The organism is Paraburkholderia sp. SSBN10T (assembly GCF_056619545.1).
In genome coordinates this window covers 1-228,680 of the sequence record NZ_JBWQQI010000004.1, presented here as the reverse complement: position 1 = coordinate 228,680, position 228,680 = coordinate 1, and the positions used below count along the sequence as shown (strand labels likewise).

The 228,680-nt window shown below is 61.3% G+C and carries 210 protein-coding genes and 2 pseudogenes (1 of these 212 running past the window's edge); 92 read left to right on the top strand and 120 right to left on the bottom strand.

Going from position 1 to position 228,680, the window contains the following annotated elements; all coding sequences use genetic code 11:
• The 3 genes from AC1ECK_RS08150 to AC1ECK_RS08140 all read right to left on the bottom strand — a co-directional run.
• Nucleotides 1-391: the start of an undecaprenyl-phosphate glucose phosphotransferase gene (locus tag AC1ECK_RS08150; protein ID WP_480317762.1), read on the bottom strand. Its footprint begins 989 nt before the window's first position; only the first 391 of its 1,380 coding nucleotides appear in the window; the start codon lies at nt 389-391; the stop codon falls past the left edge of the window.
• Between the two features lie 48 nt (nt 392-439).
• Nucleotides 440-1,972 (bottom strand): mannose-1-phosphate guanylyltransferase/mannose-6-phosphate isomerase, encoded by a 1,533-nt coding sequence (locus AC1ECK_RS08145; protein WP_480317760.1) that lies wholly within the window; start codon nt 1,970-1,972, stop codon nt 440-442.
• Nucleotides 1,973-2,059: 87 nt separating this feature from the next.
• Nucleotides 2,060-3,073: a GlxA family transcriptional regulator gene (locus AC1ECK_RS08140; protein WP_480317758.1), complete on the bottom strand. Its 1,014-nt coding sequence runs from the start codon at nt 3,071-3,073 to the stop codon at nt 2,060-2,062.
• Nucleotides 3,074-4,034: 961 nt separating this feature from the next.
• On the opposite strand from AC1ECK_RS08140, the gene rfbC reads away from it, so the two are divergent.
• Both rfbC and AC1ECK_RS08130 read left to right on the top strand, forming a co-directional pair.
• Nucleotides 4,035-4,583 carry a dTDP-4-dehydrorhamnose 3,5-epimerase gene (gene rfbC, locus AC1ECK_RS08135; RefSeq protein ID WP_480317756.1) on the top strand — a complete coding sequence of 183 codons (549 nt, stop codon included), beginning with the start codon at nt 4,035-4,037 and terminating at the stop codon, nt 4,581-4,583.
• 252 nt (nt 4,584-4,835) lie between these two features.
• Nucleotides 4,836-5,840: a helix-turn-helix domain-containing protein gene (locus AC1ECK_RS08130; RefSeq protein WP_480317754.1), complete on the top strand. Its 1,005-nt coding sequence runs from the start codon at nt 4,836-4,838 to the stop codon at nt 5,838-5,840.
• A 40-nt stretch (nt 5,841-5,880) separates the two neighbouring features.
• Here AC1ECK_RS08130 and AC1ECK_RS08125 read toward each other — a convergent pair whose 3' ends face one another.
• The 3 genes from AC1ECK_RS08125 to AC1ECK_RS08115 form a co-directional block, all read right to left on the bottom strand.
• On the bottom strand, nt 5,881-6,183 hold the full coding sequence (locus AC1ECK_RS08125; protein WP_480317752.1) for a hypothetical protein: 303 nt from the start codon (nt 6,181-6,183) through the stop codon (nt 5,881-5,883).
• Between the two features lie 497 nt (nt 6,184-6,680).
• Nucleotides 6,681-7,070, bottom strand: coding sequence for a hypothetical protein (locus tag AC1ECK_RS08120; RefSeq protein ID WP_480317750.1), 390 nt, complete (start codon nt 7,068-7,070; stop codon nt 6,681-6,683).
• 309 nt (nt 7,071-7,379) lie between these two features.
• Entirely contained in the window at nt 7,380-7,637 is a 258-nt protein-coding gene (locus AC1ECK_RS08115) for a hypothetical protein (protein ID WP_480317748.1), read from the bottom strand.
• A gap of 758 nt (nt 7,638-8,395) precedes the next feature.
• Here AC1ECK_RS08115 and AC1ECK_RS08110 point away from each other — a divergent pair.
• The gene (locus AC1ECK_RS08110; protein WP_480317746.1) at nt 8,396-8,791 is read left to right on the top strand and encodes a DUF2844 domain-containing protein; all 396 of its coding nucleotides are present in this window, start codon (nt 8,396-8,398) and stop codon (nt 8,789-8,791) included.
• A gap of 10 nt (nt 8,792-8,801) precedes the next feature.
• Nucleotides 8,802-10,061 (top strand): DUF3443 domain-containing protein, encoded by a 1,260-nt coding sequence (locus AC1ECK_RS08105; RefSeq protein WP_480317744.1) that lies wholly within the window; start codon nt 8,802-8,804, stop codon nt 10,059-10,061.
• Nucleotides 10,062-10,124: 63 nt separating this feature from the next.
• Here the strand turns inward: AC1ECK_RS08105 and AC1ECK_RS08100 are convergent, their stop codons facing one another.
• Entirely contained in the window at nt 10,125-11,264 is a 1,140-nt protein-coding gene (locus tag AC1ECK_RS08100) for a branched-chain amino acid ABC transporter substrate-binding protein (RefSeq protein ID WP_480317742.1), read from the bottom strand.
• A 590-nt stretch (nt 11,265-11,854) separates the two neighbouring features.
• Between AC1ECK_RS08100 and AC1ECK_RS08095 the strand changes: the two genes are divergently transcribed.
• From AC1ECK_RS08095 to AC1ECK_RS08085, 3 genes are all read left to right on the top strand, one after another.
• Entirely contained in the window at nt 11,855-13,222 is a 1,368-nt protein-coding gene (locus tag AC1ECK_RS08095) for an MFS transporter (protein ID WP_480318125.1), read from the top strand.
• 222 nt (nt 13,223-13,444) lie between these two features.
• Nucleotides 13,445-14,119: a thioredoxin fold domain-containing protein gene (locus AC1ECK_RS08090; RefSeq protein WP_480317740.1), complete on the top strand. Its 675-nt coding sequence runs from the start codon at nt 13,445-13,447 to the stop codon at nt 14,117-14,119.
• 514 nt (nt 14,120-14,633) lie between these two features.
• Nucleotides 14,634-16,034 (top strand): TIGR00366 family protein, encoded by a 1,401-nt coding sequence (locus AC1ECK_RS08085; protein WP_480317738.1) that lies wholly within the window; start codon nt 14,634-14,636, stop codon nt 16,032-16,034.
• A gap of 105 nt (nt 16,035-16,139) precedes the next feature.
• On the opposite strand, the gene AC1ECK_RS08080 is transcribed toward AC1ECK_RS08085, so the two are convergent.
• Nucleotides 16,140-16,889 (bottom strand): DUF2968 domain-containing protein, encoded by a 750-nt coding sequence (locus tag AC1ECK_RS08080; RefSeq protein ID WP_480317736.1) that lies wholly within the window; start codon nt 16,887-16,889, stop codon nt 16,140-16,142.
• Nucleotides 16,890-17,071: 182 nt separating this feature from the next.
• Nucleotides 17,072-18,103 carry a hypothetical protein gene (locus tag AC1ECK_RS08075; RefSeq protein WP_480317734.1) on the bottom strand — a complete coding sequence of 344 codons (1,032 nt, stop codon included), beginning with the start codon at nt 18,101-18,103 and terminating at the stop codon, nt 17,072-17,074.
• Between the two features lie 968 nt (nt 18,104-19,071).
• Here AC1ECK_RS08075 and AC1ECK_RS08070 point away from each other — a divergent pair.
• Complete coding sequence (locus tag AC1ECK_RS08070; protein ID WP_480317732.1) at nt 19,072-19,506, top strand: transposase; 435 nt, start codon at nt 19,072-19,074, stop codon at nt 19,504-19,506.
• Between the two features lie 492 nt (nt 19,507-19,998).
• Here the strand turns inward: AC1ECK_RS08070 and AC1ECK_RS08065 are convergent, their stop codons facing one another.
• Complete coding sequence (locus tag AC1ECK_RS08065; RefSeq protein ID WP_480317730.1) at nt 19,999-20,829, bottom strand: EAL domain-containing protein; 831 nt, start codon at nt 20,827-20,829, stop codon at nt 19,999-20,001.
• A gap of 958 nt (nt 20,830-21,787) precedes the next feature.
• On the opposite strand from AC1ECK_RS08065, the gene AC1ECK_RS08060 reads away from it, so the two are divergent.
• Nucleotides 21,788-23,770, top strand: a complete 1,983-nt coding sequence (locus AC1ECK_RS08060) for an O-linked N-acetylglucosamine transferase, SPINDLY family protein (protein WP_480317728.1) — start codon at nt 21,788-21,790, stop codon at nt 23,768-23,770.
• 399 nt (nt 23,771-24,169) lie between these two features.
• Here AC1ECK_RS08060 and AC1ECK_RS08055 read toward each other — a convergent pair whose 3' ends face one another.
• The 10 genes and pseudogenes from AC1ECK_RS08055 to AC1ECK_RS08010 form a co-directional block, all read right to left on the bottom strand.
• Nucleotides 24,170-25,033, bottom strand: coding sequence for an EAL domain-containing protein (locus AC1ECK_RS08055; RefSeq protein WP_480317726.1), 864 nt, complete (start codon nt 25,031-25,033; stop codon nt 24,170-24,172).
• A 270-nt stretch (nt 25,034-25,303) separates the two neighbouring features.
• Nucleotides 25,304-28,549 carry an ATP-binding protein gene (locus AC1ECK_RS08050; protein ID WP_480317724.1) on the bottom strand — a complete coding sequence of 1,082 codons (3,246 nt, stop codon included), beginning with the start codon at nt 28,547-28,549 and terminating at the stop codon, nt 25,304-25,306.
• Nucleotides 28,549-29,211 carry a response regulator gene (locus AC1ECK_RS08045; RefSeq protein WP_480317722.1) on the bottom strand — a complete coding sequence of 221 codons (663 nt, stop codon included), beginning with the start codon at nt 29,209-29,211 and terminating at the stop codon, nt 28,549-28,551. The genes AC1ECK_RS08050 and AC1ECK_RS08045 overlap by 1 nt, the downstream gene beginning before the upstream one ends.
• 294 nt (nt 29,212-29,505) lie before the next feature.
• Entirely contained in the window at nt 29,506-30,075 is a 570-nt protein-coding gene (locus AC1ECK_RS08040; protein WP_480317720.1) for a hypothetical protein, read from the bottom strand.
• 161 nt (nt 30,076-30,236) lie between these two features.
• Nucleotides 30,237-30,421 (bottom strand): annotated as a pseudogene (locus AC1ECK_RS08035) (IS6 family transposase); the annotation flags it as partial.
• Nucleotides 30,422-30,482: 61 nt separating this feature from the next.
• Complete coding sequence (locus AC1ECK_RS08030; RefSeq protein WP_480317718.1) at nt 30,483-31,610, bottom strand: DUF2827 domain-containing protein; 1,128 nt, start codon at nt 31,608-31,610, stop codon at nt 30,483-30,485.
• A gap of 150 nt (nt 31,611-31,760) precedes the next feature.
• Nucleotides 31,761-32,915, bottom strand: a complete 1,155-nt coding sequence (locus tag AC1ECK_RS08025; protein WP_480317716.1) for a DUF2827 domain-containing protein — start codon at nt 32,913-32,915, stop codon at nt 31,761-31,763.
• Nucleotides 32,912-34,069 (bottom strand): DUF2827 family protein, encoded by a 1,158-nt coding sequence (locus AC1ECK_RS08020; RefSeq protein ID WP_480317714.1) that lies wholly within the window; start codon nt 34,067-34,069, stop codon nt 32,912-32,914. Before AC1ECK_RS08020 ends, AC1ECK_RS08025 begins: the two co-directional genes overlap by 4 nt.
• Before the next feature lie 285 nt (nt 34,070-34,354).
• Entirely contained in the window at nt 34,355-37,996 is a 3,642-nt protein-coding gene (locus AC1ECK_RS08015) for a YadA-like family protein (protein ID WP_480317712.1), read from the bottom strand.
• A gap of 812 nt (nt 37,997-38,808) precedes the next feature.
• Nucleotides 38,809-39,486: an OmpA family protein gene (locus AC1ECK_RS08010; RefSeq protein WP_480317710.1), complete on the bottom strand. Its 678-nt coding sequence runs from the start codon at nt 39,484-39,486 to the stop codon at nt 38,809-38,811.
• Between the two features lie 958 nt (nt 39,487-40,444).
• Between AC1ECK_RS08010 and AC1ECK_RS08005 the strand changes: the two are divergent.
• Nucleotides 40,445-40,809, top strand: a pseudogene (locus tag AC1ECK_RS08005) (hypothetical protein); the annotation flags it as partial.
• Between the two features lie 714 nt (nt 40,810-41,523).
• Here AC1ECK_RS08005 and AC1ECK_RS08000 read toward each other — a convergent pair.
• Nucleotides 41,524-43,425 carry a putative Ig domain-containing protein gene (locus tag AC1ECK_RS08000; protein WP_480317708.1) on the bottom strand — a complete coding sequence of 634 codons (1,902 nt, stop codon included), beginning with the start codon at nt 43,423-43,425 and terminating at the stop codon, nt 41,524-41,526.
• 546 nt (nt 43,426-43,971) lie between these two features.
• On the opposite strand from AC1ECK_RS08000, the gene AC1ECK_RS07995 reads away from it, so the two are divergent.
• Nucleotides 43,972-44,424 (top strand): hypothetical protein, encoded by a 453-nt coding sequence (locus AC1ECK_RS07995; RefSeq protein ID WP_480317706.1) that lies wholly within the window; start codon nt 43,972-43,974, stop codon nt 44,422-44,424.
• 71 nt (nt 44,425-44,495) lie between these two features.
• Here AC1ECK_RS07995 and AC1ECK_RS07990 read toward each other — a convergent pair whose 3' ends face one another.
• Nucleotides 44,496-44,723 carry a hypothetical protein gene (locus AC1ECK_RS07990; protein WP_480317704.1) on the bottom strand — a complete coding sequence of 76 codons (228 nt, stop codon included), beginning with the start codon at nt 44,721-44,723 and terminating at the stop codon, nt 44,496-44,498.
• Between the two features lie 785 nt (nt 44,724-45,508).
• Between AC1ECK_RS07990 and AC1ECK_RS07985 the strand changes: the two genes are divergently transcribed.
• The gene (locus AC1ECK_RS07985; RefSeq protein WP_480317702.1) at nt 45,509-45,739 is read left to right on the top strand and encodes a hypothetical protein; all 231 of its coding nucleotides are present in this window, start codon (nt 45,509-45,511) and stop codon (nt 45,737-45,739) included.
• 86 nt (nt 45,740-45,825) lie between these two features.
• On the opposite strand, the gene AC1ECK_RS07980 is transcribed toward AC1ECK_RS07985, so the two are convergent.
• The 12 genes from AC1ECK_RS07980 to AC1ECK_RS07925 all read right to left on the bottom strand — a co-directional run bounded on the left by AC1ECK_RS07980 (nt 45,826) and on the right by AC1ECK_RS07925 (nt 58,191).
• Nucleotides 45,826-46,608, bottom strand: a complete 783-nt coding sequence (locus AC1ECK_RS07980) for a nitroreductase family protein (RefSeq protein ID WP_480317700.1) — start codon at nt 46,606-46,608, stop codon at nt 45,826-45,828.
• Nucleotides 46,601-47,899, bottom strand: coding sequence for a 4-aminobutyrate--2-oxoglutarate transaminase (gabT, locus tag AC1ECK_RS07975; RefSeq protein ID WP_480317698.1), 1,299 nt, complete (start codon nt 47,897-47,899; stop codon nt 46,601-46,603). The genes AC1ECK_RS07980 and gabT overlap by 8 nt, the downstream gene beginning before the upstream one ends.
• Nucleotides 47,900-47,978: 79 nt before the next feature.
• Nucleotides 47,979-49,694 carry an NAD(P)/FAD-dependent oxidoreductase gene (locus AC1ECK_RS07970; protein ID WP_480317696.1) on the bottom strand — a complete coding sequence of 572 codons (1,716 nt, stop codon included), beginning with the start codon at nt 49,692-49,694 and terminating at the stop codon, nt 47,979-47,981.
• A 65-nt stretch (nt 49,695-49,759) separates the two neighbouring features.
• Nucleotides 49,760-50,293: a hypothetical protein gene (locus tag AC1ECK_RS07965; protein ID WP_480317694.1), complete on the bottom strand. Its 534-nt coding sequence runs from the start codon at nt 50,291-50,293 to the stop codon at nt 49,760-49,762.
• On the bottom strand, nt 50,293-51,405 hold the full coding sequence (locus tag AC1ECK_RS07960) for a beta-ketoacyl-[acyl-carrier-protein] synthase family protein (protein WP_480317692.1): 1,113 nt from the start codon (nt 51,403-51,405) through the stop codon (nt 50,293-50,295). Before AC1ECK_RS07960 ends, AC1ECK_RS07965 begins: the two co-directional genes overlap by 1 nt.
• Nucleotides 51,402-52,163: a hypothetical protein gene (locus AC1ECK_RS07955; protein WP_480317690.1), complete on the bottom strand. Its 762-nt coding sequence runs from the start codon at nt 52,161-52,163 to the stop codon at nt 51,402-51,404. The genes AC1ECK_RS07960 and AC1ECK_RS07955 overlap by 4 nt, the downstream gene beginning before the upstream one ends.
• An 11-nt stretch (nt 52,164-52,174) precedes the next feature.
• Entirely contained in the window at nt 52,175-53,581 is a 1,407-nt protein-coding gene (locus AC1ECK_RS07950) for a class I adenylate-forming enzyme family protein (protein ID WP_480317688.1), read from the bottom strand.
• Between the two features lie 38 nt (nt 53,582-53,619).
• Nucleotides 53,620-53,886 carry an acyl carrier protein gene (locus AC1ECK_RS07945; RefSeq protein ID WP_480317686.1) on the bottom strand — a complete coding sequence of 89 codons (267 nt, stop codon included), beginning with the start codon at nt 53,884-53,886 and terminating at the stop codon, nt 53,620-53,622.
• Nucleotides 53,887-53,926: 40 nt separating this feature from the next.
• Nucleotides 53,927-55,171: a cation:proton antiporter gene (locus AC1ECK_RS07940; protein WP_480317684.1), complete on the bottom strand. Its 1,245-nt coding sequence runs from the start codon at nt 55,169-55,171 to the stop codon at nt 53,927-53,929.
• Between the two features lie 205 nt (nt 55,172-55,376).
• Nucleotides 55,377-56,093, bottom strand: coding sequence for an autoinducer binding domain-containing protein (locus tag AC1ECK_RS07935; RefSeq protein ID WP_480317682.1), 717 nt, complete (start codon nt 56,091-56,093; stop codon nt 55,377-55,379).
• A gap of 433 nt (nt 56,094-56,526) precedes the next feature.
• A complete protein-coding gene (locus AC1ECK_RS07930) occupies nt 56,527-57,792 on the bottom strand; it encodes an MFS transporter (protein ID WP_480317680.1) in 1,266 nt (421 codons plus the stop codon).
• Between the two features lie 6 nt (nt 57,793-57,798).
• A complete protein-coding gene (locus AC1ECK_RS07925; protein ID WP_480317678.1) occupies nt 57,799-58,191 on the bottom strand; it encodes a RidA family protein in 393 nt (130 codons plus the stop codon).
• 128 nt (nt 58,192-58,319) lie between these two features.
• On the opposite strand from AC1ECK_RS07925, the gene AC1ECK_RS07920 reads away from it, so the two are divergent.
• Nucleotides 58,320-59,234 (top strand): TrmB family transcriptional regulator, encoded by a 915-nt coding sequence (locus AC1ECK_RS07920; protein WP_480317676.1) that lies wholly within the window; start codon nt 58,320-58,322, stop codon nt 59,232-59,234.
• A gap of 633 nt (nt 59,235-59,867) precedes the next feature.
• Here AC1ECK_RS07920 and AC1ECK_RS07915 read toward each other — a convergent pair.
• Nucleotides 59,868-60,842 (bottom strand): LysR family transcriptional regulator, encoded by a 975-nt coding sequence (locus AC1ECK_RS07915; protein ID WP_480317674.1) that lies wholly within the window; start codon nt 60,840-60,842, stop codon nt 59,868-59,870.
• 111 nt (nt 60,843-60,953) lie between these two features.
• On the opposite strand from AC1ECK_RS07915, the gene AC1ECK_RS07910 reads away from it, so the two are divergent.
• Entirely contained in the window at nt 60,954-62,144 is a 1,191-nt protein-coding gene (locus AC1ECK_RS07910; protein WP_480317672.1) for a M20 aminoacylase family protein, read from the top strand.
• Nucleotides 62,145-62,218: 74 nt separating this feature from the next.
• Nucleotides 62,219-63,511 (top strand): MFS transporter, encoded by a 1,293-nt coding sequence (locus AC1ECK_RS07905; protein ID WP_480317670.1) that lies wholly within the window; start codon nt 62,219-62,221, stop codon nt 63,509-63,511.
• Nucleotides 63,512-63,674: 163 nt separating this feature from the next.
• Here the strand turns inward: AC1ECK_RS07905 and AC1ECK_RS07900 are convergent, their stop codons facing one another.
• The 3 genes from AC1ECK_RS07900 to AC1ECK_RS07890 are packed head-to-tail and all read right to left on the bottom strand — an operon-like array spanning nt 63,675 to nt 67,404.
• Nucleotides 63,675-65,003 carry an MFS transporter gene (locus AC1ECK_RS07900; RefSeq protein ID WP_480317668.1) on the bottom strand — a complete coding sequence of 443 codons (1,329 nt, stop codon included), beginning with the start codon at nt 65,001-65,003 and terminating at the stop codon, nt 63,675-63,677.
• A gap of 59 nt (nt 65,004-65,062) precedes the next feature.
• Nucleotides 65,063-65,857, bottom strand: coding sequence for a citryl-CoA lyase (locus AC1ECK_RS07895; protein ID WP_480317666.1), 795 nt, complete (start codon nt 65,855-65,857; stop codon nt 65,063-65,065).
• Between the two features lie 8 nt (nt 65,858-65,865).
• Nucleotides 65,866-67,404, bottom strand: a complete 1,539-nt coding sequence (locus AC1ECK_RS07890; protein ID WP_480317664.1) for a class I adenylate-forming enzyme family protein — start codon at nt 67,402-67,404, stop codon at nt 65,866-65,868.
• A gap of 43 nt (nt 67,405-67,447) precedes the next feature.
• On the opposite strand from AC1ECK_RS07890, the gene AC1ECK_RS07885 reads away from it, so the two are divergent.
• From AC1ECK_RS07885 to map, 3 genes are all read left to right on the top strand, one after another.
• A complete protein-coding gene (locus tag AC1ECK_RS07885) occupies nt 67,448-68,539 on the top strand; it encodes an IclR family transcriptional regulator (protein WP_480317662.1) in 1,092 nt (363 codons plus the stop codon).
• 209 nt (nt 68,540-68,748) lie between these two features.
• On the top strand, nt 68,749-68,961 hold the full coding sequence (locus AC1ECK_RS07880) for a ParD-like family protein (protein WP_095423399.1): 213 nt from the start codon (nt 68,749-68,751) through the stop codon (nt 68,959-68,961).
• Nucleotides 68,958-69,725 carry a type I methionyl aminopeptidase gene (gene map, locus AC1ECK_RS07875; RefSeq protein WP_480317659.1) on the top strand — a complete coding sequence of 256 codons (768 nt, stop codon included), beginning with the start codon at nt 68,958-68,960 and terminating at the stop codon, nt 69,723-69,725. The genes AC1ECK_RS07880 and map overlap by 4 nt, the downstream gene beginning before the upstream one ends.
• 126 nt (nt 69,726-69,851) lie before the next feature.
• Here the strand turns inward: map and AC1ECK_RS07870 are convergent, their stop codons facing one another.
• The 7 genes from AC1ECK_RS07870 to AC1ECK_RS07840 all read right to left on the bottom strand — a co-directional run bounded on the left by AC1ECK_RS07870 (nt 69,852) and on the right by AC1ECK_RS07840 (nt 78,624).
• A complete protein-coding gene (locus AC1ECK_RS07870) occupies nt 69,852-71,324 on the bottom strand; it encodes an NAD-dependent succinate-semialdehyde dehydrogenase (RefSeq protein WP_480317657.1) in 1,473 nt (490 codons plus the stop codon).
• 14 nt (nt 71,325-71,338) lie between these two features.
• The gene (locus AC1ECK_RS07865; protein WP_480317655.1) at nt 71,339-72,421 is read right to left on the bottom strand and encodes a tartrate dehydrogenase; all 1,083 of its coding nucleotides are present in this window, start codon (nt 72,419-72,421) and stop codon (nt 71,339-71,341) included.
• A 39-nt stretch (nt 72,422-72,460) separates the two neighbouring features.
• Nucleotides 72,461-73,516, bottom strand: a complete 1,056-nt coding sequence (locus AC1ECK_RS07860; RefSeq protein WP_480317653.1) for a cyclase family protein — start codon at nt 73,514-73,516, stop codon at nt 72,461-72,463.
• Nucleotides 73,513-74,826, bottom strand: a complete 1,314-nt coding sequence (locus AC1ECK_RS07855) for an MFS transporter (RefSeq protein ID WP_480317652.1) — start codon at nt 74,824-74,826, stop codon at nt 73,513-73,515. The genes AC1ECK_RS07860 and AC1ECK_RS07855 overlap by 4 nt, the downstream gene beginning before the upstream one ends.
• A 113-nt stretch (nt 74,827-74,939) precedes the next feature.
• Nucleotides 74,940-75,722, bottom strand: coding sequence for a 4-hydroxy-2-oxoheptanedioate aldolase (gene hpaI / locus AC1ECK_RS07850; protein WP_480317650.1), 783 nt, complete (start codon nt 75,720-75,722; stop codon nt 74,940-74,942).
• The gene (locus tag AC1ECK_RS07845; protein ID WP_480318123.1) at nt 75,694-76,977 is read right to left on the bottom strand and encodes an MFS transporter; all 1,284 of its coding nucleotides are present in this window, start codon (nt 76,975-76,977) and stop codon (nt 75,694-75,696) included. The genes hpaI and AC1ECK_RS07845 overlap by 29 nt, the downstream gene beginning before the upstream one ends.
• Nucleotides 76,978-77,076: 99 nt before the next feature.
• The gene (locus AC1ECK_RS07840; RefSeq protein WP_480317648.1) at nt 77,077-78,624 is read right to left on the bottom strand and encodes a UxaA family hydrolase; all 1,548 of its coding nucleotides are present in this window, start codon (nt 78,622-78,624) and stop codon (nt 77,077-77,079) included.
• 254 nt (nt 78,625-78,878) lie between these two features.
• Between AC1ECK_RS07840 and AC1ECK_RS07835 the strand changes: the two genes are divergently transcribed.
• Nucleotides 78,879-79,856, top strand: a complete 978-nt coding sequence (locus tag AC1ECK_RS07835; protein ID WP_480318121.1) for a LacI family DNA-binding transcriptional regulator — start codon at nt 78,879-78,881, stop codon at nt 79,854-79,856.
• Nucleotides 79,857-79,920: 64 nt separating this feature from the next.
• On the opposite strand, the gene AC1ECK_RS07830 is transcribed toward AC1ECK_RS07835, so the two are convergent.
• From AC1ECK_RS07830 to AC1ECK_RS07815, 4 genes are all read right to left on the bottom strand, one after another.
• Nucleotides 79,921-81,468 carry a carbohydrate porin gene (locus AC1ECK_RS07830; protein ID WP_480317646.1) on the bottom strand — a complete coding sequence of 516 codons (1,548 nt, stop codon included), beginning with the start codon at nt 81,466-81,468 and terminating at the stop codon, nt 79,921-79,923.
• A gap of 93 nt (nt 81,469-81,561) precedes the next feature.
• The gene (locus AC1ECK_RS07825) at nt 81,562-82,368 is read right to left on the bottom strand and encodes an SDR family NAD(P)-dependent oxidoreductase (RefSeq protein WP_480317644.1); all 807 of its coding nucleotides are present in this window, start codon (nt 82,366-82,368) and stop codon (nt 81,562-81,564) included.
• 18 nt (nt 82,369-82,386) lie between these two features.
• Entirely contained in the window at nt 82,387-83,616 is a 1,230-nt protein-coding gene (locus tag AC1ECK_RS07820; protein WP_480317642.1) for an MFS transporter, read from the bottom strand.
• A gap of 183 nt (nt 83,617-83,799) precedes the next feature.
• Nucleotides 83,800-84,732, bottom strand: coding sequence for a LysR family transcriptional regulator (locus AC1ECK_RS07815; protein ID WP_480317640.1), 933 nt, complete (start codon nt 84,730-84,732; stop codon nt 83,800-83,802).
• Nucleotides 84,733-84,884: 152 nt separating this feature from the next.
• Here AC1ECK_RS07815 and AC1ECK_RS07810 point away from each other — a divergent pair, with 152 nt between their 5' ends.
• The 13 genes from AC1ECK_RS07810 to AC1ECK_RS07750 all read left to right on the top strand — a co-directional run bounded on the left by AC1ECK_RS07810 (nt 84,885) and on the right by AC1ECK_RS07750 (nt 97,403).
• Nucleotides 84,885-85,403, top strand: a complete 519-nt coding sequence (locus tag AC1ECK_RS07810; protein ID WP_480317638.1) for a VOC family protein — start codon at nt 84,885-84,887, stop codon at nt 85,401-85,403.
• 94 nt (nt 85,404-85,497) lie between these two features.
• Complete coding sequence (locus tag AC1ECK_RS07805; RefSeq protein WP_480317636.1) at nt 85,498-86,526, top strand: SMP-30/gluconolactonase/LRE family protein; 1,029 nt, start codon at nt 85,498-85,500, stop codon at nt 86,524-86,526.
• Complete coding sequence (locus AC1ECK_RS07800; RefSeq protein ID WP_480317634.1) at nt 86,523-86,831, top strand: antibiotic biosynthesis monooxygenase family protein; 309 nt, start codon at nt 86,523-86,525, stop codon at nt 86,829-86,831. Before AC1ECK_RS07805 ends, AC1ECK_RS07800 begins: the two co-directional genes overlap by 4 nt.
• A 53-nt stretch (nt 86,832-86,884) precedes the next feature.
• The gene (gene hisD / locus AC1ECK_RS07795) at nt 86,885-88,168 is read left to right on the top strand and encodes a histidinol dehydrogenase (RefSeq protein ID WP_480317632.1); all 1,284 of its coding nucleotides are present in this window, start codon (nt 86,885-86,887) and stop codon (nt 88,166-88,168) included.
• 2 nt (nt 88,169-88,170) lie between these two features.
• On the top strand, nt 88,171-88,941 hold the full coding sequence (locus tag AC1ECK_RS07790; RefSeq protein WP_480317628.1) for an SDR family NAD(P)-dependent oxidoreductase: 771 nt from the start codon (nt 88,171-88,173) through the stop codon (nt 88,939-88,941).
• Nucleotides 88,942-89,026: 85 nt separating this feature from the next.
• A complete protein-coding gene (locus tag AC1ECK_RS07785; protein ID WP_480317626.1) occupies nt 89,027-90,025 on the top strand; it encodes a fumarylacetoacetate hydrolase family protein in 999 nt (332 codons plus the stop codon).
• The gene (locus tag AC1ECK_RS07780; protein WP_480317624.1) at nt 90,022-91,881 is read left to right on the top strand and encodes a phytoene desaturase family protein; all 1,860 of its coding nucleotides are present in this window, start codon (nt 90,022-90,024) and stop codon (nt 91,879-91,881) included. The genes AC1ECK_RS07785 and AC1ECK_RS07780 overlap by 4 nt, the downstream gene beginning before the upstream one ends.
• Nucleotides 91,878-92,822 (top strand): NAD-dependent epimerase/dehydratase family protein, encoded by a 945-nt coding sequence (locus AC1ECK_RS07775; protein ID WP_480317622.1) that lies wholly within the window; start codon nt 91,878-91,880, stop codon nt 92,820-92,822. Before AC1ECK_RS07780 ends, AC1ECK_RS07775 begins: the two co-directional genes overlap by 4 nt.
• A gap of 123 nt (nt 92,823-92,945) precedes the next feature.
• Entirely contained in the window at nt 92,946-93,878 is a 933-nt protein-coding gene (locus AC1ECK_RS07770; protein ID WP_480317620.1) for a VOC family protein, read from the top strand.
• A gap of 12 nt (nt 93,879-93,890) precedes the next feature.
• Nucleotides 93,891-94,244, top strand: a complete 354-nt coding sequence (locus AC1ECK_RS07765) for a Rieske (2Fe-2S) protein (RefSeq protein WP_480317618.1) — start codon at nt 93,891-93,893, stop codon at nt 94,242-94,244.
• Nucleotides 94,245-94,270: 26 nt separating this feature from the next.
• Complete coding sequence (locus tag AC1ECK_RS07760; RefSeq protein ID WP_480317616.1) at nt 94,271-95,434, top strand: alpha/beta hydrolase family protein; 1,164 nt, start codon at nt 94,271-94,273, stop codon at nt 95,432-95,434.
• A gap of 33 nt (nt 95,435-95,467) precedes the next feature.
• Nucleotides 95,468-96,601, top strand: a complete 1,134-nt coding sequence (locus tag AC1ECK_RS07755) for an FAD-dependent oxidoreductase (protein ID WP_480317614.1) — start codon at nt 95,468-95,470, stop codon at nt 96,599-96,601.
• 49 nt (nt 96,602-96,650) lie between these two features.
• Nucleotides 96,651-97,403, top strand: a complete 753-nt coding sequence (locus AC1ECK_RS07750; RefSeq protein WP_480317612.1) for an SDR family NAD(P)-dependent oxidoreductase — start codon at nt 96,651-96,653, stop codon at nt 97,401-97,403.
• 40 nt (nt 97,404-97,443) lie between these two features.
• On the opposite strand, the gene AC1ECK_RS07745 is transcribed toward AC1ECK_RS07750, so the two are convergent.
• Nucleotides 97,444-98,364: a GntR family transcriptional regulator gene (locus tag AC1ECK_RS07745; protein ID WP_480317610.1), complete on the bottom strand. Its 921-nt coding sequence runs from the start codon at nt 98,362-98,364 to the stop codon at nt 97,444-97,446.
• Nucleotides 98,365-98,566: 202 nt separating this feature from the next.
• Between AC1ECK_RS07745 and AC1ECK_RS07740 the strand changes: the two genes are divergently transcribed.
• From AC1ECK_RS07740 to AC1ECK_RS07710, 7 genes are read left to right on the top strand one after another with little or no spacing between them, the layout of a single operon-like run.
• Nucleotides 98,567-99,289: an amino acid ABC transporter permease gene (locus AC1ECK_RS07740; protein WP_480317608.1), complete on the top strand. Its 723-nt coding sequence runs from the start codon at nt 98,567-98,569 to the stop codon at nt 99,287-99,289.
• 9 nt (nt 99,290-99,298) lie between these two features.
• Nucleotides 99,299-100,048 carry an amino acid ABC transporter ATP-binding protein gene (locus AC1ECK_RS07735; protein ID WP_480317606.1) on the top strand — a complete coding sequence of 250 codons (750 nt, stop codon included), beginning with the start codon at nt 99,299-99,301 and terminating at the stop codon, nt 100,046-100,048.
• Between the two features lie 17 nt (nt 100,049-100,065).
• A complete protein-coding gene (locus AC1ECK_RS07730; protein ID WP_480317604.1) occupies nt 100,066-101,229 on the top strand; it encodes a M20 family metallopeptidase in 1,164 nt (387 codons plus the stop codon).
• Between the two features lies 1 nt (nt 101,230).
• Nucleotides 101,231-102,319 carry a mandelate racemase/muconate lactonizing enzyme family protein gene (locus AC1ECK_RS07725; RefSeq protein WP_480317602.1) on the top strand — a complete coding sequence of 363 codons (1,089 nt, stop codon included), beginning with the start codon at nt 101,231-101,233 and terminating at the stop codon, nt 102,317-102,319.
• Between the two features lie 21 nt (nt 102,320-102,340).
• Nucleotides 102,341-103,516, top strand: coding sequence for a M24 family metallopeptidase (locus AC1ECK_RS07720; RefSeq protein WP_480317600.1), 1,176 nt, complete (start codon nt 102,341-102,343; stop codon nt 103,514-103,516).
• A 29-nt stretch (nt 103,517-103,545) separates the two neighbouring features.
• Nucleotides 103,546-104,784: a pyridoxal phosphate-dependent aminotransferase gene (locus AC1ECK_RS07715; RefSeq protein WP_480317598.1), complete on the top strand. Its 1,239-nt coding sequence runs from the start codon at nt 103,546-103,548 to the stop codon at nt 104,782-104,784.
• Between the two features lie 60 nt (nt 104,785-104,844).
• Nucleotides 104,845-106,119 carry a glutamine amidotransferase-related protein gene (locus tag AC1ECK_RS07710; protein WP_480317596.1) on the top strand — a complete coding sequence of 425 codons (1,275 nt, stop codon included), beginning with the start codon at nt 104,845-104,847 and terminating at the stop codon, nt 106,117-106,119.
• 95 nt (nt 106,120-106,214) lie between these two features.
• Here the strand turns inward: AC1ECK_RS07710 and AC1ECK_RS07705 are convergent, their stop codons facing one another.
• From AC1ECK_RS07705 to AC1ECK_RS07690, 4 genes are all read right to left on the bottom strand, one after another.
• Entirely contained in the window at nt 106,215-107,204 is a 990-nt protein-coding gene (locus AC1ECK_RS07705; RefSeq protein ID WP_480317594.1) for a threonine ammonia-lyase, read from the bottom strand.
• 63 nt (nt 107,205-107,267) lie between these two features.
• On the bottom strand, nt 107,268-108,425 hold the full coding sequence (locus AC1ECK_RS07700; RefSeq protein WP_480317592.1) for a porin: 1,158 nt from the start codon (nt 108,423-108,425) through the stop codon (nt 107,268-107,270).
• Nucleotides 108,426-108,666: 241 nt separating this feature from the next.
• Nucleotides 108,667-109,512, bottom strand: a complete 846-nt coding sequence (locus AC1ECK_RS07695) for an ABC transporter substrate-binding protein (protein WP_480317590.1) — start codon at nt 109,510-109,512, stop codon at nt 108,667-108,669.
• A 241-nt stretch (nt 109,513-109,753) separates the two neighbouring features.
• Nucleotides 109,754-110,620 (bottom strand): LysR substrate-binding domain-containing protein, encoded by an 867-nt coding sequence (locus tag AC1ECK_RS07690; protein ID WP_480317588.1) that lies wholly within the window; start codon nt 110,618-110,620, stop codon nt 109,754-109,756.
• 98 nt (nt 110,621-110,718) lie between these two features.
• Between AC1ECK_RS07690 and AC1ECK_RS07685 the strand changes: the two genes are divergently transcribed.
• On the top strand, nt 110,719-111,132 hold the full coding sequence (locus AC1ECK_RS07685; RefSeq protein WP_480317586.1) for a VOC family protein: 414 nt from the start codon (nt 110,719-110,721) through the stop codon (nt 111,130-111,132).
• Nucleotides 111,129-112,073 carry a 2-hydroxyacid dehydrogenase gene (locus AC1ECK_RS07680; RefSeq protein WP_480317584.1) on the top strand — a complete coding sequence of 315 codons (945 nt, stop codon included), beginning with the start codon at nt 111,129-111,131 and terminating at the stop codon, nt 112,071-112,073. The genes AC1ECK_RS07685 and AC1ECK_RS07680 overlap by 4 nt, the downstream gene beginning before the upstream one ends.
• Nucleotides 112,074-112,192: 119 nt before the next feature.
• Here AC1ECK_RS07680 and AC1ECK_RS07675 read toward each other — a convergent pair whose 3' ends face one another.
• The 7 genes from AC1ECK_RS07675 to AC1ECK_RS07645 form a co-directional block, all read right to left on the bottom strand.
• Nucleotides 112,193-113,131: an aldo/keto reductase gene (locus AC1ECK_RS07675; protein WP_480317582.1), complete on the bottom strand. Its 939-nt coding sequence runs from the start codon at nt 113,129-113,131 to the stop codon at nt 112,193-112,195.
• Nucleotides 113,132-113,357: 226 nt separating this feature from the next.
• Nucleotides 113,358-114,197, bottom strand: coding sequence for a CmcJ/NvfI family oxidoreductase (locus tag AC1ECK_RS07670; protein WP_480317580.1), 840 nt, complete (start codon nt 114,195-114,197; stop codon nt 113,358-113,360).
• 18 nt (nt 114,198-114,215) lie between these two features.
• A complete protein-coding gene (locus AC1ECK_RS07665) occupies nt 114,216-114,971 on the bottom strand; it encodes an SDR family NAD(P)-dependent oxidoreductase (RefSeq protein WP_480317578.1) in 756 nt (251 codons plus the stop codon).
• 46 nt (nt 114,972-115,017) lie between these two features.
• Nucleotides 115,018-115,266 carry a hypothetical protein gene (locus AC1ECK_RS07660; protein ID WP_480317576.1) on the bottom strand — a complete coding sequence of 83 codons (249 nt, stop codon included), beginning with the start codon at nt 115,264-115,266 and terminating at the stop codon, nt 115,018-115,020.
• A 142-nt stretch (nt 115,267-115,408) separates the two neighbouring features.
• Complete coding sequence (locus AC1ECK_RS07655) at nt 115,409-115,957, bottom strand: c-type cytochrome (RefSeq protein WP_480317574.1); 549 nt, start codon at nt 115,955-115,957, stop codon at nt 115,409-115,411.
• Complete coding sequence (gene soxC / locus AC1ECK_RS07650) at nt 115,950-117,227, bottom strand: sulfite dehydrogenase (protein ID WP_480317572.1); 1,278 nt, start codon at nt 117,225-117,227, stop codon at nt 115,950-115,952. Before soxC ends, AC1ECK_RS07655 begins: the two co-directional genes overlap by 8 nt.
• Nucleotides 117,227-117,415 (bottom strand): hypothetical protein, encoded by a 189-nt coding sequence (locus tag AC1ECK_RS07645; protein WP_480317570.1) that lies wholly within the window; start codon nt 117,413-117,415, stop codon nt 117,227-117,229. The genes soxC and AC1ECK_RS07645 overlap by 1 nt, the downstream gene beginning before the upstream one ends.
• Before the next feature lie 136 nt (nt 117,416-117,551).
• On the opposite strand from AC1ECK_RS07645, the gene AC1ECK_RS07640 reads away from it, so the two are divergent.
• The 4 genes from AC1ECK_RS07640 to AC1ECK_RS07625 are packed head-to-tail and all read left to right on the top strand — an operon-like array spanning nt 117,552 to nt 121,331.
• The gene (locus tag AC1ECK_RS07640) at nt 117,552-118,619 is read left to right on the top strand and encodes an ABC transporter substrate-binding protein (RefSeq protein ID WP_480317568.1); all 1,068 of its coding nucleotides are present in this window, start codon (nt 117,552-117,554) and stop codon (nt 118,617-118,619) included.
• Between the two features lie 12 nt (nt 118,620-118,631).
• Complete coding sequence (locus tag AC1ECK_RS07635; protein WP_480317566.1) at nt 118,632-119,483, top strand: ABC transporter permease; 852 nt, start codon at nt 118,632-118,634, stop codon at nt 119,481-119,483.
• Nucleotides 119,484-119,510: 27 nt separating this feature from the next.
• On the top strand, nt 119,511-120,419 hold the full coding sequence (locus AC1ECK_RS07630; RefSeq protein ID WP_480317564.1) for an ABC transporter permease: 909 nt from the start codon (nt 119,511-119,513) through the stop codon (nt 120,417-120,419).
• Nucleotides 120,420-120,467: 48 nt separating this feature from the next.
• Nucleotides 120,468-121,331: an ABC transporter ATP-binding protein gene (locus AC1ECK_RS07625; RefSeq protein ID WP_480317562.1), complete on the top strand. Its 864-nt coding sequence runs from the start codon at nt 120,468-120,470 to the stop codon at nt 121,329-121,331.
• 221 nt (nt 121,332-121,552) lie between these two features.
• Here the strand turns inward: AC1ECK_RS07625 and AC1ECK_RS07620 are convergent, their stop codons facing one another.
• The 12 genes from AC1ECK_RS07620 to AC1ECK_RS07565 all read right to left on the bottom strand — a co-directional run bounded on the left by AC1ECK_RS07620 (nt 121,553) and on the right by AC1ECK_RS07565 (nt 135,070).
• A complete protein-coding gene (locus AC1ECK_RS07620; RefSeq protein ID WP_480317560.1) occupies nt 121,553-122,920 on the bottom strand; it encodes an LLM class flavin-dependent oxidoreductase in 1,368 nt (455 codons plus the stop codon).
• The gene (locus AC1ECK_RS07615) at nt 122,917-124,293 is read right to left on the bottom strand and encodes an LLM class flavin-dependent oxidoreductase (RefSeq protein WP_480317558.1); all 1,377 of its coding nucleotides are present in this window, start codon (nt 124,291-124,293) and stop codon (nt 122,917-122,919) included. The genes AC1ECK_RS07620 and AC1ECK_RS07615 overlap by 4 nt, the downstream gene beginning before the upstream one ends.
• Nucleotides 124,294-124,410: 117 nt before the next feature.
• Complete coding sequence (locus tag AC1ECK_RS07610) at nt 124,411-124,755, bottom strand: DUF3088 domain-containing protein (RefSeq protein ID WP_480317556.1); 345 nt, start codon at nt 124,753-124,755, stop codon at nt 124,411-124,413.
• A 151-nt stretch (nt 124,756-124,906) separates the two neighbouring features.
• Nucleotides 124,907-126,124 carry an acyl-CoA dehydrogenase family protein gene (locus AC1ECK_RS07605; RefSeq protein ID WP_480317554.1) on the bottom strand — a complete coding sequence of 406 codons (1,218 nt, stop codon included), beginning with the start codon at nt 126,122-126,124 and terminating at the stop codon, nt 124,907-124,909.
• Between the two features lie 143 nt (nt 126,125-126,267).
• On the bottom strand, nt 126,268-127,215 hold the full coding sequence (locus AC1ECK_RS07600; RefSeq protein ID WP_480317552.1) for a TauD/TfdA dioxygenase family protein: 948 nt from the start codon (nt 127,213-127,215) through the stop codon (nt 126,268-126,270).
• Between the two features lie 326 nt (nt 127,216-127,541).
• The gene (locus AC1ECK_RS07595) at nt 127,542-128,972 is read right to left on the bottom strand and encodes a M81 family metallopeptidase (protein WP_480317550.1); all 1,431 of its coding nucleotides are present in this window, start codon (nt 128,970-128,972) and stop codon (nt 127,542-127,544) included.
• Between the two features lie 21 nt (nt 128,973-128,993).
• On the bottom strand, nt 128,994-130,133 hold the full coding sequence (locus AC1ECK_RS07590) for a M24 family metallopeptidase (RefSeq protein ID WP_480317548.1): 1,140 nt from the start codon (nt 130,131-130,133) through the stop codon (nt 128,994-128,996).
• A gap of 43 nt (nt 130,134-130,176) precedes the next feature.
• On the bottom strand, nt 130,177-130,956 hold the full coding sequence (locus AC1ECK_RS07585) for an ABC transporter permease (RefSeq protein ID WP_480317546.1): 780 nt from the start codon (nt 130,954-130,956) through the stop codon (nt 130,177-130,179).
• The gene (locus AC1ECK_RS07580) at nt 130,953-131,798 is read right to left on the bottom strand and encodes an ABC transporter permease (RefSeq protein ID WP_480317544.1); all 846 of its coding nucleotides are present in this window, start codon (nt 131,796-131,798) and stop codon (nt 130,953-130,955) included. The genes AC1ECK_RS07585 and AC1ECK_RS07580 overlap by 4 nt, the downstream gene beginning before the upstream one ends.
• On the bottom strand, nt 131,795-132,916 hold the full coding sequence (locus AC1ECK_RS07575) for an ABC transporter ATP-binding protein (protein WP_480317542.1): 1,122 nt from the start codon (nt 132,914-132,916) through the stop codon (nt 131,795-131,797). The genes AC1ECK_RS07580 and AC1ECK_RS07575 overlap by 4 nt, the downstream gene beginning before the upstream one ends.
• Nucleotides 132,917-132,918: 2 nt before the next feature.
• Entirely contained in the window at nt 132,919-134,058 is a 1,140-nt protein-coding gene (locus AC1ECK_RS07570) for an ABC transporter substrate-binding protein (RefSeq protein ID WP_480317540.1), read from the bottom strand.
• Entirely contained in the window at nt 134,009-135,070 is a 1,062-nt protein-coding gene (locus tag AC1ECK_RS07565; protein WP_480317538.1) for a MurR/RpiR family transcriptional regulator, read from the bottom strand. Before AC1ECK_RS07565 ends, AC1ECK_RS07570 begins: the two co-directional genes overlap by 50 nt.
• Before the next feature lie 316 nt (nt 135,071-135,386).
• Here AC1ECK_RS07565 and AC1ECK_RS07560 point away from each other — a divergent pair, with 316 nt between their 5' ends.
• From AC1ECK_RS07560 to AC1ECK_RS07545, 4 genes are all read left to right on the top strand, one after another.
• Nucleotides 135,387-135,701 (top strand): hypothetical protein, encoded by a 315-nt coding sequence (locus AC1ECK_RS07560; protein WP_480317536.1) that lies wholly within the window; start codon nt 135,387-135,389, stop codon nt 135,699-135,701.
• 24 nt (nt 135,702-135,725) lie between these two features.
• Nucleotides 135,726-135,977, top strand: a complete 252-nt coding sequence (locus AC1ECK_RS07555; protein ID WP_480317534.1) for an EF-hand domain-containing protein — start codon at nt 135,726-135,728, stop codon at nt 135,975-135,977.
• A 64-nt stretch (nt 135,978-136,041) separates the two neighbouring features.
• Nucleotides 136,042-136,785, top strand: a complete 744-nt coding sequence (locus tag AC1ECK_RS07550) for a response regulator (RefSeq protein ID WP_480317532.1) — start codon at nt 136,042-136,044, stop codon at nt 136,783-136,785.
• 105 nt (nt 136,786-136,890) lie between these two features.
• Nucleotides 136,891-138,141 carry an ATP-binding protein gene (locus AC1ECK_RS07545; protein WP_480317530.1) on the top strand — a complete coding sequence of 417 codons (1,251 nt, stop codon included), beginning with the start codon at nt 136,891-136,893 and terminating at the stop codon, nt 138,139-138,141.
• Between the two features lie 21 nt (nt 138,142-138,162).
• Here AC1ECK_RS07545 and AC1ECK_RS07540 read toward each other — a convergent pair whose 3' ends face one another.
• From AC1ECK_RS07540 to AC1ECK_RS07520, 5 genes are all read right to left on the bottom strand, one after another.
• A complete protein-coding gene (locus tag AC1ECK_RS07540; RefSeq protein ID WP_480317528.1) occupies nt 138,163-139,539 on the bottom strand; it encodes a 2-hydroxycarboxylate transporter family protein in 1,377 nt (458 codons plus the stop codon).
• 40 nt (nt 139,540-139,579) lie between these two features.
• The gene (locus AC1ECK_RS07535) at nt 139,580-140,944 is read right to left on the bottom strand and encodes a short-chain fatty acid transporter (protein WP_480317526.1); all 1,365 of its coding nucleotides are present in this window, start codon (nt 140,942-140,944) and stop codon (nt 139,580-139,582) included.
• Between the two features lie 134 nt (nt 140,945-141,078).
• Nucleotides 141,079-141,960 (bottom strand): amidohydrolase family protein, encoded by an 882-nt coding sequence (locus tag AC1ECK_RS07530; RefSeq protein WP_480317524.1) that lies wholly within the window; start codon nt 141,958-141,960, stop codon nt 141,079-141,081.
• A gap of 64 nt (nt 141,961-142,024) precedes the next feature.
• Complete coding sequence (locus AC1ECK_RS07525; protein WP_480317522.1) at nt 142,025-143,230, bottom strand: CaiB/BaiF CoA transferase family protein; 1,206 nt, start codon at nt 143,228-143,230, stop codon at nt 142,025-142,027.
• A 45-nt stretch (nt 143,231-143,275) separates the two neighbouring features.
• On the bottom strand, nt 143,276-144,205 hold the full coding sequence (locus tag AC1ECK_RS07520; protein WP_480317520.1) for an HpcH/HpaI aldolase/citrate lyase family protein: 930 nt from the start codon (nt 144,203-144,205) through the stop codon (nt 143,276-143,278).
• 103 nt (nt 144,206-144,308) lie between these two features.
• Here AC1ECK_RS07520 and AC1ECK_RS07515 point away from each other — a divergent pair, with 103 nt between their 5' ends.
• From AC1ECK_RS07515 to pqqE, 7 genes are all read left to right on the top strand, one after another.
• Entirely contained in the window at nt 144,309-145,214 is a 906-nt protein-coding gene (locus AC1ECK_RS07515) for a LysR family transcriptional regulator (protein ID WP_480317518.1), read from the top strand.
• Between the two features lie 316 nt (nt 145,215-145,530).
• On the top strand, nt 145,531-147,513 hold the full coding sequence (locus AC1ECK_RS07510; protein WP_480317516.1) for a sigma-54-dependent Fis family transcriptional regulator: 1,983 nt from the start codon (nt 145,531-145,533) through the stop codon (nt 147,511-147,513).
• Nucleotides 147,514-147,863: 350 nt separating this feature from the next.
• Nucleotides 147,864-147,938 carry a pyrroloquinoline quinone precursor peptide PqqA gene (pqqA, locus tag AC1ECK_RS07505; RefSeq protein ID WP_480318119.1) on the top strand — a complete coding sequence of 25 codons (75 nt, stop codon included), beginning with the start codon at nt 147,864-147,866 and terminating at the stop codon, nt 147,936-147,938.
• 69 nt (nt 147,939-148,007) lie between these two features.
• The gene (gene pqqB, locus AC1ECK_RS07500; protein ID WP_480317514.1) at nt 148,008-148,931 is read left to right on the top strand and encodes a pyrroloquinoline quinone biosynthesis protein PqqB; all 924 of its coding nucleotides are present in this window, start codon (nt 148,008-148,010) and stop codon (nt 148,929-148,931) included.
• 2 nt (nt 148,932-148,933) lie between these two features.
• Nucleotides 148,934-149,653, top strand: a complete 720-nt coding sequence (gene pqqC, locus AC1ECK_RS07495; RefSeq protein ID WP_480317512.1) for a pyrroloquinoline-quinone synthase PqqC — start codon at nt 148,934-148,936, stop codon at nt 149,651-149,653.
• Nucleotides 149,650-149,931 carry a pyrroloquinoline quinone biosynthesis peptide chaperone PqqD gene (pqqD, locus tag AC1ECK_RS07490; protein WP_480317510.1) on the top strand — a complete coding sequence of 94 codons (282 nt, stop codon included), beginning with the start codon at nt 149,650-149,652 and terminating at the stop codon, nt 149,929-149,931. The genes pqqC and pqqD overlap by 4 nt, the downstream gene beginning before the upstream one ends.
• Before the next feature lies 1 nt (nt 149,932).
• Nucleotides 149,933-151,057, top strand: coding sequence for a pyrroloquinoline quinone biosynthesis protein PqqE (gene pqqE / locus AC1ECK_RS07485; RefSeq protein ID WP_480317508.1), 1,125 nt, complete (start codon nt 149,933-149,935; stop codon nt 151,055-151,057).
• Between the two features lie 92 nt (nt 151,058-151,149).
• Here the strand turns inward: pqqE and AC1ECK_RS07480 are convergent, their stop codons facing one another.
• Both AC1ECK_RS07480 and AC1ECK_RS07475 read right to left on the bottom strand, forming a co-directional pair.
• Nucleotides 151,150-152,391: a c-type cytochrome gene (locus tag AC1ECK_RS07480; protein ID WP_480317506.1), complete on the bottom strand. Its 1,242-nt coding sequence runs from the start codon at nt 152,389-152,391 to the stop codon at nt 151,150-151,152.
• 90 nt (nt 152,392-152,481) lie between these two features.
• Nucleotides 152,482-154,209 carry a methanol/ethanol family PQQ-dependent dehydrogenase gene (locus AC1ECK_RS07475; protein ID WP_480317504.1) on the bottom strand — a complete coding sequence of 576 codons (1,728 nt, stop codon included), beginning with the start codon at nt 154,207-154,209 and terminating at the stop codon, nt 152,482-152,484.
• Nucleotides 154,210-154,659: 450 nt separating this feature from the next.
• On the opposite strand from AC1ECK_RS07475, the gene adh reads away from it, so the two are divergent.
• The 3 genes from adh to AC1ECK_RS07460 all read left to right on the top strand — a co-directional run bounded on the left by adh (nt 154,660) and on the right by AC1ECK_RS07460 (nt 158,997).
• Nucleotides 154,660-156,180, top strand: coding sequence for an aldehyde dehydrogenase (gene adh / locus AC1ECK_RS07470; protein ID WP_480317503.1), 1,521 nt, complete (start codon nt 154,660-154,662; stop codon nt 156,178-156,180).
• 93 nt (nt 156,181-156,273) lie between these two features.
• Nucleotides 156,274-156,480: a hypothetical protein gene (locus AC1ECK_RS07465; RefSeq protein ID WP_480317501.1), complete on the top strand. Its 207-nt coding sequence runs from the start codon at nt 156,274-156,276 to the stop codon at nt 156,478-156,480.
• A 174-nt stretch (nt 156,481-156,654) separates the two neighbouring features.
• Nucleotides 156,655-158,997, top strand: coding sequence for a TonB-dependent receptor (locus AC1ECK_RS07460; RefSeq protein WP_480317499.1), 2,343 nt, complete (start codon nt 156,655-156,657; stop codon nt 158,995-158,997).
• Between the two features lie 47 nt (nt 158,998-159,044).
• Here AC1ECK_RS07460 and AC1ECK_RS07455 read toward each other — a convergent pair whose 3' ends face one another.
• On the bottom strand, nt 159,045-159,791 hold the full coding sequence (locus tag AC1ECK_RS07455) for a beta-ketoacyl-ACP reductase (protein WP_480317497.1): 747 nt from the start codon (nt 159,789-159,791) through the stop codon (nt 159,045-159,047).
• Nucleotides 159,792-159,844: 53 nt separating this feature from the next.
• Nucleotides 159,845-160,534 carry a CBS domain-containing protein gene (locus AC1ECK_RS07450; RefSeq protein WP_480317495.1) on the bottom strand — a complete coding sequence of 230 codons (690 nt, stop codon included), beginning with the start codon at nt 160,532-160,534 and terminating at the stop codon, nt 159,845-159,847.
• Nucleotides 160,535-160,831: 297 nt separating this feature from the next.
• On the opposite strand from AC1ECK_RS07450, the gene adhP reads away from it, so the two are divergent.
• Nucleotides 160,832-161,857 (top strand): alcohol dehydrogenase AdhP, encoded by a 1,026-nt coding sequence (gene adhP, locus AC1ECK_RS07445; protein WP_480317493.1) that lies wholly within the window; start codon nt 160,832-160,834, stop codon nt 161,855-161,857.
• Between the two features lie 130 nt (nt 161,858-161,987).
• Here the strand turns inward: adhP and AC1ECK_RS07440 are convergent, their stop codons facing one another.
• Nucleotides 161,988-162,224 (bottom strand): UDP-glucose 4-epimerase, encoded by a 237-nt coding sequence (locus AC1ECK_RS07440; protein WP_480317491.1) that lies wholly within the window; start codon nt 162,222-162,224, stop codon nt 161,988-161,990.
• A gap of 113 nt (nt 162,225-162,337) precedes the next feature.
• Nucleotides 162,338-163,375, bottom strand: coding sequence for a zinc-dependent alcohol dehydrogenase family protein (locus AC1ECK_RS07435; RefSeq protein WP_480317490.1), 1,038 nt, complete (start codon nt 163,373-163,375; stop codon nt 162,338-162,340).
• A 417-nt stretch (nt 163,376-163,792) separates the two neighbouring features.
• Between AC1ECK_RS07435 and AC1ECK_RS07430 the strand changes: the two genes are divergently transcribed.
• The 3 genes from AC1ECK_RS07430 to AC1ECK_RS07420 all read left to right on the top strand — a co-directional run bounded on the left by AC1ECK_RS07430 (nt 163,793) and on the right by AC1ECK_RS07420 (nt 167,095).
• Nucleotides 163,793-164,812: a porin gene (locus tag AC1ECK_RS07430; protein WP_480317487.1), complete on the top strand. Its 1,020-nt coding sequence runs from the start codon at nt 163,793-163,795 to the stop codon at nt 164,810-164,812.
• Nucleotides 164,813-164,898: 86 nt separating this feature from the next.
• Complete coding sequence (locus AC1ECK_RS07425) at nt 164,899-166,167, top strand: MFS transporter (protein WP_480317485.1); 1,269 nt, start codon at nt 164,899-164,901, stop codon at nt 166,165-166,167.
• A gap of 61 nt (nt 166,168-166,228) precedes the next feature.
• Nucleotides 166,229-167,095 (top strand): amidohydrolase family protein, encoded by an 867-nt coding sequence (locus AC1ECK_RS07420; RefSeq protein WP_480317483.1) that lies wholly within the window; start codon nt 166,229-166,231, stop codon nt 167,093-167,095.
• Nucleotides 167,096-167,112: 17 nt separating this feature from the next.
• Here the strand turns inward: AC1ECK_RS07420 and AC1ECK_RS07415 are convergent, their stop codons facing one another.
• From AC1ECK_RS07415 to AC1ECK_RS07340, 16 genes are all read right to left on the bottom strand, one after another.
• Nucleotides 167,113-168,312: an MFS transporter gene (locus tag AC1ECK_RS07415; RefSeq protein WP_480317481.1), complete on the bottom strand. Its 1,200-nt coding sequence runs from the start codon at nt 168,310-168,312 to the stop codon at nt 167,113-167,115.
• Nucleotides 168,309-169,184, bottom strand: coding sequence for a fumarylacetoacetate hydrolase family protein (locus tag AC1ECK_RS07410; protein WP_480317479.1), 876 nt, complete (start codon nt 169,182-169,184; stop codon nt 168,309-168,311). The genes AC1ECK_RS07415 and AC1ECK_RS07410 overlap by 4 nt, the downstream gene beginning before the upstream one ends.
• 183 nt (nt 169,185-169,367) lie before the next feature.
• Nucleotides 169,368-170,411, bottom strand: coding sequence for a Bug family tripartite tricarboxylate transporter substrate binding protein (locus AC1ECK_RS07405; protein ID WP_480317477.1), 1,044 nt, complete (start codon nt 170,409-170,411; stop codon nt 169,368-169,370).
• A gap of 7 nt (nt 170,412-170,418) precedes the next feature.
• Nucleotides 170,419-171,312: a substrate-binding domain-containing protein gene (locus AC1ECK_RS07400; protein ID WP_480317475.1), complete on the bottom strand. Its 894-nt coding sequence runs from the start codon at nt 171,310-171,312 to the stop codon at nt 170,419-170,421.
• Between the two features lie 11 nt (nt 171,313-171,323).
• Nucleotides 171,324-172,175, bottom strand: coding sequence for an amidohydrolase family protein (locus AC1ECK_RS07395; RefSeq protein WP_480317473.1), 852 nt, complete (start codon nt 172,173-172,175; stop codon nt 171,324-171,326).
• A gap of 436 nt (nt 172,176-172,611) precedes the next feature.
• Entirely contained in the window at nt 172,612-173,586 is a 975-nt protein-coding gene (locus AC1ECK_RS07390) for a LysR substrate-binding domain-containing protein (RefSeq protein ID WP_480317471.1), read from the bottom strand.
• A 39-nt stretch (nt 173,587-173,625) separates the two neighbouring features.
• On the bottom strand, nt 173,626-175,239 hold the full coding sequence (locus AC1ECK_RS07385) for a tripartite tricarboxylate transporter permease (protein WP_480317469.1): 1,614 nt from the start codon (nt 175,237-175,239) through the stop codon (nt 173,626-173,628).
• 3 nt (nt 175,240-175,242) lie between these two features.
• Nucleotides 175,243-175,722, bottom strand: coding sequence for a tripartite tricarboxylate transporter TctB family protein (locus AC1ECK_RS07380; RefSeq protein ID WP_480317467.1), 480 nt, complete (start codon nt 175,720-175,722; stop codon nt 175,243-175,245).
• A 90-nt stretch (nt 175,723-175,812) separates the two neighbouring features.
• A complete protein-coding gene (locus AC1ECK_RS07375; protein ID WP_480317465.1) occupies nt 175,813-176,799 on the bottom strand; it encodes an aldo/keto reductase in 987 nt (328 codons plus the stop codon).
• Between the two features lie 35 nt (nt 176,800-176,834).
• Entirely contained in the window at nt 176,835-177,845 is a 1,011-nt protein-coding gene (locus AC1ECK_RS07370; RefSeq protein ID WP_480317463.1) for a porin, read from the bottom strand.
• A gap of 108 nt (nt 177,846-177,953) precedes the next feature.
• Nucleotides 177,954-178,961, bottom strand: coding sequence for an amidohydrolase family protein (locus AC1ECK_RS07365; protein ID WP_480317461.1), 1,008 nt, complete (start codon nt 178,959-178,961; stop codon nt 177,954-177,956).
• Between the two features lie 57 nt (nt 178,962-179,018).
• Nucleotides 179,019-180,005: an ABC transporter substrate-binding protein gene (locus tag AC1ECK_RS07360; RefSeq protein ID WP_480317459.1), complete on the bottom strand. Its 987-nt coding sequence runs from the start codon at nt 180,003-180,005 to the stop codon at nt 179,019-179,021.
• Nucleotides 180,006-180,075: 70 nt separating this feature from the next.
• Nucleotides 180,076-180,222: a hypothetical protein gene (locus tag AC1ECK_RS07355; protein WP_480317457.1), complete on the bottom strand. Its 147-nt coding sequence runs from the start codon at nt 180,220-180,222 to the stop codon at nt 180,076-180,078.
• A 37-nt stretch (nt 180,223-180,259) separates the two neighbouring features.
• Complete coding sequence (locus AC1ECK_RS07350) at nt 180,260-181,234, bottom strand: Bug family tripartite tricarboxylate transporter substrate binding protein (RefSeq protein WP_480317455.1); 975 nt, start codon at nt 181,232-181,234, stop codon at nt 180,260-180,262.
• A 380-nt stretch (nt 181,235-181,614) separates the two neighbouring features.
• On the bottom strand, nt 181,615-182,601 hold the full coding sequence (locus AC1ECK_RS07345; RefSeq protein ID WP_480317453.1) for a zinc-dependent alcohol dehydrogenase family protein: 987 nt from the start codon (nt 182,599-182,601) through the stop codon (nt 181,615-181,617).
• A 34-nt stretch (nt 182,602-182,635) separates the two neighbouring features.
• Nucleotides 182,636-182,911, bottom strand: coding sequence for a DUF1488 family protein (locus tag AC1ECK_RS07340; protein ID WP_480318118.1), 276 nt, complete (start codon nt 182,909-182,911; stop codon nt 182,636-182,638).
• Between the two features lie 329 nt (nt 182,912-183,240).
• Between AC1ECK_RS07340 and AC1ECK_RS07335 the strand changes: the two genes are divergently transcribed.
• Nucleotides 183,241-183,546, top strand: coding sequence for a c-type cytochrome (locus AC1ECK_RS07335; RefSeq protein WP_480318116.1), 306 nt, complete (start codon nt 183,241-183,243; stop codon nt 183,544-183,546).
• 49 nt (nt 183,547-183,595) lie between these two features.
• Nucleotides 183,596-183,970 carry a DUF3564 family protein gene (locus tag AC1ECK_RS07330; protein WP_480317452.1) on the top strand — a complete coding sequence of 125 codons (375 nt, stop codon included), beginning with the start codon at nt 183,596-183,598 and terminating at the stop codon, nt 183,968-183,970.
• A gap of 41 nt (nt 183,971-184,011) precedes the next feature.
• Here AC1ECK_RS07330 and AC1ECK_RS07325 read toward each other — a convergent pair whose 3' ends face one another.
• The gene (locus tag AC1ECK_RS07325; protein WP_480317450.1) at nt 184,012-184,482 is read right to left on the bottom strand and encodes a hypothetical protein; all 471 of its coding nucleotides are present in this window, start codon (nt 184,480-184,482) and stop codon (nt 184,012-184,014) included.
• A gap of 259 nt (nt 184,483-184,741) precedes the next feature.
• Between AC1ECK_RS07325 and AC1ECK_RS07320 the strand changes: the two genes are divergently transcribed.
• The 16 genes from AC1ECK_RS07320 (at nt 184,742) to AC1ECK_RS07245 (ending at nt 199,885) form a co-directional block, all read left to right on the top strand.
• Nucleotides 184,742-186,532 carry a PHA/PHB synthase family protein gene (locus AC1ECK_RS07320; protein WP_480317448.1) on the top strand — a complete coding sequence of 597 codons (1,791 nt, stop codon included), beginning with the start codon at nt 184,742-184,744 and terminating at the stop codon, nt 186,530-186,532.
• 9 nt (nt 186,533-186,541) lie between these two features.
• The gene (locus AC1ECK_RS07315; protein ID WP_480317446.1) at nt 186,542-187,945 is read left to right on the top strand and encodes a bifunctional enoyl-CoA hydratase/phosphate acetyltransferase; all 1,404 of its coding nucleotides are present in this window, start codon (nt 186,542-186,544) and stop codon (nt 187,943-187,945) included.
• Nucleotides 187,942-189,135 carry an acetate/propionate family kinase gene (locus AC1ECK_RS07310; protein ID WP_480317444.1) on the top strand — a complete coding sequence of 398 codons (1,194 nt, stop codon included), beginning with the start codon at nt 187,942-187,944 and terminating at the stop codon, nt 189,133-189,135. The genes AC1ECK_RS07315 and AC1ECK_RS07310 overlap by 4 nt, the downstream gene beginning before the upstream one ends.
• Nucleotides 189,136-189,143: 8 nt before the next feature.
• A complete protein-coding gene (fabI, locus tag AC1ECK_RS07305) occupies nt 189,144-189,905 on the top strand; it encodes an enoyl-ACP reductase FabI (RefSeq protein ID WP_480318114.1) in 762 nt (253 codons plus the stop codon).
• A 5-nt stretch (nt 189,906-189,910) separates the two neighbouring features.
• Nucleotides 189,911-191,428, top strand: coding sequence for a F0F1 ATP synthase subunit beta (gene atpD / locus AC1ECK_RS07300; protein ID WP_480318112.1), 1,518 nt, complete (start codon nt 189,911-189,913; stop codon nt 191,426-191,428).
• Nucleotides 191,425-191,886, top strand: coding sequence for a F0F1 ATP synthase subunit epsilon (locus tag AC1ECK_RS07295; RefSeq protein ID WP_480317442.1), 462 nt, complete (start codon nt 191,425-191,427; stop codon nt 191,884-191,886). The genes atpD and AC1ECK_RS07295 overlap by 4 nt, the downstream gene beginning before the upstream one ends.
• Entirely contained in the window at nt 191,883-192,257 is a 375-nt protein-coding gene (locus AC1ECK_RS07290; RefSeq protein ID WP_480317440.1) for an AtpZ/AtpI family protein, read from the top strand. The genes AC1ECK_RS07295 and AC1ECK_RS07290 overlap by 4 nt, the downstream gene beginning before the upstream one ends.
• 2 nt (nt 192,258-192,259) lie before the next feature.
• Nucleotides 192,260-192,547, top strand: coding sequence for an N-ATPase subunit AtpR (locus tag AC1ECK_RS07285; RefSeq protein ID WP_480317438.1), 288 nt, complete (start codon nt 192,260-192,262; stop codon nt 192,545-192,547).
• Complete coding sequence (locus tag AC1ECK_RS07280; RefSeq protein ID WP_480317436.1) at nt 192,544-193,245, top strand: F0F1 ATP synthase subunit A; 702 nt, start codon at nt 192,544-192,546, stop codon at nt 193,243-193,245. Before AC1ECK_RS07285 ends, AC1ECK_RS07280 begins: the two co-directional genes overlap by 4 nt.
• Nucleotides 193,242-193,490 carry a F0F1 ATP synthase subunit C gene (locus AC1ECK_RS07275; RefSeq protein WP_046564982.1) on the top strand — a complete coding sequence of 83 codons (249 nt, stop codon included), beginning with the start codon at nt 193,242-193,244 and terminating at the stop codon, nt 193,488-193,490. Before AC1ECK_RS07280 ends, AC1ECK_RS07275 begins: the two co-directional genes overlap by 4 nt.
• A 13-nt stretch (nt 193,491-193,503) precedes the next feature.
• Nucleotides 193,504-194,253 (top strand): F0F1 ATP synthase subunit B family protein, encoded by a 750-nt coding sequence (locus tag AC1ECK_RS07270; protein ID WP_480317434.1) that lies wholly within the window; start codon nt 193,504-193,506, stop codon nt 194,251-194,253.
• Nucleotides 194,234-195,799 carry a F0F1 ATP synthase subunit alpha gene (locus AC1ECK_RS07265; RefSeq protein WP_480317432.1) on the top strand — a complete coding sequence of 522 codons (1,566 nt, stop codon included), beginning with the start codon at nt 194,234-194,236 and terminating at the stop codon, nt 195,797-195,799. Before AC1ECK_RS07270 ends, AC1ECK_RS07265 begins: the two co-directional genes overlap by 20 nt.
• Complete coding sequence (locus tag AC1ECK_RS07260; protein ID WP_480317430.1) at nt 195,796-196,671, top strand: F0F1 ATP synthase subunit gamma; 876 nt, start codon at nt 195,796-195,798, stop codon at nt 196,669-196,671. The genes AC1ECK_RS07265 and AC1ECK_RS07260 overlap by 4 nt, the downstream gene beginning before the upstream one ends.
• Before the next feature lie 182 nt (nt 196,672-196,853).
• A complete protein-coding gene (locus tag AC1ECK_RS07255) occupies nt 196,854-197,693 on the top strand; it encodes a universal stress protein (RefSeq protein ID WP_480317428.1) in 840 nt (279 codons plus the stop codon).
• 213 nt (nt 197,694-197,906) lie between these two features.
• Entirely contained in the window at nt 197,907-199,241 is a 1,335-nt protein-coding gene (locus AC1ECK_RS07250; RefSeq protein WP_480317426.1) for a PAS domain-containing sensor histidine kinase, read from the top strand.
• Nucleotides 199,238-199,885 carry a response regulator gene (locus tag AC1ECK_RS07245; RefSeq protein WP_480317424.1) on the top strand — a complete coding sequence of 216 codons (648 nt, stop codon included), beginning with the start codon at nt 199,238-199,240 and terminating at the stop codon, nt 199,883-199,885. The genes AC1ECK_RS07250 and AC1ECK_RS07245 overlap by 4 nt, the downstream gene beginning before the upstream one ends.
• Before the next feature lie 87 nt (nt 199,886-199,972).
• Here AC1ECK_RS07245 and AC1ECK_RS07240 read toward each other — a convergent pair whose 3' ends face one another.
• Nucleotides 199,973-200,281 (bottom strand): hypothetical protein, encoded by a 309-nt coding sequence (locus AC1ECK_RS07240; protein ID WP_480317422.1) that lies wholly within the window; start codon nt 200,279-200,281, stop codon nt 199,973-199,975.
• A gap of 435 nt (nt 200,282-200,716) precedes the next feature.
• Between AC1ECK_RS07240 and AC1ECK_RS07235 the strand changes: the two genes are divergently transcribed.
• Nucleotides 200,717-202,057, top strand: coding sequence for a glucosaminidase domain-containing protein (locus AC1ECK_RS07235; RefSeq protein WP_480317420.1), 1,341 nt, complete (start codon nt 200,717-200,719; stop codon nt 202,055-202,057).
• Nucleotides 202,058-202,076: 19 nt separating this feature from the next.
• Here AC1ECK_RS07235 and hpnI read toward each other — a convergent pair whose 3' ends face one another.
• The 3 genes from hpnI to AC1ECK_RS07220 all read right to left on the bottom strand — a co-directional run bounded on the left by hpnI (nt 202,077) and on the right by AC1ECK_RS07220 (nt 204,940).
• Entirely contained in the window at nt 202,077-203,285 is a 1,209-nt protein-coding gene (hpnI, locus tag AC1ECK_RS07230; protein ID WP_480317418.1) for a bacteriohopanetetrol glucosamine biosynthesis glycosyltransferase HpnI, read from the bottom strand.
• 2 nt (nt 203,286-203,287) lie between these two features.
• Nucleotides 203,288-203,998: a COG4705 family protein gene (locus AC1ECK_RS07225; protein WP_480317416.1), complete on the bottom strand. Its 711-nt coding sequence runs from the start codon at nt 203,996-203,998 to the stop codon at nt 203,288-203,290.
• A gap of 123 nt (nt 203,999-204,121) precedes the next feature.
• A complete protein-coding gene (locus AC1ECK_RS07220; RefSeq protein ID WP_480317414.1) occupies nt 204,122-204,940 on the bottom strand; it encodes a MipA/OmpV family protein in 819 nt (272 codons plus the stop codon).
• A 272-nt stretch (nt 204,941-205,212) separates the two neighbouring features.
• On the opposite strand from AC1ECK_RS07220, the gene AC1ECK_RS07215 reads away from it, so the two are divergent.
• Nucleotides 205,213-205,554, top strand: a complete 342-nt coding sequence (locus AC1ECK_RS07215) for a hypothetical protein (RefSeq protein ID WP_480317412.1) — start codon at nt 205,213-205,215, stop codon at nt 205,552-205,554.
• A gap of 61 nt (nt 205,555-205,615) precedes the next feature.
• Here the strand turns inward: AC1ECK_RS07215 and AC1ECK_RS07210 are convergent, their stop codons facing one another.
• A complete protein-coding gene (locus AC1ECK_RS07210; RefSeq protein WP_480317408.1) occupies nt 205,616-206,377 on the bottom strand; it encodes an SDR family oxidoreductase in 762 nt (253 codons plus the stop codon).
• 150 nt (nt 206,378-206,527) lie between these two features.
• Between AC1ECK_RS07210 and AC1ECK_RS07205 the strand changes: the two genes are divergently transcribed.
• Nucleotides 206,528-207,040, top strand: coding sequence for a winged helix-turn-helix transcriptional regulator (locus AC1ECK_RS07205; protein ID WP_480317406.1), 513 nt, complete (start codon nt 206,528-206,530; stop codon nt 207,038-207,040).
• Nucleotides 207,041-207,152: 112 nt separating this feature from the next.
• Here AC1ECK_RS07205 and AC1ECK_RS07200 read toward each other — a convergent pair whose 3' ends face one another.
• The 5 genes from AC1ECK_RS07200 to AC1ECK_RS07180 all read right to left on the bottom strand — a co-directional run bounded on the left by AC1ECK_RS07200 (nt 207,153) and on the right by AC1ECK_RS07180 (nt 211,810).
• A complete protein-coding gene (locus AC1ECK_RS07200; protein WP_480317404.1) occupies nt 207,153-208,301 on the bottom strand; it encodes a glycosyltransferase family 9 protein in 1,149 nt (382 codons plus the stop codon).
• 127 nt (nt 208,302-208,428) lie between these two features.
• Nucleotides 208,429-209,784, bottom strand: a complete 1,356-nt coding sequence (locus AC1ECK_RS07195) for a sensor histidine kinase (RefSeq protein WP_480317402.1) — start codon at nt 209,782-209,784, stop codon at nt 208,429-208,431.
• Nucleotides 209,785-209,827: 43 nt separating this feature from the next.
• On the bottom strand, nt 209,828-210,613 hold the full coding sequence (locus AC1ECK_RS07190) for a response regulator transcription factor (protein ID WP_480317400.1): 786 nt from the start codon (nt 210,611-210,613) through the stop codon (nt 209,828-209,830).
• A gap of 31 nt (nt 210,614-210,644) precedes the next feature.
• Nucleotides 210,645-210,971 (bottom strand): winged helix-turn-helix domain-containing protein, encoded by a 327-nt coding sequence (locus AC1ECK_RS07185; RefSeq protein WP_480317398.1) that lies wholly within the window; start codon nt 210,969-210,971, stop codon nt 210,645-210,647.
• A 14-nt stretch (nt 210,972-210,985) separates the two neighbouring features.
• Nucleotides 210,986-211,810 carry a MipA/OmpV family protein gene (locus tag AC1ECK_RS07180; protein ID WP_480317396.1) on the bottom strand — a complete coding sequence of 275 codons (825 nt, stop codon included), beginning with the start codon at nt 211,808-211,810 and terminating at the stop codon, nt 210,986-210,988.
• Between the two features lie 307 nt (nt 211,811-212,117).
• On the opposite strand from AC1ECK_RS07180, the gene AC1ECK_RS07175 reads away from it, so the two are divergent.
• Together AC1ECK_RS07175 and AC1ECK_RS07170 are read left to right on the top strand one after the other, a co-directional pair.
• Nucleotides 212,118-212,840 carry an MlaA family lipoprotein gene (locus tag AC1ECK_RS07175; RefSeq protein ID WP_480317394.1) on the top strand — a complete coding sequence of 241 codons (723 nt, stop codon included), beginning with the start codon at nt 212,118-212,120 and terminating at the stop codon, nt 212,838-212,840.
• Nucleotides 212,841-212,926: 86 nt separating this feature from the next.
• The gene (locus tag AC1ECK_RS07170) at nt 212,927-213,229 is read left to right on the top strand and encodes a hypothetical protein (protein ID WP_480317392.1); all 303 of its coding nucleotides are present in this window, start codon (nt 212,927-212,929) and stop codon (nt 213,227-213,229) included.
• A 162-nt stretch (nt 213,230-213,391) separates the two neighbouring features.
• On the opposite strand, the gene AC1ECK_RS07165 is transcribed toward AC1ECK_RS07170, so the two are convergent.
• From AC1ECK_RS07165 to AC1ECK_RS07135, 7 genes are all read right to left on the bottom strand, one after another.
• On the bottom strand, nt 213,392-214,984 hold the full coding sequence (locus AC1ECK_RS07165) for a gamma-glutamyltransferase family protein (RefSeq protein ID WP_480317390.1): 1,593 nt from the start codon (nt 214,982-214,984) through the stop codon (nt 213,392-213,394).
• 17 nt (nt 214,985-215,001) lie between these two features.
• Nucleotides 215,002-216,372, bottom strand: a complete 1,371-nt coding sequence (locus tag AC1ECK_RS07160; RefSeq protein WP_480317388.1) for an aspartate aminotransferase family protein — start codon at nt 216,370-216,372, stop codon at nt 215,002-215,004.
• Nucleotides 216,373-216,430: 58 nt separating this feature from the next.
• On the bottom strand, nt 216,431-217,195 hold the full coding sequence (locus tag AC1ECK_RS07155; RefSeq protein ID WP_480317386.1) for an ABC transporter ATP-binding protein: 765 nt from the start codon (nt 217,193-217,195) through the stop codon (nt 216,431-216,433).
• Nucleotides 217,196-217,205: 10 nt separating this feature from the next.
• A complete protein-coding gene (locus tag AC1ECK_RS07150; protein ID WP_480317384.1) occupies nt 217,206-217,931 on the bottom strand; it encodes an ABC transporter permease in 726 nt (241 codons plus the stop codon).
• Nucleotides 217,928-218,626, bottom strand: coding sequence for an ABC transporter permease (locus AC1ECK_RS07145; RefSeq protein WP_480317382.1), 699 nt, complete (start codon nt 218,624-218,626; stop codon nt 217,928-217,930). Before AC1ECK_RS07145 ends, AC1ECK_RS07150 begins: the two co-directional genes overlap by 4 nt.
• Nucleotides 218,627-218,692: 66 nt before the next feature.
• Nucleotides 218,693-219,487, bottom strand: coding sequence for an ABC transporter substrate-binding protein (locus tag AC1ECK_RS07140; RefSeq protein WP_480317380.1), 795 nt, complete (start codon nt 219,485-219,487; stop codon nt 218,693-218,695).
• 117 nt (nt 219,488-219,604) lie between these two features.
• Entirely contained in the window at nt 219,605-220,276 is a 672-nt protein-coding gene (locus AC1ECK_RS07135) for a GntR family transcriptional regulator (RefSeq protein WP_480317378.1), read from the bottom strand.
• Nucleotides 220,277-220,551: 275 nt separating this feature from the next.
• Here AC1ECK_RS07135 and AC1ECK_RS07130 point away from each other — a divergent pair, with 275 nt between their 5' ends.
• Nucleotides 220,552-221,499, top strand: coding sequence for an alpha/beta fold hydrolase (locus tag AC1ECK_RS07130; RefSeq protein ID WP_480317376.1), 948 nt, complete (start codon nt 220,552-220,554; stop codon nt 221,497-221,499).
• Nucleotides 221,500-221,638: 139 nt separating this feature from the next.
• Here AC1ECK_RS07130 and AC1ECK_RS07125 read toward each other — a convergent pair whose 3' ends face one another.
• Nucleotides 221,639-222,484, bottom strand: a complete 846-nt coding sequence (locus tag AC1ECK_RS07125) for a shikimate dehydrogenase family protein (protein WP_480317374.1) — start codon at nt 222,482-222,484, stop codon at nt 221,639-221,641.
• Nucleotides 222,485-222,544: 60 nt separating this feature from the next.
• The gene (locus AC1ECK_RS07120) at nt 222,545-223,342 is read right to left on the bottom strand and encodes a carboxymuconolactone decarboxylase family protein (RefSeq protein ID WP_480317372.1); all 798 of its coding nucleotides are present in this window, start codon (nt 223,340-223,342) and stop codon (nt 222,545-222,547) included.
• 211 nt (nt 223,343-223,553) lie between these two features.
• Here AC1ECK_RS07120 and AC1ECK_RS07115 point away from each other — a divergent pair, with 211 nt between their 5' ends.
• The 5 genes from AC1ECK_RS07115 (at nt 223,554) to AC1ECK_RS07095 (ending at nt 228,323) form a co-directional block, all read left to right on the top strand.
• Nucleotides 223,554-224,462 carry a LysR family transcriptional regulator gene (locus AC1ECK_RS07115; protein WP_480317370.1) on the top strand — a complete coding sequence of 303 codons (909 nt, stop codon included), beginning with the start codon at nt 223,554-223,556 and terminating at the stop codon, nt 224,460-224,462.
• 174 nt (nt 224,463-224,636) lie between these two features.
• The gene (locus tag AC1ECK_RS07110) at nt 224,637-225,650 is read left to right on the top strand and encodes an aldo/keto reductase (RefSeq protein WP_480317368.1); all 1,014 of its coding nucleotides are present in this window, start codon (nt 224,637-224,639) and stop codon (nt 225,648-225,650) included.
• A 108-nt stretch (nt 225,651-225,758) separates the two neighbouring features.
• Nucleotides 225,759-226,523 (top strand): SDR family NAD(P)-dependent oxidoreductase, encoded by a 765-nt coding sequence (locus AC1ECK_RS07105; RefSeq protein ID WP_480317366.1) that lies wholly within the window; start codon nt 225,759-225,761, stop codon nt 226,521-226,523.
• A gap of 274 nt (nt 226,524-226,797) precedes the next feature.
• Nucleotides 226,798-227,112 carry a DUF4148 domain-containing protein gene (locus AC1ECK_RS07100; RefSeq protein ID WP_480317365.1) on the top strand — a complete coding sequence of 105 codons (315 nt, stop codon included), beginning with the start codon at nt 226,798-226,800 and terminating at the stop codon, nt 227,110-227,112.
• Nucleotides 227,113-227,894: 782 nt separating this feature from the next.
• On the top strand, nt 227,895-228,323 hold the full coding sequence (locus AC1ECK_RS07095; RefSeq protein ID WP_480317363.1) for a globin domain-containing protein: 429 nt from the start codon (nt 227,895-227,897) through the stop codon (nt 228,321-228,323).
• Nucleotides 228,324-228,680 lie beyond the last annotated feature (357 nt).

The following is a 228,680-nucleotide window of genomic DNA, read 5'->3' as shown; positions in this document are numbered from 1 at the left end:
CGCGGCGCACGCGACGCAGCACCCCATACGTCGACAACCGCGACACGACCAACGCCCCACCCGCAATCGCCGTCCAGTATGCAAACCACAAGCGCGAGATAAAATCAGTGCGATGCAGCGAAAACATCAGCATCAGACCGCAGGCTTGCACCACGATCCAGGCCAGTGATACCAGGCTTATGAGCCGCAGCATCGAACGCCCTCGCCACGACTCGTACAAACCGAATACAGGAAACGACACTAGCGCGAACGCCGCAGAAAACGTAATGAACGCACCGTCTAACCGACTTTGCGCCATCTCCTCAAAGCGAATGTGCGACGCCAACGCAGCGCCAGCGACTATGAGAAACACATCGACTAGTCGTGCCAGTAACCCCTGTATGCCAGGCATTTTGCAACTCCTCAGCCAAAAGGTTCGATTGCGTCACCTGTCGACGCTTCATGTACGACCGTAGTTGTCGTCAAAGCGCACGATGTCGTCTTCCCCGAGGTACGCCCCGGACTGCACTTCAATGAGCTCGAGCGGCAGCTTGCCCGGGTTCTCAAGACGATGCGTGACACCTAGCGGAATGAATGTGGACTGGTTTTCGCCAAGCATGAATTGCTCATCGCCACGCGTGACCAGCGCCGTGCCGCTAACCACAATCCAATGCTCCGCACGGTGGTGATGCAATTGCAGCGACAGGCGACCGCCCGGGTGAACGACGATCCGCTTGACCTGAAAGCGGTCTCCATGATCGATCGAGTCGTAGTAACCCCACGGACGCCGCACTTTTCTGTGCGCATTCGCCTCGGGTGCCTGCTGGGTCCTGATGCGGTTGACCAGACCCTTGACGTCCTGCACACGCGAGCGGTCCGCGACCAGCACCGCGTCATCGGTCTCGACGACCACTACGTTGGTGACGCCCACGCAAGCAACCAGCCGGCCCTCGGAATGCGCGAAACTCGAAGTCGCCCCCTCGAACACCACCCGGCCTTGCGCGACATTGCCGTCAGCATCCTTTTCCAGGGCATCCCACACTGCATCCCATGAGCCCAGATCGGACCAACCGGCCTCGAGCGGCACGACCACCCCCCTCGGCAGCTTCTCGTCTGAGCCAAGACGTTCCATGACCGCGTAATCGATCGAGTCGGACGGCGACTGCCCGAAGGCCTCGGCCTGCGGCCGGAAAAACGGTCCGTCAACCGCCCCCTGTGCGTGCGCCAATGCGCATGCATCATGGATCGCGGGTTGTAGCGCTCTGATAGTTGAAAGCCATACGCTGGCGCGCACGACAAATATCCCGCTGTTCCACCAGTACTGTTCGGAGGCGAGGTACTGAGCAGCAAGTTCAGCAGCGGGCTTTTCGACGAACCGCTCAATTCGATGAGCTCCAGCACCAATTGCCGATCCGAGCTTGATATAGCCAAATCCGGTATCGGGGCGCGTCGGCGGCACACCAAGCGTGACGATTGCACCGTCCTCTGCGTGCCCGACGGCGAGCGCGATCGCCCCTTGAAATGCGTTCACATCGGCAATCGAATGATCTGCGGGCATCGCGACAACGATCGCGTCCTCGCCGTCCTCGCACGCAACCCTGGCGGCGAGCGTGAGAGCAGGCGCCGTGTCACGCCGCATAGGCTCGACCACGATGCGCGCATCGATGCCACTAGCGCGCAGTTGCTCCGCGGTCACGAACCGGTGTTCGTCTCCGCATACGATAATCGGCGCACCAGCAAGGTCCGACTCGACAGGAAACCCCCTCATCCGCACAACAGTGTCCTGTAGCAGCGATTCGGGACCGAGTATCCCAATCAGTTGCTTGGGATATTGTTCGCGCGACATCGGCCATAACCGCGAACCTGAACCACCAGCCAAAACAACCGGCGCGAGGCGTACCGACACCCGAGACTCGCCGTCGCTGCTCTCTTCGCCAGGTCCGGCCTCATTGCCGCCGCTGATATGGTTCAATTCGTCTGTCAATGCTGGCATGATAAGCACTCCTACCATTAAGAATCGGCAACGCTATCGGATAACGCCGTAACTTCGTGGAATTCAGTGACTCAGGGTTCTCCTGGACTACGGTGGATTGTCAAACTCCGAACTGCGATTGCGCATGCGGTATTCCGAAGGCGTGAGACCCATCCGCTTACGGAAAATCTTCGCAAGGCGATCGCCATTGATCCAACCGCAGCGCTTCGCAATCTTGTCAATCGGAGAATCAGTCTCTGCGAGTAGCCGGGACGTCATCTCCAAACGCGTCCGTAGCAGGAACTCAGACGGTGTCACACCAATTTCCTGCTTGAAGCAACGCAAGAAATTCCGTTCGCTCATCGCGGCAACCCGTACTGCGTCACTCACGGAGATCTGCCGTCCACAATTCTCCTTTAGCCAGCGCGCCGACGCCCGCACCTTCTCGACCCGTGTTGCCGGGTTCGAATCCGACAAAAACGACGCAAGGATCGCCGAACCACTCAACGAGAGACGCCCGGCCGTCTCCCGCGCAACGTCGATACCAAGATCGCGCTTGACCATCGTGAGGGCCGTCCTGGCTGGCTCGTAGCGATCGGCGGCATCGCCCGTCCCGCCCCCCACAGTTCCCGCGAATTGCGGCGGTGAACCGTCCAGGCCGTAGGCCGCTCGCGACCGCTCGACACCCGCTGCGGCCAGCAGCATCCATCCTTCGCCTATCGGCTTCACCACCTCGCTAAGCGGCAGGACCTCGCGCAACCAACCGACTACGCGCTCATCGCGAGCCGCGTTCTGCGCGCCCTCTCCCCCCACAATGAACAACGCGTCAAAACCATTGGCGTTTCGCGCGTCGCAGGCATACGTCCAGACACTGATCGACGATGAACACGCCACACGCCCTCCTTCAGCCGAGTAAAAGCGAACGTCATAAAGCGCATCACCGCTCGATCGCGCAGCACATATCTCGTTGGCCACCTGGAATACCTCCGGAATCACTCCGGCTGTCAGCAGCGAGAATCCTTCGAAAAGAACAACGCCAACGTCTCGAACCGAGCGTCTTCGCTTTTTTCCTGTGGCGGACACCGCTCCGTTATCCGGATTGTCGAGACCTGCATACGCCATAAAGCTCCTCTCAGACGTTATTGGTTTGGCGGTGTCTCATTCGCAACGAGGATTCTTGCCAGTTGCAGTGCATCATACATAGCCCGCCAAATGGCGGAGCGTGACTGACGGAAACCGCCAACATGTTGGCGGATTAGCCTACAGCATCACACGTGACGGAACACGTCGCGTATTCTCGTACGGCGGAAAACATCGTTTACGCATAAACGCCGAAAACAGGATTTACAATTTTCCTGATCGAACAAAATTCATTTTTGAAAATTCACCAAAAATCCATTTGTTGATGCGCACCCCTCATCATTGCTACCTCTATTTCCGACTCGCGAAGCAATATAAGCACATTTGACGAGCCGGCAGAGTCGGGCGGGTTTTGGCATAGGTCGTTGGCAGACAGTCCCGCCCCTCCTGCAGCGGAGCTCCAGCTAGAGCCAGTGTGGCCATCGGGCTTAGCGGTGTAGTCCCTTCACGTTCGCTCGTACACCATGTAACTTTGTCTGGTTACGCGGCCAATGCACCGGCGCCACCTTGCGACTTTGACTAACGAAACGACCTCCAGGACGATTTCTCATCCTCGTTCCATATTTTTAGTTATCGCAAGAAAAGTGAAATAAAATTTGGGTAAGGATCGCTGTGGATATCCGTTCCGGAACATCTTATACGACATCATCCGTAAAAGATGACTGTGCATCGCTCGAGTGGCTATTATCGTATCGGCATACCCACCTTGCATCCGGAGCGTGCGACCGGTGAGAACGCGACTGCTAGCCCTGGTCCGCCAACGGCGTCACAAGATTTAGAAAAATTGCGGCAGTGCACGAAACCACTCGAATTAAGCGATAGAAGAAAGATGGCGTTCTACTCCACTGATTTGGCGGAATTGACGTGAACCCGACTTGTAGCATTGAAGCGGTGCGCTACAACTCATCACCCCACTTCTCAGCCTCCATCCCGATCGCCGTCCATGACCATCAAGGTTCATCACACACCAATTCGCGACGTCAAGCTGATCGAACCATACATCCACAGCGATGCGCGTGGCGCATTCTTCGATAGCTTCGACCAAAGCGAGTTCGACGAGAAGGTGGCTCGCAGCTACCTCTTCTGTCAGGAGTCCCACACTGTTTCGGCCCGCAACGTGCTTTTCGGCTTGCACTACCAGATCCAGCGTCCTCAGGGCAAACTGGTCCGGGTCGTATCGGGCGAGGTGCTCGACGTAGCCGTAGACCTGCGGCGTTGGTCACCTACCTTTGGCCGCTGGGTTAGTGTCCGGCTATCGGCGGCGAACTGTCACCAGTTGTGGATCCCGCCCGGCTTCGCGCATGGCTTCCTGGTGTTATCGGAAATCGCCGAGGTTTTGTGCAAGGCTACTGAGCAACGCATTCCCGAGCAGGAACGCACGTTGCGGTGGGACGACCCGGACGTCAACATCGCATGGAACCTCGATAGCCCGCCGATTCCCGCCACGGGGAATACGAGCGGCGTGCCTTTCAGTGTGGCCGAGGTCTACTGATATCGCTCGTAACGGGTGACTATCGCCGTATGGCGGGACCGCTAAGTGCTACGCACTATCTCGATCAAAGAAAGCATTCTTCATGCAGATGCACCATGCGAACGAGGCACTGCAAGATTCATCCGCGCCCGCCAACGTATTAGCCTAATCGGTCACATCTCCACGTTACTGGAGAGCCGTGTGTACGATGGCCTGCTAAATAGAGCCGGCGTTTAGGCCGGAGGAGACCACTTGTCTTCGGGGGATGCCTGGATGGCAGCTTTTCCGGATCGCTATTGCACGCCCGGTCTTCAATCTCAGGGCTTACCGACTGATCGTACGGTTAAATGCGTTGGTATTGTCCTGTTTAACGGTTTCGCCTTGCCCGAAGCGGCTGCTGTCGCGGAAATCTTCCATTCAGCAAACGCGCTTGGCGAGACCTCCGGGGGCGGCACCGTGCGGTACCACGTCTGCCTCATGTCAATCATCGGCGGCAGAATCTCAAGTTCCTCATCAGCCTTGGTCTGGACTGAGCGGATCGACGCGCGGTATGGCACGGACAACTTGCACGCGCTGTTCATTGCAGGCGGCACAGGTGCAAAGGCGGCGCTACGAGATGAAGCCTTGGTCAGTTGGCTGCGACGCACTTCCTCTTACACAGAACTGATATTTCCGATCGCCGAAGGGCGCCTGTTGTTCGATGCGGCCGGATTGGGGCCCATCACGGACGCGCCGCGTCGCGGCGAACCGGCCCCGCAGGTGTTGAGCAACGACTTCGGGACGGTGCAGTTTCCCGGCCATATCAATCCGCTACAGGCCGCGCTAAGAATAGTCGAGAGCGACCTTGGCGTCGCGATCGCTCACCATATCGCCAGCGGTATCGAACCTCCGTTGGAAACGCAGTTCACCGCAATCCTTCGCAAGAACGCGTCAGCGAACGTCAGCGAAAAGATCCAGGCTTCAGCGCGTTGGCTCGCGATGAACGGTAATCGCCCCATCACGATCGATGAAGCAGCGAAGGTTGCCGCAATGAGCTCACGCAACTTCTTGCGACGCTTCAAGGTAGAAATAGGCGTCACGCCTTCCGACTATCTCTTGTTCGTCCGGCTTGACATGTGCTGTCGCTTGCTCGCTGAAACTGCCCTGCCGGTAGACAAAGTGGCGCGACGATGCGGCATCGGCAGCGGCGGGCGACTTTCAAAAATTTTTCGCAGATATCTCGGGACGACTCCGACTGCCTATCGCGCAATCAAGCGCAGGTCGCCCGTGCCGGCATAGCGACCGGCTGGGCGCAACATCGCCATTCAAGGGGCGCCGGCTATTCGAAGCCGAGCCGATGACTAAGAATTGGCGCACAGAATAGTGCGATGGCGCATCCAACAGCCTTTCCCTCAAACTCCGCAACCGCAACACGGACTCGGTACGATTGCATTAGTAAATCGCACAGTTGCGGAAGACAGTACAACACCGCTACAGCAATGAAGCATTTCTCCACGGTCGCGATGCGCCAGCCCTTCGACAATGCTATAGCTGCGCCAATCACACGCAGTACTCCAAATATCACGAGCGCACCTACCGCTGACTGCTCACGAATCAGATATGTAGGAACAAATTCATCCATCTTTCTTCGCGTCCACTATGTTGACAGCAGAAAACGGAGTGGTCGCCCACGGCTACGCAGCCGAACGGCAAGTCGACACCATAGGTTTCGGAACGAGCCTCAAAGGATGAATCTCGATTCCGCTACCTCGTCAACCTCCAGATTCCGTATTTCCAACGCTGCCGTTGACATTGATCTGAATTTTTATTTCGATGACCAACGTTCGGCGATGAGCGCAAAGAGAAAGCTTTGATGGGCGCTGAACTGGGCAATCGACCGCTGCATACTACATAGCCGTTTGCCGGTCGAAGATTGAATGGCCGAATCCACCACCATGTTGGCGGATACAGCGAAGCCTTGGCGAAAGTACGCTGTCTCGAGCACATCCCATTCACCTTTTGTGGGATGTTGAGACTGAGCGCTTTGACAGGCACGACAACCGCGTTGATGCGCAACGAATCGTGGCGCCGTCCAAACGAGATCTACTGCAGCTTGCTCGCAGGAGCTTGCTGTGCAATTCAGTTTGCAACGGATGTGGCGTACGAACCGCTATAACTGCCCAGAGCATGAATATGCATAAGCGACTCACCGCAATTCAGTGGCTTCTCGATACAGATGTTTGCGCCGCCATTCAGCCCCGAGACGATGGCGTCATTCGAGGTACTCGACGTTATGCACAGGACGATTGGAGTAAAGGGGCTGTATTTCGCGAGGTAATGCAGGGTATCGTATCGGGCCGCATCCGGCGCCGACCAGTCAAGGACGATCAGGTCGAGGGACACCTGCTCGAGCACTTCCTGCAATGACTTGTCGGTTAGTGTTCCAAAGCAAAGGTGCCCAGCAGATGACAACATTTCTAATGCGCGATCAAGTACTCTGAGATCGGGTTCCAGTATTGCGATTTGCATGTGTTCAGGTGCGCATTCCGTGCACAGCGATGGGATAAGTTTGGACGTAAGCGCACCAACCTCCCTTGCCATGCCATGCAGAACGCACGGGTACGTTTTAACGCTCTGAGTCTACGCGAAAGCGCAGAAGGCAATTGTTAAATATTACCGCCCAAGCGGTTCCGCAGTCTGATTGATAAGTAAAATTGTCCGATTTCGCCTATCATCAAATCTTTCAATATGCTTTTTGAATTTTTTAGCCTCAATATTCATGGCGGTGCGGTGAAGCCACTTCGGCGGACCAGGTTACAGTTCCATTCCGCATCATCCTTACGATATAGCCAGACGCGTGATGCTTAACGCGATACCTAGAGGCAGTGCTAAAGCTGCCGAAACAGCCATCCGTTTCAGCAAACGTGCCCTCGCAACCTCTTTGCTACCGCGCGCACGGTGCGGCTGAAGCTCAAGAATGACAAATCCGCTGCTATGTCGTGTCCCCGCCCATACAGCAGATTGAAAACTGAAAGCCAGGTAGACAAGAACCCATACGAAGCAAAATTCTGAAAGAATCGAAAGAACGGTATCCATGTAGCCCCTCGTTGTGTGGTCCGCTCAAATAAGCGAGCGAGATTCAAGCAGATCGTGTACAGCGTATGCTGCGATGCCGCATATTGGGTAGGACAACGTGTGGGCCTTATCCGCCGGTATAATTTCGTCTCATTTCCTTAAAAGAGACCGTGCTTCCTGGTCTCGTCAGATCAAGCAACACGCCCCTTCCTTCGATCCGCGCCCGGCTTCCCGTCTCATGCATGCGACAGGTTGTACGGCGCTTCACTTCCTGTTGAATACAGCCTGAGTGCTCCGAAAAATGTGGCAGCCCGCCGCGCGAGCCTTATGCACTGGACGGGCCACGGAGATGCGCACTCGCCCACACCATCGCGCAATCATCGCCTTCAACTGAATCAGATCGCTACCGCGTAACGGGTTCGAAACATCGGTGACCGACCCGGCACTCATCGAGAGGCGTGGCGTAGGTAAGCCCTCCGCTCAGCAAGCGTTTGCGCTTGCCTGGCACAGCCGTTGCGATATGACCGTCAAGCGCAAATTCGCAGCGTCCGATCTGAAGGTCTGAGCACGCCGGGACAGCAGATCCGAGACGTCGCACGCGTGGCTGGGGAATCGTGCGTCTGCAAGGAAGTGTCGGGTTGCCATAAATAAACACTTCAAATCATCAAAAAAATAATTCGCAGTACATATTTAATAAGTTAAACCGGGGAAAGCTCTTGAAACCGATTCGTCATACCGGCATTGCTTGCACAATGTTTGTGGCGAGCTACGCGCTGTCAATGTCAGCGCAAGCCACATTGGGTCAGGACGTTGGCACCGTCGCCAGCGATTCGGCGTTCATGCATGGCATTACACATATCGTCGGCACGCGAATGGGGTACACCCTGCACGTGATCACGCTCCCGTCCGGCACGGTGGTGCGCGAGTACGCTGCGCCCGGCGGCACAGTGTTCGGCGTTGCGTGGGAAGGACCGACGCTGCCCGATCTGAGGACCATTCTCGGTACGGCCTTCGATCGATACGTATCCGCGAACGAGACGCGCCGTGCAACGCCGCTCGTGGTGTCAGGAAACGATCTGGTGATTTTATCGAGCGGCCATTTGCGCGCATTCGCTGGCCACGCTTATCTACCTCTGGCGGTGCCCGCCGGCGTCGATATCGGCGTTATCCAATAGCGGAGCAATCATGCGCTACGAGCGTTCGTTCATCTCGGTCCTGCTCGGAATCCTCGTTGCTCTGCTCGTGACCGCGTGTGGCGGCGGAGGGAATGGTGGAGGCGGTGGTTCGTCCAGCACATCGGCGCCTGCCGCGTCGGTCACCGAGACGCCCCCCACGTCCACAGTATTGGCATCTAACGCCGCAGCGGTTGCCGTCGATTTCGGCGTAATCGGCGTGCAAAACATGCCGTTCGTCAGCGTCACGGTCTGTGTACCAGGTACTGCTCAGTGCCAGACCATCGATCATGTGCTGGTCGATACCGGCTCCTGGGGGCTGCGTGTGTTTGCATCGCAACTGCCATCATCGCTGGCCTTACCGCAGGAAAAGGACGCATCGGGCAATCTGCTGGCTGAGTGCATGCAGTTCTTCGATGGTTATACGTGGGGCTCAGTGCGGCTTGCCGATGTGCAGATTGCCGGTGAAAAAGCGACGCAGTTGCCGATTCAGGTGATCGATCCGAGTTACGGCGTGACGCCGTCGAACTGCAGCAATGTTGGCGCAGCGCGTAACACCCCTGCTGCATTGGCGGCCAACGGCGTACTCGGAATTGGCGTGTTCAAGCACGACTGCGGCCCGAGCTGCGTGCAGCACGCGCTGCCGGCAACCTACTATGCCTGCGCCGGGACCGGTTGCACATCGATCGCGCTCGCCGAAGATCGGCAGGTTGCCAATCCGATCCCCTACTTCACGACCGACAACAATGGTTCGATCCTGATGTTGCCATCCGTCGCTTCGAGCGGCGCGGCTTCACTCAGCGGGCAACTGGTGTTCGGCATCGGCACGCAGGGCAACAATAGCCTGGGCAATGCGCAGGTGATCGGTGTAAGTCCGTCTAATGGCACGTTTACGACGGTACAAGATAGTGTGACCTACACGAGCAGCGTCATGGACAGCGGCTCGACTGGACTCTTCTTTCAAACCAGCGTCCTACCGACCTGCGCGAGCCCGAACAACGCATACTATTGCCCGAGTTCGACCGAACAGTTGAGCGCGGTAATCGAAGGTGTGAACGGAGTCACCAGCGCGGTATCGTTCGAGGTAGGCGACGCCACGATCCTCAAGCAGACCTATAGCGGCGATTCGGTGATGCCGCTGCTCGCTGGTCCCGCATACGTTGCATCAACAATCTTCGACTGGGGCTTGCCGTTCTTCTACGGCCGCAACGTCTACGTGGCCGTAGAAGAGCAGTCGACGCCTGGAGGGATGGGTCCGTATATCGCTTACTGACCTGATTGACCTCGGGCCCGGCATGCGCAGACGCGGCGTGCCCGGCCCGGTTGCTGCGACGAGTTACATCTTGACGACGTCGAGCAAGGTCTTCTTGCCACCCTGGTAGGTGTACAGCGTGATCACGCCGTGCTTCAGGTCACCCTTCGCGTCGAACGTCGTTTCACCAATCACGCCGTTGTAGTCGGTCGTCGGCATCGCTGCGACGATCTTCGCGGCATCGGTCGAGTTGGCGCGCTTCATCGCGTCGACGATGATGTACACCGAGTCGTACGTGAACGGCGCATACAACTGGATATGCTGGCCGAAGCGCTTCTCGTACTTCGCCTCGAACGCCGCGCCACTTGCCATCTTCTCGAGTGCCATGCCAGCCTCCGAGCACACGATGTTATCGGTGCCGGCGCCGCCAAGGTTAGCAAGACTGCTGGTGCACACGCCGTCGCCGGCCAGTATCTTCGCGCGCAGGCCAAGCTGCTTCGCCTGCTTCGCGAACGGGCCGCCGGTGGCGTCCATGCCGCCGTACATGATCGCGTCAGGATTCTCGCCCTTGATCTTGGTCAGAATCGCGCGGAAGTCGATCGCCTTGTCGTTCGTCGCATCATGCGACACCACGGTAAGACCCAGCGCCTTGGCGGTTTTCTCGAACTCGTTCGCGAGGCCCTGACCATAGGCTGTCGAGTCGTCGACAATCGCGACGCTCTTCACCTTCAGGGTCTGCGCTGCATAGTTCGCGAGCGCCGGGCCTTGCTGCGCGTCGGTCGCCACGACGCGGAAGGTCGTCTTGAAGCCTTGTTGCGTGTACACCGGATTGGTTGCCGAAGGCGAAATCTGCACGATGCCCGCGTCGCTATAGATCTTCGAGGCCGGAATCGAGGTGCCCGAAGTTTCGTGGCCCACCACCGCGACGACCTTGTCGTCGACCAGCTTCTGTGCGACCTGGGTGGCCGTACGCGGGTCGCCTGCGTCGTCCTGTGCGTCGAGTTGCAGCGTGACCTTCTGACCACCGATCGTCAGGCCCTTCGCATTGATTTCCTCGACTGCAAGCTGCGCGCCGTTCTCGTTGTCCTTGCCCTGTTGAGCGGAACCGCCGGTCAAGGGCGAAACATGACCGATCTTGACGACCGTGTCCGCAGACGCGACACCGCAAACAGCGAACATCGCCAATGCCGCGAGCGCGGACTTCTTTGTCATGCACACATTCATTACTGCTTCTCCTTGCTTGTTTAACGCTCTTTGAAAAAACCGCACGATTCACAGCACCTGTCATCTCCGTAGGCGCCGTGATCTGAAACTGAGTGTCGTCGTAGTTGATCTGCCGGCCCCCAGGTTTCCAGAATGCGGCAGCGATCGGTAAAGCCGCCGGCCCGCTCCTGTATAAATCGGACTTTTTGTACTTGTCGATCTGGAAACGCTCGAATTAGCCAATGTTCGAGAGCCGAGATAATCTTGGGAGCACGATCAAAACTCCAATGCAAAATGGGCATGAGCCATGCATTAATTGCATAATCGCGGTCAAGCCCGCGCCCAAAGGAGATCCGAGTCTGAACTAGCGTTTCCCCGACTAGCTACGCTATGAAATCCGTTAACCATTTGCACAAGACGTACGAGTAACACCAGGCCACGTATCGTCGGTCGGAATGATCCCTGCCTCCGCCACCATCAGGATCACCGTCTTCTCAGGCACGCGAATCATCGTCACGCCTTCCCGCCGGCCGTGCCTTGCCACCACCGGAACCTCTCATTGCACAAACGGTCTATATCAGGATATCGCCCTTATTTCTGGGGGATCTCAAATGGCTGCCACGCAATCGGGGGTGATGCCCCTCTCCGACCAGGACGCCCGGCGCCAGTTGCGCCGCGCCGTCATCGCCAGCACGATTGGTACCACGATCGAATGGTATGACTTCTTCCTCTACAGCATTGTCACCGGCCTGGTTTTCGCAAAACTGTATTTCCCGGGATCGGACCCACTCGTCGGTACACTCCAGGCTTTTCTGATCTACGCCGTCGGCTTCATAGCGAGGCCGGTTGGCGCGGCCATTTTCGGTCACTACGGAGATCGCATCGGACGCAAGGCCACGTTGATCGTGACGCTGTTGCTGATGGGACTCGCCACGTTTGCCGTGGCCTTTGTTCCTACCTATGCGGCGATCGGCATCTGGGGCGCCGTCGCGCTCACCGTGCTGCGCTTTATTCAGGGTGTGGGCGTCGGCGGTGAATGGGGAGGCTCGGTCCTGATGTCGATGGAATGGACGCGCACCAACGCCCATCGCGGTTTCGTCGCTTCCTGGCCGCAGTTCGGGGTACCGGCGGGATTGTTCCTGGCCAATCTGGCAGTGCTGGCCATGAGTCAGATCTCCGGCAGCAGTTTCCTCACGTGGGGCTGGCGAGTGCCTTTCGTCCTCAGTATCGTACTGGTCGCGATCGGCCTCTACATCCGCTTGAATATTCTCGAAACGCCGATCTTCGCGCGGCTGCTGGCTGAGCGCAAGATCGAGAAGACGCCGATGCTCGAGGTGCTGCGCCGTCAGCCGAAAGACATCCTTCTCTCGGCCTTTGCACGCATGGCCGAACAGGCACCTTTCTATATTTTCACGGCTTTCGTCTTCACCTATGGCGTCACGACACTGGGCGTGTCGCGCAACCTGCTGCTGACCGCGGTACTGGTGGCTTCAGTGCTGGAATTCTTCACCATCCCGATCTTTGGCCACGTGTCCGATCTGATTGGGCGGCGGCGGATGTATATGATCGGTGCGGCCGTCGTAGGCGCATTCGGCTTCCTCTACTTTGCAATGATCGACACAAAGGATCCGATATGGATCTTCGCGGCCATCGTGCTCTCGCTGGTACCGCATTCGATGTTGTATGGTCCCCAGGCCGCCCTGATCGCCGAGTCCTTCACGGGACGGCTGCGTTACAGCGGTGCGTCGATGGGCTACCAGTTGGCCTCGGTCATTGCCGGCGGCCCGGCGCCGCTGATTGCGACCGCGCTGTTCGCTTACTACCATTCGGGCTATGCAATCGCGGTCTATGTTCTGGCGTGTGCGGTGCTCAGCCTGATCGCCGCGTCGCGACTGGGTGACTACACGAACAAGGACATCTCGCGGGAATACGACGAGGCACAAGCGGTGCCGGATAGCGGACACGCCCCAGCCGCATGATCAATCATGCTTGCCGCGGCTTGCCTCAATACCGCGAGGTAAGTGGGTCAGGCCGTGGCAGGTTCATCACACCCATTCCTGGTATCTCAGGCCGGAACAAGGTCGCCGCTCCCGCGCCCTTATGGGCATACCGTGCTGGGACAAGCAACGCTTTGACACCTCCGCTTATCGGTCTAACCGTGGCCGGCGAGTTGAGGTGGTTCGACGTACACTCCGATATCGTTGAAAATCGACGAACATACGCAGTTGCATAGTTCGTCTTTTCTTGAATCGGAGCACTTCATGTTGAAACCTGTAAGACTTGTCATGGCTGCAACCACGGTTGTGTTGTCTGGTTTTGCTACGGCGGCGGAGCAGCCGGCGCCAACTTACTTGCCTGCGTCAGCCGCCGCGGCATTCGAAAACGCGCCGGCGATCGTCGAAGGTGCTTCAGGCAAAAATGTCAAATCGACGATCTACGTCTTTATGGATCCGAACTGCATCTTCTGTCATTACGCCTGGAAAGCGCTCCAACCGTACGAGGCTGCCGGGTTGCAGGTGCACTGGATCCCAATGGGCTTCCTGAAACCGGATTCGCCGGGCAAGGCCGCTGCCTTGCTCCAGTCACAGGATGGTCCGGCATTGATGCGTGAACTCGAGACGAAATTCTCGGAGAAGGATGAATCCGGCGGCATCGCACCGTTGGGAAAGGTGCCGTCCACGACACAAGCAAAGCTGAATGGCAATATAAAGACGTTTCAAAACCTCGGCTTCGATGGCACCCCGACGATCATTTATATGACGACCGGCGGCCGGTGGGCAGATGTCAGCGGCTTGCCGCATTTGAGCTCATTGCCGACGATGTTGAATCTGCCGGAGCAGCCGATTACCGATCCGTCCTTGCAACGGTTCCGCTAAATATCATCCGGAAGACGCTGCCCTGATCGTATGACAGGGCGGACTTCCTGATCTATTCCTCCCTGCGCAGCCTTCACGCCCGCAACGCGCCATTTCCTGCCCCTACCTCGGCTTTGCCAATTGGAACCCATCTGGCTGAGGGGTTCGACAAGCGTTTCGAACTTGATGCGCAACCACGGACGGTAAGCCCGTCGCAGGGCGACTCGTCCTCGCCACGCCAACAACACCATTAGTGTTGCCAGGTCGACCCGACGATTTGGCAACAATTGCATCTGCCTGCTCCGATCGTCCCCCAATGACGAGGTGCGATGTCGCCTTGACATCCAATACGAATAAAGCGAATAATCATCTGTTCGTTTATCGAAACGGAGTTCGCATTTCGAACATCAAACAGGACCCGCATTACCTCTACGCGTGGCGAGAGTGGCGCAATGCCCCATTGCATGAGCGTACAGCGTATCGATCCGGTTCGTACCGCCCGGCAAACGACCGGGCACCATATAGAGCAAGAAACATGAAGCGAGACACAAGCCCTACTATCGCCGGCCAGCCTGCCGCCCAACGCGGAATCGTGGCGGGCCTTGTTTACGTGTTCGAGCGGGTCATGCCGGATCCGTTTGTCCTATCCATTTTCCTTACGTTCCTGGTGGCTGTGCTGGCGCTCCTGATCGCGCCGCTCGGGAACGTGCCGACGCTGCTCGACGTCTGGTACACCGGCACATTCGGCATTCTCGGCTTCGCGCTGCAGATGATCCTGATCCTCGCGACCGGCTACGCAATCGCCGAAGCGCCTATTGTCCAGCGCGGACTGCGTGCGCTGGCGGCGAACGCACAAACACCGGCCCGCGCCGCGCTACTGGTGTTTCCAGTTGTCGCGATCGCAGCGTGGCTCAACTGGGGACTCGGCCTGATTGTGGGCGCGCTGCTATCGCGGGAAATCGCCCGCCGGGTGAATGTCGATTTCGCGTGGCTCGTGGCCGGCAGCTATTCGGCATGGTCTATCTGTAACAGCGGGCTTTCCAGTTCGATTGCGCTGTCACAGGCATCGCACGGCAATGCGCTCAATCTCGTCGAGAAGGCGACCGGTCAGGTCGTGCCGCTGAGCCAGACCATTTTCGCCCCCTTCGTTTTTATCCCGACAGTACTGGTGGTGGTCGTGATGACCGCAATCTTCATCAAGATGCATCCGAAGCCCCAGAACGTGGTTGCGTTCCGCGCGGCCGCTGACAACGCCGCTGATGCCGACGACGCGGCCAGCTCCGATCCGCACGCACGTAGCAATACTTCCGCATCGTTCGCGACCCGTCTTGAACAATCGATGCTCGGCACGCTGCTTCTGCTTGCGCTCGGCATTGGTTATCTCGCGATGACATGGCGCGCCAAAGGATTCGACCTGGACATCAACAACACGATCCTGATCTTCCTGCTTATCGGTCTGGCGCTGCAGCGCACGCCGATCGCCTATGCGGATGCGATCCGCCGTGCTGCGCGTCAAACCGGGTCGATGCTGCTGCAATATCCGGTCTATGGCGGCATCATGGGAATCATGAAAGGAACCGGATTGGCTTCGATGATCGCAAAAGCGTTCGTGACGATCGCAACGCCCGCCACGCTTCCGATCTGGAGCTATCTGAGCTCGCTGATCATCACACTGCTCGTGCCTAGCGCCGGCGGCCACTGGGCCGTGCAAGGGCCATTCGTGCTGCCTGCAGCGCTCAGCCTGCACGCATCGGTGCCACGTACCGCGATGGGTGTGGCCATGGCCGAAAACGTGTCGAATATGCTGCAGCCGTTCTGGGCGGTGCCTATTGTCGCAATTGCGGGAATCAGGATTCAGCGTGTGATGGGGTATACGGCGGTCACCTTCGCCGTGTCGCTTGTGATTTATGCGGTGGCATTGTGGCTCATCCCCTGATGAATCACAGCGCCGGCCATTGCGTTGGAAGAAGTCCGAGACGGATCCAATGAGCGGCGCTGACTTGAGCCCCTGAATCCAAATTAACCGGTAAGCGACAGTGAATTACTGGCTGGTGATTTCGATGCCGTTCTTCGATTGTGAGTAGGCAGGCGAGTCGTGCTCGGCCTGCATCTCAAGTGTTTGTACGGTTTGACGAAGGCCGTCGAGTCGCTCCTGACCTGAACTGACCTGTGCTGCCAGACGGCGGACCCGATCCAGCTCAGCGTTCTGGCGCGTCGAGACGATCGATTGTTGTGCTCGAGCGTTCGAGAGATCTGCCTGCAAACTCTGCATGCGTTGCCGAGATTGCTCAATCGCTGAAATAAGCAGCGCGTTCCGGGCAGCCAATTCCTCGGACGATATTTCGGCTTCCGATAAACGGACCGTCTCGCTAACAAAGCTCGCAAATTTCCGATCAGCTACTGCACGATCAGTGGTCTTCACTACTCTCCAGAAGTGCTTCTGCTGGAAAAGAGCCACGTAGTAAACGGCGTCCTCAGGAAGAAACAGGACGCTGGCGCCGTAGCTCCCGTTATAGGTCGTTCGAAGTTCTTTGAGTCTCGACTCGCGCAATAGCGAGGTCAGCTCACCAATGTTTCCGGAAACCTGCTGCGCGGGCCGCTGCAATTCGCCCCGTACGTTGATTGTGGCCTCGGTCGAACTAAGCGGCATCTCCCAGCTCAGACTACTCGGTATCTCATCGGAACGAGCTGCCAGGCCACTGTCCGCCCGAACGAGTTGCGGACTTGCCGACGCACAAACCAATGCGAACGGCACGAGAATTCGCATTCGCAAGGTCTTTGACGAAGCCATCTTTCCCTCTCCTGACTCTTCACCACACTTGATTGATGAAACAACCGAAAACCTATCACTGGTATTGCCCCAACGACGAGTGAGACCGTCTGTCCAAGCAAGGCAGAAACGAACAGCAATCATGCGAGCCGTTGACAAATAGCGTTGTAACTGCATTCGTTGATCCCCTCTCGCATCTGCCCTCACTTCAAAAATTCCTGCGGTGTTTCAGTCAGTCTGCGTTGATTGATATGTTCCATCCACCCCGTAGCCCCCGACTCCGCCCGAGGTGCGCTGGTTGCGCCGATAGGCATGGCCTGCAAGGCCGCGCTTGGGGCATCACCCGCTCGCTGGTTTTTCTTCCAGGCATCGCTGCGTGTGTCGAACCGCGGCGCCCGCCGCTCCTCAGCTCGCCCTGTCGTTGTTGACTGATGGTGCCCCTTACGATCCGAAGCAGATCGGCCCGTATGACGCGAGCTATCCAGACCACGCTGAGACACTAACGGACGCCGGCTCTTTTCCAGGCGGTACGACTCACGGGGCGGCTGAGCCGCCTGCAGTACCGGCTTCTTCGCCACGCGTACATTTGCGTCGGAACCATGCGGCTCATTTCCGCGATCGGCGACACGCTCCTGCGTGTCAGCAGTAATCGCGTGCGATGCAGAAGCGACGACCGGAGGGGTTGCGAACAACCCATGAGCGCCTTGCGGCGGGCTAGCCACCTCCCCGTCGTTTCGGCTTGGCACGTTGTCGGCAACATGATGCTGCATGGTCAAGCGGGGGGTCGCCTCTTCGTTGTGAAACCCATAGTGCGCCGTAGCCCATGCGAGCACCACCAACGAGCCAAGTCCAACGACACCGCCAAGTGCCTTGACACGGAATCGGTCCCGTGGCGGCCGTGACACTTCGTACGCACCTGGCCCGCTTCCTTCGAAAGCCACCACCACCTGATGCTTCAGCGAGACCAGTTCTGGGATCTTGGGAATGTATTTGGGTTGCCAATGGCTCATCCAAAACGGAACACGCACATGGCGCGCCATCGCTACAAAGTCATTCGGTCGACGCTCCCTGTGTGCAGTGCCACCCGCGTATCCATTCGGACGCAGCAACCAGCCACGATGGTTGAGGAAAGACAGCGCGGAAATAGCAGGCAGCCCCAAAGTCCCTTCTATCCCGACAAAACCTTCGGACATTCTCATTACCCTCCCGACATTCGTTAGTGGATAGATCGTCATGGCTCCATGACGGGACATAAATGGGCTGCATTAAATCTTTCGGCTAGCCAAGCGCACGGCACATGCCCCGGACGAGTGGATCGACGCTGTGAGGCAGCCCTCCTAAGGGCAAATTTATCGCGATATCAATCCCCAATTTCAAACCCAATCATACGGGGCACCACTGCGGGAGCCCATCTCAAAACTTAGATATTTCTGATGAGAAGGAAACCAAACCCGCAACTCAGACTGGTCGTTCTGACCGCCAGCGCAATATCCTGCACCTTGAGAACAAGTGCCGCATGTTAGAGAAGAGTGTCAGGCATCACACCTCTCCATGCGTGCGCGTCCACACAAGGCCCTCTTGGATCAGCGCTTTTCTAATTTTTTCTATTCCAACAACCATCGAAGGATACGAGTCTATTAGCACGTATCGACCATGAGGGCTACCTGCACCCTTGCACGAACGAGGAGATTAAAACTCTTTTTCTATGCAGCTTGCGGTTCAAGCAAGGTGACAAGGCGCAGTGCCAAACGGTTAGCGGCGTAGATCGCCCCAAACGTTTCATCGCGAGCAGCCACCTTCCACTGGCCGAGGTGACATAGACCATTTGTCCAGTTGGCATGACATTTTCGGTCTGCCCTCGCCGTCGTTAACACACCCCGGCATCGCGTGGTGCATCGGAAGAAGGACTCCTATGATTCATTATTACTTCGCATCACATATTTCCGATCCTGAGGCTCATTGACCAGTTTCTCTAGCGAATCGTTCCGTAGAAGCACTTGACAAGGCTCCAGGCAGGCACTGCCAACTTCGACATCGCAATCAACCCCGGGCATTCAAAACACTAGCCATCTCTTGGTATAGCTCATCGAAAGAAGAGCGCGGCGTGCACTCCAAGAATACAGAAATTCGGAATCTGCCGTATTTTTCGAAGAGTTTTTACTCCGATGTTGCGAGTGATTGTTTATTGTAAATATGAAAAATTATGGAAATTATCAAAATGGATATTGAACGTCCATCGGACCCGTCATATTGCATTGCGCCTGAGTGTCATGCGGGAGATCTAACAGATCGGCAATGGTCTCAGGTAACGGAACTGTTCTTAATTTTCAACGCTCGCGAGGAGCGACGCGGTCGACCGGCCTGCGATCCTCGAGCAGTCCTTAACGGAGTGTTGTGGAAAATCTCTCGCAACTGCCCCTGGCACCGGTTGCCTCAATGTTACCCGGTCTACCAGACCTGTCACCGGTCCTGGATGAAGTGGTATAAATCAGGGCTACTCCTTCAAGTGCTGCGTCGTCTCTATGGCTCTGACGGCGAGCGCCTCCATCGGCTCGCCGAGGCACAAATGCGCTCAACCTTTACCACCCCGCCGGATGTTTCAAGATCGAAACGACCTTTGAATGTCCCTCAAGACTAAAGACTGCAACTGCGCAATCGAATTACCGACAATGTTCGTCTCCGAGACGCAAATGAGGAGCATGGGAAATTCCGAGCGCGCCCCTACCAGGAGCATATGTCATGCGCTCCAACGTACTATCACCGCTCGCATTTTTGGGTTAGGGATGAGTTTGAAACGAAGCAGCAAACCATCGCGCAGAATACGCGACCCACGTCAGTCCCGTCAGGGTCATGTTCTCAGTCCGACGATGGTCACGAGCAGCTTGTCAGTCTGGAACGTTAGCCTGGTCATAACAGCCAGGATTGAATGGAAGGTTATGGCATGAAGTCGGAAGTGTCTCTCCGGTGTCGATGAACTGTCGAAGAGCAGATAGAGGGACTGGTCCGCTCAGAGGTCAAGCATCGACAATAGTGCGCGAGGCGCCAGAACGGACAAGGAGCGCACGATTAGCAAATACCATGCGCGTACGATACCCCTTCGGAGCGCAATCGTCACCGACTCATTGCAGCATCAGCATCTGTTTATCTCTGCAAGTGCTTCGCCTTCAAAGGCATCCAGCGGCATCGGAGCAGAAAATAGATCCCCTTGAGCGGAAACACCGGCAAATCGGCGCAGCCAGTCTACCTGCGCATCACGCTCTACACCCTCGACAGCAATAGACAACTCCAATTCCGCCGTCATTTCAATCAAATGCTGAACCAACGCCGCTGCCGACGCACTCCCTGGCAGTTCCCGGGTAATTTCTCGATCGATCTTGAGTCCTGTCACCGGAAAACGCACAAGGTGTGAAAGGGAAGAATAACCAGTGCCAAAGTCGTCAAGCACAACACGCAGGCCGTGAGCACGCAATTCTCCCAGTTGCATTGCGATCTCATCGATTTCGCATATAGGGAGAGTCTCGGTTATCTCCAGTGTAAGCAGGCCGGGATCGATCTTGTACATCTCAAGACACTTCGCCACCTTGTACGAAAAATCTCCAAAGATGAGCTGCGCGGCAGAGACATTAACGCTCAAAGGGAGCACCTGCCATCCTGCTTTCTGCCAGATGCCGAGTTGACGGCAGGCCTCCTCAATCACCAGGTCGCCAATCGGTCCCATGAGGTCATTGCGCTCTGCGAAAGGGATGAATTTGTCGGGCATTACAACCCCGTCTTCGGGATGTTGCCAGCGCACGAGCAGTTCTGCGCCGACGGCACTTCCACTGGAAAGAGAGACGATAGGCTGATAAAGAAGAAAGAGCTGCTGCCGGTCAATAGCACGCCGAAGCTCACTCTTTCTGCGGTTACGGGCCAGTACACCTTCACCCACCTGGCCGCGAGCACCCTGCCACACACCTAGCATTTTCTCTCCTTTCCCGAGACACCCTATCGCGGCAACGGCCCACGCCACCGCAATCTGTGAGTATGGGGGGAAGTCCGCCGTCAGAGTACCGATCCTGCACTGGTCGTGTCAGTTTATTTAAAGCTCGACCTCACCATTAAGGTTAGCGTGCCCATCATGTTAGGCGCTATCGAAAAAATTCGAGTTCCGGTCTTACCGTTGCAGACAAGCAGATACGCCTCGCGTCCTCCGGGCTCTCAGAGTAATTCCGTCGCTAGTGTCATACCGACGAACAGGCCATCGAACATGCCCACAGCACGCTCCGTGAGCTAGCTCACGAGCTGGGAATATGCCTTCTGGAGCGACTCGGCGCGCAACTGTTGCCGGACGGTATCCTTCTCGTCCTCGAAGAATACTGTCTTCGCTGGGCGCTTTTCGAACAGTCGACACCAGTCGTCGACGCAAACACAAGCAACTCTCCATTGCGATTATCAAGCGATTTTCTACGCCAGACTCCCTGATTATCTAAGTTATGAGATTCCCTCAATGCCGGACTCGAGCGAATCTGTTGGAGGTGCGATAACCCGCCAGGATGGCACACGAAGCCCTTTGAACTCATGGGCGGGAATCACGGAAACGGTAACCTGCTACGCAGTCGAAGGCGATCCAGTTGATCGGGCAGTGATATAGGAGTTAGAGAAGCGCTCAACGCCATCGTCGACAGCGACACACGACATCTGCATCACGCAGCATATCCAAGCATACGACCGTTACAGAAGGCACCAGAAACGCTAAAGTGAGCGGCCAGTTCAGTGCATACATTGACGAATTTTTTCAACGCTGACGGTCGAGCGTTCTCTTCGGCTATCTCGCCGATACTCGATCCGGTATCGAATTCCGGGTGGCGTGCCACCACCGCCGTCAAATCTCCGCCGCCAGGCGATCGACCTCGACGAAGCTATCTTGGAGCTATACACGCATGAACATAGACATTTGCAAGCAGTCGATGGTCGGACTGGTCAGAACCGCGCTAAACGCTGGCCTCTCTACTCAAATCGGAAAATTTCTCTCCGAAGACGTGCTCGATGCCTTCTCAGATGCTGATCTCTATTATCTAGCCGGCAACGTCCGACTCAGGGAGCAGGACTATAAGGGGGCCGTCACGCTCTTCCAGCGGGCGTCGGAGCTGGCTCCGCAATGGGCATCGCCCCTCAACAACGCCGGCATCTGCCACGAGCGCCAGGGTCGGCAGGAAGACGCCTACCGGTTCTATTCACAGGCAGCGGAACGCGCCCCAAGCGATCGGCTGATTGTGCGAAATGCAGCCTATGCGGCGTTCCATCACAATGACAAGCGCTTGCGCACGCGTGCGGCCGATTTTCTGACGAGACTGCTAGAGCACCATCCGGAAGACTCCGAACTTCATTCGAAACTTGGATATGTGTATTTCTATCTCGGCGAGCGCGATAAAGCACTTGCGTGCGCGCGGCGTGCAGTCGATCTAAACTCGCAGTGCGTGACAGGCATTGTGCAGAAAGTCGCATTCCACCTGCCCATCGTCTACACCTCAAACGACGAAATCGACATTGTCCGCCATATGGTTGATTGCGCGCTGAACGAGATGTCGCATGACGTGACCAAAGCGATCACAACATCTATGCCCTCAATCTCCGAATTGCGCGATGTTTGGTGCGATCCGCTCTTTTTCCTCACCTACAACGGGCGCACCAACACTGATCTTCTGAGCCGGTTTAACGATCAAGTTCGACGGCTCATGGAGGCGATGTTCGACGATGCGCAGACGCGTATCGTCGAAAACCGGCGTGCGCGCCTTAACGATTCCGCACATACCAAGATTCGAATCGGGTTCGTGTCTGCCTTTTTCAACGGACATTCCATCTGGAAGATTCCAACCGTTGGCTACTACGAGAACCTGGACCGTGACAGATTCGAGATCTATACGTATCACATGGGCTCGGCACATGATCGCTTCACAGATGACGCACGAAATCTGTCGGATGCATTTTTCGAAAGCACCTTCGTCGGCGATGTGATCGAACGCCTGGTCGCCGATGCACCGGATGTTATTGTGTACCCGGACGTCGGCATGAACTTCAGCTCGTATTGCTTGACGTCGCTAAGGCTCGCCCCCCTTCAGGTTCAAATGCTTGGGCACCCGGATACGTCTGGCTCCGCGAACATCGACTATGTCGTCTCTGCCGACATGATGGAATCTGCAAGCGCCGAACTGTATTACCGCGAGAAGATACTCCGGCTCCCCGGACTCGGTTGCACGTATTCATTCGGCTACCCGCAGCCGTCCAAGGTTAATCGTTCCTTCTTTGGTCTTGATGAGCATGACATAGTAATCGTGTCACCTCAGTCGACCTTCAAGTATGTGCCGGAGGACGACGATCTGTATCCGCAGATCGCCGCGCGCATTGGCGAACGGTGCAAGTTCGTTTTCTTCCCGCGGTCAGATGCGGCTACCACTCAGATCTTCGTCGATCGGATGCAGGAAGCCTTCCAGCGACACGGCTTGTCCTACGATCGGCATGTCAGGTGCCATCAAGGATCACTCAGTCAGCCGGAATTCATTGCACTATGTGCGGTAAGCGACGTATTTCTGGACAATCCGGCATGGTCCGGGCACAACACGACGCTGGACGCGCTGCATGGTGGCTCGCTCGTTCTCTGCATGGAAGGTTTGTTCATGCGGCAACGGCACACGGCAGCCTTGATGCAATACCTCGGGTTCGTCGAACTCGTTGCAAAGGACAAAGCCGGTCTCGTGGATCTGTGTGCTCGCCACGCATTCGACACCGAGTATCGGCAAGCATACAAGGTGCGACTGGCCGCGAAACTTCCTGCGTTGGCCAACAGGGAGAGCGTCCATTCATTCGGGGACTTTCTCATTAGGGAAAGCTCGACATTTACGCCGGTTGCCACGGAACAGGCATAGTCGCGTCGCTTCGTTCAACCCACGCGCACGGTACAGATATCGAATCGATAATATAAGAGTTGCGCTCCAAGGGTTTCTCGGTCTATGACGAAGATGTCACGCGGCTCGGCTCGCTCGAGTTCGAACACATCAGCACGCTCAGGTGATACTCGTTCGCCGTTCACAAGGCGCTAGCCCGTGATGAACTGAACTTGCTGCGCAGTCCTCGAGAAGAAATCGTCGATGCCGCTTAAGTACAGGTTTTGTTTCAATGATCCCCAAAGGTCGTTATGAGGTGCCTCCTGGAGGTCAGCATTTCAGGCGGCGATCGGTGAGGCGCCCGCCCCAGTTACTGTAGTGCGGATTGCAATATGGCTCGCCGGTATGATTCCACGGCAGGCCCGATCGACAGCAGTCATCCTACCCTCCACCGCCACGCGGTCTGTGGAGGCGATTCAGAATGAGGCGATTCACGGAAGCGGCCCACACCTCAGCGCGCAAGGGACCGCACAACAAAGCGCCCTGCCATTCGATGTGGCTATGTTCACGCAGCAGATCCAACTGGCTCTCGTTATCGACCCCGGGGACGGTCAGAGATAATCCAAGGTCTCGCGCCAGCCGCGAAACATTCGAGAGAATGGCCTGCGACGTCGAGGATTCGGGCAACGTTGCCGTGAACGGACAGCCGAATTTCACCCCAGTCAGCGGGAGATCCATCAACAGAGATATCGACGTGTGGCAAACGCCGAAGTCCCCCAGCACCACACGGTACCCCCTTTGCCGCAACGGTTTCAAGAGTTTGGAAAGGAGCGCGGCGTCAAGTGCCAAGACGCGCTCCGATATTTCGAGCGTCAATTGAGAAGTCGACAGTCGGTTCCGCGTCACTGCCTGCTCAAGTTGCTCCGCAATGTCCGCGCGACCAAGTTGTGCTACCGTCAAACCGATAGAGATAGATGGTGCACCGTCACCGTCCGCATTCCATCTTCCAAGTTGTCGGCATGCCTCATCGATTACAAAACCATGCAGCAGCGCTAAAGCGTCGATCCACTCGGCATCCGCATAAAACTCGTCTGGGGCAAGTATGCCGCGCCTCGGATGATTCCAGAACGGGATCGCCTCGGCGCCGCCAATCGTACCGTATCGCATCGAAGCGACGGGTTGGTACTCGACTACGAATTCGCCTTGTCCGACGGTCTGCTCTAGCTTTTTCTTGCATACCGCGAACGCCTCATCCTCGCCAAGATCAGTGGATAATTCTTGGCGAAACACACGGCCCGCACTCATTTTCCATCTCCTCGCTATGTTGGACGCCGATCCAGCTCCCGGCACAGCAGCTGCAACGAAATCGCCGCTTACCACCTATGGTGTTACCTGAATCCAGTCAGCAGGCGAACCCAAGATTTATAAAAAGTCAGTTAACGTTAAGCCGGGGGGACAGAGACAGATATCTGAAATCTTCGAATTGCTCGTGCACTGTACGCCCGCACAAGCACAAATCTGAGCGTAGCTTAGTGGAAACGTACAGGCGGAGCACAGAAGGTCCGCCGCGCACTGCTATTGCCGGAGTTGCGCGGCCATTCGGTCCAGTGCGTCCGCGATCGCGCGAGCCTGCTGCGAAATTTCCTCGTCCCATTCAGTGGACTCACGCACGTGCGTTCGCAACTCCTGGCACTGCTCATATAAGGCCGACTGACCGAGGACAGCAAGGCAGCCCGCGACCCCATGCAGCCATTGTCTGAGCCGGGCAAGCTCACGCGCACGCATCACCGCATCGAATTCCGTTGCGTCGCGCGTCACCTGCTCGAGAAACGCCTCCACGTATTTTGCCGGTACCACGGGCACGTCCGGAAGCTCATCGTCTTCCGGCTCGGTCGCTACGAAAGCGCGTCCAGCCTTCGTCAACTCGTCAACAACCTTTTCGAGAGTCTCGAGCGAAACGGGTTTGGTCAGATAATCGGTGAAACCCCGGGCCTGGCCTTCCGCGATGTCCTCGGGCCGCGCGCTCGCGCTCACCGCATAGACAGGCATCGTCATACCGAGCCTGCGTAATTCGCTCAGCAAGCGGAATCCATCCATGACAGGCATATCGATATCGGTCATGACGGCGTCCACGCACTCCTTTTCGAGCCTTGCCAGCGCCTCCTCACCATTTGTCGCCTCGACAACCCTAACGCCCAGCGTGGTCAACTGGTCCAGAAGCAAACTACGATTCAGGAGATTATCCTCGACGATCAAGATCGTAAGGGCGACTTGCGGAGCTATCGTCGACTTTTCGGACACCGATATTGTGCTGTGTGCGGTTCCCAACATCTGTACGACAGACCTCAACCCCGGCAGACTGTGTATCGACACCTCCACCCCACCTTCGTCGCGACGTGCAGGAACGATGGGGCCACCCTGCCCTACCCACAGAATCACATCTGCCCGGCTCCACCAGGCAAGCACTTCCCGCGGCGCAAACTCATCTGTCGCAATCAGGCAATCATGCGCACTCGCATCGATCGGCTCGACCGGATTCGACACAACCGTTATAACGGTCACGACCGGATCGAACAGGTTGCTCAACCATTCGCGATTCTCGGGCGCACGACAGAGAATTACCGGCCGATGGTATGGAAGCGTCCACTCCGATTCGCCCGAGTAAGCCTCCGACTCCCTGAGCGGCAGCGCAACAGTGATACGTGTGCCGACGCCGACTACGCTGTCCAGATCGATCCGTCCTTTCATCAATTCACACAGGCGCGCGCAAATAGACAACCCCAGCCCCGTCCCTCGGGCTTGGGTCAATCGGTTACTATCACCTTGAGTAAACGGCTGGAACAGACGATGCTTCAGTTCTTCCGGTATCCCAATACCAGAATCCGTCACACTGATCTCGAGATCACCATCGCGCCACGCCGCACGCAATACAACCTTGCCAGACTGCGTAAATTTCAGTGAATTGCTAAGAAGGTTATTGACGATCTGCGAAACCCGAATCGGATCGAAAAGTAATCGCGACGGAATGTTTCGATCCAGGACCATAAAAAACTTCAAGCCCTGCTGATTTGCCAGCGGTGCATGCGATAGCCCGAGCCTGCCAAGCAATTCGGGGATGCTCCTCCACTCCTCCATCAGGCTCAGTTCGCCAACATCGATCTTTGAAAAATCCAGCACGTCGTTCACGATCTGCAGCAAGCCACCCGCGGATGTCTGCATTGCCCGCACGCGCGCCTTCTGTTCGGGGGCGAGCGGGCCATGGGCTACCAGCTCGATATTGCCGACCAGCGAAGAGAGCGGTGTGCGTATCTCGTGGCTCATCGATGCAAAGAACGCGACCTTAGCCTTGGCCGCAGCATCGCTGGTCAGCTTCGCTTCCCGCAACAGGATTTCCGCCTGATGATGGGCGGTCATGTCGATAACGGCACAGAAAAATACGTCTTGCTGATTCAGCTTGGCTCGCACGTACGTGATTTCGAGGTGCACGGCCGGATGCTTCGGGCGCGACAACGTAAACGGAAACTGAAAAATCTGCGAACCACCCTCCTCCCCCTTCATGCCTTCGAGCGACTCATCGAAGGCGTCGCTGAGTTCCTGCGGCAGCCGCTTATCGGCGATGCGCAAACCCATTACGGACCGGGCGATAGGATTCGCGACGACGATCTCGAGATTCGATCGGCGCACAATACACAACCCTACCGGGGTCGCATGTACCAGTAGATGGTTGAGCATTTCGGTGTCGAGCGCTCTTGAAGCTTCGGAATAGACGCGCGTCAGGAACCGATAGTTCCAGTAGCGATAAGCCACGCACAGGAGCACGACCAGCACGATAGCCGCTCCGCAGATTAGCATTAGCTCGTAACGCAGCCCGCGAAGCAAAACCGAAAGAGGCAGCAGGTACACCATGTGGCCGAAACCGGCGGACAACGCGGGACGGCGCAAGGCCCATCCGAACCCCGAAATCCAATGATACAAGCCGTCCTGTCGCAGAACCAGCCTCTCGTCGACCTGGTGGACTAGACCGGCATCCGCGGTCTCGATGAGCGGCCGGCCATCGACGTCAATGATGACCGGCTCCGGAACTTGGCCGCTTCGCTCGAGTGGCGTGAGGAGATCGTGCACATCCATGCTGGACAGGACTACTGCGTAAAGCTGGTCATCCTTCAGGATCAGCGACGCGCCAATCATATGCGGTTCCGCTTGTTCGCCACCGTCCCCGTCGACAAACCAGATGATCTGTCTCTTGCGTGCCGCGTCGACAGGATCCATTCCGCGTTTGTGAAATCTATCGAGGATCGCCGCGACGGTGGCCAATGGCGAATCGAGGTGAAGTGACGAAAAAACGTCCGGCGAGAACAGATGCTCATATGCTGCCGTACCGTCGGCGAGGATCATCGCGACACTCGACGCCTGACTGGAACTGGTCAGGTTCTGAACCACAAAATCACAACTCTCACGCAGCACAAGGTTGTCTGTCACGCTGCCTCGCATCTGCGTGCACGCGCGCGGCGCCATCAGATCCGGCGGAATCGGTTCGCTATTCATGTGCAATTGCAGCACGAGACTCGCCGTGGTCAACACAACGCGCCGTTGCAGGAACGCGTCGACCATCTCTTTTTCGTGGATGCGTGCGGCCTGCTCTTCCTGGCGGAAAGACGTCTGAAACAATCCGGCCACAGTCATCGCCGTAACTATTACCGCGACACAGATCAGCAGAGCGATAACGATCGCAAAGACCCGACGCTCTCGCTTGAGATTGGATTCAAGCGAATAGAACTTCTTGAGCGGCGACTCGTCAAGTTCTTGCAGAAGTCGGTACATCAGACCAGTCCTTGCTCCCGGGCGCAGGCTACGAGGTCGACATTCGTCTCCACATGAAGTTTCCGCATCGCGGACCGCTTCTGAGTCGCGACTGTGCCCAGCGACCGGCTGAGCATGCGCGCGATCTCGGTCAGCGAGATACCCGTCGAAAACAGTCGCACCACCTCGAGTTCCTTCTGCGTCAACGCCTGGAAATCGGCCTTGCCCGGCCCCACGCTACCTACGGCCGCAAGCCGGCGCTCCATCCCCTTGGACAAGCACCGACTCGCACCGCGCATGACCCGGAGACACACCTGACCAAGCTCGACGATTTCCTCATCCTTGCCGACGAGGCCCGCCACACCCATACGGCAAAGCTGGCTTAGCACGCCGCTGTTGGTCAACATGGTGAATACGACAACTGGCGTACGTTCATGGAGGCGCAACAGATGGGAAATCAGTCGTAGTCCGTCCCTGTCTTCGTCGCCTTGCTGCATCGCATAGTCGGTCACAACCAGATCTGCCTCGTGAGTAGCCAGCTCGCTCAGCAGCCCGTCCCCCGAACTCGCGGTAGCGACCACCCGAAAACCGGGTAGCGAATTCATGCATTCTGATACGGAACACAGCACGATCGGATGATCATCCGCAATCACGACTCTCGTCTGACCGGGTACGTTCGACATGGCGCCCCCAAATGGCTGTAGTGTTCTAATTCCACTCATCGATCCTGCGTCCGATCATGGATGCTCGCCCGCCTGGCCAAGCTTCCCCCACAAGAACAAAATCGAATCGGGCAGGGACTTCTGCTCTCACCGCCGCCGACTGCTTCCACACATCCTGCTCCATCACGACGAAAGCCGATCGGACCAATCCAGCAGGTCGTGCGCCCCCCACAGCCCTATTAGTCGGTCCGACACTTACATTCTACGCTCCCATCCGACCAGGGCGTTTACCCTCAGGTGACGCGGGTACTTCGATCATGCAGACTCTTTCGAGAATCGGAACCACGGGCAGCTCGTCTTATCGCACCATTCGTGCAATCCTCCGGCCAGCCCGGACCTGAATTCACAATCGACTGTGCGCATGCTACCGAAATCGGCATGCAGCCTCGTGTCACCATCGCATGATGATTGCCCAATCAACGAACCGCTGCAATCATCAATGCCTTCAACGCATAGCGGAAGCCCATTCCAACTCGCCCCCACGTTCATCGAAAGTACGAGCAAAAAAATTACCGTTAACATCGCTCCAATCAGGAGCACGAATGACAGGATCAGCCAGCCACTCAAATTATTGACGTACCACACCAGAAATAGAAGAGCACAGAACATCACGAACAAACCAGGCACCAGAAAAAAGGCGAGTTTCGGCAACGATCCCACAGTGCCGGACCAACACCTGATTACCCAGCCGAACCTCAACGTCGACAATCCCTGATCACGCATCGTGCTTTCCATTGCATCCCCCTTTGTTTCGGCAGCCTCACCCACCACGCCGAGCCATATCCAATAGAAAAGCAATCTATAATGTTCAGCGTCGACGATCACTCAGGTGAAGAGCGGACTCAAGGCATGGCATATCCGCAACCTTGACATTAACGGGGAACATTAAAGACACGACTGCGCCACGCATATCGCAAAAATTAGATAAGTGTAAGCGGCATTGTCAAGTTACGGGGAGTGAGACGGTACGACGGCAGGTGTGACGACTATAAGAAAGCAGTCGACGGATTTTGGACGAGTTCGGCGAATTCGCACCATGCAGCGAACCGGGCTGCGAGTTGTTTGCGATAGAGTGAAGCGCGCAGTAGATGCCGCTTGAGCGCGACACGTGTTTTACGTTCGCATGTTCTGGGATCCCGGCTCTTGCCGCCGGATAGCTGCGCAAGCGATTTCGATTTCTTCATCGCATCATCATACGTGATCGACCCAACAACCTGACGATGACGCCTCGCTCAACAGATCGGTCGAGCCATGATTTCATCAAGCAAACCTGAATACGTTGAAACGACATCCGGATTATCAGGCAAATGGCGCGCAATAGCGTCGCGCTGCGCTTGCCTGTATTGAACCGCATCTGCGTCGTGAAACTGCAGTGCGCGGATCAACTCCTCTGCTCCGCCAGCTACGTCGTTGTCCTCGTAGTAGTAGCCCATGTCCCGGCACATTGATGCGTTATGGATCAACGGATAGCCCTGCCAGCAGACTTCCAGATAAAAATAGTTAAGCGGATTTCCCAGTTGATGCGATATAACGACATCCGTGTATTCGGCCAGGAAGGATGGGGTTTCATATCGCCCCACAAAGACGGCCTTTCCGTCACGGACGATGTCTAGCTGACTCATCAAAGATACAAATTCAGGGCTTTGCGTGGCCAACTGCTCCGCGTTGGTGACCTGAAGTCGCGCAATGTTTTCCGGACGTGCGCGATATGCCAGCTCTGCGATCAACGCTGGATACAGGCAGAACTTGACTACGTTGATATTCGGCTCCATCACGCTTAGCCGCCTCGGTCGCGATGAAGCCTGGTACACTCCGCCACCGGGCAACGCACTTACCTGTTCCTCCAGAAAAACCGGGCTCCATACAAATGGAATCACACGGGCTTTTTTCCGTCGGAGCACCTCGAAATAAGGTAGGTTCAGCCCAGCGACCTGAGGAACGGCCCAGATATCGTCATACCGCTGATTGACGAACAGGTGCGGTCCCCATAAGGACTTGCGGAACAGGACGGCCTCCATCGCAAGGACATACTCAGATCCGCAGCAATACGATATCAGACGCGCGCCTCTCGTCTTGAGGTAATCGGTCTGGTTACAGTCGATCTGGCCGCCGAGCTCAATCATGATATCAACAACATCTTTCGCCACATCGAAAGCGACAGTAGGAAATTGCCCGAGGTTCCACGGCAACGCATCGGTGATGGGCGTCGCCGTCGTATTGACGAGCGTGACGCTCTCAACGTTCAGGCAGTTGCACAACGCCAGGGCGAGAAATGCGGCGTTCTGCTTGATCCCGTTATTCCAGAGAGTTTCCGCCGGATGATGCAATCCGATCGTGATACCGATTTTCAGTTTCTTCATCTAGCAATCCATTCCCGCGCTGACGGCGCGGATACCAAATGCCAATAGTCCGCCGCGAACCGCCCTGCCTGCTCGTCGGCAGTCGCATCACACAAGGGGCTTGCGTCTACCATCCGTGCGTGAAGCTCACTCCACGATCCGAGGCGATCGTCAGGGCTCGTCGTAAAGCAAAGCGATCGCTTCGGTATAGGCTCGCACATTAGCCTCGTTTTCCGGCGCAAGTCCGCGCAGGAATTCACCTGCGGTTCGCCGGTAGTGATCGAGATTGGCATCATGTTCCATATATGCTCTCTGTAGTGCCAGCGCGCCTTCCTCGCAGTCGAAATCATGGTAGCGGTAACCACAATCGCCAATCAGATGAGAATTGTGAACCAGCGGATAGGCACCAAAAAGCGCTTCGTAATAGACGTAGTTCTGAGCGTTCTCCCACTGATGCGACACGATCGCGTCCACGTCTGACGCCACGATGCGGTACAGCGGGAAACGTCCCTCGAATGAGGCAAGGCCGTGCTTCACGATATCCAGGCTGCGGGCGAAGCTTCCGAAGGTCGCATTTTCCTTCATTGCAAGCGTGTTGTAGACCCTGACATATTCAAGAAAGTCAGGATTGGCTCGATGTGCGGCTTCGCAGCATAGCATCGGGATGAAACTCGTTTTGACCAGGCAGAGATTTGGCTCAAAGATGCCGACGCGCCAGCGACGACGCTCGGGCTGATAGCCAAACGACAAACCGGACGGGAGATTTGCGATCTCGCGTTGCAGGAAAACCGGGCTCCACAAGTGTCCGAGAATCCGCACAGGCGCGCGAAAGGCGATTCCGTAGTATGGCACCCCAATCTTTTCATATTGGGGCAGAGTCCAGATGGCATCATACGGTTCACCGGGAATGAGCATCCCGTTCGGCTTGCCGAAGGTCATGCGCTCAACATCAATCACATAATCATTTCCTACGCGCATGGACACGACCTTTCCCTTGTGCTCGCGAAACGAAATGATCCAGTCCTTTTTAAGCTGCGCGCTCATCTCGATCATGACGTCCAAGGTCGTCACTGCCTCGCTCATGCCGATAACCGGCACCGGTGACTCCCGTAGGAATTCCTTCGATTTCACTTCATTCCCGGTCGCCCCGTCGACTACCAGGTAGATCTCGCTGACGATCGGGGAACGCATGAGGAGCATCACCAGGAAAATACAATTCTGATAAATGCCGTTCTCCCAGAGCGACTGCTCCCCCGCGCGCACGTGCATCGAAACGCCAACACGCAGCTTTCGGCTATAAACTGAATTGACGGACACTGAAGTCATGCGATCTCTCCTTTCCTTTCACTGCGGCACAGGTGTCGAAGCCTTGCCGAATATGCAGCGAGGGTGCCCGGCTGGAAAGGGTCGACCTGCTCAAACACCTTCGTTGATCGGCTCCTGTAATCCGCCAAGGTTCTGAAGTGATCTTGGGCAAGTTGCCTCAACAGGCGCGCACCTTCGATGACGTCGAAATCTGGATAGTAGTAACCCGCCTCTTTCATCCATTCGGCGTTGTGGACCAGAGGATAATCTCCATACAACACGTCCAACGCGGTATAGGTCTGCGCGTTTTGCCACTGATGGGCGACGACAGCGTCTGCGAATTGCGGCATGAAACTCACAACATCGTGGAATCCATGGAACGTGGCCTTGTGCTCGCGTACGATATCCAGCGAGTTGGCAAGGTAAAGCATTGTCGGATGGTCCTTCATATGAAGGCTGTTCAGCACGTGCATGGCCTGCACTGATGTTCTATCGTGCCGATAGGCTTCGTCACAGATCAGCATCGGAATGCTGGCGTTCCGGACCACTGAAGCATTGGGCTCGAAAATGGCCACTCGAACGCTGTTGGCAGTACCTGCGACTTGCAACTGCCTACCATATCCAAACTCAAGTCCGTATGCCTGCAACTGTCTCGCTCGCTGCTGCACGAATTCCGGATGCCACATGAAAGGCACCTCGTGCACTTCGCACCGATGCACCGTCCGCATCATCGACTCGAACGGCCGGTCTTTTGTCATTGTCCAGATTTCGTCAAAACGGATTCCCCAGCGACCTGCAGCGTGGCACCCGAATAGTGCCGGCTCGGCAAGTTCGGTAAAAGAATGGCGCGCCTGATAGAGCACCAACTTTTTACCCCGCGCCCGCATCAGTTCCAGCCACTTCGGATCAAAGGCGCCTGCCAGCTCGATGAGGACGTCTACCGCGTCAGCGGCATGCTGCGGAGTTACAAGTGGAAGTGGCCCGGCGATATCCGTGTCTGGTGCAGCGGCTGCATTCCCGCACGCGACATCAATCAGTGTCACCGACCGCACGAAGGGCAACCGCTGAAACGCCGCGGCGAGAAAGATGGCATTCTGGTACGGACCGTTCTGCCAGATATGCTGCTGGCTTGTGTCTACGGAAATTCCAATGCGTAGGTACTTTTCGTCAATCATAGATTCGACCTCTCCCGGCGTGCGGATATTCCTATATCCACCTTAAATCCAGACCGCTGCGGTGAGTACTCGTTTCCCAGCGCGACAACCTGTCGCCACGGCAATCAGCCGCATTCATTCTATGAGCGTTTCTGAGCGTATGGAGACACGTTCCCGACAATTCCGCGCGGAACATCGATTCGCAAAAAAAATGCCGCCGCATACCGGGTATGCGGCGGCCCAAGCCGGAGGATCTGGCCGGAGAACGTCTTAGTCAACGGCCAGATCCGGTGGCAAGTAAAGCAATTACCACTGGTACGACATACCCGCGCCCCAAACGGTGCCGCCGCTGCTGTAGCTCACACCAGCCTTCACCTTCAGGTTCTGGGTGATGCGGGCCGTCCCACCGAGAGCAGTTGCCTGGTAGCCCTTGTAGTTACCAGTCCCCACCCCGATAGACAACGTCTTGCCCGGGTCGACGTCAGGAATCATCGTCAGTGCGGTAGCGGCGGCCACACCGGAATATGCATTACGGGCCATCGCGTTGATCTCGCCTTGCATACCCGAGATCGCGCCGTTGAGCTGGCTGACGTTGACGGCATCAGTCGCGTTGACACCAGGCGCGACATTCGTGATGCGTCGCTCGCTGCCCTGCGAGCCAACCGAAACCGTATCCGGCTCACTTGCAACTGAACCCGCGCCGAGCGCGACAGAGTTGGCGGCAGACGCCTTAGCCCCCTGGCCGATTGCCGTACTACCCGCACCCGTCGCGCTGGTGCCCTCACCGAACGCAGCACTGCCAGTTCCGGAAGCAACGGCATTGGCACCCGCGGCAATACTGTTGTTGCCGGCAGCAACAGCATTCGTACCTGTTGCGGTGCTGCTAGTGCCGGCGGCCACAGCGTTACTACCCATCGCAGTACCACCGTCGCCGGATGCCGCTGCGTTCGTGCCGTAAGCGGAACTCGTGTCGCCCGATGCAACCGAGTTGGCACCGTTGGCCGTGCTGTTCGTGCCCGAGGCGATAGCATTGTTACCCGATGCGGTGCTGTTGTCGCCGGATGCTGCTGCGTTTTCACCCGTCGCCGTGCTGCCTTCGCCCGTCGCGGCCGAGTTGGCGCCGGTCGCCGTGCTGCTGTTACCCGAAGCTGCCGAGTTGTTACCCGATGCAGTGCTGCTGTCGCCAGACGCTGTTGCGTTTTCGCCCGTCGCCGTGCTGCCTTCGCCCGTCGCGGTCGAGTTCGCACCGGTTGCCGTGCTGTTGTCGCCCGACGCCGTCGAGTTCGCACCGTTCGCTGAACTGCTGTTACCCGAGGCTGCCGAATTGCTACCTGATGCAGTGCTGTTGTCACCGGACGCCGCTGCGTTTTCGCCCGTCGCAGTGCTGCCTTCGCCCGTCGCGGTCGAGTTCGCACCGGTCGCCGTGCTATTGTCGCCCGACGCCGTCGAGTTCGCACCGTTCGCCGAACTGCTGTCGCCCGAGGCTGCCGAGTTGTTACCCGATGCAGTGCTGTTGTCGCCAGACGCTGCTGCGTTTTCACCCGTCGCCGTGCTGCCTTCGCCTGTCGCAGTCGAGTTGGCACCGGTCGCCGTGCTGTTGTCGCCCGACGCCGTCGAGTTCGCGCCGCTCGCCGAGCTGCTGTTACCCGTCGCAGCCGAGTTGTCGCCCGTTGCCGTGCTGTTATCACCCGACGCCGCCGAGTTCGAACCGGTCGCCGTACTGTTGTCGCCCGTCGCGGCCGAGTTGTCACCAGTCGCCGTGCTGTTGTCGCCCGATGCCGTCGAATTCGCACCGTTTGCCGTGCTGTTATCGCCCGACGCCGTCGAGTTCGAACCGGTCGCCGTGCTGCTGTCACCGGTCGCAGACGAGTTATCGCCGGCAGCCGTGCTGTTGTCGCCCGATGCTGTCGAGTTTGCACCGTTTGCTGTGCTGTTGTCACCCGACGCCGTCGAGTTCGAACCGTTCGCTGTGCTGCTGTCACCGGTCGCAGACGAGTTATCGCCAGTCGCCGTGCTGTTGTCACCGGTAGCGGCCGAGTTATCGCCGGTCGCCGTGCTGTTGTCGCCGGATGCAGTCGCATTGTCGCCGGTCGCGACGGAATTATTACCCGACGTAGCGCCATTGCTGGATGCAACACTGTCCTGCAGTGTCGACACAGACGTACTTAACGAAGCAACTTCCGAGGTCAGCAGGCCGAACTGTTCTGATGCCTGTTGTTGCAGGGCGTACAACTGAGAACCGTTGATCGCGTCCGTACTCTCTGCAGAAATGGAGCCGGCGGCAACATTCCTGAGCAGCACAGGGGTCGTCGCGCCGATACCGCCGAAGGTAACCTGTCCCTTGACCGAGTCATCATAAGCAACGGTATTTGCCATCGCCGTCTGCAGGTTCGTCACACTATTGCCGACGTCGCGCAGATTCGAGTTAATCGCGCCGAGGCTGGTCGACAGCGAGGCGACATCGTCGGCAGTGCTTGCAAGAGCGGTCGACAGCGACGCGTTGCTGGTTTCGGACGGCGGAGCGCCCGTCGACAACGAAGCAAGATCATCGTTGAATGTGCTGAGGGCGGTCGACAGGGAAGCGACATCGCCAGCGGTCGAAGCGAGACCAGCGGATGTAACGGTCGACAGGGACGTCAACTGCTTAACATTAACGGCGTCCGTTGCATTCACACCGTCAGCCACACCGGAGAGCGTGCGCGCTCCCTGGGTGCCGGCGATGTTCAGGCTGGTACCGACGATGTTTGCGCCCAGCGTGATATTGCCGGTGGAGGTGTCCTGCACCAGAATCCCAGGCCCCGTGTTCAGTGCGGTGGAAAGCGAGGTGAACTGACTTGCGTTCGACGTCGACAGCGAGGTGAGCTGGCTTAAGTTCACCGCATCGGTCGCATTGACACCAGCGGCCACACCCGAGAGCGTGCGTGTACCCTGAATGCCGGCAAAGTTCACGTTCGTGCCGCCGATGTTCGCGCCAACGGCAACGATGCCCGTGGTCTGATCCTGATTGACCAGACCAATGCCCGCGGCAATAACTGCAGTCGAAAGTGAAGCCACGCTTGACGTCGTCGACGTGGAGAGCGTCGTGAGCTGCGTCATGTTCACAGCGTCCAGAGCGTTCACGCCTGCGGCCACGTTGGTCAACGTGACAGGCGACACGCGATCCACTCCGCCCAACGTCACCTGGTTGTGAGAAGCACCGTCGTACACGATTGCGGTGGTCGACAACGCCGAAAACTGGCCCATGTTGACAGCGTCGGTTGGGTTCACGCCCGCCGCAATACCCGTCAACGTGCGATCGCCCTGCGTACCGGCGAAGTTGACCGTAGTACCTGCAGCGTCCCCGCCTACCGAGAGTGCACCTGTAGTCTGATTCCGCGACACCAGTCCGATCCCAGAATCGGCGACAGTGGTCGATAGCGAGGTGAACTGCGACATATTCACTGCATCAGTAGGATTGATGCCCGCAGCGAGGCCAGAGAGGGTTACACCATCCACGCCGTTCAACACGGAGAGAAGATTTCCGGTCTCGCCACCAGGGCGGAAATAGATTTCCCCTTTCGTACCGTTCACGACGATCTGAGTGTTATCCGCACTGAGCCCCACCCAATCCTGGGAGCCGGCCAACTGCATATCGCCCGCCCAAGGCCCCGCCTCCGCACATCTATCACCGAAGAGGTCCCAGCCTACACCCTGGGAGGTGTAATTAGAGCCGTAATTGAGACAAATCGTTGAGTTGTTGGCCGCCATTGCGCTCGACTGGAACGGCCCAACGAAGCCCATGGCGGACATCGATGCCACAGCGAACATCGACAGGCGAAGCAGCTTTTTCTGACTCCCACCCGACGCAACAGCGCTCGAAGTCGCACCTCGGTGCCCGGTCGCCTCTTCGGACACCGCGACCCAGGTACGCGTCTTTTCGCACCATACTGTTTTGAAGATCTTGTTCAAACCTCTACTCCTATACCGTTATTAAATTCGCACTACTACATGAATAAAAGGATCAGAAAACGCATACCTAAATCAGGGATACCGCCTTCAGATAATTAGAAGCCACCCAGTTGCGACCGGATACAAAGGCGTTACCACACACCACCAGGCCGCCGTCAACCCAACAGATTCACTTCAGCTATGAAAGATACCGAGAGACAACAGCGCCCGATATCGCATTTATTCGAAGTATCAGGTCGACTCCATCCGTTATCTCGGTGCGAGGGGACGAGTCGAAGACGGCCGAGTTAGAGAAACTCGCCACCGTCAGTCGCGCCTTACGCAACGTAGAAGGACATACCTTTCAGGTTGGAGCACCTGTTCAAGGGAATTGATCTGCACACCGCAGACCAACCTGAACAGCTACGCACGAGGTCAGTGGAAACCAGAAAATCAACTCGAGAATGAATGCCTCCTCGACATAGGAGGTGACCGCCATGAACAGGCGCTCGAAGCAAGTAAATGTGGCAAATGACCGCGGCGTAGTACGGCAAGCGGGAAGCAGTGACTTATGCAAAACAGAAGTCGTTCGAGCTATAGCCGTCTCTTTCGACTGGTAATCCAAACCAGATTTGATTCGCTGCGAAAACTACGAATCATGAGATCCGTTGGACGATCTCGCACCGTCCGGCTTCCGCGGCGAGAGCCCGCACGCCGAAATCGCGGGCGATTTGCGGACACCCCCCGCAAATCGCCAATCCCTTCACCTACGCTCCTAGAACCACGTTCAGCATCTAGCGGACGATTAAAACCAGCCGATTGCCGACATCCCCTTACTTCTGTTCGAGAACAAGCTCGACACGTCGGTTTTGTGCACGTCCGTCATCCGTCGCATTCGACGCCACGGGATTGGACTTACCGAGGCCATTTACAACGAAGCGATCCGCCTGCAATCCATGCTCCCGCAGATAAGTTGCAACGGTGCGTGCCCGACGCACCGACAGTGCATTGTTGTAGCTCTCAGAGCCGATAGAGTCTGTATAGCCCAAGACCTGAACCACGCGGAACCGCCGTCCACCCGCATCAGCGATGAGCTTGTCCAGCGCTTGCCGACCAGCAGGCTTGAGCGTGGACTTGTCAAAATCGAACAGCGCGTCGCCATGTAGCAACACCTTCTCCGGCGACTGAACAGGGGCCGGCACGGGAGCGGGCACAGCAGCCGGGACAGACATTCGGGGAACCTCACACCGGAACAGAAGCCGATCCGGCGTGCGACCGCGTGGTGCAATCTGCTCAATAACGTGAAGCGCCGGCGAGCCGGGCTGGATCGCGCATATCTCCTGCGCCTTACTCAGGCAGGAACCGGTTTCCTCAAAGAGCCCCGTACATTCGACCCGATACACCTGTTCGTCACCATGCCCATTGCCCACCGGGTACATGTTTGCGGTAGGCCCCGAGTAGACGGTACACCCGGCGAGAAACAACAGGACAACAAAAGCGATATTTTTCATTTTCGAAAATTTCCATTTCTCATCAAGCCGACAGGCTTACGGCCTCTTCAGGCGAACAACCGCCAGATCACTTCCGCACGGGAGACTGACGCGCTGCGCATTGGAATATCATTGCGTCACGCTCCGGAGTACCCACCGAACTGACACTCTGTTCGCCGCAAATGGCCTGCGCCCTGCGCAGGCAGACGTCCTTCCCACCCAACAGCCCCGAACAGGCTACGCGGAAGCGCTGCACACCACTGTCTGTCTTTATCGAATAATCGTTAGTTAGCGGCGTGGAAGACGACGAACACCCCACAAGGGCTGCTACAAGCAACAGCGCAAGATATTTCATAACCCTTATCAATCTCCATTCAATCAGCAACTCGATTCGATCTCCTGTGACACGAGTGATCGACCGGACGCCTCAAAAACCAGCGTAAATTAGTGATAGCAAGTCGCGTGGAACACCTTCCCCCCGCTTCCCAACCCGAGAGATTAGTGATGGACCGCTCGCCCCGATATCGCAGTTCTTCGATATTTCGTTGGTTTATCCACGGGGGCGGAACTTGTCGGTCGTACGGGTTTGCAGATTTCAGCTCTGGTTTTTGCGCACGCCAATCCGTCTCGATTCTGTTTTTCTTGCTGGTGGAGGATGACATTCCACGCGGGTGTCTGAGCGCGTATTACCCGGAGACGAATCCGCTGGTGTCACTGTCGTCCTTCTGCTGTGGAGGCTGCGGCAACTTGATGGCCTAGATCTGGCTTTTTGTCAGATCGCGATGCGTCAGGTAGCAGTGAACTCGCAGCCACCGCGGTTACGGCTGTTACCAAACTCATGCGAACACGACGTAGTGCACGGGGCATCTTGGGCACGACTTCATTTCGAAACGAACGGGTAAACCAAATCACTGACAACAGTGCGATCTGAAGAAGATCGGCCCGCGTTACGCGAGCTAGCCAGACCACGCTGAGGCACCAGATGGCGCTCGTTGATCTCGGGTTTCACGGCGTCGATGCTGAGGTCGCGCCGGTACAGGTCGTGTGTCGTGGCAAGCGCAAAACGTTAACGGGCGCACAGCGGCGCTGGCTCAAACGGCGACAGGCGATCGAGCCGATCATCGGACACGTGAAGCAGGACTACGGCATGCGGTGCCGTTGGCTCAAAGGGCAAACCGACGATGCGCTGCGGGCTACAACCTGCGCTGGCTACTACGCACGATCGTCCGGATGGGCATCAAGTTCGTGTCTTTTGCGCTTGCGCTCTTGCGTCTGCTCTCCAGCTTCGCACGGGCAAGGCTGCCTTCCCATCCCTCGCTACGCTCGCTTCAATTCGCAAATTGAATTTTTCAGGGGCGACTACTCCGCGTGGAAGGAATCAGAAATAGCAGTTCTTCGAATTTTGTCGATGACGATCGCTTGATGGAATCCGGCAGGAACAATGGAGGTTGGAATGTGGCGGTACATTGATTGTGCATCACGAGCACAGGCCAAGGAGCTATTGCAAGTCCGCCCTGAGCAGAGCTGGCACGCCGGTCTCGGCGCCGGTGCTATCCGGAACCTCGCAAAGCTGCTGATAAGCAGCCACCCGGAACACAATGTGGTGCTGGTGGCGCATGTACAGCCACGCCTGTTGGCGCGGGGGTCCAGGTTCAGACGCGGCCTTGTCGGGTGTCGATATGGCGATATGGGACATCAAGGGAGCGCTCGCTAGAGCGAAGCGTCTGCAAGCTACTCGGAGAACCCGTACGCGATCGCGTGAAGGCTTATGCGAACCCGGGTCTGCTCCCGACGGCAGCAATTCTGCCGTCGGGCGAGACAAGCCATGGGAATGAGCCTTCGAAGCATCAGTATCTGTCCCCGGACAGACCTAGCACGGATCGAAGCGTCATCAATGGACTGGTCGCGCTCGCCCAGACTTTCACCTTACTCGAAACCAGGCATACGAACCTCAAATGGCCCGTGAGGCGATGCCCTGAAGGTCGCTGATAATCATCTCTTCGATCATTCTACGTACATCGAAGCACCAACCTGGCATGAGTAACCGGCCGGCCGTCGTTAATTGCCGGTAATAGAAAATAGCTCTACAGAGTTTAACGCAGGTGCACCACCGGCAACGAATACCCGGCCATCAGTCAGCAGAGTCGCAGTGTGCAGATAGCGTGCCGTTCCCATCGAACTCGCTGGCAGCCATCCGGCGCTGGCAGGATCATAGAGTTCTGTAGTTGACGCATCCGAGCCAAGGCCTCCGGTCACCAAGACCTCGCCGTTCCGAAGAAGTGTCGCCTGGTGATTTGCACGGGCTTGAGACATGGAAGGCAGACTCGCCCATGTGTCACTAGCTGGATTGTATTGTTCCGCTGTCGCTCCGCCACCCACCCCGCCTGTGACAAGTACCGAGTTGTCGTTGAGTAGGGTGGCTGTGTGATATTCCCTCGAAATGTTCATGTTTGCAGAGGGCGACCACGTTCCGCTAACTGAGTCGTAAAGCTCTGAGGACGCGAGTAGGCCGGCAGCGTTTTCTCCTCCAGCCACAAGGACTTTTCCACTGTTGAGAAGTGTTGCTGTCGGTGCGAAACGGGTTGTCAGCATGCTTCCTGTCACCGTCCATGTGCCGGTGGTGGGGTTGTATATCTCCGTGGTGGCGGATCGTCTACCGGTGCCCGCATCCCCTACTACCAGCACAGTACCATCAGGCATTCTGACGGCACTATGGCTGTATCGCTGGATAGACATGCTGCCTGACGCGCTCCACATACCGGTGGCAGGATCGTACACTTCTGAAGTATTGACAGGGCCAAATCTGTCGGCCCCGCCGGCGACCAGAACTGTACCATTCGTCAGCAGGGTTGCGGAGTGTAAGCCACGCGCATCAGTCATATCGCCTGTTACCGACCAGGTGCCCGTCCTCGGGTCATACAGTTCGGCCGTTGCTACCGGAACGTTGTTCGATCCAACGCCCCCTGCGACCAGCACTCGCCCATCCAGCAGGAGCGTAGCCGTGTGGTAGGCGCGACCGATCGACAGCGAGTCTGCAGGTGCCCAGGCACCCGCTGGCACAATCGTAATGAGTACACTCGCCTCGGTTGAGCCTGCGCTATTTTTTGCGGTGACGGTGTAGGCTGCCTGATCCTGCACGGTCGTCGGAGTACCGCTAATCACACCTGTAATCGCATTCAGGCTCAAGCCCATTGGCAAGGCCGGGGAGACGCTGAAGCTGGTTGCAGGGCCGCCGGAACTTTGCGGTAGATTCGGCACAATCGGCTGTCCGACTGGATAGACAGGCGTGGGGTTCGTATATTGCAGATTTGATGGGCTTACCTGTTGGTCGAGCACCTCAATACTGATTTGCGTCTGGGTACTTCCCGCACCGTTGCTCCCTGTCACGGTGTAGGAAGCTTGTGAGGCAACCTGAACCGGCGTCCCGCTGATGACGCCGGTCTGGCGATCCAGCGTAAGTCCGGCCGGCAGTGCGGGGGCGACGGCATACAGAGCGATCGCGCCGCCTTGAGTCGCCGGATAGTTTGGAGTTATTGGCTGATTAACCGTATAGATGACGGGATTATCGGAATATTCGAGCAGGTCGGGAGCGACTTCTGCGGCGCGGACTTCTATCTGTAGCCTCGTCGTCGCGCTACCCGCGGAATTCGAGCCGGTGACTGTGTATAGTGCTGCGAGAGTGACTTCGGCTGGCGTACCGCTAATCACGCCGGTTTGCGGATCCATGACGATGCCCGTGGGCAGGGGCGGAGCCACACCGTAATGAGTAATTTTATCGCCGCTGCTAGCCGGCATGTTCGGTGTAATCGTTACTCCCTGCGCATAAACCACAGAGGACTCGCTATATTGCAGTCCTGCAGGGGCGACGACCAAAGGTTGTACGCCCGATCCGCACCCTGCCCAAAGCAGAGCGAAAGCGATAAAGATAAGTATATTTGCCGAGGAAGTCTTGATTCGCATACCTTTATATAAGCGTTGGGGTAAGATCTGAGGGAGATTACTTTTTGTCAGTTAGGAATGCCGTAAGTTCCGTATTCAGTAACAGGCCGATCAAATCGTGTCGATTCGCTAACAGGAATGACTGGATTTCAAGGGGCATCAGGGCCGCGGGGCGACGAGCCAGAACGATCGGTGGAAGTCTCGGGGATGCACCGTTTCGGTGGTGTCCATAAGCGCACTCCACGGTTCATGGACGAACTCATTAAAACCACAATACGCACGCTTCGCCGTATTGAATGACTTCCCGACACCTTTTATCTGCAGAACGAATCGCGTGCCACTTAAAATATGTAGCCTTCCCAAGACGAGTTGTCGGTCAATTGAGTTTGTACGACGGTGTCCCGAGTTGCAAGGTACACACGTTCATGGTTTACGCCGAGATTGAAGCTGACCGATGCACTGCGTCAAAGAAATTATCACGGACTGGCGTCGTCAGAACGCCTCGCCGTCCGACCGCATTGTCATAAGTCAAGTTAGTCTGTAAAAATGCGGCACATTTGCCGATTCATGAACTCGTCGACGCTGCAACTTGAACCGCCAGTATCGCGTGCGGATGTGCGGGCCGGTGATACTGAATGCGACGTCGGTCAAATTCCCGCAGACATACGCACCGATTTTTCGGATGGAAGCCATCTTATTGAAGGTGCATCCAGCGATGATGTATCTGGTTTCCAAGGAAGACGCCACTATCGGCACCGTTTCCGTAACAGACGTCTCCGGATGGGCGATCTGTCGCAGGTATTGCGACATGAAATTGTGCAGCTTTTCGGCACAACATCCGATACGCTGCAAACAAATGCATCGCCAGATGTGTGGCATCCACGCTCATGGCCGTACGTCGCAATGGATCTCGATGCGATGTCTTGTCGAAGGTTCGGAGATTTGGGGATGCGGTTGTTTCGAATTAATCAGATACTCGGCAGGGACCGTCAGGCTTATCCTCTCGTCGAACATTTTTGAGATTCGCACGGAGATTTCCATGAGCCACTTCTTCCTGATTGATGTATCGCGTCTGTACAGCGACGTAGGCATTACGCGCCACAGCCGACTCTGCCTGAACCCATTTCGCCTTTTTTCAGGATTGCGAAATCTGTTCCGATGACCTTATCGGTCCACTCCTGTGCAGCGCTGCATGCGTCGTACGCGACATCGAAAAAAACGACGTCTCGGTCGGCACGCATGAGGCGCGCGAGGTCGAAGCGGCCGACAAGCGCCGCCATGACAATTTCGAGTTTACCAGGCGTAATGTCAAACATCACGTCAAAGAGCTCCACTCCAAGGTGCAGACAGTCTGGTTTCGTATTGAATCGACGTTAACTATGGTTGACTTTCAGGTGTACCAATCGCTGCTAGCATGACGTCGCGGTGTCCGGGTTCTCCTCATACCCTGGGAATTGGCCAGGATGCCGCGGACCATGTTGCACTCCGCTTACGCGCCGGTTCGCTGGCGCGTTTTTTTTCATTTCGTACAAACACCGATCGAGGAATGTTCGAAGATATTCGATTGCCGTATGCGACTGCCGAGTGCAATCTAGGCACGCGCACGGTCACCCTCCTCTCGACGTGTGTGCGACTATATACGTCAGGCTTAGCGCGTCCAGCGGACGCGCTTTTTTTTGAATGCTCACACGTAAGATTTCTGAAGATGCTCGGTTACGTAGTTGCCGCAGCGCTTCACCGCAAGCCCGGCCCGTTGCTCCGCTACCTGCCCGCAAACGCTCCTTTGCATATCCCTTTGCAGTCTGGCGCGCCAGCGTCTTCCGACCAACACCGCGTCCATCCGGCCATCGGGACACTTCTCCAGCCAGCGCTGCAAGAGCGCGAAATGCATCTGCGTGTCTCAGACGTACTCACTTCGCACGAATTTCCCGATCAAGGCGGCATCATCCGTGATGCAACGGCCCAGGGAATCCCAAAGGAAAGGGCAGCCCCAATGGTCTCCCTGTTAACATGCGGCAGCCCGTCGCATTCAGTGTCGAATTTGTTTGATTTCGTGGCCTTCGCAGGTTGCCTATCCTGATGAAATATTCTTAGGGAGAATCCCATGCTGCCGCTAACACCAACCGACCTGCTGCGCCTGCGTAATCGCAAGCGCCTACTGGTCGACCCTGACAGTCTGTTCGCTAACAAGCCGTTTCCACCTGAATCCCGCACGATACCGCCCGAACAGATCGAACAACGACGTGCTGTGACCGCATTGACCGTCGCATCTGCGCTAGCGATTGTGGTGTCATTTGGCGCATTGATCGCTGTAGAGGTCTTTATTCCCGTCTAGCATCCAATCGCTGCGCAGCGTCGTGAAGGTCCCAACCTGCGCGAAAAACCCGTGAAATCGCTACGGCGGCCCTGACACGTCCTGAGTCAGGAAAGGAAATTCTTCAGTTCCAGAAGAGCTCGTAACCGCTGCGAATCCACCCGGAAGACCTCAGGGTCGTATTTCAGTGGACTCGAATACAACTGCGCCATTGACTTGATCCCATGCTGCTGAAGTCTTGAGCGCTCAGCCGGGCTGGATGTATGCCGCAACCACCCGCGCTGCTCGCGCTGCGCGTAGCTGGCGTCGATCTCCTCGTCGCTGGGGTCGCGGTAATACTCATCGTGAACCACCGCACACAATGGCAACCGATCGCGTTTGTCTGGATTTTCGTCCGGATACCCAACGACAATCGTCGCGACGGGCACGCAGGTATCCGGAAGATTCAGGGCCGCCGCAATGTCACCCATCGCGGATAACGTCGACCCCATGTAACAGACGCCCAGACCCCGGGCCTCGAACCCCAAACAAACATTCTGGGCCACGATCATCGCGTCGCATAACGCAATGTGATAGCCCATCAGGTTGTTGAAATTGTCGCGTGCCGCCCCGCGCGCGAGCCAGCGCCGCGTCCGGTAGCAGTCGGCGACAAACGTCACCAGCAAGGGTGCCTGCAGAATCATCTGCTGTCGTGCATGCAGTTCGTAAAGCTGCCGCTTGCGTTGTACGTCCTGTGTCAGGACCAGCGAGACGCTGTTCAGATTGCCCGAGGATGATGCCCCGGCAAGTGCGTCGGCACATACCTCGTCGATTAGTTGGCGCGCGATAGCGTCTGGCCTGTATCGCCGGATCGAACGATGCCGGTTAAGCAGTCTGGAAATTTCAGTCATTGAATCCATACTCCGCGCAGCACAGCATCGAAAAGCACCTATCGAGGATGTCTAGTCCCGCTTCCAGCGTCGCCAGTTCAACCGTGAGCGGCGCCAGCATACGCAGAACGTTGCCGTGCATGCCCCCGGCGAGCAAAAGCAGACCCTGCTCGCGCGCCGAGGCCACGAGCTTCCTTGTCAAGTCCGCCGCCGGTTGCCCATCGGCCGTGCGCAACTCGACGCCGATCAGTGCCCCCAGCCCCCGCACGTCCGCAATCAATGAATAGCGTCGTTGCATGGCCAGCAACGCCGCGCGCGTGATCTCGCCAACCTGGCGGGCTCGAACCAGAACCTGTTCCCGCTCCATGATGTCGAGTACGGCGAGCGCAGCGGTACAGGCCAGCGGGTTCCCAGCGTAGGTACCGCCTAGACCGCCGGGCCCCACAGCGTCCATCAGACCGGCATGCCCGGTGACGCCCGCAAGCGGCAATCCGCCGGCGACCGACTTGCCGAACACCACCAGGTCCGGCGTCGCTCCCATCTGCTCGACGGCGAAGAAAGTCCCCGTGCGGCCGGCGCCGCTCTGCACCTCGTCGGCAATCAGTACGATCCCGTGACGGTCGCATAGCGCACGCAGTTGCGAAACGAACCCGGGTGGGGCGACCTGTATTCCACCCTCGCCCTGTACCGGCTCGAAGATGATCGCGGCAATATCCTCGGGAGCGGCGTCGCTTCTGAAAATCCGTTCGATACTGCCAAGCGCCGCGTCGACGTCCACGTTGTTCAGTGCATCGGGGTACAGCGCGCGGTAGACATGGCCCGGCATCAAGCCCATCCCGGACGCATAGGGCGCCACCTTGCCCGTCAGCGCAAGAGCCATCAGCGTGCGGCCATGATAGGCACCGGTAAAAGCGATCACACCGCTGCGCTTCGTGTGCGCGCGGGCGATCTTGATTGCACTTTCCACGGCCTCGGAGCCGGTGCTGAACAGCGCGGTCTTCTTGATGCCATCGCCTGGTGCCAGTGCGTTGATCCTCTCGCATACCGCAACATAGGATTCGTACGGCAGCACCGCGAAACAGGTATGAATGAAATGGCGCAATTGGCGCTGGAGCGCCTCGACGACGTCCGGGTGAAGGTGTCCCGTATTGAGAACGGCAATGCCGCTCGTAAAATCGATGTACTCCTTACCGTCGACATCCCAGATGCGATCGTTCAGCGCCCGCGCCGCAAAAATCGGGTGTGCCTGGTTGACGCCGCGGGCCACCGCGGCCAGCCTGCGCTCCACCAGCGCTTCGTTGGTGACATTCATGAGGATAAGAATCCTTTATAAGCAGCATGACTCTGACTGAAACCAGTTGACGCCGGGTCACGGCGTCAACTAACGCACATCAACTCACCGGCAGTTGCCCCGATCTGATTGCGGCGAGCCTCTCGTCGGCGCGTGCGGCAAGGGCCAGCCGGTCACCATAGCGATAGCGGTCGAGGAATTTGAACGGTCGCGCGTTCGGGCCCCGCGCGAGCTTCGCCGCGAGACCGTCGGGCGCGTGGTTGGCCCAGTCCAGCAGCGATTTCGCGAACTCGACCGTCGGCCGCGAAACATAGCGGTTGGCAAAGTCCGAGAAATCGAGCGGCAGGTGCTCGCGATTCTCCTGATACAGATGGTGCAAGATGTCGATCGCCTCCGGCTCGGCGATCTCGCCGGCCTTGAAGCGTTCCATCGTCAAGCACGCGGCCTCGAACATCCGTTCGTAACGGTGGCTTTCAATCGACAGGTGGCCGGGGTAAGTCGCGTTCTCGAACGCCGCCCTCAACGCGTCGTCGTCCCGATCGGCCAGATAATCCGCAAGAATCCGCCGCAGGCGCAACACGCCGATATAGCTGCCACTCAACCAGATGCGGAACCACGCGTTCCACAGAGGAAAAGTCTTGAACGCGGTGTACGAGTTGGCAACGAGGCGGTCGTTGATCCGTACTACCTCGAGGCTGTAGCGCTCGAGCGACAACAGGTTGTCCCGCTTCCACGTGTCGGTTTTCACCGACTCCAGCAAGGTCGGCGCCAGTCTTGCGATCGATTCGAACGTATTGACCAGGCCTCGCGAGAACAGCGGATCGACAAATCCGACGGCGTGTCCCAAGAGGCAATACCGGTCACCCACCGTCTCGCGGCTGGTGTAGTTCAGACGCGGCGCAACGGTCCACTCGCGCACCCGCGCAGCGTTTCTGAAGTGCCTGGCCGCCGACGGATGATCGGCCAGAAACTGCTGGAACTCGCGCTCCGGATCGCGGCTGGCCGGACCATGCTTGTCGATGTCGAACTGCAACCCGACGCTGCACAGCGGATTGGTGCTGAACGGCTGATTGTTGAACGGGATAATCCAGAGCCAGCCGCAATCGAACAGGTGATGCAGTGTGGTCTGCGACAACGCGGTCGGCGAACCGTGCGTCTCGACCGGTGCGATCACATCCTCATAAAGATCGACGTTGACCATATGCGTGAACAGCGAGCGCGTGTTGGCCTGCATCGGCCTAGCCCCTTCGCGCAACTTCAACGCATCGGCGAGTGGCGCACGGTAGCCTGCGGCGTCCACCACAAAGCGCGTGCGCAGTTGCTGTGCGTCGGCAAGCGTCAGCGTGACGCCCTCCGGCGCGACCTCGATGGCCTGGATACGCGCCTGCTGTTTGATGACCGCGCCGAGCCGGGCCGCCAACGCGACATAGTACGCATCGACATCCTGGCGAAACAGGTGCGCCTCCGGTGCGAGCACAGGGGTCGACACCACATCGGCGATATCGTGCTCCTTGCGAAAACCGTTCCAGGCAAAACTGAAGGCCAGCTTGATGCCGGCCGCCGACGAACCGATATGGCGGTTGATCTCGGCAATGTTGCCCGGATAAGCCAGCTCGGGGATGTTATAGCGCGCGGCCATCAGTTCGAGCAGCACGGCACTTTCCGGCACCATCGACTCGCCGACCGCGAAGCGCGGGTGCGTCCCTGCGTCCAGCACGATGACCTTCACGCCGTTCCTGGCGAGGATGGCTGCAAGCATCGCGCCCGATATGCCCGAACCTATAATGGCGACGTCGTAGTCATATTCATGATTCATATTTCGCACTCCGATATGTATTGTATATAAGTTAAAACTGGAACCACCTTTCGACATGCTCGGTTTCAGTCGGAATCAGGCTTTTCGATCAGCATGCCCGTCACCCGGACCTGCTCCTCCGGGTCGAAATCCGCCGCGATGAGGATCAGATAGCGCGCGTTGTCCTGTTTCAGCCATTGGGTAGCGAGCACGCCGACCAACGTCCTGGCATCCGTGGCCGGCATGGTCAGGTTCATCGACGGCCCACGAAAACCAAAACGTGTACAGCAGATCGCCAGCGCCGCACCGGCATTGGCATTGATGAATGCTGCAGGCGAGATGCGGCCGCTGCGCTCAAGGTCGTCTATCACGCGCTGCGCCGTGGCTCTCGGATAGGCGCTGCCTGAATGGATCATACCGACGTGATCCCGATGCGGCTCCAGCCGGGCGTGGTGCGCGCGATAGATTCGTCCGACACATTCGAGCACGGTCCATACCGTCGGATCCGCGTTTCTGACGCCGCCGCGCACCTCGAGATCCAGTTGCTCGTATGCAATGCCGTGGACTTCGCAAGTGTCGACGATGTCGTAGCCACGCTCCTGCAGAAAGGTCTCGTTCATCACACGCCGACTCCTTCAAAAACCAGACTGGTGTTGAAGCCGCCAAAGCCGATTGTGAGACTCAGTCCATAGACCGCGTCGATCGGCTTGGGGCACCCCACTGGCATCGGCAGGGTAAAACCCGCGATCGGCTCTTCGAGCCCATGTATGGGCGGCGTCACCTGCTGCTGCAGCGCGAGAATCAGCGCAATCGCCTCGAGTGCCCCGGTCGCGCCAAGCGAATGACCGAACGCACCCTTGGTCGCAAAGATCGTCGGCTGGGACGCACCGAACAACGTGAGATACGCGGTGCTCTCGATCCGGTCGTTAGTCAGGGTTCCCGAACCGTGCGCGTTGATCACGCCGATGTCTTCGTGCCGCAGTTCCGCATTTTTCAGCGACCGCTCGACGGCAAGCCGGATGCCGTTGCCCTCCTTGTCGGGTGCGGTCAAACCGGCTGCATCGTTGGACGAACCTGCCCCGCGCAGGATCGCGAGCGGCCGGACCGGACGGTCACCGCCGCGTTCGAGTACCAGAAAGCCAACGCCTTCGCCGAGGATCGTGCCGTCGTGACGGCGATCGAAGCTGCGCAGCGTGGTCGACGACATGGTGCCAAGGGCGGTATGCGCGAGGCGCTTGGAGTCGGCCAGCACGTCGGCCCCGCCGCAAATGCAGCGGTCGACAACGCCGGCCCGAATCAGCTCGGCACCCAGCAGAATGGCGTCCGATCCCGACGAGCAGGCAGTCGACAGCGCGACCGACACGAGTCCGAATCCGTCGGCGATATCCTGCACCCAGCGCTCGAGCGGTTCCGCAGCCGACTGCGCATCGTCAAGCCGCGCACCGAAGCTCGTCCCCACAACCAGCAAGGTGCGCGCCGCCTGACGAGACAAGTCCAGTTGTGCATGTTCGACGGCCGCGGCAACGGTTTGCCGGGTCAGTCGCTCGAGGGTATGGCGCGTGCTGCCGCGCTCCGCCAGTTCGATCGCTGCCACCCGGTCATTTTTCAGCGCATGCCGCGAGGCGAGCGTGGCAATGCCGGTCTCGCCGTCGAGCAACCGCTGCCATACGCCGGATAACGTGTGGCCCAACGCGCTGTGCCAGGCCATGCCCGTGATCGCGATGTCCATCATGGTGCGTCTTCTTGCGCCGGCGCGCAGGCAAGGCTCCAGTCATTACCCGGCGCGAGTCCGGCGTATTCGGTTTGCCCGTAGACGCGCAGATAGTCGTCAGGCTTATTGTCGTCGAGCGGATTCGGATAGAAGCTGTCACGTATTGCGCCGCCCTCCAGCGAAATCGTTCGCGTGAACGGTTCGCGTTGCAGCCAGTTGTCGCTCACCAGAAAGCGCGCTTCCACGTCCGCTTTGTCGAAGCCGGGGAGTTCGTCCGGCTGTACGAATTTGCGGCGAGACTTGTCGAACACCTGCCGGTACGCAGACGAGTCGAAGTAGCGAATCCGCCCATCGCTCACGAGCGCGTTCAGGGAGTGCCAAGGCTGTGGCAGATACAGGTAATTGACGTAAATCTTCCGAATCGCATAGACAGGTTGCCCGAGCAACGCGCTAACGAGCGTGCCCGCCACATCGCTCATTTCCGTGCAAAAACACGGCAGGCGGGGCCCGTCCGGCTCGATGAACGCCCGCAGATAGTCGCCGAGAGACAGCGAGGGAATCACCTCGTCGCGGTAGCGGGCGTAGACAGCCTCATGCTCCGCCCATTCTTCGCGAGGATGGCTCAGGCGTATCAGATTCGCCGGCCAGGTCCGGAAAACCTCCGGCTCCTGAGTGATATGGCACATATGCAAGGGAATGACCCGCAGCACGTCCTCAATGGTCTTCAGACCATACCTCGTGATGATTGCGCCGGTCAGCTCGCCAATCTCTTTGTTCACGGTGTGCATCCTCATTTGTAGAATTCGTACTGCTGCCTGTTCACGGGCGTAAGCGTCAAGGTGCTCGGGCGTTCGATGTGCTTCAATCCTTTCATGATCTCTGCCTTCATCGCATCGGCCTCAGCCGGTCCGACCAGCAGATCATCCACCGTGACCTCAAGAAAATATCCGTTGACGGTATTGGCGTGGCGGATCGATCGGGTCCTGCAGCTCAGTACGCCAGGTAGTGCGCGACAGAATTGCTTGATCGCGGCCAGATTGACCTTCTCGTCGTTCAGCACAATGAAGTCGGATCTCCGATGTTTGAAGAAGAGATAACCCTCCTCGTCGATTTCGAAGATGTCTCCGGTTTTCAGCCACGTCTGTCCGTCTATTTCGACCAGCGGGCTCTGGGCATTGCGGCCAATCTTGCGCCTGAGCAGCGTGTCCGAATGAACCAGAAGTTCGCCTTCCCGCCCGGGGCCCTCTGCGTCGAGCAGGTGCACCATGGTCCCAGACATTGGACGGCCGACGGATGCAAGCCGCTTCGCGTTCGACTCATGGGCCCGCCCCGTCGAGACACGTGGCCCAGCTTCGGTGACGCCGTAGGTCAGGTACAGTTCCTTGCCGGGGTACCGCTCGACGAAAGCCGCGGCCTGCTCGGGTGCGAGAAAGTCGCCGCCCACGGTAAGCGCACGCACGGTCGCCGGAAGTGCGGCGCCGGGATGCGCAAGCAGCGTCCGCATCAGGACCGGTGTCACGGAGCTGACCGTCACCCGATAACGCGCGAGATCCGCGACATACCGGGAACCAATGAACGGCGGGCCGCTGATGACGAGCCTCGCGCCGCACTCGATACTGGCGATCGCCTGGGCGACAAGCGCGAACGAATAGTAGAGCGGCAGATTGACCAGAACCGTGTCCGCCGCACACAGTCCGATGTCAGCCGCGTGCTTGCGCGCATTCGCCCTGAGCGAATCGATCGAGTGCACACAGCCGCTGCTGAAGTCCGACGAGGTGCCCGAGGTAGTCAGGATGACTTCGCCTGCCTCAGTGATCGGTTTCGCCCCCGCACGGAAAAACCCGACCTCGCAACCGGCGTGCCGGTTGACCGCTTCGATGCACAGTTCCTTGCGCAATTCCTCACCAAGGCGTGGCTTGACGACGGCCACGGCGTGAAAGTCTTCCGCCATCTGACCGAGGCGAAGTACGGGCGTGGTCGGTGACAGCATCGCGGGTACATAGCCTGCGTTCACAAGTGCGAAGAAAAGCCGCAGCAGGCTCCTGCCGTTAGGCATGCATACCAGTACCACGGCGCCCTGCGGCAGCGCGTGTGCACGTAATCCGGCAAGCAACGGATCGAGTGCGACCACCTCGCCCTCCGGCAAGGCAACACTGGATGTTTCGGTAATCAGGTGATCAAAGTCCGCAATAGACATAGGGATCTCTCTTGTTTAGCAACGTGCCCACGTTGGGACTAGCGCGCGTTCAGCTTCGTCAGGAGAAATCCGGACAGCACGTCACAATTCAGAAAGTTGTCGGGCACAAAATCGTTCTCGTCGATCTTGATTCCGAATTCCTCTTCGCACTGGTAGCGAAGTTCGATGAAGCCAATCGAGTCGATCCCGACCACGGACAGGAACCCATCGGTGAGGCCGATCCGATCCGGAGAAATATCCACGTCAAGCCGTGTTGCAACGATATTGCGGAGACGCTCGACGATCTCCTGCCTGCTTTCGTTCATGATTACCTTCTGATTGTGAAAAAGAAGACTCGATTAAAGATCACGCAACCGGCTTGCGTTGCGGATCAGCCAACGGTTGATGTCCCGCGCGCATCTGATAGCGCACGAGGGGTGTCGTCATCGCGGTAGTGACGAGCGCAAACAGGACGAGCATCGTGTAGACCTTGACCGGAAGAATGCCCAATTGCAGCCCAATCGAGAGCACGATGAGTTCCATGAGACCTCTCGCGTTCATGAGCGAACCGAGGAATGCGGCCTCGCCGGGGCCTAGTGCGCAAATCCGCGCAGCGAGATACGAGCCGCCGAACTTGCCGACGAAACCCGCACCCAGGAAGACACAGAACCACAGCCAGGCGCTGGCTCCGTCTATCGACGAAATGGATGTGTGCAGACCCGCGTAGGAGAAAAAGACGGGCATCAGGACGGTGCGGATAAAGCCCCCAAACCATCTGTCCCATTGTTCCCGCACAGCCGGGATGTCGCGCAGGAGCATCCCCGGAAGCAGCGCGCCGAAGGCACTGTGAAAACCCAGGCTGGCAGTGATGCCGGCCGAGACAAGTACATGACACGTGACGACTGTGAACACGGCTCGCATATCGTTGCGCTGTGCCGCCCGTATCAGCATGGGCTGAATCACATAACGCGTGACGACCACGCATCCGACCGAATACAGTCCAATCCCACCGAGGGCTATGGCCAGCTCGCCCGCGCCGGTGCGCACGTGCGCAATCGAGGCGACCACGGCCAGCAGCACCCAGCCCGCGACATCGGTCAGCATGGCAGCCGAGAGCGCGGTCTTCGCCAGTGGATGCTTGTCGAGGCCGAGATCGATCACGATCCGCGCCATGACCGGGACCGCGGAAACCCCCAGGGCAACGCCGCAAAAGAGCACATAAGGAACGCCCGGAAAACCTGGCGCCAGCGCTTCCTTCGACCAGAGCGCCACGACCACGCCGAGAACAAACGGCACCACGAGTCCAAGCGCCGCGATCAGTCCGGGCAAGCGCAATCCCGCATTACCGCGCCTGTCCGAAGGCTGAATGTGCATGCCAATCTCGAACATGAGCAGGACAATGCCCACTTCGCCAAGCTGGGACATGCTGGACGCCGAACTCGCCGGGAAGATCACGTCATGGATACCGGGCGTGAGCACCCCGAGGACAGAAGGGCCCAGCAGGATGCCCGCTGTGATTTCGCCGACCACGCGGCATTGACCGACGCGCTCAGCGACGTACCCGCACGCATGACACGCCAGAATGACAATTGCTAACTGGAGAAGGAACATTGGAATTTCAGGTCGAAGAAGAGTGATCGGAAAGGCTCTTCAGCTTTTTATCGGCACCCGGTCATGCGTTAGTGCGCTCGGACTGCCCGGGCAATGTCCACCGCAAACCGCAAGGCAGAAATTAGCGCGAGCGCGCCGGGCCCGACAGCTCCAGGAAATGAGAGGGGTGCAGTCCAATGCCCTGCGCGCTCCAGTGCCTCAGCGCTTATCCGATGAGGCCGAGAACAGCCGCCCTCGTTGCCGCGTGTGTCTTGTTGACGGCACCGAGCTTGCGTGTGGCGTTGGTAAGGTGAAAGATGCAGGTCGATTCGGCGATCCCCAGAATCACGCCGATTTCCGAAGCGGTTTTTCCTTCCGCAGTCCAGCCCATGACTTCGCGCTCGCGCGGCGAAAGGTGCGGCATACGGCCCTCGAACATGGCCGGCAACAGCCTGGCGCTCAGGCTCGCATGAGCGAAGTGGGCGAGCCAGATCATCGGATACTCGGCGACAGCCAGTTCATCCGGATAGATGGGGGAGGAATTGCGGGCCAGCGTGAACCAGGTGACGGCACCGAACCGGTCGCGCAGCGACATCGACCATCCATACCGGATGCCGTGCGCCTTCGCGTCGTCCCAGTACTGCCGCTCGGATGAGGGAGCTTCAGCCGTCCATATCAGCGGAACCGATGACACCCGGCAATGGCGCAGGATCGGATCTATCTCGACATAGCCTGGCGTCCGGTAGCGGGATTGCCATGACTGGGGATAGTTACCGCGAACCTCGGTAGCCGGGCGCGACACTGGAATCGGCAGGCGAATCCCGAACATCCAGAAGTCGAAACTCAGTGCCTTGGCGCTGCTGGTGATCTCTCCGTGCAGTTCTTCGTCGGAACTGTGGTGGTCGGCGACTTTTTGTAGCTGTTCCTGGTACCACTTACGCATGTGAATCCTCTCCGAAAACAAGAAACTCGGAGAGAGCGCGGCACGCGGTAGATCGGATGAATGGAAGGAGGAGGCTCGGTGAGACGATAAAAATGGTTTGCGCAAGAGATGCCTGCACAGCATCGCCTGTACAACATCAATAGCTGGACCGGATTCAATCCCTGAAATTGGGGGTGAACAGGCTTGTGCAGATCAGGAGAATGCCGACTTCAGCCATGGAGATTCCCTTGCCTTACGTACGTAAGGCTTGAAATCCCGCATCGCTTCGCCCGGTTACTACGCCTCCGCACAAACACAAACCCGGTGACCGGAGCAACGCAAGTCGTGACACACCCTTCCCCGTACTTGGCCTGGCTTATCCGCTTATAAAGTCGCTTATGAAAGCGCTGGTGCGGTATGGGTGCCTGGCGCGCCGGAGCATAGCCTGCCTGCGCTAATTGCGCTTTGAACCTGCCCCTGCCACACCGGCGGCGCGCGGTTCGGGCACTGAGTCGCCGCTTCGCTGCGCCGCCAGGTGCTGGACGAGCGTGATCGCGAGACCGAACGCTGCCATTGCGACGCTCACCATGCACACCAGGTCCCATCCGTAACTCATGAAGACCAGCGGCCCGAGGACCGAGCCAAGGGCTCCGGCTGCGTAATAGAAAAACATGTAAACGCTATATATGCGACTGCGCGCGTTGGCGTCAATCGCCAGCAACCGGGTCTGGTTAGCCACCTGCGCCGAAAAGCAGCCGACGTCGAACAACACCAGCCCAATGGCCGTCCCCGCTATCGATGCGCGAGCGACGAACAATATGGCCAAGCCCGCGAGCAGCAGCGCGAAACCGCATGCAATGACCGGCCGGGATCCAAACCGGTCAGCCGCGCGCCCCGCCGCACGCGTGGCAAACAGGCCCAGCGCGCCGGCAAAACTGAACATCCCCGCCTGGGCCGCATTCAGATTGAGCGGCGCTCTCGCGACCGCCAACACGAGCGTGACCCAAACCATGCTGAACACGAAGAACCAGCAAGCCCCGACGAGCACGCCTTCCTGCAACCGGCGATACCGGAACAGCACCGAAGGCAGTGATCTGAGCAAGCCGAAGTAACTCTGCTCGACGTGCGGTGCGTCCCTGGGCAGCAGGCGGCGCGTCAGACAGGCGAGGAGAAAGGCAGCGACGCCGAACAACATCAGCATCGTCCGCCAACTCATCTCCTGAGATATCAGTCCACCAACGAAGCGGCTCAACAGGATGCCCGCCGACACGCCCGTTCCAACCGTACCGACCGCACGGCCACGCGACTGCGGCGCTGAGGTGCGAAACGCGACTGCCGCGAGGTGAACTGCGTTGGTTGCCGTCGCACCGATCACACAACCCGCGACGGCCAACGCAGGCAATGTCGGTGCGTAGCCCGCCGCCATCAGCGCGATCGCCAGCACCGCAAATTGCCATGAAACAATTCGCGCCGGAGAAATCTTGTCGCCAAACGGAACCAGCAAGACGATGCCTGCCATGTAACCCACCTGCATGCTGCCGGCCACAAGGCCGAGCGCCGTCAGCGGGACATGGAAGGTCTGTGCGACGGCGGGAAGTGCCGGCAGGAGCGCGTAATTGTTCGAGATCGCCACGCCTGCAGCCAACGCGATGAACGCGGTCAGCCACCGATGCGGCGTATCTCGCCCATCCCCACCGCTCCCGTGCGGGCCGCGACTCATGGCCGCTTACGCAGCAGCATCGCTTTTGACAGCGGTGATTTCAATCTCGATGAGGATCTTCGGGTCAACGAACGGCAGGACGTGCAGCAGCGTCAGCGCCGGGCGAACATCGCCGAACACCTCGCCGTGAGCGCGCCCCGCTTCCTTCCATTGACTGACATCCGTCACGTACAGACGGCTTTGCACGACGTCCTGGTAGCCGAATCCGGCATCGGCCAGCACGGCGCCGAGCTTCTGGAGGATGGCTTTGGTCTGCGTGTACAGGTCGTCGCCGACGATCGAGCCATCCGCTCCACTCGACGCCGTGGCCGACACGTAGAGCGTGTTTCCCGACTGGACGGCACGCGAGTACCCGACAGTCATTTCCCAGCTCGAGCCCGAAGAATATCGCTTGTTCACGCTGCTCTCCTTGTGTTGCATACCGAATAAGTGACTACACTGGAATGGCTACACTACTGCAGTAGTTCATATTTACACTACGACGGTAGTGTACTAGGCCAGATTGACATGTGCTAGTCTCGCGCGCTATGACGACACAAATTCCTGCCGACCTGATATCTGCGCTGATCCGCCTCGGCTTTTCACAATACGAAGCGCAGGCCTACTGCGCGCTGCTGCAACGCTCACCGATGAATGGTCACGAGGTGGGCAAGCTCTCCAGCGTGCCGCCGTCGAAGATCTATGAGACCCTGCAACGCCTCGACGCCAAGGGTGCGGTTCTCATGCATCGGTCGGAACCGGTCCGATATGCGGCGGTTCCTTATGCAGAAGTGCTGGCCCGGCTGCGCGAGCGCTTCGAGGGCGACCTCGCGCTGGTCGACAAGGGACTGTCGACGCTCCCGGCGACGCGCGAACCAGGTCTCGTGTGGTCGCTGCGCGACCGAAGCGCGATCGTCACCGCGTTCCTGACCACGATAGATAGCGCCCAGCAAACGCTGTTCGCGGCAATCTGGGACGAGGAAATGGAAGCGCTAGGCGACGCGATCGAGGCGGCCTCCGCGCGCGGCGTCGATGTCCACGTGGCGATCTATGGCACGGCGAGCCTCAACGGTCCCCGCTGTTACGACCTGCGCGAATGCGGTGAAAGCGCCCGCAACCGGCTCGAAGGCCGTCGCCTGTCCGTCGCCGTTGCGGACGAGCAGGACGCGATCACCGCGGAATTCGGGCCGTCCGCCAATGAGGAAGCCGTACTCACCAACAATCTGGTGATCAGCCTGCTCGCCATCGAGTACGTCAAGGCTGACGTCATGGGCAGAATCCTGATCAACTCGATGGGACAGCGCGCTTATGAGAAAGCGCTCAACAGCGACGTGATGCAGGCGCTCCTTGCGGCCAAAACCGTCCAGCTACCCAAGCAGACAAGCAAAACCACCGCAGCCGCAACCAGAGGCAAGCGAAAAAGCCGGGCAGTCATATCGGAAAGCGCGACGGACGAGGGATAGGCGTTCTGAAGGTGGTGTGACGGCATCCCGGTTAAGTCATCCCGCTGCCTCATCCCGCACGAGTTCCGATCCGGGTCTCTGAAAAACAGGATATCCAGCTAGCAAAAGGCAACGGATAGCTCTACACTACCGCGGTAGAGTGCACGCACCCTACTTCGGTAGTAAAGTCGTTCAAGATGGCCACAAAAAAAACCGACCCAAAAAGGGTCGGTGAAAAGATCCTGGCCTATTCCGAGGGCCGGGCCAGAATCTGAGAGCTGATTAGTAATTATCGCACTATAAGATGTCATGTGTGGGCAAATTGCTCGCACGCGTAGACTTACGCGCCGCGAAGCGGCTGGTGTGCTGGGACGCAATTTCTGCTCTCTCAGCGCTGCCAGCCGCTTCGCGGTTTGCGTTTATATCAAGCCCCGAGAAAATCACCGCATCAAACCTCCATACTCGGGTTCCCTCCACCTCGAGCCAGGACTTTCAAATAGCGCGCAAGCAGCGTGATCGCCTACCCATATTCGTGTAAATAACACGACACCGAAAGACCTCGAACATTCCCCACCGGCTTCCCGTTAAATCATCTGAAGTGCGTATAACGAGGCGGTTTAAACCTCGCCAAACTCCAGACAAAACAAATAGCTTTCAAATTGGCGCTTCAAGCGAACGCCTACGGCTCTCCATTGCCGTCCCGTGCCTTTGCATTGCCTTGATGAGTTGCGTCCAAAGGAATTCGGCGGCGGGCGACAGGCGCCTCCCGACCCGGCGTATCACCTGGCTGCTGAATTCGCGGGCGATCGGGTGGTCGATTTCGAGCGGAACCAGCTTTCCGGCATCCAGATACTGGCGCGCGGCATCGGTAGACATGAACGCGACGCCCAGACCCGCGGCGGCGATCGCCTGCGCCGCCGAAAACAGGTCGCAGCGATAGGCCGGCGTCAGATTCAGCCGTTCCGCGCGGATCAGCGAGTCGAGATACTGTTGAACGCCAAAGCGCGCCGGCATGAAGATCAGCCGGTGGTGCGCCAGTTGTTCGACGCGGATGCGCCGTTCGCCCGCCAGCGCATGCTGCGGACTGACGAGCGCGCAGAGCGGCGCGGCGCGAAAGGTTCGTACGCGAATGGCCGGGTCGCTGCTGCCGCCGGCACACAGGCCGAGATCGACCTCGTCGTTGCGGACCATGGCAATGATTTCGGAGGTCGCCGCGCCGCGCAGTTCCACCACGATGTCCGGGAATTGCAGGCTAAAGGCCTCGAGCACCGTAGCGAGCAGCTTCTCGACGAAACCCTCGCCCGTACCGATCACGAGCCGCCCGCGGCGCAAACCGCGATAGTCCTCCAGTTGCGCCAGCATCTCGGCGTCGCGCCGTGCGCTTTCGCGGAAATGCTCGACGAGGCTCATGCCGATTTCCGTGAGCGTCACGCGCCGGCCGCGCCGTTCGAGCAGAGCGACTCCGTGCAGGCGTTCGAGTTGCGCCACCTGACGGCTGATGACCGAAGCGTTGATCGACAACGCGTCCGCCGCCGCCCGCACGCCGCCCTGCACCTCGACTTCATGCAGATAACGCAGGCTGCGGGTGCTGAGCACGGTATCGCGCAGGCTTTCAGCGTCGCTCGACATGGTTTCATCCGTTGACATATGAGTCAACATTATTGCCCGAGAAACGTCATTGATCGGCCTTTTTTGCGGCGAAATACTGGCCTCTTTCCTTACTTCCCAGCAAGCTAAAACATGTCAGGCACTCAGGACTTCTGTTCCCTCGACGACACCCAGGACCTGCGCGACGAGTTGAGCGGCATTCGCCATCATCTGCATCGCCATCCCGAACTGGCCTATCAGGAGTTCAAGACCTCCGATTTCGTTGCCCAGAACCTGGAAAGCTGGGGCTATGCCGTGACGCGCGGGCTGGGCGGCACCGGCATGGTGGCCACGCTCAAGGCGGGAACGGGCCCACGAGCGGTGGCGGTACGCGCCGACATGGACGCCTTGCCGATCAACGAGGAGACCGGCCTGCCCTACGCGAGCTGCGAGCCGGGCCGGATGCACGCCTGCGGCCACGACGGCCACACGACCATGGTGCTCGGCGCGGCTCGCCATCTGGCCCGCACGCGCCGCTTCGACGGCACGGTGCACCTGGTGTTTCAACCCGCCGAGGAAATCGGTGCGGACAGCGGCGCCAAACGCATGATCGAAGACGGCCTGTTCGAGCGCTTTCCGTGCGAGGCGATCTTCGGACTGCACAACCATCCCGGCTACCCGAGCGGCACGTTCATGTTCCGCAGCGGGCCGTTCATGGCGGCCTGCGATACGGTCGAGCTGGTGATTCACGGTCGCGGCGGCCATGCGGCGCGGCCCCATCTGGCCGTCGACCCCGTCGTGATCGGCGCCGCCCTGGTGACCGCGCTGCAGACCGTCGTATCACGCAGCGTCGATCCGATGCAGACCGCCGTCGTGACGGTCGGCGCCTTCAACGCCGGGCACGTGGCAAACGTGATCCCCGAAAAAGCGCGCCTGCAGATCAGCGTGCGCTCGTTCGACGCCGAGGTTCGCAAGCTGCTCGAGACGCGCATCCGCGCCCTTGCACACGCGCATGCGGATGCTTACGGCGCCCGCATCGAAGTCGACTATGTGCCGGGCTACCCGGTCGTGGTCAACAGCGCGCCGGAGACCGAACTGGCGTTGCAGGTAGCGCGCGAACTGGTGGGTGAGGCACGGGTGATCGACGGCTTTGGCCCGATTGCGGGCAGCGAGGATTTCGCCTATTACCTACAGGAAAAGCCGGGCTGCTTCCTGCGCCTCGGCAACGGCGAAGGCGCGCCGATGCTGCACAACGCGTCGTACGACTTCAACGACGACAACCTCACGGTAGGCGCGGCTTACTGGACGCGTCTCGTCGAGCGCTTTCTCGCTGCAAAACCCTAGACATCACCAACGATCAAGCACGAGCCCCGCGTGACCCAGACCGTCACGCGAAACCTGAGCCCAAGGGAACCCCCATGTCAGCCGAGCCCATTGCGCAATCCGCCGTATCGCCCGTTTCCACGCCGTCGTCCCAAACCCGGATCGTCGTGGCCGCCGTCTTCGGCAATCTGCTCGAGTTCTTCGACTTCACCGTCTACAGCTTCTTTGCCCTGACGATCGCCAAGCTGTTCTTCCCCGCGCACGATCCGGTGGTCTCCACCCTGCTCGCGCTGTCCGCCTTCGCCATCGGCTTCGTCGCGCGCCCCGTGGGCGGCTTCGTGCTCGGACACTACGCGGACAGGCACGGCCGCCGCGCGGCGCTCACGCTGACGATCTTTCTGACGGCAATCGGCTCCGCGATGATCGGCCTGGCGCCCGGCTACGCGACCATCGGCCTCGCCGCCCCCGCGCTGATCGTATTCGCCCGCCTGCTGCAAGGTTTCGCGCAAGGCGGCGAGTTTGGCGCCGCGACTGCGACGTTGCTGGAGACGGGTTCGGCCAAGGGCCGCGGCTTTCGGGCGAGCTGGCAACTGGCAAGCCAGGGTGCCGCCGCGCTGCTCGGGTCCGGCCTGGCCGCGCTGCTCAACTTCCAGCTCACCGAAACGCAGCTCCTCGACTGGGGATGGCGCGTGCCGTTTCTGGCAGGGGTCCTGATCATGCCGGTCGGTGTGTATCTGCGCCGGCATATCGTCGAAGAGCCGCCGGCAGCCAGCAAGACGAAAGCTTCGAGCCTTGAGCCGGCCCTCGTACGCAAGTGGTTTCTGACCGTGTTCGCGATCATGGGCATGACGGTCGCCACTTACGTGCTGATGTACTACATCCCGACCTACTCGATCCAGTATCTGAAGCTGCCGGCGAAGCTTTCCATGCTGGTGTCGATCGGTGCGGCCTGCTCCTCGCTGGTCTTGTGTCCGATATGGGGGGCCCTCTCGGACAGGATGCAGCGCCGCAAGCCGCTCATCCTGATTGGCCGCGTCGCGTTGATCGCTTTGCTGTATCCGGCCTTCTGGCTGATGAACCATTTTCCGGCGCTGCCGGTTGTGTTCGGCCTGATCGTGCTGCTGATGATTTTCTACACGATGGGATCGGCGCCGGCGTATTCATTGATGCCCGAGAATTTCCCGAAACATGTACGCGCCGGTTATCTGGCGAGCGCTTATGCCGTCGCGGTGTCGGTGTTCGGCGGGACGGCGCAACTGGTCGTCGCGTGGCTCATCAAGGCGACCGGCAATACGATGGCCCCGGCCTGGTACATGATCGGCAGCGTGATCATTTCGCTAATCGCCGTATCGATGTTCGAGGAAACCGGCGGCCGCGAGTTGAAGTAACGGTGACGCGGCGTCTTGAATGCATCAAGGCAAGGTTACGCCGATCACTCACACTCATATACTCACTTCGCTCGCGCACAAAAGCAAAATGCAAACACATTTCAGAAAATGTAAGTAGACCATAGTAAGTCATCAATATTAAAATGATCAGGTTAGCTACGCCCTATGATCGCACCGGAACCGCTACAAGCGAAGTGCGCACGCTAGCTGCGAAGACCAGCGTGAGAATCGCGCTGAGGAGCAGGAATGCGGACAACCAGAGGAGAGAGCCGCTATAGCCTTGCGTCGTCTGCTTGAGCCAACCGACGAGGTAAGGGCCGAAGAAGCCTGATGAATTGCCAACCGACAGAATCAGACCAAAACCACCGGCGGCCGCGCGGCCTGTGAGAAAGGTTTGCGGGAGCGCCCAGAACGTCGCAAGAAAGCCGAATGCGCCGATCAGTGCAACGCTGAGGCCGAGCATGACCAGAATGCCGTCATGAGCCAGACTGCTGAGGGCCATCGCGATAGCGCCGACCAGGCAAGTTGTAATGACGTGCCAGGCACGTTTGCCGGTGCGATCGGAGTTGCGCGCCCATAGCACCATGGCTACGGCGCCGAGAAGATTGGGCACAGCGCAGACGAGACCCACCGTGACGTTGTCGACACCCAGCGACTTCACAATCTGGGGCATCCAGTAATACACGCCATTCAACCCGATCAATCCTGTCAGATAGGTTAGCGAGAGCACCAGCACGCGTGCATCGGTGAGCGACTGCCGCAGTGTCATGTGACCGGCTGCTTCTATGCTCGCGCGCTCGCGCTGCAACTCCGACTCAATCCATGCTTTCTCGTCCTCGCTGAGCCAGTCCGCTTTTGCCGGCGAGTCCAGCAACGTGAAGAGGCAAAGCACGCCGAGGATGACTGCGGGGATGCCCTCCAGCAGAAAGAGCCACTGCCACTGCTTTATGCCGCCGATCCCGTTCAGCGAAAGAATCGCACTCGACAAAGGACCACCGATCACCGCGGCCAAAGGCACCCCAAGCAGGAAGGTGGCGATCGCCTTGGCGCGCCAACGCGCGGGGAACCAGTAGCCGAGGTAGATAAAGATGCCGGGTGCGAATCCACCTTCGGCAACACCGAGCAGGAAACGCGCAACCATGAGTTGCGTCGGCGTGTGCGCGAGGGAGCACAGCAGCGTCATGAGGCCCCACGTAATCATGATGCGCGCGATCCAGATGCGCGGGCCGAACTTCTGTAGCGCCAGATTGCTGGGAATCTCAGAGAGGCAATAGCCGATAAAGAAGGCGCCGACAACCCAACCGAACGCCGTCGGGGAAATGCCCAGATCCCGGTTCATCGTGAGCGCGGCGAAGCTCACGTTTGTCCGGTCGATGTAGCTCACCAGAAAGCACATACAGACGAACGGCAGGATGCGCAAAGAGACCTCCGCCATCGTTCGTTCGTGACTGACCCCGTCTTCGCCAACCTCTACCACTGCTGCTGAACTCATCGTGTGTCTCCCCACTCTCGGGTTTATCTTTTATTGCATTATCGGTTGCACCAGCGTGTTCAGGTCCGCTCACTTCCCCACGAGACGGTTGGAATGGCCTCCTCGACCGTCTCCCAGATGAAGCGGCCCGAGGGCGACTCCTGCTCTTCGGCAATGTGCGCTACCAGGCCGGCGGCGCGAGAAACAACGGCGAAACCCCGCATGACTTCGGTGCGCACCCCCACCTCCCCCAGCAACGCGGCCACGGCGCCGGTCGCATTGATGGTGATGGGACGCCCGAAGACTTCGTCGACCGCGGCGGAAAACTGCTCGAGTACCGCTATTTTCTTGCCGGAAAGTTCAGGCTCGGCCTTCGCCAGCTCCAGCAGTCTATAAGCGCGCGGATCGACTGGCTTGTGCAGATGATGACCAAAGCCGGGGATGGCTTTGCGCGTTTCCTTATGCTCACGTGCAATCGCCAGTGCTTCCTCATAAGGGGCCTGCGCGGACAGCAGGTGGTCGAGCAAGCGCGAGCAATTCTCCATGGTGCCGACGAACTGGCTGCCGACCGCCAGTAACCCGGAGGCAACCGCTCCTTGCAGGTTCTCGGGTGCACTCATATAGACGAGTCGCGTCGCGATCGAACTCGGGGTGAGGCCGTGTTCCATCAACACAATCAACACGGCGTCGACGATTCTGACGTCGACCGCCCGCGCGGGACGCCCGAGAATCTGCATCAATAGCACTTCGGTGAAGGTTTTCTTGCCGAGCAGGTCGTCGACCAGATTGGCGTCGCCGTAGTGAAGTGTGGTTAGTGTGTGAGCGCAAAGCTTTGTAACTGGCGGCTTGCGATCGGAGTGCTTCGCGGATGTCATGGTGTTCCTCAGGCAACAGTGTGCGCCGGTCGGTAAGACAAGAGATGGTCGCGGACAGCGGTTTTCAACACCTTGCCGATCGCCGAGCGTGGCAGATCTTCGTAGAAGTGAATCTGTTTTGGCGTATGCACTGGACCCAGTTTTTCCCGCACGAAGGCAGTCAGTTCGGCTTCGGTAACCGACATGCCGGCGCGCAACTGAACCGCCGCCTGCACGGCCTCGCCCCACTTTTCATCTGGAATGCCAAATACTGCACACTCATGCACCGCCGGATGTCGACCTAACGCGTTTTCAACGTCTATCGGATACACATTGAAGCCGCCGGTGATAACGAGTTCGCGGATCCGATCCTTCAGATAGAGGAACCCGGCTTCGTCGATATAACCCCGATCGCCGGTATGCAGCCAGCCGTCGACCAGCGTTTCAGCAGTTTTCTCCGGCAGCTTCCAGTATCCCGTCATCAGCAGATCGCCGCGGGCCACGACCTCGCCGATTTCGCCGGCAGGCAACAGCCGGCCTTCGGGCGACATGATCGCCACGTCACTGAAACACGTAGTAGTACCCACTGACGACCAATGCGTTGAGTCGGCAAAATCTTCGGGGCGCATTACGGTGAGGATCTGGGGCGCTTCGGTCTGGCCATACGTCGTGCCTAATACCGGTCCGAAGAACGCCTGCGCCTCGCGAATCTTTTCATAAGGCATGGGCGCGCCGCCGTAAATCAGGCGCCGAAGTTCGGGGAAGTCGTCGCGCGAGACGCCCGGTAACGCCATAATCATGTAGATCAAGGTTGGCGGCATGAAGCAGACGGTTCCTGCGCGATCCCTAAAGGCCGTGCGAACAGCCTCCGCCCCGGCGTCGCGGAGGATGACATGACAACCTCCCTGGGCAAGTACCGGCAGGATATAGGTGGATGTGCCGTGAGTAATCGGCGCACCGACAATATAGCGATCGTGTTCGGTAAACTGCCATGCCTGAATCTGGTTCGCCACGTTCGCCATCCAGGCGCGATACGGCTGCATGACCCCCTTCGGAATACCCGTGGTACCGCCAGTGAATTTGATGGCTTGCGTCGCGGTGTCGGGCAGATCGAACGCTGCTGGGCGCTGGCCGGCGTAGGCGTCGACGAGATCGCGCAAGCCTGGCTGCAGGGTGTCGCGAGCTGGGCGGCGTTGTCCGTGGCAGTAAATCCGTTGTGCTGTCGCGCCGGCCAGCAGGTCGGCGTATTTTGCATCGACGATGAGGATTGTCGGCTGCGTGGTGTCGACAATCCGCAGAATCTCCGGTTGGGTGCTGCGTGGATTCAGTGGTACCCAGACTTTGCCGCTGGCGAGTACCGCCAGTAGTGCAAGCAGGTGTTCGGCACTGTTTCCCGCGCAGATACCGACCCGGCTCTGCGGCTCAGGGTCGATAGTTTGGAGGGCGGCAGCCAACGCTGCAACCTGTTCGCCGAGCTCGTCGTAACGCACCGGCCCTTCCGGAGCGTCGATTGCGATGCGGGTGGGCCAGCGCCGCGCGGCGCGCCAGAAAAAATCGATCGGATACATGATGTAGAGAATCCTTTGAGACTCCGTGTGACGGACTGCGGCGTTGCGCACTGGATTTTGGACCGACCGGCCGCAGGTCTTTCCGCGCCGCTGGTGTTCCGCTTTATTGGGTTCAATTGTGTCTATCCGCCGGGCAATGGGAAAATTGAATCGTTCGTCTGGCGGACGTTTTCCCGTGGAGAACCCACCGCTGGTCATCGGTGTTTTCCCTGCATGCGAACCAGTCCGAAGACGCCTGCTGCTGCGCGTACCTCGCAAATTCAGGGGTGAAAGGCGATATGGTCTGGCATACTTTCCTTCCTGTTCAACCGCCCTTCCATTCATGCCAGCGCACGCCACCCAATTTTTCGTCCGTTCATCGGACGATTTGAAAGAGCCGGAAAGCGCTGGTTCGCGGACCTTGCGACGTGGTCTGAACGTGCTGGAAGTGGTGATGGGTGCCGGCAGCGAAGGAGTGCGGGTCATCGATCTATGCCGGCGCTGCGAGCTGGAGCGGGCAACCGTGTATCGCATATTGGAGACGCTCATCAACGAGGCTTACGTCGAGCAGAGCGGCCGCTACCGATACGTCCCGGGGAAAAAGGTGGACCGATGGCGAGACGAACGCATGCTGACCCAGTCGGGTATCGCCGCCCGGCTCGAACCCGTGCTGCAACGGGTCAGCGCAGCGAGTGGGGACGCCGCTTTCGCCGTGGTCAGAGAAGGTGGTATGTCTTCCTGTATCGCTCGCCAGGTGGGAACCTATCCGGTGCAGATACTCGCGGTGCAGGTTGGCACACGGCAGCCGCTTGGCGTCGGCGCCGGTGGCCTGGCGCTATTGGCTGCATTGTCCGACGGGGAAGCCGAGGCGGTCATCTCGCAACACAGCAGTACGCTGTCCAGCTATGGCGGCATGACCGCAGAACGGCTGTGGCTTCTGATCAGCGCCACCCGGGAGCGAGGCTGGTCGGTGATCGGCAATCACGCTGCCAAAGGGGCACTGGCCGTGGGCGTGGCCGTGCGTGACCATCGGGGGCGTCCCGTGGCCGCAGTTAGCGTCGCGGCGCCGATTGATCGGATGCCTCGCCAAAGGCAGGCGTTCATCGCGAGTGAAATAAAAACCGCACTCGCCACGTTTCTTGAGGAAAGGCTTTGAGGGTTGCCGCAATGCGGCCAGGCTGGATATCCAGATTCCGCTCAGGGTGACCGTCAACGGCGGCGAACCTCGAGAAAATGTCTATCTACGCGCCAACTCACCTTTTGTAGCTGATATCCGCAAACTGGCGTATCTAATGTCGTAAAGCGCTTGTCCTGTCAGATGGTTTGAATATATGATCCATATATGCTTCATATATGGAGAGTGACGTGGGCATTGTGAATATTGACGACGACTTGCACGATCAGATACGTAAGGCAAGCGCAGTGTCATGCCGGTCGATCAACGCGCAAGCGGCCTTCTGGATCAAGGTCGGCATGTTGTGCGAAATGAATCCGACGCTGAGTTTCAATGAGATAGCTACCCGTGAACTGAGAGCCGCAGGCGTCGTGGCGCAAGCCGTCAAGGTGGCTTTGACATGACCAAGCGACCCGAAGAAATCGCATTGATGGCGGAGTCGGGCCAGTTGCTGGCGGATGTATTTGGCTATCTGGATCAAATGAGCTTGATCGGCATGTCTACCATGCAGGTCAACGATCTGATCGATAACCTCATCGTCAACGAACTCAAGGCACGCCCGGCAAGCAAAGGGCAGTACGGCTACGCGTACGCGCTTAACTCTTCACGCAACAATGTTGTTTGTCACGGTGTTCCGTCCACGACAGACATCCTGCAAAGCGGGGACATCGTTAATTTCGACATTACGCTAGAGAAGAATGGCTACATCGCTGATTCCAGCAAGACCTATCTTGTGGGGGAGGTGTCTCCACTGGCTAAACGGCTCGTGCAAGTGACCTACGAAGCGATGTGGAAAGGGATCAAGGCCGTTCGGCCCGGCGCCAGACTTGGCGATGTAGGTCATGCCATTGAGCGGCACGCGCGCAGAAATGGCTATTCGGTCGTAAGGGAATATTGCGGGCATGGCATCGGGCGTGAAATGCACGAGGAGCCGCAAGTGCTGCATTGGGGAAAGCCGCAGACGGGTTTGTTGTTGCGGGAAGGCATGGTGTTCACCATCGAACCCATGATCAACCAAGGGCGACATTCTGTTCGAACCGAAGAAGACGGCTGGACGGTGGTCACGCGCGATGGTCAACTGTCGGCGCAGTTTGAACACACCGTGGCCGTGACCCAAAACGGCGTACAGGTCTTAACGCTACGATCCGGGGAAAAGGCGCCCAACTGATAGCTTGAGTCTGCCGCAGGAGCTTCTGCGGCGGACTTGACAGCTTTATTTCGTGTCCGCCAAAGCCCCGGTCAGCAAGCCCAACGCGCAATTGAAGCGCCGGCGCTTGCGACCAGACACGTCCGCTTACTCAAGCCCTCCCTGGCAGAGGTACTTGATCGAAAGATAATCATCGAGACCGTACTTCGACCCTTCGCGGCCGTAGCCCGACTCCTTCACGCCGCCAAAAGGCGCCGCCTCGCTCGCCAGCGCACCTTCGTTGATGCCGACAATCCCCGCCTCCAGTTGCCGGGCGACGCGGTCGATGCGGCGCACGTCCTGACTGTAGAAGTACGATGCGAGGCCAAACGGCGTGTCGTTCGCGGCCTCGATTGCCTGCGCTTCATCGTCGAAGCGGAACAGCGGCACGACCGGACCGAACGTTTCCTCACAGCTCAGTTGCATCGCGCTGGTGGCGTCGGCGAGCACCGTCGGCGCGTAGTAGTTGGGACCGAGCGCCGTGAGTCGCTTGCCGCCCGTCAACACGCGCGCGCCTTGCGCAACGGCATCGTCGACGTGACGCGCGATCTTGTCGATGGCGCGCGCGTTGATCATCGGACCGATCTGGGCCGCGGGATCGCTGGCAGGCGCAACCTTCAGCGCCGCGACCCGTTTGGCGAGCATGTCGCCGAATTTCTCGTACACCGACGACTGCACGTACACGCGATTCGGGCACACGCAGGTCTGCCCGCCGTTGCGGAATTTCGACACCAGCAGACCACTGACCGCGGCGTCGAGATCCGCATCGTCGAACACGATGAAAGGTGCATTGCCGCCCAATTCGAGCGAGAGCTTCTTGAGCGTATCGGCCGACTCGCGCGCCAGATATTTGCCGACCGGCGTCGAGCCGGTGAACGTAATCTTGCGCACGCGGCTGTCGTGCAGCCACGCGGCCACGGCCGGCACCGCATTCTCGCGCGACGCAGCGATCAGGTTGAGCACGCCGGGCGGCACGCCCGCTTCGTGTGCGAGCATCACGAGCGCAAGCGCGGTAAGCGGCGTGTCCTCGGCCGGCTTGCCGACCACCGTACACCCTGCGGCGAGCGCCGGCGCGATCTTGCGCGCAATCATCGCAAGCGGGAAATTCCACGGCGTGATGGCCGCGACGATTCCCACCGGCTCCTTCACCGCGCTCATACGCTTGCCGCGCTGCTGCTGCGGAATCAGGTCGCCATAGATACGCGTCGCTTCATCCGCGAACCACGCGACGTACGATGCGCCATACAGCACTTCGCCGCGCCCTTCCGCGAAAGGCTTGCCCTGTTCGAGCGAGATCAGGCGCCCGAGCGCGTCGGCGTTTTCGAGCATCAGCGCGTGCCAGCGGCGCAGCACAGCCGCACGCTCCTGCGGCAGCGCGTTACGCCAGGCGGGGAAAGCGCGTGCAGCGGCGTCGGTCGCGGCGCGGGCATCGGCCTCGCCGCCGTCCGCGACTTCGGTGATCGTCTCGCCCGTCGCTGGGTTCGTCACGCCGAAGCGCTTGCCGTCTGCGGAAGCCACCCACTTACCGTCGATAAAGTGCTCGGTTCGGATCAGGTCGCTCAGTTCGAATTTCGTTGCCATTGAAAGCTCCTTGTTCAGGCAAGACGCTCGGCGATCGCCTTGCCGACTTCCGTGGTGTTCGCCCGGCCGCCGAGATCGCCGGTGTGCGGACCTTCCTTCAGCACCGCTTCGATCGCGGCCAGCATGGCATTGTGCGCCTCGCGCTCGACACCCTGGCCGCCGCCGAGGAAATCGAGCATCATCGCGGCCGACCAGACCATCGCGATCGGATTAGCGATGTTCTTGCCGAAGATATCGGGCGCCGAACCGTGCACCGGTTCGAACAACGAAGGAAACTTGCGCTCGGGATTCAGATTGGCCGAAGGCGCGAGGCCGATCGTGCCGGTGCAGGCCGGGCCGAGATCGGACAGGATGTCGCCGAACAGATTGGTGGCCACGACCACGTCGAAGCGGTCCGGATTCAGCACGAAGCGCGCGCAAAGAATGTCGATGTGCTGCTTGTCCCACGTCACATCCGGATACTGCGCCGCGATCCCGGCCGCGCATTTGTCCCACCACGGCATGCTGATGGCGATGCCGTTGCTCTTCGTCGCAACCGTGATCTTCTTGCGCTCGCGCCGCTGCGCGAGGTCGAATGCGAACTTCAGAACGCGCTCGCTGCCGTGCCGCGTGAACACGGATTCCTGCAAGACGAATTCACGGTCCGTGCCTTCGAACATCACGCCGCCCACCGACGAATACTCGCCTTCGGTGTTTTCACGCACGATCCAGAAATCGATCTCGCCCGCCTTGCGCCCTGCGAGCGGTGACGGCACACCGGCGAACAGACGCGCCGGGCGCAAGTTGATGTACTGATCGAATTCGCGCCGGAACTTCAGCAGCGAACCCCACAGCGAAATATGGTCCGGCACCGTGTCCGGCCAGCCGACCGCGCCGAACAGGATCGCGTCCATCGGTTGCAACTGCGCCTTCCAGTCGTCCGGCATCATCTGGCCGTGCTTGGCGTAGTAGTCGCAGCTTGCCCACTCGATGTGCCGGAATTCCAGCGCGATGCCGAATCGCTTGCTGACGGCTTCGAGCGCACGCAGCCCCTCGGGCATCACTTCCTTGCCTATGCCATCTCCAGGGATGACGGCGATGCGGTACGGCTTGTTCATGTGATTCTCCTCTACAGATAGCCAATATTTCAGCGGGTCCTATACGGTCGCCACCGGGGTCACCGGTGAACCCACCGCGCCCGGCAAGCGCAACGGCGGCGCAGTCAGCAAAAACCGGTTACGGCCGTTCGCCTGCAGCCAGTCGGCCAGTTCACTCAGATGCCAGAGTTCGCCAAGATACACGCCCAGCCGGAACAGACACAGATCATGCAGCGGATGGGAAGCGTAACGCTCGCTTACGACCGGTCGTGCCGGCAGCATCTCGACGGCGGCGTTGTCCGCGATCAACGCCGTCACTCCGGATTCGACAATCCACTCGCGCAATTTCTCATCGCGCCCGTCGAGCGCGGCGAAGCTGCCAGCAAGGCGAGCCATGTCGGGCGCACCCGCCATTTCGATCAGCGCCTCGTCCGTGCCGGTGCGCAGACAAACCATGTCGCCGGGTTCGACGTCCACGCCCTGTGCGTCCATCGCCTCGCCTAACTCGGCGTAGCCAATCGCGATTTTGCGCGTGCCGTAATGGCGCTTCAGATCGATCATGACTCCGCGTCCTTGCACGCCCGTCGCGGCCATGTTTTCGATCCCTAAACGGTAAGCGCCCGAAGGACGCTCCATCGCCCGCTCAGCGCCGCCCCGATAATCGATCGGCCCGACAATCTCCTCTCCTGCCCGAAAGCCGTTGTAGAAAGCCATCTCCGGCACGCCGTCGCCCATCAGATCGAACCACTGCCCCATGTGGGCAAGACTGTCCCACTGTGTCGAGTACTGGAGCGCAAGATGCACTGTATCGTCGCAAATCACGTCCAGCAACTCGGGGCAATCGCGCGACAGCGGATAGGTCATGTTCGGACGGTCGCCACGCCGCGTCGGCTCGATGCGCGGCGGCTGGCGACGCGGATTCATTGCCGTCCCGCCCGGGCAGTCGAGCGGCAGGCTCAGACAGAACACGCGGCCCTCACGTACTTCCCGTACGCCCTGAAGGACCTTTTCCGGCGTCAGCAGATTGAGCCGTCCAAGTTGATCGTCGGGGCCGAAGTCGCCCCAGTTCGAATCCTCCGGCCGTCGATTCCAGCGGCGGCTGCCTGGTCGCGTCATTGCGTAGCGTCTCCAATAGCAAAACTGGCGTCTGCGCTCGTATCGCCGCAATCCGGGCGGGCCTCCGGGCTCGCTACCTCGTCAGGAATCCAGCGCGAGGTATTGAACACGCTAATGGCAATCAGCAACATCGCACCTCCCGCGATGAACGACGCCATGGCAAATCTCAGTCCGAGCGACGGCGTCACGAGCGCAATCACGTAAGGGGCGACCACACTCACCGAGGTCATCGCATAGCTGATCCCAATGCCGGTGGCCCGGGATTCGAGCGGGAAACGCCGCGCCTGGTAAAGAGGCAAGATGCCGAATAACCCGTTGGCAAACATGCCCATCAGGAACGCGCCCATGCCAAGCTGAACGTGATTGGAAACCAGCGTGTAAAGGACCGTCGATGGAATCACGATCAACATGAAAACCGTGATGGACAAACGCTCGCCGAAGCGGCTCGCGGCGTAGCCTGCGAGCGGCTTGCCGATCACCGAGCCGACTGAATAAGCCACGACAAACGGGAAGATCGAGCCCGAATCAAGATGCTGGATCGTGAGCAGGAACGTGGGATACAGCACCTGGACGGCCCACAGCATGAAGTTGATGCCGGCCGAAAACGCCCAGGCCTGCGCAACGGCAGGATTGAACACGAACGGCTTGAATCTGCGGCCGTCCTTCTGGTGCTGCCGCTGACGCACCCAGTCATCCGATTCCTTGACGTTGCGACGCAGGAACAGGGTAAGGAGCGCCGGCGCCACCCCGAGGAAGAACATCCAGCGCCAGCCGAGAACCGGAAACAGGAAATGAAACGCCAGCGCCGCCAGCATGTAGCCGAACTCATAGCCTGCAACCATGATGCCCGAGGCAAGCGGGCGGATTTTCTCCGGCACGGTCTCCATCAGCAACGAGACGGAGGCCGTCCATTCGCCACCGAAGCCCAAGCCGAACAGGATGCGCAACGCCATGAAGGACGCATAGCTCCACGCGAGTCCGCTCAAACCCGACGCACACGAAAACCACAGCACGGCTGCCATAAAAGCAAGCTTGCGTCCAAAGCGATCGGCAGCGAGCCCCCAGCCGATCGTGCCCGCGACCTTGGCAAAACCCGTGGCGGTGACGATGAACGCCATCGCAGGCAGACCCACGTCGAATACCTTGCCCAGATGCGGAATCAGGAACAGGACGATGGTGAAGTCGAAAGCGTCGAGCGCCCAGCCCGCCGTTGCGGCGAAGATGATTTGCCAGTGCTTCCTGAGCAAGGCCGCGCTTGAGTGCATCTCCCCTCCCGCGCGGGTCGCGGGCTCCATTGCGTTGTACGGCATGGATCGTCTCCTGAGGTGTCGATATCAGGCTCGATACAGGGCTTGCGCCCCCGAGCCGGTCAATCTGCTTCACGTGGCCCGTGCTTGTGCCTGCCGGGTCCGCGCGCCATGTTTCACTGCTCGATGAACTCGCGGGCAAGCTTGCGCGCCGCGTTCGCGAACATGAGAATGTCCACGCCGGTCGCGACGAATGTGCAGCCAAGCTCGAGATAGCGGCGTGCGAGAACCGGGTCCGAGGTCAATGTGCCCGCCGCCTTGCCGGAAGCAATGATGGTGCGCATCGCCGTCTCGATCGCGTTCTGTACCTCCGGATGGCCCGGCTTGCCGCGATGCCCCATCGAGGCAGCCAGATCCGCCGGCCCGATGAAGACGCCATCGATCCCGTCGACCGCGCAGATCTGCTCAAGATTCTCGAGCGCTGTGACGGTCTCCGCCTGCACGAGCAGGCAGATTTCACTATCCGCGATATCCAGATAGTCGGCACGCAAGCTCCAGCGCGACGCACGTCCCACAGCACTGCCGACACCACGCATGCCGTGCGGCGGATAACGCACGGCGGCCACGCTGGCGCGTGCCTGATCCGCGGTATCGATCATCGGAATCAGCAGATTACGTGCGCCGATATCGAGCAGGCGCTTGAGCAGCGCCGGATCGGCGTTCACGGGTCGCACCACGGCTTCGGCGCGATAAGGCGCAACCGCCTGCAACTGCGCAAGAATGCTGCGCACGTCGTTCGGGGCGTGCTCCGCATCGATCAACAGCCATTCGAAACCGGCAGTCGCGCTGACTTCGGCCAGGTAGGCATCGGCCATCGAAAGCCAGAAGCCGATCTGTTTCCGACCGTTTGCGAGCGACGCCTTGAAAGGATTAAGCACGGACGTCGACGTTGCGTTCATCACGATTTCTAGCCTCCATGGGGACTGGATTGAACTGGATGGGTTCCACCCTGCCGAGCAGGAACAGATAATTGAGCATCGCAATCACGATCAGCGCCGACGAAAACAGCAGCGCGGGCACGAACGAACCGGTCGAGCCCACGATCGCACCCGTGACGACTGGACCGACCACGCCGCCCATGTTGGAGACGGTGTTCTGAATGCCCGCCACCCGCGACACCATGTTCCGTGGCGCGACATCGCCCGGTAGCGCCCAGACCTGCGATGCGGCGACGGTCGTGCCCGACTTCGCCACGCAGAGCAATACGACGGCCATCAAAGGAGACGCGGCGAACGCCGCGAAACCGATGCTTGACGCCATCAACAGGCCGATGATGAGAAACAGCTTGCGGGTCGCGGTGAGCGACAGCCGTCCGGAGGCGTACACACGATCGGAGGCTAAGCCCGCAAGCACCTCGACGATCATCGAAATAACGAGCGGCAACGAAGCCATGAAACCCATTTCCATCATGCTCATGCCGCGCGCCTTGACGAGATAGGTCGGCAGCCACGTGATGAAGAAGTACGAGTTGTAGTTGATCATGAAGAAGCCGATGCACATGGCCCAGATGTTCCGGTGCGCGAAGAGCCTGTACCAGGGTACATCGGCGGACATGGCGGCCTGGCGCGGCAACGCTTCGCCGTCGCGGATATAGGCAAGCTCGGACGCGTTCACACGCCGATGATCGGCCGGCGAATCCCGAAACACGAGCACCCAGACGACGCACCAGATGAGACCGAGCGCACCGGTGATCGCAAAGGTGACCTTCCAGTCGAAGGTGGCCAGCAGCCAGGCGATCAGCGGGAGCGCCACGGCGCCTCCAAGCTTCGAGCCGCTATCGAAGATGCCCGCCACGGTGGCGCGTTCCTTGCGCGGAAACCATCGCGTCGCGATGCCCGCGTTACTCGGATAGGACCCCGCTTCGCCGATGCCCAGCATGACCCGCAGCAACACGAGGGACTTGAAGCCGCTGGCGAGTCCCGTCACGGCCGTCGCGAGCGACCACCAGCATACGGCGACGCCCAGAACGATTTTCTGTCCGAAGCGATCGGCCAGCATGCCGGCGGGCAGTTGCAGCAGCGCGTACGACCAGAAGAACGCCGACATCACGATACCCATCTCCAGCGCGCCGAGATGGAACTCGGACTGCAGATGAGGCGCCGCGGCGGACAGCACGGTTCGATCGATGTAGTTGATGGCAATGGCCGACCACATCAGGCCGGCCACCAGCCAGCGCACTTTGCTGCGCGGCTCCTGCTGCAAGGCTTGCTCCAATCTCTGTCTCCGGTTTTTTTGTGGGTACAAGGTGGCGTTTCAGCTCACGATGCCCATATGCCAGGGCACGAACTCATGATCGCCCAGCCCGAGCAGTTCGCTGCGGGTGCGCTCGCCCGACGCGGCCCGCAGGATATATTCGAAGATATCCTGGCCCATCTCCTCGACCGAGCGCTCGCCATCGAGGATCAGTCCGCAATTAATGTCCATATCGTCGCGCAGCCGCTCGAACATCGGCGTGTTGCTCGCAAGCTTGAGGGTGGGTGCGGGCTTCGAGCCGAACATGGAACCGCGGCCGGTCGTAAAGCAGATCAGGTTCGCGCCGCTGGCGATCTGCCCGGTCACCGCAACGGGATCGTAGCCGGGCGAATCCATGAAGACGAAGCCGGCGCGGTCGATTGGTTCGGCATACTCATAGACTGCCTGCAGCGGCGTGGTGCCGCCTTTCATCGCCGAGCCGAGCGACTTTTCGAAGATGTTCGCAAGCCCGCCCTGCTGATTGCCCGGTCCGACCACACCGTTGAACTGACCGTTGTGTCCGCGCGTGTAGCGCTCCCACCACACCAGCCGGTCGAGCAGTTTCTGGCCGACTTCCGGCGTCACTGCGCGGCGCGTCAGCATGTATTCAACGCCATGAATTTCCGGGGTCTCGGACAGAATCGCCGTGCCGCCATGGCGCACCAGAATATCCATGGCCGCGCCAAGCGCGGGATTCGCCGTGATGCCCGAAAAGCCGTCGGAGCCGCCGCATTCCAGCCCGATCTTCAGATGGCTTGCGGGCACCGGGCGGCGCTCGATGTCATTGGCCGCCGGCAGCATCTGCTGGATTGCGGCGATCCCCGCCTCGATCGTCGCACGTGTGCCGCCTTCGTCCTGCATCACCAGCACGCGGACCGAAGTGCCGGTGTGGAGACCCTGCGAATCGAGCAGCGCGCCGACCTGATTGCGCTCGCAGCCGAGCCCGACGATCAGCACCCCGGCGAGGTTCGGATGACGCGCATAGCCGGCGAGCGTCCGGCGCAGCACGTCGAAGTGCTCGCTGGGCGAGGACATCCCGCAGCCGCTTGTCTGCGCAAACGCGACCACGCCGTCGACATTGGGATAAGACGCCAGCCGCTCTGGCGTAAACCACGCGGCGATATTCTTGATGACGGTCGAAGAGCAGTTGACCGATGCCAGAATCCCGATGAAGTTGCGCGTCGCGACGCGCCCATCGGGCCGAACGATGCCGTTGAAGGTAGCGCGCTCGGCTTGCGCAACATACTCGACCGGACGCACATCGAGACAGAAGCCCGGATCGCGTTCGAAGTCGATCAGTTCGACGTTATGCGTGTGAACGTGATCGCCGGCCTCGATATCGCGGGCCGCCCGGCCAATGATGGTGTCGTATTTGCGGATCGACTCGCCACGCGCGATAGGTTGCGCCGCCACCTTGTGGCCGGCCGCAACCTGGGCGCGCATGCGGATCGTCGCCTCTCCAAGGCGCAGTTGCTGCCCGATGGCGAGCAACTCGCGCGCGATCAATACGTTATCTGCGGCGTTAAGCCGGATTAGCGGTTCGTTCATCACCGCACTAGCCCGCAGCATACTCGTCTCCTGTGTCGATCAGAGTTAGCGCTTTAGCGCTTACCCGGGTCCCATGCAAAGCTTTCGGCTTATTTATGTTACCGGTTTATGTAACCGGTAACATTGAGCGCATGGTAGACTGTTTTTGCGATAATTGCAGCAACTTTTTTTGGGCTTGAATAGTCAACGCCGTGAGCAAACCGCCTCCTTCCCTGCTTGCCCCTGCCGAACGAAACGCCCCCCGGCGCGCCCGCAAGAACTCCGGCCGCGTCACGCTGAGCGATCTCGCTGCGCTCGTCGGCGTGACGAAAGTGACCGTCTCACGCGCACTGAATACGCCGGAACTGGTTTCTGTCGATACCCTGGAGCGCGTCCAGCAGGCGGTCCGGCAAACCGGGTATACCCCTGACCTCATCGCAGGATCGCTGGCATCCACGCGCAGCGACCTCATCGTCGCCTTGATCCCCGCGATGGCCGGCAGTGTGTTTCAGGAAACCGTCGAGGCCCTGACGACCCAGCTTGCCGCGTCGGGCTACCAGTTGCTGATTGGGCAAAGCGGATACGACGAATCGCGCGAAGACGCCCTGCTGGACGCGGTGATCGGCCGCCGGCCCGCCGGCATCGTGCTGACGGGCGTCGTGCACTCCGAAAGCGCGCGGCAAAAGCTGCACGCAAGCGGCATTCCGGTCGTCGAGACCTGGGACCTGACCAACGAACCGATCGACATGCTGGTCGGCTTCTCGCATGAACAGGTCGGCAAAGCCGCTGCGAAATTCCTGAAGAAGCGCGGCGTGCGACGCCCTGCGGTCGTCACGCCGAGCGACCGGCGTGCGCAGGCCCGTACCAAAGCGTTCCTCGAAGCATTCGGCAACGCGAAAACCAGCGCCGCCATCCCGCTCGTGACGGTTGAATCACCTGCGAATCTGGGCGACGGACGGCGCGCGCTGAAGGACCTGCTTGCTGCGAATGCCGATATCGACGCCGTGTTTTGCGGCGCGGACAATCTTGCGCTGGGCGTGTTGATCGAAGCCGATTGCCAGGGCATCGCGGTGCCTGGGCAGTTGCGTGTGATTGGCTATGGCGATCTGAATTTTGCCAAGGACACCATACCGCCGTTGTCCACCATGAGAGTCGATGGCACGAGGATAGGCTCGCTGGCGGCGACCATGCTCGTCGACCGGATCGAAAACGGTACGGGCGGCGAGCAGATGGTCGACGTCGGCTTCAGTCTGATTGAGCGGGGAAGCACCTGAGGCTACCTGGGGACAATGAATCGACGCTGTCCGCAGCGACCCGCACTGCGGGTCGCGTGAATGGTCAATGGTCGGTCAGGCCCAGCATCTTGTCGAAGAAGATGCTGGCGAGGATCCCAGCGGCGTAGCCATTCTTCGGCGTGCCCGAATACGTCGGGTTGCCCCATGTATTCGTATGCCACGTCCGCATCACATAAGGACTCAAAATGATGCTGCGCGTGACGGCGATATTCGCATCGAGCTTCAGCGCGAGTTGGGTGCGTCCGACCTTATAACCGGTTCCTCCGGCCGCCAGGTTCTGCTGTTGCAGGTACTGCTGTTCGCTCGAGGTGAGGGTCGCCCAGTTGAAGCTTATCGAGTAGCTGTCGTGCGGACGACTGCGAAACGGCGCCTCGAGAATCAACCCGGTAATGCCGGTCATCGCAAGCCCCGTGCTGGCGTGCGAATCGAAGCTCGTCGTCAGGCTGCCGAACACCGACAATGCGGTCGGATCGCTCACACTACTCCGGCCACCGTCCGGCCGGTACACGACCTGTCTACCGCCCAGATACATCCCGGATGTGCCGTTGTGCGTGGCCGAAGTAAATGGATCGGTTTGCGTCGCTGTGTTGTGATAGAACAAGAGCTCATAGCTCTTCGGATACGGATCGCTCTGGTAAGTCGTCCGGTACACGACGTTCGCCAGCCAAGTGTTGCTGTCCGGCACACTGTTGGTCCATTCCCAGCCGTTGGTGAACGGAAAGGCCGGATTCGAGCGCCATACGCCCGCCTGCACGGACAACGCGGGCGTCAGGTTGTAGCGCACACGTCCACCCCAGTTCACGTAGATGGGCGGATTCATTCTCGCGTTGTCCTGCAGGATCGCGCTCTGGCAGCCGAACCCCTGATTGCAGACCGGCGCCGCGAAGTAGAGGTCCGGATTGCTTCTGCCAACTTCTACGTCGAGCTTGTCGTTGAACGCCTTCTGCTCCCAGGTGAAGAGCGCGAGATGCGACACTTTCGGCACGTACGGTCCAGGCTGTCCGACCAGCACGTCACCCGCCTGCGTGCCCCAGCCGAGGTTGGTCGTGAACGGCACGAACAGTTGCTGGAAGTGGATCGTGGCGCCGCCGAAGCCCGCGATCTTCTGCAAGTCGAAGTCCCCGCCGACGGAAACGAAGGTCAACGCTTCATGATTGCCGGTCTGCTGGCCGACACTCGGATTGGCCAGGTACATCTGCACGAGATTGAATACCGGCGTGAAGCCCCAGTTGTTCAGGGTCGTTCCGAGGCCGGAGAGGATCCCTTGCCGCGGACTTTCGGCGGGCTCCGGCGCCACGTTGCCGATGTGCGACACGCCGAGCTGGTCGGTCGACGGGATGCCCTGCTGTACGGTCGGGCGATCGGTGGAGGCCTGCTTGGTCGTCGCGCCGTTCTGCGCGAGCGAAACCGGCGCCGGTTTCTTTTTCGTGGCGGAGTCCCCCGGCTGCGTTGCTGCGGTCGCTGCCGACGCGTCCGCTTCTGCCTGCGCAGCGGCTGTGCCGCTCACCAGCATCGCGGCAAGCGCGATTGCCGACAAGCGCAGCACAACGGGCTTGTGACAATGGAAGATACCAAACCTGTTCGATGTCATTTTAGTCTCCTAAGTATTTTCAAAGGCAATACGACGCCAGCCGCGCCTTCGTGAGGCACGGTCGCATGTAACGGAAAGTGAGAAGTGGCGGCGCTACCAGGCCGTCGCGCCGCCGTCTACCGGGAAGTCGGCGGCGGTGATCCAGCTCGCCTCATCGGAGGCGAGAAAGAGCGCACACCAGGCAACGTCTTCAGGCTGGCCAACCCGCCGGATCATCATCTTGCCGAGCGCCCGTTCGAGAAACTCAGGCTGTGCCTGCATATGCGCGCGGGTGGCCGCCGTTTCGACGAGCGCGGGTGAAATGCTGTTCACGCGGATACCGTGCGGAGCGCCTTCCATCGCGAGCTGACGCGTCATGGCGAGCACCCCGCCCTTGCCGGCGCAATGCGCAAGCGCGGGCGATCCTTCGAGCGCAACCGCGGCATTGGCCGAAGCGAAGTTGATCACCGAACCGCCGCCACGCGCGATCAACACCGGCCACGCGGCCTGGCACAACAGGAAGACGAGATCGAGCTCACCTGTCAGCGTGCGGCGCCATTGCGTTTCGTAGTCCATCTCCTGCAACCATGCGAAGGCGCCGTATGCTGCCGCGTTGACCAGCACGTCGAATCCGCCGTGCGTCTCCCGTGCGAATTCGACGACGCGCGCTGCGCTCCGAGGATCGGTCAGGTCGCAAGGATGAAGGCTATCCAGCGCGAAGCCACGCGAGCGAGCGGCTTCAAGCGTCTGGCCGGCGGCTGCGGCGTCAATATCGCAGCCGACCACCCGTGCACCCTGGGCCGCGAACAGCAGCGCGCACGCGCGACCTATTCCGCTCCCGATGCCGGTGACCACCGCAACCTTGTTGCGCAGACGCTCGCCTTCCTGCACCGGGAGTGCATGTTTGAAAACAGGCTTCATGAAGGGCCTCGCGACGAATCAGCTGAGCTTCAGGCGGCGTGAGCGGAGCGAGCCGGCAAACGCGAGCATGGCGATGATAAGGAGTCCGATACCCCAACCTTCGATGACCGCGAAGCGCGAGCCCCAGACACCGACTAGCGGCATCACGAGCAGCGGACTGCAGAAGTAACCGATGAACTGGGTCGCGGTGAACGCTCCGGTGCCGAATCCGCGGCGCGCAAAGGGCAGCGAACGCAACCCCCAGCTAACCAGGGCGGGCAGCACGATGCCGCAGCCCACACCGTTGATCGCGGCGCCGAGCGTGAGCAAGGTGAAGTCGTGCGCCGTGCCCATGATCAGGAAGCCGAGGCCGCAGACCAGCGTGCCGATCGCGAATTGCTGCACCACCGCGAGCCGGCTGGCGAGAAACCATCCGAACGCCAGCGTACCGGCGATGATGCCGACGCTGTTCAATGCGTAGGCAAGACCGATCTCACCGGTCGAATGCGTGCCGAGGTCGACCAGCATGAACGACAGATGAACCGGCACCACCATGAACACCAGGCCGACGGCGAATGCGACTGCGCAGATCAGCGTGAGCAGCATTGGGCTGAATACCGGTTCGCCGGCGGCAGCGTGACTGCCCGCTGCCGGCGTACCGGACGCGCTGCGGGCATCCCAGATGAAGATCTGCACGAGCGGTGCGAGCAGCAACGGCAATGCGTAGGCCATGAACGGCACGCGCCAGCCGTACGCGCCAAGCGCGCCCCCCATCAGGTTGAAGATAAACGCCGAGGTCGACGCCACCGTGATCTGCAACGACGCATAGCGGTCGCGCTGCTTGCCGCTGAAATAGTCGCCGATGAACGAGGTGCTGACGGTCATCACCGCCGCTTCGGCAAGTCCGACGAGCGCGCGGCTGGCGAGAATCGCATAGATCGAATCGAGGTAAAGCGGCGCAGTACCCGCTACCGCGTACAGAATGAGCGCGCTGACCAGCACGCGCTTGCGGCCCACCCGGTCGCTGACGGCGCCGATCGCCATCGCCAGCGCGCCGAGTATCAGCATCGGCATCGTCACGACAACCGGCACCAGCGTTTCGATGCCCGGTACGCTCGCGAAATGCCGCTGCATCGCGGGAAGCACCGGCCCGATCACGGTCGGCGCGAGCGTGCCGCAGATCACCGTGCTGAGCAGGATCAACGCCTGAAAGAAGTTTGCTTCGCGGGGGGCCGGCGCGTCATGGCGCCGGTTGTTCTGCACATGCATGGGGTCGTCTCCGTTTATGAAAGGGTATTCCCCGACTGTTCAACCTGCGGCTTGCTGCGCCGCCCGAACAACGAGGTTCCCGTTTGTGTGAGACGAATGATTCCGGCAGACAACGTACGACACAATCAGATTGCGTTGATGCGACCATTTGACTGTGTCAAACGAACGCAGCACGAGTTGGCATCACGCGAGGCTGACTGCGGGCACGCCCGAGCGTAGCTGCGCCTGCTCCAGCAGCACGCGGCGCATCCAGACATGGGCGGGATCGCTGTTGTTGATCGCATGCCACTGCATCACCTCGACCAGCGGCGGAAAATCCATCGGCAGCGGCACGAGGCGTAAGGGAAGGTAATGCGCGTAGATCTGCGCGAGCCGCGTGTGAACCGTCGCGATACGCGTCGTGCCGATGACGAGCTGCGGCAAGGTATTGAAATTGGTGGTGGTCACCTCGATCGAGCGCGCCACACCGAGATTGGCCATCACTAGACTTTCGAAGCTTACGCTGCGGCTGTCGCCGAAGGTCGCCGCGACATGGCCCATCTGCCGGTACTGCTCGAGGCTCAGGGTTTCGCCGACGAGCGTGTTGCCGGACCAGACGACACAACTGTAGGTCTCTTCGAACAGCGTCTGCGATGGGTGTACCGGATTGACCGATACGCTCGGATAAATCACGAAGTCGACTTCGCCGCGATCGAGCCGGTCCGGCACATCGTCGGCCATGTTGGCGATGTGCAGCGTAATGCCGGGCGCCTCACGCTGCAGCCGCTGCACCACGTCGATCAGCAGCACCGTGGTCAGATAGTCGGACGCGCGGATCACGAAGTTGCGGCGTGCCTGCGCGGGATCGAATTCGAGCCGCGCCACCACCGTGGATTGCACGGTAAGCAGGATCTCCCGCACCGGTTGCGCGAGGCTGCGCCCAAGCGGCGTCAATTCCATGCGCCGCCCCACCTGCATCAGCAGTTCATCGCCGAAATATTCGCGCAGCCGCCCCAGCGCGCTGCTGGTTGCCGACGCACCGATATGCAGGCGCTCGCTCGCACGCGTCACGCTGCGCGTGTCGAGCAGCGCATCGAGCGCGACCAGCAGATTCATGTCGAAGTGACCCAGTCTCATGGCAGCACTATTCAACAATCATACGATGCGATCAATGCGTGTTTCCACTAGGAATTGATGGTCTCGATAGATGAAGCGCTCTACAGTACGACCATATGAAGAGATTGCGCCCGGCGCCGAGCCGCACGCGAGCAACAGCTAGGAGACACACCATGACGACAGCGCCCTTGACGCTGCCTGAACACACGCCGGCCGATCGCGCCGGATGCACCAGCGGATCGGATGCAACACGAGCTGGTGCGCCGCTTTTGCCCGTCCTTCGTCCTCATCATTTCGGCATCAGCGTGCCCGACCTCGACGCCGCCATCGACTGGTACGGGCGCATGCTCGGCTTCTCACTCGAATCGCGCATGACGATCGACAAGATCCCGGCCCGGATCGCGTTCGTGCGCCGCGACGGTTATCGGATCGAGATCTTCGAGGTGCCCGGCGCGGCCCCGCTGCCTGAAACACGCCGGGTGCCGAATCTCGACCTGCGCACGCACGGCAACAAGCACATGTGCTTCGAGGTGCCGGATGTGCCGCAAGCGGTCGCCGCGTTGCGCGCACAGGGAGCCGATATCGCATTCGAACTGGTGGTAGACGGCAACCCGACCGCGTTCATTCGCGACGTCTGCGGCAACCTGATCGAGCTGCTGGAACCCTTTGCCGCTGACCGGAACGCTGCGTGACAGGCCCGGCCCGTACGACACCACACCACACCACAGCGAGCACAAGACACAGCGCTGCGCCGCAACCGGATCAACCCACTACGCGCCATCCTTCATGACTTCATCTCTCAACCCCTTGCACGGCTGGCAGGTAAGCCGCGACGCAATCCGCATGGTCGGCCACGATCTGCTGCGCCCGGAATGCATCCTCGCCGAGCCCGACGGCACGCTCTGGACCGCCGATGCCCGCGGGGGCGTCATGCGCATCGATGCCGACGGCACGCAAACGCTGATCGCGCAGCAGACCGCTTCCGCCAGCGCGCCTGCCGCGAACGACGCCGAACAACTCGTACTCGGCAAAACACTGCCCAACGGCCTGGCGTTCGATCGTGAAGGCAACATCGTGATCGCCAACTTCGGCACCGACGCCATCGAGCTGATGATGCGCGACGGCTCGTCACGCACGCTGTATGAGCGCATCGACGGCGCGCCGCTCGGCAAGACCAACTTCGTATTGACCGACTCCAAGGGCCGCATCTGGTTCACGGTCACGACCCGCCAGGTGCCGTGGACCCACTCGATCAACGAAAAAACCGCTGACGGCTACGTCGGCCTGATCGACGCCAACGGTATTCGCATCGTCGCGGATGGCTTTGTCGGCACGAACGAAATCCGGCTCGACGCAAACGAGGAGTGGCTGTATGTGGTCGAAACGAACGCACGCCGCATCTCGCGGCTGCGCGTCGCCGCAGACGGTTCGCTCAGCGGCCGCGAAATCTATGGTCCGCACGATCTGGGTGGATTTCCCGACGGCTTCGCTTTCGATGCGTACGGCAATCTCTGGATTACGTTAATCCTCAACGAGAAGCTGATCGCCCTCACACCGGAAGGCGAAGTGCTGACGCTGCTCGACGACGGCAACCCCGAAGCATTCGCCCGTTACGAAGTGCACTACGCGCAGGGCACGACGACCCCCGAACTGATGGGCGCCTGCCGCGGCACGCTCGCGCCGATGATGGCCAGCATCACGTTCGGCGGCCGCGATCTGCGCACGGTCTACCTGGGCAGCCTCGCCGGCACGACGCTCGCCAGTTTCCGCTCGCCGGTCGCCGGTCTGCCGCTCGCGCACTGGAGAGCAGCATGATTCTCGAACTCGCCCATTTCCGTATCCTGCCCGGCAGCAACACCGGCTTCGAAACCGCGTTCGCGACGGCGCAAACCATTCTCGCCGGCATGCACGGCTACCTCGATCATCAGTTGCACCGCTGCATCGAGGATGACTGCGAATACCGGCTGCTGGTCCACTGGAACACGGTTGAAGATCATATGCAGGGCTTTCGCGAGTCGCCTCGCTTCGGCGAATGGCGCGCGCTGCTGCAACCTTTTTTTGCCGCCCCGCCCAGCGCCACGCACTACGAGCTCGTGTTCGCGAACCGCGCAGCAAGCTAAAACTCGCGGCCGACGCCGCTCCCTTCTACCTCCTAACCGATTGGGAAACCGACATGATCGATTACATCAAGGCCGGCCAGAGCGCCCAGGTAAAAGCAGACAACCAGGCGCAAGTGCGCGCGACGGTCGAAAAGATCATCGCTGACATCGAACAGCGCGGCGAAGCGGCCGTACGCGAATACTCGGAACGCTTCGACAAATGGAATCCGCCGTCGCTGCGCCTGAGCGACGCGGAAATTCAGGCCTGCATCGATTCGCTCAGCCCCCAGGCGATCGAAGACATCAAGTTCGCCCAGGCGCAGATCCGCCGCTTCGCGCAGATCCAGTTGCTGTCGCTGCGCGACGTAGAAGTGGAAACGCTGCCGGGCGTCGTGCTGGGTCATAAGAACATCCCGGTCAATTCGGTCGGCTGCTACATTCCCGGCGGCAAGTACCCGCTGCTTGCATCGGCGCACATGAGCGTGCTGACCGCGAAAGTCGCGGGCGTAAAACGCGTGATTGCCTGCGCGCCGCCGTTCGACGGCAAACCTTCGCCGGAAATCATCGCCGCCATGGCGCTCGCGGGCGCCGACGAAATCTACGTGATGGGCGGCGTGCAGGGTGTCGCCGCGATGGCCATCGGTACGGAGCACATCGCACCGGTCGACATGATCGTCGGCCCGGGCAACGCGTTTGTCGCGGAAGCCAAGCGCCAGTTGTACGGCCGCGTCGGCATCGATCTGTTCGCCGGCCCGACTGAAACACTCGTGATCTGCGACGATTCGGTCGATGCGGAACTGGTCGCCGTCGATCTGCTCGGCCAGGCCGAACACGGCCCGACCTCGCCGGCCTATTGCATCACCACCAGCAAAAAGATCGCCGCGGAACTGCCGGCCGCGATCGAGACCGTGCTCGCCCGCCTCGACACGGCGCCGGTCGCCAGCGTCGCATGGCGCGACTATGGTGAAATCATTCTGTGCGAGACCGACGAAGAAATGCTGCAGGAAGCCGAACGCCTGTGCTCCGAGCACGTGCAGGTGATGACGCGCGACCCCGACTGGTTCCTGCAGCGCATGACCAACTATGGCGCGCTGTTCCTCGGCCACCGCACCAACGTCTCGTACGGCGACAAGGTGATCGGCACCAACCATACGCTGCCGACGATGGGCGCGGGCCGCTACACGGGCGGCCTGTGGGTCGGCAAATTCATCAAGACGCACAGCTACCAGCGCATCCTGACCGACGCAGCGTCGGTGCAGATCGGCGAAGTCTGCTCGCGGCTCTGCGCGCTCGAGCACTTCTCCGGCCACAAGGAGCAAGCCGACATCCGCGTGCGGCGCCTCGGCAAGCAGGGCTAAACATGACGTCGATCATCGCGGCTCCTGATCAACGCCCGGTCGCCGTCGTCACCGGCGCGACCGGTGGCCTTGGCGCGCAGATCTGCCACACCCTGGCGCAGGCGGGCTTTCGCGTCGCAGCCGGCTATCGCAGTTCGGCCGGCATGGCAAACGGACTGGTCGAGCAACTGACCGGAACCGGACACTGTGCGCTGGCGGCGCCCGTCACCGACAGTGCAGCCCTCGCCCGCCTCGCTGATGAAATCGAATCGCGCTACGGACGTTGCGACGTGTTGGTGAACTGCGCGGGCACCACTCGCTTTGTCGCGCACGACGACCTCGACGGCCTCGATGACGCACTGATCGACGACGTGCTCGCCACCAACGTGCGCGGCCCCTTCGCGATGGTCCGCGCGCTGCAGCGCCTGCTCAAACGCAGCGACCTGCCGGGCGGCGGCGTGGTGGTCAACATCTCATCGATCGCCGCGCAGACCGCGATGGGCAGCAATGTGATCTATTGCGCGTCGAAAGCCGCGCTCGATAACCTGACGAAATCACTCGCGCGTGCGCTGTCGCCGACGATTCGCGTGGTGTCCGTTGCGCCGGGTCTCGTCGATACCGAATTCGTCAAATCAATGGACCCAGCCTGGCGCGACGAGCAGGCGAGCCGCACGCCACTCGGCCGCCTCGCACAGCCAGAAGAGATCGCGCTCGCCGTGCTTGCCGCGGTACGCGACCTGCGCTTTACCACCGGATGCGTGTTGCCTGTCGACGGCGGCCGTCCGCTCAGATAAAACATGGGACTGGAATAAGTGCTTTGCATGGGACCGGAGTAGCGCGCTAAAGCGCTAACTCCGGTCCACAAAGGAGACAAACACAATGAAACTCGCATCACTGAGAAGCCCCCATCCTGACGGAGCGCTGATCGTCGTGTCACGCGATCTGCGTCACGCGGTCAGCGCTAACGCCATCGCCCCGAATCTGCGTGCAGCGCTGGACGACTGGGAGCGCACCCAGCCTGCATTGGCGGCGCTGTACGACGCGTTGAACCAAGGGCGCGCACCTGAAGCGTTCAGCTTCGACCCGCACGCGTGCACCGCCCCGCTGCCCCGCACCCATCAGTTCATCGACGCATCGGCCTTCCTGAACCACGGCCGCATCATGACGCAGGCCTACCATCCCGAGAAGAAGTCGGACGCTTCGATCCCCATCCTGATCCAGCGTCAGGGCGACGATTTCGCCGGCCCGCACGACGATTACCTGTTCCCCAGCGAAGCGGATAACTGCGACTTCGAAGGGGAAGTCGGCGTTGTGCTCGGCGACACGCCAATCGGCACGCGAGCAAGCGACGCGCTTGCGCACGTGCGGCTGCTCGTGCTTTTCAACGACGTCAGCATGCGCAAGCACCTGTTCCGCGAACTCGGGATGGGCTTCGGCTTCATTCTCGCGAAGCCGGCCACAGCCTTTGCTCCCGTTGCGCTCACGCCGGACGAACTCGGCGATGCATGGCAGGACGGACGCGTGCATCTCGACATGAACGTCTATCGCAACGACGAACCCTTCGGTCACCCAAACGGCCGCGAAATGAGTTTCGGCTTTCACGAACTGATCGAATACATCACTTACAACCGCAACCTGCGCGCCGGCACGATTATCGGCTCAGGGACTTTTTCAAACCTCGACTATCGCAGCACCGGCTCCGCGTGCCTTGCCGAACAACGCGCGATCGAAGCAATCGAAACCGGTGAGTCGTCCACACCGTGGCTGCGTTTCGGCGAGCGTCTGCGCTTCGAGATGCTCGACCGCGACGGTCAGTCGGCGTTCGGTGCGATCGAGCATCGCTTCGTGCAGGCAGTGCAGGCAGGAGTGCGCACATGAGCCAGACTTATGACATCGTCGCGATGGGCGCGGGCCACAACGGTCTTGTCGCCGCGGCCTATCTCGCGAAAGCAGGCAAGAAAGTACTCGTACTCGAACGCAAGGCATGGCCAGGCGGCGGCGTCAGCACGCGCGAGCTGAACACACCGGGCTACTGGCATGACGAGCACTCGAGCGTGCACATCATGATCCAGGGCAACCCGATGCTGCGCCAGGACGAACTGGGGTTGCTCTCGAAACACGGCCTGAACTACCACTACTCGCCCGTGCCTCACGCGACGATCTTCCCGGACCAGTCGGCGCTGTTCACTTACAAGGACATCGACAAGACCTGCGAATGCTTCGCCAAAGTCTCGCCGAAAGACGCGGAAACCTATCGCAACTTCGTCAAGATGAGCCAGCAGATCCTGCAGGTCTTCATGCCGGGGCTGTACGCTCCCCCGCCGCCGCTCGGCGAACTCGTCGCAATGCTCGACCGCAGCGACGAAGGGCGGCTGATGCTGGATTACATGAACCGGGACTGCCTCGATCTCGTGAACCAGCTCTATGAAAGCGACAAGATCAAGATTCACCTGCTGCGGCTCGTCAGCGAGAACCTGCAGGCGCCCAACGAGCTGGGCACCGGCATGGGCGTGCTGCTGATGCCCGGCATCATCCACACCTATGGCGTCTCGCAGCCCGTCGGCGGCAGCGGCAAGCTGACCGAATCACTGGTGCGCTGTATCGAATCGTACGGTGGCGAAGTGCGCTGCAACGCCGAAGTCGCACAGATCCTCACGAGCGCGGGCCGCGCCACCGGCGTGCGGCTAGCCAGCGGCGAACAGATCGTCGCGAGAGACGCCGTGATCGGCGCCATCCATCCGCATGTGATCCGCAAGTTTGTCGAAGGCGTGCCGGAGCCGGTCTTGCAGCGCGCCGAGCGCGCGACGCTCGCGCCTTTCTCGATCATGGTCAGCCATTACGACCTGAAGGAGAACGCGCGCTACTACGCGGGCGACGAGGTGGGCTACGCGACGATGCTGGAGTTCATGGCCACCGACAGTCTCGACGAGATGCTGGCCGACTTCGACGACCTGAAACGCGGCCTGATCACCGAGCGGCGCCTGTGCGCGGGCGGCGACGAAAGCATCGGCGACAAGACCCGCGTACCAGCCGGCGCCGGCATGTTCCATGGCATCACGTTTGCGCCGTACAACGTGAAGGACAAGCGCTGGGCAGGCCGCCATTGGGACGAATTCAAGGAGGAAATCGGCGATCTGTCGCTCGCTCACTACCGCAAGTTCGTGTCGAACCTGACCAGCGAGAACATCGTCGCCCGTAGCATCGTCAGCCCGGTGGACCTCGAACGTTCCAGCCCGAACAGCATGATGCGCGGCGATCTGCATGGCGTCGCGCCATATTTTTACCAGAGCGCCGGTCACCGCCCGACGCCGGACCTGGGCCAGTTCACCGTGCCTGGCGTGGAGCGCCTATACCTCGCAGGTCCGTTCCAGCATCCCGGCGGCGGGGTCTATGGTGCAGGCCGGGCCACGGCGATCAGGATGTTCGAACAGCTCGGCATGGACTTCAGCAGTGTCGCGGCAGGCGCGCGGCAGGACACGGGCGTGCCCGCTACGGCAGCCGCTGCGAAGAAGGCCGGCATGGTGCTGCGCGGCCCCGCCGATGAAGAGCTGATGCACGTCGAATCGCTCGAACGGGTCGGCGACGAACTCGTCATCAAGGGCAAGAGCTTCGGCACGATGCCGATGGAAGCCCGCCTCGACGCCTCATCGGCGCGGGCGGGTCTGAAGATGCTCGGGGCGTCGCGGCTCGCGTTCCTCGCCTCGCTGCCGTTCCGCAAGGGAGGTGTCAAATGACCCATGTTGTCGTGACGGGAGCGCAAGGCTTCGTCGGACGGGTGCTGGTAAAACGCCTGCTGTCCGAGGGCCTCGGCGGCAAGCCGGTCTCGAGGCTGACGTTGCTGGACGTCGGCTTCGATGCGCCGCACGCCGATTCACGCGTGGTGCAACTGGCGGGCAGTATCGCCGACGCCGCGCTTCGCGCGAGCGCTTACGCGTCGCCCGTCGATGCGGTGTTCCACCTTGCGAGCATCCCCGGTGGCGCTGCCGAGAAAAACTACGCGCTCGGCCGCTCGATCAACCTCGATGCGACGCTCGGGTTGCTGGAAGATCTGCGCGGCCAGGCACACGCGCCACGTTTTGTGTTCGCCAGCACGGTAGCGGTCTATGGCGAGCGCTTGCCCGCCACCGTCGACGAACAGACCGTGCCTGCTCCCGCCTTGAGCTACGGCGCGCACAAGCTGATGGGCGAAGCGCTCGTCGCCGACGCATCGCGCCTCGGCTGGGTGCAAGGCTGTTCACTGCGTCTGCCCGGAGTCGTCGCGCGGCCGGGCGACGGCACCGGCCTGATGTCGGCGTTCATGAGCCTGTTGTTCTGGAAACTTGCCGCGGGTGTTCCCCTCACCGTGCCGGTTTCGGCCGAAGGCGTGGCCTGGTGGGTTTCCGTGAACACCTGCGTCGACAACCTCCTGCACGCAGCGACGGTCGACCCTGAGCGCTTCAACGCGCGCCGCAGCTATCAGATGCCGGTGCTGCGCCTGACCGTGGGCGAGGTCGTCGAGGCGCTCGCCGCGCGCTTCGGCGCCGAGCGCAAGACGCTCGTGACCTATGCACCCGATCCCTTCATCGAGCGGCTCTTCGCGAGCTATCCGCCGCTCTTGACGCCCGAAGCAGAGCGCCTCGGACTGCGCCACGACGGCAGCGTCGATCAACTCATTACGCGAGCGATGGCGGACTGACCGGTTCGCCTCACGCTGGCACATCAAAAGGACTCCACTCATGAACTACCCCCACGCTCACTATCGTTCGCTGCCCCCCGAGGGGGCGGATGCCTCCCTCGGGGCGGCCCAGCGGGAGGCATCATGAAAATTGTCGGACTCGAATTCCTCGTCTTCGGCATCGACGACATGGCCGGCGCGCGCCAGTACCTGCTCGACTACGGCCTCGACGAAGTCAAATACGATCCGGTGCGAGGCGGCATCTTCACTGCGCTCGACGGCACCGGCCTCATCATGCGCGCAGCCGATGACCCGAGCCTGCCACCGCTGCCACCGAAGGCCGCCACCCCGAGCCTGCGCGAAACCGTCTACGGTGTGGACAACGCCGACACGCTCGCGTCGATCAAGGCCAACCTCGAAGGCGACCGCGCAGTAAGCGTCGATGCCGACGGCACGCTGCACTGTATCGACGACGCCGGCTTCGGCATCGCATTCATGGTCACGCGCCGCCGCCAGTACGAGGCGCGCTACCTCGGCTTCAACGTGCCAGGGCAGCCGCCCGGCCGCGCACCCAACGACTGCGCCGCCAGCCCCGATGCAACGATCAAGCCGCGCACGCTCTCGCACGTGGTCTATTTCGTCGAAGATGCGCAAAAGGCCGAAGCCTTCTACGCCCGCCTCGGCTTTGTCGTCACCGACCGCTTCAACCATCTGGGCCCATTCATGCGCCCGGCCGGCACGCAGGATCACCACACGCTGTTCATGATCGAGAGCCAGAACGATCACATGATCGGCTGCAACCACTTCACGTTCCACCTCGGCTCAGCAAACGAAGTGCTGCAGCACGGCTGGAACTTCGTCAAAAAGGGCTACAAGAGTTTCTGGGGGCCGGGCCGCCACATTCTCGGCAGCAACTACTTCTGGTACTTCAACAGCCCGTTCGGCGCGGCCATCGAGTTCGATGCCGACATGGACCTGCACGACGACCACTGGACGCCGCGCGCTTGCGATCCCGGCTCGGACAATTCGCAGATTTTCCTGTTCGACGCCCGCGGCAAATGGGCGCCGGGCGAGTAAGGCGAGCTGACGATGTCCGCTGAACGCGTGCTCTGCGCGCTGGACGACCTGCCGGACGGCGGCTCGCGCGGCCTGTTGCGGCAAGGCCTCGACGACCGGCTCTGCGTCGTGCGGCAAGGCGGCGAGGTGTTCGTCTGGCTCAACGACTGTCCGCACGAGCATCGCCCGATGGAGTACCGGCAGGACCGGTTCCTCTCCGGCGACGGAAGCCACATCGTCTGTTACGCGCACTCGGCCCATTTCGACATCCGCACGGGCCACTGTTTCGCCGGCCCCTGCACCGGCCGGCACCTGACGAAGGTGCCGGCACGCATAGAGAACGGCAAGGTCTGGATTCCCGCCGAGCTGCCATCGATCTTCGACTGACGACTGATATCTGATACGACGACACCATGTTCCAGTACTTCCCTACCAACTACGTCTGGAGCCTCTCGACGATGATCGCCCTCACGCACGGCGGCAACATCGGAGAGGTGGATGCGATGTGCGCGCCCCTTCTGGAGGCGGCCCGCGCCGGCGACGACCCCGGCACCCTGGCCTTCTACGAAGCGTGGAAAGGCGGCGCGGACAAGCTGATCGCGCTGGCCGACGACGATCTGGCGCGCGGCCACACCCTGTCCGCCGGCGAGAAGCTTGGCCGCGCCGGCCTCTATTACGGCATCGCCGAGCGCATGCAGGCGCACGGTTTCGAAGCCCGCCTCGCGATCTACCGGCGCTCGCTGGCGCTGTTCGAACAGGGCCGCAAGCTGAGCCGCGAAAACTGTGTGCGCGTGGAGATTCCCTACGGCGATACGCATCTGTCTGCGCTGTATGTGCGTGCCGAAGGCCTCGCCCCCGAGCAACGCGCGCCGCTCGTCGTCGTGATGAACGGCCTCGACTCGACCAAGGAGATGCTGCAAAAAAGCGTGATGGGTACGATGTTCGCGCGACGCGGGCTGTCCGCGCTGTTCGTCGACCAGCCCGGCACCGGCGAGGCATTGCGCCTCAACGGCCTGCCTGCCGTGCACAACACCGAAGTGTGGGCCGCGCCGATCGTCGACTGGCTGCAGCAGCATCGCGAAGTCGACCCGCAGCGCATCGGCGCACTGGGCGTCTCGCTGGGCGGCTATTACTGCCCTCGTGCGGTGGCGTTCGAGCCACGCTTCGCGTGCGGCGCGGTCTGGGGCGCGAACCACGACTGGCGCGAAGTGCAGCAGGCACGCCTCAAGCGTGAAGGCGAAAATCCGGTGCCCCACTACTGGAAACACGTGCAGTGGGTATTCGGCGCGAAGGACATGGACGACTTCTTCGCCAAGGCCGCGCACATGCACCTGAACGGCGTGCTGGAGCGCATTCGCGTGCCCTTTCTCGTCACGCACGGCGAGAACGACCGTCAGATCCCGTTGAAGTACGCGCATCAGACCTTCGAGCAGCTCGTCAACAGCCCGAAGAAGGACCTGTTCATTTTCACGGCCCGCGAAGGCGGCGTCGAACATAGCTCGCTGGACAATCCATTGAACGCCGGCAACCAGATTGCCGACTGGCTGGCCGAACAGCTCGGCGGTTCGGTCTCCTGACCGACGATTCCACCTCGCATACAGAGACAAACTATGGCACTGGTCAAGAAAGTCCTGATCGTTGGCGGCGGCATCGGCGGCATGTGTGCCGCGATCATGCTGCGCAGGCAGGGCATCGCCGTCGATCTCGTCGAAGTCAATCCGCAATGGGCGCCGGACGGTGCCGGCATCACGATCAGCGGCCCCACGCTGCGCAGCCTGCGCGAGGTCGGTGTGGTCGACGAAGTGTTGCGCCGCGGCGGCTCCTGGCGCGCTGTCGATATCTGCGATGCGAACGGCAACGTCAACGTCAGCGTGCCGATTGCGCCCGCAGTGGATGCAGACGATCTGCCGGGCGGCGCAGGCATCATGCGCACGGTGCTCGCAGATATCCTCGGCAGCGCCACCCAGGATGCGGGCGCGACCGTCCGGCTCGGCTTGAGCTTCGAGAACATCGAGCAGGATGAAGACGGCGTCGACGTGCTCTTCACCGACGGCAGTCGCGGCCGCTACGATCTGTTGATCGGCGCGGACGGCGTCAACTCGGCCGTACGCAAGCTCGTGATGCCGGCGTTTGCCGGTCCGACGTTCACCGGTCAGGGATCGTGGCGCGCGGTGGTGCCGCGCCTGCGGGAGAACTCGACGATCTACATGGGCAAGACCACCAAGGCGGGCATGAACCCGATCAGCGCGACCGAATGCTATCTGTTCGTGCTCGACAAGCGCGACGGAACGGACTTCATCGCGCCGGACCGATGGCCGTCGATGCTCGCCGGCTTGCTGGAGGAGTTCGGCGGCGCGATCGGCGAATTCCGCGCCGGGTTACTGGACGGTTCGCTCAGGAATCACGGGGTGCTGTACCGGCCGCTCGCCGGCCACATGATCTCGGCGCCGTGGCACAAAGGGCGTATCGTGCTGCTCGGCGACGCGGTGCACGCAACCACGCCCCATCTGGCGTCGGGCGCCGGGATCGCCGTTGAGGGCGCCATCGTGCTGGCTGAGGAACTGCAGCGCCGCCATTCCCTGGAAGGCGCGTTGATCGCTTACGCCGGCCGCCACTACGACCGCGCGCGGCTGGTGGTCACGGCCTCGGGCCGCATGGGGCAGATCGAGCAGGACGGCGGTTCGCGGGAAGAACACACGCGCGTGATGGTCGAGGCTCAGCAAGCTTTGCGCGCCCCGCTTTGATCATCCACGCTTTTCAATACGTACACCTTTGCATGGGAGACACGCAAACGTGAGCACTTCCAATCACTCCAACGGCCGCGTGGCCGTGGTTACCGGCGCAGCCGGCGGACTGGGCGAGGCGTTCGCGCTGCGCCTCGCGGCAAGCGGCCATGAACTGGTCCTGACCGACCGTGAACCGTGCGACGCACTGGCCTCGCAGATCAACGCGGCAGGCGGCCGCGCGACGACGTCCGCCTGCGATCTCGCCGATCCCGCCCATGTCGAGCGCTTCGCGGCGCAAGTGCTCGAACAGGTCGGCAAGGTCGATGTGCTGGTCAATAACGCTGCCTTCATGCCGATGGCGCCGCTCGCGTCGATTACGGCTGCGCTCTGGCGGCAGATCATGTGCGTCAACGTCGACGCGCCGTTCCTGCTCGCCCAGGCGTTCTCGTCCGGCATGGCCGAGCGGCGCTGGGGACGCATCGTCAATCTGGCGTCCAGCACTGTCTGGGGGCCGCCGCCGGGCATGTCCGCCTACGCGAGCAGCAAGATGGCCGTGATCGGACTGACGCGTGCGCTCGCCGCGGAACTCGGTGACCGTGGCATCACCGTCAATGCGATTTCCCCGGGGCTGACCCGTCACGCGGGCAGTGCAGCGAACCTGCCGGCCGCAGCCTTCGAGGCCGCGCGCGCCCGCCAGTTTATTCCGCGCACCGAGCTTCCAGACGACCTGACCGGCGCACTGGCGTTCCTCGTCTCGGACGATGCGCGGTTTATCACCGGACAGGTGCTGAACGTCGACGGCGGCGGCTTCGGCTTCTGACGCTCGTGCTCCGGGACAACATACCCGACGGCATCCATCGTCAAGCGTTAACCGCCTTACGCGCCTTCACCGGCGCATCCGCCGCCCCCGTCGTGTGATACGCATGATTCAGATGCTTGCGCATGCGCTCGGCGGCAGCGGCCATGTCGTCGGCCAGAATCGCATCGATGATCTCGAGATGCTCGTTGCACCATTCGCGGATGCGCTTGCGGTTCACATACCCCTGAAACTCCAGCAGACGGCGCAAACGGTTCTGCTGCTGCATCGACTGATGCATGAACACGTTACCGCTGTACTCCGCCAGCATCTCGTGGAAATTCGCGTCCGTCTCGAACACCTGCTTCGGCGTCACGCTGTCGAGTCCGAGCTGCGAAACGAGAAAGATGTGCTCGCGCCGGCACCGCTCCAGCGCCGAGCGGTCGGCCGAAAACGTGGGCAGCAGCAGGCCGGCGGGTTCGAGCGTCAGCCGGAAGTCGTAGCTGCTCTTGAGCGTCGTCGCCGAATCCAGCGACGGTTGAAAGCTCCAGCCATGACCTTTGTTACGCACGATCAGGCCGTCTTCGGAAAGACGTGACAGCGCGCGCGTCATCGTGACGCGATCGACGCCATAACGCTGCCCGATGTCCGTCTGCGTCAGCGACACGGGCAAGGTGCCCGCCAGCCGGTCCGTCACCAGACGGTTATAGAGGTCTTCGTCGGCGGAGGTCGGCGGTTCGAGTTCGATCCGATGCAGGCCTTCCGCGGGCTGCGCAAGAAAGAAGCCCTGGTTCTTGCGCGACTCGATCACGCCCAACGATTCCAGCAATACCATCGCCGCACGCACCGGCGTGCGCGACACGCCGAGCAGATCCGCGAGCTGCTGCTCGCGCAGATGATGCCCGGCCTCGAAGCGTGCTTCCTGGATCAGATCGACGATCTGTCTTGCCAGCAGTTGCGCCGACTTGCCCGCCCGCCTTGTCATCTCACGGTTCCTCCAATCGATGGCGGAAGAATAACAAAAAATACAAATTGATTGTATAGCGGACACGCATACCACATCCCGCCCCATCGCGCGCCCTCTGTGCTAGCCAATTGATGAAAGGTTTTTGTTCGCTTGACCTGGGTTTTTTTAGTTTGTATAAATTGCAACAACTTAGACAAACAATGCTTCGCAGGAGCTGCGCATGTCACTATCTCTACTGCTCGAGTACCTGACCTCGGTCGACTTCATCCACGGCGCGGCCATGACGCTCGCGATCACCGTCGTCTCCCTGCTGTGCGGCATGCTGATCGGCATTGCGCTGGCGCTGCTGCAAGGCACGCGCAGCACCCTCGCGAAGGGCGTCACGTTTCTCTACCTGTGGCTCTTTCGCGGCACGCCCGTGCTGTTCCAGATCATCTTCATCTTCAACGTGCTGCCGTCGTTCGGCATCCGTTTCAGCGCATTCGTGTGTGCGGTGCTCGCGCTGTCGCTCAACGAAGGCGCGTTCATGTCGGAAATCTTTCGCTCGGGCCTGCATGCCGTCAAAGAGGGCCAACGCACCGCCGGCTTTGCGCTCGGCATGACGGGCGCCAAGGTGTTCCGCCACATCGTGCTGCCGCAGGCGTTGCGCGTCGTGCTGCCGCCCATCGGCAACCAGATGATCGGCATGCTCAAGCTGAGCGCGCTGGTCTCGGTGATCGCCGTCCAGGAACTGCTGCTCGTCGCCAATCAGGCGGCCAGCGCCAACTTCCGCTATCTCGAAGCGCTGACGGCAGCGGGCATCTACTACCTCGCGTTCACCACGCTGTTCATGATGTTGCAGGGCTGGATGGAGCGCGCGCTCGATCGCAAGCGCAAGACCACCACGCGCAGGATGTCGTTCACCGAACGGCTGCTCGGCACCTCGCAACCCGTCGTCCGTTAAAGGTTTGCCATGTCCACCCCCAACACGCCGCCGCTGCTGAAGATTCATCGCATCGACAAGAGTTACGGCACCACGAAAGTGCTGAAAAGCTGTTCGCTCGAGGTTGCGCCGAAAGAAACCATCGTGATCGTCGGGCCGTCGGGCTCGGGCAAATCGACGCTGCTGCGCTGCGTGAACCTGCTCGAAGTCGTCGACGCCGGCAACATCCTGTTCGAGGGCCGCGACCTCACGCGCGAACTGAAGCAGGTGCATCGCGTGCGTCAGCAGATCGGCATGGTGTTCCAGAACTTCGAGCTGTTCTCGCATCTGAGCGCCGTCGAAAACATCATGCTCGCGCCGATGACCGTGGCGGGCATGTCGCGTCACGACGCCCATGACATCGCGCTCGCCTTGCTCAACAAGGTGCGGCTGCGCGAACGCGCCGACGCGTTCCCCGACCAGCTTTCAGGCGGCCAGCAGCAACGCGTCGCGATTGCGCGCGCGCTCGCGATGAAGCCGAAGGTCATGCTGTATGACGAACCGACCTCGGCGCTCGACCCCGAAATGGTCAACGAAGTCACGGAAGTGATGGCCGAACTCAGCGCCGAAGGCATGACCAGTCTCGTCGTCACGCACGAAATGGGTTTTGCGCGCCGTGCCGCCGATCGCATCGTTTTCATGGAGGCGGGCGAAGTGATTCTCACCGAAAGCAAAGAGCAGTTTTTCAGCGGCGCCACGCACGAGCGCGCCCGCCGTTTCCTCGATCAGATCCTGCATTGATTCCCGGAGTCTCCCGCATGTCCATTCAGCCCGATCTCGCCCGCATGAAGCGGGACCTGACCGCCCTCGTCGGCATCAATACGGAAAACCCGCCGGGCCGCGAACTCGAAGCGGCGCAACTCGTTCATCAACTGCTCGAAAGCGCGGGCTTCGACCTATCGCTGTCCGAATACAAGCCCGGCCGGGCGAACGTGATGGCGCGGCTCGAGAACGGCCCCGGCCCGACCTTCGCGTTCAACACGCACCTCGATGTGGTGCCCGCAGGCGATGGTTGGCAATCCGATCCGTTCGTTTTGCGCGAAGCCGACAACCGTCTGTACGGACGCGGCTCATGCGACGCGAAAGGCCCGCTCGCCGCGATGCTCGAAGCGATGCGCATGCTCGCCGCGGACCGCTCGCGCTGGTCGGGCACGTTGCTCGGCGTGTTCACCGCCGACGAGGAAATCGCCAGCGAAGGCGCGAAATTCTATGCCGCGAGCCGTCCGAAAGTGGACTACGTGGTGGTCGGCGAGCCGACTTCGAATGCGACCTTCTCGGCCCACAAGGGCAGCCTGCGGCCGCTCGTGCGCGTGCACGGCGTCACCGCGCACTCGGGCACGCCGCATCTGGGCGACAACGCGATCTATCGCGCCGCGCAACTGCTCAAGCTGATCGAGGGGCATCACGAGAACGAAGTGCGCTGCCGCTGCCATCCGCTCGTCGGCGCGGCGAGCCTGACCGTGACGCGCGCGCTCGGCGGCCACGCCGACAACGTGGTGCCGGGCGCGTGCGACCTGCTGCTCGACCGGCGCATGGTGCCGGGCGAACTCGAAGCGGACGTCAAGGGCGAGATCGAACGTCTGCTGCAGGTCGCGCACGAGCAGTTCGGCGTGCGCGCCGAAGTGCTCGAATACCGTCCGACCACGGGCGGCGCCACCGAAACGGCCGCCGATTCGAAGATCGTGCAGGCCAGTCTCGCCGCTTGCCGCACGCACGGCACGGCCAACCCCGGCCCCTTCGGCTTTCAGGGCGGCTGCGATCTCGTGCATTTCCGCAGCGTCGGCGCCTCGGGCGTCGTGATCGGGCCGGGCACGCTGGAAGTCGCGCACAAGCCCGATGAGTTCGTGCCGATCGACGAGTTTCTCGCTGCGAGCCTCATCTATCGCGACGTCGCGCTAGAGATGATGAAAGCGGGCGCCTGACGTGCAAGCCACTCTCCATCGCGCCGCGTTGCACTACGGCGGCGGCCTCGTTCTGCACACCGCGTCGTCGGGCAGCGTCGGCGAACTCGACGCGCTGTATCTGCGCCTCGTCGACGCCGGCGTGAGCGCGGTCGGCGAAGTACGCATCAACATCGCCTACCTCAACGGCTACGCGGCACAGGACCTGATCGATGAAGCGCGCGCGGCGCTCGGGAAGATCGACTGGTCGCGCGGCGCGCGCGCCCTGCTCGACACCGCGCCCACGTGGCTCGCGCCGTACAGCGCCCCCGTTCGCACGCTGCTCGACAGTGCGCTGCACGACCTGCTCGGCAAGCAGACGGGCGCGAGCGTCGCTGCGCTGCATGGCGGCACGTTGCAGGGCAAGCCCGCATGGCGGTCGAACCAGACCCTCTTCTGGTCCGACGACGAGCCAATGCTCACACGCGCAGCCCAGTATCTCGAACGCGGCTTCAACGAACTGAAGCTGCGCGTGGGCATCGGCAGTTTCGACGACGACCTGCGCCGCATCGATCTGCTGCGCTCGCGCTTCGGTTCGCGCATCACGCTGTCGGTGGATGCTAACGGGCAGTGGCAACCCGCCGATTGCGCAACGCGGCTCGCAGCGCTGGCGATGCGCGGCGTCGAGTACGTCGAGCAGCCCATCGCCGCCGGCGACTGGGACGGTCTGCGGCACATCGCCCGCACGAGCCCGCTCACGCTGATGCTCGACGAGAGCCTGCAATCCGCCGCCGACATCGACATGCTGTGCGATTTCGCCGGTCTGCCCGTCGCCGCACATCTGAAGCTCGTCAAGCTGGGCGGCATCGCCACCACAGTGGCAGCGGCGCGCAAGCTGAAAGCGGCCGGCATCCCGCTGATGATCGGCCAGATGAACGAAGGCGCGGCGGCCACGGCGGCGGCGTTGCAAGTGTGCTGCGCCACTGCGCCGCGCTGGGCCGAACTGTACGGCGCGGACGGACTGATCGACGATCCCGCGAGCGGCATCGCTTATCGCAACGGCACCGTCAGCGTCGCGCAGGCGAGCGGACTCGGCATCGACTTCGACGCACTTTCGACACAACTTGTTTAACCCATTCTCAGGACTACCGACATGCAGGCAAACAACGGACCCGCTCAAGGCTGCGAATCGGCCTTCCCGGCCGCAGAATACGCAGCGCGCGTCGCGCGCACGCGTGAGGCGCTCGCTCGCGCCAACATCGACGCGATGGTGGTCACCGGCCCGGAAAACATCTTCTATCTGACCGGCCAGCAGACGCCCGGCTACTACACGTTCCAGGCGCTGGTGCTGCCCGTCGAGGGCGAGCCCGTTTTTGTGATCCGCCAGCTCGAATACTTCAACTTCATCGCCAACACTTTCATTGCCGACGCGCAGGTCTACGGCGACGGCGACAATCCAGTCGACGTGCTGGTGAACGTCATCCAGCAGAAAGGTCTTGCAGGCAAGCGCGTCGCCATCGACAAGCGCGGCTGGTTCCTGCCCATTTCCGTCTATGAGGCGCTGTGCGGCAAGCTCGGCACGCTTGCCGACGCTGCAGGCGTGATCGAGCAGTTGCGCGCGGTGAAGTCCGCGGCGGAGATCGACAAGATCGCCACGGCGGCGCGCTATGTCGATGCGGGGATGCGCGCGGGACTCGCCGCCGTCAAGCCGGGCGCGACGGAAAACACGCTGGTCGCCGCCATGATGGCGGCCGCGATCGACGCCGGTTCCGAGTACGTCGGGATGGAGCCGCTGGTGTCGGCCGGGCCGCGCACGGGCGTGCCGCACGGCACGTGGCGCCGCCGCGCCCTGGAACAGGATGCGCCCGCGTTCCTCGAAATGGCTGCGTGTCACGACCGCTATCACGCGGCGCTGATGCGTTCGGCCTGGATCGGCGCAGTGCGGCCGGAAGCGCTGGAGATGGAAAAGGTCTGCCAGGAAGCGTTGCAGGCCGCACTCGAGGCGATTCGTCCCGGCGCGCCTTGCGAAGCGCCGCACCTCGCCTGCCAGCGCGTGATCGATCGCGCGGGCTACACCGACAACTTCAAGAAGCGCACCGGCTACTCGATCGGCATTTCGTTCGCGCCGGACTGGGGTGAAGGTTCGATCCTGAGCATGTACACCGGCGTCATGACACCGCTGCAACCGGGCATGACGTTCCATATTCCGCCTGCGCTGCGCATCTACGGCGAATTCACGGTCGGCGTCAGCGAAACGGTGGTCGTAACCGAGACGGGCTACCGCGTGCTCGGCTCCATCGAACGTCCGTTGCTGCGCGTGGCCGCCTGAGCGCTCGTCATCCGAATCCAGAGGTCTACATGTCCTTTTCACAACTGGCGCCGCGCATGAGCCGCGTGCGCCCCTCGCCCACCGCGGCCATTTCCGACAAGGTGCGCGCGTTGCTGGCCGAGGGCAAGCCCGTCATCAATCTCGGTGAAGGCGAACTGCACTTCGACACGCCCGCGCACATCAAGCGCGCTGGCATCGCGGCAATCGAACGCGGCGACACCAAATACACAGCGGTAGCGGGCACGGCCGAACTGCTCGCAGCCATCGTCGACAAGTTCGCCCGTGAGAACGGCGTGCGCTACTCGAGCGATGAAGTGATCGCCGGAACGGGCGCGAAGCAACTGATCTTCAATGCGCTGCTCGCGACGATTGCGCCCGGCGACGAAGTGCTGATCTGCGCCCCGTACTGGGTGTCTTATCCCGACATGGTCGCGCTCGCGGACGGCAGCACGCGCGTGCTGCAAGGCTGCGCCGAACATGGCTGGAAATTGCAGCCCGAGGTGCTGCGCGAAGCGATCGGGCCGCGCACGCGCTGGGTCATTCTCAACTCGCCGAACAATCCGACCGGTGCCGTCTACACGCGCGACGAACTGCGTGCGCTCGCCGACGTGTTGCTCGAACACGAGCACGTGTTGCTGATGGCCGACGACATCTACGAGCATGTGCGCTACGGCGGGCCGTTTCATACGCCGGTACAGGTCGAGCCGCGTTTGCACGAACGCACGCTGACGGTCAACGGCGTGTCGAAGGTGTATTCGATGACGGGCTGGCGCATCGGCTATGCAGGCGGCCCCGACTGGCTGATCCGCGCGATGCAGACGCTGCAATCGCAAAGCACCTCGAATCCGAGCACGATTTCGCAGGCCGCGGCGCTTGCGGCGCTGGACGGCGGCACGGACTTCCTCGTCGAGTGGCTCGCCGAACTGCGCGTGTGCCGCGACCTCGTGGTCGAAACCGTCGCACGTTGTCCTGGCCTGCGCTGCGAAGCGGCTGACGGCGCGTTCTATGCGTTCGTCGATTGCTCGGGGGCGATCGGTGCGACCACGCCGCGCGGCGACACGATCGCCACCGACCTGGACTTTGCCAACTACCTGCTCGAAGTCGCGCACGTGGGCGTCGTGCACGGCAGCGCGTTCGGCCTCGGCAACCACGTTCGCATCGCCTACGCCGTGCCGCTGCCGACATTGCAGGACGCGTGCCGCCGCATCGCGGCCGCGTGCGCAGCGTTGACGCTCGCGTCCGTGCCGGCGGAAGTCGGCGAAGATTGACGCCTCGGTGCGGCGACGCGCTCCTGCAGCGCGCCGGCCGCGTCACAGCATGTTGACGACATGGGAGTGCCCCCGGTGCTATACCTCGTTGAAGACTCGGCGCACCTGCCGGCACAATACGGCGCACTCGCGGCTCTGCTGGCCGACTCGCTCGACTCCGTCCTGATGCATCCCGCCACGCGGTTCGACGAGCAGCGTTATCCCGACGCCGTGCAGCATGTGACGGCGGACGGAAGGCTCGTCGTCAGTGGTCTGGTGTGGCGGCAGCGCACGGGACGACCCGACGCCGCCGGTTTCTCCCATGCTGCGGAGCTCGTTGCCGCCGCGCAGACGCGCGACGTCGTGGTGCCCGTTCATCCGTGCCATGCTGACGGCGACGCGTTTTCCGCCGCGGCGCTGCGCGAATTTGCTGGGCATCAGGGTGTCGCTGTGCGCGTACTGCAAGTGGTTCGTGAAGCCGGCAGCGCCAGCATCGTCGAAAGCGATGGCGCCGCGCGACGCATCGTGCTCGACACCGTTCAGGACCGCTATGGGCGATTGGAATGTACTCACGCTCACACTCACGCACGGCACGAAAGACCACAGATCACGCGTGACCTCACGCGCCTGAAAATCGCGCTGGTCGGACGCGAATGCGAGCAGCGCGAACAGTATCCGGCGACACTCGCCGCTCTGGGCGATACCGCCGATGCACTCCAGTTCGATCTCGACGTGCATTTCATCGCGGCGCAAGACATCGACGATGCCCGCGCCGCCGAACTGCTCGATAGCGCGGACGGTATCGTGCTGCCCGGCGGCAGCGACATGTCGCGCGTCGCCGGCCAGGTCGCCACTGCGCGATTCGGCTGGCTTGCAGCGCGTCCTCTGGTCGGGTTATGTCTCGGCATGCAGTCGATGGCGACGGCCATCGCGAGACTCGCGCTCGGCACGAACGAGATCGGCATGATGGAAGCACAACCGGACGCGCGGATCGCGAGCTTCGTGCCCGTCGGCGTGAACGACGATGGAAGCCTCGCGCATCGGCTCGGCTCGCAGCCTGTCGTGACCGCTCGCGATTCGCGCATCGCGAGCCTGCTCGGTGCGCACGCGAGCGTCCGTTGCAATCATCGTTACCGGTTGAATCCGGAACTCGAAGAGCCGCTCGCCATGATGGGCGTGACGGTCAGCGCGCGCGATGAAAGCGGGCTGATCGCGGATGCGATCGAAAGCCGCACACATCCGTTTTTCGTCGGCATGCAAGGGCATCCGGAACTGTCGTCGCGGCGCGACAACCCGCATCCGCTGCTCGTTGCCTTTCTCGAAGCAACGGCGCAGGCTCGGCGCATCGCAAGTTAGGTGTGCGTCGGCAACGCTAATACCCGCACTTCGCCTGGCTGCCCGGCGCAGACTCATCTCCGCGCCGGGCAACAAGTGCGCGCATCAAATCAACTTCATCGTGCAGCGCTAATCGCCGACGCAAACAGCGCCGCATCGACGTTGCCGCCCGAGGCGACGATCAGCACACGTTTGCCGCGCAGCGCCGACGCCTTCGGGTCGGCCATCATGCCCGCCAGCGCGACCGCCCCGCCCGGTTCGACCACGACACGAAACGTCTCGAAGCAGAACGCCATCGCCCGTCGTACCGCGTCGTCGTCGGCGGCCAGCACGCCGGCGAGGCGCTCGCCGTTGATCGAGAACGGCAATTCAGCCGGCACGGGCGCGAGCAGCGCATCGCAGATCGACGCGCGACCCGCCGGATTGGTCTCGCGCTGCCCCGACGCCAGCGAACGGCGCGTATCGTCGAAGTCGGCGGGTTCGGCGGCCCACACTTCGGCGCGCGACTGCGCCGCCTCGACGGCAAGACAGGTTCCGGCCGCGAGGCCACCGCCGCCGCACGGCACGACGATCGCGTCCAGCGCGTCAGCACCGAAGCGCTCGAGCGCCTCGAGCGCCACCGTGCCCTGCCCGGCGATCACGTGATGATGATCGCCCGGCGGTACGACCGCGAAGCGCCCTTGACGCGACAGTTCAGCCGCCACTTCCTCGCGGCTTTGACGCTCGCGGTCGTAGCGCACGATGCGCGCACCCGCCTTGCGTGCCTTTTCGACCTTGTTTTCAGGCGCATTCGACGGCATCACCACCGTGGTCGGAATGCCGAGCATGCGTCCGACGGTCGCGATGGCCTGCCCATGATTGCCCGTCGAGTACGCGACGACGCCATCGGGACAGGTGCTGCGATCGAGCCGCGACAGGCAGTTGTAGGCGCCGCGAAACTTGAACGCGCCGGTATGTTGCAGCGATTCGAGCTTGACGAACACTTGCGCGCCCGTCATCTCGTCGAGCAGATCGGAACGCACGATGGGCGTATCGACGGCCACCTTATGCAAGCGCACCGCCGCGTCCGATACGTCTTTGGCAACGGGCGTTTGAAATGACAACATGTTGGAGTCCTTGAAGTTCAGCCGGCCAGCCGGTCACGGTCCGGCCGTATTGCAGATCCGCGATCAGAACCGGTGGCGCAAGCCGACGGTCACGATGGTCTGCGTACTGGTGCCGTCCACGCCGTAAGACGAAATCGTCGCGCGCGCTTCCTGCAGGCCGCCCGACGTGGTGCGCTGTGCGCCGCTCGCGCGCTGGAATGCGGCGGTTGCATACACGTCAGTCAGCTTCGACAGGTTGTAGAACGTGCCCGCGCTCACCTGGTTGTAGTGTGCGGACGCATCGCCGCTCGCCGACGTGTACACGTAACCGACGCCAAAACGCAGTGCCGGACTGACGCGATAGAAGCCATACACGCGCCCCGTGTTGAAGCGCTCCGTATTCTTGAAAGTCGATTCGCCGTCGGCGGTGTAACGCGCGTTGCTGTAGCCCGTGCCGAGCGTGAACGCACCAAGCTGATACTGCGCCGCGAGTTGTGCGATGCCGAGCACGTGCGCGCTCTGATACGCGGCATTGATCGAACCGCCTTCGAATAGCGCGTCGGTGGTCGCGCTGGTCCAGCTTGCGCGCTTGCCCGTCGTGCTGTTTGCGTTGGCGGCCTGGAAATAGCCCGCGCCGAGCTTCAGCGGACCGTTCCCGTACGACGCGGCCGTGCTGAACGTATAGCCCTGCCCGATCGACCCCGCGACGCCGCCGGGCGCAACAAGCGCTTCGAACTGCAGGCCAGACACACTCGGCGACGTGTACTTCACGGCGTTCGACACGCGCGCGCTGAAGTCGTTGTTGTCGACGTCGCCCGGCGTCGCGAACGGCACGCTGCCGCCCGTGCCGTCCGCCGTCAGCGGCTGCACCAGATCGACGATCGGGTCGTACATGCGGCCCGCGACCACGGTGCCCCAGCGCTCGCTCGACAAGCCGACGAACGATTGCCGGCCGAATTCGCGGCTGCTTTGCAGCATCTTGCCCGTGCCGATCGCGAAACCCGATTCGAGCTGGAAGATCGCCTTCAAACCGTCGCCGATATCTTCCGCGCCCCTGAGGCCCCACCGGTTGCCGGACAGACCGCCGCTCAGCAGACTGTAGCGGTCGCCGCTCGCGGTTTTGAGGTAGCTGATCCCCGCGTCGACGATACCGTAAAGCGTGACGCTGCTCTGTGCGTGTGCGGTGGTTACGCCGGCCAGTCCAAAGGCGACGCCAGCGATGGCAAGTTTCGTTGTTTTCATTTGTTCTACTGAAGAGTCTATAAAAAATATTGTGCGTAAAAACCGACTGAACGTATCACTCCGTGCTTGCCCGCTTTTCCCGATCCAGCGCGAACCGCACGATGCGAAAAGGCGAACACGCCCCTTCGAGACGGCGTTGCCGCCCCGAATGTCCGTCAGCCAATGGAATGTGTGCCGCCGCGAGATTGCGCCGTGCGCCGCAATCTCGCGGCGCCGGCGCAAACGGCAGCGATGCGGCCTGTCAGTTCGCCTTCGCCGTCGATGCGAGTGCATCGAAGATCGACACGGATGCCGGCAGCTTCCACTTGTCGATCAACTGGCCATAGGTGCCTTGCGCAACCACTTTCGCCAGCGCATCCTTCAGCGCGGCCGCCATGGCCGTGTCGCCCTTCGGCACGGCAAAGCCGATGCTGGTGGTCTGCTCGAACTCGGGACCGACCGCCTGATACGTGTTGGGCACTTCCGTGAGCAACTGCACGGTGCCGGGCGTCGAGTTGTAGATAGCGTCCGCGCGGCCCTGGCGCAAACTCAGCGCGGCGTCCTGCGCGGTCGGCAACGTCATGATGTTCGGGCTCGGCTTGCCCGACGATATGCAGCGCTTCGCATCGGCGCGCGCGTAGGTCTCCTCGATGCCGCCGAGCGTCACCGCAACGCTCTTGCCGCAGAGCGTATCGTCGCGTCCCGTGATCTTCGCCGGATTCGACGCCTGCACGATGATGCGGTCGCCGATCCGCAGATACGGCACGAAGTCGACCTGCGCGCTACGCGCCGGCGTGATGTACATCGCCGAATTGATCATGTCCAGACGGCCGCCTTGCAGCGCCGGAATCAACCCGCTGAACTGCATGTTCTGCGCGTCGGGCGCGAGGTTCATCTGCTTGGCGACGGCGTTGATCAGGTCGATGTCGAAACCGGTCAAGGCGCCGTTGCGCGTGAATTCGAACGGCGCGAAGGTCGCCGCGACGCCGTAAGTCAGCTTGCCGGCGTCGACGGTTTTCAGCGGTTCGGCTGCCTGCGTGGGGATCGTGGAGATGAAGGAAAGCGCTGCCGAAGCGGCGAGCGCGCGCAATGCAAAGCGAAGGTCCATGGTGATTCCTGCGGAAGTGAACGAGTGTTTTGCTTGAGTTGTACAAATTTATACAAATTCGAAAATTACGCGTCAAGCAGGAATTAAACAAATTCGCAGGATTTCTCGATGATGCTCGCCGTTACATGCCGCGCTTGCCTCACACGTTTTGTATTTTTTAACGCATGTTGTACATGCGATGCACAGATCGCCGAACAATCCGCTGATCGGCTGCCGCGCTAACGCACGTCGATTACGCACGTCAATTGCGCGGACGGGCAAGCGCCTCCACCAGAACGCGGATCATGCTCGGCCGGTCCGCATCCGCAGGTGCGACCAGCACGATCTCACGTTGCCAGGCCGCGCCCGGCAGCGGCGTCATCCGGCAATCGGCCGAGAAGCGCTCGATGCCCGACCATTTCGGCACCAGACCCACGCCCATACCGTCCGCGACCAGCATCACGATCGCTTCCAGCGCGTCGAGATCGCACAGCACCGTCGGCTCGATGCCGTGCTCGGCGAGCCAGCCGGCCGCGTGCCGGCCGCCCCACGAGTTCGGGTCGTAGCGGATATAGGGTTGCGTGCCGAGCAGCTTCGTCGCGCTGCCGCGCACGTTTTTCGCGGCCAGCAACACCAGCGGTTCGATGCGCAACGACACCGCGCGCATCGTTTTCGGCAACGCGAACGGCGGCGCGACGACGATCGCCGCGTCGAGTTCGCCCGCTTGCAGCGCCTGATAGAGGCTCTTCGAAGTACCCGGCACAATCACAGGCCGGCCATTCGGCGCCTGGCGCGTGAACTCGCGCAACGCAGCGGGCAGCATGCCTGTCAGCGCCGTCGAAATCGCACCGACCTTGAGCGTGCCGCTCAGGCCGTCGCGATCCGCATCGCCGCGCAACAGCGACGCCTCGCGCACCAGCCGCCGCGCCCGCGGTAGCAGCGCGAGACAGGCCTCGGTCGGCTGCGCCTTATAGCCGTTGCGCGACAACAGGGCAAAACCCAATTCGCGCTCGAGCACCTGCAGGCGCTGGCCGATGGCGGCGGCCGTCAGATGCTCGAGGCGCGCGGCATCGGCGATCGAACCGCTGTCGATCACGGCGATCAGGCTTTTCAGGAAGCGCGTATCCAAAAGAAAACCTTTTGTTCTAAAAATAAATCCATGCTATCTCTTTTGATTAGCCGCTGCTAGGCTGACGTTCATCTAACCCTTGCGGCACAGGAGTCAGCATGCACACCGCCTTCCATCTCGCGTACCACGTGCGCGATCTCGACGAATCGCGCGCGTTCTACGGCGGCGTTCTCGGTTGCAGCGAAGGCCGCAGCACCGATACGTGGGTCGACTTCGATTTCTTCGGCCATCAGATCTCGCTGCATCTGGGCGAACCGTTTCCGGTGACCAACACGGGCCGCGTCGGCGATCAAATGGTCCCGATGCCGCATCTCGGCCTCGTGATGGAGATGGCCGACTGGCGCGCACTCGCCGAGCGGATGCGCGCTCACGGCATCGAATTCGTGATTCCGCCGAGCCTGCGTTTCGAGGGCCAGCCCGGCGAACAGGCCACGATGTTCTTCCTCGACCCGAGCGGCAACCCGATCGAAATCAAGGGTTTCGCCAACCTCGGCAAGGTGTACGCGAAGTGAAACCCGCACTGCCTTTCATCGCCAATCCCGACTATCCGTTCGCTTCACAATGGATCGACGCGCTGCAACGCGCGATGCCCGACGAGCAGATCGTGCCGCTCGACGCGCTGGATGCGCAGGCGCGCGCGGCGTGCAAGGTCGCCATCGTCGCGAATCCGCGTCCGGAAGATCTGCGCACGCTGCCCGCGTTGACGTGGGTGCATAGCGTGTGGGCGGGCGTCGAGCGGCTGGTGGGCGATCTCGCGGATACCAACCTGAAAATCGTCCGGCTGGTCGATCCGCAACTCGCCGATACGATGGCGGAGGCCGTGCTGGCCTGGACGCTCTACCTGCATCGCGACATGCCGCGCTATGCCGCGCAGCAGACGCAGCGCCGCTGGCAGGCGCACGACTATGTGCGCCCGCAACAGAAAACAGTGGGGCTGCTGGGACTCGGCGCGCTAGGCGAAGCGGCCGCGCGCCGCCTGCTGGATGCCGGTTTCAGCGTATGCGGATGGAGCCGGTCGCCCAAGGCGATCGAAGGCGTCGATTGTCATGCGGGCGATGCGGAACTGCCCGCCATGCTGGGCAAATGCCATATCCTCGTGTGCCTGCTGCCGCTCACGCCGCAGACAACAGGACTGCTGAACGGGAAGACACTGGCCTTTCTGCGCGACGGCGCATCGCTGATCAATTTCGCACGCGGGCCGATCGTGGACGACGCAGCGCTCAGGAATGCGCTGGATCGCGCGGCGCTCGGGCACGCGGTGCTCGACGTCTTCGCCACCGAACCGTTGCCCGACGATAGCTGGCACTGGGCGCATCCGCGCGTGACGGTCCTGCCGCACATCTCCGCACCGACCGACCGCGCCACGGCTTCGTCGATCGTCGCGGACAATATCCGCCGTTATCGCGAGAGCGGCGCGATTCCGCCTTGTGTCGCTCTCGCACGCGGATACTGATTGGGTTGCACTGAAATCGAAGGCGCTGATGGCGTGGACGCAAGGTGCGTCACGATCTTGTCTCACGCCAACCGCTGGACATCAGCGCCTCGCGGCCATGCAGCCTTCGACGGTTGGCGCTATTCTCTTCGCGGAATAAAACCGGGACTCCCCGTCTTCACGACTTCGTTGAACCTCTGCCTGATCTGAATCCGGTTGATCTCGTCGAACGCGTCTGCAGGGAGTGCCGAGAGGTTGAAATTCTCACGCGCACGGGCCAGCGTCTTGGGCGTCGTGAGCAAAGCCGTGCCACGCTGCACCGCCCAGGCGAGCAGCACTTGCGCCGGCGTCTTGCCGACCCGCGCGGCAATCTGCGAAATGACTGGGTCTTCGAGCGGCCCGGGTCTTATTCCGTGACCCAGTGGCGCAAAAGCCAAAAACACAATCCCTTTCTCGTTGCAGAATTCCAGAAGCTCTGTTTCGGGAAGATAGGGATGCGCCTCGACCTGGACGACGGCCGGCTTGATTCTCGCTGATTCATAGAGAGGCTGGAGTTCGTTCAGGCCGATGTCGGACAGTCCGATGGCGCGGCACCGCCTATCGTCGACGAGGCCTTCCATTGCCCGCCACGTGTCGAGCAACGTCACGCCCTGGTCGTAGAGGACATTGCCTTCTGCGTCGCGCGGATCCTGTTCATCTCCCGCTTGAAATGCGAACGGCGTATGAATCAGATAAAGATCCAGGTAGTCGAGCCTCAGCCTTTCACGACTTGCGTCGCAAGCCGGGCCGACTCGCTCGGGCCGATGATTCGAGTTCCATAGCTTGGTGGTCACAAAAATTTCTTCGCGCGCGATGCCTCCGGTCGCAAGTCCCTCGTGCAGGGCTTCGCCCACCTCACGTTCGTTTCGATAGCGCTCGGCACAATCGAAGTGCCGATAGCCGGCTTCCAGGGCACCCCTGGTGGCGCTCAAAGTCGTGGCCGCATCTGGAATCAGCGTGCCAAATCCGATCGCGGGCATCGCTCCGCCACCGTGATTTAGCCGCATTTTCCGCAACCGAAAATCCGCAAGCTCATTCATGACGACATCTCCGCACCATGTCGTGCCGCGATAGCTCAGTCACTGAACACGCAGGCTCAGGCTGGGACTTTCAGCATAGGATAATTTTCGGGGAGGGCTGGGCATTTCGCGCTGGCACTCTTCTTTCCTGCGGCGGTGGCAGACGTAGGCTGATGCCCAGCAACGGTGCGTATCACCGGTTCGTTGCGACTCCGCGGACGACGTGAAGAAAGCTCGCGGCGGTTCATCAAAAGAACAGCAGCGCACGCAGTTCAATACTGCGGCGCGGCGGCGCATCGGCCGGCGAGGTGGGATCGTCGAATGCGGTGTGCGCGCTTAGACGCGCCACGCCGTCACCGGCCGAATCGTAAATCTTCAGCAGCAGGAATTCATCCGGCGTCATGTTGGGAAAGTAATACCAACGGTGCCGCGGATTGAAAACCAGCGCATACGTCTCGCCTACCTTGTCGGGATAGACGAGGTCCGACGCCACCAGATCGTTGAGCGCAATACTGCGCGAATCGCACAGTGCGAGCGGCGACGCTTGTACCGCTGCGCCGATCGGACGCCACAGGTTGACGATCGCGACGCGCCCCTGCAGCAGTTGCTCGGCTTCGTCTCGCGGTAAATGGTCACGCACCCGGCGTGGCCCCGATACGAACGTCTGATCGTTATGGATGTACTTGACGGGCTCCCTGACACCGTCAGCTCGAACCGGTCTGCCGTCGCGCAACGTATGATCGAACACCACCACCCGCCTCGCTCCAGTGGCCTCTCTGAGCAGCGCATCGGCTTCGGGATAGTAGACGGATTCGATCTTCGCCGGATCGGAGAAATCGGTCAGCGTGCTCGCCCGGCGATGCAGTTCGAAACCGTTCCTGTCGAGTGACAATGCGCCCGGCGGCGGGACAACGCGCGCATTTGAAATCGTCACCCGGTGCGGCCTGTACATGCCGCTGCGCTTCGGCACGCCGGGTGGCGGCTCGTACTGATACGACACCGGTTTCTCGCCGGTGAACTCGAGGTAGTTCAGCTCGGCCTCGATCGTCCTGACCGACACTGGCCTGTCGATGACAATATCGCTCATGTCGCGGTCCTCTTCGCTTCAAAACGTTTCGCTGAACGGCCGCAGATCGATTTCCTGCGACCACGCGCTGCGCCCCTGCTGATGGAGATGCCAATAGGCATCGGCGATCTCAGCCGGCTGGAGCAAACCATCCGCTCCGCGCTCGGCAACGCGCTGCGGAGCGGAGGTACGCAGGCGCTCGCCGTCGATGCCGCCATCGATCACCACATGCGCAACATGAATGTTGCGCGGCCCGAACTCGCGCGCGAGGCTCTGCGCGAGCGAGCGCAAACCCGCTTTGGCAGAAGCGAACGCCGCAAATGGCGGACGGCCGCGCAGCGACGCTGTCGCGCCCGTGAACAACAACGAACCGCTGCCTGCGGCCAGCAGGGGCGGCAGCGCCGCCTGCGCAAACAGGAAGCCGCCGAGGGTCGACACGCGCCACGCGGCTTCGAACTGCTCGGCGCTCAGTTCGAGCGTGGGCGCGCGCGTCGCGTTGCCGGCGTTGAAAATCGCCGCTTCGAGCGTGCCGGACTCAGTGAGTTGCCGCGCGATTGCAGCCAGATCGCGCTCGCTGGTGACGTCTCCCGGTAAGGCGAGTGCATGACCGCCCGCCGCGCGAATTTCATCGGCGATTGCCTCCAGCCGCTCGCGCGAGCGGCCGGTCACGGCGACACGCAAGCCCTCATGAGCAAAACGGCGCGCGAGCGCCGCCCCCAGTCCAGCGCTCGCGCCTACACCGGCAATCCACGCGAGGCGCGTGGGCTGCTGGGGTTTCAGGGTCACCTCGGTCATTGCGTTCTCCTTTGCATCGTCGCGGCTCGTGAGCCGAAAACGAGTGTCATTCTGGTGGAATATCGAGCGGTACGACAAACATGCCAGCGGTGTATTCCATGTGGAAATAGCCGCAACGCGCGTAAGCGGCAATCCGTTCGTGCCGCTCGGGCGATTGGGAACCGTGGGCCGCTGCCGAGGACTCCTCTGAGGATCGATCCCGCGTGACAGGCGTGTGTTTCGACAATTGCTTCTGCAGGCTTCGCACGGGATGCCGAAGTCCGCCCCAGATATGCGTCGCTGAAAGTGTGGCCATACGACCTCCGTCGATTCATCCCTATACCTATGAATCTAGTGAGCCGGATAGCCAAGTGCAAAGAAGTATTTGTGGATTGGTTTTCGGAAAGCGGATCAATTCCTGCATTGGCAATGCGGACAATCTCCTGGTTCGCCGCCGCTTAGAGCCGCCCGGGCCGGGGATCCGGCACGAATCCGTCGCGGTTAGGCATTTTCACCGCCGGCAAAGAGCGTGCGTCCAGCCGGGTATCCGCGGGCACGACACCGTTCTGATTGAGCAGGAACGCGCAAACGGCGTATACGTCGGCGGCGGAAAGCGACTCCGGCGCGTTGTATGGCATGGCCCGGCGGATGTAGTCGAACAGTGTGGTGGCGTAGGGCCAGTAGCTGCCGACCGTGCGCTTCGGTTTCGCGCTCGCGAGCGTGCCCTGTCCACCGATCAGCGCGTCGCCGATCAGACCCTGCCCCTGCGCACCGTGGCATGCGGCGCACTGGCCCGCAAAGATGCGCGCACCCGTGGCGACGTCACCACTGCCCGCGGGCAAGCCACGGCCATCGGGCGCAACGTCGATGTTCCACGCCGCAACGTCTTGCTCCGGCACGGGGGTGCCGATGCCGTAAGCCGCGTATGCGCTCGGCACCAGCGAACTCGCGACGATCGCCACGACAGCGATGCCGGCCGCCACCCTATGTCTGAAGAAACTAGGCATTGCGCACCTCGCCCGTCGCGTCGATACGCCATTGCTGGATCGCGTTGTAATGGTATTGCGAATTCAGGCCGCGCGCGGCGACCAGCGCCTCGCGGGTGGGCTGCATATAACCGGTCGAATCTGTGGCGCGCGACAGGATCGCCGCAGGCCCGCCTTGCCAGAACCAGTCCGCCTGAAAGCGCGTCAACGCGCGATCGCGCGGTGTCCCGTCGAGGCGTGCAGCTTGCCATGTTGCGCCCGCATCCGTCGATACCTCGACCTTGCGAATCGCGCCGCGGCCCGACCAGGCAAGACCGGTAATCGGGTAATAGCCTTGCGTGCTCAGACGGTGCCCAGGCGAAGGCCTCGTGATCACCGACTTCGCATCCATTTCGAAGGCAAACTGCCTGGCGGTGCCGTTCGCCATCAGGCTCGTGTATCTGGAGGTTTCCTCGCGCGTTTGCAAAGGCGCATCGACGAACTTCAGGCGGCGCAGCCATTTGACATTGGTGTTGCCTTCGAAGCCCGGCACAATCAGACGCAACGGATAGCCGTTCTCCGGACGCAGTCGCTCGCCGTTCTGGGCATAGACGACCAGCGCGCGCTCGAGAATACGCTCGAGCGGCAGACTGCGCGTCATCGCGGCGGCATCCGCGCCTTCCGCGAGCACCCAGCCGCCGCCTGGCGTCGACATCGAGAGGCCGCCGACCTCCTCCAGCAAGGTCGAAAGCCGCACTCCCGTCCATTCGCAACATGAGAGCAAACCGTGCGTCAGTTGCACCGGCTGGCCGCTCGGTCCATTCCATTCGCTGCCGGTATTGCCGGAGCATTCGATGAAATGAATCCGCGATTCAGCCGGGAGCCGCACCAGATCATTCATCGTGAACCGTTTCGGCTCGCGCACCAGGCCGTGCAGCACGAGACTGTGCCGGTCGGGATCGATATCCGGCACGCCGTTGTGATGCCGCTCGTAGACGAGCCCATTCGGCGTGATCGTGCCGTACAGGTCCGCTAGTGGCGTCATCGACGAAGCGCTCCCGGGCAGTGGCCAAGCTCGTGCGCTGCGCCGCACGACGTCGGCCTCGTGCGGCGAGGGCACGCCGTAAGGATGCGCGAGTATCGGTGCGCCGGGCGTGCGGCTCCACGGCGCGACGTCGAGCGGCTCCAGCACCGGGTTGGCAGCGCCGGCACGGCGCGTGGCCATCAGAGCGCCTGCCGCGAGCCCGCCCAGCATGCGTCGGCGGCTGCGCGAAGTGGGGCTGTCGGGTGAATTGTCACGAGTGTCTGTCATCAGCAGCATGCCGTCATGGACCAACTGATCATCCTAGCAACGGATGCGACAGCGGCAAAACGACCAATCGTGATATCGATCGCAGCCAATCTGTTGAGCGTATCCCGACGAATCCCTTTCGAGCCTTGCCCATCACCTGGCGCGAAGACGGCAACGCCGCCACCAAAAACACCAGCGGCAATATACATAGCTCAAATCCTTTCTTGTCCTGACTAGTTTCGTCGACAAGAATGTCTGTTCCCGAGCCTGGCGACGTCCCTCCAAAATCGCCGGCGCAACGAATGACGCCCCGGCGCGCCCTTCCCTTTGGTCCCACCCGAATCGATGCGATATCTTCGTTTGCTCAAGTCAGTCCTCGCGGCCACCGTGCTTTCGCTGGCGGCCATGCACGCTTACGCCGACAAACCCTCCGTGATCCGGATTGGCGTGGCGCAACAAGGCGCCGGCGACCCGCCGACCTTTGGCGGCTCGCCGGCGGCCACAGTGCAATTGCAGCAGTTGCTGGAAAAGGAGTTCGCTCCCGACGGCATCAAGATCGAATGGCTGTTTTTCAAGGGCGCGGGGCCGGCCGTCAATGAGGCCATTGCCGACAAGTCGCTCGACTTCGCGTTCCAAGGCGATTTGCCGGCGGTATTGGCGCGCGCCAATGGTTTGAAGACGCGCATCGTACTCGAATCGGGCGTACGGGTTGGCGTGAAGGTTGCGGTGCCGCCGGACTCCGACATCCGCTCGATCAAGGACCTGACCGGCCACCGCGTGTCGATCTTTCGCGGCACCAACCTGCAGCTCGTCGCCGACAACGCGCTCGCGGCCAACCACCTCGACGAGCGTGACCTTCATGTGATCAATCTCGATACCAGCAGCGCGCTGGCGGCCCTCGCCTCCAAAGGCATCGACGCAGCGGTCAACGACTATCACCTGTACAAGCTGCGCGATCAGGGTCTCGCGAAAATCATCTACGAATCGCAAAACGACGGACCTCAATTCACCCGGCAGTCGCATCTGCTGGTGCTCGACGATTTCGACCGCGCGCATCCGGACATCGTGCAGCGCGTCGTGACCAGCTTCGTCAAAGGCGCGCAATGGTCGTCCGATGAAGCGAACCGCGACGCCCTGTTCAAGCTGTGGGCAAAAAGCGGCGTCCCGTTCGCGTCCTGGCAAGCCGAGTTTGCCAACCAGACCTTGAAGGAGCGCAACTCGCCGCTGATCGATCCGTTCATCGTCGCGCGCTACAAGACGGTCGCACAGGATGCGCTCAAGCTCAAACTGATCCGCCAGCCCATCGACGTCGATAGCTGGTTCGAGCCCGGCTATCTCGACAACGCGCTGCGCACGCTCAATCTCGAACACTACTGGACGCGCTACGACCCGGCAGGCAAACCCATCGGCTAACGGAGCGCCACGATGAGCGAAACCGCGATCACTCTCACGGCGGAAGCCGGCGCTCAGACCAGTGCTGCTCAAGCCGGGCCGCACCGGCGGGAGCGTTTGCGTGCGGTGGCGTGGCATCTCGCACCTTGGCTGGTGCCGGCGCTGTTGTTCGGGTTATGGACGGCCGGTTGCGAGCGCGGCTGGATTCCTCCGCAGATTCTGCCGCCGCCCCAGCGCGTGTATGAGACCTTCATCGAGCTGGCGAGAAGCGGCGATCTTGCGTCCAATACGCTGATCAGCCTGCAGCGCGTGCTGATCGGCTTCGGCGTGGGAACCGTGCTCGGTTTTCTGATCGGCGCCGCGCTTGGCCTCTCGCGCACCCTGGAGGCCTACGTGCTGCCGAGTTTCAACGCGATCGTGCAGATTCCCGTGCTGGGCTGGCTGCCCTTCCTGCTCTTGCTGGTCGGCGTCGGCGAGCCGCTCAAGTACATCCTGATTGCGCACGCGGCGCTGGTCCCCGTCACGCTCAGTACCTTGCAAGGCTTCCGGCAAACGCCGGCCACGCTGGAAGAAGTGGTGTGCGTGTTCGCCTACAACCGCTGGCAACGGATTGCCTATGTGGTGCTGCCCGCCGCGGTGCCGACACTCGCCACCGGCGTGCGGCTCGCGTTCACCAAGGCATGGCTGGCGCTCGTGGTGGTGGAACTGGTCGCATCGTCGGAAGGGCTCGGCTATCTGATCGTGTACGGACGCCAGCTTTTCCAGCTCGATCTGGTGATGGCGTCGGTGGTCGTGGTCGGCGCCATCGGCCTCGCGATAAACAAGCTGCTCGATGCGCTCGAAGCGCGCTTACGGCGCGGCCAACCGTCCGCCTTTCGCGAGTGAGCCGCCTCGATCCCACTGGAGTCTGTCATGAGCCGAATCATCCGATCACTGTTGCTGCGGGCTGCGAGCACCAAACGGCAGGGGCCGCCGCCTTGCGATTGCGAATTGCCGGCGAGGTCGACAAGGGCGGCGAAACGTAAAGCCACGCCCAGCGAGCAGCCATCCAGTCCACAGCGGCGCCGCTTCGATCCGCGCGGCGCGCTGCTGCCGGTCATCGCTATCGCGCTGTGGTGGGCTATTTCAGAGGCTCATCTGGTCAAGAGCGGCTTGCTGGTCAGCCCCGGCCAGGTGCTCGAGACCGCCTGGCAGCAGATCGTCAGCGGGGCGCTGACGCGCGCGCTGTCCGCTTCGCTCGCACGTGAAGCGAGTGGTTTCGTCATCGGCACGGTGGGCGGACTGCTGCTGGGCAGCGTGCTCGGTCTCTCGCGTATTGCGGCCCGGCTGATTGGACCGAGTTTCGACACCTTCAAGCAGATCTCGCTGTTCGCATGGATTCCGCTGATCTCCGTGTGGTTCGGACTGGGCGACGCCGCGAAAATCGTCTTTCTGTCGCTTGCCGCCCTGCTGCCCGTCACCGCGCACACCTGCGACGGGATTCATGCGGTGCCGCGCGCCTACATCGAAGTCGCGCGCGCCTTCCGTTATACCAGGCTGCAAATGATCGGCTACGTGATTCTGCCGGCCGCGCTGCCGTCGATTTTCACCGGCATCTATCTCGCGTTGATCTATTCGTGGCTCGCCACGCTCGGCGCCGAGTATCTGCTGGTTGCGGGCAGCGGTATCGGCAACACGCTGGTCGACGGCAGCGAGCAGTTCCGCATGGATCTGGTGCTGTTCGGGATCATCGTCGTCGGCATCGCCGGCTGGGCGCTCAACGCAGCGGCACGCGCGGTAGAACGCGCCGTGCTGGCGCGGCGCCTCGCGGCTTCGAGCTAGGCCAGGCGCGAAGACAGCGCCACCATGTCACACAAAGGATCATCGTTCATGAGCACCACGCTTTCCGAGTCACTCGACATTCTTCACGTCAGCAAGCACTACGCGCAGCGTGGCGAGGCGCTCGCGGTACTCGACGACATCACGTTGCTGGTGCGGCCCGGCGAATTCGTCAGCGTGCTCGGCGCGAGCGGCTGCGGCAAGTCGACGTTGCTGCGGCTGATCGCCGGACTCGACAGCGATTACAGCGGCGAGATCCGGGTAGCCGGCGAGCGAGTGAGCAATACGTCGCTGGAACGCGGCATCGTCTTCCAGGACCATCGGTTGTTTCCGTGGCTAACCGCCTCGCAAAACATTCTCGCCGCGTTGCGCAATGCGCCGCTGTCAGCTAAAGAAAAACGTGAAGCGGTTGCCGAGCACATCGCACTGGTAGGACTGAACGGCTTCGAGAACGCCTATCCGCATCAACTCTCGGGCGGGATGGCGCAACGCGTGGCGATTGCGCGTGGCCTCGTCAACCGGCCTCGCGTGCTGCTGCTCGACGAGCCGTTCGGAGCGCTCGACGCCCTCACCCGCGCGCGCCTGCAGAACGAACTGCAACGGATCTGGGAACGCGAGCGCATCACCATGATCCTCGTGACGCACGACGTCGACGAGGCCATCTATCTGGGCGATCGTGTCGTCACGATGGCGCCGCGCCCTGGACGCATCAAGCGGATCGTCGAAGTCGCGCTGCCACGGCCACGCCAGCGCAGCGATGCGCGCTTCATCCGTTTGCGCGACGAGGTGCTCGCCGATTTTGCCGAGAACGGCGCCACCCTTCACGACGAAGCAGATGATGTGCCGCCCGGCGGCCAGCAGATTCCTGCGCCCTCGGCTACCCCGCCGATCACGCAATGGCGGCTCGCGTGGTGAACCTGCCTGCACCAAACGTTCACGCCTCAATCCCACCGAGCAAATTCAGAACCGAGTACGAAGGGCGCACGCTGCGCGACAACCCGGGCTTGCCGCGGCCGCAGAACCGTTACGCGCTGACAGCGGCGCCGGCGCGAGCCGCGTTTAGCTAAGAGAACGCGGCGGGGTCCTGCCGGATTTCCGGCAACCCGCCCCCGCCGCCTCACCGCCGCTAGGCAGACTCACGCAACGGCGTGCTGGAAACCGGCTTGCCCAACATGCCGGTTGACGGGGCGCCGCAGTCCCAGGTTCTCACGCAAGGTGCGGCCCTCGTATGCGCTGCGGAAGAGCCCACGTCGCCTGAGCTCGGGGATTACCAGTTCGACGAAATCGTCAAGCCCGGCCGGCAGCACCGGCGGCATGACGTTGAAGCCGTCAGCGCCACCTTTGACGAAACGTTCCTCCAGTTGATCGACGATCTGAGCTGGTGTGCCGACGAGTTGCCAATGCCCGCGGGCGCCCGCGACCCGCAGATAGAGTTGCCGGATCGTCAGGTTCTCGCGCCGGGCCAACTCCAGCGTCAACAACTGGCGGCTCTTGCTCGCGTTCGTCTCGGGCAATTCAGGGATCGGGCCATCCAATGGATAGCCGGACAGGTCGAAGCCTCCCGTAAGCCCGGACACTAGAGCGAGACCCACCTTCGGGTCGACGAGCGACTGCAACTGCTCGAACTTCTCGCGTGCCTCGCGCTCGCTACGGCCCACGATCGGAAATACTCCGGGCATGATTTTCAGGTCGTCGGGATGACGGCCATACTGAGCGAGGCGCCCCTTGACGTCCGTATAGAAATCGACGGCATCCTCGAGCGTCTGCTGCGCCGTAAAGATGACCTCGGCCGTGCGGGCCGCAAGGTCCCGGCCCGCCTCGGACGATCCGGCCTGCACCACAACCGGATGGCCTTGCGGCGAGCGTGCCACATTCAGCGGCCCCCTTACCTGGAAAAAACGCCCCTTATGATCGAGGACGTGACGCCGCGCCGGATCGAAGAAGCGCCCTTGCTCCTTGTCGCGCAGGAAAGCATCGTCCTCCCAACTATCCCACAAGCCGCTCACGACCTCCGCGAACTCGACCGCTCGTTCGTAGCGCTCCGCGTGCTCGAAGTGTTTATCGCGGTTGAAGTTTCTCGCCTCATGCTCGTTCGAAGACGTCACCAGGTTCCATCCGGCCCGCCCGCCGCTGATGTGGTCGAGCGACGCGAACTTCCGGGCGATGTGGTACGGCTCGTTGAAGCTGGTCGAGGCCGTGGCAACGAGCCCCACGTGCTCGGTGACCGCCGCCAGCGCCGACAGCAGGGTAATCGGTTCGAACTGCGCGACGTAACTATGCGCCGTGCGGCTGAGGAACTCCACGTTATCGCCGCGCGTGCCGGCCCCGTCGGCGAGAAACACCAGATCGAACTTCGCGGCTTCCGCAGTCTGGGCCAGTTGCACGTAGTGTCTGAAATTGACGCCGGCGTCGGCCTGCGCCTCGGGATGACGCCATGCTGCGATATGGTGCCCGGCAGGGTAGAGAAAGGCGCCGAGACGCAAATGGCCAGTGCGTTTGGTCATGGTAATGGACGAAGAAATTGAGGATTCGAGACGATGGTCCAGGCGCTCTTCTGCCACAGACGGCCGTTGTCGGGCCGCGCCAGACCGAAGTGTTCGCGCAGTGTGCGGCCTTCGTATTCGCTGCGAAAGATGCCGCGCTGCTGCAGGATCGGCACTACGCCATCCGCGAAGTCTTGCAAGCCGCCCGGCAGAACGTCGGGCATCAGGTTGAAGCCATCTGCCGCGCCGGCCTTGAACCAATGTTCGATGTCGTCCGCAATCTGCTCAGGTGTCCCGACGAGCACGCGATGTCCGCCCCCACCTGCCAGTGAACGGATCAACTCGCGCACCGTATAACCGTGCCGCCGCGCCTGGGCGATAGTCGCGTGAAAGAAAGTATGGTTGCCATTGCCGCCACCCGGCAGGGCAAGATTGTCAGGCAGCCGCTCGTCGAGTTTGAGCCTGTCAGCGGGAATACCAAGGGTACCGGCGAGACGCGTCAGGCTGTAGCTCCAGGGAATCAGATCGACCAGTTCGTCGCGCCGGCGCAAGGCTTCGCTTTCCGTGGCGCCGATAATCGTCGTCAAGCCGGCGAGGACTTTCACTGCGCTGCGCCCGTAGGCGGCTGCACGAGCCTTCAGTTCGCGCCCATACGCAAGCGATTCTTCGAACGACTGCGAGGCGGAAAACACCGCCTCGGCATGGCGTGCCGCGAGGTCGCGGCCATCCGCGGACGCCCCAGCCTGCACCAGCACCGGATGCCCCTGTGGCGAGCGCGGCAGATTCAGCGGCCCCTGAACGTCGAAATATTTGCCGTGGTGTGCGATGGGATGAATCTTGCCGGTGTCGACGAAATGCCCGTTGGCCTTGTCGCCAAGGAACGCGTCGTCTTCCCAGCTATCCCACAAGGCCTTGACCACCTCGGTGAACTCGGCCGCGCGGGCATAGCGCTCGGCGTGATCGGGCACCGCCTCGCGGCCGAAATTGCGCGCCGAACCCAGATCGGCGGTGGTGACAACGTTCCAGCCAGCGCGTCCTACGCTTACGTGGTCGAGCGTCGCGAAGCGGCGTGCGATGTTGTACGGCTCGTTGTAGCTGGTCGATGCAGTCCCGATCACGCCTATGCGCGAGGTGGCCGCTGCAATACTTGCCAGCAGCACTGTCGGCTCGAGCGCGGTAATCGGCCGAAAGCCGATCTGGTCGGCAATCGACGCGTTGTCGGCGAGGAACACCGCATCGAACCTGGCCGCCTCGGCAATCTGTGCGATGCGCACGTAATGAGCGACGTCGATGAACGCGTGCGGATCGGCCTGCCCGACTCGCCACGCCGACGGAACGAAGCCGGAATGCAGGATGTTGATGTTCAGATGCAACTGGCGTGGTGCGTAGCTCATGGGAAAGTCTCCGTGACGCGGTCATTCCTGCTCGCTTCGCGGAAGCGAAGCGAGCGCAGCATGGCGTGGCTTCACCACCGGCCGGTTCGATTCGGACCGGTGGATCATCCGGCAACGTCAGTGGATCTTTGGAAACCCGTGGCGTTCGGCGAGCAACGCCAGGATGCGTTTCGTGTCCGTGACGAAACGCTTTTCGCCTAGCGTCTGCGCATCGGCGGGAGCGGAATGCTCGTCGCCGAGGATTAGCACGGGCAGGCTCTGATGATCGGCGTCGAGCGCCTGGATCGCCACCTCGCGCGGGCGCGCAAACGGCAAACGCTGAATGTCGAGGCTGGCGGTCTTCGCGGGATCGCTGGCAAGCAACCCTTCAATGGGTGCGCCATCGGGGCAAATGAAGCGTTCGCCTGGGTATTTCGGATCCGTAAAGCCCGGTTCCAGCAGCAAGAGAAGATCTCGGCTCATGATGTGCGGCAATCCAGAGGGTGATGAGTCAGACGATTCTCATCCCTCGCTTGAGATCGCGCCACGAAGAAATCAGCAGAACGATATGCAGCCAGCAACTTAGCGCGAACACCGCCGGGATTCAGGCGGCATCACAGCGACCAGTCGCAGATCAGAACACCCGCCCTTCCGTCAAATGCGTGGTCACGCCGTTCAACTCGTAATCGCCGATCACCCGCGCCTTGTGCAACAGCGGGTTGTGGCTGAAGATCGTGCGCAGATTGCGCCAGTGGCGGTCGAAGTTATGCGTGCGTGCCGTGGCCGACGCACCGCCTACTTCGAACAGGCGTTCGCCCGCGTACAGCGCCAGCTTGCTGACGACCAGTTGCGTTTTGGCGGTCGCCAGCGCGCCTTCCAGCACCAGCGCTTCGGCGTTGCCGGCGCCCTTGCGGATCGCATTCGCCGAGCGCTCCAGAGTCCGCGCATTTTGCTGCACCAACGCATCGATCGACAGGCTATGCGCCGCGAGGTCACCGACGACCTGTTGCACGAATCCATCCTCGCGCGCGGACGGTGCTGGACTATGCAGCACAGGCCGGCCGAACTCCGTGACATAGCGGCGCGCATCCGCAACGATGTTGCCCACGATCCCGGCTGCGACGGCCACCAGATGCAACTGCCGCAGCGCGCCGCCATGCCGTCCTGCGAGCGTCGTATTGCCGCGCGCCGCGATTTCATGCGCATAGACCCGCACATTGTCGAGCACGAGACTGCCGCTTGCCGTCATGCGCTGACCCATGCCGTCCCAATCGTCGAGCACCTGCAGGCCTTCGCGCGCCACCGGGATCACGATCGACACGTTCTGGTCGTTTTCATCCTGGACGTTGATCCGTGCATAGTCGGAAAATGCGGTCCCGGTCGAATAGAATTTTCGGCCCGTCACGCGATAGTGTCCGCCGTCGCGTACCAGCTTCGTGGTGATCTCGCCGGGACGCGAGGTTCCAAGTTCAGTGGATGCCCCGCCGAAGATCGCGCCCTTTTGCAAGCGCTCGATCTGTATGTCATTGAATGTAGAGCGCGGCGACAGCAACAGCGATTCGGTCAAGTCGAAATGGATTCGCAGCGCGTGCGCGACATTGGACTCGTGCGCGGCCAGGGTGGTAATCACATGAAACAGATCCTCCAACGTGCCACCGAGACCGCCCCACTCCACCGGAAGACGCAACACACTTAACCCCGACTCCCGAAACAGGGCAAACGCGTCAAACGGCAATTCGCGCCTGGCTTCCCGCTGCGCGGCGTCCGCGCCGATCGCTTCGGCCAGGCTCGGCAACGCGGACAACGCCGCCTGGAGCCGCGACTGCACGGTGGTTTCGTTAAAGGCCTGCATACCTTCTTTCCTTGTATAAACGCACGGACCTGGCAAGTCCGACGGCAAAGCATGGATCTAAAAACCAAGCATTCCTATCCAAGCAATAGCAGCGAGCGCGACCCGGACGGTTCGCGCTCGCGTACATACCAACACCGCCGCAGTCAATTCAACGCCGTGGCTGCCGCGGCACCGACCGGCGACCCTTCCAGGGCGACCGACGCTCTGCCGTCGGGTCCGACCGGAACATCGCCAACCAGTGTGGTCCGATACAACTGGCGGTCAAAGTCGAGATCGTAGATGTCGGTGGGCGCCAGATGCGCGGTGGCGCGATTGTCCCAAAACGCAATGCTGCCCGCCTCCCACTTGAAACGCACGGTAAATTCCGGGCGCGTCACATGCTCCCAGAGCAGCTCCAGCAGCGCCTGGCTCTCTCGCGGCGTGACGCCGACAATATATTTCAGGAAACTCGGACTCACATACAGGGCACGCTCGCCGGTTTCCGGATGCACGCGCACAAGCGGATGCTCCGTCACAAGGGTGCGCTGCGACACCGCCTGCACAAACGCATCCGTGCCTTTCGCGCCGGCCGGCGGCGCAAACCGGTGCACGCCGCGCAGTCCATCGACGAATGCGCGCAGCGGTTCCGACAGTTTTTCGTAAGCCGCGACGAGATTGGTCCATTGCGTATCGCCCCCGAACGGCGGGATCGTGACGCCACGCAGAATCGACGCGTACGGCGGATTGACCGCGGCGGTCACGTCGGTATGCCAGCCCGTCCACGGTCTTAGCAGCGCGGCGCCCTCGAACCGTGTGGCCTTGCGGAACTTGGAGATGGAGTAAATCTGCGGATGACCGTCCACGTGCCCGAAAACGGGATGTCCGACTGTCAGCTCGCCGAACTGCGCGGAAAACGCGACATGTTGCTCGTGCGTGAGAAACTGCTCCCGGAAGAACACCACGCGCCACTTCAGCAAGGCAGCGCGTATCTCGGCGACATGCTGGGCCGATAGCTTCTGCGTGAGATCGACGCCGTGAATTTCCGCACCGATATGCGCCGAGAGGGGCGCAACCTGAAGCGAGGTCGCTTCGGCCGAGACGGCTGCACTCATGGAATACTCCTGATAGATGGATTGCCTGAGCGGCAAGACATCAACAGTAAGATCGTCCCGATGCCAGCTCAACCAATCTTTGCGCATATGCAAAACATCTGCAGTGCGAACGGGCCGGAACGGCGCGCGCCTCAATGCGCCCGAATCAGAAGTTCGAAGGTCGCATCCACGACGGCTCATGAGCGCCTCCCGTCTTGATGGACCGATCTGGAAAATTATCCTCTCCGCCTGCGTCGGCAAACCAAGAATTGCAGCTATTCATATGGGCAGGCCGCATATCCCGCCCCGATCCGGGACGCAACCGCCTTGTTTCTTTTGAGCGCAGCCTACGCAGCGCGCACAATGATCACCGACGATGTTATCTGGTTGAAATCCGCCCGAAAGTGCACCGAACTCTTCAATGCAAGGATGCACATCGTCTTCGGCTCGATGCCGACGTGACGAAAGATGGACTGATCGGCGGCCTGCATCGTGCGAGACGAAACGATCACGCACACATCCGTGTGCTCGACTCGCAGCAGCGCCATGGGGCCGAGATCGATCGGCGAGCCGCGCCACATCGGGCCGGTTCCGGTGAAGCGTCCGTCGGTCGTGCGCTCGACGATGAAGGCCGCTTCGAACGGCACGCTGCCCTGCACCGGCGCGCGTCCGCCGAGCGCCAGCGTGATGCGTGAATCCTCACCTGCAGCATGCGCCGCCTGTGCGGCCTGCGCGTCACAAACGACGGCGACCACTGCACGATAGGCCTTGCGCGCGACGAGCGCGCGAAGAATCGCGGTGTTGTCGGACGCCGCGCCCGAGCCGGGGTTGTCGTCGGTGTCGCACAGGATGACCGGCATGCCGGGCTGCGCGGCCCAACGATGGAATGCTTCGCTCACTGCCGCGTCGGGCGTCAGCGGCGCTTCGGTGAAGCGTTCGCGCTGCGCTTCGACCGCTTGCGCGAACAGCGCCGCCACGCGGTGCGCGGTCAATATCTTATCGCCGTAGACGAGCACGGTCTGCTGCCGGCACGCGACGTCGGCCAACGGAAAGCCGCTCGCCCACGACATCGACGCCAACCGTTCTTCGTCTTCGGTGCGCTCGAGTAGCGCCATCAGCGATTGCGCGGGTTCGGCGAGCGTGCATTGCGCGGTCAACGGCGCGACGAATGCGACCTCCGCCATCGCCTTCGCCCACGGACGCCCGCGCGCGATGCGCTCGATCAACAGACGCGCCGCGCGCGCCCCGCTCTCGTCCATGTCGACATGCGGATAGCTGCGATAGACGACCATCGCGTCGCACAGTTCGAACGAACGGCGGCTCACGTTCGCATGTAGATCGAGACTCACGACGATCGGCAGCGCAGCGCCCACGCGGGCGCGGATGCGCGCGAGCAGTTCGCCCTCGGCGTCATCGTGCGAGACGGTCGCCATGGCGCCGTGCAGATCGAGATAGAGGCCATCGAGCGGACCGGCTGCCAGGATACGCTCGATGAGTTCGCCGGCGAGCGCATCGAATGCAGCGTCCTCGACGCGGCCCGACGGCGTCGCCGCCGCCCACATGAGCGGCACCACGTTCGCCGCACCGACGCGCGCATCGGCCGCGAGCGCGGCGATCGCCCCGCTCACCGGCAGATTCATCGCGTCGAGCGTCGCCATGATCTGCGCGCCCTTCTGCCATCCCGGCCAGCCGCCACCCTGGACAAATGCATCGAGCGGCGTGCTTGCGGCAACGTGCGTATTGGTCTCGTGCTGAATGCCACCGACGGCGATTCTCATCGACGTACTCTCCGCAAAGGCTCAGACCACTGCGAGACGGCGTGGGCTGCGCGTCAGCAGTTCGATGCCGTGATCCGTGATGAGCACGGTCTCGCTGAACGCGATGCCGTTCGCGGACACGTACATGTGGAAGATCATGCCCGACTCCAGCAGCCAGTCGGAATTGGTGAGGAACACGCGCGTGAAGTCGCTCGTGTGCGGCGTCGATTGCGGGTAATAGCCGAGCGTGTAGCCCGTGATGTTCGGAAAGGTGCTGCGCAGCCCGGCGGCGAGAATCGCCTCGCGCGCAATCGCATCGACGTCCTTCGCCACCGCGCCGGGACGCATCGCCGCGAACTGGCGATCCTGAATCTCCAGCAGTTGCGAGGCGATCCGTTGCTGTGCGCCGCTCGCTTCGCCCATCACCGCCGGGCGCATGATGCGCGCGCTGTAGCCGTTCACGAACGGCAGCAATTCCATATGCAGGATCTCACCGCGCTCGAGCGGCCGACTGTGCAGATTGCCGTGCAGGAACGCATCGCCGACGCCGTTCGTGATCGGGCCCGCGCGACCCGAATCGGCGCCGTGGCGCATGAACGCGTAGCTCACGGCAGCCGCCGCATCGCGCTCCGACTTGCCGACGCCTGCCACCGCAAGCGCCTCGCTGATGGCGATATCGCCGATGGCCGCGGCGCGCCGCACATAGTCGATTTCCGCACGCGACTTGCGCATGCGCAGCACTTCGAGCACACCGGAGAAGTCGTCGAACTGCGCTTGCGGCAACGCGGCCTTCAGGCGGTTGAAGCGGTTGATCGTCATGCAGTACGAATCGCCGTCGAGACCGATGCTTCCTGCGTCCCAGCCGCGTTCGCGCAGCAACTGCGCGAGCACCTCGATAGGGTCCTGCCAGTCGGAGAAGCCGACGTGCTGCGAGAGCCACGTCGTCTCCAGATACGGCAGTTCGTCCATTGCGCGCAACATGAAGACCGGCTCGCCTTCGAGCGGCACGACGCAGGCGCGATACATGTTCTCCGAGATGCCGAAGCCGCTGATGTAGAACAGAAAGTCGGTCTGATCGACGATCAGTGTGTCGAGCCGGCGCGCGCGCATCGCGGCGCGCACCTTCTCCAGGCGGTCGCGGTATTCGTCGAGGGAAAACAGCAGGTTCTTATCGATAGTCATGGAAATGGCGCATGGCGCGCGAAATGAGCTTAAGCAAAGGAAATCAGCCGCGGCGGCCCGCCAGCGCGCTCAGGCCGAGCGTGACTGCCGACACGACAACGAGCAGCGCGCTGACCGCGGCAATCTTCGGGTCGAGCTGGAACAGCACGGCGTTCCAGATGCGGACCGGCAAGGTCTGCGACGACGTGCCCGCCATAAACAGCGCGATCAGCAGTTCGTCGAAGGAAGTCAGGAAGGCGAAGATCGCAGCGGACATCACGCCGGGCGCGATCATCGGCAGCGTGATGCGGCGGAACGCGGTGATGCGGCTCGCGCCGAGACTATGCGCGGCGTCTTCGAGACGGCCGTCGAAAGCCTGCAGCGTCGACGACAGGATGATCACAGCGATCGGCGACGACACGACCGCATGGCCGATCACGATGGCGCCAATGTTGCCGAACACCGTGACATCCGAGAAAAAGAAGAACATCGCGATGGCCGCGATGATGTTCGGCACGATCATCGGCAGCAGGATCAGCGCATAGACCGCGCGCTTGAGCGCGAAGCGATGCCGCACGAGCGCAAGCGATGCGAGCAACGACAGGACCAGCGTCAGCAGCGTCGAGACGAACGCGATGCGCACGCTCAGCCAGATCGAAGCGAGCCAGTCCGGGTCCGTCAGCACCGACACGAACCAGCGCAGCGACAGCGCCTTGGGCGGAAACGACAGATAGCCGGCATCGTTCAGTGCGAGCGGAAAGACGAGCACGATCGGCGCGGCCATGAAGATGAGCACGGCGAGCGCGACGATCGCGAGCGGCAAGCTGGTTCCACGCGGTTTCACAGTTTCGCCTCGAAAAGCCGGTTCAGTCCGATCAGACGTTCATACAGCGCGAACAGCACCAGCGTGCTCGCGAGCAACACGGCGGCGAGCGCCGAGGCAAAGTTCCAGTCGAAGTAAGTTTCGATCTGCGCTTCGACCACCATTGAAATCAGGCTGTCTTGCTGGCTGCCCATCAACGCCGGCGTAATGAAGTAGCCGAGCGAGAGGATAAAGACGAGCAGTCCGCCCGATGCGACGCCCGGCATCGCCAGCGGGAAGAAGATGCGCCAGAACGCACGCGTGCGGCCTGCGCCGAGGCTTTCGGCGGCGAGCAGCAGACGCGCATCGATCGAACGCATCACGCTGTAGAGCGCGAGCACCATGTACGGCAGCAGCATGTACGTCATGCCGATCAGCACGCCGGTGCGGTTGTAGAGCAGCTTCAGCGGCGCATCGATCAGATGCAGATGCATCAGCAGATCGTTGACGATGCCGTGGCTGCCGAGCAGCACCATCCACGCATAGGTGCGGACCAGCACGCTCGTGAAATACGGAATGACGACGAGGATCATCAAAAGCGTCGCCGTGCGAGGCTTGCGTTGCGACAGAAAATAGGCGAGCGGATAGCCGGTCAGGAGCGTGAGAAGGGTGACGAGCGCGGCGATCTCGAAGGTCGTTCGCAGTACGATCAGATACGCTGGCTCGTGCAGGATGCGCAGCATATAGACGGGCGTGAAGCCGGTCTTGTCGTGCACCGCGCGCCCCAGCATCGCGCCGAGCGGATAGATGAAGAACACTGCGACGAACGCGAGCAGCGGGAGCAGCAGCCAGAAGGCGGGGGCGCGCCGGCGCGCGGCGCTCATGCTACGCGCTCCCCGGCCGTGGGCATCAGCCATGCGCTCTGTGCATTGGTGCGTAGCGTGACCGCGTCGCCGGCGGCGGGCATCGTCGATGCGCCGGTGTTCGACAATTGCACCGCGAGACGCTGGCCGTCCGCGAGCGCGATGGTGTACTTCACGGTGTGGCCGAGATAGAGCGAATCGACGACCACGGCGTCGAGCGTGGCGCCTTCGCCCTCGAAATATCCGCCACGCTTCGACAGCGCGATGCGTTCAGGCCGCAGCAGCGCGCTCGCGCGTTCGCCCTTGCGCAGCGACGGCGCGCACGCGCCATCGAGCGCCGCGCCATTGGCGAGCCGCAGCACCGCGCGGCCCGCCTCCACCGATTCCACGACGCCATCGAGCAGATTCGATTGCCCGACGAACTCCGCGACCCAACGCGTGAGCGGCCGCTCGTACAGATCGGCGGGCGAGCCGATCTGCGCAATCGCGCCGTCGTGCATCACGGCGATGCGGTCCGACAGCGTGAGCGCTTCTTCCTGGTCGTGCGTGACCAGCACCATCGTCGTGCCGAGCGAGGTATGCAGCGCCTTGATTTCATGCTGCATGCGCTCGCGCAGATTCCTGTCCAGCGCGCCGAGCGGTTCGTCGAGCAGCAGCGCGCGCGGATCGAAGATCAGCGCGCGCGCCAGTGCGACGCGTTGCTGCTGACCGCCGGAGAGTTCGCGCGGATAGCGCTGGCCCTTGTCCGCGAGCTGCACGGTTTCGAGCAGTTGCGCGACCTTCGCCGCGATCTGTTGCTTGCCGAGCTTACGCATTTGCAGCGGAAACGCGAGATTCTGCGCGACCGTCAGATGAGGAAACAGCATGTAGCTCTGGAACACCACGCCGAGATTGCGCTGCGCGGGCGCGAGTCCGATGACGCTCTCGCCGCCGATCAGCACCTGCCCCGAGGTCGGTTCGACGAAACCCGCCAGCATCATCAGCGAGGTCGTCTTGCCCGAGCCGCTCGCGCCGAGCAGCGTGACGAACTCGCCGGCCTCGATCTTCAGGTCCAGATTGCGCACAGCCGCCGCACGGCCGTAGGTTTTGGTAATGCCGCGCAGTTCGAGACTCGCGCCGGCGCCCGTCGAGATGCTCATGCTCACCCCTGCAGCACCCACGACTGCCACTGCTGACCCACCGCGGCCAGATTGTCCGACCACCACTGCGGGTCCTGCTGAAACGACTGCGCAAAATGCTCCTTCGAGCTCGGCAGACGCGACAGCTCTTCGGGCTTCAGCATCGCGAGCGCCGCACGGTTGGTCGGGCCGTACGCGAGATGGCGCGCGATTTCCGCCTGCACCGACGGCTGCAACGCGAAGTCGACGAACTTCTGCGCGTTCGCGGCGTTCGGCGCCTGCTTGATGATGCTCAGGCACTGCGTCTGGCGCTTGGCCTCGTTCCATTCGATCGCGAGCGGCGCGCCCTTGTCGATCAGGTCCTGCGCGCGGCCGTTCCACAGTCCGCCGAGCACGGCGTCCTTGCGCTCCAACAACTGCGCGGACGCGGCGCCGGTCGTCCACCACGTCGCGATCTGCGGCTTGATGCGCGCAAGCGACCTGAGCGCGCGCGGCACGTCGAGCGGATAGAGCTTGTCCATCGGCACGCCGTCGGCGAGCAGGGCGAACTCCAGTTCGGCCGAGCCGGACTGCTGGTCAGCGAGCGTGCGCGCGCCGGGGAATTTCTTCACGTCCCAGAACTCAGCCCACGACTTCGGATGCGAGCCGCTCTTGAAGACCTCGGTGTTGTAGACCATCACCGTCGAGAAGAACAGGCTGCCCGCGTAGTTCGGCTTGCGCACGACCGGTTGAATATCGTCCGGGTGCGTGAACTTCATCTTCGCGTAGTCGATCGGCGCGAGCGCGCCGATCTTGTCGAGCGCCACCTGCGCGATATCGGTGAGATCGACCACGTCGATCGACACGCGGCCCGCCTGCACCATCGCGCGGATCTGCGCGGCGGTCGCGGGCTGCACGACCACTTCGATGCCTGTCGCGGCGGTGAACGGCTTGTGGACCGCGGCCGCCATCACATCCTGGTACGCGCCACCGAGCCCGCGCACGACGACCTTGCCGGCGTCGTCCGCTGCGCGCGCCGGCGACGGCGCGGCGAACTGCAATGCGCTCGCGGCGGCGAGACCCGCGCTCGTCGCGAGGAAGCGGCGGCGGCCAGCGTCGGCCGGTCGTGCAGCGTCAAGCGGCTCGGCGCCGTGTGCGTCGTTTCGAAACTTTCTCTGTTGCATGGGTCGGTCTCTCTTTCGCGGTTTGTCGGTCGGGCTTTACGGATTCGTTCGAGGTGGCGGTGCGTTTGGCGGACTCGTGCGTCTGGCGCAGGCGTTCGTCGAGTTGCGCGGCGAGCGACGGCGTGTCGCCGGTATCGTCGTTGGCGTTCCAGTGCGAGAGCAGGCGCCACGCATCATCCGAGCGTTGCAGGAGCGCGGTCGCTTTCTCGCCGTTGCGCGTCATCGCGAGCGCGACGAGCCAGTTGATCAGGCTCATCGTGCCGGCCTGCGACCACCAACTGAACGCCGTGCCCTCGCGGCCCACCACGAAGGTGTCCGCGGCAATCTGCGCGAGCGGTGAGGACGGCTTGTCGGTAATCGCGACAACGTGCGCGCCGTAATGGCGAGCGAGCTTCATCAGCTCGATCGTGTACGGCAGATAGCGCGCGTAACCGATGCCGATCAGCACGTCGTCCGGGCCGACCTGGCGGATGCGGTCGGCGATGTCGCCATGGCCGACGGTCAGCGTCTCGCAGGTGCCGAGAATCTGGTTCAGGTGCATCGACAGCAGTAGCGCAAGCGGATACGTGGTGCCGTGGCCGCTCACCCAGATGCGCCGCGCGGCGATCAGGCGGTCGGCGACGCGCTCGCCGAGCGCCACCGGATTCAGCCGCGCCGTGGCGTCGAGCAACGCGGCGTCCGACGAAAACACCTCGTTTTTCACGTCCTCGCCGACCGCGGGGCCTTCGGCCGCGGCGCGCATGCCGCCCGCGCCGACGCGCTCGAGCAGGCCTTCGCGCAATGCGCTGCGCATCTGCGGAAAGCCCGGATAGCCGATCGCGCGCGCGAAGCGTACGACCGCCGCGTCGCTCTGCCCGGTCGCATCGCCGAGCTGGCGCGCGGTCATGAACGCCGCCCGTTCGGTGTGGTCGGCGATATGGCGCGCCAGCGCCTGCTGGGCGCGGGTCAGCGAATCGAAGTGCAGGCGCAGCGCGTCGGAAAACGACGTCGGGACGATGGGTTCGAGTGGCATTGTCGTGTTTGCTACAATTTTAAAATTAAATGTAGTTGTTGCGACATTCGGTGTCAAGCGGTCAAAAAACGGCGCGCGCAGAGGGCGGCGCTCATAGGGCCGGACGGCGGACTGGAAGAGGATTGACCCCGGAGCCGTCGTGATGTGCGAACCGTTGAGCTGGAGGCAACGAGCGCCACGTACGTCCGCGAGATCCGGGCGCGCTGACATACATTGACATATCTTTTGAACAGCTTGAAATCTCTGGTGACTCTAGAGTGACGATCGCTGTCGCGTTTGACCATTGCGACATTCGTCAATCTGCTCTGGAGATGCCATGAAAGTTCGCTTTCCCGTCACACTGGTGGTTTGCCTCGTCGGCACCTGTATCGCTCCCTGCGCCATGGCCGGCAGTGTTGTCGTGGGCATTGGCGTGCCGGTGGTGGCCGCGCCTGTCGTCGCTGTTCCGGCGCCTCCTTACGTGATCACTCCTGCTCCGGTTGTTATGGCGCCGCCCGTCGTTGCGACCGCGCCCGCCGTAGTCGTCGGACCCGCGGTCGTGGCCGCACCTGTATATGTCGCGCGTCCAACAACGGTCGTGGTCCGCGGTGGATATGGCTATTGGGGACGAGGAGTCGTGGTCGTCCGTTAAGCTTGTCCAACCAGGAGGAATTAAATGAAGCGTATGTGCGTTGTCTTGCTCGGCATCCTTGTAGCTGCACCTGCCTTTGCGCAAAGCGCGATGCAGCAGAAACTCGAGGCCCGCTTTGCCGCAGCCGACGTGAACCACGACGGCAAGCTGACGAGAGAGGAAGCGCAGGCCGGCATGCCGCGCGTGGCTGCGCACTTCGACGAGATCGACAGCACGCATCAGGGCTATATCACCTTGCCGCAGATCGAGCAGTACATCGAGAAGAACCAGCAGTAAATAAATGCACCCAGCGTTTCGAGCAACCATGCAGTCACATCTTCTGCTGGGAGACGAACAGTCGATGAATCAGACTTTGCCGGGCCGCATCCTCGTACTGGATGATGACCTCGAGATCCGCAACATGCTGCAACGCTTTCTGACGGCACAGGGTTTCGAGGTGAGAACCGTCAGGGATAGCGTCCATCTCGACGTGTTCCTTGAGCGGCATCCCTACGACCTGCTGATTCTCGACATCATGATGCCAGGAGAAAACGGGCTGTCCGTATACCGACGTCTGCGCACCCAAGGCCAGACGATCCCCATTCTGATGTTGACGGCCCGAGGCGATCTGATCGACGGGATCGCCGGTCTCGAGATGGGGCCCGACGACTATCTAGGCAAGCCATTCCTGCCGCATGAACTGGTTGCCCGTGTGCGTGCGATGCTCCGTCGCCAGCAGGTCCCGGCGCAGCAGCAAAGCGCGCGTAGCGGCGCAGTCAGCGAACGTGAAACCTTCACACTGCGCTTCGGGGCCCACCTGTTCAAACCTCATCTTCAGGAACTGACGGTGGCAGATAGACCCGTTGATATCGGCTCGGCGGAGATGCACTTGCTGTGCGCATTGGCGCAGACGCCAAACCGCCCGGTCAGCCGGGAGAATCTGATCGAGCGTGCACGGGGGCGTCGTTATGAGGTGAATACGCGCAGCGTCGACGTACAGATGCTCCGCTTGCGCCAGATCATCGAGGCGGATGCCGCGTCGCCCCGCCACGTCCGTACCGTGTGGGGCACCGGGTACATGCTCGTCGCAGGGCTCGACGGGTGATCGCCGGACTGCGAACCGGACAGGACCGGGTATCACCCAACCACGTCGTCATCATCAGGGAGCCTCATGTCAGGCTGGTTTCGCTCTATATTCGCAAGGAACGCGTTGGCGCTGATCCTGCTTGTGCTCTTCAGCCAGTCGTTTGCGTTCGGCATTTATATATTTTTCATCCAGAGGCCACGAATCGACGATGCGGCAGCGCTGACGGCCACACAGATCCGCACGCTGACAAGGCTGCTATCCGCGTTGCCGAAGGATGCCAGAGAGGAGCAGCTCCTCGCCATCAACGGCGTCTCGCAAAGCGATGTTCCTCCTGCAGATGTCGAATCACAGCTACCCGTGAATCTGATCGCACGTCATTTCGTTTCTCGCCTGTCTGCCGAGTTGGGGCGCGATGAGCAGATTCGCTGGGAACGTGACGGCAAACATCGCGTCTGGGTTCGTCTGCGTGTGCAGCAGGAGTATTACTGGATGCTGCTTTCCGGCGCACCCAACGCAAATCACGGTCTCCCGTGGACGCTGATCTGTCTGTTGTTGAGTATTGCGACGTTCCCGGCGCTGGTCGCTTTCCTGATTCATCGGCCCGTTGAACGTCTGCTTCGCCGGCTCGCGCGCGCGGCCGATACGATCGAGCATGGCGGCTGGCCTGAGGCCGTGCCCGTCGAACGACCTCGCGAACTGGAAGTGGTCGCGGACGCGTTCAACAGGATGGTGGCGACACTTCAGGAACTGGAGGCGACCCGGGCAGAAATGCTGGCGGGTATCTCACACGACATTCGCACTCCCCTTACCAAGCTGCGTATGGTGCATTCTGCGCCGGAATCAGTCGAGGCGCCGGCGGCCAGTGCGGAACGCTTCGTGGATGAGATTGACGCGATCGTGCAGCAGTTCATCGATTTCGCACGAGGCTGGGGCAGTGAGCCCGCTAAACCTGGCGATCTGAACGCATTGATCGAACGTCTGGTGGCGGACTACGCGGGGCTCGGACAAACGTTCGCCCTGTCACTGGGTTCGCTGCCCGCTATTTCTTTTCGGCCGACCGGAATGCAGCGACTGCTGATGAACCTCATGCAGAACGCGGTCGTGCACGGACAGTTCAGCCTGTCTATCGTTACCCGCATGACGGATGGTTTCGTGACGATCGATGTCAGGGACCATGGGCCTGGTGTGCCCGATGCCTTGTTGCCGATGATGAAACAACCGTTTCGTCGCGGTGCGCAAAGCGAGCAGCGCGGCGGCACTGGCCTTGGTCTCGCCATCGCGGAGCGCATCGCGAAGCAACACGGCGGCGCGCTCGATCTCTTGCGCAATACCCCGAACGGTCTGATTGCCAGGGTGCGCCTGCCTGCTGGGTAAGCGCATGAAAATCCTCAGCGCTCAGCGCAGCAACGCGAAGACAGCGAGCGCCGTCATCACCGTTATGGCGCCCCCAATGCGGGTCGCGATCTGTGCAAACGGCATCAATTCCATCCGGTTGGCCGCGGTGAGAATCGCCACGTCGCCTGTCCCGCCGAGCCCGCTATGCGTGGCGTTGACGATCGCCGCTTCAACCGGATACATGCCCACCAGCCTGCCGACGAAGAAACCGGTCACGACCAGTGCCAGCACAGTCGAAACCGCGGTGACAATGTTCACCCAGTGAAAGGCGGCCACGATTTCGCCCCATGGCGTCATCGCGACGCTGATGGCGAACATCAGCGGATACGTGACAGCGCTCGAAAAGAATCCGTACATGAAACGCGCGCCGGCTCGAACCCGCGGCGACACCACCTGGAACAATTGCGCGGCGACGACCAGCACGAGCATGACAACCGGCGCGGGCCAGCCGAACCATTGGTGACCCAGCACGCCGAGCAGATAGAACGCAATCGCCGTCGCACCCGCCGCGGCGACCGCGCTGACGTCGAACTCGAACGACAGCGGTGCCGGGTTCACGGCCTCATCGTCAGCTTGCGCCACGGTCAGCCGTCCGCGGCCAGTCCACGTGGGCCGGCGGGTGCCGAGATAGCTCAGCAGACCCGCGCAGCAGATTGCAACGATGTTGCCGAGCATCACCGCCGAAAGGACCTGAGCGAACAACGGGCCCTGCTCCACACCCATGATCTGCGCATAGCCCGCCGATAGTGGCAGCGCGCCCTCGCCCACGCCACCCGCCATGATCGGCACCACGACGAAAAAGAGCGCGTGCCGGAAGCCGAGCCCAAGCGCGCCGCCCACACCCGCGCCGACCAGTGCCGCCACCACCGATCCGCTCGCCACCGGAATGAAGATGCGCACGAAACCCTTGATCAGCGTCTGCCGATCCATGCTGAGCACGCTGCCGACGATGATCGCCGCGATGAACAGGTACAGGAAATTAGAACTGTTGGTAAAGTCCGTCACCGCCTTCACGATTGGATGCGGCATCAACTTGTAGTACACCAGCATCGACGGAATGAACGCCGCGAAGATCGACGTGGCGCCGATGTGGCGGATCCACGGAATACGCTTCGCCAGTTCCGCGCAGGTAAAGCCGCCGACCGCGACGAGCGCGATGCCGGTCGGCAGGTCCGAGGCAAGTTTGCCCTTGAGCGTCATCGCGCCCAGCACGGCGATCAGCAGCAGATACACAGGCACAGGCAAGGCGCCGATGCGGCTGTCGAAGACCGCCCACCAGCGGTCCCTGAAGCTGCGTTCAGGCAACGGCGCCGCATTGCTGCCGCTCGTGCCGCTCGCCGGGGCGGATACGGTGCCGTGATTCGTGGCTGATTCCATCTACCTGTCTCCCCTCATTCCTATCCGGATCGTCTCGGGCTCAGACCAGCAGCAGCAATGCGGCGCCGTACACGAGTGCGCCGACCGCGAACGTGATCACCGTGAACCCGAGTACGCGCTGCACGCCGATCCCGGCCATCGCCACCACCGGCGCCGCCCAGAACGGCTGCATCATGTTCGACACCTGCTCTCCCATCGCGACGGCCATCGTCGTCGCCGGCACCGACGCGTGCAACGACAACGCGGCCGGTACGACGAACGGACCCTGCACGGCCCAGTGGCCACCGCCACTCGGGATAAAGAACGTGACGATCAGCGAGCACACATAGCTCCAGAACGGCAACGTGTGGACATTCGAAATCGCGATGAAGAAGTGGGAGATCACGTCAGGCAAGCCGGTCGCGTCCATCATGCCCATGATGCCGCCGTACAACGGGTACTGCAGCATCATCGAACCCGTCTGTTTCGCGGCGTTTTTGATCGCATCCGCATAGGCGAGCGGATAGCCGTGCAGTATCACGCCCGCAATGAACATGACGAAAATCACCGCGTTGACACCGGAGAATGCGAGGTGCTGCGTATAAGCCAGGACGAAAAACGCCACGCCCGCCACGCCGATAAACGCACTGCCCAACCACGAATACTCGATCCAGCGCGCAAAGCTCAACTTGCCCTGCGGCTTCTCGCGTAGGGGCGCATCGGGGTGCTTTTCCGTATCCAGGACCACCGCGTCCGCATCGTTCGGCTTGAGCAGCATGAACACGAATGGCATCACGAACAGCATGACAAGGGTCGGCACCAGATTGAAACGGGTGAAGACCGTCGCGCTGAACGGCAGCACCTCGCCGGTCAGCTTCTGCACGACGTTCATCGAACTGCCGGGCGTCGATTGCGCGAGTGCAATCGAGCTCGAAATGCCGCTCGCCCATACCACCCATCCCGAGAAACCGGCTGCGACGATCCAGGCGAAATCGACCCGCATGCGCTTGGCCACTTCGCGCGCGAGCAAGGCGCTCACCACGAGGCCGAGTCCCCAGTTGCAAAACGACGCGACGGCGACCAGCACGAATGTCAGCGTGGCGGCCTGCGCCGGCGTGCGCGCGAGCGCCACCAGCGCCTTGAACGCACGCTGCACCGGTGGCGCATGAGCGAACGCATGTCCCGTGACGAGCACCAGCGTAATCTGAAACGCAAACGTGAGGATGTCGAAGAATCCTTTGTACCAGCCACCTACCAGCCGCCCCACAGAAGCGTGCGGCGCGAACAGCGCCGAGAGCACGGCCACCACGACCGTGATAAGAATCGCGAGAACGAACGGATCGGGAATGGTCCGTTCGAAGAGGCCAATCGTCGCTTCGGTGAAGCTCGTTCTGCGCACGGGCGTGGCAGCGGTGGTCGGTTTCATGTAATCGTGTCTCCTGAGATTCGGTTTGACCCACGCGTTCGCTGCGCGTGTGGGTTGCAGTATGGTTTCGTGCGGCCGCGTTCGTCGCTCGTTGTTCGTTGCCCATTGTTCGTGCCGGCGTGACAGCCGGTCACTCAGTCTGTGAAGCCGTACAGTTTCGCCGCGTTGTCGACAAGAATCCGGCATCGCATGGCGTCGTCATCGGTCCAGTCCGCCAGCAGATCGAACAGGTCGGCGTCGTCGGGCTTGTGCGATTCCGTGGTGTGCGGCCAGTCGCTGCCCCACACGACCCGCTCCGGCAATGTGGCGATCCACGCGCGGGCGGTCGCTGTCACATCCGCATAGCCGCCTTCGAGACCGACGGCCGAGTCGAGATACGGGCCCGACAGCTTGACCCACACACGGCCATTTTCGGCTAGCTCGCGTACCACCTTGAACGCCGGATCGGACTTGCCGGCGGGTAGCGGCAACCGCGCCAGATGATCGAATACGATCGGCGACGGCAGGCGCGACAACATCGCCCGATGCTCGACGATCTGCGCGGCCGTCCAGTGCAATTGAACATGCCAGCCCAGTTCGGCGACGCGGCGTGCGAGCGGCTCGACCATCTCGAAGCCGACCACGGCGTTCGCTGGGGTATACAACGTGAAGCGAATGCCGCGGATGCCGCCTTCGTGCAGCGCGGCGAGTTCGGTATCGGTGACGTCGGGCCGCAGTACGGCGATGCCGCGCGCGTGGTCGGCGCCGAGTTGCCGGATCGCATCGAGCGTCACGCGATTGTCGGTGCCGTAGGGGCGCGGCGTGACAACCACCGTGCGCTGCGTGCCGATGCGCGCCTGCACCGCGCGGTAGTCGGCGACCGTGGCGCCTTCGACGAAGCCCGCGCCACCACGTCCTGCGAGAAAGCGCCGGTCGTAGATATGCATGTGCGCGTTGCACGCACCCGCCGGCGCCGCGATGCGTGGGCGCCGGCCGTCAGCAGCGTTCGCGCTGTCGGCGTCGTCTCGAGTGTCCATCGATCGTCTCCGTTATTTTCTATGCCGGCTTCCTGTGCCGGGTCATGGCGTCAGGAAGCCACCTTCACAGCACGGCGCGCTGCGCGCGCAACGCTTCGATCTGCGCGTCGGCCAGGCCCGCGTCCTTCAGCACCTCATCGGAATGCTGGCCGAAGGCCGGTGCGGCTGCCGGCACGGGCGCGGACGCCGCGCCGAAGCGGATCGGCTCCCTGAAGCCGCGATAGCGGCCCACACCCGGATACTCGAAAGTACTCACCATGTCCTCGGCGAGCACCTGCGGATCGTCGAACATATCCTCGACGCTGCGAGCAGCCGCGCACGGCACCGCGTCGCCGAAATGCGCCTCCCATTCGAGCGCAGTGCGCGCCTCGAGCGCCGCGTGCAGTTGCGGAATGATTTCCTCGCAATGCAGCGCGCGCTTGCGCACCGTGTCATAACGCTCGTTGCGCCCAAGCGAATCGAGGCCGGTCTTTTCGCACAGCGCCTGCCAGAAATGCGGCGTATTGGCTGAAATGTACAGATAGCCTGCGCGCGTCGGATGAATGCCGGTGATGCCGCCCGAACGCATGTCGCGGCCGATCTCTTTCGGCTCGCCGTCGGCCCAGATCATCCGTGCGGACTGCATCGTCAGTGCGCTGCGCAGCAGCGACACGCCGACATACTGGCCGGCCCCGCTACGCTCGCGCTCGAACAGCGCCGACGACACCCCCGCCGCCACCAACGCTGCCGCGTAATAGTCGACCACGGAGCCGTAGAGTATCTCCGGCGGGCCGCCGTGCTTGCCTTGCATCGCGCACATGCCGGTCATGGTTTGCAGCACCTGGTCGTAGCCCGCCTTGTCCTTGTTGGGCCCCGTGTCGCCGTAGCCCGTCACCGCACAATAAATCAGGCGTGGATTGACTTCGCGCAGTTGCTCATACGCGATGCCGAGCCGGGCCGGCACGCTCGGACGGAAATTGTGCACCAGCACGTCGGCCTGTTCGACGAGACGCAGCAGCACGGCGAGCGCCTCAGGTTGCTTCAGGTCGAGCGCGAGCCCGCGCTTGCCGCGGTTGATGCCGAGAAACGCACGGCTTTCGGCTTCGAGCGTCGACGGATATTTGCGCAGGTTGTCGCCCGACGGCGGCTCGATCTTGATGACGTCGGCGCCCTGGTCACCGAGCAGCGTGCACCCATAGGGTCCGGCGATGTACGCGCTCAGATCGAGCACCCGTACGCCTGCGAGCGGCCCCGTCGTGCCGGAGCGCGCTAATTGCGGTGAGCGTTCCATGAGAGGTCTCCGTATTGATCCAGTGAGTATCGAATGAGATGCGGTTCAGCGTTCGACGTCGTGCGTTGGACGGCTCTGCGCTGCGCCGTCGAGCGCGGCATGCTGGTCACCCGTAAGGAGTCTCATTTGTTGCGCCTGACTGACGAGCACCCGGGCGCGCTCGACAAACGGCGGGTCGATCATCTTGCCGTCGACCACATAGGCGCCCACACCCTTTTCGCCGGCGTCATACGCTGCTGCGACGACGCGCACCGCGTGCGCGATCTCGTCGTCCGACGGACGAAACACCTCGTTGGCAAGCGCGACCTGGCTCGGATGGATGCAACTCTTGCCGAGAAAACCCATAGCGCGAGCCATCTCGGCTTCTGCGCGGAAGCCGGCCTCGTCCTTGATGTCGGCGAACGCGGAGTCGTAAGCGAACACGCCTGCTTCCCCCGCCGCGATACGCAGCCCGAACATCGCCTGGCGGATCGCCGAGGCATCGCGGCGCGCCATGCCGAGCGGTTCGAACAGATCGCCGAGGCCGAGTTGCAGACCGGCCACACGCGGATGCGCGCCAGCCAGTTCGGCGGCATGGCGGAATGCTTTAGGCGATTCGATATTGAGCAGCAGCCTGATCGGCGTGGTCACGCCGTTGGCCTGCTCAGCGCGCTCGAGGGCGACGACGGCGCTGCGCACATCGTCCACGCTAGCGGGTTTCGGCAGATTGATGAAGTCGAGACCGGGTAGCGCAACCGCACTGAGATCGGCATCGAAATACGCGCTATCGAGCGCGTTGATGCGCACGATCAGCACCTTGGTGGAATCGGCCACGGCGTCGGAAAGCAGGAGCTCACGCAATGCGAGCCGCGCCTGCGGCTTGCGTTCGGCGGCGACCGCATCTTCGAGATCGAACGACAACGCGTCGGCCGCGCTAACGAGCGCCTTGGCGAACAGTTCCGGCCGCGACGCCGGTACAAACAGCTTGCTTCTCATGTCTCCCGATCCAGGTTCTGATTGCCTGAAACCAGTCTACGCACGAGCAAGATTTAGATAAACTATCTACACCTATCTTCAAAACATAGCCAATCTATCTTTTATGGACATCGAATTTCTTGCCAATCTGATGCTGGTGGTCGACAGCGGTTCGATGGCCGAAGCGGCCCGCCGCGTCGGCGTGACGCCCGCGGCCGTCGCACAGCAGGTCCAGGCGCTCGAACGGGAATTGGGCGTGCCGCTACTGGTTCGCGCCGGGCGCACGGTCATTCCGACCGAAGCGGGGCATCGCGTGATCGAGCGGGCGCGCGGTCTGGTTCGCGAGTTTGCCGACCTGAAGGCGTTTGCGCTCAAGGGCGAAGCGGCCGGCGAATTGCGCATCGGCACGATCACCACCGCTTTGCTGAGCCTGATGCCGGATGTGCTCGCGAACTTTGCCTCGGTGTTTTCACAGGTCAAGGTCCTGATTCGCGCCGGCACGTCGATGGAGCTCTACGAAACGCTGCTGCGCGGCGAACTCGACGTGGCGGTCTGCCTGCACCCGGCGTTCGCTTTGCCCAAGGCCTATGACTGGCATCTGCTGCGCGAGGAGCCGCTTGTCGTACTGGCGCCCGCGCGCCTCGCCGCAGACGATCCGCACGAACTGCTGCGTAGCCAGCCCTTCATCCGCTACGACCGCTCGCTCGGCGGCGGCAAACAGGCGGACGCTTACCTGCGCGCAGCCAGAATTGCGCCGCGCGAATTGTTCGAGCTGAATTCGCTGATGGCGATAGCGATGATGGTCGATCGTGGCCTCGGTGTATCTCTGGTCCCCGACATCGTCTCTCCGCTGACCGCGGGGCTCGACGTCGCGAAGCTGGCGCTGCCCGTCAAAACGGAGCCGCGCCGCTTCGGCGTGGTGTGGCACAGGGGCTCGCCGCGCGGCCATCTGATCAAGGGATTTCTTCAATGCGCCGACGATGCGCTGCGTCATGAAGGGCGCAAAACTACGGGGAACAGACGAAAGTAGGCGTATGCCACGTTTGCGGCTCAGCGCGAGCGCTGACGTGACCAGGCCTTCGATCAGGACGATCACGGATAGGCAGCACCGCGTCGCCAGGCACAAAATAGCTGTCCGAATCAGGATGGCGCCTAGGGCGCCGTTATGCTGGTTCCGATATCGCCCACCGGCAGGGTGCCTAAGCGCGCAGCCAGTGCAGTCATCAACGGCTTCCCCATGCATCGTCAGGTTTTTGAAAGCATGAACATCCATGCCTGGCGCAAAGTTTGCGTGCGGTATGAGGGAGATTTCGGCAATACGACCGGAATTCAAACAGGAGGAGACAATGCGCGATGACGTTCATCACGCGGCTTGCCCGTTGACAGCCCCGCAACCCGGCTGGCATACGCCGTCTATCCAGAAAGCACACGAGCGCTCCGCAACCTTCGGACTCAGTGCGTCGATGCGGCCGGATTACGACGTGCTCCCCGCCACCGAACTGGCGCTCAGGCTGGAACAGAGCCGGGTGCTGTACGCGCATGCCACACCGGTGATGGAAACCCTGCGCGAGCAGATCGCCAACACGCAAAGCATGATCGTGCTGACCGATGCCGACGGCTTGATTCTTCATTCGATTGGCGACGACGACTTTCTCCAGCGTGCCGAAAAGGTCGCGCTACGCCCCGGCGCGAACTGGGCAGAAGCACGGCAAGGCACCAATGCGATCGGCACCGCACTGGCCGAACGGTGCCCTACCGTCGTCCGTGGCGACCAGCATTATCTGGCGGCGAACCGCTTCCTGACCTGTTCGAGTGTGCCGATCCTCGATCCGTACGGCGACCTGATCGGCGTGCTCGATGTCACGGGCGACCATCGCAGCTACCATCAGCACACGATGGCGCTGGCGAAAATGTCGGTGCAGATGATCGAGAATCATCTGTTTAGCAGTACGTTTCGCGAAACCCTGCAAATCGCCTTTCACGGCCGCCCCGAATTTCTCAATACCTTGATGGAAGGGATCGTCGCGTTTACGTGCGACGGCCGCTTCCTCTCGGCCAATCGCAGCGCGCAATTCCAGTTGGGCCTGCCGCTCGCCGCCTTGCGTGCTCACACGTTGTCGTCTCTGTTCGGCGTCACCACGTCGCAGTTGATCGACCAGTTGCGCACGAGCCGGAATACCCACCTGTCGCTGAACCTGAACACCGGCGTGGTGGTTTGCGCGACCGTCGAATTCCGGCGCGCCACGCTCGCCGACGGCGCCTGGCCGCCCGAGGTTCGGACCGACGCCAGGCCCGCCCCCCGGGCCGACGCGCCGCGACCGGCGGCGCTCGCGGGCACGCTGTCGAAGCTCAACTATCTGGACACCGGCGATCCGCAGGTCGGCGCGGTCATCGCCAAGGTCCGCAAGGTGATCGGCAAGGACATTCCGGTCCTGATCACCGGCGAGACGGGCACCGGCAAAGAATTGCTCGCCCAGGCGATCCACAACGATTCGCCGCGGCGCACGGCTGCGTTCGTCGCGCTCAACTGCGCGTCGATTCCCGAAACGCTGATCGAATCCGAGCTGTTCGGCTACGAAGAAGGCGCCTTCACCGGCGCGCGGCGCAAAGGCGCGGCGGGCAAGCTCCTGCAGGCCAACGGCGGCACGCTGTTTCTCGACGAGATCGGCGACATGCCTTATCCGCTGCAGGTGAGGCTGCTGCGCGTGCTGCAAGAGCGCGTCGTCAATCCACTCGGTTCGACCCGCTCGATTCCGGTGGATATCGCGATCATCTGCGCGACCCATCGCGATCTGCGCGAGATGATCGCGCAAAATCGCTTCCGCGAGGATCTGTACTATCGCTTGAACGGTCTGGTGGTGAAACTGCCGCCGCTGCGCGAGCGCACGGATCTCGCCTCGGTGATCAACAAGATGCTGCAGGACAAGTCGCTTCACGGCACCGACGGCCCGCACCTGAGCATCGCGGACGACGTCATGGCGCTGTTCGAGCGATGCACGTGGCCCGGCAATTTCCGCCAGCTCGGCAATCTTCTGCGCACCGCCGCGGCAATGGTCGACGCGGACGGCCAGATACGGCGCGAGCATTTGCCGGACGATTTCTTCGAGGATCTGCGCAGCACGGCAGCCTGCCCTCCGGCCAGCGCCGAACCGCTGCTGCCGCAAGGCACGCGGCTCGAGGACGTCGCCGCTTCGGCGATTGCGAACGCGCTCGCCCAGAACGGCGGCAACGTATCGGCCGCCGCGCGTGCGCTCGGCATCTCGCGCAACACGATCTACCGGAAGATGCCGGCAACGGTCGGCCCGGACGAAGCGAAGGACGACCTCTAGCCGCCTTCGCAAAGCGACTGCCGCGACACGCGGCAGCGCCTCACTGACTCGCCGCCCGACACCTGTTGCCTGCCGCTTCGTACTGTTGCGCATGTGTGGCATTTTGCAACACCAGTGTCCTCGATTTGAACAGTCCTCAGCTTGCCGCTGCGCCAGCCGGTATTCAATCTCCTCCCGTCCCACCGTTCGAGCACGGACCTCCGCATTTGCCGCCGCGAACCCGCACTCATCGCCTTGCGTCAACCTCGCCGGCGCCGCTTCGCCGCCTCCGGCACAGACCTTGCGTTAAACGATCCGACCGCTCGTTGAGCGCGGTTTTCAACCTAATCATCCTCATCAAGGAGACAACCATGCAGTGGACCACCCCCGCCTACAACGATCTGCGTCTCGGCTACGAAATCACGATGTATATCGCCAACCGCTGAAGCCACTACGCAGCTTCGCCCGCGCGCCGTCAGTTGCAACGGCGCGCGGGCGGCTCCGGAGCACCGCTCATGAAGATCAAGATTCTCGGTTCGGGCGCGGGCGGTGGCTTGCCGCAATGGAACTGCAACTGCATGAACTGCCGGCGGGCGCGCAATCGGACGGGAGATGTGATCCCACGTACGCAATCGTCGATAGCGGTCAGCGACGATGGCGTCGACTGGGTACTTGTCAACGCTTCGCCCGACCTACTCGCGCAATTGCGCGCCCATCCGGAGCTGCAGCCGGCCCGCTCGATTCGCGATAGCGGTATCGCCGCCGTGCTGCTGATCGATGCGCAAATCGACCATGTCGCCGGCTTGCTGATGCTGCGCGAACGCTCGTCGCCGCTGCCGCTCTATGCATGCGCACCGGTCTTCGACGATCTCTCCAGCGGACTGCCTTTGGTGCCCCTGCTCGGGCATTACTGCGGCGTCGAGCGTCACGAGATCGCGCTGCACACCCCGTTTACGATCCCGCCCGTCGAAGGCGTGCGTTTCACGGCCATTCCGATCGACAGCAAGGCACCGCCCTACTCGCCACGCCGCGCCGCCGCGATACCCGGCGACAACATCGCCCTGCTGATCGAAAACGTCGCGACCGGCGCGCGGGCATTCTACGCACCCGGCCTGGAGACGGCATCGGCGCCGGTGCGCGAGGCGATGCGCAGCGCGGACCTGGTGCTGGTCGACGGCACGTTCTGGATGGCTAACGAAATGATCGACCTCGGCCTATCGACCCGGCCCGCCGCGGACATGGGCCATCTCGCCCAATGCGGCCATCGCGGACAGCCTGGCATGCTCGATCTGCTCGACGCGTTGCCGGACACGACGCGCAAAGTGCTGACTCACATCAACAACACCAATCCGATTCTCGACCCGCATTCCGCCGAATATGCGTTGCTGAGCGCACGCGGCATCGATGTCGCGCGGGACGGAATGCAATTTCAGGTATAGCCATGAACGCGCCTTATCTTCCCGCCACGCTGCACGCGACGCCCTGGTCGACCGACGAATTCGAGGTGCGCCTGCGCGGACTCGGATCGCGCTACCACATCCACCATCCGTTCAACGTCCGCTTGAACAGCGGCCGATGTTCACCGGAACAGGTGCGCGGCTGGGTGGCGAACCGCTTTTATTATCAGATCAACATCCCGCTGAAAGACGCGGCGATCCTGTCGAATTGCCCGGACCGGGACACCCGCAGGCTCTGGACCCAGCGCCTGCTCGACCACGACGGCTACGGCGACGATGCCGGCGGCATCGAAGCATGGGCGCGTCTCGCCGATGCGGTCGGGCTCGAGCGCACGGCCTTGTGGTCGCTCGACCACGTGGCGCCGGGCGTACGCTTCGCGGTCGACGCCTATGTCAACTTTGCGCGGCGCGCACCGTGGCAGGAAGCGGTGTGCTCGTCGCTCACGGAAATGTTTGCGCCGCAAATCCATCGCGACCGGCTGGCCGGCTGGCCGTCGCTCTACCCGTGGATCGACGCGGACGGGTTGCAATACTTTCGCAGCCGGATCCCGCTCGCGCAGCGCGACGTCGAACATGGGCTCGCAGTGACGCTCGGCTACTTCCGCACGCCGCAGGCGCAATCGCGTGCGCTCGACATCCTGCAATTCAAGCTCGACATTCTCTGGTCGATGCTCGATGCGATCGAAAAGGCGTACCCGGTATGAACACACTGAACACCGCTTGCGGCGCCCGCGTTTTTCCACGCCTGAGGAAAATGTTCCGGTTGCAATGGGAGGACGTCCAGAACGCGTACGTGCTGCTGTATCCGGAGGGCATGGTGATCCTCAATCCGAGTGCGGGCGAGATTCTCGTACGTTGTGACGGAAGCCGCCACCTGGACGAGATCATCGGCGAACTCGAAGGTCTGTTCCATGCATCGGATCTTGCCGCCGACGTGTACCGCTTCATCGATCATGCGCGGCAGCGCGGCTGGCTCGACTGACATGCCTACCGATAACGTCCGCCCGTCTCCGCCGCTGTGGCTGCTGGCCGAACTCACCTACCGTTGCCCGCTGCACTGCGCGTTCTGCTCTAACCCGGTCGATTTCGCCGCGCACGACACCGAACTCGATACCGATGCCTGGTGCGACGTGATCGCTCAGGCGCGCAAGCTCGGCGCCGCGCAAATCGGCTTCTCCGGCGGCGAACCGCTGCTGCGCGACGACCTCGAAATCCTCGTCGCCCATGCGCGCGGCCTGGGCTTCTATACGAACCTGATCACGTCGGGCATCGGCCTGACCGAGACGCGCATCGCACAACTAAAGAATGCTGGCCTCGACCATATCCAGCTATCGTTTCAGGATTCGACCCGTGAACTCAACGATTTCCTGTCGAACACGCGGACATTCGACCTGAAGCGCCGGATCGCGCGCCTCATCAAGGCGCACGACTACCCGATGGTGCTCAACTGCGTGCTGCATCGCTACAACCTGCCGCACGTCGACAAAATCATCGACATGGCGCTCGAGATGGGTGCCGATTATCTGGAACTCGCCAACACCCAGTATTACGGCTGGGCGATGCTCAATCGTGCGCAGTTGATGCCGACCCGCGAGCAACTGCGCGAGGCGGAGGAAACCGTCAACCGGTACCGTGCGCAACTGGGCGAGCGCTGCCGCATTCTGTTCGTGGTGCCCGATTACTTCGAGACTCGCCCCAAACCCTGCATGAATGGCTGGGGATCGGTGTTTCTCGGCATCGCGCCGGACGGCACCGCGCTGCCGTGTCACGCGGCGGGTTCGCTGCCGGGGCTCGATCTGCCGCACGTGCGCGACGCATCGCTCGCGCAGATCTGGTACGAGAGTCCGGCGTTCAACGCATTCCGCGGCGACGGCTGGATGCGCGAGCCCTGCCGGAGCTGCGACGAGCGCAATGTCGACCACGGCGGCTGCCGCTGCCAGGCCTATCTGCTCACGGGCGATGCGGCCGCCGCCGATCCCGTATGCGCGAAATCCGCGCATCACGACAAGGTCGAGCATGTGGTGGCGCTCGCGCGCCGTCCAGTGCGGCCTGTCGACGAGCAACCGCTGATTTTCCGCAGCAGGGACAATTCGTTGCGCCACGGATGATTGCGTTGCGCGCGCGGGGCGGCCCGGCTCACAGCCGGGCCGGTATTGCGCACGCCGCGCGTGGTCTGCCCGACCACGCCGCGGCTGCGCGTTCATCGTTGCGGACCCGCGTTAAGCGGCGTGGCTGACGCCCGCGCGGTGTCGGCGGTCAGCTTGGCGGTACTGGGGCGATATCCATTCGAATACAGCAGGAACGCCATCAGGTCGGCGTAATCCTGATCTTTCAGCTTGCCGGGACGATCCGCCGGCATGTTGGTCGCCATGTAGCCAAACACACCGCCGATCGTCAGATGCGAATTCGCCACCGGCGCAAATGCCGGCCCACTGAGCGTGGGGGCGGAGATCCCCTGCAGCTTCGCGCCATGGCACTTGGCGCAGGAAGCCGCATACAGGCTCTTGCCATGCTCGACCTGCGCGTGGTCGAACGACGGCGCGTCGCCTGCCGCAGCGTCCGACACCCGGATGAAGCGGCCGGCCGCGGACTGCGTCGCGCCGGCAAGACGGGCGAGATGAGCGAGCTGCGCATGGCCGCCGGCCGGTGCCGGCCCGTCGCGATAGGCGAGCGACGGCTCCGCAGTCTGCGCGTGCTGCGCGGCCTCGGGCAAGGTCCAATTCCGGGTCAGCGCGACAAGCCGGCCATCGACCGTCATCTTCGCAAGCGCGGAATCGATCCGCGCCTGCAACGCCGCGCCTTTCGATCCGAACGCGAACACCAGATGCCAGTCCGCGTACGGTGAAGCCGCGTTCGCCACGTCGAACTGCTGCTGCGGATGCGTCTGCCCATATGCGACGACGGCCGGATACCAGACGATCGCCCGTTGTGCATGGCCCTTCGCCACCGCATCGACCGTCTGCTCGGGCGTATTTTCCAGATCCAGCTTGACGCTGCTCTGCTGCACCGCGATCAGTTGCGCCGGGCTCGCATAGGTCGCCGCCACGACGCCTTCGGCGGCGTCCCCGGTTTTCGCGCCGTGCACCTCGACGCTCACGTATCCGGTGCGCAAATAGCCGTTCGAAAACCGGAGCCGGCTGCCGGATCCATCGGCAACCGTTGAGCGCGGAAAGCCTGCGATCACATCGCAACCTCGTCCGAGCGCGCTATCGAGTTCCTTGAGCGAAACGCCGTCGTCATCGCCATCGCCGATGACGTGCGACGCGAACGACGCGGCAATGCCGGCCGTCTTGAAGGCTTCCTTGGCGACGGCCCGGTCCAGCGCCGTCGACGGGCTGCCCGGGAAGGTACAAATGCGTACCTCGGCTATCGCGTACGCCGGCATGAGCGCGCCGGCCATGAGCAGACCAGCCGCACTGAAACGATTGAGTTGAATCTTCATAATGATGAATCCGGTAAATGCTGGGCGTTCGCAATCTCATCGCGAGCGATGAAGTTGCGAACGCGGTCAGGTTGAGCGATGGTTGAGCGATCAGACGTGATTGAGCGCGAACACATACAGGGTGCCGCCGCGCGGCACCTTCTGCGCGGCCTTCGCCATTGGGCCGCCCCAGATCGGGTTCGCACCGCCGTAACCGGCCAGTACGGCAACGTATTCCTTGCCGTCGATTTCAAATACCGAAGGCTGCGCGACAATGCCGCTCGCCAGTTTCGGGCTTTGCCACAGCACCTTGCCGGTGGCTTCGTCGAATGCGTACAGGTGTCCGTCGAGCGAGCCGCTGAAGGCGAGACCACCCGCCGTGGTGGCCACACCGCCGTTCCACGGCAGCTTGCTCCAGTGGCTCCAGACCTTCTTGCCGGTATCGACGTCGATCGCCTGCAGCTCGCCATAGCCCTGGCTACCCGGCTCCGCTTCGATCTCGAATCCCTCGCCCAGGTACGGCAGCCCCTCCATGTAGCTGACCGACTTGCCGGACAGGCTCATGCACGCATGCAGTGTCGGGACGACCGCGAGATGCGTGTCCGGGTCGTACGAGACCGACCACCAGTTCTTCCCGCCGAGGAAGCTCGGGCAAGTGTCGATGGTCGTGCCGGCTTTCGGATACTTCGTGCCGTCTTCGACCGGCACGCCCTCTCCGGTGTAGCCCGTGACGGAAGTCGCCTTCACGAACGGTTTCGCATAGATCAGCTTGCCGGTCGTCCGGTCGATCGCATGGAAATAGCCGTTGCGGTCCGCGTGAATGATCGCGTCGTAGTCCTTTCCTTCATACTTGATGTTGGCGAGAACCGGTGTATTGACGCCGTCGTAATCCCAGGTGTCGTGACGGGTGTACTGATAGTGCCACTTGAGATCGCCCGTTTTAGGATCGAGCGCGAGCAGCGAATCGGAATAGAGGTTATCGCCCGGGCGCAGGTCCGCAAGCCACGGGCCCGGATTGCCGACGCCCCAGTAAAGGGTTTTCGTCGCTGCATCGTAGGTTCCCGTCAGCCAGGCCGGCGCACCGCCATGTTCCTGCATGCCGTTGGGCCAGGTATTGCCATCCTTTTCCGTGGCGCCGGGTATCGTGAAGCGCTTCCAGAGCACGGTCCCGTCTTCCGGTTTGAGCGCGGCGATGAAGCCGCGCGCACCGTACTCGCCACCCGAGCTGCCGACCACGATCGCACCATCCAGCGCGAGCGGAGCGAGTGAGAACGCGTAGCCGATACCCGGTTCGAACATCTGCTTCTTCCAGACCACGGCGCCGGTTTTCGCATCGAGCGCAACGACTTCTCCGCTTAGCATTGCCACGTAAACATTGTTACCGTAGAGCGCAACTCCGCGATTCACCACGTCGCAGCACGCGGTCTTGAACGACTCGGGACCGAGGTTCGGTTCGTATTTCCAGAGCGGCTTGCCCGTCGTCGCATCGAACGCGTAGACGTTGTCTTTCGGCGTCGTCACGAACATGAACGATCCGTTGACGATCGGCGTCGCTTCGAAGCCTTGCTGAAGGTCAGCGGGGAATTTGTAGCTCCAGACCTGCTTGAGGCCCTTCACGTTGGCGCTGTCGATCTGCTTGAGCGGCGAATGCGACTGGCCGTTGTAGCTGCGGTAATAAGTGAGCCAGCCCGGATCCGTTTGTGCATTCGTCAGCCGGTCATAAGTGACGGCCGGATAGTCGGAAGCAGCGGCCACCACTCCGGATTCCAGACCGAGAACCGATACGACGCCGATCGCAAGCATCGCCAATCGCATGGCCGAAGCCGAACGTCTCTTCATGTTTGTCTCCTGTTGATTTGTCGGCGCTGTGCCGTGCTCTCGGCGCCTTTGCCGGTTGTCGCAGAATGGCTGCGGAATCAACATCGCAAATCGTGTGCCATCGGATCGAGCGGCGCGCTCGCGCATGCGGCAGCGAACCGACGCACGGCTTCATGCGTTGTTCCTGGTACTCGGGCGCTGACCGAGGGTGTTGCATCCTGGTACAGCGAACATCCGGTATGTGTCTAAACATGACAGGTGGGTACGCATGCCGCTGCCCGCCGGCGCACATCGGCAGGAGGTTGGCGCATCGGTGTTCCGATCCTGCTGCGCGGCGTTTTCGCGTTGCGTCGATGGCACGGTTCTCGCTGTTCCGCTCACCGAGACAGCAAGCGCCGCCGCGACGGCAGGTATCGCCGCCCAGCGCAACGCGCCGTCCGTTCAATCAGACCGATTCTGGAGAAGACACGAATGAGCCACGCCGAAATACAGTATCTGTCCACCGAGTTTCCGTACAAGAAGACGTATGCGAACTTCATCGGTGGCGAATGGGTCGCGCCGCTCGGCGGCGAATACTTCGACAACATCTCGCCCATCACGGGTGAACCGTTCACGTCGATCCCGCGTTCACGCGAGGCCGATATCGAACTCGCGCTCGACGCCGCGCATCGCGCCAAGGCCGCATGGGGCAAGACCTCCACGACCGATCGCGCCAACATCCTCAACCGCATCGCCGATCGCATGGAGGCGAACCTGCAGCGGCTTGCTATCGCTGAAACGATCGACAACGGCAAGCCGTTGCGCGAAACGATGGCGGCGGACATCCCGCTTGCGATCGACCACTTTCGCTACTTTGCTGGTTGCCTGCGCGCGCAGGAAGGTTCGATTTCGGAAATCGACGGCGACACCGTTGCCTATCATTTCCACGAACCGCTTGGCGTCGTCGGCCAAATCATTCCGTGGAACTTCCCGATCCTGATGGCCGTCTGGAAGCTCGCGCCCGCGTTGGCCGCCGGTAATTGCGTGGTACTCAAACCGGCCGAGCAAACGCCCGCCTCGATCCTCGTCTTGCTCGAACTGATCCAGGATCTGCTGCCGCCCGGCGCGGTCAACGTCGTGAACGGTTTCGGTCTTGAAGCAGGCAAGCCACTCGCGTCGAACAAGCGCATCGCGAAGATTGCCTTTACCGGTGAAACGACGACCGGCCGCCTGATCATGCAGTACGCGAGCCAGAATCTGATTCCCGTCACGCTGGAACTCGGCGGCAAGAGCCCAAACATCTTCTTCGCCGACGTGATGGACCGCGACGACAGCTACTTCGACAAGACGCTCGAAGGCTTCGCGATGTTCGCGCTAAACCAGGGCGAAGTGTGCACGTGCCCGTCGCGCGTGCTGGTCGAGGAGAAAATCTACGACCGCTTTATCGAGCGTGCGCTCACGCGTGTCGAGGCGATCAAACAGGGACATCCACTCGACCCGACCACGATGATCGGTGCGCAAGCCTCGCAGGAACAGCTCGAAAAGATCCTCTCGTATATCGATCTCGGCAAGCAGGAAGGCGCGCAATGCCTGACAGGCGGCGCGCGCAACACGCTCGAAGGTGAGCTGAGCAAGGGCTATTACGTTAAGCCCACCGTGTTCCGTGGCCATAACAAGATGCGCATTTTCCAGGAAGAAATCTTCGGACCGGTGGTGTCGGTGACGACCTTCAAGAACGAAGATGAGGCGCTCGAGATCGCGAACGACACGCTGTACGGTCTCGGCGCCGGCGTGTGGACCCGCGACGGTGCACGTGCTTACCGTATGGGACGCGGCATCCAGGCGGGTCGCGTATGGACCAATTGCTATCACGCATATCCGGCGCACGCGGCATTTGGCGGCTACAAGCAATCGGGCATTGGCCGCGAGAATCACAAGATGATGCTCGACCACTACCAGCAAACCAAGAACCTGCTCGTCAGCTACAGCCAGAAGCCCCTCGGTTTCTTCTGAAACAGGCACGTGTTGTCGAGGAGGCCATGCGTAGCAACTGGCGGCCTCGACACAACGCCCCACGAGGCCGCCAGCGGAGCGGAGGACAAACCAATGAACACCTTGCGTCTTCTCGTCGAGAAATGGATGCCGTCGACGCCGGTGTCATCGGTTCGGATCTCGCGTTACCGCTATGCCGGCGCCGGCAAGCGGCGTCAGGTTCGAGTCGAGGTATCGCGTCCGCAAGGCAGCGTAGCGATTCTCTTCTTCCGGCACGACGACGGAACATGGCATGTGTTTCCCCCGAACCGATACGTCTAGCGATGGGCGCTTATGAAACCGCGCCTTGACCGACCGCCTTCTACATTGGACGTGCATTACAAATGCGCATGCCGTCCATTCGACGAATCCCGCTTCGTGATTCCGCATTATTGATCCAGAAAAAGCGTCGAGCATCGAAGAATGCCGATCTTAGAACCAGCAGGAGACAACCCAATGAGCGCACCGTATGGAGGACGGCGCGGCCGCCCGTTCTTTCCACGACGCGCCGGCCTGACGCTGTGTTTCGGCAGCGCGCTTGCGAGCGTGTCCGCCGTCGCCTGGGCGCAGACAGAACCGGCCGGAACAACGCCGCCCGCGGCATTCACGAGCCTGAACGCTAACAGTTCCAGCGCGGTAACGGTGCTCGCACCGATCATCGTGGTAGGCACCACGCCGCTACTCGGCGTCGGCACGCCGCTGTCGCAGGTTCCCGCCAACGTGCAGACGATCCGCGCGGCGGACCTCAATCGGCAACATCGCAGCACGCTGATCGACTATTTCGCCGAGAACCTCCCGGGCGTCGATCTTTCCGATGCGCAAGGCAATCCTTATCAGATCAACATCAATTATCGCGGCTTCACCGCTTCTCCGTTGCTCGGCACGCCACAAGGCCTGTCTGTCTTCGTCGACGGCGTACGCGTGAACGAGCCGTTCGGCAATGTCGTCAACTGGGACCTCATTCCCCAGCAAGCGATCGAGACGATCCAGTTGATTCCCGGCTCGAATCCGACCTATGGCCTCAATACGCTTGGCGGCGCCATCGCGATCACGACGAAGAACGGCAAAACCAGCCCCGGCGGCGAGGCCGAGCTGACAGCGGGATCGTGGGGACGCAAGACTGCGCAGATCGAACAGGGAGGCACCATCGGCGAGAATCTCGACTACTACTTCACCGGCAACGCATCGAACGATAACGGCTGGGCCCAGCAGAACTCGAGCCGCGTGCGGCAAGCGTTCGGCAAGCTGCGCTATACCGATACGGATACGACGCTGTCGTTCGCGGCAGGCGGTGCGGACAACGATCTGCACGGAATGCAGACGATTCCACGCTCGTTCCTCGGCAACCCGACACAACTGTATACGTATCCGGATCAGAATCTGAACAGCGCCGGTTACGTCACCCTGTCCGGCGATCACTACTTCAACGACCACGTCGAACTGAGCGGCAACCTCTATTACCGGCATTACCGCAACAACAACATCAGCAGCAACAACAATACAGGCTACGGGTCAGTCGACGCCAATGGCAATATCGACACGCTGCAGGGAACCAACGAGAATTCCGTCGTTGTGACCGACAGTTATGGCGCGAGCCTCCAGATGACCCTGCTTGGCAAGCTCGGTGGGATGGACAACCAGTTCGTTGCGGGCATAGCCGCCGATTTCGCGAATTCCCACTATACGGCGTCCTCGCAGGAGGCCTACTTTACCGCCTCGCGCGCAGCGATCGGTATAGGCGGCTACCAACAGCAGACCGACGCCAAAACGCGCGACGCGGACCTCAGTCTCTACTTCAGCGACACGCTGTCGCTGACCCAGCAGATATCGTTGACGCTGGCAGGCCGCTACAACCGGTCAAACGCACAGATCGGCGACGAAAGCGGCACGCAGCCGCTGCTAGACGGCAATCACACGTTCTCGCGCTTTAATCCTGCCGTCGGGCTCAACTGGAACCCGCTCCCCAACTTCACCGCTTACGCCACCTACAACGAGGGCATGCGTTCCCCCACGGCGATCGAACTGACCTGCGCGGACCCAGCCGCGCCGTGCTCGCTGCCGAACGACTTCGTGGCCGACCCGGCACTGAAGCCGGTGATCTCGAAGACGTTCGAGATCGGAGCGCGCGGCCGCATCGGCAAGACGACGACCTGGAGCGCCGCAGCCTACGGCACGACGCTCGAGAACGACATCGAGTTCATCAGCAGCGCGGCGAGCACACAAGGTTATTTCCAGAATGTCGACAATACCCGTCGGCAAGGTTTCGAACTCGCCGGGCACACCCGATTCGGGCCGCTGGGCCTAGACCTGAGCTACAGCTATATCGACGCGACCTATCGCTCGACGTGGGCGGAAAGCAGCGCCAGCAATTCAAGCGCCGACGCCAACGGCAACATCACCGTAAAGCCCGGCGATCACCTTCCCGGCATCCCGTCGAACACCGTCAAGCTGCGGCTCGATTACGCTGTCACGCCGAAGTGGAAAATCGGCACCAATCTGACATGGCGCAGCGGCATCTATGCACAGGGCGACGAGAATAACGAGGACGTGAACGGCAAGATTGCCGGCTACTTGCTGGTGGATCTGGATACGACGTACCAGGTGACGAAGCAATTGCAGATCTTCGCCACCGTGACGAATCTGCTAAACAAGCAATATGCGAGTTTCGGCGTGCTCGGCGAGAATTTTTTCAACGGACCCAACCACACGTTCGACGGCGCAAATCCGGTCAACGAGCAATTCGTCGGCCCGGGTGCGCCGCGCGGCATGTGGGTCGGCCTGCGGTATGCGTGGCGCTAATGATGACGCGTAGCGGGTCAGCAATATCCTCGTCGGTCCGCTGCTTGTTATCGCATATGCATGCCGCCGTTGATCGCGAGATCCGACCCGGTGATAAAACCTGCATCGTCGGAACACAGGAATCCTACCAACGCTGCGATTTCGTCGGGCTGACCGAACCGGCCGACAGGAATCTGCGGCAAGATGCGCGTCTCCATGATCTCTTTCGACACGGCGGCGGTCATCGCGGTTGCCAGATAGCCCGGCGAAACCGTATTGACCGTCACGCCATGTTTCGCCACTTCGAGCGCCAGCGCCTTCGTAAAACCATGAATGCCGGACTTGGCTGCCGAGTAGTTGGTCTGCCCGAAAGAACCGCGCGAGCCGTTCACCGAGCCGATGTTGACGACCCGCCCGAAACCCTGACCGACCATGCCGCCAATAAACGGCTTAGTCATATTGAAGAGCGCATCGAGATCGGTGCGCAGCACCGTATCCCAATCGCTTTTGGTCATCTTCGCAAAGGTCGAATCACGCGTGATACCCGCGTTGTTAATGAGCACGTCGACCGCGCCGAACTCGTCCAGCACACGATGTGCGCAGCGCTCGCACGAGTCGAAATCGGCGATATCGGCCTCGAACGCCTGAAAGCGGCGCCCCGCGTCGCGCTCGTGCATGAGCCACGTGGCCACGTGGTCATTACGGGGCGAATGCGAAACGGCAACGATCATGCCGGCATCGTGCAGCCGGCGGCTGATGGCGGTACCCAGCCCACCCATGCCGCCCGTCACAAAGGCAACGCGTTTTTGGGTCATGTCACTCTCCTCGTACGAGACGTGTGAAATGTGAAGATGCCACCCGCGATCGTCTATATACCGGGCATCATCGGATAGGGTTCGGTATGGTCTTCCACCCGTTTGACGCCCGGAATTCCCTCCGCCGCCACGCGAACGGCCTGCACCGCCTCTATCGAGTGAAACGTGCCCCATAGATGAACCACGCCATCCGTGACGACCAGGTTGCGCCCGGCGAACGCCCAATTCCGGCCGGCCAGTTCACCCATCAGCGTGGCGCGAATATCGCTGTCGGAGAGTGCAACATCCGGCACCGGCTCGACGGCGATGCTGGCCAATGCCTGAACGAGATTGGATCGGCTGACGATCCCGACGACCCGTCCCGCTTCCGTCACCGGCACACGCTTGATACGCCGGGTCTCCAGAATGCCGGCCACTTCGCTGAGCGGCGTGGCTGCGCTCACGGTAATGACATTGGCCGTCATCACGTCCCCCACTTTGAGCCCATGAGTCTTGATGTAGTCGATGGCGTCGTGGCTGGCCGAGAATAGATCGAACCATGACGATCGCTTGCGCGTATCGGTTCCGATCTCCACCCGGCGAAGCAGATCGCCTTCGCTGATCACACCGGCGAGACGGCCTTCGCCATCCAGAACAGGTGCGCCGCTTATATGGTTGTCCGTAAAGATTTTGGCCGCGTCGCGCACGGTCATATCGGGAGTGACGGATATAACGTTGCAGGTCATGACATCAGATGCGCGCATGGAGAGTCTCCCAAACAGTTTCGGTTACCGAATTGTGCGGCTGCTGATAACTACGCCCGGTTATGAGCATGTCTTCAACTGATTTGAGATTAGGCCTCGAATGCGCGCAGCGGATTGACCTGGATCAACCGGTGACCGGGGCAACCGAGGCGAGGCAAGCAGGATGATCCGGTGCGGTTGTGCGTGCGAGACCCTGAGTCCGTCGTCAAGCCACCCGGTGGATTACTGATCCACGTCAATTTGCCCGTTGCCTCCGCGCCGATACTGAGGGCACCTCACCCTCTATCGGAGAATCCTATGGCTCAGTCGATGAAAGCCGCTGTCGTCCACGCGTTTGGCGAACCCCTTCGGATCGAGGAAGTGCCCGTGCCCACCCCGGGCCCTGGACAGATCCTCGTCAATATCAAGGCATCGGGCGTCTGCCACACTGATCTTCATGCGGCCGACGGCGACTGGCCCGTGCGTCCCTCCCTACCCTTCATTCCCGGTCACGAGGGGGTCGGTTTCGTCACGGCAGTCGGCACGGGTGTCAAGGCCGTCAAGGAGGGCGACCGGGTTGGCGTGCCGTGGCTCTACACCGCTTGCGGCCACTGCGAGCACTGCCTGAGCGGCTGGGAAACCCTCTGCCATGAGCAGCAGAACACCGGTTATTCGGTCAACGGCAGCTACGCGGAATATGTACTTGCCGATCCGAACTACGTCGGACACTTGCCTGCACAAATAGGCTTCGAAGAAATCGCTCCGATTCTGTGTGCCGGCGTCACCGTCTACAAAGGCATTCGTATGACCGACACGCGCCCCGGCCAGTGGATCGCGATCTCGGGGATAGGCGGCCTCGGCCATGTGGCGGTTCAATATGCGATTGCAATGGGACTGCACGTTGTCGCCGTGGATATCGCCGATGACAAGCTCGCCCTTGCGCGCGAACTCGGCGCGACACTCACCATCAACGCCGCGACGGCGGATCCCGCTGCCGTGATTCAAAAGGAGATCGGCGGCGCCCACGGCGTGCTGGTCACGGCGGTCTCGCGCAGCGCCTTTGCTCAAGCGCTCGGCATGGTCCGGCGCGGCGGCACCGTCTCGCTCAACGGCTTGCCGCCAGGCGATTTTCCGTTGCCGATTTTTTCGACCGTGCTCAACGGCATCACGGTGCGCGGCTCGATTGTCGGGACCCGCCGGGATTTGCAGGAGTCGCTCGAATTCGCAGCCGAAGGACAGGTCCGGGCGCGTATTCACACCGATCGTCTGGAGAACATCAACACGGTGTTTGCGGATCTCAAGGGCGGCAAGGTCGACGGCCGCGTGGTGCTGACACTCGATTGACCTTCGGCTCGTTGGGCGATAGAGAAGGCGTGAGCGCAGAATCTCCGTGCGGTCACGCTTCGATCAGGTTGCCTCGCCTACTTCTTGAAGAATCTCGCCGATCACGTGACGGATGCATCGAAGCAAAACGCTACACGTTGAAGGTCTTTGCCCGCTTCAGCTCGATCCACACCATCCCTTCCCGCAATCCTTCGAGTATCGCTTCACGTTCCGTCGCAAACGTCCCGCCGTGCCTGAACACATGTGTAAAGACGCCTTCCGGCTTGCGATGGCTGACCTGAATCCGGCAGTCGTAGCCAGTGGCGGTCTGATTGGCCTCGGCGGAAACGGACCAGTCGGCCTCGCTAACGTTACCTGAGATTGTCATGAAGAATATCTCGACATGCGGTGAATGTCACACTGCATCAAACGGTCCCGCGCCTCGCTCGACACACGCGACCGCAGTTCCTTCGTCAGTAACTAAAATCTGCGCCGCGCACGTTACATTTCAATGATCACTTTCAGCGCGTGTGTATCCGCCGCCCGGCCAAACGTATCGTAGGCATTGGCGACGTCATCGAGGCGAAAGCGGTGCGTGATCAGTTTCGCCGGATCGATCCGGCCTGCACGAACGGTTTTCAACAGCATCGGCGTGCTGACGGTATCGACAAGACGGGTCGTGATCGCGATGTTGCGATCCCACAGCTTTTCCAGATGCAGATCGGCCTTCACGCCATGCACGCCGACATTGGCGATCGTGCCGCCGGGCGCCACGATCGCTTCGCAGAGTTCGAAGGTCGCCGGCACACCGACGGCCTCGATCGCACAGTCGACGCCGGTCTGATCGGTCAGTTTCATGATTTCGGCAACAGGATCGGCGTGCCCGATGTCGATACAGGAGGTCGCACCAAAACGCCGCGCCACCTCGAGACGGTTCGCGTCACGGTCGATCATCACGATCTGCGCCGGCGAATAGAACTGCGCGGTCAACAGCGCCGCCAGCCCGATGGGCCCGGACCCGACGATCGCCACCGTGCTTCCCGGTTGCACTTTGCCGTTCAGCACGCCGCATTCGAAACCGGTAGGCAGAATGTCCGACAGCATCACAAGCGCTTCCTCGTCTGCGCCCGCCGGAATCGGATACAGGCTCGTTTCCGCGTGCGGGATGCGCACAAATTCGGCCTGTGTGCCGTCGATACGGTTGCCGAGAATCCAGCCACCCGTTCTGCAATGCGAATACATGCCGCGGCGGCAATAGTCGCATTTTCCGCACGACGTAATGCACGAAATCAGCACATGGTCGCCCGGCTTGAACGACGAGACCGCAGCGCCGGCCTGCTCGACGATGCCGACGCCTTCGTGTCCCAGAATGCGCCCCGGCTCGCAAGTCGGCACGTCACCTTTCAGAATGTGCAGATCGGTCCCGCAGATCGTCGTGCGGGTCATCCTGATCACCGCATCGGTTGGCGCGGTCAGCTTCGGGACAGGACGTTCCTCGAGCGATTTCTTTCCTGGGCCGTGATACACGAGCGCTTTCATCGTAGTGCCTCCGTTGATGGAATCGATGTTCCTTTACCACCCAACTTTAGGCCGATACGTAGAACGTCCGTTGACATGCATCAATCCAGTCAAACGGCAGACACCATCGGTATCAACCCGAGGTCTTTACAGATCGGTTAACTCATCCGCGCGGTTATTCAATAGACGGCAGCCGTGGATAAATCCATGATTCTCGCTAATCTGGATCGTCATACGTCGGGAGGACGCGGTGGATATCCGCCAACACGATACAGAGACCGCGCGCGGCGGCCAGTCTTTTCGAACCGAAGCTTTGCCATGTCAGGTCGCTTGTCGCGGCGCTGCTGCCTATGCAGCATCTGGCTCGCCCCGCCGCATAAAAGGAGACAACTCTCTTGCCGTTTGAGCACAGAGAGACAACATAAGCGAATCAACCAGATGAAAACAAATCGTTGGCGCCCTTGCGCGCTGGCAATCGGAGCGATCGCGTGCGCCGCCCATGCACAATCGTCGGTCACGCTGGCAGGTAACGTCGATGGAGGCGTGCGATACACCAGCAACGGCAAGGGCAGCGTGACGACCATGAGTTCGAACGGACTGTATACCGCGAACCGACTGGACTTCCTCGGTCAGGAAGATCTCGGCGGCAACTGGAATGCGCATTTCCAGCTTGAAACCGGCTTCAATACAGGCACCGGCGCACTGGACAACACGACGGGCATCCTCTTCAACCGGATGTCGTTCGTGGGTATTGGCAGTCCGTATGGCTCGCTGGACCTGGGGCGTCAATATACGCTCGGTCACGACGTGCTGCACGATTTCGACCCGTTCTATTTCGGCTATCCCTCGATCATCCCGCTGACACCGGCGGTCGATGGAACCCACTTTAACAACGACATCAAATACTCAGGCGTGTGGGGGCCATTTCACGTCGGCGCGGAGGAGGCCCTGGGCGGCGTAGCAGGCGATTTCAACGCAGGCACCGCGCATGGCGTCGGACTGCAATACAAGGTCGGCTTCTTCAATGTCGGCGGAACCTATATTCATCGTACCGTGCTGGTCGGCACCGCGTATCAGCCGGATGACTATGCCGCGCTCGGCTCCGAGCTGAAGTTCGGCACGCTTCGTTTTGCAGGCGGCTACATGAGCGAAACCACGGACAACGTCGCGCCCGCGACCGCCGCGCGCACGGAAAACTACTGGGGCGGAGTAACCTACAACCTCAGCTATGACGTCAATCTCGGTGCGGGCTACTACGTGACGAATCTTCCAACCAGTAAGGGACGGAAGAACCTGGCCATCTTCAGCGCGGCCTACCTGTTGTCGAAACGTACACGCCTGTATGCCGAGAGTGACTACACGACCTATCACGGTAGCTACATCAGCAATGCGACGCTGAATGCGGCTCACGCGTCGCATCAACTGGGAATCTCGGTCGGCATCAACTATCTTTTCTAACACTGCCAGTAGTGCGATGCGTTGTTACGTCCAGCCGATTTGCGGAGAAATATAGCGTGGAAGATTTACAGCATGACGCAGGAAATGTGAGCACAGACCGAACCCGTTCCGGACAATGGCGGTTGTTGCAATCGCACTGGCAGATCATTGCGGCGGCAACCGCCGGCTGGATGCTCGACTCGTTCGATTTTGCCATGCTGCTGTTTCTGCTGCCGCATCTGGGCAAGGTGTTCGACGTCGGCTTGCCGGCCATGACGTTGATCGTGACTGCGACAGGACTGGCGAAAATCGTCGGCACGATAGGCTGGGGTTTCGCAGCCGATCGCTTCGGCCGTAAGCTCGTATTCATGGCGGCGGTGTTGTGGTTCTCGTGCGCTGCGGGGCTCAGCGGTTTGGCATGGAGTTATGCCTCTTTCATGGTGTTGCGGGTTCTGTTCGGTATCGGCTTCGGCGGCGAATGGACGGTGTCGGTTTCGTTGCTGATGGAAACCGTACCCGAGTCCATCCGGCCGTACGCGTCCGGCATCATGGTCTCCGGCTATGAGATCGGTTACATGCTCGCGGCGGCGACGTTCCATCTGCTGTTCCCTGTGCTCGGGTGGCGCTGGATGTTCATGATCGGCGTGCTGCCCGCCTTGCTGACGATCTTCATACGCAAGAACATCGCCGAATCGCCCGACTGGATCCGCGATCAGCGACGCAACCCGCGGCGCGGCGCGTTCGAGGCGTTCGAGTTCAATCCTGCCGCGCTTCAGGCCTGGCTCTTTTCGGGCGCGCTCAATTTCATGCTGTGGTCGGTGCAGGTGCTGTATCCGACCTTTCTGATCTCCGTGCAGCACCTCGACGCAAGCCATATCTATCCGTTCCTGGTGGCCTATTCGGTTGGATCGTTGACCGGTAAGCCGTTATGCGGTTACGTCGCTGCCCGGCTCGGCGAACGCCGCACGATCGTCCTGTTTCTCTCCATGGTGATTCCGCTGACGGTCCTTTATACGCTCGTGTCGACCCTATGGCTTCTCGCCGTGGGTGCGTGCCTGATGGGTCTTTTCGCCAGCGGACTGTTCGGCATTCTGCCGCTCTACCAGTCGCTACGCTTTTCGGTCAAAGGCCGCGCGACCGGCATCGGTATCAGCTACGCGATGACTGCGGCCAGCTCGATCGCGCCGTACGCGATCGCACGCCTCTCGCCGTCGATGGGCTTGCGATCGGCCATCGCACTGTTCGTCGCCGGCAGCGCGCTACTGCTGATGACGATCGCAGCATGGAATACCAGCCGCTGGATGCCCGGTGGTCCGCGTTCGTCCGTAGACGCGCAAGGCCGCGAGCGGAGCCCTGGCACGCATGCGCGAACCTGATCGACCCAGGCGCGGACAGGCTCGACCGATGCCTGCCTCGCATATTCAAGGAGTGTGACTGTTGCCTCAACCTGCCACGCCGTCACCGGCACTTCGTCAGCCCGATTTCACGCTGCCGCGCGGCGCGTGCGATACGCACTGCCATATCCTCGGTCCCGTGAGCCGTTTCCCCTATGCGGATTCGCGGCCCTACACCCCGGCTGAATCCGACAAGACCGTATTGAGCGCGTTGCACGAGCGGCTTGGCGTCGATCGAACGGTCATCGTCCAGGCGACCGTGCACGGCACGGACAACCGCGTCGTGCTCGACGCCATCGCCGATCGGCCGCACGCGCGGCGCGGCGTCGCGCTTATCGACGCGGGCCTGTCCGATGCCGGTCTGCAGGCGCTGCACGACGGCGGCATCCGCGCCGTGCGCTTCGGCTTCATCCGGCATCTGTGGACGCCACCCGAGCCGGCGACATTTCGCAGGCTCATGGAGCGAATTGCGCTATTTGGCTGGCATGTATTGCTGCACGTCGACGCAACCGGGCTCGACGAATTGCAGCCGATGCTCGACGCCCTGCCCATTCCGTTCGTGGTCGATCACATGGGACGCATCGATGCAGCCGGTGGACCCGAACAACCGGGATTTGCGCGGCTGCTCGAATGGGCGAGGCGCGATCACTGCTGGATCAAGGTGTCAGCAATCGATCGGCTCTCCGCAACAGGCACGCCGTTCGCCGATGTGGCGCCGTTCGTGCGCGCGTTGATCGACGCGTCACCCGATCGTCTGCTGTGGGGAACCGATTTTCCGCACCCCAACCCGCGCCATCCGGTCGCCGACGATGTGGACCTGGTCGACGTCCTGCCGCTGTGCGGCGACGCCGACGCCATGCAGAAGCTGCTGGTCGACAATCCAGCGCGTTTGTACGGCTTCATCGACTGACACCGACCGCGCCACGCTCAGTGCAAGGTTTCACGTCTGGCGAGCGGCTTGAACAGGCGGCTCCATGCGACGCTGACGAGGATCGTCGCGCATCCGCCGAATACCACCGAGCCGATGACGCCGAATGCCGCGGCGGTCGCCCCGGATTCGAATTCGCCGAGCTGATTGCTCGCTCCGACGAAAAGGGTGTTCACGGCAGCGACTCGGCCGCGCATGCGATCGGGCGTTTCCAGTTGGACCAGCGTCTGCCGCACGACCACGCTGATCGTGTCGGCCCCGCCCGCGACCGCCAGCAAAGCCACCGATACCGGAAACGAGCGTGAGAGCCCGAAGGCGACTATGCAGGCACCGTAAACGCCGACGGCGATCAGCAGCTTCTTGCCGACGCCGCTGCCGATGGCACTCCGGGACAGCACGAGGCCGACGCAAAGCGCGCCCACCGCCGGCGCGGAGCGCAGCAAGCCCAAGCCCTGCGGACCGACATGCAGAATCTCTTTTGCGTAGACGGGTAACAGCGCCGTGGCGCCGCCGAACAGGACGGCGAACAGGTCGAGCGAAACGCCGCCGAGCAGCAGCGGGTTGCCCCAGACGAAGCTCAAACCGGCGAGAATCGTCTCGGCCGTGACCGGCTCGCGCGGCGGCGGGACGTACTCGTAGCGGATGAACATGCACATCACGGAGCTCACGCAGAAGAGCGCGGCACAGGTCGCATAGACGGCGTTGACACCGATCGCGAAGAGCAAACCTCCCAAGGCGGAGCCAGCGATCACGGACACCTGCTGACCAACGGTGCTGAGCGCCGTCGCCTGCGCCAGCAACGCCGGCGGAACGAGCATCGGCAGCAGCGCCTGCTGCCCCGACATCTGGAATGGCCGGATCGCGCCGAGTATCAGCGAGAGCCCGAGCAGCACATCGCGTGTCACGATGTGCGTGACAGTCGAAACGCTCAGGAACACGGCCACGGCGGCTTGAGCCGCGAGACAGAACGCGACGAGCCGGCCGCGATGCATGCGATCGGCGCAATGGCCGGCGACGAAGGTCGTGGCGAGCGCGGGAACGAACTGGAACAGCCCGACAAGGCCGAGATCCCACACGCTGGACGTCAGGTCGTACATATGCCAGCTAATCGCGAGCATCAGCATCTGCTGGGCGGCGATGGAGCCGATCCGAGCCGACCAGAAACGCGTGAACGACGCGTGGCGCAGCAGCGCTCTCATGCCGCCCGCACGTGACCGGACACCACCTCATCGACGACGACATTACGCAGCGTTCCGACGCGCGAAATCTCGATCTCGACGACATCGCCGGCTTTCATCCATAGAGGCGGATTGCGGAACGCGCCAACCCCGCCCGTCGTTCCGGTGATGATCACGTCGCCCGGCGAAAGTGTGCAGAAAGTCGAGCAGTATTCGATCAACTGCGGCACCGGGAAAATCAGATCATCGGTGGTGGCCTGCTGCATGATCTCGCCATTCAGGCGTGTGGTGAGCGACAGTTGCGACGGATCCCCTACTTCGTCGGCCGTCGCGAGCCACGGTCCGAATCCGCCGGTGCACGGAAAATTTTTCCCGGGCGTGAACTGCGACGTGTGACGTTGCCAGTCGCGAATGCTGCCGTCGTTGTAGCACGAGTATCCGGCGACCACGTCGAATGCGTCCGCCGCCTTCACATGACGGGCATGTTTGCCGATCACCACGGCGAGCTCCCCTTCGAAGTCGAGCCGTTCCGAGGCGAGCGGACGCATGATCGGCCCTTCATGAGCTGTCTGCGACTCAGCGAAACGCACGAACAGCATCGGCTTGTCAGGCACTTCGCGTCCCGTCTCTTTCACGTGAGACAGATAGTTGATGCCGACGCACAGGATCTTCCGCGGGTCGGGAATCACAGGCAGGCGTTCGACGTCGGTCCACGCGAGCCGGCCGGACGTGCCTGCGGCGAATTCCGCAAGCGCGTCGAGCGAGCCCCGCTCGAGCGCTTCTCTCAACGTCGCGCCAAGCTCGTGCGCAACCGGCGCCGCATCGACGATGCCATTCTCTGTGACGACGCCATACGAGTCATGTCCAGAAGTACGAAAACTGGTGAGTTTCATGCAGGGGTACGTCCTATGGAAACTAAAGCGCCGCCTTCAGGATCCGCGAGGCGCTTCCGATAGCAATGAAAAAATTCACGTGCCGTCAGACGGTCACGCAGTTTCGATAAGGATTGCGCAGCATATACATCACGACCTGCCTTTGCCGTATCAAGCCCGACTGGATTGTCATGACTTTCTCCGTCAGCGAAGCGGTATGCCCGCCTGCTGGATCACCTGTTGCCACTTCGCCGTGTCGGTCTGGACGAGGCGGGTCATCTGATCGGGCGTATCCGCGCGGGCCTCGGCGCCCAGCATCAGCATCTTGCGTTTGACGTCGGGATCGGCGAGCGCCGTTGCGGTTGCGGAGGCGAGACGGTTCACCACGGTGTCGCTCGTTTTCACGGGAACACTCAGTCCGCTCCACGACGTCGCATCGAAACCGGGGAAGCCGCTTTCTGCGAGCGTCGGTACCTTGGGCAAGCCGGCAAAACGCGCAGGCGACGTCACAGCGAGTGCGCGTACCGCCCCAGACGACACCTGCCCAAGCACAGAGGGAATGACCTCCACCACGGCCTGCACGGCGCCACCCCGCAATGCCGACAGCACTTCACTCGTGGTTTGGAACGGCACGATCTGGATATCGACGCCCGCCTTCAGACGGAACAGCAACGCGACGAGATTCTGCGTGCTGCCGGCCGATACCGTCGCGATGTTCAGCTTGCCCGGATGTGCTTTCGCATCGGCGATCAGATCGCCGATATTCCGGTACGGCGCGTGACCGTCGACAAGGATCGCGGGCGTGAAGAACGAAACAGACGACACGTGTCTGAATTCGCTTAGCCGGTAAGGCAGGTGGCGAAACAGCACGGACGAGATGTCCGCGCCGTTGCCGCTGAGAAACACCGTGTATCCGTCCGGCCGTGCATTCGCGACCATCGTCGCCGAGTTGGCGAAGCCGGCGCCCGGGCGGTTCAACACGACGACGGGCTGGTTGACGATCTGCGTCAGCTTCTGCGCGAACAGGCGCGTCGTCAGATCGCCGGCGCCTCCAGCCGCGAACGGCACCACGATGGTGACCGCATGCGACGGATAATCGCTATCGGCGTCCGCAGCATGCGCGCGAGGCGCAGCGAAGATCGACAGGAAGCAGCACGCGGCGAATGCCACCGCCGTTCCACGTAGCTTGTGCGGCTCCATTGCGGGAAAGCGCGCACGCCACGTGCTCGAAAAAGCGGAACCCGTCATCACTGGCTTACGCTCCCAGAACGCGCGTTGTGTCGTCGAACAGTTCGTCGACGCTCAGACGGCGATCAATCAGTCTCTGATCGACGCAGTAGTCAATCGACACCTCGAGGTTGCGCCGGTTCGCTTCGAGCCCAAATGCCGGTTCGGGTTTGCCGCTCTTTTCAGCCGCGACGCGGCGGCTTTCTTCCAGCAGGCGAAACACCTCGCGTACCGCTTCCGGATGGGTATCCAGTAGCGACTGCTTCGCAACGATCATGTGATTGATCTGGATTGCGCGATTGCGTTCGTGCCACGCCTTCGCTTCCGCGGCCGGATCGGGAAACAGCGTCTTGATGCGCGGGTCGTTTTTTGCACCGTCACCGATGATCGCTGCGTCAATTTCACCGTCGAGCAGCATCTGTAGCAATTCCTTGCCTTCCGGTGCGCGTTTGACGTTAGGCGGATCGATGAATTCGGCGACGTGCGGCTCTTCGAACGTCGTCCACCTGACGCTTGCAAGGTCAAGGCCAAAGTTGTTCTGCAGGATACCGCGCACCCAGGTTGCCGTCGTCACCGAGTACGAGCGCATGCCGATGCGCTTGCCATTGAGGTCGTGCGGCGACAGATTCCCGCGCTCCGCGTTATAAACGATGTACGGATGCTGGAAGCGGCCGATCATCACGGCCGGCAGCAGTACCAGCGGCTTGCCGCGCGCCTTCGCCATCAGGAACGTGATGATCGCAAGTTCGGCGACGTCGAACTCAAGATCGCGCACGACGCGCTTGAAGGCGTTGTTCGGTCGCGGCACGTCAGCAAAATCCAGTTCCACGAGATCCGATCGGACCGTACCGTCTTTCAAGGCCTGGGTACTCGGATAGGTACCGAGGAGCATGTGCAAGGGAATACGCTGCCTGGCGTTCACGGGCTGCTCCTTTATGCGAGGACCGGATAGAGTTGCGAGGCAGTGCGATTGAAGATCCACTCCTTGTCTTCTTCCGGCAACCATTCAACCGCTTGCATGTTGTCGGTGACGATCGCCTTGAGCGATCCAGGCGAGGCGGGAAAATTCGAACCCCACGCAATGCGCTTTGCCCCGAACTCCTCGACGACGCGCGGGAAGAAAGATTCCGGCGTCGCCTTGCCCGCCCGTGCGTGGCGGATGACCACGCTGCTCAGTTTCAGATAGATGTTCTCGTACTTCGCGAGGCTGAACAGCGGCTCGGCGTCCGCATAGGGCGTGCCGGTTTCGAGATTCGGGCTCAACAGATGATCGACAATGATGCGAACCGTAGGAAAGCGCTCGATCAAAACGTTGAGTTGCGGGATGCCCTGGATTCGCGCCTGCACGCAAACCGGCAGATTCAACTCTGCCGCACACTCCCAGCCGGCGAACGAGCGCGGGTCGGCAAGCCAGTCGCCCTGCCCCTGCATCGTGCTGCCGGCAGTGAACAGACGCAGGCCCGTCATGCCGCGCCCCACCCAATAGCGGATCTTCCCGGCGGCATCGGGCGCCAGCATGTCGACCGAGCAAACGCCCGTAAACCGGTCGGGATGCGCTGCGACCGCATCGGCGCAATAAGAATTATCAAAACCGTAACAGGTCGACGAATGCACGATCGCGGCTTTCGCCACGCCGGCTTCGTCCATTGCGGCCAGCAACTGATCGTAAGAGGTCGGACGCTCCTGCGACCAAACCGACTGCTTGCCACCCAAAGGGTCGCGCGGGTACTTCTTCTCGTCAGTCGAGATAACGTGCGGATGAATATCGATAATTCTTGTCGGCATCTTGTGTTCTCCTTAGCAAATTTTAAAAACAGCCATCCCGGCCCATTGCACAGGCCACTGCGGTCTGGTGCATCGGGAATCGGAGATACGGCTATCGGAAGGGAGGAAAAAAGCGCGCCGTTGTACGGCGAAGGATTAGCGTCGCGAACTGCTCAGGTCGCTAACGCCATAGATATCGTTCAAGACGGTCAGATATTCTGCAAGATGGCGCATGCTGTCTCCTGTCTTTGTCCTGATTCGGCGCGATTCCGCGTCCGATCGATTGACTATCGCCCTACCCCTCATGCGGGGTTTGAAGCGAGTCGGTTTCATCATGATCGTGCCGTCCGCACCTGCCGTCTATTGAAATAACGAGTTGATGCGTTAACCCGGGAGTTAACTTTCGGCAGACTTTTCGGCCATCAGTGCATGAGGTGAGTTGCTTTACATCGATGCGTCATTCATCGGAGTCCAGAGCACGCGCCGCGTCGCGCGAAACCTTCCCGCCCTGGCACACGTTCTCCAGGCAGCGCAACAGCAGGGCCGCACTTGGCGCAAGCGGCTTGTCCGCACGCCAGACGACGCCGAGCGGTCGCGTCACGAGGCTCAGATCGAAGGGTAAAACGTGGATCGGACTTGTATCGGCGTACGGATACAGCATGTCCACCGTATGGAGCGCGATCGCGTCGTTAATCTGGATGTAGGCGCGAATGAGATGGGTCGACAGTGTCTCGATGTAATTCGACGGCATCGGCAAGCCGTGGCGCGCAAACGTATTTTCGACGGGCTCGCGCAGCAATGATCCAACTGGCGGCAGCACCCACGGGAATCCCTTGAGATCGCCCCAGTCCAGGTTCTTTTTACCCGCCAATGGATGATTCGGTCCGGTCACGAGTTTGATCGGTGTATCGAGCAGAACCTGCTCCTGCAGGCCGACGGTGTCCGACCGGTTCGGCAGGCGCCCGACGATCAGGTCGAGATCGCCGCGTCGCAACTCCTGCAACAAGGCAACCATCCGCCCTTCGGAGATCGATACGTTTGTATGGGGCGAATCCTGTTTGAGAAGCGCGAGTGCCTTCGGCATGATCGTGGAGATCAAGGTAGGTAGCGCGCCCACATGCACCTTGCCCGCACTGCCTGTTTGAAGCGCCCTGATCTCATCGGCCGCCTGATTCAGATTGCTGAGCACGGTACGTGCATGACGGACGACGCATTCACCATAAGCCGTCGGTCGCAGACCGTTGACCGTGCGCTCGAAGAGCTTCACACCCAGCGCAATCTCGATCTCGCCTAGCGCTTTCGACACCGCTGGCACTGTGATATACGAATTCGACGCGACCTGCCGCAGATTACGAAAATCATTGACGGCCACGAGCAGGCGCAAATGGCGCGCCTTCAGGTTGACCGTCAGATACCAGTCCAGTTGACTCATCGTGTCTCCGCGTTCGTGCGGGCACGAACCGTTTGTGCGCTACTTGTCGTGGCCCCGTCCTGCAGGAGCGGCAATCGGGCGATCCCGACGGGCCGGCCACTCACTGTGCTGCGATTCCTCCATCGTCGGTGGACGCGGCAGCATGTCGGCACCGCGCTTGCCGCCGGCCCGCCCGCGCACCGCGAACCACGCCTGCAGGAGCAACAGCAGCAACGAAACGCCCAGAAACGTCGCGCTGATTGGCTGATCGACGAAAATCCGCAGACTGCCGTGCGACAGCAGCAGCGCACGGCGGAAATTCTGCTCGACCATCGGTCCCAGAACGTATCCGAGCATGATCGGCGCGATGGGGAATCGCAGTGCAACAAAGACAGCGCCCATCAGACCGAACACCAGTACCTCGCCCACTTCGAACAGCATGTTATTGGTACTGTAAACGCCTACTGCAATAAAGAATAGCGCGGCTGGAAAAAGGAAGCGATAGGGAACCCGCAGAACACGCACCCATACCTGGATCAGAGGCACATTGAGCAATACCAGCAGCACGTTGCCGATCCAGAAACTCGCTATCAGGCCCCAGAAGATGTCCGGATGGTCTCCGAGCAACTGGGGCCCTGGCTGAATCCCCTGAATCAGCAACGCGCCGAGCAGCAGCGCCATGACGGGATCGCCGGGAATGCCGAGGCTCATGGTTGGGATGAAATCGATCTGCGTCTTCGCGTGAGACGAAGCCTCCGGACTTGCGACGCCTTCAATCGCACCATGGCCGAAACGTTCGGGCTGCTTCGAGATTTTCTTTTCGAGCGCGTACGCGAGGAAGGTGGTGATGGTGGGCCCGGTACCGGGCATCGCGCCGAACAGGGTTCCTACCGAGGTACCGCGCACGATAGGCCAGAACGCCTGGCGCAGTTCGGCTGCACTCGGGCGCATGTCCCGCATGCGCAGCTTCATGCCCGTGCCGACCACCTGCATGCGGTTCACATTACGCAGGAATTCCGCCACACCGAACAGACCAAGCGCGAGCGCGACGAGTTGAATACCGTCTGCAAGCTCCGTGAAACCAAATGTGAAGCGCACGGCTCCCGAGGTCGAATCGGCGCCGACTACGCCAAGAAGGAGACCCACCACCGTCATTGCGATCCCCTTGACACGCGAACCGCTCGACATCGTACCGCCGGCGAACAACCCCAGCAGCATGATGGAAAACAGCTCAGGCGGGCCAAACTTGAACGCCACGCTCACCAGCAGCGGCGATGCAAACACCATCACGACAATACCGAACGACGCCGCTGCGAACGACGCGACCATCGTGATGCCGAGCGCAGTGCCGCCCTTTCCCTGGCGGGTCAGTGGATAGCCATCCAGGCACGTAACCGCATGGGGTGGATGGCACGGAAGATTCAGCAGGATCGCACCGATCGCGCCACCGTACTGCGATCCGTAAAAGATGCCCGCAAGCATCAGGATCGCCGGCACGGCGTGCATCGAATAGGTCAGCGGAAGCAGGATGGAAATTGCGGAGAGCGGCCCCATGCCCGGCAACACACCAATCAGATTGCCGATCAATACGCCGACGAATGACCAGATGAAATTGTGCGGCTCCAACGCCACACCGAAACCCTGCCATAAAGCGGCAAGAGATTGCCCGATCATGTGTCACCCCCACGTAAACAATGGAAACTGCACCTGCAACGCCCACCAGAACACGAGGATGCAGACCATCGACATCGCGACGGCCAGCAACAGCGCGCTCAACCACGAGTTCTCCCGGTCACCCAGCGCCGCGATAAACACGACGGCGAAGGTCGCAGGCAGAAGCCCGCCATATTTGCCGAGTACAACGAACGCGACCACACTGCCGAGAATGCAGAACCAGCCGCGCCACTCCAACGGCACTTTCTCTGTCGCGGCTTCGTGGGGCGTACGGTGCGCGGTACCCGCGATCCAGATTCCGAGCAGCACCAGAATCGTGCCAAGCGCGACCGGAAAGAAACCGGACCCCATCGCGGTAAGCGAGCCGATCTTGTAGCTCGAACCTTGAGTAACCGCGCCGAGACCGATCAGCATCATCAGCGCGCCGCCGTAATATTCGCGGGCGCGGGCGCCGAACCATCTTCGTTCAATCGTCGTGCTCATAGGGATGATCTCTCCCGGCGTGTGTCGCTATGTCGACAGGGCATCGATGTAGTGACAAGTTGCGATGGGTGCCAGCAGCTTTCGCGGATATCAACCAAACCCGGCAATCTCATGCGGCACATAGGGCGCTTGCAATGCGGCGATTTCGTCGTGTGACAGTTGAACGTCGAGCGCCCCGAGCGCATCCGTCAGATGCTGCAATTTCGAGGCGCCGATGATTGGGGTCGTCACCTCGCGCTTGTGCAAAAGCCATGCAAGCGCAACCTGCGCATACGGCAACCCGCGCGCGTCCGCTACTGCGCCGAGCGCCTCGACTACCTTGCGATCCTGCTCCTCGCTAGCCGAATAGATCTTTTTGGAGAACGCGTCCGTGCGATCGCGCACGGTGGCCGGCGTGCTTTGCCACGGCCGCGTGAGCTTGCCTCGCGCGAGGGGACTCCATGGCATGACGGCGATACGCTGGTCGTGGCACAAGCCGAGCATTTCGCGCTCTTCTTCCCGATACAGCAGGTTCAGATGGTTCTGCATCGATATGAATCGAGTCCAACCGTTCAGGCGCGCCACATACAAGGCTTTGCTGAACTGCCACGCAAACATCGAGGACGCACCCAGATAGCGCACCTTGCCCGCTTTGACGACATCGTGCAGCGCTTCGAGGGTCTCCTCGATCGGTGTCGTGTTGTCCCATCGATGCATCTGGTAAAGGTCGATGTAATCCGTACGGAGCCGCCGCAAGCTGGCATCGACTTCGGTCATGATCGCCTTGCGCGAAAGTCCACGGCCATTCACATCCGCACGCATCGGCCAATAGACTTTCGTTGCTATGACTACTTCATCGCGCCGTGCGTACTCGCGAATCATCCTGCCGAGAATCTGCTCGCTGGTGCCGGCCGAATAGCTGTTGGCCGTATCGAAGAAATTGATACCCGATTCGAGCGCCACCTGAAAAATGGGGCGAGCACGTCCTTCGTCCAATGTCCATTCGTGCGTGCCGGACTGCGGATCGCCGAAACTCATGCATCCCAGGCACAGACGCGACACCTGCAGTCCGGTGTTGCCGAAATTGACATACTTCATATGCTCACACTCCTAATCGGAAAGACCATGGCTGGTCAGAACAGGTGATTGATACCCATCGAGAAAGCCGACTGGTGAGGGATGCCGCTCGCATTGAGCGTTTTGTTCGTGATGTAGCTACCGGTAAACTTCGTGTAATCCACTTCGGCATAGAGGCGCGTCATCTTCGACAGCGAATAGACGATGCTCCCGATACCCTGACTGCGTTTCCCGCTCGAGTTCGGCAAACTGGTGATGTAATAAGCGCCGCCGAGGCGCATGAACGGATTCAGGTCGTACGTGACGCCGCCCCAGTAGTTCAGCGTGCGGACGTCGGCTGCGGGCGAGGTCGAATCCTGGTTTTCGTTCATGTAGCCGCCGGCGAAACGCAGAGCACCGAATTTCAGTTCCGCGCCCGCCGTGAAATAGTTGTCCGGTTGATAAGTGGTACCAACCTGTATCGTGCGATATTCGTATGCAGTGCCGACGTTCAACCAGCCCCAGTTATACTGGACGCCCAGGCCGCGAGCGGAACCGGCATTGAAGTCGCCCGCAACACCGCCGAATGAATTCTCCGCGCGGAACCGAAATGGGCCGTATTGGCCGGTGTATTTCACATCGTTGTTGTAACGGAACCCGTCGGTAGCCGGCGTCACCGGGGTGATCGCGGGGTAGGCGAAATTGAACGGATCGTAATCGAACACCACGTCGTGAGCGACGGTGTACTGACGGCCAAAGTTGACCGAACCAAACCAGCCCCCAAGGCCCACGTACGCACCCCGGTTGAACAGGACGCCAGTCGTATTGTCGAACGCGCCGTTGCCGAGGTTGAAACCGCTCTCCAACAGGAAGTGAGCGTCATAGCCACCGCCCAGATCTTCCTGGCCGATAAAATCGATACGGTTGGATGTATACAGGCCATTGGAATTCATTGAAAATTGGCTTCCCGCTTTTGAATTCGTATAGCGGATACCGCCGTCTATATCCCCGGCAAGTGTCACACTTGACTGTGCCTGAACCACGCTGGCGAATGGGACTATCGCGCAAAGCAGCGCAAACTTTTTCATTGCTTGTCTCCATGTTTTATGGTCCGAACCGCGGACTCAATTTTTATGATTTTGTGCGGGCGAGACTCCTGGCTGAAGCTGCGCCCATTCGATACTTACCGCTTCAACTCACTGCTTCATCCTGCTATAGACCTTCTGCGCATTACCACTGAAAATCTTTTGCCTGTCATCCGCACTTAGCCACGCAACCTGGTCGATATAGCGACGGGTATCGTCGAAATAGTGCCCCGTCTCGGGATCGATGCCGCGCACCGCGCCGACCATTTCGGAGGCGAAAAGAATGTTGTCGGCAGGGATAACCTTTGTCAGCAGATCGATGCCTGGCTGGTGATAAACACACGTGTCGAAATACACGTTGTTGAGCAGTAGTTCACTGAGCGGCGGCAGGCCCATGTCCTGCGCAAGACCGCGATAACGTCCCCAGTGATACGGTACTGCGCCGCCGCCATGCGGAATGACGAAGCGTAGCGTCGGGAAGTCCGTGAATAGCTTCGACGTGAGAAACTGCATGAACGCAGTCGTGTCGCCGTTGATGTAATGCGCGCCGGTCGCGTGAAAATTCGGATTGCACGAGCCGCTTACGTGAATCATGGCCGGTACGTCGAGTTCCACCATCTTTTCGTAGAGGGGATACCACCACTTGTCGAACAGCGGCGGATCGGCCCAGTGGCCACCGGATGGGTCCGGATTCAGATTGCAACCAATGAACCCGAATTCCTCGACACAGCGGGTCAGTTCCGCAATGCAGTTGTCGGGCCGCACGCCTGGGCTCTGAGGCAGTTGGCACACGCTGACAAAGTTCTGCGGATAGAGCTCGCTGACACGATAGATCAGTTCGTTGCAATGTTCGGTCCAGTGGCGGCTCGTCGTCTCGTTGCCGATGTGGTGGCCCATGCCAACCGCGCGCGGTGAAAAGATCGTGCGATCGGTACCGCGCTCGCGTTGAATCTTGAGTTGCGCGGTCTCCAAGCTTTCGCGAATCTCGTCGTCGCTGATGTTCAGATTGCCTCTCTCCGGCTCGTGGTCCTGCCCGCATAGACAGCCGATCTGATGCTTGCGATATTCGTCCAGTTGGCGTGGCGCGGTGGTGTAATGCCCATGACAGTCGATGATCATTCCAGTTATTCCTCTTCGTTGCGGCAACGACGCCCGGCGGCGTGATGCACGGTCGAATCAGGCTGCCTGCGGATCGACAAACAGTTCGTCGATGCTGTAGTGCTTCGGCAGCAGTCCCTGCTGATACGAGTATTGGATCAGCGCTTCGATCGCGGGGCGGTTCGGTGCGATGCCGAGCGGCAGCGGATCGCCGACGATCTCCGAGATTGCCAGGTAGTGCCGGTCGGTGTCCGATTTGACGACGCCGCGCTTCAACTGCTCCAGCCACAATTCCTTTGACTTGACGAATGCGTCGAACAACGCTTTCGCCAGCCACGGATGTGCAGCCAGCAATTCGTCCTTGACGACGATCAGACCGTGTACCGGATAGATGCCCGTGCGTTGATACCAGTCCCGTTCCACTGCGAGGGTGTCTGGAAACATCTCGGCATAGCTCGGCGCCTGTTGCGCGCCGGATGCGTCCCATCCTTCCTTTGGCGCCCCCGATCGCCCGATGCCGGCCGGCCCCGTGAATGCGGCCTGCAGACTGCCGTCCGCCATCATGCTCACGAGTGACTGCCCTTGCCGCGCATGCACGACATTTGGCGGCAAACGCAACGACGTTACATGCTCTTCGTCGTCGACCACCCACGTCACCTTTGAAATATCGACGCCGCAGTCGTTCTGCAGAATGCCGCGCGTCCAGATTCCGGTCGATACGGAATACGCGCGGACGCCCGCCTTCTTACCCTCGAGATCCTTGGGTTTGCTGATGCCGGCATCGCTGCGATAGACAAACCCGCCATGATGAAAGCGGCGGAATACAAATACCGGCAACGCCTTGAACGGTGCACCGGCCGCGCGCGCGATCATATAAGTGGCGGGCGCCATTTCGCACACGTCGAATTCGACGTCGCGCACCATGCGGCGGAAAGCGGCAATGATCGGACTGATTTCAACGAAGTCGGGCGCGACGCCTTCAATCGGCGCGCGGCCGTCCTTAACAGCGGCCGTGTGTTCATAAGTGGCGATGGCAATCTTGAGCGGCAGTGTGTCGTTTGACATGAGTCGTTTCTGTTTGGGGATGGACCAGGTGGCCGGAGAACGGCGGTGGAATTCGCAGTGACGCGGCGTATCAGCCAGCCGCGTCGAGTTTCATTGCACCTTCGTACGTATCGATGCAGGTCAGCCCAATCTTTTTCATCGAAGTGCCGGCGACACGTAAAACGTCGATCGTCTTCCTGCTTTCATGATTAAATCTTCGCACTACTACTATTTTCATCGATTCGACTCCTGTTGGTCGAAAAACACTCAATCTCTTATTGAAGTGGGATGTCCGCCTGCTGGATGACACGCTTCCACTTGTCCTGGTCGAACTTCACCCGAGCCGTCATTTCGGCAGGCGTACTGGACCGGGCTTCAGCACCGAGGTCGAGCAGCTTCTTCGCTATATCCGGTGAAGAGACCGCTGCGGCAACGTCCCTGGCCAGCGCGGCGACGATCGCATCCGGTGTATTGCCGGGCAGACTCAGGCCGTTCCACGACGTAGCCTCGTAGCCCTTCAGTCCGCTCTCGGACATGGTCGGCACATTAGGCAATCCTGAGAACCGTTTGTCGCCGGTCACGGCGAGCGGGATCAAGGCCTTCGCCGAGATCTGCCCGATCACGGATGGCATGATCTCGAACGCAGCTTGAACCTGATTGCCGCGCAGCGCGGTGATCACCTGGCTGGTCGAATCGTATGGCACCACCTGGGCGTCTATTCCCGCCATCGACTTGAACAGGTCAGCGGCAAGGTTCTGCGTGCTGCCAGTCGAGATCGTGCCGATATTCATCTTCCCAGGATGGGCCTTCGCATAAGCAATCAGGTCGGCCACGGACTTGTACGGCGAATCGCTGTTGACGATCAACACGAGATCAAAAAACGAAATCGTCGACACGTGCTTGAAATCGCCCATCTTGTAGGGGAGATTCTTGAACAGTTGCGTCGCCACTGCCGTGCCGTTGCCGAGCAGAAATGCGGTGTAGCCATCCGGTTTGCCGTGAGCGACGAGCGTCGCTGAATTGACGAAACCTGCGCCGGGCCGGTTCAGAATGACGACCGACGCCTTGGTCAGTTCGGTCATTTTTTGCGCGAAAATACGCGCGGTCAGATCGCCCGCGCCTCCCGGGCCATACGGCACGACGATCGTAATCGTGCGGCTCGGGTAATCGTCAGCGAATGCGTTCAGGGATGAAACCAGGCACAGCGCGGCCAGGCACAGCCGCAGATAGCAAGCTATCCGGCGAGGCATGTCGTCTCCTTTATCGGATGCGGCGCTGTCTTTTGCCGCAACACTTTGATAGTCGTCGGAAGCGCCATCACTGCCTGGACCATGCGCCAATCAGCTTCAGCGGCTTTGAAAACGAGGCATTGCACCGTAGACTGCGCCTCGGACTGTCGATCAGTTCCGCGGCGCCGTCCCGCTAAAGGTTTGCTTCCGTTGCTTGAATCGTCTCACCGGTGCCCAGCAACGTCTATTGAATAAAAACCGCGATGCGTTAACCGTTAGGTAAACGCACCGGCCGATTCGTGTGTGGGAAATGGATGGCTTCGCGCCGTATGGCCGCCGCCCAATCGCTCCGCCCACGCCGACTCGGCAAGCCACTTCGCAAAGCGTGCCTGGCGATCCCGTTAGCGGATGGCCAGCACCGCGGCGCCCGTTAGCTTTCCCTCGCGCAGATCCGCAAGCGCCTGGTTGGCCTTGCCGAGCGGATAACGTGTCGTTCCGATCTCGAGCGGAATCTGCGCGGCCAGACGCATGAACGCAAGTCCGTCTTCACGTGTGAGATTGGCCACCGACACCACGCGACGCTCGCCCCATAAAAAGTCATACGGAAAGGACGGGATATCGCTCATGTGAATCCCGCCGCACACCACGATCCCGCCTTTCACCACCGCCTTCAGGGCGATCGGCACAAGCGCGCCGACCGGAGCGAACAGCAGCGCGGCATCGAGCGGGTCCGGCGCCGCTTCGTTGCTGCTGCCGGCCCACGTCGCGCCGAGCCGCAGCGCGAGTTGTTGAGCCGCCACATCGCCTTCGCGCGTGAAGGCATAGACGGCGCGCCCCTGATGACGCGCGACCTGGGCGACGATATGCGCGGCCGCGCCAAAGCCGTAGATGCCGACCCGTTGCGCGTCGCCGGCCATCGCCAGCGTGCGATAGCCAATCAGTCCCGCGCACAGCAGCGGCGCCGCTTCCATGTCTGAATACCGGTCAGGCAGATGGAAGCAGTAACGGCTGTCTGCGACCGTGCGCTCGGCGTAACCGCCGTCGATCGTATACCCGGTAAAACCCGGCTCGTCGCACAGATTCTCGCGACCGGAGAGACAGTAACGGCAGCGGCCGCAGGTGTGGCCCACCCATGGCACGCCGACCCGTTCGCCCAGATTGAAACCGCTGACTCCCGCCCCAACCGCCGCAACGGTGCCGACGATTTCATGGCCCGGGATCACCGGCCGCTTCGGATGAGGCAGTTCATGGTCGAGCAGATGCAGGTCGGTACGGCAAATGCCGCATGTGTGGACGTCGATCAGCAATTGGCCCGCGGCCGGCACGGGGTCCGCAACCTGCAGGTCTCGCAAAGGCCCGCCGGCATCGTCGAATACCATTGCGCGCATGGCACCCCTCCCTCGCCTGATGGCTGCCGCCGGATCATTCGCAGAAGCGGAAAAAGCCGCTATGTAACAGCACCGGCTTGCCGCCTACTTCACTCAGCATACGCTTCGCAGCGTGTTCGATCGCGCGCCGATGGGCGTCGAATGCGGCGATCAGATCGGCCTCGCGTAATGACGCGGCGCCGAAATGATCTTCCAGCGCTTCCGCGGTAATCGCGCACTGAACGCGCGCGCCGTCTACCGTGGCAGGGAATGCCAGAACGAGGTCCCGCCCGCAATACTCAGGATGTTCCTGTGGAAAAGTGATATGCATCATGTCGCACCTCCGCGTGCGGACCGCTATGCTCACCTGCCCGGCACAACCGGATTCAGGTGTCTTGAACAACTGTCCGGCACCCCACGCGAAGGACCGGCTTTCGATCAGGATAGTCCACTGGTGCCGGCTGGCAAGCTGCCGCCCCAGATCTCGCTTGACTCAAGTCAACCGGGGCAGGACGCGAGCGCACGCAACGGCGAATCAGGTCGTCCCATCGCGTTGACATGCATCAATCGCGTTTGCGACCACACTCGTACACTGATTTCAATAACCGCTCCGGAGCGCGATTCGTGAACACCCTGGCCCAGAAACGCTTCATTGCAGGCATGACAGGCATGCTGTGCCTGGCCGGCGGCGCAGCGTACGCACAGCCCGAGCCCACCGCGCTGATCGATCAACAGCATTGCATGTTCTGCCATTTGGTCGACGCTCCGTTTCTCGCGCCCTCATTCCAGCAGATTGCAGCGCGCTACCGCGACTCGTCGGACGCGCGTCGGATGCTCGAACAAAAGCTGAGAGTGGGCGGCAAGGCGCATTGGGGCAATATGTCGATGCCGTTGCCCGCGGACCGCGGCGGTCCGCTTTCGCAGGAAGATGCCCACACGCTGATTCAGTGGGTGCTGAGTCAATGACACGATGAGCGCGGCGCAAGCGCGCTGCCTCACGCGTCCGGAGAACATCATGCGCATCACGCTTCATCTCGATACATTCAACCGCGTCAACCCCTGCGCCTACGCGATACTCTGGCTCGACAGAGAAACGCATCAGTGGTCGCGAGAAGGTCACGTGGGGCTGGAGCTGCCCGAGTGGGGCAAGTTAGTGGTCGATGCGCATGGCACGCTGGTCTGCGGGACGCACGACACACGCCCGTTATGCTTGCTCGAAGGCTTGCAACTGGATGGGACAGACGGCCCCTTCGAAGGCGAAACGGGAAGCGCACAGTGGTGCGCCCACGCAGGATTGCCTTCCGCTGAGGGTCACTGGCATGTGCAGTGCGTCGACTGGGATACCGTCGAGCCGGAACACGGCCTGTTCGCCGCCGGCGACGCTGCGTAGGTTCGGCGCATAAGTTTCTCCTTCAGGAAATATCGTGGATGTCACTGCACTTCGCCAACTGCTGCGCGAAAATTCAACTCCACACGTCTGATCTGGTCGGCGCATGTCCGATACATCCATGCCGGATCGCCGTCGCTCGCGTACATGCCACGACACATGCCCTTTAACCGGACCGTCGTCGTGCCGTTCTCATCGATGCTCCGCTCAGCCCGGAAATAGGCAATGCCCCATTCGTGGGGCGCTTCCGCCTCGATCACAGAATCGTTGAGGCGGCTGATCTGCATTCCCGAATAAAGCTGCACATACAGCCGCGTGCGATTCCAGATCTGATCGCACGCCGTGCGCGAGCTGCAGGTCACCCATGCCTGTTCGCGCGCCTGCTCAAGCTGCGTTTCGGTATTGCGGAACGCAACCATCTGGTCTGCCGTGGTGCAGGAGGCAAGGCCCGCCACCGTCATCAGTAACAGAGACAAGGTCTTCGTCAGGTCAATCGGCGGACGGATGCGTTTCATCTCAACTCGCTCAGCGCGCAATGCTTGCGAGCGAGTCTACGTTCGGGTTCGGCGCCGGAATTGACCAAAGTCAAGCGCGCCCCGTATCAGCAGGCGCCGTTTCGACGAACCAGGTGCGCTGCCGCGCGCAAACCGGCGCCCGTGACCGGATTGACTCAGATCAATCTCGACTGTGAGCGGACAGCTACATTCCTCTACGGAAGTGCTTGCTGCTGCGCACCATCGTAAGTCATGTGCCGTAGAACCCGAGGAACCCGAAATGGACACCCGCTTCAAGCCGGCCACCGCTGAAAATCCCCCACCTCCGAACGGGCCCACGGTATTTGCGGCCACCGAATCCTTTCGTGCGCTCGATCATGCGAAAGAAGCGATGACCGCGCGCATGACGGGAGGCCTGTCGCCCGCATCGTTGCGAGCAGCGCTTTCCGACTGGCTCATTCATCTCGCGGCGGCGCCCGGCAAGCAACTGGAACTTGCCTCGCTCGGCGCCCGGAATGTGCAGCGCATCGCCGAATACATGATTCGGACCGCGCTCGGCTGGTACGCCCAACCCTTGGCGCAACCCGCTGCAGGCGACAGCCGGTTTGGCGCCGAACCATGGCAAACCGAACCTTACCGGTTCTGGCAACAGGCCTTTCTGTTGACCGAGCAATGGTGGAATCTCGCGACCCACGACGTGCCGGGCGCCACTCGCCATCATGAGGACGTGGTGTCGTTCAGCGCCCGCCAGTTGCTCGACATGGCCGCGCCGACGAATTTCCCGTTCACCAATCCCGAGGTCTCGCAGCGCGCCGCTGCCACGCTCGGCATGAGCCTCCTCGACGGAATGCGCAACGCGCTCGAAGACGCGGCCCGACAGGCAAGCGGCCAGCCGCCGGCAGGACTCGAGCGCTTCAAGGTCGGCGTCAATCTCGCCGCCACGCCCGGCAAGGTCGTGTTCCGCAATCACCTGATCGAACTCATCCAGTACACGCCCACCACCAGCAAGGTGCTGGCCGAACCGGTGCTGATCGTGCCCGCGTGGATCATGAAGTACTACATCCTCGACCTCTCGCCGCACAATTCGCTGATTCGCTATCTGGTCGAACAGGGGCACACGGTGTTCTGCATCTCGTGGCGCAACGTCGATGCCGAAGATCGCGACCTGAGCCTCGAGGATTACCGGGAGCTGGGCGTGATGGCGGCGCTCGACGCCGTCTCGAACATCGTCCCGGACCGCAAGATTCATGCGACCGGCTATTGCCTTGGCGGCACGTTGCTGTCGATTGCCGCGGCTGCCATGGCGGGTTCGGCGGACGACCGGCTGGCGTCGGTCACGCTATTTGCCGCACAAACGGACTTCACCGAGCCCGGCGAACTGCAGCTTTTCATCGACGACAGCGAGGTCTATTTCCTCGAAAGCATGATGTGGTCGCAGGGCTACCTTTCCGCCGATCAGATGTCGGGGACATTCCAGCTACTACAGTCGAACGACCTCGTCTGGTCGCGTATCGTCCACGACTATCTACTGGGCGAGCGCGCGCCGATGATCGACCTGATGGCCTGGAACGCCGATAGCACGCGCATGCCCTACCGGATGCATTCCGAGTACCTGCGCCGCCTGTTCCTGAACAACGAGCTGGCGTCCGGCCGCTATGAGGTCGACGGCCGTCCGGTATCGATCCTCAACATTCGCGCGCCGCTGTTCGTGGTGGCGACGGAACGCGACCATATTGCGCCGTGGCACTCGGTCTACAAGATCCATCACCTGTCCGATACCGAGATCACGTTCGCTCTCACGAGCGGCGGTCACAACGCCGGAATCGTCAGCGAGCCCGGGCACGCACACCGCCATTTCCGTATCTATCGAACCGGGCATGACGATCTGCGCGTGAGTCCTGACGAATGGCTCGCTGCCAGTGCATCGCAGGAAGGTTCATGGTGGCCCGTGTGGAGCGGCTGGCTCGAGGCTCATTCAAGCCCGAAGCGCATCGTGCCGCCCGTGGCAGCGTCCGGCCAACAGCAGGATGCGCTCGGCGATGCGCCCGGCAGCTACGTCTTCCAGCACTAAGGGGCTCACATGGACGAGATCCTGTTGCGCAATCGAACCTTCGACCAGCTCGAGATCGGCGAATCCGCTTCGCTCGTCAGGCTTGCCGAGCAGAACGACATCGACCTGTTTGCCGCGATGTCGGGCGACGTCAATCCGGCCCATACGGACGCCGCCTTTGCAGCGGGCGATCTGTTCGGGCACGTGGTCGTGCAGGGTATGTGGACGGCCAGCCTGATTTCGGCCGTGCTCGGCACGAAACTGCCGGGTCCCGGCACCATCTATCTCGACCAGGACCTGAAGTTCCAGCGTCCCGTCGTGCCGGGCGACGTCATCACCACCACGCTAACCGTGAAAGAGAAACGCGCCGAGAAGCACATCGTCCTGCTCGATACGCGTTGCGTGAACCAGAAGGGGCAAGTGGTGCTGCTCGGCACCGCTACCGTGATCGCCCCGGATACGCCGGTCGTCTGGCAGCAGACGGTCCGTCCGGATATCGCAGTGCGCCGGCACGACCGCTACGCGGCGTTCATTCGCGACGCGCGCTCGAGTCCCGCGCTACGCACCGCGATCGTGCATCCCTGTTCGGTGGATTCCATCAGGGCCGCCATCGAGGCGCGTGACGAAGGCTTGCTCGATCCGCTGCTGATCGGGCCGGAGGCCAGGATTCGCGCCGCGGCCGAGGCCGCCCACGTCAGCCTCGAAGGTGTCGCGATCGAAGCTGTCGAGCATAGCCATGCCGCCGCTGCCCGCGCGGTCGAACTGGGCGCCGCCCGCAAGGTGGACGCGTTGATGAAGGGCAGCCTGCACACTGACGAACTGCTTTCCGCGGTGGTTGCGTCCTCCTCGAATCTGCGGACCGGACGAAGGATCAGCCATGTCTACGCGATGGACGTACCGGCCTATTCGAAGCCGCTGATCGTCACCGATGCGGCCGTCAACATTGCGCCGTCGCTGGAGCAGAAACGCGATATCTGCCAGAACGCGATCGATCTTTTGCATGTGCTGGGCGTCGCCCTGCCGCGTGTCGCCGTGCTGGCCGCCGAGGAAACGGTCAACCCAGCAATGCCGACCACGCTCGACGCCGCCGCGCTCACCGTGATGGCCGCGCGCGGACAGATTACCGGGGCCGTCGTCGACGGGCCGCTCGCCTTCGACAATGCGATCAGTCTCGCCGCGGCGCAAATCAAGGACATTACCTCGCCGGTGGCCGGTCAGACGGACATCCTGCTGGTTCCCGATCTCGAAGCCGGCAACATGCTCGCCAAGCAATTGATGTATTTCGCCGGCGCCGACGCCGCAGGCCTCGTACTCGGCGCGCGCATTCCGATCATCCTGACCAGCCGCGCCGACAGCCTGCGCGTGCGCCTCGCCTCCGCCGCGCTCGCCAAGCTGGCGGCGGCGCATCATCCACGAGGGCTTGTCCGACCATGAGCATCCCACTGCTGCTTACGTTCAACCCCGGTTCGTCGACGATCAAGATCGGGCTGTTCAGCGTCGCCGCCGGCGCAGCCACGAGAATCGGCCAGGGCATGATCGATTTCCGGCATCAGCCGCTGCGGCTCCACCTCGCCAATGGCGGCAAGACCAGCGAGGTGCCGCTGAAAGCGGCTGTCACGGAAGATCTGCACGACGTGCTCGACGAAACTCTGGGATGGTTCGCCGCGCACTTCCCGCTCGACGATCTCGTGTCGGTCGGCCATCGTGTCGTGCACGGAGGCGACCGCTTTGCCGGACCCGTTGCGATCGACGGCGACACGCTCGCCGCCATCGCCGAACTCGTGCCGCTTGCGCCGTTGCACCAGCCGCAGAGCGTGCGCCTGATCCGCGCGATCCGGCATCTGCGGCCGCACCTCGTTCAGTCGGCATCGTTCGATACCGCTTTTCACCGTACCCAGACGGATCTCGTGCGCCGCTTTGCGATCCCGCGCGAACTGTTCGACAAGGGCGTGAAGCGCTACGGTTTTCACGGTCTGTCCTACAAGTTCATCATCGGCCAGCTCGCCCGGCAGCTCCCGCCACTCGCCGGCGGCAAGGTCGTCGCGGCGCACCTGGGCAGCGGCGCGAGCCTGTGCGCCTTCGAGGCCGGCAAGAGTTGCGACACGAGCATGGGCTTCTCGACGCTCGACGGCATTCCGATGGCGACCCGCTGCGGCGCGCTCGACGCCGGTGTCGTGCTGCACCTGCTTGAACAGCAGGGGCTTGGGATCAAAGAGGTCGAGAAAGTCCTGTACGAGAAGTCCGGCCTGCTCGGGGTCTCGGGTATCAGTGCCGATAGCCGCGAGCTGCAGGCCAGCGACCGGCCCGAGGCCGCCGAAGCGCTGGCGCTCTTCACGTTCAGGACTGCCGGCGAAATTGCGCGGCTTGCGACGACCCTCGGCGGTCTGGACAGTCTCGTGTTCACGGCAGGGATCGGCGAACACCAGCCGGCAACACGCCGTGCCATTTGCGAGCGGCTCGCCTGGCTAGGCGTCGAACTCGATCCCCAGTCGAACGACGGCAATGCGCACGTGATCAGCAGCGCCCGCAGCCGGGTCACCGTGCTGGTCCTGCCGACCGACGAAGAGCAGATCATCGCCGACGAGACGGTCTCCGTACTCCATCACGAGGATGCAAAGTCATGAATCCGATCATCGATCTGGCCGGCAAGCGCGGCCTCATCGTGGGCATTGCCAACGAGCACAGCATCGCCACGGGCTGCGCCAGCCTGTTTCGCGCGGCCGGCGCGGAGCTGGCGGTCACGTACCTGAACGACAAGGCAGAGCCGTTTGTCCGCCCGGTCGCGCAGGCGCTCGAGTCGCGCATCGTTTTGCCCTGTGACGTCCGCATTCCCGGTCAGCTCGAAGCGGTATTCGAGCGGATCGCGAAAGACTGGGGGCGGCTCGACTTCGTGCTCCATTCGGTTGCTTTCGCACCCGCCGGCGATCTGCACGCCAGTTTGCACGACTGCTCGGCCGAAGGCTTCGCGCTCGCGATGGATGTCTCCTGCCACTCGTTCATCAGGATGGCGAAACTCGCGCTGCCGCTCATGACGGACGGCGGCAGCCTGATGACGGTGAGCTTTTACGGCGCCGAGCGCGCGGTCGAGCACTACAACGTCATGGGTCCCGTGAAGGCGGCGCTGGAGTCGAGCGTGCGCTATCTCGCCGCCGACCTGGCGGTCCGCCGTATCCATGTTCACGCCATCTCCGCCGGCGCCGTCAGGACACGTGCCGCGACCGGCATCGACCACTTCGACGCCTTGCTCGACGACGTTCGTGCGCACACGCCGGCGCAGCATCTCGTCACGATCGAAGAAATCGGCCGGATCGCTGCCGTCCTCGCCAGCGACGCCGGCATGACCCTGACGGGTTCGACGATCTATGCAGATGCGGGCTTTCATGTGATGGCGTGACGATGATGGACGAATTCGCCACTGCCCCCTCCCTGGATCGAGGAGACCGCGTACCGGCTCCCTTGCCGGCGCAGGCGCCTCGCGGACGCGTCGTCGCCGTCCGGGGCGCCGTGGTCGATGTGGCTTTCGAGGACGCGGCGTTACCGCTCATCGAGGAGTCGCTCGCGATCGTCGCCGATCAGGGTCCACCGATCGTTGCCGAGGTACAGGCGCATCTGGACGAACACACGGTCCGCGCGCTCGCGCTGCAGTCCACCAACGGCTTGCGGCGCGGCGCCCCGGTTCAGGCCTCCGGCGGTCCGATTCAGGTGCCGGTGGGCGAGGCAATGCTCGGCCGCCTGATCGATGTCACCGGGACGCCGGGCGACCGCGGCGCTTCGTTGCCCGCAGACGTGCCGCTCCGGCCAATCCATCGCCCCGCACCGCCGCTTTCGTCGCAAGGCGCCGCGAGCGGTATCTTTGCGACCGGCATCAAGGTCATCGATCTGCTTACGCCGCTCGCGCAGGGCGGCAAGGCCGCGATGTTCGGCGGCGCCGGCGTCGGCAAGACCGTGCTGGTGATGGAGCTCATCCATGCAATGGTCGAGCGCTACCAGGGGATCTCGGTCTTCGCGGGCGTCGGCGAACGCTCGCGGGAAGGCCATGAAATGCTGCTCGACATGCGCAGTTCCGGCGTGTTGCCGCGCACCGTGCTGGTGTATGGCCAGATGAACGAACCGCCCGGTGCGCGCTGGCGGGTGCCGCTCACCGCGCTCACCGTGGCGGAGTACTTCCGCGATGAACGCCATCAGAATGTCCTGCTGTTGATGGATAACGTCTTTCGCTTTGTCCAGGCGGGTGCTGAGGTGTCCGGACTGCTTGGCCGTCTGCCGTCGCGAGTCGGCTACCAGCCGACTCTCGCGAGCGAGGTGGCCGCGTTGCAGGAACGCATCGTCTCGGTCGGCGACGTCTCGGTGACCGCGATCGAAGCGGTCTACGTGCCGGCCGACGACTTCACCGATCCCGCGGTCACCACCATCGCCGCGCATGTGGACAGCATGGTCGTGCTGTCACGCTCGATGGCAGCCGAGGGCATGTACCCAGCGATCGATCCGATCGCCTCCTCGTCGATCCTGCTCGACCCGCTCGTGGTCGGCGCCGCGCATGCCGCAGTCGCGACCGAAGTACGGCGGACCATCGAGCATTATCGTGAATTGCAGGACGTCATTTCGCTGCTGGGCGTGGAAGAGCTCGGCGCGGACGACCGGCGCATCGTCGGCCGCGCGCGCCGTCTGCAGCGCTTTTTGACCCAGCCGTTTGCCGTGACGGAAGCGTTCACGGGAGTACCGGGACGCTCCGTCACGGTGGCCGATACGCTAGCCGGCTGCAAGGCGATTCTGGCCGGCGAGTGCGACACGTGGCAGGAAAGCTCGCTCTACATGGTCGGTACGCTCGACGAGGCGCGCGCACGGGAACAGGCTTCGCGCGGCGCCGCGCCGGCCGCCGACGGTCGGGCGCCGCAGAATCGGAGTGCCACGCCATGAGCGGGCCGCTCCATCTGACGGTCGCCACACCCGAGCGCGTTCTCGTCGACAGTCCGCAGGTTGTGGCAGTGCGCGCCGAAGACGAAAGCGGCAGCTTCGGCATCCTCCCCGGACACGCGGACTTCCTGACTGTGCTGACGCCGTGTGTGCTGCGCTGGCATGGCGCGGATCACGTGCAGCATTTCTGCGCCGTCGAAGAAGGCGTATTGAGGGTCTCGGGCGGAAACAGCGTGACGATTGCCTGCCGCGACGGCGTGCCCGGCGACACGCTCGAGACACTCGAAGCGCAGGTCCGGGCCGCCCGCGCGCGGCGCCTCGATGTGCTGCGCCAGGCGCGCGTCGAGCAGACCCGTCTGCATGCGCAAGCGGTTCGTCAACTGCTGCGTTATCTGCGTCCGGGCAATGCGCCCGCCGAAGCGGGTCTCGACGGCCGCGGAGATGGGGAGAACGTCTCATGAGCCGCGCGCCCGGCAACCCAGATGATCCGAAGCCTGTCGATAAGCCGAGCGCTGACGCTGCCGGCGCGAGCGAGGAGTCGGCCGACCGCGTCTTAGCCGACCGCGTCGAACATGCCGCCCTGCAAGCCGCGCGGCGCAAACGCGCGGGCGAGGAAGAGCCCGAACCGTCGCTCGGCGCCCGCCTCGGCCAGATCGGCATTCTCGGCTGGACGATCGTGGTGCCGACCCTGCTGGGACTCGCGCTCGGTCATTGGCTGGACCGTTATTTCGGCACCCGTGTGTTCTTTTCCGCGCCACTGCTGATGATCGGCGCGGGCGTCGGCCTATGGTCGGCGTGGAAATGGATGCATCGGCAAACCCCGAGGAAATGATCATGATCGCCCACTCCCTGCTAACCGTTAAGGTCGCTCAGGCCGCGCTCGGCCTGTTCGTCGGCATGCTGGCAGGACTCGTCCATTTCACGACGTTGCGCTGGAACGTGCGCTTGCTGACCACAGGGTCAGCCGGCAAGGCAATTGCGCTGCAACTCGTGCGCCTCGCTGCCTTGGCCGTCATCTTCCTCGTGCTGGCCCGCACCGGTCCGTGGGCACTCCTGTGCGGCGCCGGCGCTTTGTTGCTGGCCAGGCATGCCGTCATACGCCTGAACGGGAGCACGGCATGATGCGCTCTCCGCTTGCCACTGAACCGCTCTTTCACCTCGGCCCCGTGCCGGTCTCGGCGCCCGTCGTCACGACGTGGGTAATCATGGCGCTGCTATGGGCGGCCTCCGTGCTGATCACGCGCCGCCTGGCGCAGACACCATCGAAAGCGCAAACGGTACTGGAGCTGCTGGTCGGCACGATCGACAGCCAGATCCGCGACACCATGCAGACCGAACCCGGCGCTTATCGCGCGCTGGTCGGTACGCTCTTCCTTTTCATCCTGACCAGCAACTGGTCGTCGCTGCTACCCGGCGTCGAACCGCCCACGGCGCACGTCGAAACCGACGCCGCACTCGCGCTGATCGTGTTCTGCGCGACGATTTTCTTTGGCGTCCGCACCCGGGGGCTGCGCAGCTATCTCGCGACGTTCGCCGAGCCCACGTGGGTCATGATCCCGCTCAACGTGGTGGAGCAGATCACGCGTACTTTTTCGCTGGTGGTGCGTCTGTTCGGCAACGTGATGAGCGGCGTGTTCGTCGTCAGTATCGTGCTGTCGCTCGCGGGCCTGCTCGTGCCCATTCCGCTCATGGCGCTCGATCTGCTGACCGGTGCAGTGCAGGCCTACATCTTCACCGTTCTGGCGATGGTCTTCATTGGCGCCGCACTCGCCGAAGCTTCACCCACCTCCTCGGACAAACAACAAGGCACCTCATCATGAACAATCTCATCCAGGTCGTCAGCATTCTTGCAGCGGCGCTCGCGGTATCGTTCGGTGCGATTGGACCGGCGCTCGGCGAAGGCCGCGCCGTCGCCGCCGCCATGGACGCGCTCGCGCGCCAGCCCGAGTCGGCCGGCACGATCTCGCGCACGCTGTTCGTCGGCCTGGCGATGATCGAGACGATGGCCATCTACTGCCTCGTGATTGCACTGCTGGTGCTGTTCGCCAATCCGTTCATCAAGTGAGCCTGAGGCTGCCATGCATATCGACTGGTGGACGCTCGGGCTGCAGACAGTCAATGCGCTGGTGCTTGTCTGGCTGCTGGCGCGCTTCCTGTTCAAGCCGGTGGCCAACATGGTCGCCGAGCGTCAGCAGGCTGCCGCCGCGCTGATCAACGATGCGGCTGCGGCCAAAGCCGCCGCCGTCGACGAGCAGAAGCAAGCCGCCGCCGAGCTTGCACGGCTCGCCCAGCAGCGCGCCCATCTGCTCGACGCGGCGAATACCGAGGCCGCCGCGCTGAAGGCCTCGCTCGAACAGGCGGCGCACGCCGACGCGGACCGTCTGCGCGGCGCGGCTCAGGCCGAGATCGACGCCATGCGCCGCGACGCGGCCCAGGCTGACGCCGACCGGGCCTCACGCTTCGCACTCGACATCACGGCGAGACTGCTCGAGCGCTTGCCGCAGGAAGCGCGGGTGGCGGGCTTCATCGACGGACTGGCCGGAGAACTGGCCAAGCTGCCGGCCGACACCCGGACGCAACTGGCCGCCAACGGCGGCGCGCTGCGGCTTATCGCCCCGCGCGCCTTGCAGGCGGATGAACTGTCTGCCTGCCGCAGCGCATTGGCCCGCGTGCTGGGGCACGAGCCGCCCCTGCAGGTGACGGTCGATGCAACGGTGCTGGCCGGGCTCGAACTGGAAGCACCGCATGCGATCGTGCGTAACAGCTTCCGCAACGATCTGGCTCACCTCAAAACGGAACTGCTCGACCATGACAGCACCCGTAGCTGACTCCGCCGACGACGCCTGGCTCGCCCGCAGCCGCGCCACGCTGGCCCGTACCCGGCTAGCTCCGCACGCGGAGACGGTGGGACGCGTCGAACACGTGGCTGACGGCATCGCCCTGATCTCCGGTTTGCCGGACGTTCGACTGAACGAACTGCTGCGTTTCGAAGGGGGCAGGCTCGGGTTTGCGCTCACGCTCGATGCCGATGCGATTGGCGCCGTGCTGCTTGACGACGGCGACGCCATCGTTGCAGGGAGCCGCGTCGCCGGTACCGGCCAGGTGGTGGAAGTGCCGGTGGGAACGGGCCTGCTCGGCCGGGTCGTCGATCCGCTCGGCCGGCCTCTCGACCGCGACGAGGTCGTGCCGGCAGACACGCATATGCCGATCGAGCGTCCCGCTCCCGCGATCATCGAGCGCGATCTCGTCGCGCAGCCGGTCGCAACCGGCATTCTGCTGATCGATGCGCTGTTCGCCATCGGACGTGGGCAGCGCGAGCTGATCATCGGCGACCGGGCGACAGGCAAGACCTCGATTGCCCTCGACACCATCGTCAATCAGAAGGATTCCGATGTGATCTGCGTCTATGTCGCCATCGGTCAACGAGCCACGGCAGTTCAGCGCGCCATCGACGCCGTGCGGCGTCACGGTGCACCCGAGCGGTGCGTCTTCGTGGTCGCCTCCGCGGCGGCCTCGCCCGGTCTGCAATGGATCGCGCCGTTTGCCGGCGTCACGATCGCCGAATACTTCCGCGACCGGGGCCAGCATGCTCTCGTCGTGATCGACGATCTGACCAAACATGCCGCCACTCACCGCGAGCTGGCACTGCTCACCCGCGAGCCACCCGGCCGCGAAGCCTATCCCGGCGACATCTTCTATGTGCATGCGCGCTTGCTGGAACGCGCGGCGAAGCTGTCGGGCGAGCTGGGCGGCGGTTCGCTCACCGCACTGCCGATTGCGGAGACCGATGCCGGCAATCTGTCCGCCTATATCCCCACCAATCTGATCTCGATCACGGACGGGCAGATCGTGCTCGATTCGGGCCTGTTCGCCGCGAACCAGCGCCCCGCGGTGGATGTGGGTTTAAGCGTGAGCCGGGTCGGCGGCAAGGCACAGCTTGCCGCGCTGCGTAAGGTCTCGGGCCGTCTGCGTCTCGAGTATTCGCAGTTTCTGGAACTCGAGATGTTTACCCGCTTCGGCGGTCTCACCGATGCCCGGGTCAAGGCGCAGGTGACGCGCGGCGAGCGCATCCGCGCGCTGATTACGCAGCCGCGCTTTGCGCCGTTACGTCCGGTGGACGAGATCGCCCTGTTGGCCGCACTGGCCGATGGAATCTTCGATGCACAACCGATCGAATGCATTGCGGCGGTACGCGAGCGGCTCGCCGCGCATCTGGACACGCATCTGGGTCCACAGGGCGGCGCGACCGTCGCCGCTGCCCTCGATGCCACGGGCTCGCTCGATGCCGCGACGCAGGCCGCGCTCGTGGCGGCCGTGCGCGAACTCGCGCAGCAGCTTGCCGTGCCGCCGGCGAGCGAGAGGACTTCGCCATGAGCAACCGGCTCAGCGAGGTGGAAGCACGCATTTCGACTGTGCATGAGCTGGAGTCTGTCGTCAGCGCCATGCGCGGCATTGCGGCGGCGCGCTCGCGGGAAGCCCGCAGCCGGCTGGACGGGATTCGCGTGTGCGCCGAGATGATCGGCGCGGCCATCGGCGATGCGCTGAGGCTCGATGAACGCGGCGCCCAGCCGGCGCCCGCCGAGGCCGGCGCCGGTACGCACGTGGTCGTCGTGCTGTGCGCCGAGCAGGGCTTCGTCGGTACGTTCAACGAGCACATGATCGAGGCGGCAGCACAGGTGCCGCGCACGGGCGCGATGGATTACTTTGTGATCGGCGACCGCGGCGCCGTCGTCGCGCAGGAGCACGGCCTGGCTATCGGCTGGTCCGCGCCGATGGTCGCCCATCCCGATGAGGTAGCTGCGCTCGCCGACCACATCACCGAAGCCTTGTACGAACGACTGGAAGCCGGCCGCGCCACGCGCGTCACGGTGTTGCATGCCGTGCCGCAACTCGCCACGGCTATCCAGATCGTTCAGAAGTCCTTGCTGCCATTCGACTTCGCACAGTTTCACGTGTCGAAGCGGCGGATCGCGCCGCTCGTCACGCTCCCCCCGCAAAGGTTATTGGCGAGGCTGGCCGAAGAGTACGTCTTCGCGCAATTGTGCGAGGCGATCATGCTGTCGTTCGCGGCGGAAAACGAGGCACGCATGCGTGCAATGATCGCCGCGCACGCCAACGTTCACGACAAGCTCGACCAGTTGATCGGCGACTCGCGGCGCCTGCGCCAGGAAGAAATCACCGCCGAAATTGTCGAGCTTTCTTCCGGGAGCCTCGCCTCCAACGGCGCCGCTCGCAAACCACGCTAACCGACCAGCAGCGAGTTCTCGCTCCGCAGCAAGATCCCGTAGCTGCGGGAACGCCCCGCGGCGAAGTTTGAATTCCAGGCCGACCGGGACACGCTTGACCTGCATCAACCGCGCGGCCTGCACGGCTCATAGACTGCAGAGCATGCATTTCGCGTTTACTCATCCTTTCAGGAGCCACCGCGATGACTTACAAAAGCATTGTCGTTCACCTCGACACGAGCGAACGCGCTCATCCGCGCCTCGAACTCGCGCTGCGCATGGCGAAGCAATTCGGCGCACACCTGACAGGCGTGTTTTCGGTGTTCACGCCGGAACCGCAAGCGTTCTATGTCATGGCTGGTTCGGCCGAGTACTACCACGACCAGCAGAGCTTGCGCAACGAGCGCCGCGCCGCGCTCGAGCGCCTGTTCCACGCCGAACTGAGTCGCGCCCAGGTGTCCGGCGAGTGGCTCGCCACTGACGAAGACGCGAACTTCGCTGTGCCGCGCCTCGCGCGCTGCGCCGACCTGATCGTGGCGAGTCAGGACAATCCGGACGATCCGGAGGCCTTCATTGCCGACCACTTTCTGGAAAACCTCGTCATGTCCAGCGGCCGCCCGGTGCTGGTGTTGCCCTACGCCGGCAGCTTTCCTGCGCCCGGCAGCCACGTGATGGTGGCATGGGACGGCAGCCGCGAAGCGGCGCGTGCCGTTCACGACGCCTTGCCGTTCATGCAGCACGCGAAGAGGACGACCGTCGTCACGGTGAACAGCGCACACGCCGAAGCAGCCGGTAACCGCACTCCCGGCTCGGACATCGCCGCGGTCATCGCGCGACACGGCATCCATGTCGAGGTGACGGATATCGTCACGGCGAGCGGGGATTCGACTGGCGACACGTTGCTGTCGCAAGCCGCCGACCTTGGGGCCGATCTGCTGGTGATGGGCGCGTATGGGCATGCGCGCTGGCAGGAACTGGTGATGGGCGGTGCAACCCGGACGGTGTTGCGCTCGATGACCATGCCGGTCCTGATGTCGCACTAGCGGGTGCGGGAAACCAGATGTCGTGCCGTACTGGCACGATACATGCCGGTACGGCACAATATGAGATGGATCAGGCATGGCGACGCTTCGCATGCCATGCTGACCGGGGGTCGAGGCCCTCCAACCTGCACCGCCCTTGTATTGTCGGGAGCGATATGTCCACGCTCAGGCGAGGCGCACTTGGCCGTACACGGTAAGGCGCCCAGCACCTCTATGCCATCTCCACGCACGCGGCTTGCCAGGCTAGTCCGGCAACCCGCGCTTATCGCCATAGCCGTATTCGCGGTGGTGCTGGCCGTCACCCTCGGGGCATGGCGGGTGATGCACGACCAGACGCTGCACGCCGGCACGACCGTCGTGACTGCCGGCATCGCCGCCGCGGTGTTGCTCGCAGGCATCGCGTTCGCCATGGCCCGCGAGCGTACCGGCACCTCCGGCGAGGCCCGCCACGCGCACACGCAGTCGACACTGAACGAAGCACGCATGATGGGCATCATCCGCTCGTCGATGGAAGCGATCATCACGATCGACGAGACCCAGCGGATTGTCATTTTCAACCCGATGGCGGAGCAGCTATTCGGCTGTTCGGCGATGGAGGCTGTCGGCACATCGCTGTCCCGTTTCATCCCGGAACGGTTTCGCGCTGCCCATAGCCATCACGTGGAGCAGTTCGGCGTAACCGGTGTTTCGGACCGCCAGATGGGCAAGCAGCGCGTGCTCCACGGTCTGCGGGCGAACGGCGAGGAATTCCCGATCGAAGCCTCGATCTCGCAGATCCGCGACGGCACCGGCAAGCTGTACACGGTCATGCTGCGCGACGTCACCGAGCGCGTCAAAGCGGATAACGCGCAGAGGAAATCACGCGAGGAATTGCGCGAACTGTCGGCCAACCTGCAGAACGTGCGTGAAGAAGAGAAAACCCGCATTGCACGCGAACTGCACGACGACCTCGGCCAGCAGCTTACCGCGCTGAAGATGGATCTGTCGTCGGTGGAGCAGGCGCTCGACGCCGGCTCCGCGCCGGCGACGCAACTGGTCGAACAGTTGCGCGGCATGCGCCGGCTCATCGATGCGACGGTCGCCTCGGTACGCCGCATTGCGGCCGATCTGCGCCCGGTGATGCTCGACGACCTTGGCTTGATCCCAGCGATCGAATGGCTCGCCAACGATTTCACGAATCGCTATGGCATCGAAGTCGAATGCCGGTTGGAGGTCGGCAACATGGAATTCACCCGTAACGGCGCGACGACGCTATTCCGGATCGTTCAGGAAGCGCTGACCAATGTCGCAAGGCATGCGGAAGCAACCCGCGTCAGACTGGCGATGCGCGTCGCCGATCAGCAATGCGAGCTACGCATTGCCGATAACGGCCAGGGTGCGCAGCAACGCGACGCACGGACTGACAAATCGTTTGGCCTGCTTGGCATTCGGGAGCGCGCGTATATGCTGGGCGGAACTGTCGAGATCGACTCGGAACACGGCAAAGGTTTCGCGATTACCGTGACGCTGCCGCTGCAAGCAGTTCAACAGGAAGAGGCTCAAACATGATCCGGGTATTGATCGCTGACGATCACACGCTGGTGCGCGACGGATTGCGGCATATCCTGAGGGGCGCGAGCGGATTCGAGGTCGTTGGCGAAGCCAACGATGGGGCAAGTACGATCGCGCTGACCCGTTCGACCGATGCCAACGTACTGGTGCTCGACCTGTCGATGCCAGGCCGCAACGGCGTGGAGCTGATCAAGCAGATCAAGGACGAGAAGCCGGCCTTGCGCATTCTCGTGCTGACGATGCACGCCGAGCAGCAATATGCGGTCCGGGCGTTCAAGGCCGGAGCCTCAGGCTATCTGACGAAGGAAAGCGCGAGCGCCGAACTCGTTTCGGCAGTCACGAAAGTCGCCTCCGGTGGCGTCTACGTCAGCGTTTCGATGGCCGAGCGCTTCGCACTGAGCCTGAATGAGCCCGTCGACTCACTGCCCCATCAACGCCTGTCCGATCGGGAATTCGACGTCTTCCGGCGCATTGCGGCCGGTGAGACGATCACCGAAATCGCCCAGCAACTCTGCGTCAGCACCAAGACGATCAGCACCTATAAGACGCGCATTCTCGAGAAGATGCAGATGCCGCATGAAGCTGCGCTGGTGCGCTATGCGATGCGCCACAAGCTGTTCGGCGAAGACGACGAGATCTGACGCGCCGGGTTTTGGGCTCCGGCAAGGAAACCATCGTGTCCGGAAACGGAGCCACGCTGTTGATTTGCGCAAACCCGCCTCACGCCGCTAGGCGCCCATCTGACTTAAGCTTTCGAGTTGCTGCTCGGCTGCGTCGAAGGCCCCCTGCACCGCGGTATGCGCATCTTCGTTCAGGCAGTGTCTGACCGGGATCAGTTCGTTGGCGCGCGTAATCAGATCGAGGCGTGCGTCGTACATCAGATGCCCGGGTCTGTCATGCAACGCCTCAATGGCGAGATGACAGCCGGAAATGGTTTTCCAGAAGCGCTCCAGACGAACCAACTGCGCGCTTGCCTCGGCCTCGATCTGGCTTGTGCCAGCAAAACCGAGGTACACAATCTGCATGCCAATTCCCATCGGTCACCTCCACAGCAATACCGCGCTTCAAACGACGACACCGGTCTTGTCGGCGTCTGTGTGCCGCTTCAGTTAAAGGTGGTCCCAAATGGGCCGCTCGTGAATGATGTAGATCAAGTCGTGGGCAGCCGCCCGCCGATATGCGGGTTTATGCGGATGCGAGCCCGGATGCGTCTGTCCGTATGTGCTGGGTTTGATCCACGCTAATCGCAGTATTTAGTACATGTAGCGCAAGCCGCGCCAGACAAAGTATGACGACCACGACCGGCCGTGCGTATCCGCAGGAAAACACTGAGTAATATGCGTTAGCGCACATTCTGGCTTTTGATTCGAAAGCTTTAAATCCTAAGATTAGTCGCGCTATCGCCCGATGAGTACACCCGTTTGTCCAATCGCAGCGCACACGCTCGACCGAGCATGGTCGAATAGGCGGAAATGATGAACAAATTCGCGTTCTGCTTGATGTTCTTTCTGTTCGCCGTTGCTGACGCACATGCAATTGACTGGGGCTGTTACGCTCCTCAACCAGGACATCCGACGTTGACAGAAAAAGAACAGTTCGTCGATGCGGTGTCGGCGCTCGCAGTTGATGCCGAACGCAAATACGGCGTCCCGGCGGCAGCGATCGCGGCGATGTCGATCGTCGAGTCCGGATACGGATGGACCCGGACTGCGATTTACGCCCACAACCTGTTTGGCTGGAAATACTATTCTGCCGCGTCTGCTGGCGGCCGGAAGAGCTACACGCTCACATGTCAGCCGCCGAAAGACAAGAATAACCATTACGTCGTCTTTACCAACGCGGCGGACGCTGTCGATTTTGTCGCGGGCAAGCTCGCGACATTGCCGGCGTACAAGCACGACACCGAGACATACAAACTCGCGCGGGCCGCTGGGAAGGATGTCAACGAGAGCGTTCGCACGTGGCTCGTGGGGATTGCTAATCCATACAACTGGGACCCGGCGACATACGTGGAAGACGTGACGCGGATCATGAATAATCCTCTCTCGCCGTCGGATACAGTTTCTCCCGAACGGAACCTCTACCGACTATCTAACGGTAATGTGGGCGCTGCCGCTGCCGGGATTCAGTATGTGGCGGCGCCGACAGACGCCGGCGTGCTCGAAGCGACACGGGCGTTCTTCTCGTCCAAACTTATTGCCCGACAGTGCGACGCGCCCGTGAACAACTACCCTCGTTGGGAAGGCTTTCCTGTGCGTCGCTGCTATTACGCTGATAGCGGCGTTAAGGTCCAGACGTACATGCTCAATCCCACCGCTAATCAGCTAGCTGCCTGGACAGTCACGGCCTGCAAGGACGCCAGCGCCGCCGACATAGGGGGATGTGCCCGTGCTGTATCGCAGACCATCTGGTCAGCGTCTACAGGAGTATTCCCAGTGGCAGGTTTCATTCCCGAACCTGCATCTTCCGGTGGAGGAAAAGGCAATGCAATCAAGTGCTTTTTGTTCAGGGATGGCGTCACGATCACAACTGCCACGATCAAGGACGCACCATCGGCCGTCGGCTCCGGTTGTCCGGAGGCAGACAACGCTGGCCCTATCGTGCAGGCAAAAAGATTCGCGCGGGTCGCATCGACGACGCGGGCCGAATATGCAAGCGCAGGAGGTAACGAGCCGGTGGGGACCGACAAGGACGCGGACCCTCGGTGGACGGGAGTCATCCGCACGCTTTATCAGAGCGCGTGGACGTCCGATCGCAACGTGCTGATATCCGCAAAAGCAAAGGCGCTACGGCAGGCCAACACTTTTCACTGACAGCGACGAATAAGACACCTTACCGATCATCCGGAATTTCCATAACCGGCACACGCACCTGCGCCACGCGATTGATGACCGGCATCTGTACCCCACGCCACACGACGTAGGAGCCGAATGCCGCCCCCATCCATTGCAACGCAAGCAACGTGTCGCGCAACGGCACAAGCAGCAGGTCACGCCAGAATGTATGCGAGTAGCGAGCGCTGCGTGCATGCAAAAGGATGCGAGCAATGCAGCCCATACCGGTACCGATCGAAGCCGTGGTCGCCACAAAAGAATGCGTTGAAGCGGCATTCGTTTCGGTAAACGAGAACGTCAGCAGCGTGCCGGCCAATAACCACGGCGTCGAGAACGTGACGAACAGAAATGCGAAACCCAACGGATTCACCGAGCGGATCGTGCGCAGCCAGCGCACCTCACGCAGCCACAGGGCCGTGAAAGTCGGCTCGATCACATCGGTGGCGACCATCACCGACGACAGCACCGTGTTCAGGCCGAGCGAGCGCGCGTGTTCGGCCAGCCAGTAGTCGTCGGCTAGGCAGTCCTTGAGGGCCTCGAAGCCGCCGATGTCCTCGAGCGTCGTGCGCCGCAACGCCAGCGTCGCGCCGAAGCCGAAACGGCGCGAGCCGCCCGCATGCGCGACCCGCACCGAAGGCGCAAACCATTCGTTGATGAACATCGCCCCCACCCGCGGCCAGAAGCCGCCGACGCTCTGCGCACGGTACAGGCAGGTGACGACACCGGTGTCGGGGTCGGCGAGCGGCGCGGTGACCGTGTCCAGATAGTCCGGCTCGACGGCGATATCGCTATCGGCCAGCACGATGATGTCGTGACGCGCCCGCCGCGCCATGTTGATCAGATTGCTGACCTTGAGGTTACTGCCGTGCACGCGCGAATCGATCACCAGTTCGATATCGCAGTGCGGATAGGCCGCCTGCAGGCGACGCACCACGGCAATCGCCGGATCGACCGGAGACGACACGCCGAACAGCAACTGAAAGCATGGGTGCGCCTGCTCGCAGAACGTCACCAGATTCTCGTACAGACGCGGCTCGGTCCCGCACAGCGGCTTGAGCACGCTGACCGAGGTCCAGCCGCCGCGACGGATACTGATGCGCTTGCTGAAAAAAGGCATCGCAAAGGCAGCGGCCAACGAGTAGGACGTGGAAATCCAGCACAGAGCGAGCAAAAACCACTGCGATATAGAAACGGGATGTTCCATCATCGTCAACGATGTCTCGTTCTCCATACGAGTAGAATGGTCAAGAGTACTGCCAGCGTAAGTGTTGCGCTAGCGACAAGCGAGAATAGGTGCGCAGAAATATCGCCCATGTTGGTTCCCCACCACCTCACGGCCACGACTGCTATCCAGTAGCTTCCGATTCCCGCCCATGAATGTCGCACCCGTGCATAGAAAATGAGTGCGAGCATCACAGTCGCAATGACGGCGGAAGCAGGAACGCCGACATACACCGACCCGAAGGCATGCCCTATGCCATCCCCGATCACTGTGCCGAGGGCTCCCGCCGTCAGCATCGTGAACCAATAGACGCCGTCCACCGCGGGCATCGCCTCGCCTTCGTACCTGTTCCGGACCTGGCGACCGATCACGACCATTAGCATCAAGCCGACGAACAGCATGCTTGCAGCCTCCGGATAACCGAAGTGTGCCTTTCCCGCCATGGCATCCGCTATATCGGTCGCCGCCGCGCGTACAACGAGGATGCCCGCCCAGTAGAACAGCTCGCTGCCTCTCGTCAGCATTCGCTCCACAAGCATGACAAGGAAGTACGTGGAGGTTATCAGCAACAGACCAGCTACCGTCTGCAGCCGGAAAACATCTGGAATGAAATCACCCAGGTTGGTACCGCACATACTCGCGACCAGAATAGCCGTCCAGTATCGGGCATTCGCAATTGGCTTCACTTTTAACTGCATATCGCTATTCCGACTCCCTTCAGGAGAAGCAAACTTTTCGAAAATCAAATGAAAACGTCCGCAACACTTGCAGACGCAAAACACGCGCAGGAAGTCATGGCAACTCGCAACATGACACTGGAATCACTTGAACTGATAGAGATAGCCGATCTTGACTTCTGGAACGAAGCGCTTTCCGACGAGTGGACTATCCGTAATACCGCTGCCCAGATGCGTCACGTCGACGTCCAGCAAGACCCTCTGGTGTTCTGTAAATTTGTAGCCGACGCGCGTTCCCAGCGACATGTTCCAGCTTGCCGTTCCGGTGTACGCCGGGCGCCCTGGCCGCGCCTCGGATGAGCGCACGCCATAGTAGTAGTTCACGTACTTGCCGCTCAACCAGTCCACACCCAGATGCGGAGCGATCGAGAAATTCCCGACATCGAAAGACTTGCTGTAGTCGAGACTAGCCCGCTCGCCCTTGTTGCCGCCCAGCAGGTAATCCCCGGAAAGTGTGCCGAATGCCGTATTCCATGCCAGCGCCGGACCGTACCAGAACGCGCCGTTTCGATTCTCCATGCCATTCAGGATCGGAGCGTCGGACTGCTTGTATCCATCCCCCAGTGAGAACTTTCCGCGCAGCGCGACACTTACGCCGCTCCAGTTCCCGATCTTCACATCGACAGTAGTGCCAAGGATGTGTATCCATTTGTCATCGAAGGAAACCAGCGGAAGGGGTTCGACCTTCGAGCCATAACCCTTGTACGGCGACGCCCCAACACCGACGCCCGCACCGAGCCCCCAGTGCGTCACGTTCGTTGCATTGTTCAGGATCGTAAGACCGGAATTTTCCGCAACTGGTTGGTCGTCGCCAGCATCTTCAGCCCACGCAGGACCCGCGGACAAGGCAATTGATGCAACGGTCAAAAATAGCGGTTGAATGCGCAGACGAGCTTTTTTCATGATCGTTTCCATAAGGTCAGTGGACGAAACGGAACCGACTTTATGGGCGCTCGACTTACCTCTCACTTACTCGTCAAAAAAATGCGGAGATGAACCCCAAGGCGAAGCTCAATGTCGTACGCGATGCCGATGGCTTTGACGTGACTGGCGTATCGCAGGATGTTAGTGGTGCAATCCGCGCAAGATTTCCGCTGCAGCCCAACAGGTAAGCGTCTGGTAAGTCAATCGTGCTCACAATGCGACTCACCTTCATCTCTTGACAGAAGCGTGTCTTGAAAGCATTCACTATGACAGCATTACGCGCGAATATCGTGCTCTTCTCGATCTCGGCAACTCTGGCCATTGTCCTGTGCTTCGGGCTTATGTTGATCTTCGGCGAGCTGGACGACGGTATGCCCGAATGGCCGTGGCAGGCGTATATGTTTGCAGCAGCGCTAGTCATCATGTTGCTGCTGCGGTGGTGCGCCTGGCTCGCGTTCAATGCAGCCGCTCGGGCGAACAAGGTTCAACGTTCGGACGAACCCGATCACATAACCTCCCTCGCAGATGACTGCAGCCACGCGTGGCTCGTCCAGTTGCATCTGGAGCTGCGCGGTCATCGCTGCGCTGACTGATTCAGATAGACTTACCGGCGCCGCACCTTCGATCATCTCTGGCCGCACAACAGCGCGCCCACTATGACGCATCTGAAAGCATCTTCGACATCTGCCTGAACGGAAGCTGCGGAGCAATTCGGCTCAGGATGTACAGAACGTTGCTCAACCCCGGTCGAATCTCCGTCTTGCCGGATTCAATACCCGCTATCGCCATCCTGACCAGAACCTGTACATCCATCGCTTTCTGGCCTTTCATCTCTTTCTCGAACTCGCCACGGAACAAGGGTGTTTCCACTCCCGGCGGCGCCAGCTCCACCACACGGACGCTGGAACCCGTCAACTGGGCGCGAAGGCTGCGAGTGAAAGCGTGAATTCCGGCCTTGGCAGCACTGTAGACCGGCGCAAGCGGGAATGGCACAAAAGCCAGTCCCGAAGACACATTCACGATCAACGCGTCCGGTCGTGCCTTCAGTTGCGGCAAAAACGCCTGCACCATCTGGATGGGGCCACTGAGGTTCACAGCGACTTCCCGCGTGACATCCGTTAGCTCATGCGGCTTGTTGAGGTCAAGATTGCGCATGATGCCCGCGTTGTTGATGAGTGTGTCCAGGTTGGGAAAATCCGCCGTCACTGCTCGCTGAATCCTTTCAATGTCGGCAGAATTGCCCGCGTCGCACACATACGTGTGCACGGGTAGCTTCGATTTCGTTTCGGCTAACCGCTGTGCATCTCGGCCGGTGATGAGCACCGTATTTTTCCGGGCAATGAGTTGCTTCGCGAGCTCGAGGCCAATGCCACTCGTGCCGCCTGTGATCAGGATTGTTCTTCCATTGAGTTTCACGACTTCTCCTTCATCACTTTCGCTTCTCGTGCGAGCTGGGATTGATAGCATCAAGCACGTCATGCATGGCAATATAGAAGCAGCACTTTCCAATGGGAAGTAGGCACCCAAAAGTTCATTACTCACCAAAAGGTGAGTGTGGAGGGAACGATGAAAGTCACAGAGCAGCAGCGAGCAGCACTTCAGTCCTATCAGCAGTGCGACACGCAAGAGACCGCTGACCGAAGGGTCGAAGCGTTAGTGACAGAGCTTATCGGTCGCGTCGCAGACAAGTGGACCATGATGGTTATCGAAGTGCTGACAGAACATGGAGAGCTTCGGTTCACGCGACTGCGTGAGATGGTTCATGGGATTAGCTACAAGATGCTCACTCAGACCCTGCGTCTGATGGAACGCGAAGGCCTGGTGGTCCGTACAGTGCATCCTGTGGTGCCGCCCAAAGTCGAATACCGGCTCACGACGCTGGGACTTAGCCTTAGTGCCGCGTTTTGCGGAGTGTGGATGTGGGCGGAAGAACACCTCACAGAAGTGGAAGCGGCTCGAGCGACTTTCGACGGCAAGACAACGGGCATCGGTTCTCGACCGGAAACGCTAATCCCTGTGCCAGCAAGGACGGTCAGGGAGAATGGCTTCTCTTCCACAAAGAAGCCCGGAAGAAATTGAACCCATTCCCGCGATAAATCTGGTCGTGATGCAGTCGGCCTGGCATCGCGGATGCCGACCTGGCATCGTAACGGTACTCGCCCCCATATCTCGACAGATACTGATTCGGATATCAAAGCACCTTCAAATAAACAGGCAGACTGGTTTTATCAGGCACTTCAGTCCCTAACAGACTTTCTGCCGCATCGATGACACTATGCGCACTTAAGGTCGACAGGCAATCGCTCCGGCTATGGATGTTTCCCTCGCAACCTTCCCTCTGGCATGGCACGCAAGCGCCAGCACCCTGAATCAGATAGACATTGCCCCGTTGCTGGGAGCCGACGAGTTTCCATGGACTACGGCCAGTCCAGCCCTTCGGCCACGGCCCCCATCGAACGGGATTGGAAGGTCCGAACAGCACGACGGTCGGAACGCCGGCCGCCGCCGCAACGTGCGATGCCGAGGTATCGGGACCGACAAACAGGCGTGCGCGTCGAATGACTTCGGTTGTTGCTCCGAAGCTCAATTTTCCAACGAAGTTGACAACCTCCCCCTCTGCGCGCTTGACGACATCGTCGGCATACGAAACTTCCGGGGCGGCCGAACCTCCGGTCAGGACGATCGCGCAGCCTGACGCGCGAGCAAACCGTATGACCGACACCCAGCCTTCGATATGCCACATTTTGTATGCGTATTTCGGATATACATGCAGGACCACAAAGGGACTTCCCGCCATGCGGGCGACGATCTGGTCCAGCTCCGTCAACTGCTCGGGCTTCGTACCGATGGCAGGGAGGACAACGTCGAAGCTGGGTGAAACACCGAGTACGTTCATCAGCGAGGCGCCACTTTCCAGCACATGCGTGGCTGCGTCGCGCTCGACCGCAAAGCGGTCCAGCAGCCACCGCCTGGACCAGCTCTTTCCGGACGGAGAAACAACGCCGATTCGCTTGCGTCCCGCAGCCCAGCAATAGATTGTCGCGATGCTGGAAACCCTCAACGAGCAGGCGAGATCGTATTTGCGCCATATCCTGCCTAGAGACGCGAGACGCGCCTTCAGCCCCATACGCCGCTTCACGGAAATGACGTGCCGGATATCGGGATTGTTCTCCAGTGCGCCGGCGGTGCCGTCGAACACCAGCATGTCGATCTGCGCAGCAGGCCAGCGAGCCTTTAGCGAACGTACTACCGGCGTGCCAAGCAACACGTCGCCGATACGTGCCGTGCAAATGACGAGAATCGACTGGGGACGCACCGGATCAGGGAAGAGCGCGGTCATATACCATTCCGTTGGAAAATCTCGCTGCATATCTAACCTCCCGATCGCAGCCCCCGGTCAACACCGATGCGCTTGAGCGAGAACCTGCAATCACGGCAAAACGGAGACGCGATAAACGGCCAATGTTCTATAGCCACACGGTAAATCTCGTCCCGACCGCCAGACTGCTCACCGTCAACCGCCAGTCGTGCGCCAGCGCAATTTCATTGCATATCGCCAACCCGAGTCCCGCACCATCATATCTTGCATCGGGCGCACGCCAGAATCGCTTGAACAGAAACGGAAGATGAGCCTGCCGTATGCCCGGCCCCTCGTCACGAATCTCAATCGAGACCTCGTCTATCGCCAACGACACGACGCTGTTGACAGGCGACGCATTGATCGCGTTTTCGACGATATTCTTGAGGAGGATGAACAGCGCACTCTTGTCCGCCCAGATTGGCGCCGGCGTCCTGCGCTCCTCGATATGCAGCTTCACCTGCTTTCCATTGGCCTTGCGAGCCAGATAGACAACGACATCGTGCGCCACGTCCACGCTGCTGACTTCGTCGAAGGTGAAATTCTGTACCTCGCTGACTTCGGCCAGATGCAATAGCTGTCGAACCTGTCGCGACATCAGGTCGATTTCGCGGAAAAGCAGGTCTTTTTTCTGTATCTCCGGCTGCAACTCGATCTGGCCGCGGATCAATGTCAGCGGCGTTTGAAGCTCATGCGCAGCGGTCGCGAGGAGTTGCTGCTGGATCGCAAATCCGTTCTCCAGTCGTCCAAGCGCCTCGTTGAAGGCGTCAATCAACGGCCTGATCTCACTCGGAACGCCACTGCCCGAAAGTCGCATCTTCAGATTACGCGGTGTAATCTGCGCGGCGGCGTCTGACGCGTCCCGTAACGGCTTGAGCAGCCGGTGAATCGTAAACGGCAGCGCCAGGCCAAATATCATGATCGCCACAAGGAATATGACCCAGACGATTTCCGGAATCGCGCCGACCTTGAGACTGACCAGTGCTTCGACGAAGTGTGCACTGGTCGAAGTCTGCACGTAGAACACGGACTGCCCCCGCACGAGCTGCCGCGTTGCAACGGAGAACCGCTTTCCGTCAATGGTCACGTGCACTATCTTGCCGACGGCCAATGGAAGATTGTCGGTGAGCCACGAGCCATCCTTTTGCGCGCCTGTCGAAGTCAGCAGGACATGACCTTGCCCGTCAAGCACACGGTATTTGACCTCGGTGGGCACCGCCTGAAACAGCCATGCATCAGGTTCAGGCAAGTCCACGGAAACGGGAAGCCCCGCCTTGTCGAACCTGATTCCACCCATCACTGTGTCGACGCTCTCGATCTCCTCGTGTCGACCCAGTGTCTGCTCCGGATAATGGTTGAACGCGTAGATAACCAGCACAGCGACCACCGTCAGCATGGCTGCAAGCGCCACGACGGTCGTTACCAGGAGCCGCGTCGAGAGACTTCGAACCCAGTGATTGAACATGACGTCCTCTTTTCCTGAAACCGGACTGACCGTAGCGACCGGATCACAGGCCACACGGGAATCCTTGCATAGGGTCCGTTGCAAACGACGTGGGCGCACCGGTCGTCAGAGCCATGCGCTCATTGCTGCCTCCCGGACGCGGACGGAAGAGATATCCCCGCGCACGCACGGTCTCGATCAGCTCCGGAGCGTTCTCCCGGGATTCAACCAGTTGGCGCAACCGATGCACGTAGACGCTCACCAGCTTGGCCCGGCGCGGCGCGTCGGGCCAGATGCGCTGGGCAATCTCCGCTCGCGACAGCACCTGGCCGGGCGCGCTCGTGAACAGATTGAGCATCGCATATTCGCTATCGGAGAGTCGCACCCTTTTCCCATCCAGCACCAGGGTGCGTGAAACATAGTCCAGTTCGAAGCCATCGAAGCGAAATGGCGGTCTCGAAGAGGGATCCCGATAATTCAACGTTCCGGAGCGTTCCAGCACGCGTCGCGTTCTCAGCAGCACTTCTGTGGTGTTGAATGGCTTCGAAACGAAATCGTCTGCCCCGCATTCCAGCGCCACGATCCGCTCCGTCACATCATCCCGCTCACCGAGCATGATGACCGGCAGGTCGTCGCCTCGATGCCGCAACCCCTTCACTACCTCAATTGCACGGCCGGACACCTCGCCGCTCGACATGACGAGGAGCGCCGGGCGTTCCTCCTCGAGACGCTTCGCCACCTTGCCTGGCTCGTACAGCACGCCGACATCGAAACCACTTGCCTGCAGGCAGGTACGCAGCGCATCGCGACAGGCGGCGTCGCTGTCGACCACGAGAATCAGCTGTTTCATACCTCGATGCTCCTTCTCTTGCCATCGCTGGTCAGGATTGCAGACTGGTCGCTGGACCAGCCTGCAGTGTGAAGCCGACACCACGTACATTCGCGATCCGGGTTGCGGTTTCAAGCGCCGCCATCTTCCTGCGCAGACGATGCAAGGTCACCTCCAGCGTGTTGAGAGACGCCCCGCAACTTCCCCAGCCCGCACGTTCAAGTGCCGAATGCTGGACTACGCTCCCGGCTTCCCTTACAAGGCAAAGCATGATCCGCAACTCAGCCGGCGCCAAAAAGACCGTCTGCTCGCCACGACACATCACGCTCTTGTGCGAATCCACTGAGATATCGGCGAAGCAGAGAATGGCCGGTCCCATGTGCTTTCCTGTGCTCACTTGAACTGGTAGTTGTAGCCGACCCTGACTTCCGGAATGAACCGCTTGCCGACAAGAGGACTGTCCGTGATGCCGCTGCCCAGATGCGACACGCCAACGTCCAGCCCAACACGCTGGTGCTTCGTCAGGCTGTAGTCGATGCGCGTTCCCAGCGACGCGTTCCAGGTCGCCGTGCCCGTGTACGCCGGACGTCCGGGTCGTGCCTCGGAGGGGCGCACGCCATAGTAGTAGTCGACGTATTTGCCGCTCAACCACTCGACGCCGACGTCCGGTGTGATCGAAAAAGCGCCGACGTCAAAGGATCTGCTGTATTCCAGACTGGCCCGCTCGCCCTTGTTTCCGCCCAGCAGATAGTCCCCGGAAAGCGTGCCGAATGCGCTATGCCACGCAAGCGCGGGACCGTACCAAAACGCGCCGTTTCGATCCTCCATGCCGTTCAGGATGGGCGCATCGGATTGCTTGTAGCCGTCGCCAAGGTCGTATTTTCCGCGCAGGGCGACACTCACGCCGCTCCAGTTGCCGATCTTTATGTCGACCGTGGTGCCCAGCACGTGTATCCATTTATCGTCGAAGGAAACCAGCGGAAACGGTTCAATCCTGGCGCCGTCCCCCTTGTAGGGCGACTCCCCGATACCGATGCCCGCGCCAAGCCCCCAGTGAGTCACATTCGTTGCATTGCTCAGGATTGTCAGACCCGAATTCTGCGCATCGGTCTGGTCTGTGCCGTCCCCTTCGGCCCACGCTACCCCGGAGGAGAATGCAAGCGTAGCGACCGCCAGGATTATCCGGCGAACAGGTAACGGATTTTTTTTCACGGTCATTTCCAGCAGGTCGGTGAAAAGACCGGACCGACTATATGAGCGATCGACTTACCCGTTACTTACCGGCAAAAAGGAATGTGGCGGAGCGTGCATGTTGCGCCGGTGCGCCGTTGCGCGGCCGTGCTCCACGTTGCACGCGACCATGCTGTGTCGGTGGAAACGCATGATGATTTACGCGCGAGCGCGGATCAATGCATGCCCTTCCCTGGCCGCGGCGGTAAGTCGCCGGTAAGTCTTGCGGTGAGACCATGCATCGCGTGGCGTGCCGGCTGCGGCACACCGGTCATCCAGCGCATGGAGAACCTGCATGAAAACGCTTCGTTTGACGGCGCCGGCCCTCATGGCCGGGACGCTCGTTTTGTCCGGGTGCGCAACTGGCCCCGAACGCACCGCAGGCGACCCGCTCGAACCCATGAATCGGGCGATTTTCTCGTTCAACACCAAGGCCGACACTTACGTAGCCAAGCCTGTGGCGACCGCCTATCAGAAGGTGATGCCAACGCCCGCGCGAACGGCAATCCGGAATTTCTTCTCCAATCTCGGTGACATCGGCAACTTCGCGAATGACACCCTGCAACTGAAGGCTGTCGATGCGACCGAAGATGTCATGCGCTTCGCGTTCAACTCCACTTTGGGCATCGGCGGACTGATCGACTGGGCGACGCCCGCTGGGCTGCCCAAACATCATCAGGACTTTGGTTTGACGCTTGCGCACTATGGTGTGCCGATCGGACCGTATCTGGTCGTTCCGCTGCTGGGACCGAGCAGCGTGCGCGACGTCAGCAATGTCGCCGTCGACAGCCTGCTCAACCCGTTCGCCGCTGCATCGGTTCCGGTTCAGGTATCGGTGGCCGGCACGCGATTCGTCAGCACGCGCGCCGATCTGCTGGGTTCGACGAATCTGCTTTCGCAGGCGGCACTCGACGAATACTCCTTCACCCGCGGTCTCTATCTGCAAAGACGACGCGCGCTCGCGGCGAATTCCGGCAATGCCGACACGGTTCCAGATTACGGGCGTCCGGCCCCTTAGTCTCGACCGATACTTGATCGAGCCGGGCGGACAAGATTGCCTTCCCACGCAAAACCGCATTATTACCCTTTCACGGAGATCAGATCATGAATCGTCTTCAACTTGCCACCGTCCTGCTCCCGCTCGCCACAGCGCTTCTGCCGGTATGCTCGTACGCATTTGAGAAATCCATTTCCCAAACTCCTGCTACGTTGGACACGTCTCACCCGCACCTCAACGACAATGACACGCAGGGCGGCCGTGCCCAGTCTCTCCCCTTGATCAGCGTCGGTGTTAGCGATCCCAATACGAAACTGAACTTGCCGTGGTTTCTAACTGACGTCATCGATGCGGTCAACATGCAAAAGTCGCCTGGCGACCTGCTGCATGCGGTTAGAAACGATTTTTGATCCTCTCTTCCAACCCTATCCGGGCGCGCTGGCGTTGACGCGCAACCAATTGCGACGAATGGTCAAATGGTTGGCGCCGTGCGGCGCGGTGATGGATGCGAAAGCGGCTTGAACGTCAATCAATCGGAGGGCCGCCGGAGCCACTCCGTGACGTCAGGACGGTCAGACGCCCAATGCACAGCCGTCTTTGCGATGATCCGACGCACCGGCAAGCGTGCCGTTTTCCCAGTCGATCCAGATCGCCTGCGCGCCGCCGATGGCCGAGTTCGGCGGCACCAGAGTAAATCCGCGCTTCGTCAGTTCGTCACGCGTCGCGACCGGTAAAGTGGATTCCGTCTCGACGACTCTCGTGCCCGGTCGAGGAAAAACGCGCGGCAATGCAATCGCAGACTGCATGTCCAGTCCATAGTCCAGCACCTTCGACAGAAAGTGCGCATGCCCCATCGCCTGATAGTGACCGCCCATCACGCCGAAGGTCATCTGTACTTTGCCGTTCCTCGTGACCATACCGGGAATGATGGTGTGCATCGGTCTCGCATGAGGCGCGATCGCATTGGGATGCCCCTCTTCGACAGCAAAGCTCTGCCCACGATTGTGCAGCATCACACCGCTACGAGGCGCCATGATCCCGCTGCCAAAAGGATGAAAGAGCGAGTTGATGAAACTCGCGCAATTACGGTCCTTGTCGACGACGCAGATATATACGGTGTCCTTGTGATCGGCGGGCCGGTATGTGGACACGTTGGTCATGGCGCGCTCGAGCGTAATTTCCGCGCGCAGTTTCGACACCGTTTCGTCCGACAGCAACCAGTCGATATCGAGCGGCTGGCCGCGGGGATCGCCGAGCAGCGCGTCGCGAATCGAATATGCAAGCCGTGTCGCCTCGATTTCGCGGTGCAGCCGGTCGGCGTCGAGCGGATCACCGGTTGCCTCGAATCCTTCGAGAATCTTCAGTATCAGCAGTGCGATGATGCCCTGTCCGTTCGGCGGACACTCATGCACCTCGTAGCCGCGGAAGCTCGCCTTGATGGGCTTCACATATTCGCCGCGATACTGTGCAAAGTCGTCCAGCGTGTGCAGGCCGCCCTTGTCCTTTAAACACCCGACCATATCCTCCGCGATGAACCCCTCGTAGAAGACACGCGCACCCGCTTCCGCGATGGCCATCAGCGACTTCGCGAGCAACGGCTGCCGGTGAAGGATTCCCGCCGCTGGCGCAGCGCCGTCGACCAGCATCTGCTCCCGGCTCGTCTTGTCCAGCCCCAGCAATGCGGCCTGATTCGCCCAGTCGGCTGCCGTGCGCGGCGCTACCGCGTAGCCCTCGCTCGCCAGCTTGATCGCCGAAGCGAACAGCGACTTGAACGGCATCGAGCCATGATCGCGCGCCAGCGTCGCCCATGCGTCGACAGCGCCCGGCACCGTCACGGCATGAGGCGAATGACGCTCGATCGACGAAACGCCCATTGACCTGAGCATCGGCACACTGGCTGCCTGCGGCGCCCACCCGGAGCCATTGAAAGCGACGATGTCGTCGCTGCCGCCGCGCGAATACAGCGCGAAGCAGTCGCCGCCTATTCCCGTCGAGCCGGGCTCGACTACACACTGCACGGCGCAGGCAGCAATCGCCGCATCCATTGCATTGCCGCCCGCTTCCAGAATCTTCACGGCGGCCAGCGTCGAAGCGGGATGCGATGTCGCCGCCATGCCGTCCTTCGACATCACCAGCGATCGTCCCGGTTGCTCGAAATCTCTCATTCTGTTTGCCCGTTCCATCAGTTGTTGTGCAGGGTTTTGCGCCATGCGAGCGTGTCGTCGAGCGCGCGCTGCGCGGAATCGAACATTTCATCGATCTGCGCATGAGACACGATGAGCGGCGGACAGAAATTAACGGTATCGCCCAAAGCACGCGTAATCAGTCCATATGACAACGCACGCGTGCCGGCATAGGCGGCAACGCCCTCGGACGGCGCGAAAGGTTCCTTGCTTTGCTTGTCCGCGACCAGCTCGACAGCCGCAAGCAGGCCGACGCCGCGCGCTTCACCTGCCAGCGGATGCCGGCCAAGTTCGGCCACTCGCTCCTGGAAGTGCGGCGTGACGGCTCTCACATGTTCGAGAATGCCGTCCTGCTCGTAAATCTTCAGCGTTTCCAGCGCGACGGCAGCGCACACGGGATGGCCGCTGTACGTGAACCCGTGTCCGAACGTGCCGATCTTCTCGCTTTCAGTGACGAGGCCTCGGTAGATGCGCTCGTTGACCATCAGCGCCGAGATAGGCAGATAGCCGGCGGATAGCTGCTTGGCCATCGTGATCATGTCGGGCTGCATGCCGAAGGTCTGCGAACCGAACATGTTCCCCGTGCGTCCGAAACCGCAAATCACTTCGTCGGCCACGAGCAGAATGTCGTGGCGCTTGAGCACACCCTGGATCTTCTCCATGTAGGTGGCGGGTGGCACGATTACGCCACCGGACGCCATGACTGGTTCCGCAAAAAACGCCGCGATGGTGTCTGCGCCCTCTTCGAGGATCAATCGTTCCAGCGACTCGGCGCAGCGCGTGGCGAACTGCTCTTCACTCTCGCCAGGCAAACCATAGCGATAGAAATGCGGGCAGTCGGTGTGCAAGATCCTGTCGATGGGCAAGTCGAAGTCGCGATGATTGTTCGGCAAGCCGGTAAGACTCGCCGACGCAATCGTCACGCCATGATAGGCGCGTGTACGGGAAATGATTTTCTTCTTCTGTGGTCGGCCGATCGCGTTGTTGAAATACCAGATCAGCTTGACGGCGGTATCGTTCGCCTCGGACCCGGAGTTCGCGAAGAACACCTTGGACATTGGCACGGGCGCCATCGAAATCAGCTTCTCCGCCAGCAGAATCGAAGGCTCCGACGACTTGTGTCCGAACGCATGATAGAACGGCAGCTTGCGCATTTGCCTGTCGGCAGCATCCGCGAGCCGTGTTTCGCTAAAGCCGAGCGATGCGCAGAAAAGCCCGCCCAGTCCTTCGAGATATCGCTTGCCCTCGGTATCGTAGACGTAAACGCCTTCGCCGCGCTCGATCACCATCGGCCCAACTTCGCGGTGAAGACTGAGATTGGTGTAGGGGTGAAGGTAGTGATCGATATCGTTCTGTTTCAGGTTTTGCATAGGTTCGTTCCTTGATTCGTCTCATCCACGTTTGTGTTCTCGTCGTGCGGCATTGGGACTACTTCATGGCTCCAGACAGGAATCGCTGAAGGCGCTCGCTTCTCGGCGTTTTCAGCACTTCGCGGGGGTGCCCTTCTTCTTCAACCACACCCTGATGAAGAAAGACCACATGATTCGAGACCTCGCGTGCAAAGCCCATTTCGTGCGTCACCACGATCATCGTGCGGCCCTCTTCCGCGAGATCACGCATGACCTTGAGCACATCGCCGACCAGTTCCGGGTCGAGCGCCGACGTGGGTTCATCGAAGAGCAGCGCGTCGGGCTCCATCGCGAGCGCGCGTGCAATCGCAGCCCGCTGCTGCTGTCCACCGGACAGATGCGACGGGAAAGCATTTGCGAAACGCGTCATGCCGACCTGCTCCAGATAGCGCTCAGCCCGTTCCGCGGCCTCGGCTCTGGTCAGCTTCAGCACGTGCCTCGGCGCTTCCATGACATTCTCGAGCACGGTCATGTGTGCCCAAAGATTGAAGTGCTGGAAGACCATCGCGAGCCGGGTGCGCATTTGCCTCAGTTGCGCGGGATCGCTGATCCGGATTTCGCCGCGTCCGTTGGTCGAGGTGCGTACTTCATCCCCGTTGAGGCTCACGCGGCCCGACGATGGCGATTCGAGAAAGTTGATGCACCGCAGGAATGTGCTCTTGCCCGAACCCGACGAACCGATCATGCTGATCACGTCACCTCTTTTTGCCGACAGCGAGACGCCCTTGAGCACTTCGTTGTCGCCATACCGTTTGTGCAGATTTTCGACAGTCAATGCGTTCATGTGACGAGTTCTATCCCTTGGCGAGAGTGGCAAAATTCTGGGGACGCAGATAAACCAGATATCGGCACTCGGTGATCCGGACCAGCAGCGCAATGAGGGTGGTCAGCCCGAAATACACGGTGCCGACCGAGATGAATGCTTCGAAGGGCGCGTAGTAGTTCGCATAGAAATCGCGCGCAACGCCCGTCAGATCGACAATCGTGATGGCGCTCACAAGCGAAGTACCGTGCAGCATCAGGATCACTTCGTTGCTGTACGCAGGAATGAAGCGGCGCAGCGCGGAGGGCAGAAGAATTCTTCTCCACGCCATGAGCCGACTCATGCCATATGCCTGCGCTGCTTCGATCTCGCCATACGGGGTTGCGCGCAACGCGCCAGCGAGAATCTCCGTCGTGTATGCGCAGGTGTTCGCCGTCAGTGCAATCAGCGCGCAGTAATACGGATCGCGCAGCACGGACAGAACAGGATTGCCGCGCTGCCAGGCGTCCTGCAGCCACTGAAACTGGCCGAATCCGTAGTACACGATCATCAGTTGTGCGAGTAACGGCGTGCCACGGATGAACCATGTGTAGACCGCAACGGGACCACTCGCGATACGGTTGGGCGACACACGCAGCACCGCGAGCGGAATGGCGATCAGCAAACCCAGCGCGAGTGAGAAAACCGTGAGCTGAACCGTTACCCACAGGCCGCCCGCGTACGAAGAAAACAGTTGCTCGAGTTGTTCGTATGTCATCGATGCAGGCTCCCTTCCCGAACGCCTCTATGAAGATACGTGCGTGCTCGCGCAAGACAGGCCGTCGAACCCGATGTGACCACGAGATACACCGCACAAGCCGCAAGGTAGAAAGTCATCGGCGCCTGCGTCGTGCGGCCCGCCTGGTCTGCAATGAACATCACATCGTGCAGGCCGATCAGCGACGCAATAGCCGTCGCCTTGAGCAGAACCAGCCAGTTGTTGACGGCGGCGGGAAGCGCGAGGCGCATCATCTGCGGCAACAGGATGCGGCGGAACGCAAGCCAGCCCGAAAAACCGTAAGCACGGGCCGCCTCCATCTGACCGCGCGGCACGCTCAGCATCGCACCGCGAAACGTCTCCGTGTAATAGGCGCCGAAGATGCAACCAATGGTCAACACGGCCGCAACGAAGGCGTTGACATCTGGTGCATGAAAGCCCATCAATGACGCCAGTTGATTGAGGATAAGTTGCCCGCCATAAAACACAAGCAGCATCGTCACGAACTCGGGCACGCCGCGGACGAGCGTGGTGTAGGCCGATGCCATCGAGACGATTGCCCGCGAGCCATACAGCTTTGCCACCGCCCCAATCATGCCCAGGCACACCGCGAGCACCACGGACAGTACAGCGAGCACAAGCGTGATTCCAGCGCCCTGTACAAGTGCGGGGAAATACTGCTGGAGTTCGAGCATGGTTCCACCTGGAATGACGTGTTGGAGGCCTCGATAACGTGCGCTCGCGGCGCTTCGCCATCGGTATCAGTAGATGTCGAAATTGAAGTACTTCTTCTCGATCGACTGATACACACCATTTGCGCGGATCGCCTCGATAGCCTGGTTGAACTGCTGCTTCAGATCGTCGTCGCCCTTGCGCACGGGGATGCCGTAGCCTTCGCCGAGCAGCGCCTTCTGCTCCGGCGTCGTGCCGAGAATCGGTTGCCCGACGAACTTGAAATTCGCGCCTTCCGGTTTGGTCAGAAACGCGCTGTAGGCAGCAGTCGCATCCTGCAACCCAGCGTCGAGACGGCCGGAGCGAAGGTCCATATAGGCCTCGTCCTGCGTCGCATAGCGCACGATCTGCACGCCGCTTTGCGCCCAGTACGCACTCGCGTACTTGTCGGCCAACGTGCCCCGCTGCACGCCGACGCGCTTGCCCTTCAATTCGGCGGGCGTCGCGTCCTTGATCGGGGTCGCTTTCGGTGCGATCAGCCTGCGCGGCGAGTTGTAATACTTCTCGCTGAAGTCGACCTTCTGTTTGCGCTCGGCCGTGATTGCAACGGACGCGACGATCGCGTCGATTTTCTCGGCCTGCAACGCGGGAATCAGGCCGTCCCAGTTGATCTGTACCAGCGTGCAGTTCGCATGCATCTGAGCGCAGAGTGCGTGAATGATGTCGATATCGAAGCCCACCGGTTTGCCGTCCGGTTGAATCGACGAGAACGGCGGATAAGCGCCTTCATAGCCGATGCGGATGTCTTTCCATTCCTTCGCATGTGCATTCAAAGCGAGAACGCATACGGTCAGTGCTAGCAGATTCTTTGCGAGTCGTTTCATGTCGAAGCTCAAAAGGTTGGTGTACGTCACGTGCGGTCGTATGCTCCCATCGCACTCGTTTTATATTCGCAGAACTAATATTTGTGGAAAGTTCATCGCTATGGACGGCATGTTTTCCTAACGGCCCGACGTCATCCATCGACGCAGCGCCGGCACCGTCGCTTCGATGTGCTCCCGCACGGACGCCTCGACAGCCACGGGATCGCCGCTTTTGATGGCGTCGATGATCGTCGTGTGGTCGTCACGCGAAGTCACCTGCTTGTCGGCAAGTTGCAGCCAGAGCCGCATGTGAGGCTCGACAACAGTATGAAGGCCGGCAATCTGCGAGACGAGACGTTTGCGGCCGCTCAACTGGCACAGATACTCATGGAAATTCCGATGCGCGCTCACCCACTGATGTGCGTCCTGCTCGTGGCTCTCCATCACTTCGAGGAGCCGTACCAGTTCAGCGACGTGCACGGGCGTGATGCCCGGCAGTGCCATCTTTGCTGCCAGTCCCTCAAGCGCGCCGCGCATGCAGAAAACCTCTTCCATCTCGTCGGCATCCAGCCCGCGGACAATTGCCCCCCGGTTTGGCCGGATCACGACTAGCCCCTCGCTCGCGAGTCTGCGGAATGCTTCGCGCACGGGCATGCGGCTCGTGTCTATCTCGGCTGCGATCTCCTCGGGGATCAGGCGATCACCGGCGCGGTACACGCCCATGCGGAGGCGATACAGCACATGCGCATAGGCCTGTTCTTCCGCCGTGACAGCGAATCCTGTGCGAAAGGAATGAACGCTTTCTTCCATGGTCTTCCTGATCGGTTCAGCCGGGATGAAATCTATTTGTAAAACTGGATATTTGTATCCATGAATTCAATATATCAATCCAATAAAGCGCAAAAATAAGGGAAAACCCTTGTTCAGTCCATTTCAAGGCGATACGTTTTGGATGCGGCTAGCAGGAATTCATCCTGGGCTCCGGTAAGTCCTCGCAGCCTCAGGCGATCCAGCTTCAGAATTCGCTTAGATATGCGAACAGCATCTCAGCCGCCTCATCTCGGCTGTCTAGCACTAACAGTCCAATGACCGCCCCTGAGCGGACTCGGAGAGTCGCTGTCAGCAAGCTGAACAAACGGTATCCTGAGATCAAGCGTGATGTCGTCGATAATTTCAAATCCAATTTTCACGAACACTTGGGACGAGCCATGAGCACCAATTTTCGGATCAGGTCCGGCCGAGCCATGCTGGCTGCGGAAGTCGTCGGGAGTGGCGACCCGGTTGTCTTTGTGCATGCCCGTGTTGCCGATCGCCGCATGTGGCGCGCGCAACTAGATGGCATCGGGGTTAGCAATAAGGCTATCGCTTACGATCGGCGGGGTTTTGGCGAGACCCGTGCCGACAGGGAGGATTTTTCTGCGGTCGCGGATTTGATGGCGGTGATTGACGCCATGGCGGACGGCAAGCCCGCGATCCTTGTTGGATGCTCACAGGGCGGCGGAATTGTGCTGGATGCGGCCCTTCGGCATCCATCATGTGTCCGTGCCCTTGTTCTCATTGCGCCCAACGTGACCGGTGCACCGGAAACAATATGCCCGCCCAAAATCGAGGACCTACGGATGCAACTGCGGGAAGCCGAGAAGATCGGTGATGTAGATCAGGCGATCGCGATTAGAACTTGCCTTTCCCTAGACGGCCCACTGGAGCCGGAAGGTCGTGTTATGGGTCAGGCTCGCCAGTTGTTCGTCGACATGAACACTGTTGCGCTCAGGTTACCGCCGACTGGGGCGAATCTTGATGCCGCACCCGCCTATCATCGTTTAGGTGAGATATCGGTGCCGTCGCTTGTGATCTGTGGTGACCTCGACCTTCCCAGCACTCAGGACCGAAGCCGTCATGTTGCAACTACAGTGTTGAATGGGTCTTACCATGAATTGTCCGGCGTCGCTCATCTGCCGAGCCTGGAGCGACCCGCAGAAACCACGGGTCTAGTCGCGGAATTCATCAATCGCTGCTCCAGCCGCGGGGAGTAGACCAGCCGAGCTTGGGGCACTGACCGCCGCGCCTCAAGCCGACCCGATCACCACCTCACGCAAGCGGCATACACACCCCGAGCCTTGCCGTGCAGCGATCGGTGTTGTGCGGCCACGGCGACGTTTAGCCAGCGGCCGGCTAAACGCTGTGACAGGTGTCTTGGCCCAGCATAAAATCAAGCATCATCTCCTGAACTGCATCGACCATCTGCACGCCGTTAGCCGTCCTGCAACCCGCTGACTGCGCCGCCTTCAGAAACGGCGTCACACCATGTCCGGCGATCACGTCGCCAACGAACATCGACGGATCCAGCAGGTCGCCGGAGACTGGAAGCGGGTCGTTCGCCGCCAATCCCATAGGGGTCGCGTTGAACACCAGGGTGCATCCCGCCGGGTCGACCGGGCCAACGCGTACGCGCCCCCGGCCGGGGTCGGCAACGATCCCGGTCAGGCGGGTCGAGCGAGATTCGTCGGCATCGTGGATGATGAGTTCGCGTACACCCGCCTCGAGCAAAGCGATCGCGATCGCACTGCCCGCAGCCCCGGCGCCAACCAGCAATGCACGGCCGTCTTTCATGCGCGCACCGTGATCGATCTGCGCTTTCACAAACGCAAGGCCGTCGAGCATATCGCCGTGCCACGTACCGTCCGCGTTGCGACGCATGACACTGACTCCACCGAGCAGCCGTGCAGTATCGGAACTGGTGGCACAGTAGGTGAATGCCGAGAATTTATGCGGCATCGTGACAAGCAGGCCGTCGACGTTTCCAGTCAGTGTCAGCGCATGCATGACCGCATCCAGATCGCCTTTCGCTACCTGCATGGGCAGGCACAGGCCATTGCGGCCTCGTGCTTCGAAACCACGGGTCAACCGCTGCGGCGATTTTACGAATTCGATCGGGTCGCCGATGATTGGGAACAGCCGTGTGGCGCCATCCAGTTTTTCAGGCATCCGGTTTCTCTGGCGTTGAATCAACAGGGTCATCCGGCTACTCCTCCCGGACATCAATCGACTGCTGTGGTGCCCGTAGCACCGGAAAGTAGATTAGCCGGGTCGTTTCTCCAGCACATCCTTAACGACCGGAAGCGCCGTAAAAACATTCGGCCAACCCGCATAGAACGCCAGTTGTGTCATGACCTCCGACGCCTGTGCCCTGGTCAGTCCGTTGTCCATTGCCCGGTTCAGGTGATAGGTTAGTTGTGCGACCTGTCCCATGGCAACCAGCGCGCTGACCGTGACGAGACTACGGTCACGCGGCGCAAGGCCCGGCCGCAGCCACAGGTCGTTGAACAGCGCGTCCCGGGTGAATTGAACGACCCCTGGCGAGACCGCGCCGAAATTCTGTTGCACGGTGGTCTCGCGTTGCGCTTCTGCCGCCTTGTCGAAAGGGAGAGGTTCAACCGACGCTGGTGGGAGCTGCGCCGCCGTAATTCCTCGTCTTTCAAATACGATGTTCGTCACCTTCACGGCCGCGGTCGCATTGGCCCAACCGGAATAGAACGCCAGATGCGTGATGATTTCCGAGATCTCGCTGGGCTTGAGGCCGCTGTCGAGTGCGAGATCGAGGTAGAACGGCAACTCCGCGCTCTGATTGCGCGCAATCAACACCGAGAGCGTGACGATGCTTCGATCCCGTGCGGATAGCTGCGGACGTTTCCACAGGTCTCCCAGGACCACATCGTTCGTATAACGCTCAAGCGCAGGTGAAACAGTACCCATTCCGGCGAGCAGATTGACGGCGGACGAGCGATCCAGACTTTCCATATCAGTTTTCCTTTGAATCTGCGAACAGGCCGCAGTACCGAGCGCAAGCGACAGCATCGCTGCTGCGAACATTTTCATCGGTCGGTTCCTTCAATAGCGCCCGATCGCATCGAAATACACCGATCCGGCCGGCGTCGTTCGACCGCACATAAGCGCACCCTGTGCTCACATTCGGTCCCGGCAGCGCGGCAGGAATGGATGGACGATGCACGACATTTGAAATCTAACGTACCCACTCATGCTCGACTAGGCGCTAGAATCGGCAAACACCTATGAAGTGAGTTCATCAATGCGTCGCGAAAGCTACAACGACCTGCTTGCACTTATCGCCGTCGCACGCGAGCGCAGTTTCACGCGTGCCGCTGCGCAACTCGGCGTATCGCAATCCGCCTTGAGCCATACCATTCGGGCACTCGAAACCCGACTCGGAATGCGACTCCTGACTCGAACCACGCGCAGCGTTTCGCCGACCGAGGCAGGCGAACGTCTCATTCGGACAATCGCCCCCCGCTTCGAAGAAATCGAATCCGAACTGGCGGCCGTGACAGAGTTTCGGGACAAACCTGTGGGCACGATTCGCATCACCGCAACCGATTACGCAACCGAGACGGTCCTGTGGCCCCGGTTGTCGCCGGTCCTGCGTGAATATCCGGACATCAAGGTGGAAATCATCACCGACTACGGCCTCTCCGATATCGTGGCGGATCGCTATGACATCGGTGTTCGCCATGGCGATCAGGTAGCCAGGGACATGATTGCGGTCCGCCTCGCACCCGAGATGCGCATGGCAATTGTCGGGTCTCCTGAATATATGAAGACGCGTGCGTTGCCAAAGAAGCCGCAGGACCTGACCGCTCACAACTGCATCAATCTTCGTTTGCCGACGTTGGGCGGCTTTTACGCATGGGAGTTAAGAAAAGGCAGTCGCGAGGTGCAGGTTCGCGTCGACGGACAACTCGCTTTCAACGGGACCTACCAGATGCTGGCGGCAGCGTTGTCGGGATACGGCCTGGCGTACATTCCGGCTGACCTCGCCCAGCCTCATGTCGAAGCGGGTCGCCTCGTGAAGGTATTGGAGGAATGGTGTCCCACCTTCCCGGGGCTGCACGCCTGCTATGCGACCCGCCGTGAATTCTCGCGAGCGATGACCGTGGTAATCGATGCGATCCGCTATCGCAAGACAGAGCGCGGGAACTGAAATGAGATTCATGAATTCAGTTCATGGGAGTTTGCCGCTTTACGGGCTTTATCGCTAGATACCATCCACCTATCATCATCCATACAGACGGCGATCGAAGCGCCAGTTGGTGCGCCTGTTCCGGCGCCCACGCTTTTAGTAACCGCAGGCGCAGCCTGCATGGAGATGATGAGAATGGACTATCGATATCTGGGTCGCAGCGCCCTCAAGGTTTCGCCCCTGTGTCTGGGTGCGATGATGTTTGGCGGCGAAACGGATGAAGCTACCTCCCGCCGGATTATCGACAAGGCTTTCGACCAGGGTGTCAATTTTCTCGACAGCGCCGACGTCTACCACGCCGGTCGGTCCGAAGAAATCGTTGGCCGGGCGATCGCGCAACGACGGGACGACTGGGTTGTAGCAACGAAGTTTGGCTATCCGGCTTCGGCAACCGCCCGTCCAAACGAACAGGGGCAGTCACGCAAATGGATTTGCCGGACAGTCAACGCTAGCCTGAAGCGTCTTGGCACTGACTACATCGACGTTCTCTACTTCCACCGCTCGCTTGTTGATGCACCGCTCGAGGAAGGGGTTCGTGCCATCGGCGACCTCATTCGCCAGGGGAAGGTGCGTTACTTCGGTCTGTCCAACTTCCGCGCCTGGCGCATTGCGGAAATAGTGCGCCTAACCGATCAGCTTGGCATCGATCGTCCCGTTGCAATCGAACCGGTTTACAACATGGTCGACCGCACGGCCGAGGTCGAGCTGATGCCTGCTGCCGGACACTACGGGATTGGCGCGGTGCCCTACAGCCCGCTCGCTCGCGGTGTACTGACCGGCAAATATGCACCCGACAGTGCGCCGCCCGCCGATTCTCGTGTGGGGCGCGGCGACAAGCGCATCCAGCAGACTGAGTGGCGTCCGGAATCACTCGCCATTGCACAGAAAGTCGCGGCTTACGCCGCTGAGCGCGGTACCACCTCGACTGCGTTCGCCATCGCCTGGGTGCTCAGGAACAGGCTCGTGAGTTCCGCCATCGCGGGTCCGCGCACAGAAGCGCACTGGGACAGCTATATGGACGCACTGACGCTGCAACTGGGACCGGACGACGAAAAGTTTGTCGACAGTCTGGTTCCTCCTGGCCATGCATCGACGCCCGGTTATACGGATCCGAACTATCCCGTCGAAGGTCGACGCGTGATCGGTTGATCTGCCAACCCGTGCAACACCGCATCCGCTTCTTCTGTGTAGCGCGGAACCGGTGCCACGCAAAACATCACTGATAACCAAGGCTGCACGAGGTTGAGAGAACTCACTGTGAATATAACTTTTGAGAACAAGGTCGCACTCGTCACGGGGGCGGGCTCCGGGCTTGGTCTGGCGACAGCGAAGGCCTTTGCTTTGTCGGGCGCTTCGGTCGTGCTGGCAGACTGGGATAGAGAGTCCGTGCAATCAGCGGCAGACGAACTGGAGACCCGAGGTTGCGCAGTCCTCGCCATGCATTGCGATGTGGCCGACGATGCGCAGGTAGAGGCAATGATTGCGCAAACTGTGTCGACCTTCGGAAGGCTGGATGTCGCCTACAACAACGCCGGCGTTCAGAATGTTCTCGCGGAAACCGCCGACTCGCCTCGAGACGACTACGACCGAGTGATGTCGATCAATCTCGGTGGGGTCTGGAGTTGCATGAAATTCGAACTGCAACAGATGCGCAGGCAGGGCAATGGTGCGATCGTCAATTGCTCGTCGCTGGGCGGCCTCGTCGGCGGAGCGGAGCGCGGCACCTATCACGCTGCAAAGCATGGCGTACTAGGGCTGACCAGGAGCGCCGCCCTTGAATACGCGTCACGAGGTGTCCGGATCAACGCCGTCTGCCCAGGTCTGTTCTGGACACCGATGGCCGAGCAGATGGCAGCCTCCGGCCAGAGCGAGGCGCTCGACGCATTGTTGAAGGCGATTCCGATGGGCAGGTGTGGGAACGCGGAGGAGATCGCCGACGTCGTCCTCTGGCTTTGCAGCGACGCCTCGAGCTATGTGACCGGTCAGTCCATTTCCGTGGACGGTGGCTTCATCATGCGATAGGTGCTGCGGATTGCCGAAATGCCGAAGGATCGGTTCGCAGCCATTCGCCGGGCTGGGCGTGCCCAATGAGTTGCGCCACCACGAGGAAGCAGACCGGCTCGCCCCACGTCGTCGAATTTGCGCTGACATGACATCTCCATTGTCACGTTTGCGAGAAAAGTGATTTCATAACTTAGGTATTTACCCTAAGCCGCTACCTTCCTAGACTGTGTTCACCGGCTGCACACAAACCTGTTTGCAGCGCCCTGCAAAACAATCTCTGGAGGTAGTGATCATGAACTCGCTTATCAAGGCCGTTGCTATTGCTGTCGTTCTGTCCGCTCCTGTCGCTTCGTTCGCGCAGTCGAATCAACCCGTGACGCGCGCCGAAGTTCGTAGTCAACTGGTCCAGCTCGAGAAGGCGGGTTACAACCCCGCAGTCGCTGACAATGCCAGCTATCCGGCGGACATCCAGGCTGCGGAAGCGCGCGTTGCCGTACAGAATGGATCGACGAGCGGCGTTGGTGGTGTGGTGAGCGGCTCGTCGGAATCCGGCGCCCCCTCGGTCTCGGTATTTACCGGCTCGCGTTCGCTTTACTCTGCTCACTAACCAGTCTGACGGGCGAGTCGTTAGCGATTCGCCCGTTCGCTAACATCGCGCACCAATTTGGCGCTTCGTCGATTGGTGCAAGTTTCCGCTCCCGTTTAGGTTTGTGCAACGGGTGCCCGCATGCGTCGTCGTGCGCTCACGCGGCAGCAGACAAGAGCTGGCGTCGAACGAACCAAAACGAACTCCGCCTGACGCGTGCTGCTCAGTTCGACCCACTTCAGCCATTTGCACCGGCGCCGGCGCCCATGAAATGCTGAGTAGTGCCCAGGTTTCGCGCCGTGCCAATGTCCCCACGATTGAATAGGCCGCGTCGCCGCGTCTAGACAGAGTACGGGTGATTTATCCCGGACTGAATGGCACCGCAGAACCCGCTCCCACGACGCCTCCTCAGAAAACCAATACCGATACGTCCGGCTACCTCTGGTATGGAAAACGACTGTGTAGGAGCGTCTACGCAGAAGACAAGGAAGCAATGATCGAAATCCGTCAAGTGGCGTCGATTGATCTGCTTTTGTCCGGTAAGCGATTGCCTGGCTGCTAGCCTTATTCGGCAGTGAACACGTCCACATAAAACCGTCTTGCTCCGAGATGGTTCTCGAACGACTGCGTTCATGCCCTGCAGGATAAATTTCGCATAGACCGTACTACTACTGAACCGCTCCGGTAAATTGCTGACAACTGGCTGCAGCGGGCCTTCGTGAGTTAATTCATCGGGCGCTGGCGAATCAGCCAGACTTGGCTACGTTCGCTCCCCAATGAATATTCCTTTCGGAGAGAATGCCATGAGCGCTCTTCTTTCGCCAGAAACGATTGCCATCGTTAAATCTACTGCTCCCGTCATGCAACAGCATGGTGTGGCAATCACGACCCGCATGTACGAGCGGCTTTTCGTGGATCCGGAAATGAGAGCGCTTTTCGATGATGCAGCCCAAAAATCAGGGGAGCAACCAAAGCGACTGGCGGGTGCGCTCCTCGCATTTGCGACTAACGCGGACAGGCTCGACGTTTTGACACCGGCTATAGAACGGATCGCCGCACGTCACGTTGCTATGCATGTTAAACCTGAGCACTATCCTGCTGTCGCTAACGCGCTGCTTCCAGCGATCAAGGATGTGCTCGGGGACGCCGCGGATGAGCGCGTCCTGAACGCTTGGGGCGAAGCGTATTGGTTTTTAGCAGATGTCCTGAAGAGCCGCGAGCAACAGATCTAAACGAAAAGAGGATGATGCCATTCGGCTTCACTAGCAACCGCAGTTAGATTGCAAAAGTCTCGCGAGACAAAAATCGTTCGCTCTTCATTATGGCGCTCCCAAACAACTTCAACGTCGTTGTTCATAAGCGAGACTAGCTCTTTCAATTCCGTAGGGAAGCGAATTGAGTTCTTCCACAGGAAGGTGAAGATCCGGCAAGCTCTTACGGGGTGGAAGGCAGCCGACTCCTACAATCGCCCGTGAAGCCGCGCCAGGTTTGGCTCCTGCAGTCCCGGCCGGTGGCTACCCATACTCCGACCCACGTTGTGAAAGTGCCTGTCCAGACAGCCCTTCACCAGTAAGGAGGCACCGCTCCTA

Excerpts from the sequence above, each read along its gene's own strand:
- AC1ECK_RS08060 (WP_480317728.1), top strand. The coding sequence starts at position 21,788 with ATGAACATAGACATTTGCAAGCAGTCGATGGTCGGACTGGTCAGAACC.
- AC1ECK_RS07155 (WP_480317386.1), bottom strand. The coding sequence starts at position 217,195 with ATGAACGCATTGACTGTCGAAAATCTGCACAAACGGTATGGCGACAAC.
- AC1ECK_RS08115 (WP_480317748.1), bottom strand. The coding sequence starts at position 7,637 with ATGGATACCGTTCTTTCGATTCTTTCAGAATTTTGCTTCGTATGGGTT.
- AC1ECK_RS07780 (WP_480317624.1), top strand. The coding sequence starts at position 90,022 with ATGAGCCAGACTTATGACATCGTCGCGATGGGCGCGGGCCACAACGGT.
- AC1ECK_RS07200 (WP_480317404.1), bottom strand. The coding sequence starts at position 208,301 with ATGACCGCGCTCTTCCCTGATCCGGTGCGTCCCCAGTCGATTCTCGTC.
- AC1ECK_RS07805 (WP_480317636.1), top strand. The coding sequence starts at position 85,498 with ATGACTTCATCTCTCAACCCCTTGCACGGCTGGCAGGTAAGCCGCGAC.
- AC1ECK_RS07415 (WP_480317481.1), bottom strand. The coding sequence starts at position 168,312 with ATGAGAGCGCTGCTGCGCCACGCGTCGTTCACGCGTTTCTGGTCGGCT.
- AC1ECK_RS07245 (WP_480317424.1), top strand. The coding sequence starts at position 199,238 with ATGATCCGGGTATTGATCGCTGACGATCACACGCTGGTGCGCGACGGA.
- AC1ECK_RS07110 (WP_480317368.1), top strand. The coding sequence starts at position 224,637 with ATGGACTATCGATATCTGGGTCGCAGCGCCCTCAAGGTTTCGCCCCTG.
- soxC (WP_480317572.1), bottom strand. The coding sequence starts at position 117,227 with ATGACAGACACTCGTGACAATTCACCCGACAGCCCCACTTCGCGCAGC.
- AC1ECK_RS07695 (WP_480317590.1), bottom strand. The coding sequence starts at position 109,512 with ATGGACCTTCGCTTTGCATTGCGCGCGCTCGCCGCTTCGGCAGCGCTT.
- AC1ECK_RS07965 (WP_480317694.1), bottom strand. The coding sequence starts at position 50,293 with ATGAACGAGACCTTTCTGCAGGAGCGTGGCTACGACATCGTCGACACT.
- AC1ECK_RS07870 (WP_480317657.1), bottom strand. The coding sequence starts at position 71,324 with ATGGCAACGAAATTCGAACTGAGCGACCTGATCCGAACCGAGCACTTT.
- AC1ECK_RS07580 (WP_480317544.1), bottom strand. The coding sequence starts at position 131,798 with ATGAGCGCCGCGCGCCGGCGCGCCCCCGCCTTCTGGCTGCTGCTCCCG.
- AC1ECK_RS07600 (WP_480317552.1), bottom strand. The coding sequence starts at position 127,215 with ATGAGTGCAGCCGTCTCGGCCGAAGCGACCTCGCTTCAGGTTGCGCCC.
- AC1ECK_RS08030 (WP_480317718.1), bottom strand. The coding sequence starts at position 31,610 with ATGAAGAAACTGAAAATCGGTATCACGATCGGATTGCATCATCCGGCG.
- atpD (WP_480318112.1), top strand. The coding sequence starts at position 189,911 with ATGGACGAATTCGCCACTGCCCCCTCCCTGGATCGAGGAGACCGCGTA.
- AC1ECK_RS07715 (WP_480317598.1), top strand. The coding sequence starts at position 103,546 with ATGTCCTTTTCACAACTGGCGCCGCGCATGAGCCGCGTGCGCCCCTCG.
- AC1ECK_RS08105 (WP_480317744.1), top strand. The coding sequence starts at position 8,802 with ATGCGCTACGAGCGTTCGTTCATCTCGGTCCTGCTCGGAATCCTCGTT.
- gabT (WP_480317698.1), bottom strand. The coding sequence starts at position 47,899 with ATGAATGTCACCAACGAAGCGCTGGTGGAGCGCAGGCTGGCCGCGGTG.
- AC1ECK_RS07150 (WP_480317384.1), bottom strand. The coding sequence starts at position 217,931 with ATGACATACGAACAACTCGAGCAACTGTTTTCTTCGTACGCGGGCGGC.
- AC1ECK_RS07235 (WP_480317420.1), top strand. The coding sequence starts at position 200,717 with ATGATGAACAAATTCGCGTTCTGCTTGATGTTCTTTCTGTTCGCCGTT.
- AC1ECK_RS07450 (WP_480317495.1), bottom strand. The coding sequence starts at position 160,534 with ATGCGCGCATCTGATGTCATGACCTGCAACGTTATATCCGTCACTCCC.
- AC1ECK_RS07770 (WP_480317620.1), top strand. The coding sequence starts at position 92,946 with ATGAAAATTGTCGGACTCGAATTCCTCGTCTTCGGCATCGACGACATG.
- AC1ECK_RS07530 (WP_480317524.1), bottom strand. The coding sequence starts at position 141,960 with ATGGACACTCGAGACGACGCCGACAGCGCGAACGCTGCTGACGGCCGG.
- AC1ECK_RS07945 (WP_480317686.1), bottom strand. The coding sequence starts at position 53,886 with ATGAACGAAAGCAGGCAGGAGATCGTCGAGCGTCTCCGCAATATCGTT.
- AC1ECK_RS07905 (WP_480317670.1), top strand. The coding sequence starts at position 62,219 with ATGTCAGCCGAGCCCATTGCGCAATCCGCCGTATCGCCCGTTTCCACG.
- AC1ECK_RS07830 (WP_480317646.1), bottom strand. The coding sequence starts at position 81,468 with ATGACATCGAACAGGTTTGGTATCTTCCATTGTCACAAGCCCGTTGTG.
- AC1ECK_RS07615 (WP_480317558.1), bottom strand. The coding sequence starts at position 124,293 with ATGAGCTACGCACCACGCCAGTTGCATCTGAACATCAACATCCTGCAT.
- AC1ECK_RS07575 (WP_480317542.1), bottom strand. The coding sequence starts at position 132,916 with ATGAGCATCTCGACGGGCGCCGGCGCGAGTCTCGAACTGCGCGGCATT.
- AC1ECK_RS07195 (WP_480317402.1), bottom strand. The coding sequence starts at position 209,784 with ATGTTCAATCACTGGGTTCGAAGTCTCTCGACGCGGCTCCTGGTAACG.
- AC1ECK_RS07135 (WP_480317378.1), bottom strand. The coding sequence starts at position 220,276 with ATGGAAGAAAGCGTTCATTCCTTTCGCACAGGATTCGCTGTCACGGCG.
- AC1ECK_RS07395 (WP_480317473.1), bottom strand. The coding sequence starts at position 172,175 with ATGCCGACAAGAATTATCGATATTCATCCGCACGTTATCTCGACTGAC.
- AC1ECK_RS07640 (WP_480317568.1), top strand. The coding sequence starts at position 117,552 with ATGCGATATCTTCGTTTGCTCAAGTCAGTCCTCGCGGCCACCGTGCTT.
- AC1ECK_RS08120 (WP_480317750.1), bottom strand. The coding sequence starts at position 7,070 with ATGCAAATCGCAATACTGGAACCCGATCTCAGAGTACTTGATCGCGCA.
- AC1ECK_RS07510 (WP_480317516.1), top strand. The coding sequence starts at position 145,531 with ATGCGCGATGACGTTCATCACGCGGCTTGCCCGTTGACAGCCCCGCAA.
- AC1ECK_RS07130 (WP_480317376.1), top strand. The coding sequence starts at position 220,552 with ATGACCGCCCCTGAGCGGACTCGGAGAGTCGCTGTCAGCAAGCTGAAC.
- AC1ECK_RS07190 (WP_480317400.1), bottom strand. The coding sequence starts at position 210,613 with ATGAAACAGCTGATTCTCGTGGTCGACAGCGACGCCGCCTGTCGCGAT.
- AC1ECK_RS07320 (WP_480317448.1), top strand. The coding sequence starts at position 184,742 with ATGGACACCCGCTTCAAGCCGGCCACCGCTGAAAATCCCCCACCTCCG.
- hpnI (WP_480317418.1), bottom strand. The coding sequence starts at position 203,285 with ATGATGGAACATCCCGTTTCTATATCGCAGTGGTTTTTGCTCGCTCTG.
- AC1ECK_RS07165 (WP_480317390.1), bottom strand. The coding sequence starts at position 214,984 with ATGAGAGATTTCGAGCAACCGGGACGATCGCTGGTGATGTCGAAGGAC.
- AC1ECK_RS07790 (WP_480317628.1), top strand. The coding sequence starts at position 88,171 with ATGACGTCGATCATCGCGGCTCCTGATCAACGCCCGGTCGCCGTCGTC.
- AC1ECK_RS07345 (WP_480317453.1), bottom strand. The coding sequence starts at position 182,601 with ATGCGCGCAATGGTATTCGACGATGCCGGCGGGCCTTTGCGAGACCTG.
- AC1ECK_RS07455 (WP_480317497.1), bottom strand. The coding sequence starts at position 159,791 with ATGACCCAAAAACGCGTTGCCTTTGTGACGGGCGGCATGGGTGGGCTG.
- AC1ECK_RS07145 (WP_480317382.1), bottom strand. The coding sequence starts at position 218,626 with ATGCTCGAACTCCAGCAGTATTTCCCCGCACTTGTACAGGGCGCTGGA.
- AC1ECK_RS07935 (WP_480317682.1), bottom strand. The coding sequence starts at position 56,093 with ATGCGTAAGTGGTACCAGGAACAGCTACAAAAAGTCGCCGACCACCAC.
- AC1ECK_RS08140 (WP_480317758.1), bottom strand. The coding sequence starts at position 3,073 with ATGGCGTATGCAGGTCTCGACAATCCGGATAACGGAGCGGTGTCCGCC.
- AC1ECK_RS07565 (WP_480317538.1), bottom strand. The coding sequence starts at position 135,070 with ATGCCACTCGAACCCATCGTCCCGACGTCGTTTTCCGACGCGCTGCGC.
- AC1ECK_RS07535 (WP_480317526.1), bottom strand. The coding sequence starts at position 140,944 with ATGAAACCGACCACCGCTGCCACGCCCGTGCGCAGAACGAGCTTCACC.
- AC1ECK_RS08070 (WP_480317732.1), top strand. The coding sequence starts at position 19,072 with ATGGAAATTATCAAAATGGATATTGAACGTCCATCGGACCCGTCATAT.
- AC1ECK_RS07265 (WP_480317432.1), top strand. The coding sequence starts at position 194,234 with ATGACAGCACCCGTAGCTGACTCCGCCGACGACGCCTGGCTCGCCCGC.
- AC1ECK_RS07610 (WP_480317556.1), bottom strand. The coding sequence starts at position 124,755 with ATGAGCCGAGATCTTCTCTTGCTGCTGGAACCGGGCTTTACGGATCCG.
- AC1ECK_RS08085 (WP_480317738.1), top strand. The coding sequence starts at position 14,634 with ATGAAGCGAGACACAAGCCCTACTATCGCCGGCCAGCCTGCCGCCCAA.
- AC1ECK_RS07705 (WP_480317594.1), bottom strand. The coding sequence starts at position 107,204 with ATGTTGTCATTTCAAACGCCCGTTGCCAAAGACGTATCGGACGCGGCG.
- AC1ECK_RS07220 (WP_480317414.1), bottom strand. The coding sequence starts at position 204,940 with ATGAAAAAAGCTCGTCTGCGCATTCAACCGCTATTTTTGACCGTTGCA.
- AC1ECK_RS07205 (WP_480317406.1), top strand. The coding sequence starts at position 206,528 with ATGAAAGTCACAGAGCAGCAGCGAGCAGCACTTCAGTCCTATCAGCAG.
- AC1ECK_RS07250 (WP_480317426.1), top strand. The coding sequence starts at position 197,907 with ATGCCATCTCCACGCACGCGGCTTGCCAGGCTAGTCCGGCAACCCGCG.
- AC1ECK_RS08095 (WP_480318125.1), top strand. The coding sequence starts at position 11,855 with ATGGCTGCCACGCAATCGGGGGTGATGCCCCTCTCCGACCAGGACGCC.
- pqqE (WP_480317508.1), top strand. The coding sequence starts at position 149,933 with ATGCCTACCGATAACGTCCGCCCGTCTCCGCCGCTGTGGCTGCTGGCC.
- AC1ECK_RS07440 (WP_480317491.1), bottom strand. The coding sequence starts at position 162,224 with ATGACAATCTCAGGTAACGTTAGCGAGGCCGACTGGTCCGTTTCCGCC.
- AC1ECK_RS07685 (WP_480317586.1), top strand. The coding sequence starts at position 110,719 with ATGCACACCGCCTTCCATCTCGCGTACCACGTGCGCGATCTCGACGAA.
- AC1ECK_RS07550 (WP_480317532.1), top strand. The coding sequence starts at position 136,042 with ATGAATCAGACTTTGCCGGGCCGCATCCTCGTACTGGATGATGACCTC.
- AC1ECK_RS07670 (WP_480317580.1), bottom strand. The coding sequence starts at position 114,197 with ATGAGCGATATTGTCATCGACAGGCCAGTGTCGGTCAGGACGATCGAG.
- AC1ECK_RS07730 (WP_480317604.1), top strand. The coding sequence starts at position 100,066 with ATGTCCATTCAGCCCGATCTCGCCCGCATGAAGCGGGACCTGACCGCC.
- AC1ECK_RS07330 (WP_480317452.1), top strand. The coding sequence starts at position 183,596 with ATGCGCATCACGCTTCATCTCGATACATTCAACCGCGTCAACCCCTGC.
- AC1ECK_RS08080 (WP_480317736.1), bottom strand. The coding sequence starts at position 16,889 with ATGGCTTCGTCAAAGACCTTGCGAATGCGAATTCTCGTGCCGTTCGCA.
- AC1ECK_RS07625 (WP_480317562.1), top strand. The coding sequence starts at position 120,468 with ATGAGCACCACGCTTTCCGAGTCACTCGACATTCTTCACGTCAGCAAG.
- AC1ECK_RS07735 (WP_480317606.1), top strand. The coding sequence starts at position 99,299 with ATGTCCACCCCCAACACGCCGCCGCTGCTGAAGATTCATCGCATCGAC.
- AC1ECK_RS07335 (WP_480318116.1), top strand. The coding sequence starts at position 183,241 with ATGACAGGCATGCTGTGCCTGGCCGGCGGCGCAGCGTACGCACAGCCC.
- AC1ECK_RS07385 (WP_480317469.1), bottom strand. The coding sequence starts at position 175,239 with ATGATCGGGCAATCTCTTGCCGCTTTATGGCAGGGTTTCGGTGTGGCG.
- AC1ECK_RS07100 (WP_480317365.1), top strand. The coding sequence starts at position 226,798 with ATGAACTCGCTTATCAAGGCCGTTGCTATTGCTGTCGTTCTGTCCGCT.
- AC1ECK_RS08145 (WP_480317760.1), bottom strand. The coding sequence starts at position 1,972 with ATGCCAGCATTGACAGACGAATTGAACCATATCAGCGGCGGCAATGAG.
- AC1ECK_RS08125 (WP_480317752.1), bottom strand. The coding sequence starts at position 6,183 with ATGGATGAATTTGTTCCTACATATCTGATTCGTGAGCAGTCAGCGGTA.
- AC1ECK_RS08075 (WP_480317734.1), bottom strand. The coding sequence starts at position 18,103 with ATGACGATCTATCCACTAACGAATGTCGGGAGGGTAATGAGAATGTCC.
- AC1ECK_RS08025 (WP_480317716.1), bottom strand. The coding sequence starts at position 32,915 with ATGACTTCAGTGTCCGTCAATTCAGTTTATAGCCGAAAGCTGCGTGTT.
- AC1ECK_RS07160 (WP_480317388.1), bottom strand. The coding sequence starts at position 216,372 with ATGCAAAACCTGAAACAGAACGATATCGATCACTACCTTCACCCCTAC.
- AC1ECK_RS08065 (WP_480317730.1), bottom strand. The coding sequence starts at position 20,829 with ATGCTAGGTGTGTGGCAGGGTGCTCGCGGCCAGGTGGGTGAAGGTGTA.
- AC1ECK_RS07355 (WP_480317457.1), bottom strand. The coding sequence starts at position 180,222 with ATGAAAATAGTAGTAGTGCGAAGATTTAATCATGAAAGCAGGAAGACG.
- hisD (WP_480317632.1), top strand. The coding sequence starts at position 86,885 with ATGATCGATTACATCAAGGCCGGCCAGAGCGCCCAGGTAAAAGCAGAC.
- AC1ECK_RS07360 (WP_480317459.1), bottom strand. The coding sequence starts at position 180,005 with ATGTCAAACGACACACTGCCGCTCAAGATTGCCATCGCCACTTATGAA.
- AC1ECK_RS07675 (WP_480317582.1), bottom strand. The coding sequence starts at position 113,131 with ATGAATGAGCTTGCGGATTTTCGGTTGCGGAAAATGCGGCTAAATCAC.
- AC1ECK_RS07660 (WP_480317576.1), bottom strand. The coding sequence starts at position 115,266 with ATGGCCACACTTTCAGCGACGCATATCTGGGGCGGACTTCGGCATCCC.
- AC1ECK_RS07775 (WP_480317622.1), top strand. The coding sequence starts at position 91,878 with ATGACCCATGTTGTCGTGACGGGAGCGCAAGGCTTCGTCGGACGGGTG.
- AC1ECK_RS07520 (WP_480317520.1), bottom strand. The coding sequence starts at position 144,205 with ATGAGAAGCAAGCTGTTTGTACCGGCGTCGCGGCCGGAACTGTTCGCC.
- AC1ECK_RS07655 (WP_480317574.1), bottom strand. The coding sequence starts at position 115,957 with ATGCCTAGTTTCTTCAGACATAGGGTGGCGGCCGGCATCGCTGTCGTG.
- AC1ECK_RS07940 (WP_480317684.1), bottom strand. The coding sequence starts at position 55,171 with ATGTTCCTTCTCCAGTTAGCAATTGTCATTCTGGCGTGTCATGCGTGC.
- AC1ECK_RS07995 (WP_480317706.1), top strand. The coding sequence starts at position 43,972 with ATGAACTCGTCGACGCTGCAACTTGAACCGCCAGTATCGCGTGCGGAT.
- AC1ECK_RS07175 (WP_480317394.1), top strand. The coding sequence starts at position 212,118 with ATGAAAACGCTTCGTTTGACGGCGCCGGCCCTCATGGCCGGGACGCTC.
- AC1ECK_RS08045 (WP_480317722.1), bottom strand. The coding sequence starts at position 29,211 with ATGTCGAACGTACCCGGTCAGACGAGAGTCGTGATTGCGGATGATCAT.
- AC1ECK_RS07820 (WP_480317642.1), bottom strand. The coding sequence starts at position 83,616 with ATGCATGTGCAGAACAACCGGCGCCATGACGCGCCGGCCCCCCGCGAA.
- AC1ECK_RS07540 (WP_480317528.1), bottom strand. The coding sequence starts at position 139,539 with ATGGAATCAGCCACGAATCACGGCACCGTATCCGCCCCGGCGAGCGGC.
- AC1ECK_RS07270 (WP_480317434.1), top strand. The coding sequence starts at position 193,504 with ATGCATATCGACTGGTGGACGCTCGGGCTGCAGACAGTCAATGCGCTG.
- AC1ECK_RS07710 (WP_480317596.1), top strand. The coding sequence starts at position 104,845 with ATGGGAGTGCCCCCGGTGCTATACCTCGTTGAAGACTCGGCGCACCTG.
- AC1ECK_RS07125 (WP_480317374.1), bottom strand. The coding sequence starts at position 222,484 with ATGACCCTGTTGATTCAACGCCAGAGAAACCGGATGCCTGAAAAACTG.
- AC1ECK_RS08055 (WP_480317726.1), bottom strand. The coding sequence starts at position 25,033 with ATGAGTGCGGGCCGTGTGTTTCGCCAAGAATTATCCACTGATCTTGGC.
- AC1ECK_RS07595 (WP_480317550.1), bottom strand. The coding sequence starts at position 128,972 with ATGAGAATCGCCGTCGGTGGCATTCAGCACGAGACCAATACGCACGTT.
- AC1ECK_RS07275 (WP_046564982.1), top strand. The coding sequence starts at position 193,242 with ATGAACAATCTCATCCAGGTCGTCAGCATTCTTGCAGCGGCGCTCGCG.
- AC1ECK_RS07290 (WP_480317440.1), top strand. The coding sequence starts at position 191,883 with ATGAGCCGCGCGCCCGGCAACCCAGATGATCCGAAGCCTGTCGATAAG.
- map (WP_480317659.1), top strand. The coding sequence starts at position 68,958 with ATGACCAAGCGACCCGAAGAAATCGCATTGATGGCGGAGTCGGGCCAG.
- AC1ECK_RS08110 (WP_480317746.1), top strand. The coding sequence starts at position 8,396 with ATGTCAGCGCAAGCCACATTGGGTCAGGACGTTGGCACCGTCGCCAGC.
- AC1ECK_RS07980 (WP_480317700.1), bottom strand. The coding sequence starts at position 46,608 with ATGACTGAAATTTCCAGACTGCTTAACCGGCATCGTTCGATCCGGCGA.
- AC1ECK_RS08100 (WP_480317742.1), bottom strand. The coding sequence starts at position 11,264 with ATGAATGTGTGCATGACAAAGAAGTCCGCGCTCGCGGCATTGGCGATG.
- AC1ECK_RS07645 (WP_480317570.1), bottom strand. The coding sequence starts at position 117,415 with ATGTATATTGCCGCTGGTGTTTTTGGTGGCGGCGTTGCCGTCTTCGCG.
- AC1ECK_RS07800 (WP_480317634.1), top strand. The coding sequence starts at position 86,523 with ATGATTCTCGAACTCGCCCATTTCCGTATCCTGCCCGGCAGCAACACC.
- AC1ECK_RS07860 (WP_480317653.1), bottom strand. The coding sequence starts at position 73,516 with ATGACGCGACCAGGCAGCCGCCGCTGGAATCGACGGCCGGAGGATTCG.
- AC1ECK_RS07140 (WP_480317380.1), bottom strand. The coding sequence starts at position 219,487 with ATGAAACGACTCGCAAAGAATCTGCTAGCACTGACCGTATGCGTTCTC.
- AC1ECK_RS07890 (WP_480317664.1), bottom strand. The coding sequence starts at position 67,404 with ATGTATCCGATCGATTTTTTCTGGCGCGCCGCGCGGCGCTGGCCCACC.
- AC1ECK_RS07350 (WP_480317455.1), bottom strand. The coding sequence starts at position 181,234 with ATGCCTCGCCGGATAGCTTGCTATCTGCGGCTGTGCCTGGCCGCGCTG.
- AC1ECK_RS07480 (WP_480317506.1), bottom strand. The coding sequence starts at position 152,391 with ATGAAGATTCAACTCAATCGTTTCAGTGCGGCTGGTCTGCTCATGGCC.
- AC1ECK_RS07380 (WP_480317467.1), bottom strand. The coding sequence starts at position 175,722 with ATGAGCACGACGATTGAACGAAGATGGTTCGGCGCCCGCGCCCGCGAA.
- AC1ECK_RS07240 (WP_480317422.1), bottom strand. The coding sequence starts at position 200,281 with ATGGGAATTGGCATGCAGATTGTGTACCTCGGTTTTGCTGGCACAAGC.
- AC1ECK_RS07555 (WP_480317534.1), top strand. The coding sequence starts at position 135,726 with ATGAAGCGTATGTGCGTTGTCTTGCTCGGCATCCTTGTAGCTGCACCT.
- AC1ECK_RS07460 (WP_480317499.1), top strand. The coding sequence starts at position 156,655 with ATGAGCGCACCGTATGGAGGACGGCGCGGCCGCCCGTTCTTTCCACGA.
- AC1ECK_RS07465 (WP_480317501.1), top strand. The coding sequence starts at position 156,274 with ATGAACACCTTGCGTCTTCTCGTCGAGAAATGGATGCCGTCGACGCCG.
- AC1ECK_RS07865 (WP_480317655.1), bottom strand. The coding sequence starts at position 72,421 with ATGAACAAGCCGTACCGCATCGCCGTCATCCCTGGAGATGGCATAGGC.
- AC1ECK_RS07755 (WP_480317614.1), top strand. The coding sequence starts at position 95,468 with ATGGCACTGGTCAAGAAAGTCCTGATCGTTGGCGGCGGCATCGGCGGC.
- AC1ECK_RS07920 (WP_480317676.1), top strand. The coding sequence starts at position 58,320 with ATGACGACACAAATTCCTGCCGACCTGATATCTGCGCTGATCCGCCTC.
- AC1ECK_RS07765 (WP_480317618.1), top strand. The coding sequence starts at position 93,891 with ATGTCCGCTGAACGCGTGCTCTGCGCGCTGGACGACCTGCCGGACGGC.
- AC1ECK_RS07620 (WP_480317560.1), bottom strand. The coding sequence starts at position 122,920 with ATGACCAAACGCACTGGCCATTTGCGTCTCGGCGCCTTTCTCTACCCT.
- adhP (WP_480317493.1), top strand. The coding sequence starts at position 160,832 with ATGGCTCAGTCGATGAAAGCCGCTGTCGTCCACGCGTTTGGCGAACCC.
- AC1ECK_RS07930 (WP_480317680.1), bottom strand. The coding sequence starts at position 57,792 with ATGAGTCGCGGCCCGCACGGGAGCGGTGGGGATGGGCGAGATACGCCG.
- AC1ECK_RS07960 (WP_480317692.1), bottom strand. The coding sequence starts at position 51,405 with ATGATGGACATCGCGATCACGGGCATGGCCTGGCACAGCGCGTTGGGC.
- AC1ECK_RS07410 (WP_480317479.1), bottom strand. The coding sequence starts at position 169,184 with ATGAAACTCACCAGTTTTCGTACTTCTGGACATGACTCGTATGGCGTC.
- AC1ECK_RS07900 (WP_480317668.1), bottom strand. The coding sequence starts at position 65,003 with ATGAGTTCAGCAGCAGTGGTAGAGGTTGGCGAAGACGGGGTCAGTCAC.
- AC1ECK_RS07895 (WP_480317666.1), bottom strand. The coding sequence starts at position 65,857 with ATGACATCCGCGAAGCACTCCGATCGCAAGCCGCCAGTTACAAAGCTT.
- AC1ECK_RS07115 (WP_480317370.1), top strand. The coding sequence starts at position 223,554 with ATGCGTCGCGAAAGCTACAACGACCTGCTTGCACTTATCGCCGTCGCA.
- AC1ECK_RS07855 (WP_480317652.1), bottom strand. The coding sequence starts at position 74,826 with ATGCCGTACAACGCAATGGAGCCCGCGACCCGCGCGGGAGGGGAGATG.
- AC1ECK_RS07280 (WP_480317436.1), top strand. The coding sequence starts at position 192,544 with ATGATGCGCTCTCCGCTTGCCACTGAACCGCTCTTTCACCTCGGCCCC.
- AC1ECK_RS07515 (WP_480317518.1), top strand. The coding sequence starts at position 144,309 with ATGGACATCGAATTTCTTGCCAATCTGATGCTGGTGGTCGACAGCGGT.
- pqqC (WP_480317512.1), top strand. The coding sequence starts at position 148,934 with ATGAACGCGCCTTATCTTCCCGCCACGCTGCACGCGACGCCCTGGTCG.
- AC1ECK_RS07745 (WP_480317610.1), bottom strand. The coding sequence starts at position 98,364 with ATGACAAGGCGGGCGGGCAAGTCGGCGCAACTGCTGGCAAGACAGATC.
- AC1ECK_RS07910 (WP_480317672.1), top strand. The coding sequence starts at position 60,954 with ATGTCAGGCACTCAGGACTTCTGTTCCCTCGACGACACCCAGGACCTG.
- AC1ECK_RS07985 (WP_480317702.1), top strand. The coding sequence starts at position 45,509 with ATGCTGCCGCTAACACCAACCGACCTGCTGCGCCTGCGTAATCGCAAG.
- AC1ECK_RS08000 (WP_480317708.1), bottom strand. The coding sequence starts at position 43,425 with ATGCGAATCAAGACTTCCTCGGCAAATATACTTATCTTTATCGCTTTC.
- AC1ECK_RS07605 (WP_480317554.1), bottom strand. The coding sequence starts at position 126,124 with ATGCAGGCCTTTAACGAAACCACCGTGCAGTCGCGGCTCCAGGCGGCG.
- AC1ECK_RS07665 (WP_480317578.1), bottom strand. The coding sequence starts at position 114,971 with ATGACCGAGGTGACCCTGAAACCCCAGCAGCCCACGCGCCTCGCGTGG.
- AC1ECK_RS07590 (WP_480317548.1), bottom strand. The coding sequence starts at position 130,133 with ATGACTATCGATAAGAACCTGCTGTTTTCCCTCGACGAATACCGCGAC.
- AC1ECK_RS07375 (WP_480317465.1), bottom strand. The coding sequence starts at position 176,799 with ATGAAGTATGTCAATTTCGGCAACACCGGACTGCAGGTGTCGCGTCTG.
- AC1ECK_RS07740 (WP_480317608.1), top strand. The coding sequence starts at position 98,567 with ATGTCACTATCTCTACTGCTCGAGTACCTGACCTCGGTCGACTTCATC.
- AC1ECK_RS07255 (WP_480317428.1), top strand. The coding sequence starts at position 196,854 with ATGACTTACAAAAGCATTGTCGTTCACCTCGACACGAGCGAACGCGCT.
- AC1ECK_RS07785 (WP_480317626.1), top strand. The coding sequence starts at position 89,027 with ATGAAACTCGCATCACTGAGAAGCCCCCATCCTGACGGAGCGCTGATC.
- AC1ECK_RS07340 (WP_480318118.1), bottom strand. The coding sequence starts at position 182,911 with ATGCATATCACTTTTCCACAGGAACATCCTGAGTATTGCGGGCGGGAC.
- AC1ECK_RS07370 (WP_480317463.1), bottom strand. The coding sequence starts at position 177,845 with ATGAAAAAGTTTGCGCTGCTTTGCGCGATAGTCCCATTCGCCAGCGTG.
- AC1ECK_RS07840 (WP_480317648.1), bottom strand. The coding sequence starts at position 78,624 with ATGCTGCGGGCTAGTGCGGTGATGAACGAACCGCTAATCCGGCTTAAC.
- AC1ECK_RS07260 (WP_480317430.1), top strand. The coding sequence starts at position 195,796 with ATGAGCAACCGGCTCAGCGAGGTGGAAGCACGCATTTCGACTGTGCAT.
- AC1ECK_RS07325 (WP_480317450.1), bottom strand. The coding sequence starts at position 184,482 with ATGAAACGCATCCGTCCGCCGATTGACCTGACGAAGACCTTGTCTCTG.
- AC1ECK_RS07285 (WP_480317438.1), top strand. The coding sequence starts at position 192,260 with ATGATCGCCCACTCCCTGCTAACCGTTAAGGTCGCTCAGGCCGCGCTC.
- AC1ECK_RS07430 (WP_480317487.1), top strand. The coding sequence starts at position 163,793 with ATGAAAACAAATCGTTGGCGCCCTTGCGCGCTGGCAATCGGAGCGATC.
- AC1ECK_RS07815 (WP_480317640.1), bottom strand. The coding sequence starts at position 84,732 with ATGAGACTGGGTCACTTCGACATGAATCTGCTGGTCGCGCTCGATGCG.
- AC1ECK_RS08130 (WP_480317754.1), top strand. The coding sequence starts at position 4,836 with ATGGCAGCTTTTCCGGATCGCTATTGCACGCCCGGTCTTCAATCTCAG.
- AC1ECK_RS07950 (WP_480317688.1), bottom strand. The coding sequence starts at position 53,581 with ATGTCTATTGCGGACTTTGATCACCTGATTACCGAAACATCCAGTGTT.
- AC1ECK_RS07405 (WP_480317477.1), bottom strand. The coding sequence starts at position 170,411 with ATGACGGGTTCCGCTTTTTCGAGCACGTGGCGTGCGCGCTTTCCCGCA.
- AC1ECK_RS07825 (WP_480317644.1), bottom strand. The coding sequence starts at position 82,368 with ATGAAGCCTGTTTTCAAACATGCACTCCCGGTGCAGGAAGGCGAGCGT.
- AC1ECK_RS07635 (WP_480317566.1), top strand. The coding sequence starts at position 118,632 with ATGAGCGAAACCGCGATCACTCTCACGGCGGAAGCCGGCGCTCAGACC.
- hpaI (WP_480317650.1), bottom strand. The coding sequence starts at position 75,722 with ATGAACGCAACGTCGACGTCCGTGCTTAATCCTTTCAAGGCGTCGCTC.
- pqqB (WP_480317514.1), top strand. The coding sequence starts at position 148,008 with ATGAAGATCAAGATTCTCGGTTCGGGCGCGGGCGGTGGCTTGCCGCAA.
- AC1ECK_RS08050 (WP_480317724.1), bottom strand. The coding sequence starts at position 28,549 with ATGTACCGACTTCTGCAAGAACTTGACGAGTCGCCGCTCAAGAAGTTC.
- AC1ECK_RS07915 (WP_480317674.1), bottom strand. The coding sequence starts at position 60,842 with ATGTCGAGCGACGCTGAAAGCCTGCGCGATACCGTGCTCAGCACCCGC.
- AC1ECK_RS07525 (WP_480317522.1), bottom strand. The coding sequence starts at position 143,230 with ATGGAACGCTCACCGCAATTAGCGCGCTCCGGCACGACGGGGCCGCTC.
- AC1ECK_RS07390 (WP_480317471.1), bottom strand. The coding sequence starts at position 173,586 with ATGAGTCAACTGGACTGGTATCTGACGGTCAACCTGAAGGCGCGCCAT.
- AC1ECK_RS07120 (WP_480317372.1), bottom strand. The coding sequence starts at position 223,342 with ATGAAAATGTTCGCAGCAGCGATGCTGTCGCTTGCGCTCGGTACTGCG.
- AC1ECK_RS07185 (WP_480317398.1), bottom strand. The coding sequence starts at position 210,971 with ATGGGACCGGCCATTCTCTGCTTCGCCGATATCTCAGTGGATTCGCAC.
- AC1ECK_RS07315 (WP_480317446.1), top strand. The coding sequence starts at position 186,542 with ATGGACGAGATCCTGTTGCGCAATCGAACCTTCGACCAGCTCGAGATC.
- AC1ECK_RS07845 (WP_480318123.1), bottom strand. The coding sequence starts at position 76,977 with ATGTGGTCGGCCATTGCCATCAACTACATCGATCGAACCGTGCTGTCC.
- AC1ECK_RS07180 (WP_480317396.1), bottom strand. The coding sequence starts at position 211,810 with ATGACCGTGAAAAAAAATCCGTTACCTGTTCGCCGGATAATCCTGGCG.
- AC1ECK_RS07225 (WP_480317416.1), bottom strand. The coding sequence starts at position 203,998 with ATGCAGTTAAAAGTGAAGCCAATTGCGAATGCCCGATACTGGACGGCT.
- AC1ECK_RS07475 (WP_480317504.1), bottom strand. The coding sequence starts at position 154,209 with ATGAAGAGACGTTCGGCTTCGGCCATGCGATTGGCGATGCTTGCGATC.
- AC1ECK_RS07170 (WP_480317392.1), top strand. The coding sequence starts at position 212,927 with ATGAATCGTCTTCAACTTGCCACCGTCCTGCTCCCGCTCGCCACAGCG.
- rfbC (WP_480317756.1), top strand. The coding sequence starts at position 4,035 with ATGACCATCAAGGTTCATCACACACCAATTCGCGACGTCAAGCTGATC.
- AC1ECK_RS07295 (WP_480317442.1), top strand. The coding sequence starts at position 191,425 with ATGAGCGGGCCGCTCCATCTGACGGTCGCCACACCCGAGCGCGTTCTC.
- AC1ECK_RS07560 (WP_480317536.1), top strand. The coding sequence starts at position 135,387 with ATGAAAGTTCGCTTTCCCGTCACACTGGTGGTTTGCCTCGTCGGCACC.
- AC1ECK_RS07700 (WP_480317592.1), bottom strand. The coding sequence starts at position 108,425 with ATGAAAACAACGAAACTTGCCATCGCTGGCGTCGCCTTTGGACTGGCC.
- pqqD (WP_480317510.1), top strand. The coding sequence starts at position 149,650 with ATGAACACACTGAACACCGCTTGCGGCGCCCGCGTTTTTCCACGCCTG.
- AC1ECK_RS08020 (WP_480317714.1), bottom strand. The coding sequence starts at position 34,069 with ATGATTGACGAAAAGTACCTACGCATTGGAATTTCCGTAGACACAAGC.
- AC1ECK_RS07630 (WP_480317564.1), top strand. The coding sequence starts at position 119,511 with ATGAGCCGAATCATCCGATCACTGTTGCTGCGGGCTGCGAGCACCAAA.
- adh (WP_480317503.1), top strand. The coding sequence starts at position 154,660 with ATGAGCCACGCCGAAATACAGTATCTGTCCACCGAGTTTCCGTACAAG.
- AC1ECK_RS07970 (WP_480317696.1), bottom strand. The coding sequence starts at position 49,694 with ATGAATCATGAATATGACTACGACGTCGCCATTATAGGTTCGGGCATA.
- AC1ECK_RS07810 (WP_480317638.1), top strand. The coding sequence starts at position 84,885 with ATGACGACAGCGCCCTTGACGCTGCCTGAACACACGCCGGCCGATCGC.
- AC1ECK_RS07720 (WP_480317600.1), top strand. The coding sequence starts at position 102,341 with ATGCAGGCAAACAACGGACCCGCTCAAGGCTGCGAATCGGCCTTCCCG.
- AC1ECK_RS07310 (WP_480317444.1), top strand. The coding sequence starts at position 187,942 with ATGAGCATCCCACTGCTGCTTACGTTCAACCCCGGTTCGTCGACGATC.
- AC1ECK_RS07570 (WP_480317540.1), bottom strand. The coding sequence starts at position 134,058 with ATGCAACAGAGAAAGTTTCGAAACGACGCACACGGCGCCGAGCCGCTT.
- AC1ECK_RS07365 (WP_480317461.1), bottom strand. The coding sequence starts at position 178,961 with ATGATCATCGACTGTCATGGGCATTACACCACCGCGCCACGCCAACTG.
- AC1ECK_RS08010 (WP_480317710.1), bottom strand. The coding sequence starts at position 39,486 with ATGAAAAATATCGCTTTTGTTGTCCTGTTGTTTCTCGCCGGGTGTACC.
- AC1ECK_RS07760 (WP_480317616.1), top strand. The coding sequence starts at position 94,271 with ATGTTCCAGTACTTCCCTACCAACTACGTCTGGAGCCTCTCGACGATG.
- AC1ECK_RS07095 (WP_480317363.1), top strand. The coding sequence starts at position 227,895 with ATGAGCGCTCTTCTTTCGCCAGAAACGATTGCCATCGTTAAATCTACT.
- AC1ECK_RS07435 (WP_480317490.1), bottom strand. The coding sequence starts at position 163,375 with ATGAAAGCGCTCGTGTATCACGGCCCAGGAAAGAAATCGCTCGAGGAA.